The sequence below is a fragment of the Scandinavium tedordense genome (genome assembly GCF_024764965.1).
GTDB classification, from domain to species: Bacteria; Pseudomonadota; Gammaproteobacteria; order Enterobacterales; family Enterobacteriaceae; genus Scandinavium; species Scandinavium tedordense.
The window spans coordinates 1-230,686 of record NZ_JALIGG010000051.1 but is presented as its reverse complement, the minus strand read 5'-3'; the positions used below and the strand labels follow the sequence as shown (position 1 = coordinate 230,686).

At 53.5% G+C, this 230,686-nt stretch carries 214 protein-coding genes, 1 tRNA gene, 1 other RNA gene, 2 pseudogenes and 1 other annotated feature (1 of these 219 cut by a window edge); of the genes and pseudogenes, 125 read left to right on the top strand and 93 right to left on the bottom strand.

Annotated features, from left to right (window positions below):
* Positions 1 to 31, bottom strand: partial view of a helix-turn-helix domain-containing protein gene (locus MUU46_RS06280; RefSeq protein ID WP_159752167.1) — the start only. It extends 593 nt beyond the left edge of the window; only the first 31 of its 624 coding nucleotides appear in the window; its start codon is at positions 29 to 31; its stop codon lies beyond the left edge, outside the window.
* A 349-nt stretch (positions 32 to 380) separates the two neighbouring features.
* On the opposite strand from MUU46_RS06280, the gene MUU46_RS06275 reads away from it, so the two are divergent.
* Positions 381 to 899 (top strand): hypothetical protein, encoded by a 519-nt coding sequence (locus MUU46_RS06275; protein ID WP_258965102.1) that lies wholly within the window; start codon positions 381 to 383, stop codon positions 897 to 899.
* 48 nt (positions 900 to 947) lie between these two features.
* Here MUU46_RS06275 and MUU46_RS06270 read toward each other — a convergent pair whose 3' ends face one another.
* The 8 genes from MUU46_RS06270 to fadE all read right to left on the bottom strand — a co-directional run bounded on the left by MUU46_RS06270 (position 948) and on the right by fadE (position 12,236).
* Entirely contained in the window at positions 948 to 2,594 is a 1,647-nt protein-coding gene (locus MUU46_RS06270; RefSeq protein WP_258965101.1) for a glycoside hydrolase family 13 protein, read from the bottom strand.
* Between the two features lie 3 nt (positions 2,595 to 2,597).
* Entirely contained in the window at positions 2,598 to 4,238 is a 1,641-nt protein-coding gene (locus tag MUU46_RS06265; protein WP_258965100.1) for a glycoside hydrolase family 13 protein, read from the bottom strand.
* A 250-nt stretch (positions 4,239 to 4,488) separates the two neighbouring features.
* The gene (locus MUU46_RS06260) at positions 4,489 to 5,583 is read right to left on the bottom strand and encodes an ABC transporter ATP-binding protein (RefSeq protein ID WP_258965099.1); all 1,095 of its coding nucleotides are present in this window, start codon (positions 5,581 to 5,583) and stop codon (positions 4,489 to 4,491) included.
* 2 nt (positions 5,584 to 5,585) lie between these two features.
* A complete protein-coding gene (locus MUU46_RS06255; protein ID WP_159753459.1) occupies positions 5,586 to 6,431 on the bottom strand; it encodes a carbohydrate ABC transporter permease in 846 nt (281 codons plus the stop codon).
* A complete protein-coding gene (locus tag MUU46_RS06250) occupies positions 6,431 to 7,348 on the bottom strand; it encodes a carbohydrate ABC transporter permease (protein ID WP_258965098.1) in 918 nt (305 codons plus the stop codon). Before MUU46_RS06250 ends, MUU46_RS06255 begins: the two co-directional genes overlap by 1 nt.
* Entirely contained in the window at positions 7,349 to 8,614 is a 1,266-nt protein-coding gene (locus MUU46_RS06245) for an ABC transporter substrate-binding protein (RefSeq protein WP_258965097.1), read from the bottom strand. It lies immediately after the preceding gene.
* 198 nt (positions 8,615 to 8,812) lie between these two features.
* Positions 8,813 to 9,583, bottom strand: a complete 771-nt coding sequence (locus MUU46_RS06240) for an amidohydrolase (protein WP_258965096.1) — start codon at positions 9,581 to 9,583, stop codon at positions 8,813 to 8,815.
* 208 nt (positions 9,584 to 9,791) lie between these two features.
* Complete coding sequence (gene fadE / locus MUU46_RS06235; protein ID WP_258965095.1) at positions 9,792 to 12,236, bottom strand: acyl-CoA dehydrogenase FadE; 2,445 nt, start codon at positions 12,234 to 12,236, stop codon at positions 9,792 to 9,794.
* A 237-nt stretch (positions 12,237 to 12,473) separates the two neighbouring features.
* Here fadE and lpcA point away from each other — a divergent pair, with 237 nt between their 5' ends.
* Together lpcA and MUU46_RS06225 are read left to right on the top strand one after the other, a co-directional pair.
* The gene (lpcA, locus tag MUU46_RS06230; protein ID WP_159752183.1) at positions 12,474 to 13,055 is read left to right on the top strand and encodes a D-sedoheptulose 7-phosphate isomerase; all 582 of its coding nucleotides are present in this window, start codon (positions 12,474 to 12,476) and stop codon (positions 13,053 to 13,055) included.
* 51 nt (positions 13,056 to 13,106) lie between these two features.
* Positions 13,107 to 13,874: a class II glutamine amidotransferase gene (locus tag MUU46_RS06225; protein ID WP_258965094.1), complete on the top strand. Its 768-nt coding sequence runs from the start codon at positions 13,107 to 13,109 to the stop codon at positions 13,872 to 13,874.
* Here MUU46_RS06225 and dpaA read toward each other — a convergent pair.
* Complete coding sequence (gene dpaA, locus MUU46_RS06220; protein ID WP_159752187.1) at positions 13,845 to 14,582, bottom strand: peptidoglycan meso-diaminopimelic acid protein amidase; 738 nt, start codon at positions 14,580 to 14,582, stop codon at positions 13,845 to 13,847. The two genes, MUU46_RS06225 and dpaA, sit on opposite strands and share 30 nt — an antisense overlap.
* Before the next feature lie 411 nt (positions 14,583 to 14,993).
* On the opposite strand from dpaA, the gene MUU46_RS06215 reads away from it, so the two are divergent.
* The 8 genes from MUU46_RS06215 (at position 14,994) to dinB (ending at position 22,256) form a co-directional block, all read left to right on the top strand.
* On the top strand, positions 14,994 to 16,337 hold the full coding sequence (locus MUU46_RS06215; RefSeq protein ID WP_159752189.1) for a Na(+)-translocating NADH-quinone reductase subunit A: 1,344 nt from the start codon (positions 14,994 to 14,996) through the stop codon (positions 16,335 to 16,337).
* 3 nt (positions 16,338 to 16,340) lie between these two features.
* Positions 16,341 to 17,579, top strand: a complete 1,239-nt coding sequence (locus tag MUU46_RS06210; protein ID WP_258965113.1) for an NADH:ubiquinone reductase (Na(+)-transporting) subunit B — start codon at positions 16,341 to 16,343, stop codon at positions 17,577 to 17,579.
* Entirely contained in the window at positions 17,572 to 18,366 is a 795-nt protein-coding gene (locus MUU46_RS06205; RefSeq protein WP_159752191.1) for a Na(+)-translocating NADH-quinone reductase subunit C, read from the top strand. The genes MUU46_RS06210 and MUU46_RS06205 overlap by 8 nt, the downstream gene beginning before the upstream one ends.
* Positions 18,359 to 18,997: an NADH:ubiquinone reductase (Na(+)-transporting) subunit D gene (locus MUU46_RS06200; protein ID WP_159752193.1), complete on the top strand. Its 639-nt coding sequence runs from the start codon at positions 18,359 to 18,361 to the stop codon at positions 18,995 to 18,997. Before MUU46_RS06205 ends, MUU46_RS06200 begins: the two co-directional genes overlap by 8 nt.
* 6 nt (positions 18,998 to 19,003) lie before the next feature.
* The gene (nqrE, locus tag MUU46_RS06195) at positions 19,004 to 19,600 is read left to right on the top strand and encodes an NADH:ubiquinone reductase (Na(+)-transporting) subunit E (RefSeq protein WP_110511594.1); all 597 of its coding nucleotides are present in this window, start codon (positions 19,004 to 19,006) and stop codon (positions 19,598 to 19,600) included.
* 11 nt (positions 19,601 to 19,611) lie between these two features.
* Entirely contained in the window at positions 19,612 to 20,835 is a 1,224-nt protein-coding gene (gene nqrF / locus MUU46_RS06190) for an NADH:ubiquinone reductase (Na(+)-transporting) subunit F (RefSeq protein ID WP_159752195.1), read from the top strand.
* A 2-nt stretch (positions 20,836 to 20,837) separates the two neighbouring features.
* Complete coding sequence (nqrM, locus tag MUU46_RS06185; protein WP_185153721.1) at positions 20,838 to 21,053, top strand: (Na+)-NQR maturation NqrM; 216 nt, start codon at positions 20,838 to 20,840, stop codon at positions 21,051 to 21,053.
* A 144-nt stretch (positions 21,054 to 21,197) separates the two neighbouring features.
* The gene (gene dinB, locus MUU46_RS06180; RefSeq protein ID WP_258965093.1) at positions 21,198 to 22,256 is read left to right on the top strand and encodes a DNA polymerase IV; all 1,059 of its coding nucleotides are present in this window, start codon (positions 21,198 to 21,200) and stop codon (positions 22,254 to 22,256) included.
* A gap of 53 nt (positions 22,257 to 22,309) precedes the next feature.
* Here dinB and pepD read toward each other — a convergent pair whose 3' ends face one another.
* Positions 22,310 to 23,767 (bottom strand): cytosol nonspecific dipeptidase, encoded by a 1,458-nt coding sequence (pepD, locus tag MUU46_RS06175; protein ID WP_159752201.1) that lies wholly within the window; start codon positions 23,765 to 23,767, stop codon positions 22,310 to 22,312.
* 257 nt (positions 23,768 to 24,024) lie between these two features.
* Between pepD and gpt the strand changes: the two genes are divergently transcribed.
* The 3 genes from gpt to crl all read left to right on the top strand — a co-directional run bounded on the left by gpt (position 24,025) and on the right by crl (position 26,411).
* Positions 24,025 to 24,483 carry a xanthine phosphoribosyltransferase gene (gene gpt / locus MUU46_RS06170; RefSeq protein ID WP_159752203.1) on the top strand — a complete coding sequence of 153 codons (459 nt, stop codon included), beginning with the start codon at positions 24,025 to 24,027 and terminating at the stop codon, positions 24,481 to 24,483.
* Between the two features lie 227 nt (positions 24,484 to 24,710).
* A complete protein-coding gene (gene frsA / locus MUU46_RS06165) occupies positions 24,711 to 25,955 on the top strand; it encodes an esterase FrsA (RefSeq protein WP_159752205.1) in 1,245 nt (414 codons plus the stop codon).
* Positions 25,956 to 26,012: 57 nt separating this feature from the next.
* Positions 26,013 to 26,411 carry a sigma factor-binding protein Crl gene (gene crl, locus MUU46_RS06160; protein ID WP_110511587.1) on the top strand — a complete coding sequence of 133 codons (399 nt, stop codon included), beginning with the start codon at positions 26,013 to 26,015 and terminating at the stop codon, positions 26,409 to 26,411.
* A 64-nt stretch (positions 26,412 to 26,475) separates the two neighbouring features.
* Here crl and MUU46_RS06155 read toward each other — a convergent pair whose 3' ends face one another.
* Positions 26,476 to 27,573 (bottom strand): porin, encoded by a 1,098-nt coding sequence (locus tag MUU46_RS06155; protein ID WP_258965092.1) that lies wholly within the window; start codon positions 27,571 to 27,573, stop codon positions 26,476 to 26,478.
* A gap of 275 nt (positions 27,574 to 27,848) precedes the next feature.
* Here MUU46_RS06155 and proB point away from each other — a divergent pair, with 275 nt between their 5' ends.
* The 6 genes from proB (at position 27,849) to MUU46_RS06125 (ending at position 35,649) form a co-directional block, all read left to right on the top strand.
* Positions 27,849 to 28,952, top strand: a complete 1,104-nt coding sequence (proB, locus tag MUU46_RS06150; RefSeq protein WP_258965091.1) for a glutamate 5-kinase — start codon at positions 27,849 to 27,851, stop codon at positions 28,950 to 28,952.
* A gap of 10 nt (positions 28,953 to 28,962) precedes the next feature.
* Complete coding sequence (gene proA / locus MUU46_RS06145) at positions 28,963 to 30,216, top strand: glutamate-5-semialdehyde dehydrogenase (protein ID WP_159752211.1); 1,254 nt, start codon at positions 28,963 to 28,965, stop codon at positions 30,214 to 30,216.
* Between the two features lie 114 nt (positions 30,217 to 30,330).
* A tRNA-Thr gene (locus MUU46_RS06140) sits at positions 30,331 to 30,406 on the top strand.
* A gap of 163 nt (positions 30,407 to 30,569) precedes the next feature.
* The gene (locus MUU46_RS06135) at positions 30,570 to 31,742 is read left to right on the top strand and encodes a tyrosine-type recombinase/integrase (protein WP_258965090.1); all 1,173 of its coding nucleotides are present in this window, start codon (positions 30,570 to 30,572) and stop codon (positions 31,740 to 31,742) included.
* Between the two features lies 1 nt (position 31,743).
* Positions 31,744 to 33,885: an ATP-dependent nuclease gene (locus MUU46_RS06130; RefSeq protein WP_258965089.1), complete on the top strand. Its 2,142-nt coding sequence runs from the start codon at positions 31,744 to 31,746 to the stop codon at positions 33,883 to 33,885.
* On the top strand, positions 33,886 to 35,649 hold the full coding sequence (locus MUU46_RS06125; RefSeq protein WP_258965088.1) for a UvrD-helicase domain-containing protein: 1,764 nt from the start codon (positions 33,886 to 33,888) through the stop codon (positions 35,647 to 35,649).
* Between the two features lie 310 nt (positions 35,650 to 35,959).
* On the opposite strand, the gene MUU46_RS06120 is transcribed toward MUU46_RS06125, so the two are convergent.
* Genes MUU46_RS06120 through MUU46_RS06110 form a run of 3 tightly spaced genes read right to left on the bottom strand, consistent with a single transcriptional unit; the run spans position 35,960 to position 37,537 of the window.
* Positions 35,960 to 36,235 carry an Ogr/Delta-like zinc finger protein gene (locus MUU46_RS06120; protein ID WP_258965087.1) on the bottom strand — a complete coding sequence of 92 codons (276 nt, stop codon included), beginning with the start codon at positions 36,233 to 36,235 and terminating at the stop codon, positions 35,960 to 35,962.
* Positions 36,216 to 36,788: a phage polarity suppression protein gene (locus tag MUU46_RS06115; protein ID WP_258965086.1), complete on the bottom strand. Its 573-nt coding sequence runs from the start codon at positions 36,786 to 36,788 to the stop codon at positions 36,216 to 36,218. Before MUU46_RS06115 ends, MUU46_RS06120 begins: the two co-directional genes overlap by 20 nt.
* Complete coding sequence (locus tag MUU46_RS06110; RefSeq protein ID WP_258965085.1) at positions 36,788 to 37,537, bottom strand: phage polarity suppression protein; 750 nt, start codon at positions 37,535 to 37,537, stop codon at positions 36,788 to 36,790. Before MUU46_RS06110 ends, MUU46_RS06115 begins: the two co-directional genes overlap by 1 nt.
* Before the next feature lie 916 nt (positions 37,538 to 38,453).
* On the opposite strand from MUU46_RS06110, the gene MUU46_RS06105 reads away from it, so the two are divergent.
* Genes MUU46_RS06105 through MUU46_RS06085 form a run of 5 tightly spaced genes read left to right on the top strand, consistent with a single transcriptional unit; the run spans position 38,454 to position 42,156 of the window.
* Entirely contained in the window at positions 38,454 to 38,714 is a 261-nt protein-coding gene (locus tag MUU46_RS06105) for a helix-turn-helix transcriptional regulator (RefSeq protein WP_035595081.1), read from the top strand.
* Positions 38,711 to 39,268, top strand: a complete 558-nt coding sequence (locus MUU46_RS06100) for a host cell division inhibitor Icd-like protein (RefSeq protein WP_258965084.1) — start codon at positions 38,711 to 38,713, stop codon at positions 39,266 to 39,268. The genes MUU46_RS06105 and MUU46_RS06100 overlap by 4 nt, the downstream gene beginning before the upstream one ends.
* Entirely contained in the window at positions 39,265 to 39,486 is a 222-nt protein-coding gene (locus tag MUU46_RS06095; RefSeq protein WP_001071227.1) for a hypothetical protein, read from the top strand. Before MUU46_RS06100 ends, MUU46_RS06095 begins: the two co-directional genes overlap by 4 nt.
* Positions 39,486 to 39,809, top strand: a complete 324-nt coding sequence (locus MUU46_RS06090) for a DUF5375 family protein (protein ID WP_258965083.1) — start codon at positions 39,486 to 39,488, stop codon at positions 39,807 to 39,809. Before MUU46_RS06095 ends, MUU46_RS06090 begins: the two co-directional genes overlap by 1 nt.
* A 13-nt stretch (positions 39,810 to 39,822) precedes the next feature.
* Positions 39,823 to 42,156 carry a primase-helicase zinc-binding domain-containing protein gene (locus MUU46_RS06085; RefSeq protein ID WP_258965082.1) on the top strand — a complete coding sequence of 778 codons (2,334 nt, stop codon included), beginning with the start codon at positions 39,823 to 39,825 and terminating at the stop codon, positions 42,154 to 42,156.
* Between the two features lie 490 nt (positions 42,157 to 42,646).
* Here the strand turns inward: MUU46_RS06085 and MUU46_RS06080 are convergent, their stop codons facing one another.
* Positions 42,647 to 42,841 carry a YdfD/YebW family protein gene (locus MUU46_RS06080; RefSeq protein WP_159752225.1) on the bottom strand — a complete coding sequence of 65 codons (195 nt, stop codon included), beginning with the start codon at positions 42,839 to 42,841 and terminating at the stop codon, positions 42,647 to 42,649.
* 355 nt (positions 42,842 to 43,196) lie between these two features.
* On the opposite strand from MUU46_RS06080, the gene MUU46_RS06075 reads away from it, so the two are divergent.
* Positions 43,197 to 44,090: a LysR family transcriptional regulator gene (locus MUU46_RS06075; protein WP_159752227.1), complete on the top strand. Its 894-nt coding sequence runs from the start codon at positions 43,197 to 43,199 to the stop codon at positions 44,088 to 44,090.
* A gap of 34 nt (positions 44,091 to 44,124) precedes the next feature.
* On the opposite strand, the gene MUU46_RS06070 is transcribed toward MUU46_RS06075, so the two are convergent.
* The 9 genes from MUU46_RS06070 to MUU46_RS06030 form a co-directional block, all read right to left on the bottom strand.
* The gene (locus MUU46_RS06070) at positions 44,125 to 45,114 is read right to left on the bottom strand and encodes an aldo/keto reductase (protein ID WP_258965081.1); all 990 of its coding nucleotides are present in this window, start codon (positions 45,112 to 45,114) and stop codon (positions 44,125 to 44,127) included.
* A gap of 13 nt (positions 45,115 to 45,127) precedes the next feature.
* Positions 45,128 to 45,979 carry an aldo/keto reductase gene (locus MUU46_RS06065; RefSeq protein WP_258965080.1) on the bottom strand — a complete coding sequence of 284 codons (852 nt, stop codon included), beginning with the start codon at positions 45,977 to 45,979 and terminating at the stop codon, positions 45,128 to 45,130.
* A gap of 106 nt (positions 45,980 to 46,085) precedes the next feature.
* Positions 46,086 to 46,745: a DUF1345 domain-containing protein gene (locus MUU46_RS06060; protein ID WP_258965079.1), complete on the bottom strand. Its 660-nt coding sequence runs from the start codon at positions 46,743 to 46,745 to the stop codon at positions 46,086 to 46,088.
* Between the two features lie 142 nt (positions 46,746 to 46,887).
* Positions 46,888 to 47,952, bottom strand: a complete 1,065-nt coding sequence (locus tag MUU46_RS06055) for an alpha/beta hydrolase (protein WP_258965078.1) — start codon at positions 47,950 to 47,952, stop codon at positions 46,888 to 46,890.
* Between the two features lie 23 nt (positions 47,953 to 47,975).
* On the bottom strand, positions 47,976 to 48,560 hold the full coding sequence (locus MUU46_RS06050) for a flavodoxin (protein WP_159752237.1): 585 nt from the start codon (positions 48,558 to 48,560) through the stop codon (positions 47,976 to 47,978).
* Positions 48,561 to 48,571: 11 nt separating this feature from the next.
* Complete coding sequence (locus tag MUU46_RS06045) at positions 48,572 to 49,336, bottom strand: carboxymuconolactone decarboxylase family protein (protein WP_159752239.1); 765 nt, start codon at positions 49,334 to 49,336, stop codon at positions 48,572 to 48,574.
* Entirely contained in the window at positions 49,314 to 49,793 is a 480-nt protein-coding gene (locus MUU46_RS06040; RefSeq protein WP_258965077.1) for a (R)-mandelonitrile lyase, read from the bottom strand. The genes MUU46_RS06045 and MUU46_RS06040 overlap by 23 nt, the downstream gene beginning before the upstream one ends.
* Before the next feature lie 63 nt (positions 49,794 to 49,856).
* A complete protein-coding gene (locus tag MUU46_RS06035) occupies positions 49,857 to 51,326 on the bottom strand; it encodes a heavy metal sensor histidine kinase (RefSeq protein ID WP_258965076.1) in 1,470 nt (489 codons plus the stop codon).
* 15 nt (positions 51,327 to 51,341) lie between these two features.
* Entirely contained in the window at positions 51,342 to 52,022 is a 681-nt protein-coding gene (locus MUU46_RS06030) for a heavy metal response regulator transcription factor (protein WP_258965075.1), read from the bottom strand.
* Positions 52,023 to 52,254: 232 nt separating this feature from the next.
* Here MUU46_RS06030 and MUU46_RS06025 point away from each other — a divergent pair.
* Positions 52,255 to 53,304: pseudogene (locus tag MUU46_RS06025) on the top strand (alpha/beta hydrolase).
* A 94-nt stretch (positions 53,305 to 53,398) separates the two neighbouring features.
* On the opposite strand, the gene MUU46_RS06020 reads toward MUU46_RS06025, so the two are convergent.
* From MUU46_RS06020 to MUU46_RS05995, 6 genes are all read right to left on the bottom strand, one after another.
* Positions 53,399 to 53,956: a nucleotidyltransferase family protein gene (locus MUU46_RS06020; RefSeq protein WP_258965074.1), complete on the bottom strand. Its 558-nt coding sequence runs from the start codon at positions 53,954 to 53,956 to the stop codon at positions 53,399 to 53,401.
* Complete coding sequence (locus MUU46_RS06015) at positions 53,956 to 54,900, bottom strand: XdhC family protein (protein WP_258965073.1); 945 nt, start codon at positions 54,898 to 54,900, stop codon at positions 53,956 to 53,958. Before MUU46_RS06015 ends, MUU46_RS06020 begins: the two co-directional genes overlap by 1 nt.
* 9 nt (positions 54,901 to 54,909) lie before the next feature.
* The gene (paoC, locus tag MUU46_RS06010) at positions 54,910 to 57,105 is read right to left on the bottom strand and encodes an aldehyde oxidoreductase molybdenum-binding subunit PaoC (RefSeq protein WP_258965072.1); all 2,196 of its coding nucleotides are present in this window, start codon (positions 57,103 to 57,105) and stop codon (positions 54,910 to 54,912) included.
* Complete coding sequence (locus MUU46_RS06005; RefSeq protein ID WP_258965071.1) at positions 57,095 to 58,057, bottom strand: FAD binding domain-containing protein; 963 nt, start codon at positions 58,055 to 58,057, stop codon at positions 57,095 to 57,097. The genes paoC and MUU46_RS06005 overlap by 11 nt, the downstream gene beginning before the upstream one ends.
* Complete coding sequence (gene paoA / locus MUU46_RS06000) at positions 58,054 to 58,743, bottom strand: aldehyde dehydrogenase iron-sulfur subunit PaoA (RefSeq protein ID WP_258965070.1); 690 nt, start codon at positions 58,741 to 58,743, stop codon at positions 58,054 to 58,056. The genes MUU46_RS06005 and paoA overlap by 4 nt, the downstream gene beginning before the upstream one ends.
* A 179-nt stretch (positions 58,744 to 58,922) precedes the next feature.
* Positions 58,923 to 60,125, bottom strand: coding sequence for a multidrug effflux MFS transporter (locus MUU46_RS05995; protein ID WP_159752257.1), 1,203 nt, complete (start codon positions 60,123 to 60,125; stop codon positions 58,923 to 58,925).
* Positions 60,126 to 60,379: 254 nt separating this feature from the next.
* Here MUU46_RS05995 and MUU46_RS05990 point away from each other — a divergent pair, with 254 nt between their 5' ends.
* Complete coding sequence (locus tag MUU46_RS05990) at positions 60,380 to 62,086, top strand: GGDEF domain-containing protein (protein ID WP_258965069.1); 1,707 nt, start codon at positions 60,380 to 60,382, stop codon at positions 62,084 to 62,086.
* A gap of 31 nt (positions 62,087 to 62,117) precedes the next feature.
* On the opposite strand, the gene MUU46_RS05985 is transcribed toward MUU46_RS05990, so the two are convergent.
* Positions 62,118 to 63,260 (bottom strand): HlyD family secretion protein, encoded by a 1,143-nt coding sequence (locus MUU46_RS05985; RefSeq protein WP_159752261.1) that lies wholly within the window; start codon positions 63,258 to 63,260, stop codon positions 62,118 to 62,120.
* On the bottom strand, positions 63,260 to 63,628 hold the full coding sequence (locus MUU46_RS05980; protein WP_159752263.1) for a DUF3302 domain-containing protein: 369 nt from the start codon (positions 63,626 to 63,628) through the stop codon (positions 63,260 to 63,262). Before MUU46_RS05980 ends, MUU46_RS05985 begins: the two co-directional genes overlap by 1 nt.
* Before the next feature lie 624 nt (positions 63,629 to 64,252).
* Here MUU46_RS05980 and tauA point away from each other — a divergent pair.
* The 4 genes from tauA to tauD are packed head-to-tail and all read left to right on the top strand — an operon-like array spanning position 64,253 to position 67,666.
* Positions 64,253 to 65,215, top strand: a complete 963-nt coding sequence (gene tauA / locus MUU46_RS05975; RefSeq protein ID WP_258965068.1) for a taurine ABC transporter substrate-binding protein — start codon at positions 64,253 to 64,255, stop codon at positions 65,213 to 65,215.
* Positions 65,216 to 65,226: 11 nt separating this feature from the next.
* Positions 65,227 to 65,994, top strand: a complete 768-nt coding sequence (gene tauB / locus MUU46_RS05970; protein ID WP_159752269.1) for a taurine ABC transporter ATP-binding subunit — start codon at positions 65,227 to 65,229, stop codon at positions 65,992 to 65,994.
* Positions 65,991 to 66,818 carry a taurine ABC transporter permease TauC gene (tauC, locus tag MUU46_RS05965; protein ID WP_159752271.1) on the top strand — a complete coding sequence of 276 codons (828 nt, stop codon included), beginning with the start codon at positions 65,991 to 65,993 and terminating at the stop codon, positions 66,816 to 66,818. The genes tauB and tauC overlap by 4 nt, the downstream gene beginning before the upstream one ends.
* Positions 66,815 to 67,666 carry a taurine dioxygenase gene (gene tauD, locus MUU46_RS05960; protein WP_258965067.1) on the top strand — a complete coding sequence of 284 codons (852 nt, stop codon included), beginning with the start codon at positions 66,815 to 66,817 and terminating at the stop codon, positions 67,664 to 67,666. The genes tauC and tauD overlap by 4 nt, the downstream gene beginning before the upstream one ends.
* Before the next feature lie 110 nt (positions 67,667 to 67,776).
* Here tauD and hemB read toward each other — a convergent pair whose 3' ends face one another.
* Positions 67,777 to 68,751, bottom strand: coding sequence for a porphobilinogen synthase (gene hemB, locus MUU46_RS05955; protein ID WP_159752275.1), 975 nt, complete (start codon positions 68,749 to 68,751; stop codon positions 67,777 to 67,779).
* Between the two features lie 390 nt (positions 68,752 to 69,141).
* On the opposite strand from hemB, the gene MUU46_RS05950 reads away from it, so the two are divergent.
* Positions 69,142 to 71,952, top strand: a complete 2,811-nt coding sequence (locus MUU46_RS05950) for an autotransporter YaiT-related protein (protein WP_258965066.1) — start codon at positions 69,142 to 69,144, stop codon at positions 71,950 to 71,952.
* A 75-nt stretch (positions 71,953 to 72,027) separates the two neighbouring features.
* Positions 72,028 to 72,645, top strand: coding sequence for a helix-turn-helix domain-containing protein (locus MUU46_RS05945; protein WP_159752279.1), 618 nt, complete (start codon positions 72,028 to 72,030; stop codon positions 72,643 to 72,645).
* 3 nt (positions 72,646 to 72,648) lie between these two features.
* On the opposite strand, the gene ampH is transcribed toward MUU46_RS05945, so the two are convergent.
* Complete coding sequence (gene ampH, locus MUU46_RS05940) at positions 72,649 to 73,806, bottom strand: D-alanyl-D-alanine-carboxypeptidase/endopeptidase AmpH (protein WP_258965065.1); 1,158 nt, start codon at positions 73,804 to 73,806, stop codon at positions 72,649 to 72,651.
* 203 nt (positions 73,807 to 74,009) lie between these two features.
* Between ampH and MUU46_RS05935 the strand changes: the two genes are divergently transcribed.
* Positions 74,010 to 74,543: an isochorismatase family protein gene (locus MUU46_RS05935; protein ID WP_159753471.1), complete on the top strand. Its 534-nt coding sequence runs from the start codon at positions 74,010 to 74,012 to the stop codon at positions 74,541 to 74,543.
* Here MUU46_RS05935 and MUU46_RS05930 read toward each other — a convergent pair.
* Positions 74,521 to 74,733 carry a hypothetical protein gene (locus MUU46_RS05930; RefSeq protein ID WP_258965117.1) on the bottom strand — a complete coding sequence of 71 codons (213 nt, stop codon included), beginning with the start codon at positions 74,731 to 74,733 and terminating at the stop codon, positions 74,521 to 74,523. The two genes, MUU46_RS05935 and MUU46_RS05930, sit on opposite strands and share 23 nt — an antisense overlap.
* On the opposite strand from MUU46_RS05930, the gene sbmA reads away from it, so the two are divergent.
* Both sbmA and MUU46_RS05920 read left to right on the top strand, forming a co-directional pair.
* A complete protein-coding gene (sbmA, locus tag MUU46_RS05925; RefSeq protein ID WP_258965064.1) occupies positions 74,669 to 75,889 on the top strand; it encodes a peptide antibiotic transporter SbmA in 1,221 nt (406 codons plus the stop codon). The two genes, MUU46_RS05930 and sbmA, sit on opposite strands and share 65 nt — an antisense overlap.
* A gap of 14 nt (positions 75,890 to 75,903) precedes the next feature.
* A complete protein-coding gene (locus MUU46_RS05920) occupies positions 75,904 to 77,013 on the top strand; it encodes a DUF1615 domain-containing protein (protein ID WP_258965063.1) in 1,110 nt (369 codons plus the stop codon).
* Here the strand turns inward: MUU46_RS05920 and MUU46_RS05915 are convergent.
* The gene (locus MUU46_RS05915) at positions 77,004 to 77,306 is read right to left on the bottom strand and encodes a DUF2755 family protein (RefSeq protein ID WP_258965062.1); all 303 of its coding nucleotides are present in this window, start codon (positions 77,304 to 77,306) and stop codon (positions 77,004 to 77,006) included. The genes MUU46_RS05920 and MUU46_RS05915 overlap by 10 nt on opposite strands.
* Positions 77,307 to 77,584: 278 nt before the next feature.
* Between MUU46_RS05915 and MUU46_RS05910 the strand changes: the two genes are divergently transcribed.
* Entirely contained in the window at positions 77,585 to 77,803 is a 219-nt protein-coding gene (locus MUU46_RS05910; protein ID WP_159752289.1) for a DUF2754 domain-containing protein, read from the top strand.
* A gap of 36 nt (positions 77,804 to 77,839) precedes the next feature.
* Here MUU46_RS05910 and ddlA read toward each other — a convergent pair whose 3' ends face one another.
* Positions 77,840 to 78,940, bottom strand: a complete 1,101-nt coding sequence (gene ddlA, locus MUU46_RS05905; protein WP_258965061.1) for a D-alanine--D-alanine ligase — start codon at positions 78,938 to 78,940, stop codon at positions 77,840 to 77,842.
* Between the two features lie 96 nt (positions 78,941 to 79,036).
* Here ddlA and MUU46_RS05900 point away from each other — a divergent pair, with 96 nt between their 5' ends.
* The 4 genes from MUU46_RS05900 (at position 79,037) to psiF (ending at position 82,033) form a co-directional block, all read left to right on the top strand.
* Positions 79,037 to 79,720, top strand: a complete 684-nt coding sequence (locus MUU46_RS05900; protein ID WP_258965060.1) for an extensin-like domain-containing protein — start codon at positions 79,037 to 79,039, stop codon at positions 79,718 to 79,720.
* A gap of 168 nt (positions 79,721 to 79,888) precedes the next feature.
* On the top strand, positions 79,889 to 81,091 hold the full coding sequence (locus tag MUU46_RS05895) for a multidrug efflux MFS transporter (protein WP_159752295.1): 1,203 nt from the start codon (positions 79,889 to 79,891) through the stop codon (positions 81,089 to 81,091).
* A 194-nt stretch (positions 81,092 to 81,285) separates the two neighbouring features.
* Positions 81,286 to 81,546, top strand: coding sequence for an anti-adapter protein IraP (iraP, locus tag MUU46_RS05890; RefSeq protein WP_159752297.1), 261 nt, complete (start codon positions 81,286 to 81,288; stop codon positions 81,544 to 81,546).
* A 166-nt stretch (positions 81,547 to 81,712) separates the two neighbouring features.
* Entirely contained in the window at positions 81,713 to 82,033 is a 321-nt protein-coding gene (gene psiF, locus MUU46_RS05885) for a phosphate starvation-inducible protein PsiF (RefSeq protein ID WP_258965059.1), read from the top strand.
* Positions 82,034 to 82,082: 49 nt separating this feature from the next.
* Here psiF and proC read toward each other — a convergent pair whose 3' ends face one another.
* Complete coding sequence (gene proC / locus MUU46_RS05880; RefSeq protein ID WP_258965058.1) at positions 82,083 to 82,892, bottom strand: pyrroline-5-carboxylate reductase; 810 nt, start codon at positions 82,890 to 82,892, stop codon at positions 82,083 to 82,085.
* 113 nt (positions 82,893 to 83,005) lie between these two features.
* On the opposite strand from proC, the gene MUU46_RS05875 reads away from it, so the two are divergent.
* Complete coding sequence (locus MUU46_RS05875) at positions 83,006 to 83,464, top strand: YaiI/YqxD family protein (protein ID WP_159752303.1); 459 nt, start codon at positions 83,006 to 83,008, stop codon at positions 83,462 to 83,464.
* Here MUU46_RS05875 and MUU46_RS05870 read toward each other — a convergent pair.
* On the bottom strand, positions 83,461 to 84,153 hold the full coding sequence (locus MUU46_RS05870) for a DUF2076 domain-containing protein (protein WP_258965057.1): 693 nt from the start codon (positions 84,151 to 84,153) through the stop codon (positions 83,461 to 83,463). The two genes, MUU46_RS05875 and MUU46_RS05870, sit on opposite strands and share 4 nt — an antisense overlap.
* A 343-nt stretch (positions 84,154 to 84,496) precedes the next feature.
* Here MUU46_RS05870 and aroL point away from each other — a divergent pair, with 343 nt between their 5' ends.
* The 4 genes from aroL to ppnP all read left to right on the top strand — a co-directional run bounded on the left by aroL (position 84,497) and on the right by ppnP (position 86,576).
* On the top strand, positions 84,497 to 85,051 hold the full coding sequence (aroL, locus tag MUU46_RS05865; RefSeq protein ID WP_258965112.1) for a shikimate kinase AroL: 555 nt from the start codon (positions 84,497 to 84,499) through the stop codon (positions 85,049 to 85,051).
* A gap of 39 nt (positions 85,052 to 85,090) precedes the next feature.
* On the top strand, positions 85,091 to 85,282 hold the full coding sequence (locus tag MUU46_RS05860; protein ID WP_258965056.1) for a YaiA family protein: 192 nt from the start codon (positions 85,091 to 85,093) through the stop codon (positions 85,280 to 85,282).
* Between the two features lie 249 nt (positions 85,283 to 85,531).
* A complete protein-coding gene (locus tag MUU46_RS05855) occupies positions 85,532 to 86,209 on the top strand; it encodes an AroM family protein (RefSeq protein WP_258965055.1) in 678 nt (225 codons plus the stop codon).
* Positions 86,210 to 86,291: 82 nt separating this feature from the next.
* Positions 86,292 to 86,576 (top strand): pyrimidine/purine nucleoside phosphorylase, encoded by a 285-nt coding sequence (ppnP, locus tag MUU46_RS05850; RefSeq protein ID WP_110511635.1) that lies wholly within the window; start codon positions 86,292 to 86,294, stop codon positions 86,574 to 86,576.
* Positions 86,577 to 86,626: 50 nt separating this feature from the next.
* Here the strand turns inward: ppnP and rdgC are convergent, their stop codons facing one another.
* A complete protein-coding gene (rdgC, locus tag MUU46_RS05845; protein ID WP_258965054.1) occupies positions 86,627 to 87,538 on the bottom strand; it encodes a recombination-associated protein RdgC in 912 nt (303 codons plus the stop codon).
* Positions 87,539 to 87,631: 93 nt separating this feature from the next.
* On the opposite strand from rdgC, the gene mak reads away from it, so the two are divergent.
* The gene (gene mak / locus MUU46_RS05840; RefSeq protein WP_159752315.1) at positions 87,632 to 88,537 is read left to right on the top strand and encodes a fructokinase; all 906 of its coding nucleotides are present in this window, start codon (positions 87,632 to 87,634) and stop codon (positions 88,535 to 88,537) included.
* Positions 88,538 to 88,567: 30 nt separating this feature from the next.
* Here mak and araJ read toward each other — a convergent pair whose 3' ends face one another.
* The 3 genes from araJ to sbcD form a co-directional block, all read right to left on the bottom strand.
* Entirely contained in the window at positions 88,568 to 89,737 is a 1,170-nt protein-coding gene (araJ, locus tag MUU46_RS05835) for an MFS transporter AraJ (RefSeq protein ID WP_258965053.1), read from the bottom strand.
* Positions 89,738 to 89,860: 123 nt separating this feature from the next.
* Positions 89,861 to 93,001 carry an exonuclease subunit SbcC gene (gene sbcC / locus MUU46_RS05830; RefSeq protein ID WP_258965052.1) on the bottom strand — a complete coding sequence of 1,047 codons (3,141 nt, stop codon included), beginning with the start codon at positions 92,999 to 93,001 and terminating at the stop codon, positions 89,861 to 89,863.
* Positions 92,998 to 94,200 (bottom strand): exonuclease subunit SbcD, encoded by a 1,203-nt coding sequence (gene sbcD / locus MUU46_RS05825; RefSeq protein ID WP_258965051.1) that lies wholly within the window; start codon positions 94,198 to 94,200, stop codon positions 92,998 to 93,000. Before sbcD ends, sbcC begins: the two co-directional genes overlap by 4 nt.
* 194 nt (positions 94,201 to 94,394) lie before the next feature.
* Between sbcD and phoB the strand changes: the two genes are divergently transcribed.
* The 4 genes from phoB (at position 94,395) to proY (ending at position 99,574) form a co-directional block, all read left to right on the top strand.
* Positions 94,395 to 95,084, top strand: a complete 690-nt coding sequence (gene phoB / locus MUU46_RS05820) for a phosphate response regulator transcription factor PhoB (protein WP_159752323.1) — start codon at positions 94,395 to 94,397, stop codon at positions 95,082 to 95,084.
* 21 nt (positions 95,085 to 95,105) lie between these two features.
* A complete protein-coding gene (phoR, locus tag MUU46_RS05815; RefSeq protein ID WP_159752325.1) occupies positions 95,106 to 96,401 on the top strand; it encodes a phosphate regulon sensor histidine kinase PhoR in 1,296 nt (431 codons plus the stop codon).
* Between the two features lie 406 nt (positions 96,402 to 96,807).
* Positions 96,808 to 98,127 (top strand): branched-chain amino acid transporter carrier protein BrnQ, encoded by a 1,320-nt coding sequence (brnQ, locus tag MUU46_RS05810; protein WP_159752327.1) that lies wholly within the window; start codon positions 96,808 to 96,810, stop codon positions 98,125 to 98,127.
* Positions 98,128 to 98,203: 76 nt separating this feature from the next.
* Entirely contained in the window at positions 98,204 to 99,574 is a 1,371-nt protein-coding gene (gene proY / locus MUU46_RS05805) for a proline-specific permease ProY (protein ID WP_159752329.1), read from the top strand.
* A 45-nt stretch (positions 99,575 to 99,619) separates the two neighbouring features.
* Here proY and MUU46_RS05800 read toward each other — a convergent pair whose 3' ends face one another.
* Positions 99,620 to 100,420 carry a hypothetical protein gene (locus tag MUU46_RS05800; protein ID WP_258965050.1) on the bottom strand — a complete coding sequence of 267 codons (801 nt, stop codon included), beginning with the start codon at positions 100,418 to 100,420 and terminating at the stop codon, positions 99,620 to 99,622.
* A 371-nt stretch (positions 100,421 to 100,791) separates the two neighbouring features.
* Between MUU46_RS05800 and MUU46_RS05795 the strand changes: the two genes are divergently transcribed.
* Complete coding sequence (locus MUU46_RS05795) at positions 100,792 to 102,114, top strand: MFS transporter (protein ID WP_258965049.1); 1,323 nt, start codon at positions 100,792 to 100,794, stop codon at positions 102,112 to 102,114.
* Complete coding sequence (locus MUU46_RS05790; protein WP_159752333.1) at positions 102,111 to 102,899, top strand: substrate-binding domain-containing protein; 789 nt, start codon at positions 102,111 to 102,113, stop codon at positions 102,897 to 102,899. Before MUU46_RS05795 ends, MUU46_RS05790 begins: the two co-directional genes overlap by 4 nt.
* Here MUU46_RS05790 and MUU46_RS05785 read toward each other — a convergent pair.
* Entirely contained in the window at positions 102,877 to 103,770 is an 894-nt protein-coding gene (locus MUU46_RS05785; protein ID WP_159752335.1) for a LysR family transcriptional regulator, read from the bottom strand. The two genes, MUU46_RS05790 and MUU46_RS05785, sit on opposite strands and share 23 nt — an antisense overlap.
* Before the next feature lie 223 nt (positions 103,771 to 103,993).
* Here MUU46_RS05785 and malZ point away from each other — a divergent pair, with 223 nt between their 5' ends.
* A complete protein-coding gene (gene malZ, locus MUU46_RS05780) occupies positions 103,994 to 105,811 on the top strand; it encodes a maltodextrin glucosidase (RefSeq protein ID WP_258965048.1) in 1,818 nt (605 codons plus the stop codon).
* Between the two features lie 77 nt (positions 105,812 to 105,888).
* Here malZ and MUU46_RS05775 read toward each other — a convergent pair whose 3' ends face one another.
* Positions 105,889 to 106,491: a peroxiredoxin C gene (locus MUU46_RS05775; protein ID WP_159752339.1), complete on the bottom strand. Its 603-nt coding sequence runs from the start codon at positions 106,489 to 106,491 to the stop codon at positions 105,889 to 105,891.
* A gap of 169 nt (positions 106,492 to 106,660) precedes the next feature.
* Positions 106,661 to 107,242: an ACP phosphodiesterase gene (gene acpH, locus MUU46_RS05770; RefSeq protein WP_159752341.1), complete on the bottom strand. Its 582-nt coding sequence runs from the start codon at positions 107,240 to 107,242 to the stop codon at positions 106,661 to 106,663.
* 94 nt (positions 107,243 to 107,336) lie between these two features.
* Here acpH and queA point away from each other — a divergent pair, with 94 nt between their 5' ends.
* The 6 genes from queA to MUU46_RS05740 all read left to right on the top strand — a co-directional run bounded on the left by queA (position 107,337) and on the right by MUU46_RS05740 (position 114,308).
* Positions 107,337 to 108,407: a tRNA preQ1(34) S-adenosylmethionine ribosyltransferase-isomerase QueA gene (gene queA, locus MUU46_RS05765; protein WP_159753477.1), complete on the top strand. Its 1,071-nt coding sequence runs from the start codon at positions 107,337 to 107,339 to the stop codon at positions 108,405 to 108,407.
* A gap of 54 nt (positions 108,408 to 108,461) precedes the next feature.
* Positions 108,462 to 109,589 carry a tRNA guanosine(34) transglycosylase Tgt gene (gene tgt, locus MUU46_RS05760; protein ID WP_159752343.1) on the top strand — a complete coding sequence of 376 codons (1,128 nt, stop codon included), beginning with the start codon at positions 108,462 to 108,464 and terminating at the stop codon, positions 109,587 to 109,589.
* 22 nt (positions 109,590 to 109,611) lie between these two features.
* On the top strand, positions 109,612 to 109,944 hold the full coding sequence (gene yajC, locus MUU46_RS05755; protein ID WP_159752345.1) for a preprotein translocase subunit YajC: 333 nt from the start codon (positions 109,612 to 109,614) through the stop codon (positions 109,942 to 109,944).
* A gap of 27 nt (positions 109,945 to 109,971) precedes the next feature.
* Positions 109,972 to 111,819 (top strand): protein translocase subunit SecD, encoded by a 1,848-nt coding sequence (gene secD / locus MUU46_RS05750; protein ID WP_258965047.1) that lies wholly within the window; start codon positions 109,972 to 109,974, stop codon positions 111,817 to 111,819.
* A gap of 10 nt (positions 111,820 to 111,829) precedes the next feature.
* Positions 111,830 to 112,801: a protein translocase subunit SecF gene (secF, locus tag MUU46_RS05745; RefSeq protein ID WP_159752349.1), complete on the top strand. Its 972-nt coding sequence runs from the start codon at positions 111,830 to 111,832 to the stop codon at positions 112,799 to 112,801.
* Positions 112,802 to 112,913: 112 nt separating this feature from the next.
* Positions 112,914 to 114,308 carry a M24 family metallopeptidase gene (locus tag MUU46_RS05740; RefSeq protein ID WP_258965046.1) on the top strand — a complete coding sequence of 465 codons (1,395 nt, stop codon included), beginning with the start codon at positions 112,914 to 112,916 and terminating at the stop codon, positions 114,306 to 114,308.
* Between the two features lie 91 nt (positions 114,309 to 114,399).
* On the opposite strand, the gene MUU46_RS05735 is transcribed toward MUU46_RS05740, so the two are convergent.
* Both MUU46_RS05735 and MUU46_RS05730 read right to left on the bottom strand, forming a co-directional pair.
* A complete protein-coding gene (locus tag MUU46_RS05735; RefSeq protein WP_159753480.1) occupies positions 114,400 to 115,293 on the bottom strand; it encodes a nucleoside-specific channel-forming protein Tsx in 894 nt (297 codons plus the stop codon).
* Between the two features lie 308 nt (positions 115,294 to 115,601).
* Positions 115,602 to 116,144 (bottom strand): SadB/YajI family lipoprotein, encoded by a 543-nt coding sequence (locus tag MUU46_RS05730; RefSeq protein WP_159752353.1) that lies wholly within the window; start codon positions 116,142 to 116,144, stop codon positions 115,602 to 115,604.
* A 143-nt stretch (positions 116,145 to 116,287) separates the two neighbouring features.
* On the opposite strand from MUU46_RS05730, the gene nrdR reads away from it, so the two are divergent.
* The 6 genes from nrdR (at position 116,288) to pgpA (ending at position 120,379) form a co-directional block, all read left to right on the top strand.
* Entirely contained in the window at positions 116,288 to 116,737 is a 450-nt protein-coding gene (gene nrdR / locus MUU46_RS05725; protein WP_110511511.1) for a transcriptional regulator NrdR, read from the top strand.
* A gap of 3 nt (positions 116,738 to 116,740) precedes the next feature.
* Positions 116,741 to 117,844 (top strand): bifunctional diaminohydroxyphosphoribosylaminopyrimidine deaminase/5-amino-6-(5-phosphoribosylamino)uracil reductase RibD, encoded by a 1,104-nt coding sequence (ribD, locus tag MUU46_RS05720; RefSeq protein WP_258965045.1) that lies wholly within the window; start codon positions 116,741 to 116,743, stop codon positions 117,842 to 117,844.
* 86 nt (positions 117,845 to 117,930) lie between these two features.
* Entirely contained in the window at positions 117,931 to 118,401 is a 471-nt protein-coding gene (gene ribH, locus MUU46_RS05715) for a 6,7-dimethyl-8-ribityllumazine synthase (protein ID WP_159752357.1), read from the top strand.
* A 21-nt stretch (positions 118,402 to 118,422) separates the two neighbouring features.
* Positions 118,423 to 118,842 (top strand): transcription antitermination factor NusB, encoded by a 420-nt coding sequence (gene nusB / locus MUU46_RS05710; protein WP_110511508.1) that lies wholly within the window; start codon positions 118,423 to 118,425, stop codon positions 118,840 to 118,842.
* A 69-nt stretch (positions 118,843 to 118,911) separates the two neighbouring features.
* Positions 118,912 to 119,886, top strand: a complete 975-nt coding sequence (gene thiL / locus MUU46_RS05705) for a thiamine-phosphate kinase (RefSeq protein ID WP_258965044.1) — start codon at positions 118,912 to 118,914, stop codon at positions 119,884 to 119,886.
* Positions 119,867 to 120,379 carry a phosphatidylglycerophosphatase A gene (pgpA, locus tag MUU46_RS05700; RefSeq protein ID WP_159752361.1) on the top strand — a complete coding sequence of 171 codons (513 nt, stop codon included), beginning with the start codon at positions 119,867 to 119,869 and terminating at the stop codon, positions 120,377 to 120,379. The genes thiL and pgpA overlap by 20 nt, the downstream gene beginning before the upstream one ends.
* Before the next feature lie 106 nt (positions 120,380 to 120,485).
* Here the strand turns inward: pgpA and MUU46_RS05695 are convergent, their stop codons facing one another.
* From MUU46_RS05695 to xseB, 4 genes are all read right to left on the bottom strand, one after another.
* Positions 120,486 to 121,460 carry an aldo/keto reductase gene (locus MUU46_RS05695; protein ID WP_159752363.1) on the bottom strand — a complete coding sequence of 325 codons (975 nt, stop codon included), beginning with the start codon at positions 121,458 to 121,460 and terminating at the stop codon, positions 120,486 to 120,488.
* 60 nt (positions 121,461 to 121,520) lie between these two features.
* Positions 121,521 to 123,383: a 1-deoxy-D-xylulose-5-phosphate synthase gene (gene dxs / locus MUU46_RS05690; RefSeq protein WP_258965043.1), complete on the bottom strand. Its 1,863-nt coding sequence runs from the start codon at positions 123,381 to 123,383 to the stop codon at positions 121,521 to 121,523.
* Between the two features lie 144 nt (positions 123,384 to 123,527).
* Entirely contained in the window at positions 123,528 to 124,427 is a 900-nt protein-coding gene (ispA, locus tag MUU46_RS05685) for a (2E,6E)-farnesyl diphosphate synthase (protein WP_159752366.1), read from the bottom strand.
* 3 nt (positions 124,428 to 124,430) lie between these two features.
* Entirely contained in the window at positions 124,431 to 124,673 is a 243-nt protein-coding gene (gene xseB / locus MUU46_RS05680; RefSeq protein ID WP_258965042.1) for an exodeoxyribonuclease VII small subunit, read from the bottom strand.
* 199 nt (positions 124,674 to 124,872) lie between these two features.
* Here xseB and thiI point away from each other — a divergent pair, with 199 nt between their 5' ends.
* Positions 124,873 to 126,324, top strand: a complete 1,452-nt coding sequence (gene thiI / locus MUU46_RS05675) for a tRNA uracil 4-sulfurtransferase ThiI (RefSeq protein WP_258965041.1) — start codon at positions 124,873 to 124,875, stop codon at positions 126,322 to 126,324.
* 128 nt (positions 126,325 to 126,452) lie between these two features.
* Positions 126,453 to 127,187: a GntR family transcriptional regulator gene (locus MUU46_RS05670; RefSeq protein ID WP_159752370.1), complete on the top strand. Its 735-nt coding sequence runs from the start codon at positions 126,453 to 126,455 to the stop codon at positions 127,185 to 127,187.
* Between the two features lie 29 nt (positions 127,188 to 127,216).
* Here MUU46_RS05670 and MUU46_RS05665 read toward each other — a convergent pair whose 3' ends face one another.
* The 5 genes from MUU46_RS05665 to panE form a co-directional block, all read right to left on the bottom strand.
* Positions 127,217 to 127,939 carry a glucosamine-6-phosphate deaminase gene (locus tag MUU46_RS05665; RefSeq protein ID WP_258965040.1) on the bottom strand — a complete coding sequence of 241 codons (723 nt, stop codon included), beginning with the start codon at positions 127,937 to 127,939 and terminating at the stop codon, positions 127,217 to 127,219.
* A 9-nt stretch (positions 127,940 to 127,948) separates the two neighbouring features.
* Positions 127,949 to 129,265, bottom strand: a complete 1,317-nt coding sequence (locus tag MUU46_RS05660) for a 6-phospho-beta-glucosidase (RefSeq protein WP_258965039.1) — start codon at positions 129,263 to 129,265, stop codon at positions 127,949 to 127,951.
* A gap of 12 nt (positions 129,266 to 129,277) precedes the next feature.
* Complete coding sequence (locus tag MUU46_RS05655) at positions 129,278 to 130,546, bottom strand: PTS sugar transporter subunit IIC (protein WP_258965038.1); 1,269 nt, start codon at positions 130,544 to 130,546, stop codon at positions 129,278 to 129,280.
* Between the two features lie 258 nt (positions 130,547 to 130,804).
* Positions 130,805 to 131,395, bottom strand: coding sequence for a protein deglycase YajL (yajL, locus tag MUU46_RS05650; RefSeq protein WP_159752378.1), 591 nt, complete (start codon positions 131,393 to 131,395; stop codon positions 130,805 to 130,807).
* On the bottom strand, positions 131,355 to 132,269 hold the full coding sequence (panE, locus tag MUU46_RS05645) for a 2-dehydropantoate 2-reductase (RefSeq protein ID WP_258965037.1): 915 nt from the start codon (positions 132,267 to 132,269) through the stop codon (positions 131,355 to 131,357). The genes yajL and panE overlap by 41 nt, the downstream gene beginning before the upstream one ends.
* A 144-nt stretch (positions 132,270 to 132,413) precedes the next feature.
* Between panE and MUU46_RS05640 the strand changes: the two genes are divergently transcribed.
* Positions 132,414 to 132,905, top strand: coding sequence for a YajQ family cyclic di-GMP-binding protein (locus MUU46_RS05640; RefSeq protein WP_125355068.1), 492 nt, complete (start codon positions 132,414 to 132,416; stop codon positions 132,903 to 132,905).
* A gap of 63 nt (positions 132,906 to 132,968) precedes the next feature.
* On the opposite strand, the gene MUU46_RS05635 is transcribed toward MUU46_RS05640, so the two are convergent.
* From MUU46_RS05635 to MUU46_RS05600, 8 genes are all read right to left on the bottom strand, one after another.
* Positions 132,969 to 134,333, bottom strand: coding sequence for an MFS transporter (locus tag MUU46_RS05635; RefSeq protein ID WP_159752382.1), 1,365 nt, complete (start codon positions 134,331 to 134,333; stop codon positions 132,969 to 132,971).
* 147 nt (positions 134,334 to 134,480) lie between these two features.
* Positions 134,481 to 135,368, bottom strand: coding sequence for a heme o synthase (gene cyoE, locus MUU46_RS05630; RefSeq protein ID WP_258965036.1), 888 nt, complete (start codon positions 135,366 to 135,368; stop codon positions 134,481 to 134,483).
* Positions 135,369 to 135,379: 11 nt separating this feature from the next.
* Complete coding sequence (locus MUU46_RS05625) at positions 135,380 to 135,706, bottom strand: cytochrome o ubiquinol oxidase subunit IV (protein ID WP_110511655.1); 327 nt, start codon at positions 135,704 to 135,706, stop codon at positions 135,380 to 135,382.
* Positions 135,706 to 136,320, bottom strand: coding sequence for a cytochrome o ubiquinol oxidase subunit III (locus MUU46_RS05620; RefSeq protein ID WP_110511656.1), 615 nt, complete (start codon positions 136,318 to 136,320; stop codon positions 135,706 to 135,708). The genes MUU46_RS05625 and MUU46_RS05620 overlap by 1 nt, the downstream gene beginning before the upstream one ends.
* Positions 136,310 to 138,301, bottom strand: coding sequence for a cytochrome o ubiquinol oxidase subunit I (cyoB, locus tag MUU46_RS05615; RefSeq protein WP_159752386.1), 1,992 nt, complete (start codon positions 138,299 to 138,301; stop codon positions 136,310 to 136,312). The genes MUU46_RS05620 and cyoB overlap by 11 nt, the downstream gene beginning before the upstream one ends.
* 18 nt (positions 138,302 to 138,319) lie before the next feature.
* Complete coding sequence (gene cyoA, locus MUU46_RS05610) at positions 138,320 to 139,264, bottom strand: cytochrome o ubiquinol oxidase subunit II (protein ID WP_159752388.1); 945 nt, start codon at positions 139,262 to 139,264, stop codon at positions 138,320 to 138,322.
* 470 nt (positions 139,265 to 139,734) lie between these two features.
* Positions 139,735 to 141,210, bottom strand: a complete 1,476-nt coding sequence (gene ampG / locus MUU46_RS05605) for a muropeptide MFS transporter AmpG (protein WP_159752390.1) — start codon at positions 141,208 to 141,210, stop codon at positions 139,735 to 139,737.
* A gap of 43 nt (positions 141,211 to 141,253) precedes the next feature.
* Entirely contained in the window at positions 141,254 to 141,832 is a 579-nt protein-coding gene (locus tag MUU46_RS05600) for a lipoprotein (RefSeq protein WP_159752392.1), read from the bottom strand.
* A gap of 305 nt (positions 141,833 to 142,137) precedes the next feature.
* On the opposite strand from MUU46_RS05600, the gene bolA reads away from it, so the two are divergent.
* The 9 genes from bolA to MUU46_RS05555 all read left to right on the top strand — a co-directional run bounded on the left by bolA (position 142,138) and on the right by MUU46_RS05555 (position 152,485).
* On the top strand, positions 142,138 to 142,455 hold the full coding sequence (gene bolA / locus MUU46_RS05595) for a transcriptional regulator BolA (protein ID WP_159752394.1): 318 nt from the start codon (positions 142,138 to 142,140) through the stop codon (positions 142,453 to 142,455).
* A 346-nt stretch (positions 142,456 to 142,801) separates the two neighbouring features.
* Positions 142,802 to 144,100, top strand: a complete 1,299-nt coding sequence (gene tig / locus MUU46_RS05590) for a trigger factor (RefSeq protein WP_159752396.1) — start codon at positions 142,802 to 142,804, stop codon at positions 144,098 to 144,100.
* 257 nt (positions 144,101 to 144,357) lie between these two features.
* The gene (gene clpP, locus MUU46_RS05585) at positions 144,358 to 144,981 is read left to right on the top strand and encodes an ATP-dependent Clp endopeptidase proteolytic subunit ClpP (protein WP_110511663.1); all 624 of its coding nucleotides are present in this window, start codon (positions 144,358 to 144,360) and stop codon (positions 144,979 to 144,981) included.
* Between the two features lie 106 nt (positions 144,982 to 145,087).
* On the top strand, positions 145,088 to 146,362 hold the full coding sequence (clpX, locus tag MUU46_RS05580) for an ATP-dependent protease ATP-binding subunit ClpX (RefSeq protein ID WP_110511664.1): 1,275 nt from the start codon (positions 145,088 to 145,090) through the stop codon (positions 146,360 to 146,362).
* 184 nt (positions 146,363 to 146,546) lie between these two features.
* Complete coding sequence (lon, locus tag MUU46_RS05575; RefSeq protein ID WP_159752398.1) at positions 146,547 to 148,901, top strand: endopeptidase La; 2,355 nt, start codon at positions 146,547 to 146,549, stop codon at positions 148,899 to 148,901.
* Positions 148,902 to 149,111: 210 nt separating this feature from the next.
* Positions 149,112 to 149,384: a nucleoid-associated protein HU-beta gene (gene hupB, locus MUU46_RS05570; protein WP_010428111.1), complete on the top strand. Its 273-nt coding sequence runs from the start codon at positions 149,112 to 149,114 to the stop codon at positions 149,382 to 149,384.
* A gap of 210 nt (positions 149,385 to 149,594) precedes the next feature.
* The gene (gene ppiD, locus MUU46_RS05565; protein ID WP_258965035.1) at positions 149,595 to 151,469 is read left to right on the top strand and encodes a peptidylprolyl isomerase; all 1,875 of its coding nucleotides are present in this window, start codon (positions 149,595 to 149,597) and stop codon (positions 151,467 to 151,469) included.
* 147 nt (positions 151,470 to 151,616) lie between these two features.
* Positions 151,617 to 151,988: a helix-hairpin-helix domain-containing protein gene (locus MUU46_RS05560; RefSeq protein ID WP_258965034.1), complete on the top strand. Its 372-nt coding sequence runs from the start codon at positions 151,617 to 151,619 to the stop codon at positions 151,986 to 151,988.
* Positions 151,989 to 152,086: 98 nt separating this feature from the next.
* Entirely contained in the window at positions 152,087 to 152,485 is a 399-nt protein-coding gene (locus MUU46_RS05555; protein WP_159752404.1) for a YbgC/FadM family acyl-CoA thioesterase, read from the top strand.
* Positions 152,486 to 152,540: 55 nt separating this feature from the next.
* On the opposite strand, the gene queC is transcribed toward MUU46_RS05555, so the two are convergent.
* Both queC and MUU46_RS05545 read right to left on the bottom strand, forming a co-directional pair.
* Positions 152,541 to 153,236: a 7-cyano-7-deazaguanine synthase QueC gene (gene queC, locus MUU46_RS05550; RefSeq protein WP_258965033.1), complete on the bottom strand. Its 696-nt coding sequence runs from the start codon at positions 153,234 to 153,236 to the stop codon at positions 152,541 to 152,543.
* 75 nt (positions 153,237 to 153,311) lie between these two features.
* Complete coding sequence (locus MUU46_RS05545) at positions 153,312 to 155,015, bottom strand: SgrR family transcriptional regulator (protein WP_258965032.1); 1,704 nt, start codon at positions 155,013 to 155,015, stop codon at positions 153,312 to 153,314.
* 114 nt (positions 155,016 to 155,129) lie between these two features.
* Between MUU46_RS05545 and cof the strand changes: the two genes are divergently transcribed.
* The gene (cof, locus tag MUU46_RS05540) at positions 155,130 to 155,948 is read left to right on the top strand and encodes an HMP-PP phosphatase (protein ID WP_258965031.1); all 819 of its coding nucleotides are present in this window, start codon (positions 155,130 to 155,132) and stop codon (positions 155,946 to 155,948) included.
* A gap of 100 nt (positions 155,949 to 156,048) precedes the next feature.
* Here the strand turns inward: cof and MUU46_RS05535 are convergent, their stop codons facing one another.
* Positions 156,049 to 157,098, bottom strand: coding sequence for a PLP-dependent cysteine synthase family protein (locus tag MUU46_RS05535; RefSeq protein WP_309582937.1), 1,050 nt, complete (start codon positions 157,096 to 157,098; stop codon positions 156,049 to 156,051).
* A gap of 115 nt (positions 157,099 to 157,213) precedes the next feature.
* On the opposite strand from MUU46_RS05535, the gene MUU46_RS05530 reads away from it, so the two are divergent.
* From MUU46_RS05530 to amtB, 5 genes are all read left to right on the top strand, one after another.
* Positions 157,214 to 157,672: an Lrp/AsnC family transcriptional regulator gene (locus MUU46_RS05530; protein ID WP_168927202.1), complete on the top strand. Its 459-nt coding sequence runs from the start codon at positions 157,214 to 157,216 to the stop codon at positions 157,670 to 157,672.
* Positions 157,673 to 157,690: 18 nt separating this feature from the next.
* Positions 157,691 to 159,466 carry a SmdA family multidrug ABC transporter permease/ATP-binding protein gene (locus MUU46_RS05525; protein ID WP_258965029.1) on the top strand — a complete coding sequence of 592 codons (1,776 nt, stop codon included), beginning with the start codon at positions 157,691 to 157,693 and terminating at the stop codon, positions 159,464 to 159,466.
* Positions 159,459 to 161,237 (top strand): SmdB family multidrug efflux ABC transporter permease/ATP-binding protein, encoded by a 1,779-nt coding sequence (locus tag MUU46_RS05520; RefSeq protein ID WP_159752416.1) that lies wholly within the window; start codon positions 159,459 to 159,461, stop codon positions 161,235 to 161,237. Before MUU46_RS05525 ends, MUU46_RS05520 begins: the two co-directional genes overlap by 8 nt.
* A gap of 255 nt (positions 161,238 to 161,492) precedes the next feature.
* Entirely contained in the window at positions 161,493 to 161,831 is a 339-nt protein-coding gene (glnK, locus tag MUU46_RS05515; RefSeq protein WP_002891893.1) for a P-II family nitrogen regulator, read from the top strand.
* 31 nt (positions 161,832 to 161,862) lie between these two features.
* Positions 161,863 to 163,149, top strand: a complete 1,287-nt coding sequence (amtB, locus tag MUU46_RS05510) for an ammonium transporter AmtB (protein WP_159752418.1) — start codon at positions 161,863 to 161,865, stop codon at positions 163,147 to 163,149.
* 89 nt (positions 163,150 to 163,238) lie between these two features.
* Here the strand turns inward: amtB and tesB are convergent, their stop codons facing one another.
* Entirely contained in the window at positions 163,239 to 164,099 is an 861-nt protein-coding gene (gene tesB / locus MUU46_RS05505; RefSeq protein WP_159752420.1) for an acyl-CoA thioesterase II, read from the bottom strand.
* A gap of 217 nt (positions 164,100 to 164,316) precedes the next feature.
* Between tesB and MUU46_RS05500 the strand changes: the two genes are divergently transcribed.
* A complete protein-coding gene (locus MUU46_RS05500) occupies positions 164,317 to 164,886 on the top strand; it encodes a YbaY family lipoprotein (protein WP_159752422.1) in 570 nt (189 codons plus the stop codon).
* A gap of 32 nt (positions 164,887 to 164,918) precedes the next feature.
* Here the strand turns inward: MUU46_RS05500 and MUU46_RS05495 are convergent, their stop codons facing one another.
* Entirely contained in the window at positions 164,919 to 165,230 is a 312-nt protein-coding gene (locus tag MUU46_RS05495) for an MGMT family protein (protein WP_159752424.1), read from the bottom strand.
* A 62-nt stretch (positions 165,231 to 165,292) separates the two neighbouring features.
* Complete coding sequence (locus MUU46_RS05490; protein ID WP_159752426.1) at positions 165,293 to 165,700, bottom strand: dTDP-glucose pyrophosphorylase; 408 nt, start codon at positions 165,698 to 165,700, stop codon at positions 165,293 to 165,295.
* 234 nt (positions 165,701 to 165,934) lie between these two features.
* On the opposite strand from MUU46_RS05490, the gene ffs reads away from it, so the two are divergent.
* Positions 165,935 to 166,031, top strand: an RNA gene (ffs, locus tag MUU46_RS05485) — signal recognition particle sRNA small type.
* A 381-nt stretch (positions 166,032 to 166,412) separates the two neighbouring features.
* Positions 166,413 to 167,036, top strand: coding sequence for a helix-turn-helix domain-containing protein (locus MUU46_RS05480; protein ID WP_258965028.1), 624 nt, complete (start codon positions 166,413 to 166,415; stop codon positions 167,034 to 167,036).
* Between the two features lie 200 nt (positions 167,037 to 167,236).
* On the opposite strand, the gene MUU46_RS05475 is transcribed toward MUU46_RS05480, so the two are convergent.
* On the bottom strand, positions 167,237 to 167,506 hold the full coding sequence (locus MUU46_RS05475) for a DM13 domain-containing protein (RefSeq protein ID WP_159752430.1): 270 nt from the start codon (positions 167,504 to 167,506) through the stop codon (positions 167,237 to 167,239).
* A 282-nt stretch (positions 167,507 to 167,788) separates the two neighbouring features.
* Here MUU46_RS05475 and MUU46_RS05470 point away from each other — a divergent pair, with 282 nt between their 5' ends.
* Together MUU46_RS05470 and MUU46_RS05465 are read left to right on the top strand one after the other, a co-directional pair.
* Entirely contained in the window at positions 167,789 to 168,037 is a 249-nt protein-coding gene (locus tag MUU46_RS05470; protein WP_159752432.1) for a hypothetical protein, read from the top strand.
* Positions 168,034 to 168,249, top strand: coding sequence for a hypothetical protein (locus MUU46_RS05465; protein WP_159752434.1), 216 nt, complete (start codon positions 168,034 to 168,036; stop codon positions 168,247 to 168,249). Before MUU46_RS05470 ends, MUU46_RS05465 begins: the two co-directional genes overlap by 4 nt.
* Before the next feature lie 123 nt (positions 168,250 to 168,372).
* Here the strand turns inward: MUU46_RS05465 and yczR are convergent, their stop codons facing one another.
* Positions 168,373 to 169,803 carry a MocR-like transcription factor YczR gene (gene yczR, locus MUU46_RS05460; RefSeq protein WP_258965027.1) on the bottom strand — a complete coding sequence of 477 codons (1,431 nt, stop codon included), beginning with the start codon at positions 169,801 to 169,803 and terminating at the stop codon, positions 168,373 to 168,375.
* Positions 169,804 to 169,890: 87 nt separating this feature from the next.
* Between yczR and yczE the strand changes: the two genes are divergently transcribed.
* From yczE to MUU46_RS05440, 4 genes are all read left to right on the top strand, one after another.
* The gene (gene yczE, locus MUU46_RS05455; protein WP_159752438.1) at positions 169,891 to 170,505 is read left to right on the top strand and encodes a membrane protein YczE; all 615 of its coding nucleotides are present in this window, start codon (positions 169,891 to 169,893) and stop codon (positions 170,503 to 170,505) included.
* A 73-nt stretch (positions 170,506 to 170,578) separates the two neighbouring features.
* The gene (locus MUU46_RS05450) at positions 170,579 to 171,649 is read left to right on the top strand and encodes a LacI family DNA-binding transcriptional regulator (RefSeq protein ID WP_258965026.1); all 1,071 of its coding nucleotides are present in this window, start codon (positions 170,579 to 170,581) and stop codon (positions 171,647 to 171,649) included.
* Positions 171,650 to 171,755: 106 nt separating this feature from the next.
* Complete coding sequence (locus tag MUU46_RS05445; protein WP_258965025.1) at positions 171,756 to 174,839, top strand: beta-galactosidase; 3,084 nt, start codon at positions 171,756 to 171,758, stop codon at positions 174,837 to 174,839.
* 62 nt (positions 174,840 to 174,901) lie between these two features.
* Positions 174,902 to 175,255 carry a DUF1428 domain-containing protein gene (locus tag MUU46_RS05440; protein WP_258965024.1) on the top strand — a complete coding sequence of 118 codons (354 nt, stop codon included), beginning with the start codon at positions 174,902 to 174,904 and terminating at the stop codon, positions 175,253 to 175,255.
* A gap of 44 nt (positions 175,256 to 175,299) precedes the next feature.
* Here the strand turns inward: MUU46_RS05440 and MUU46_RS05435 are convergent, their stop codons facing one another.
* On the bottom strand, positions 175,300 to 175,845 hold the full coding sequence (locus MUU46_RS05435; RefSeq protein ID WP_159752444.1) for a flavin reductase family protein: 546 nt from the start codon (positions 175,843 to 175,845) through the stop codon (positions 175,300 to 175,302).
* Positions 175,846 to 175,884: 39 nt separating this feature from the next.
* Positions 175,885 to 177,444, bottom strand: a complete 1,560-nt coding sequence (pdeB, locus tag MUU46_RS05430) for a cyclic di-3',5'-guanosine monophosphate phosphodiesterase PdeB (protein ID WP_258965023.1) — start codon at positions 177,442 to 177,444, stop codon at positions 175,885 to 175,887.
* 102 nt (positions 177,445 to 177,546) lie between these two features.
* Here pdeB and MUU46_RS05425 point away from each other — a divergent pair, with 102 nt between their 5' ends.
* Positions 177,547 to 178,263, top strand: coding sequence for a GntR family transcriptional regulator (locus MUU46_RS05425; RefSeq protein ID WP_159752448.1), 717 nt, complete (start codon positions 177,547 to 177,549; stop codon positions 178,261 to 178,263).
* On the opposite strand, the gene MUU46_RS05420 is transcribed toward MUU46_RS05425, so the two are convergent.
* On the bottom strand, positions 178,264 to 179,463 hold the full coding sequence (locus tag MUU46_RS05420; RefSeq protein WP_258965022.1) for an enolase C-terminal domain-like protein: 1,200 nt from the start codon (positions 179,461 to 179,463) through the stop codon (positions 178,264 to 178,266).
* A gap of 278 nt (positions 179,464 to 179,741) precedes the next feature.
* Here MUU46_RS05420 and MUU46_RS05415 point away from each other — a divergent pair, with 278 nt between their 5' ends.
* The 3 genes from MUU46_RS05415 to ykgO all read left to right on the top strand — a co-directional run bounded on the left by MUU46_RS05415 (position 179,742) and on the right by ykgO (position 181,671).
* Positions 179,742 to 181,118 (top strand): PTS transporter subunit EIIC, encoded by a 1,377-nt coding sequence (locus MUU46_RS05415; RefSeq protein WP_258965021.1) that lies wholly within the window; start codon positions 179,742 to 179,744, stop codon positions 181,116 to 181,118.
* A 149-nt stretch (positions 181,119 to 181,267) separates the two neighbouring features.
* A complete protein-coding gene (locus tag MUU46_RS05410) occupies positions 181,268 to 181,528 on the top strand; it encodes a type B 50S ribosomal protein L31 (RefSeq protein ID WP_159752454.1) in 261 nt (86 codons plus the stop codon).
* A 2-nt stretch (positions 181,529 to 181,530) separates the two neighbouring features.
* The gene (gene ykgO, locus MUU46_RS05405; protein WP_159752456.1) at positions 181,531 to 181,671 is read left to right on the top strand and encodes a type B 50S ribosomal protein L36; all 141 of its coding nucleotides are present in this window, start codon (positions 181,531 to 181,533) and stop codon (positions 181,669 to 181,671) included.
* Here the strand turns inward: ykgO and MUU46_RS05400 are convergent.
* Positions 181,668 to 182,378, bottom strand: coding sequence for a GNAT family N-acetyltransferase (locus MUU46_RS05400; RefSeq protein WP_159752458.1), 711 nt, complete (start codon positions 182,376 to 182,378; stop codon positions 181,668 to 181,670). The two genes, ykgO and MUU46_RS05400, sit on opposite strands and share 4 nt — an antisense overlap.
* A 99-nt stretch (positions 182,379 to 182,477) precedes the next feature.
* Between MUU46_RS05400 and pdxR the strand changes: the two genes are divergently transcribed.
* Positions 182,478 to 183,938 carry a MocR-like pyridoxine biosynthesis transcription factor PdxR gene (gene pdxR / locus MUU46_RS05395; protein WP_258965020.1) on the top strand — a complete coding sequence of 487 codons (1,461 nt, stop codon included), beginning with the start codon at positions 182,478 to 182,480 and terminating at the stop codon, positions 183,936 to 183,938.
* On the opposite strand, the gene MUU46_RS05390 is transcribed toward pdxR, so the two are convergent.
* The 6 genes from MUU46_RS05390 to acrA all read right to left on the bottom strand — a co-directional run bounded on the left by MUU46_RS05390 (position 183,907) and on the right by acrA (position 190,670).
* Positions 183,907 to 184,377, bottom strand: a complete 471-nt coding sequence (locus tag MUU46_RS05390) for a YlaC family protein (protein WP_159752462.1) — start codon at positions 184,375 to 184,377, stop codon at positions 183,907 to 183,909. The two genes, pdxR and MUU46_RS05390, sit on opposite strands and share 32 nt — an antisense overlap.
* Before the next feature lie 96 nt (positions 184,378 to 184,473).
* Positions 184,474 to 185,028, bottom strand: coding sequence for a maltose O-acetyltransferase (gene maa / locus MUU46_RS05385; RefSeq protein ID WP_159752464.1), 555 nt, complete (start codon positions 185,026 to 185,028; stop codon positions 184,474 to 184,476).
* Positions 185,029 to 185,179: 151 nt separating this feature from the next.
* On the bottom strand, positions 185,180 to 185,398 hold the full coding sequence (hha, locus tag MUU46_RS05380; RefSeq protein ID WP_125355557.1) for a hemolysin expression-modulating protein Hha: 219 nt from the start codon (positions 185,396 to 185,398) through the stop codon (positions 185,180 to 185,182).
* Between the two features lie 27 nt (positions 185,399 to 185,425).
* Positions 185,426 to 185,800 (bottom strand): Hha toxicity modulator TomB, encoded by a 375-nt coding sequence (gene tomB / locus MUU46_RS05375; protein WP_110511699.1) that lies wholly within the window; start codon positions 185,798 to 185,800, stop codon positions 185,426 to 185,428.
* Between the two features lie 507 nt (positions 185,801 to 186,307).
* On the bottom strand, positions 186,308 to 189,454 hold the full coding sequence (gene acrB, locus MUU46_RS05370; RefSeq protein ID WP_159752466.1) for a multidrug efflux RND transporter permease subunit AcrB: 3,147 nt from the start codon (positions 189,452 to 189,454) through the stop codon (positions 186,308 to 186,310).
* 22 nt (positions 189,455 to 189,476) lie between these two features.
* Positions 189,477 to 190,670: a multidrug efflux RND transporter periplasmic adaptor subunit AcrA gene (gene acrA, locus MUU46_RS05365; protein ID WP_159752468.1), complete on the bottom strand. Its 1,194-nt coding sequence runs from the start codon at positions 190,668 to 190,670 to the stop codon at positions 189,477 to 189,479.
* A 141-nt stretch (positions 190,671 to 190,811) separates the two neighbouring features.
* Here acrA and acrR point away from each other — a divergent pair, with 141 nt between their 5' ends.
* Together acrR and mscK are read left to right on the top strand one after the other, a co-directional pair.
* Positions 190,812 to 191,456 (top strand): multidrug efflux transporter transcriptional repressor AcrR, encoded by a 645-nt coding sequence (gene acrR / locus MUU46_RS05360; protein ID WP_258965019.1) that lies wholly within the window; start codon positions 190,812 to 190,814, stop codon positions 191,454 to 191,456.
* A 128-nt stretch (positions 191,457 to 191,584) separates the two neighbouring features.
* On the top strand, positions 191,585 to 194,938 hold the full coding sequence (gene mscK / locus MUU46_RS05355; RefSeq protein WP_258965018.1) for a mechanosensitive channel MscK: 3,354 nt from the start codon (positions 191,585 to 191,587) through the stop codon (positions 194,936 to 194,938).
* Between the two features lie 91 nt (positions 194,939 to 195,029).
* Here mscK and rsmS read toward each other — a convergent pair whose 3' ends face one another.
* Both rsmS and priC read right to left on the bottom strand, forming a co-directional pair.
* On the bottom strand, positions 195,030 to 195,188 hold the full coding sequence (gene rsmS / locus MUU46_RS05350) for a pleiotropic regulatory protein RsmS (RefSeq protein WP_159752474.1): 159 nt from the start codon (positions 195,186 to 195,188) through the stop codon (positions 195,030 to 195,032).
* An 11-nt stretch (positions 195,189 to 195,199) separates the two neighbouring features.
* Entirely contained in the window at positions 195,200 to 195,727 is a 528-nt protein-coding gene (priC, locus tag MUU46_RS05345) for a primosomal replication protein N'' (protein WP_159752476.1), read from the bottom strand.
* Positions 195,728 to 195,773: 46 nt separating this feature from the next.
* On the opposite strand from priC, the gene MUU46_RS05340 reads away from it, so the two are divergent.
* The 4 genes from MUU46_RS05340 to MUU46_RS05325 all read left to right on the top strand — a co-directional run bounded on the left by MUU46_RS05340 (position 195,774) and on the right by MUU46_RS05325 (position 199,266).
* The gene (locus tag MUU46_RS05340; protein WP_159752478.1) at positions 195,774 to 196,148 is read left to right on the top strand and encodes a DUF454 family protein; all 375 of its coding nucleotides are present in this window, start codon (positions 195,774 to 195,776) and stop codon (positions 196,146 to 196,148) included.
* A 155-nt stretch (positions 196,149 to 196,303) separates the two neighbouring features.
* Positions 196,304 to 196,855 carry an adenine phosphoribosyltransferase gene (gene apt / locus MUU46_RS05335; RefSeq protein ID WP_258965017.1) on the top strand — a complete coding sequence of 184 codons (552 nt, stop codon included), beginning with the start codon at positions 196,304 to 196,306 and terminating at the stop codon, positions 196,853 to 196,855.
* Positions 196,856 to 196,943: 88 nt separating this feature from the next.
* Positions 196,944 to 198,878, top strand: a complete 1,935-nt coding sequence (dnaX, locus tag MUU46_RS05330) for a DNA polymerase III subunit gamma/tau (RefSeq protein ID WP_258965016.1) — start codon at positions 196,944 to 196,946, stop codon at positions 198,876 to 198,878.
* Positions 198,208 to 198,272: a sequence feature (DnaX frameshifting element), on the top strand. (Overlaps the previous gene by 65 nt.)
* Positions 198,879 to 198,933: 55 nt before the next feature.
* Positions 198,934 to 199,266 (top strand): YbaB/EbfC family nucleoid-associated protein, encoded by a 333-nt coding sequence (locus MUU46_RS05325; RefSeq protein WP_159752484.1) that lies wholly within the window; start codon positions 198,934 to 198,936, stop codon positions 199,264 to 199,266.
* Between the two features lie 42 nt (positions 199,267 to 199,308).
* Here MUU46_RS05325 and MUU46_RS05320 read toward each other — a convergent pair whose 3' ends face one another.
* On the bottom strand, positions 199,309 to 200,220 hold the full coding sequence (locus MUU46_RS05320; protein WP_258965015.1) for a LysR family transcriptional regulator: 912 nt from the start codon (positions 200,218 to 200,220) through the stop codon (positions 199,309 to 199,311).
* A gap of 101 nt (positions 200,221 to 200,321) precedes the next feature.
* Here MUU46_RS05320 and MUU46_RS05315 point away from each other — a divergent pair, with 101 nt between their 5' ends.
* The 8 genes from MUU46_RS05315 to MUU46_RS05280 all read left to right on the top strand — a co-directional run bounded on the left by MUU46_RS05315 (position 200,322) and on the right by MUU46_RS05280 (position 209,456).
* Positions 200,322 to 201,194 carry a pirin family protein gene (locus MUU46_RS05315; RefSeq protein ID WP_258965014.1) on the top strand — a complete coding sequence of 291 codons (873 nt, stop codon included), beginning with the start codon at positions 200,322 to 200,324 and terminating at the stop codon, positions 201,192 to 201,194.
* A 55-nt stretch (positions 201,195 to 201,249) separates the two neighbouring features.
* The gene (locus MUU46_RS05310; protein WP_258965111.1) at positions 201,250 to 201,930 is read left to right on the top strand and encodes an isochorismatase family protein; all 681 of its coding nucleotides are present in this window, start codon (positions 201,250 to 201,252) and stop codon (positions 201,928 to 201,930) included.
* Positions 201,931 to 202,036: 106 nt separating this feature from the next.
* On the top strand, positions 202,037 to 202,642 hold the full coding sequence (gene recR / locus MUU46_RS05305) for a recombination mediator RecR (RefSeq protein ID WP_159752490.1): 606 nt from the start codon (positions 202,037 to 202,039) through the stop codon (positions 202,640 to 202,642).
* A 108-nt stretch (positions 202,643 to 202,750) separates the two neighbouring features.
* The gene (htpG, locus tag MUU46_RS05300; protein WP_258965013.1) at positions 202,751 to 204,625 is read left to right on the top strand and encodes a molecular chaperone HtpG; all 1,875 of its coding nucleotides are present in this window, start codon (positions 202,751 to 202,753) and stop codon (positions 204,623 to 204,625) included.
* A gap of 172 nt (positions 204,626 to 204,797) precedes the next feature.
* The gene (locus MUU46_RS05295) at positions 204,798 to 206,117 is read left to right on the top strand and encodes a hypothetical protein (RefSeq protein WP_258965012.1); all 1,320 of its coding nucleotides are present in this window, start codon (positions 204,798 to 204,800) and stop codon (positions 206,115 to 206,117) included.
* A gap of 103 nt (positions 206,118 to 206,220) precedes the next feature.
* A complete protein-coding gene (gene adk, locus MUU46_RS05290) occupies positions 206,221 to 206,865 on the top strand; it encodes an adenylate kinase (RefSeq protein WP_159752496.1) in 645 nt (214 codons plus the stop codon).
* Positions 206,866 to 207,111: 246 nt separating this feature from the next.
* Positions 207,112 to 208,074, top strand: coding sequence for a ferrochelatase (hemH, locus tag MUU46_RS05285; RefSeq protein WP_159752498.1), 963 nt, complete (start codon positions 207,112 to 207,114; stop codon positions 208,072 to 208,074).
* A gap of 77 nt (positions 208,075 to 208,151) precedes the next feature.
* Positions 208,152 to 209,456, top strand: a complete 1,305-nt coding sequence (locus MUU46_RS05280) for an inosine/guanosine kinase (protein ID WP_258965011.1) — start codon at positions 208,152 to 208,154, stop codon at positions 209,454 to 209,456.
* Positions 209,457 to 209,549: 93 nt separating this feature from the next.
* Here MUU46_RS05280 and ybaL read toward each other — a convergent pair whose 3' ends face one another.
* Together ybaL and MUU46_RS05270 are read right to left on the bottom strand one after the other, a co-directional pair.
* Complete coding sequence (ybaL, locus tag MUU46_RS05275) at positions 209,550 to 211,226, bottom strand: YbaL family putative K(+) efflux transporter (protein ID WP_258965010.1); 1,677 nt, start codon at positions 211,224 to 211,226, stop codon at positions 209,550 to 209,552.
* Positions 211,227 to 211,460: 234 nt separating this feature from the next.
* Positions 211,461 to 212,681, bottom strand: coding sequence for an MFS transporter (locus MUU46_RS05270; RefSeq protein WP_258965009.1), 1,221 nt, complete (start codon positions 212,679 to 212,681; stop codon positions 211,461 to 211,463).
* 174 nt (positions 212,682 to 212,855) lie between these two features.
* Here MUU46_RS05270 and ushA point away from each other — a divergent pair, with 174 nt between their 5' ends.
* Entirely contained in the window at positions 212,856 to 214,508 is a 1,653-nt protein-coding gene (gene ushA / locus MUU46_RS05265; protein WP_258965008.1) for a bifunctional UDP-sugar hydrolase/5'-nucleotidase UshA, read from the top strand.
* Between the two features lie 71 nt (positions 214,509 to 214,579).
* On the opposite strand, the gene ybaK is transcribed toward ushA, so the two are convergent.
* The 3 genes from ybaK to copA form a co-directional block, all read right to left on the bottom strand.
* On the bottom strand, positions 214,580 to 215,059 hold the full coding sequence (gene ybaK / locus MUU46_RS05260) for a Cys-tRNA(Pro)/Cys-tRNA(Cys) deacylase YbaK (RefSeq protein ID WP_258965007.1): 480 nt from the start codon (positions 215,057 to 215,059) through the stop codon (positions 214,580 to 214,582).
* 200 nt (positions 215,060 to 215,259) lie between these two features.
* Positions 215,260 to 216,063, bottom strand: a complete 804-nt coding sequence (locus tag MUU46_RS05255) for a TraB/GumN family protein (protein WP_258965006.1) — start codon at positions 216,061 to 216,063, stop codon at positions 215,260 to 215,262.
* 100 nt (positions 216,064 to 216,163) lie between these two features.
* A complete protein-coding gene (copA, locus tag MUU46_RS05250) occupies positions 216,164 to 218,665 on the bottom strand; it encodes a copper-exporting P-type ATPase CopA (RefSeq protein WP_258965005.1) in 2,502 nt (833 codons plus the stop codon).
* Positions 218,666 to 219,177: 512 nt separating this feature from the next.
* On the opposite strand from copA, the gene tssB reads away from it, so the two are divergent.
* From tssB to MUU46_RS05195, 11 genes and pseudogenes are all read left to right on the top strand, one after another.
* Entirely contained in the window at positions 219,178 to 219,675 is a 498-nt protein-coding gene (gene tssB, locus MUU46_RS05245; RefSeq protein ID WP_258965004.1) for a type VI secretion system contractile sheath small subunit, read from the top strand.
* 35 nt (positions 219,676 to 219,710) lie between these two features.
* Positions 219,711 to 221,261 carry a type VI secretion system contractile sheath large subunit gene (gene tssC / locus MUU46_RS05240; RefSeq protein ID WP_258965003.1) on the top strand — a complete coding sequence of 517 codons (1,551 nt, stop codon included), beginning with the start codon at positions 219,711 to 219,713 and terminating at the stop codon, positions 221,259 to 221,261.
* A 15-nt stretch (positions 221,262 to 221,276) separates the two neighbouring features.
* Positions 221,277 to 222,614, top strand: a complete 1,338-nt coding sequence (gene tssK, locus MUU46_RS05235; protein ID WP_159752518.1) for a type VI secretion system baseplate subunit TssK — start codon at positions 221,277 to 221,279, stop codon at positions 222,612 to 222,614.
* On the top strand, positions 222,611 to 223,264 hold the full coding sequence (tssL, locus tag MUU46_RS05230) for a type VI secretion system protein TssL, short form (protein WP_258965002.1): 654 nt from the start codon (positions 222,611 to 222,613) through the stop codon (positions 223,262 to 223,264). Before tssK ends, tssL begins: the two co-directional genes overlap by 4 nt.
* A 3-nt stretch (positions 223,265 to 223,267) precedes the next feature.
* Positions 223,268 to 224,968, top strand: coding sequence for an OmpA family protein (locus MUU46_RS05225; protein WP_258965001.1), 1,701 nt, complete (start codon positions 223,268 to 223,270; stop codon positions 224,966 to 224,968).
* A 19-nt stretch (positions 224,969 to 224,987) separates the two neighbouring features.
* Complete coding sequence (locus tag MUU46_RS05220) at positions 224,988 to 225,479, top strand: Hcp family type VI secretion system effector (protein WP_110511729.1); 492 nt, start codon at positions 224,988 to 224,990, stop codon at positions 225,477 to 225,479.
* A 294-nt stretch (positions 225,480 to 225,773) separates the two neighbouring features.
* Complete coding sequence (gene tssH, locus MUU46_RS05215; protein WP_258965000.1) at positions 225,774 to 228,404, top strand: type VI secretion system ATPase TssH; 2,631 nt, start codon at positions 225,774 to 225,776, stop codon at positions 228,402 to 228,404.
* 100 nt (positions 228,405 to 228,504) lie between these two features.
* Positions 228,505 to 228,786, top strand: coding sequence for a hypothetical protein (locus MUU46_RS05210; RefSeq protein WP_258964999.1), 282 nt, complete (start codon positions 228,505 to 228,507; stop codon positions 228,784 to 228,786).
* 11 nt (positions 228,787 to 228,797) lie between these two features.
* Positions 228,798 to 229,505, top strand: a complete 708-nt coding sequence (locus tag MUU46_RS05205) for a hypothetical protein (protein WP_258964998.1) — start codon at positions 228,798 to 228,800, stop codon at positions 229,503 to 229,505.
* Positions 229,495 to 229,914 (top strand): hypothetical protein, encoded by a 420-nt coding sequence (locus tag MUU46_RS05200; RefSeq protein WP_258964997.1) that lies wholly within the window; start codon positions 229,495 to 229,497, stop codon positions 229,912 to 229,914. The genes MUU46_RS05205 and MUU46_RS05200 overlap by 11 nt, the downstream gene beginning before the upstream one ends.
* 72 nt (positions 229,915 to 229,986) lie before the next feature.
* Positions 229,987 to 230,559, top strand: a pseudogene (locus tag MUU46_RS05195) (contractile injection system protein, VgrG/Pvc8 family); the annotation flags it as partial.
* Positions 230,560 to 230,686: the final 127 nt, after the last annotated feature.

The window sequence follows — 230,686 nt, the reverse complement described above, 5'->3', positions numbered from 1 at the left end:
TATAGAGGTTAAAGTTATTTTCCTTTTTCATCCTCTCTCCCATAATTCTGACTGTTTAATTACACAGGTTGCGTGTTCCGTCGGACAGTATAACAGAGTACTTCTACCCGTCTAAGCTTACTGAAATTGAGCTAAAAGTAAAATTATAAAATGAAACCATATGTCATAGTAGATATTTCTTACACAAGTGCCCGCTATAGCACAGCGCAGCGCATTTCGCTGGCTGGTGATATTGCCTTGAGGGAGAAAGGTCTCATATGAGATATTATTTCAGAAATGAGTCGATGACGGCGTTGACATCGTTTTTCACAACGTCATACTGCGTAGCATATCAGGGGATATATCTCATGAGTCTGTAATATTTCGGGCAGCATAATACCATGACGAAAAAATTAACTTCCAAATCCGTGCTCATTATAGCTTTGGCATTTATTGCTGGTGGCATTGCCTGGTTTTCTGCACAGCATTATAAGGCTGAGAGCAAACACATTGCGCAGGAAAATAAACAGTATGCGGTCGCGCTGAATCATCTTCGCGAAGAGATAAAACAATTAAATCAAACATCGGTTAATCATCAAATTCATAAAAACACCCGACTGGACAGCGCCAGTATGAATGCGCGGGATAAGGTGGCGATTTATGAACTCACGTTGCTCGACGTTTCTCAGGCTGATGTTCGTCACATCAGCGACGGTCAAAAATCAAAAATTAAAGCCGTAGAGAAACAGAATCTCATTCAGAAACTGAAAGCCGATGTTCATACCGGTCCGCTGTTTGAACATGGCTGGTCAATGAAGTTTATCCAAAAGACCCGTGAAGGCGAACTGCTGAGTGCGATTACGATTACCCACGACGATATGCTGCAAGCACCCGCGGGCGACCGTCACAACGTTATCTGAATAAAGAAAGAGGGTGGCAAAGCCACCCTCAATAGTTTGCCTGCTCAACTACAGCTTATAAATGCGCGTCTCCCAACGATGAAGTCGGTAAGGCTCATCAATCTCTGCATAATTCCCCAGCACGCGCGTTGCGCCTTCAAGCTGTAATTCCGCTTCAGGCCAGCGGGCTGATTTCGACGACAGATTGCACAGTACCAGAAACGTTTCATCGCCCAGTTCGCGGCGATATGCGTAAATCTGTGGGTGATCCGCCAGCTCCAGTTGATAACGTCCATAGATAAACGAGCGCTCTTTCTTACGCAGGCTGATTAACGCACGATAAAAGTTGAGCACTGAATCCGGGTCCTGGCGCTGGCTGACGACGTTGATGATTTCGTAATTGGCATTAACGTGAAACCACGGCTTCGCCTCGCTGAAACCGGCGTTAGGGGAGTGGCTCCACTGCATCGGCGTGCGAGAATTATCGCGCCCGGTGTGGGTGAGGAACGCAATAATATCCTCCTCGCTTTTGCCGAGCGCCGCCATCTCGCGCCACATATTTTTCGCCGACACATCGTCAAAATCGGCCAGCCCGTTGAAACGGGTGTTGGTCATGCCGATTTCCTGGCCCTGATAGATAAATGGCGTGCCCTGCATCAGAAAGTAGAGCGCAGCGATGCAGGTGGCGCTTTCCCGCCAGTAATGTTGGGTGTCTCCCCAGCGTGAGGTGATGCGCGTTAAATCGTGGTTTTCGACGTACAGCGCGTTCCAGCCTTTGCCTTCCAGCGCAGCCTGCCAGGCGGTGAATATCGTCTTCAGTACCGAAGGCTCTGGGCGCAAACCGGCTTCCGATTCCCACAGACGAACGTGTTCGAACTGGAAAACCATATTCAGACGGTTGCGATGCTCGCCGACCCACTCCTCGGCGTGTTCAGAATCCAGGCCATTCACTTCACCGACGGTCACAATGTCGTAATGCTGAAACACCTTCTGGCTCATGTCGTCGACGTAGTCGAGCAGCCCGTCGTAGTTCAGATGGCTTTTCATCGACGGCACATAGCGCAATTTGTCCGGATTCGGCACATCGGCAAGCGTCGGTTCTTTTTTCATATGGCAAATCGCGTCGATACGAAAACCGTCAATCCCTTTTTCCAGCCACCAGTGCATCATGTCGTACACGGCCCGGCGCACGTCGCGATTTTCCCAATTTAAATCCGGCTGACGACGGGTAAACAGGTGCAGATAATACTGCTCCGTATTCGCGTCATATTCCCAGGCCGAACCTTTAAAAATCCCTTCCCAGTTATTGGGTTCAGCGCCGTTTTTGCCGTCGCGCCAGGTGTACCAGTCACGTTTGGGGTTATCGCGAGATGAGCGGGATTCAAGGAACCACGGATGTTCGTCGGAAGTGTGGTTGACCACGAGATCGATAATCAGGCGCATGCCGCGCAGGTGAACCTGTTCGAGCAGATGGTCGAAATCGGCCATCGTGCCAAATTCGGCCATGATCTCTTGATAATTGCTGATGTCATAGCCGTTATCATCATTCGGTGAAGTGTACATCGGGCAGATCCAGATCAGATCGATGCCGAGGTCTTTCAGGTAATCCAGTTTCTCGGTGATGCCATTCAGATCGCCGATGCCGTCCCCGTTGCTGTCCTTAAAACTACGTGGATAAATCTGGTAGGCCACCGCCTCTTTCCACCAGTTCGCCATCGTTTATCTCCCGATTAGTAACGCAAAAGATTCATAAGGTTGCAGCTCAAGACTCACCGCCAGCTGGTCACGCGGTGCGTAGTTGCTGGAAAGACACTCGCCATGCCAGGACTGCATCTCCTCGGGGATCTCCAGGGTGAGATGCTCGGCGGAGAAATTGTTGATAACCAGCAGCCGCTCGTCGTCGAGTGTACGCAGCCACGCAAATACCTGCGGGTGTTCAGCCATCACCGGCTGGTAATCACCGTAAACCAACACCGGATACTGTTTCCGCAGGGCAATCAGCTGCCGGTAATGCCAGAGGATCGAGTCTGGCTGTTCAAGCGCTGCCGCGACGTTGATTTCCCGGTAGTTTGGATGGACCTTAATCCACGGCGTGCCGCTGGTGAAACCAGCGTTGGGGCTGGCGTCCCACTGCATCGGCGTGCGGGCGTTGTCGCGCCCGTTGGCATGAATGCCCAGCATCATTTCTTCATGGCTGACGCCTTCCGCCAGCCGTTCGCGGTACAAATTCAGGCTTTCGATATCGCGGTAATCGTTGATGTCGTTGAACCGCACGTTGGTCATACCGATTTCTTCGCCCTGATAGATATACGGCGTGCCTTTCAGGCAGTGCAGGGCGGTGGCGAGCATTTTGGCAGAGGCTTCGCGGAACTCGCCTTCGTCGCCAAATTTCGATACCGCGCGGGGTAAATCGTGGTTGCTCCAGAACAGCGAGTTCCAGCCGTCATTGGCTAGCGCGGTTTGCCATTTGTCGATAACCGATTTGAAACTGGCCAGCACAAACGGCTTGCTGCGCCATTTCCCGGCGCGTTCATCCCAGAACTGTTTGATGTGGTCGAACTGGAAAACCATCGACAGTTCTTCACGTTCAGCACCGCTATACAGCAGGGCGTCTTCGGTGGAAGCGCTCCAGGCTTCGCCGACGGTGACGTAATCGCCATTGCCAAAGGTGGCGCGGTTCATCTGGCGGATCAGCGCATGCAGATTTTTGCCGTTGGCCATGATTTGTGCATCGACTTCTTTGCCAATGAGATCGATAACGTCCATGCGAAAACCGCCGATACCTTTCGCCAGCCAGCGATTCATCATGGCGTGGACCTCGTCGTGAACGCGCGGGTTTTCCCAGTTGAGGTCCGGTTGGCGTGTAGAAAATTGATGCAGGAAATATTCGCCGCTGGCTTCGTCAAAGGCCCAGCCGCTGCCGCCAAAATAGGAGCGGAAATTATTCGGTGGCCCGCCGTCTGCCGCGGGTTGGCGCCAGATATAGAAATCACGGTACGGGTTGTCCTTTGATTTTAACGCTTCAAGAAACCACGGATGTTCGTCGGAGGTGTGATTGACGACTAAATCCATCAGGATGTGAATGTCGCGCTGTTTGGCTTGTGCAATCAGGGTCTCCATTTGCGCCAGGGTGCCAAATTCGGCGGCAATATCTTCGTAGTCGGAGATGTCGTAGCCGTTGTCGTCCATCGGCGAGCGGTAGACCGGTGAGAGCCAAATCAGGTTGATGCCGAGCTGGTGGAGGTAATCGAGTTTGCTGATGATGCCGGGAATGTCGCCGATGCCGTCCCCATTGCTGTCCATAAAGCTGCGCGGGTAGATTTGGTAGACCACCGCGTTGTGCCATGCTTTTTTTTCCACTGGTATCTCCTTAGGTTTTCCCCTCACCCTAACCCTCTCCCCAAAGGGGCGAGGGGACCGATTGTGCTCGCTTTACCTTCTCCCTAATGCGAGGGGACCGATTGTGCTCGTTTCCCCTTCTCCCTAATGCGAGAGGACCGATTGTGCTCGTTTTACTCCCACTCCTCGAGAGCGCGAGCAGGGCTCGCTTTTCCCCCTCTCCCTGGGGGAGAGGGCTGGGGTGAGGGCGCAACGGACTCACAAACGAAAGCTACACCCGTAAAAACGCCCGCCCGTCCGCCTCAAACAAATAGCACTTCTCCGTCGGCAAACGCAGCCCAACTCGCTGATCGGGCGTGATCTCCAGCCGTGACGTCAGGCGGATAACCAACGGTTCACTGCCATAGCCGCTATTAACGTACAGCAACGTTTCGTTGCCCATCTGCTCGACAAACAGCACTTCGCCTTCCACGTCGGCCACGGCTAAATCAATAAGCTGGACGTGCTCCGGGCGGATCCCCAGCCATACGCTATTGCCGACTTTCCCATTAAGCGTATTCACCGGCAGCACAATGCGTTGTCGGTTTTCGAGGTCCACAACCGTCTCCTGCACGCCCGTTTCTGCGATCGTGCCCGCAATCAGATTCATTTTAGGCGACCCAATAAACTGCGCGACGAATAGGTTGGCGGGATGATCGTACAACTCCAGCGGGGATCCGACCTGCTCAATCTGCCCCTGATTAAGCACCACGATGCGGTCGGCCAGCGTCATCGCTTCCACCTGGTCATGGGTGACGTACAAAATCGTCGCGTTGATGCGTTTATGCAGCGCGGCAATTTCCATGCGCATCTGCACGCGCAGCGAGGCGTCGAGATTGGAGAGCGGTTCATCGAACAAAAACAGGCTAGGCTCACGCACAATCGCCCGGCCAATCGCCACGCGCTGGCGCTGCCCACCAGAGAGATCTTTCGGCCGTCGGTCGAGCAGATGCTCCAGCTGCAAAATGCGCGCACTGGCCTGCACCTTTTTGTCGATTTCCGTCGGCGGTAGCTTCGCCATTTCCAGCGCGAAGGCCATATTCTGGTACACCGTCATATGCGGATACAGCGCGTAGGACTGGAACACCATCCCGATGCCGCGCTCAGACGGCGAATCGTCGTTGACGCACGTGCCGTCGATGCGCATTTCGCCGTCGCTGATCTCCTCCAGCCCGGCGACCATCCTTAATAGCGTGGATTTTCCGCAGCCCGACGGCCCGACAACCACCACAAACTCGCCGTCGTTAACGGTCAAATCCAGGGGCTTAATCACCTCTGACGAGGTGCCATAGCGTTTAGATATTTTATCGAGTACCAGTTGCCCCATAGTTATCCCTTAATCGCTCCGCTGGTCAGCCCGCTGACAATGCGTTTCTGGAAGATGAGCACCAGCACAATAATCGGCAGCGTAACCACCACCGAGGCTGCCATAATGCTGCCCCAAGGGAGTTCAAAGGTCGACGCCCCGCTAAACATGCTGATAGCCACCGGGACGGTCCGCTTGTCGCCGGAAATAATGAACGTTAGTGCAAACATGAATTCGTTCCATGCGCCGATAAACGCCAGCAGCCCGGTAGTCACCAGCGCAGGCGCCAGAATTGGGGCAAACACCCGGCGAATGATGGTCCAGGTTTTCGCCCCGTCGACAATCGCCGCCTCTTCCAGCTCCACCGGGATCGACTTCATAAAAGTGGTCAGGACCCAGACGGTGAACGGAAGCGAAAAGGTGGTGTACGACAACACCAGCGCGCCGAGGGAATCGTACAGCCCCAGAAAACGCACCAGCTCGAACATCCCGGTCAGCACTGCCACTTGCGGGAACATCGACACACAGAGAATGGTAAATAGCAGGAATTTACGTCCGCGAAACGGCACCCGCGCAAGGGCGAATGACGCGGTAATCGACACCAGTAGACAAATGCCGACGGTAATCGTCGCCACCAGCACCGAGTTCAGCAGGCTACGGGCGATGCCGTTATCCACCAGCGCCACCACGTAGTTGTGCCAGTGATAGCCGTTCGGCAAATAGGCGGGCAGAAACAGTTCCTGCCCGGTGCGCAGCGAGGTCAGAATGGCGTAATAAAACGGGAACACGCAGAACAGTACGGCGACGGTCGCACCACAATAAATCACCAACTGGTGGCCGAATTTGCGCTGACGACGGGTGGTTTTCATCACCGCTTCTCCTTCTCGTTAAGCTTCGAGACGCGGATAAAGCAGGCTGCAATGCCCGCCACCATCATGAACACCAGCACCGACGCCGCAGAGCCGACACCCATATCCTGATACGAGATGATTTGCTCGCGGGCGTAACCAGAAATCGACATCGTCGCTTCGCTGTTGGACGTCAGCACGAAAATTAGGTCGAAAATGCGCATCGCGTCCATGACACGGAAGATCAGTGCCACGATCATCGCAGGCAGGATCAACGGCAGCGTGATGCGCTTAAAACGTTGCCAGGCGCTGGCCCCGTCAACGCGAGCAGCCTCATACAGATCGCCAGGGATCAGTTGTAGCGCCGCCAGCAGCATCAGCGCCATAAACGGCGTGGTTTTCCAGACATCGGCAATCACCACCGCCCACATCGACAGCGACGGCTCGGCGATCCACGCCAGATGCGCCTGATAACCAAAGATTTTCGCCAGCAGATCGTTCACTACGCCGTACTGATCGTGGAACATCCAGCCCCACATTTTGGCGCTGACGATAGTCGGGATCGCCCACGGCACCAGAATGGCGGTGCGCACCAAACCTTGGCCACGAAATTTCTCGTTCATCAGCAGCGCTAGCAGCATCCCGAGCAGCAGTTCGAGGCTGACGGAAACCAGTGTAAACCACAGCGTATTGCCGACCGCCTGCCACCACAGCGGGTCTACCAGCACGCCGCTGCTTTGACCGTCGTGATTGAGGTAATAGTTCGCCAGCCCAACCATCTGATAGTCGCTCGGGTTGTCGAGCATGGCGTTGGTAAAACTGAAAAAGAAGGTACGCGCCAGCGGCCAACCCGCTGCCAGTGCAAGGAGAATCAGCGCGGGCGCCACCAGTATCCACGCGATACGGCGGCGGCGCTCTTGATAGCCAAGACGTGCCAATTAATGCCAGTCCTTCCCTTTCACGCGCTCAAGGCGTTTTTGCAGGTCGGCCACGGCAGTTTTGCCGTCGCTGCCACCGTTGAGTACCTTGAAAGTCACGTTAAAGATGGCGTTAGAGACGCGTGGATACTGACTTTTGGTTGCCGTTGCCGGGCGCGGCACCGCATTGGCGAAGATCTCTTTGAACATCGTCAGATGCGGCGCGGTTTCCAGGACCGCTTTGTCTTCATACAGTGCCGAACGTGTCGGGGCGAAGCCGAGGTATTTCAGCTGCATTTTCTGCGAATCGGCATCGGTGAGGATTTTCAGCAACGCAATCGCCGCATCTTTGTTTCGGGTATTGCCGTTAATCGACCACTGCCAGCCGCCCAACGCGTTAGCCGATTTACCGTCCGGCCCGGCAGGCAGTGGCGCAACGCCAACTTTGCCTTTCAGCGGGCTGTCTGCGCCCTGCGAGAGCAAATACGCATAAGGCCAGTTGCGCATAAACAGCGCGTCTCCGTTCTGGAACACTGCGCGGGACTCTTCCTCTTTGTAGCCCAGGGCGCCTTTCGGCGTGATTTTGCCAATCCAGCCAGCGACCATATCCAGTGCGGCTGCCGCCTTCGGATTATTGATGGTCACGTTCCCTTTTTCGTCGATGAAAGTGCCGCCGCCGTAGGAATCAACCCACTCCAGCGCGTTACAGGTCAGGCCTTCATACGATTTCCCCTGGAAGATCATCCCCCAGAAGTTTTTATGTCCTGCCTTGCGTTCTTCCGCCTGAATTTTGGTGGCGATACGCGTTAAATCAGTCCAGGTTTTTGGCGGCTGTTCGTTGTATTTTTCGAGCAGATCTTTGCGGTAATAGAGCACGCCGGTATCGAGATAAGCCGGAATGGCTTTCACTTTGCCGTTAACGGTGTCGTTCGCCCACGGGCCAGGGAAGAAATCACCTTTCATATCGGCAACGGCATCGGTTAAATCGAGTGTTTGTTTATCCAGCAGGCCGACCCAAATGGTGTCGGACTGGAAGAGGTCCACCGCTTTTTCATCTTTCGCGGCAAAAAGCTGCTGGAGCAGGGCCAGCTTTTCATCCGATGCCGCCGGGAATTCGATAAATTCCAGCTTGTTGTTGGTTTGCTTTTCAAAACGGTCTTTGACGTAGTTGCAGTATTCCTTACCGCCGGGAGAAATCGGGCATTCCATACGCAGGGTATCGGCAAGCGCGGCGTTAGCAACGCCCGCCAGCGCTAAGGTAATAAGACTTAACGTCAGCTTTTTCATTCTGTCCTCATTATTAACTTGCTGTAGAGGTGGGTATAAAAAGTAAACACGCCATCTACAAAGCTAGTTAATAACGAGGCAGAGCAGCAAGTTAGCAGCCTAATCTTTGTGTCAAATCTGGAGCTACTGCACGGATATGGTTTTTTTTTAGCGCTTCGGTGAAAGAAGCGCTAAAGGAGGGGAGAGAAGAAGGGTTAATCAGCCAATCGTGAAACCGTCCGCATCTTGCCAGGCCGGGAATTTTTCGCGGTACTCCTGTAAGGCCGAGAGCGACAGTTCGGCATTAATCAGCGTTGCCTGATGCGGCTCGGCGCTGGCGATGATTTCGCCCTGCGGGTTAATAACCCGGCTGTCGCCACGATAGTGATGCCCGTTGCCATCGGTGCCGACGCGGTTACAGCCGATGACATAAGCCTGGTTCTCAATGGCGCGAGCGGTTAACAGCGCCTGCCAGTGCAGAGAACGTGGGGCAGGCCAGTTGGCGACGTACAGCGCCAGATCGTAATCGTTGCGGTTGCGTGACCACACCGGGAAACGCAGGTCGTAACATACCAACGGCAGAATGCGCCAGTCGCGCCATTCGAACACCACGCGCTCGTGGCCCGCTTCATAATGATGATGTTCATCTGCCATGCGGAACAGATGTCGCTTGTCATAGCGATGCACTTGCCCTTCAGGCTCAACCAGCAAAAAGCGGTTCACCGGGCCACGATCGGTTTGCAGCGCGGCGCTGCCAGCAATAAGGGCGTCAGTTTGCTGCGCTTTTTCATGCATCCACGCAACAACGTCTTCTTCCGGCAACGACTGAGTGGCCGCTTCCATCGCAAAGCCGGTGGTGAACATCTCTGGCAGTACAATCACATCACGCCCATGAATCGCTTCCAACTGACGATCGAAATGACGCAGGTTAGCGGGGCCGTCCATCCACACCAAAGGTTGTTGTAATACTGTTACTTTCAGATTGGGCACTGTCAGAAACTCCCGATTATAGGCTTACGAGTCACAGTTCTACCTTATCAGGGACAGGTGAGAGTGCGTAACATTTCAATGAAAAAAGCGGAGAAGAATCTCCGCTTTTAAGAGCAATACCTGGTCACTTTTTTGCCCGGAGGCGCGGCGCTGAGCGGGCCAACATTAAGGGGTCAGTCCATTGCGCCGCCGGGCAATGTGATGATGGCTATGCGGCCTCAACCTTGCGGACTTTCTCTGGCAGCTTTACCGGTTTGGTGGCCAGCGCGTCCGGTTCGAAATCGTCAACGTTAATGCTGCGCAGACGGCTTTCTTCGGCTTTGGTCAGAATATCCGCTTCCTCCTGGTCGATAAGCCCTTTAGCAAGTGCGTTGCGGGCCAGCTCATCGAGACGGGTGAACGGCAAGTTCTTGCCAATTTCTTTGCAAATACGCTGATGAATCGGATCGGCGGCCATTACGTCCAGCAGCGCTTGTTCCAGCAGACCGACCGGGTTGTGCTCGCTCGGCGTCAGGTACTGACCGCGGCCGATACGTGAACGGGTGGCGCTGGGCACTTGCAGGATTTTCGCCACGGCGTGATCCAACTTGTCTGACGGTGCCACGTAGTGACGACCGGTCGGGAAGATGACGAAGCGCATCACGCCTGCCACAAACCTGTTCGGGAAGTTACGCAGCAGGTCATCCATCGCCTGTTCAGCCTGATGCAGCGCGTCCTGAACGCCCCAATGAACCAGCGGCAGATCGGCTTCGTTACGGCCTTCGTCGTCATAGCGTTTCAGCACCGCAGAAGCCAGATACAGCTGGCTCAGCACATCTCCCAGACGGGCGGAGATACGCTCGCGACGCTTCAGGCTACCGCCGAGGACCGCCATCGATACGTCAGACAGTAGCGCCAGGTTGGCACTCAGGCGGTTCAGGTGTTGATAGTAGCGACGGGTCGCATCGTGTGTCGGCGTGCTGCTGGTCAGACCGCGAGTCAGACCCAGCCAGAAGCTGCGTACTTTGTTACTGCCCACGTGGCCGATGTGTTTAAACAGCAGCTGGTCGAAAGCGTTAAGATCTTTATTCTGCGCGGCGGCCATCTCTTCGAGCACGTACGGATGGCAGCGGATCGCGCCCTGGCCGAAGATCATCATGCTGCGGGTCAGGATGTTGGCACCTTCCACGGTGATCGCAATCGGTGCTCCCTGGTAAGCACGGGCGAGGAAGTTACCTTCGCCGAGCATAATGCCTTTCCCGCCGGTGATATCCATCGCATCAATAATTGACTGCTGACCACGGTGGGTACAGTGATACTTCACTATCGCCGACAGCACCGCCGGTTTTTCGCCGAGCATGATCCCGTAGGTGATGAGCGACGCCGCAGCGTCCATCACGTACGCGTTGCCTGCGATACGCGCCAGCGGCTCTTCAATCCCTTCCATCTTACCGATAGAGATTTTGAACTGACGGCGGATGTGCGCGTAAGCGCCGGTCGCCATCGCTACGGATTTCACGCCGCCCGTGGAGTTTGATGGCAGGGTGATGCCGCGACCCACAGACAGACATTCCACCAGCATACGCCAGCCCTGACCGGCCATTTTTGGCCCGCCGATGATGAAATCAATCGGTACGAAAATATCCTGCCCGCGGGTTGGGCCGTTCTGGAACGGCACGTTGAGTGGGAAGTGACGACGGCCAATTTCCACGCCCGGCGTACCGGTTGGGATCAGCGCACAGGTAATACCTAAATCTTCCTCACCGCCCAGCAGTTTGTCCGGATCAGAGAGCTTGAACGCCAGACCAAGCACGGTCGCAATCGGTGCGAGGGTGATATAGCGTTTGTTCCAGGTGAGGCGCATCCCGAGCACCTGCTCACCCTGCCATTCGCCCATGCACACCACGCCGGTATCCGGAATAGCACCCGCATCAGAACCGGCTTCCGGGCTGGTCAGTGCGAAACACGGGATTTCCTGACCACGCGCCAGACGCGGCAGATAATGATTTTTCTGCTCGTCGGTGCCGTAATGTTGCAGCAGTTCGCCCGGGCCGAGGGAGTTCGGTACGCCGACGGTGATCGCCAGGATCCCGGAGACGCCTGATAGCTTTTGCAGCACGCGAGACTGCGCATACGCAGAGAACTCGAGGCCGCCGTACTCTTTCTTAATGATCATCGCGAAGAAGCGGTGTTCTTTCAGATAGGCCCACAGTTCCGGCGGCAGATCCGCCAGTTCGTGGGTGATCTCGAAGTCGTTCGCCATGCGGCAGGCTTCTTCCACCGGGCCATCGATAAACGCCTGTTCTTCCGCGGTCATCTGCGGCTGTGGATAGTTGTGCAGTTTTTTCCAGTCCGGGTTGCCCTGGAACAGATCGCCTTCCCACCAGGTGGTGCCTGCGTCGATCGCTTCTTTCTCGGTGCGCGACATTGGCGGCATCACTTTGCTGAAGGTGCGGAATACCGGCGCGGAGATCATCGCTTTACGCATTGGACGCAGGTTAAACGGCACCAGAATAATTGCCAGAGGAACCAGCAGCCAGATATTCCACAGGCCCGCAGCGCCAAGTGCCCCGGTCCAGACCAGCAGAATAAGGCTGCTCAACAGCAGATTAACCCGGTGATAGAAGAGCACGCCGAGCAGGATAACGGTGGCAATAATACTCAAAATCATCATAAAGAAATGCTCCCTTGCTTGTAGGAGGTCTGACCACTTGTGATGTATTGGTTGTAGTGGATGTCATTTCTTTTATCAATGTGTTTACAAAATAATTACAACATAGCTCACACTGTTGCCGTTTTCAGTGGCACGGATTATCAAAAGCGGCGGGGATAACTGAGCTGAATGCTTCTCGCTGCATCCGCTATCCGTTACACTGCTGAGGTTAATCATTAAAGCGGAAGGACACTCCTCATGTACCAGGATCTTATTCGTAACGAACTGAATGAAGCAGCGGAAACTCTGGCCAATTTCCTGGCCGATGAAGCGAACATCCATGCAATTCAGCGCGCGGCAGTGCTGCTCGCAGACAGCTTCAAAGCGGGCGGGAAAGTACTCTCCTGTGGTAACGGTGGCTCCCATTGTGATGCGATGCACTTCGCGGAAGAGCTGACCGGTCGCTACCGTGAAAACCGTCCGGGTTACCCGGCGATTGCCATTTCAGACGTTAGCCATCTCTCCTGCGTTAGTAATGATTTCGGCTATGAATATGTGTTCTCCCGTTATGTTGAATCTGTTGGCCGCACTGGTGACGTACTGTTCGGGATTTCTACCTCCGGCAACTCCGGCAACGTGATTAAAGCGATTGAAGCTGCGCGCGCTCAGGGCATGAAAGTCATCACTCTGACCGGCAAAGACGGCGGCAAAATGGACGGTTCTGCTGACGTTGAAATTCGCGTGCCGCACTTTGGTTACGCCGACCGCATTCAGGAAATCCATATTAAGGTTATCCATATCCTGATTATGCTGATCGAAAAAGAGATGGTAAAAGCATAAGTGGTAGCGGGGACCAGTACGGGTTCCCGTTTTATGTTTGTGAGGTGAACTATGTGCGAATTGCTCGGGATGAGCGCCAATGTGCCAACCGATATCTGCTTTAGTTTTACCGGGCTGGTTCAGCGCGGGGGTGGCACCGGGCCGCATAAAGATGGCTGGGGAATTACCTTCTACGAAGGCAAAGGCTGTCGCACATTCAAAGATCCGCAACCGAGCTTTCAGTCGCCCATCGCCAAACTGGTGCAGGATTATCCGATCAAATCCTGTTCAGTGATTGCCCATATTCGCCAGGCTAACCGTGGTGAAGTGGCGCTCGAAAATACCCATCCGTTTACCCGCGAACTGTGGGGCCGCAACTGGACTTACGCCCATAATGGCCAGCTCACGGGCTACAAATCCCTTGAGACCGGACAGTTCCGCCCAGTAGGTGAAACTGACAGTGAAAAAGCCTTTTGCTGGCTGCTGCACAAATTGACCAGCCGCTATCCGCGCACGCCCGGCAATATGAACGGGGTGTTTAAATACATCGCGTCGTTGGCGTCTGAGCTGCGGGAGAAAGGGGTATTTAACATGTTGTTGTCGGACGGACGCTATGTGATGGCGTTCTGCTCGACCAATCTGTACTGGATAACACGCCGTGCGCCGTTTGGCGTGGCGACGTTACTGGATCAGGATGTGGAAATTGATTTTCAGCGAGAGACCACACCGAACGATGTGGTCACTGTGATTGCCACTCAGCCGCTGACAGGCAATGAAACCTGGCACAAGATTATGCCAGGTGAGTGGGCGTTATTTTGTCTCGGAAACCGTGTAGTTTGAAGCCAGCTGCGAGCGAATCTCGTGGCTCAACGGCTTGCTGACCACATAGCGGCCACTCTGTACCGTCACCATCGGCGGCTTGTGAGTCTGCTCGAAGTAGTCATAGCCCGGCTTCAGCTGCGACCAGAAGTCTTTGTAATAAGAGAATTTGTGGCGTTCCATGTTCGCGTCGGTCATGCGGAACGGATAGATGCTGACTTGCACGCTTGACTGACCAAACACCAGCGCACCGGTCACGAACTGGAAAATCTCATCAATGCCGGTATCGGTCATGGCGTAGCAGCCAATCGACACGCAGGCACCGTGGATCATCAGGTATTTCCCTTCATAACCATGTGAGCGATCGTAGTCGTTCGGGAAGCCAATATTAATGGCTTTATAGAAACGGCTATCTGGCTTGAGCTGGCTGCGGGAAACGTTATAGAAACCTTCCGGAGATTTAAAATCGCCCTGGCGCTGTTTCGGACCCAGGCCACCGGAATAGTTGCAGATTTTGTAGCTGTCGAGCAGCTGATACGCCTCACCCATCTTCACGTAAAGATCAAGAGTACGCTCTTCTTTGAAGATCTGGATATATACCGGCGATCCCATTAATTGCTGTTTATATTCTTTGCTGACCGGGGTGGTCGAGCTATTACTGCTAAGCAAACCGGCAAACGAAACGCACGGGATCAACAGCATCGCAAGTAACAATGCGATTTTGCGCATACTACATGTTCCTTGATAAAACGGTAGAGACAGGCCGGGAGGCCCGAAATAGAACCCGAAATCAGAATTGTCTCGAATTGGTGCGCTCACATTAGCATCACCAACGTTTTTCGCAAGTCCGGCGATTAGGGTTTACAAATTACTTTAGTGTTATACCTGCTTTTTGCTGCAATAGCAGTCAGAACTTTGCGCATTCGCTCGCAAATACCGACCTGTATACCCCGTAAATGCTGCGTTCTGGCCTCACATCCTGTAAACTTGCCGCGTTTCACGACCAGGTTAAGAAAGGATGCTTTACTCTCATCGTACTGCCGCCAGCAGCACTCTCTGGCATCGGTTTTTCCTTTCTTGTTTTGTTTTTCTCTACGCTGGGTTTAGTGACAGTAACGTTTACGGATACCTGCTAACGACATGATTAAAATCACAAAAGGGCTTGATTTGCCCATCGCTGGCGCACCGTCACAGCACATTGCCGAAAGCGCTGCCGTATCGCGTGTGGCCGTGCTGGGCGAAGAATATATTGGCATGCGCCCCTCGATGTCCGTCCAGGAAGGCTCCCGGGTTCTCAAAGGGCAAGTGCTGTTTGAAGATAAAAAGAACCCCGGTGTGCGCTTTACTGCCCCGGCCAGTGGCGTCATCAGCGCCATTCATCGCGGTGAACGTCGCGTGCTGCAATCGGTAGTTATCGATATTGACGGCGATGATGCCGTCAGTTTCCCGCAGTTTGAGGTGGCAGACCTTGCCACGCTTGATCGTGAAGACGTTCAACAGCAGCTACTGGAATCTGGGTTGTGGACCAGTCTGCGTACGCGCCCATTCAGTAAAATCCCGGTGCCGGGCAGCGTTCCGATGGCCATTTTCGTCACCGCCATCGACACCAATCCGCTGGCGGTCGATCCGCAGCCGGTCATCCTTGCGCACCGTGAAGCCTTTAACGCTGGGCTGACGGTGTTGTCGCGTCTTACCGACGGCAAACTTCACGTTTGTCAGGCGAGCGGCGGCAAGCTGGGCGGTCATCCCGTGGGCCAGGTGACGTTCAATGAATTTAGCGGCCCGCATCCGGCAGGTTTGCCGGGCACACATATCCATTTCCTTGAACCGGTGAGCCTCAATAAACTGGTCTGGCACCTGAGCTATCAGGACGTCATCGCCATCGGCAAATTGTTTATCGAAGGCGAACTGTGGAGCGAGCGGGTGATTTCCATCGCCGGGCCGCAGGTCAACACGCCGCGCCTGGTGAAAACGCTGCTCGGCGCAAGCCTCGACCAGCTGCTGGCTGGTGAACTGGCTGAGGGTGAAAACCGTGTGATTTCCGGTTCGGTACTCAGCGGCACCCACGCGCTGGGGCCATACGCATTCCTCGGTCGCTACCACTTGCAGGTCAGCGTGGTGAAAGAAGGACGCGAGAAAGAACTCTTTGGCTGGGTCATGCCGGGCAAAGATAAATTCTCGATAACCCGCACCACGCTCGGCCATTTCCTCAAGCGCAAACTGTTCGATTTCTCGACCGATACCAACGGCGGCGAGCGTGCGATGGTGCCCATTGGCAACTACGAGCGCGTCATGCCGCTGGATATTCTGCCGACGCACCTGCTGCGCGACCTGCTCGCCGGTGATACCGACAGCGCGCAGGCATTGGGTTGTTTGGAACTTGACGAAGAAGACCTGGCGCTTTGCACCTACGTTTGCCCGGCAAAATACGAATACGGCCCCGTGCTGCGTGACGTCTTAACCCGCATTGAGCAGGAAGGATAAGTGATGGGTTTGAAAAATCTGCTGGAAAAAATTGAGCCGCACTTTACCCACGGCGGCAAGCTGGAAAAGTACTACCCGCTGTATGAAGCCGCGGCCACCATTTTCTACACGCCGGGTCTGGTGACAAAAGGGGCGTCTCACGTCCGCGATGCCATCGACCTCAAGCGTATGATGATTCTGGTCTGGCTGGCGGTATTCCCGGCGATGTTCTGGGGCATGTACAACGTCGGCCTGCAAACCATTCCGGCGCTGCATAAAATGTATGGCCCGGAACAACTGCAACAGGTGATTGCCGGAAACTGGCATTACCATGTGGCGCAGTGGCTCGGCGTGAGTTTCACACCTGACGCAGGCTGGCTGAGCATGATGGGACTGGGCGCGGTGTTCTTCCTGCCGATTTACATGACGGTGTTTATCGTCGGCGGTTTCTGGGAAGTGCTGTTCTCCATTGTGCGTAAGCATGAAATCAACGAAGGCTTCTTTGTTACTTCCATTCTATTCGCGCTGATTGTCCCGCCGTCGCTGCCGCTGTGGCAGGCCGCGCTGGGCATCAGTTTTGGCGTGGTTATCGGGAAAGAAATCTTCGGGGGTACTGGGCGTAACTTCCTTAACCCGGCGCTGGCGGGGCGTGCTTTCTTGTTCTTCGCCTATCCGGCGCAAATCTCCGGCGACCTGGTATGGACCGCGGCTGACGGCTTCTCTGGCGCAACGCCACTGTCTCAGTGGGCGAGCCACGGCGGTGAAGCGCTGATCAACCTCACCAGCGGGCAGCCGGTGACCTGGATGGATGCGTTCCTCGGCAAATTGCCAGGCTCAATCGGAGAAGTTTCCACGCTGATGATTTTGATTGGCGGGGCCATCATTATCTTTGGTCGCGTTGCCTCCTGGCGCATCGTGGCGGGCGTGCTGCTCGGTATGATTGCCGTTTCCACGCTGTTCAATCTGATTGGCTCAGCCACTAACCCGATGTTCTCCATGCCGTGGTACTGGCATCTGGTGCTCGGCGGTTTTGCTTTCGGCATGATGTTCATGGCGACCGATCCCGTGTCGGCGTCGTTTACCGATAAAGGGAAGTGGTGCTACGGCGCACTGATCGGCGCGATGTGCGTACTGATCCGCGTTGTAAACCCGGCCTATCCGGAAGGGATGATGCTGGCAATTCTGTTTGCCAACCTCTTTGCGCCGCTGTTCGATTACCTGGTGGTGCAGGCCAATATCAAGCGGAGGAAGTCGCGTGGCTGAAGTGAAAAGTAACGATAGCATCGGCAAAACGCTGCTAGTGGTGCTGGTGCTTTGTCTGGTCTGCTCGATTATCGTAGCCGGCTCAGCGGTGGGGCTGAAGCCTCGCCAGCAAGAACAGCGCGCGCTGGATAAACAGCGCAACATTCTGGCGGTCGCCGGGCTGATGCAGCCGGAAATGAAGCAGGATGAAGTGGCCTCCATTTTTGCGGAACGTATTACCCCGCGTCTACTGGACTTGAAAAGCGGCACGCTGCTCGACAAAGATCCGGCCTCGTTTAACCAAGGGTTGGCATTGAAAGATCCGGCTCAGAGCACACAACTGGATTCCAGTGAAGATCCGGCGGGTATCAAACGCCGCAGCAACGTGGTCGAAATCTACCTGGTGAAAGACGAGCAGAAAAAAATTCAGGAAGTTGTGCTGCCAATTTACGGCAAAGGCCTGTGGTCGATGATGTACGCCTTTGTGGCGCTCGACACCGACGGACGCACCGTGAAAGGTATCACCTATTATGATCAAGGTGAAACCCCGGGCCTCGGCGGTGAAGTCGAAAACCCGAACTGGCGTCAGCAGTTCATCGGCAAAAAAGTGCTCAGTGATGACGGCATGCCAGCCCTGAAAGTAGTGAAGGGTGGCGCGCGTCAGGGTGACGAATATGCGGTGGATGGACTTTCCGGTGCTACGCTGACGTCAAACGGTGTTCAGCACAGTTTTGATTTCTGGATGGGCGAGCAGGGCTTTGGCCCGTTCCTGAAACAGATGCGTGAAGGAGGCCTGAATAATGGCTGAACTCGGTGATATGAAAGAAGTAAAACGGGTGCTGGTGGGGCCGGTTATCGCCAACAACCCGATTGCGTTGCAGGTCCTGGGCGTCTGCTCGGCGCTGGCGGTGACCACCAAACTGGAAACTGCATTCGTGATGACGCTCGCGGTGACGATGGTAACGGCGTTTTCCAGCATGTTTATCTCAATGATCCGCCACCACATTCCGAATAGCGTGCGCATCATTGTGCAAATGGCGATCATCGCCTCGCTGGTCATTGTGGTCGATCAGCTGCTGCGGGCTTATGCGTATGAAGTCTCCAAGCAGCTCTCGGTGTTCGTGGGCCTCATCATCACCAACTGTATCGTGATGGGCCGTGCCGAAGCGTACGCCATGAAATCGCCGCCGCTGGCGAGCTTTATGGACGGCATCGGTAACGGGCTTGGCTACGGCGCCATCCTGATAATCGTCGGTTTCCTGCGTGAGCTTATCGGCAGCGGCAAGCTGTTCGGTATCACCGTGCTGCAAACCGTGCAGAACGGCGGCTGGTATCAGCCAAACGGCCTGTTCCTGCTCGCACCAAGCGCATTTTTCATTATCGGTCTGCTTATCTGGGCGCTGCGCAGCTGGAAGCCGGAACAGCAGGAGAAGGAGTAACCGATTATGGCTCATTACATTAGTCTTTTTGTCCGCGCAGTGTTTGTTGAAAACATGGCGCTGGCCTTCTTCCTCGGCATGTGTACGTTCCTTGCGGTGTCGAAGAAAGTCTCTACGGCATTTGGCCTGGGCGTGGCGGTTACCGTCGTTCTCGGCATTTCGGTGCCGGTGAACAACCTTATCTACAACCTGGTTCTGCGCGACGGTGCGCTGGTGGAAGGCGTTGATCTTAGCTTCCTCAACTTCATCACCTTCATCGGGGTCATTGCAGCGTTGGTGCAGATCCTCGAGATGATCCTCGATAAGTATTTCCCGTCGCTGTACAACGCGCTGGGGATCTTCCTGCCGCTGATCGCCGTGAACTGTGCGATTTTCGGCGGCGTCTCGTTCATGGTGCAGCGCGACTATAACTTCCCTGAATCTATCGTCTACGGTTTCGGCTCCGGTATTGGCTGGATGCTGGCGATCGTCGCGATGGCCGGTATTCGCGAGAAGATGAAATATGCCAACGTGCCCGCAGGACTGCGCGGCTTAGGGATCACCTTTATCACCACCGGACTGATGGCACTGGGCTTTATGTCATTCTCCGGCGTGCAGCTATAAGGGCGTAAGTAATGGAAATTATTCTTGGCGTAGTGATGTTCACGCTGATTGTGCTGGTGCTGTCGCTGCTGATCCTGGCGGCGCGCGCGAAGCTGGTGAACTCCGGCGATGTGGTCATCGAGATCAACAACGAAGCCGACAAACAAATCCGCACGCCCGCTGGCGATAAACTGCTGAATACGCTGTCCAACAACGGCATATTCGTCTCTTCGGCCTGCGGCGGCGGTGGCTCCTGTGGCCAGTGTCGGGTGATGGTGAAAGAGGGCGGCGGCGATATCCTGCCGACCGAGCTTTCGCACATCAGCAAGCGTGAAGCGAAAGAGGGCTGCCGCCTGGCGTGCCAGGTTGCAGTTCGTCAGGACATGAAGATCGAGCTGCCGGAAGAAATCTTCGGGGTGAAAAAATGGGAGTGCGAGGTTATCTCCAACGATAACAAAGCGACTTTCATCAAAGAGCTGAAGCTGGCGATCCCTGAAGGCGAAAGCGTGCCGTTCCGCGCGGGCGGCTATATTCAGATTGAATGCCCGTCGCACAAAGTGGCGTATGCCGATTTTGACGTGCCGGATGAGTACCGCGGCGACTGGGACAAATTCAATCTGTTCCGCTACGTTTCCGAAGTGAATGAGCCGACGCTGCGCGCGTATTCCATGGCGAACTATCCGGACGAGAAGGGCATTATTATGCTCAACGTCCGTATCGCCACGCCGCCGCCTTCCGCGCCGGACGTGCCACCTGGCATCATGTCCTCTTACATTTGGTCGCTGAAAGCGGGCGATAAGGTGACGATTTCCGGGCCGTTTGGTGAGTTCTTCGCCAAAGACTCTGACGCGGAAATGGTATTTATTGGCGGTGGTGCGGGTATGGCGCCAATGCGTTCGCACATCTTCGATCAGCTCAAGCGGCTTAGCAGCAAGCGTAAAATCAGTTTCTGGTACGGGGCGCGTTCACTGCGTGAAATGTTCTACGACGATGAGTTTGAGCAGCTGGCGCGGGAAAATCCGAACTTTACCTTCCACGTGGCGCTTTCTGATCCGCAGCCGGAAGATAACTGGACGGGGCACACCGGATTCATCCACAACGTGCTGTATGAGAATTACCTGAAGCATCATGCAGCGCCGGAAGACTGTGAGTTCTACATGTGTGGGCCTCCGGTGATGAACGCGGCGGTTATCCGCATGCTGAAAGATCTGGGCGTGGAAGATGAAAACATCATGCTTGATGATTTTGGAGGCTAATGATGTTAACGGTATTTCTGGCAACGTTTGCCGTGTTCCTGCTGGTGGTCCTCGGCATGTCACTCGGTTATCTGGTGAAGCGCAAAAGCATTCAGGGCAGCTGTGGCGGTATCTCGTCACTGGGGCTAGAGAAAGTCTGCGATTGCCCTGAGCCGTGCGACGCGCGTAAAAAACGTCTCGCCCGCGAGGCCCAGCGCCAGCAAAACCGCATCCTTTAGTCCGTTAAGTAGGCCCAGCAAACGCATCGTTGCTGGACAAAAATAGGCCGGGTGGCGCTTTGCTTACCCGGCCTACAAAACCCCACGCTTCTCATTTCTGATAATTTCACTGTATACTTAACCAGTCATTAGTGAGGGCTGAGTATGCGCAAAATTATCCATGTTGATATGGACTGCTTTTTTGCCGCGGTAGAGATGCGGGATAATCCAGCCCTGCGCGATATTCCCATCGCCATTGGCGGCAGCCGTGAACGTCGCGGCGTGATAAGCACCGCTAACTATCCCGCGCGTACGTTTGGTGTACGCAGCGCAATGCCAACCGGAATGGCGCTCAAACTCTGCCCGCACCTGACGCTGTTGCCCGGTCGCTTTGATGCCTACAAAGAAGCCTCGGTGCATATTCGTGAGATTTTCTCGCGATACACTTCACTGATTGAACCTCTTTCCCTGGATGAAGCCTACCTCGACGTCACCGATAGCCTGCACTGCCAAGGGTCGGCCACGCTGATGGCGCAAGAAATCCGCCAGACCATTGATCGTGAACTGAATCTCACTGCCTCGGCGGGTGTCGCCCCGGTAAAGTTTCTCGCCAAAATCGCCTCGGATCTTAACAAGCCCAACGGCCAGTATGTGATTACGCCTGATGAAGTGCCTGCGTTTCTCAAAACGCTCTCTCTTGCCAAAATTCCCGGTGTTGGGAAAGTCTCAGCATCGAAACTCGAAGGCATGGGGCTGCGCACTTGTGAGGACGTCCAGCACGCTGACCTGGCGACGCTGCTGAAACGCTTTGGTAAATTTGGTCGGGTATTGTGGGAGCGCAGCAACGGTATTGATGAGCGCGACGTCAACAGTGAGCGTCTGCGCAAATCGATAGGCGTGGAGCGCACGCTGGCCGAGGACATTCATGAATGGGCCGACTGTGAGGCGATAATTACCGCTCAGCTTTATCCTGAACTGGAGCGTCGACTGGCGAAGGTGAAACCTGACCTGCTGATTGCGCGTCAGGGGGTAAAACTCAAGTTTAATGATTTCCAGCAGACGACGCAGGAGCACGTCTGGCCGAAGTTGAATCAGGATGATTTGATTGCCACGGCGTATAAAACCTGGCATGAGCGGCGCGGTGAAAGGGGCGTCCGGCTGGTGGGCTTGCACGTTACGCTGCTGGACCCGCAGCTTGAGCGGCAGTTGGTTCTGGGTTTGTAGTTTTCTGAACCTATAAAAAAGCTTCCCAAAGGAAGCTTCTTGTTTACCACGACTTACTTCGCTGGAATCGCTTTCAGTAGTTCAGTCAGCAGGGTCCAGTACTGGCCCACGCTTTCAATGTGAACCTGCTCATCCGGGGAGTGTGGCCCGGTGATCGTTGGCCCAATAGAAACCATGTCCATGGTCGGGTACGGTTTTTTGAACAGACCACATTCCAGACCCGCGTGGATAACCTGGATGTTCGGTGTTTTGTCGAACAGACGCTGATAGGTTTCACGCACCAGGTGCATAACCGGAGAGTTTGCATCCGGCTGCCAGCCAGGGTAGCCGCCTTTCGGTGCAGTCTGTGCGCCGGCCATTTTACCCAGAGACTCCAGCATGCTGACCACGTAGTCTTTGCCGCTGTCAATCAGGGAACGAATCAGGCAGATGATTTCCACATTGTCGTCGTGCATGGAGACGACGCCCACGTTCAAGGAAGTTTCAACCACGCCTTTCGCCACGTCGGAGTTACGGATAACGCCGTTCGGGGTCGCATTCAGCAACTGAATGAAGCTATCGCGGGATTTTTCGCTCAGGGCGTTTTTGTCTGCGGTGACCGCTTCCAGAACCACGGTCAGGTTCTTCTCTTTTGCAGCCAGTTCGTTTTTCAGAATCGCCATGAACTCATCGGCCAGCGCTTTCAGGGTCTGCGCTTTGTCAGCCGGAACGGCTACGGTTGCGAAGGCTTCACGCGGGATAGCATTACGCAGGGTGCCGCCGTTGAAATCAACCAGACGCAGATCCAGCTCAGCCGCATGGCCTGCCAGGAAGCGCGCCAGCAGTTTGTTGGCGTTGCCGAGACCCAGGTGGATATCGCCGCCGGAGTGGCCGCCTTTCAGGCCTTTCAGCGTCAGCTTGAAGCTCTGGAAGCCAGCAGGGATCGCTTCGCGAGTCAGCGGCAGGGTAGTAATAAAATCGATACCGCCCGCGCAACCCATGTAGATCTCACCTTCTTCTTCGGAGTCGGTGTTGATCAGGATATCCGCCTGCAGCCAGTTAGCTTGAAGGCCAAAGGCGCCATCCATGCCAGCTTCTTCAGTCATGGTCAGCAGCACTTCCAGCGGGCCATGTTCGACGCTGTCGTCAGCCAGAACGGCCAATGCAGACGCCATACCGATGCCGTTATCCGCACCCAGGGTGGTGCCGCGCGCTTTAATCCACTCACCGTCGATGTACGGCTGAATCGGATCTTTGGTGAAGTCATGCACGGTGTCGTTGTTTTTCTGCGGCACCATATCGAGGTGCGCCTGCATCACAACCGCTTTACGGTTTTCCATGCCCGCGGTGGCAGGTTTACGAATCAGGATATTACCTACCTGATCCCGTTCTGCGTGCAGACCTTTTTCCTTCGCCCAGCCCATGATGTGTTCAGCAAGCTGTTCTTCGTGATAAGAAGGGTGCGGAATGGAGCAGATTTTGGCAAAAATATCCCACAGTGGCTGCGGTGATAATTGAGACAGTTCAGACACGGTAAGTCTCCTTACGGCTTCCTGCAAAAGTGGCTTACAGGTAATGGGTTAGCAATGACAAACAGGCATGTGACCTGACTTGCGAGATGCCGTTGAGAATACCACTTTCTGCCTTCTCTGGTAGTACGTAGCGCGTAAAAACTCCCGGCGAGGCCGTTAAACACTGGTTTTTAGTGCGTCAGATCTCTATAATCTCGCGCAACCTGGAATCACCCCGAACATTTTTTAAGCCGCTTTATAGGCTGGGATACAATCACATGAGCGAAAAATACATCGTTACCTGGGACATGTTGCAGATCCATGCACGCAAATTGGCCGCGCGCCTGATGCCCTCCGAACAGTGGAAAGGCATTATTGCCGTTAGCCGTGGAGGCCTGGTACCAGGCGCTCTGCTGGCCCGTGAACTGGGTATTCGTCATGTGGACACCGTCTGCATTTCCAGCTACGACCACGACAACCAGCGCGAGCTGAAAGTCCTCAAACGTGCGGAAGGCGATGGCGAAGGCTTTATCGTGATTGACGATCTGGTCGACACCGGCGGCACTGCAGTGGCTATCCGTGAAATGTACCCGAAAGCGCATTTCGTCACTATCTTCGCCAAGCCGGCTGGTCAGCCGCTGGTTGATGATTACGTGATCGATATTCCGCAGGATACCTGGATTGAACAGCCTTGGGATATGGGTGTGGCGTTTATCCCACCTATTTCAAGCCGCTAAATATCCTTCGCCTTTCAGCCCACAGGGGCGTTGCCTGTGATTATTCACCCCAGGCACTTACTTGAGTAAGCTCTTGGGGGATTCATAATCTTGCTGCCTTCCTGTGAACTGAAATTCTCGGATATCTGATTTACTGTTCTTTTCAATGCCCGGTTTACCGGGCATTGTTCTTTTTAGCGCCCGGCGAGGTACAATAGACGTCATGTCGTATTCATGGAGTCTATGCGATGCCAGAAGCCAATCTCAGCGAAGTCCTCTTTAAACCGCGTTTCAAGCACCCTGAAACCTCGACGCTGGTGCGTCGCTTCCATCATGGCGCCGATTCTGCGGTGCAATCCGCGCTGGACGGAAAAAACGTTCCTCACTGGTACCGGATGGTGAACCGCCTGATGTGGATCTGGCGTGGCGTCTCGCCGCAGGAAATTCTCGACGTGCAGGCGCGCATCGTGATGAGTCCTTCAGAGCGTACCGATGACGACCTGTATGACACCGTGGTCGGCTATCGCGGAGGCAACTGGATTTACGAATGGTCGAAGCAAGCGATGCTCTGGCAGCAGAAAGCGTGTCAGGAGTCGGATGACGCGCTGAGCGGCCGCCATTGGCTGCACGCCTCTAATCTCTACAGCATCGCCGCTTATCCGCATCTGAAAGGCGATGACCTCGCTGAACAGGCGCAGGCGCTGGCGAATCGGGCCTATGAAGAAGCCGCTCAGCGTTTGCCGGGCTCTCTGCGTGAGCTGGAGTTTAAAATACCCGGCGGCTCCCCGGTAAAGGGCTTCCTGCACATGCCCCCTGGCGAAGGCCCGTTCCCGACGGTGCTGATGTGCGGCGGGCTGGATGCGCTACAAAGCGACAACTACAGCCTGTTTGAAAAATACTTAGCCCCGCTGGGGATTGCAATGCTGACGCTGGACATGCCGTCGATAGGCTTCTCGTCCAAATGGAAGCTGACCCAGGATTCCAGCTTCCTGCACCAGCAGGTTCTGAAATCGCTGCCGAATATTCCTTGGGTCGATCACACCCGCGTAGCGGCGTTTGGTTTCCGCTTCGGGGCTAACGTGGCGGTGCGCCTGGCGTATCTGGAATCACCGCGCCTGAAAGCGGTGGCCTGTCTTGGACCCGTGGTCCACCACCTGCTCAGTGACCCGCAGCGCCAGGAAAACGTTCCGGAAATGTATCTCGATGTCCTGGCCTCGCGGTTGGGTATGCACGATGCCTCCGACGATGCGCTGCGCGTAGAACTCAATCGTTACTCACTAAAAACGCAGGGGTTACTTGGCCGTCGATGCCCAACGCCGATGCTGTCGGGCTTCTGGCAAAACGACCCGTTCAGCCCGGAAGAAGAGTCGCGTTTAATCACCTCGTCATCTGCTGATGGCAAGTTGATGCAGATCCCGTTTAAACCGGTTTATCGCAATTTTGACAAAGCGTTGAAAGAAATTGCCACCTGGATCAATCATAGACTTGGTTAATAGTTTGCTAAATTCTATTGATTTGGTAAAACAGTTGCATCACTAAAGGAGACAGCAATGACGTTACCGAGTGGACACCCGAAGAGTAAACTGATCAAGAAATTCACCGCCCTTGGCCCGTACATTCGGGCAGAGCAGTGTGAGGATAATCGCTTCTTTTTCGATTGCCTGGCCGTATGCGTCAATGTCAAACCGGCGCCGGAAGTCCGTGAGTTTTGGGGCTGGTGGCTGGAAATGGAAGCGCAGGAAAAGCGTTTCACTTACAGCTATCAGTTTGGCCTGTTCGATAAACACGGCAACTGGCAGGCAACGGCCATCAAAGACACTGAAGTTACCGACAGGCTGGAGCAGACTCTGCGTGATTTCCACGCCCGAGCTCGCGACTTGCTAAAAACGTTCGACCTGGCGCTCGAGCCTGCGGAAGATGTCGAACAGCCGGTGAGATTATCGGCATAAGTCATTTCGCAGAAAAAATAAAAAAGGCCCCTCAACGTTGGAGGGGCCTTTTAATTTGGGGAGATTAGAACTGGTACACCAGACCCAGTGCAACCACATCGTCGTTATTCAGCGCGAGTTTATTATCATCGCTCAGCTGGTTGATTTTATAATCAACAAAAGCCGACATGTTTTTGTTGAAGTAATAGGTGGCTGCCACGTCGATATATTTCACCAGATCTGCATCGCCTACGCCTTCAATATCCTTACCTTTAGACTGGACATAACCAATGGATGGGCGCAGACCGAAATCGAACTGATATTGTGCGACGAGTTCTAATGCCTGGTTTTTATTCGCGAAGCCGCTGACTTTCGTATCCACGCCGCCAATGGAAGCGGTGCCGGAGATTGGGGTCATATTGCGGGTTTCGGCATAAATGGCCGCCAGGTACACACTGTTGGCATCGTATTTAAAGCCGGTGGTCCAGGCTTCAGCGTCGGTACCTTTACCGAAGGTGCTGTCCTGCTGAGTCAGCGTACGGTTGGAGTTAGAGTAGGCGGCACCGAGGGTGAAACCGGAATCACCGAAGTCATAGCTCAGGGACGTGCCGAAGCCGTCACCGTTGGCTTTGCTGGCAGCGCGGCCATCGTTCTCGTTCTTACCCTGGTACTGTAGTGCCAGTTTCAGGCCATCAACCAGACCGAAGAAGTTGTTGTTGCGGTAGGTCGCCAGGCCATTCGCACGGCCGGTCATGAAGTTATCAGTTTTGACGAAGGAGTCATCACCGAACTCTGGGATCATATCCGTATACGCCGCGACGTTGTACAGGACGCCGTAGTTACGACCGTAGTCGAAAGAACCGATATCACCGGCTTTCAGACCCGCAAAGGCCAGACGCGTTTTGGTGGTTGCCGGATCGCCTTCGACTTTGTTCGCCGCGACCTGATATTCCCACTGGCCAAAGCCAGTCAGTTGCTCGTTAATTTGAGTCTGACCTTTAAAACCCAAACGAATATAAGACTGGTCGCCGTCTACTGCGTCGTTGTCACTCATATAATGTTCAGCTTTAACTCGACCATAAAGATCAAGTTTATTACCGTCTTTATTATAAATTTCTGCGGCCTGTGCTGCTGTGGAAGACATTACGCTCAGTACCATCAATGCTAATGTGGTCTTTTTCATTTTTAACCCTGATAAATATACGCGCTTAAATTTGGGAAATTTCCCGATTTAAAAAACAGGAAGGGTTGTAACGCGGGGAAATGAAACTTTTATGACAAAGTAAGAATAGTTTTAAATAATTGTGTTTGGGTGTTTCTGTCATAAAAGTGCCATTATCTGCCGCTACGCTTGCTGATCCCGCACAACAAAGTGCCCCGCAAGCGGCTCAGGGAGTTGGCAAGCGGCCTGAGTCCTGTTACAACGTCCTTTTCGTACACATTGAATGGCAGAGAATCATGAGTGACAGTCAGACCCTGGTCATCAAACTGGGTACCAGTGTTTTAACCGGGGGATCGCGCCGCCTTAATCGCGGCCATATCGTGGAACTAGTGCGCCAGTGCGCGCAGCTACATGCCGCAGGACATCGGATTGTGATTGTAACGTCAGGGGCGATTGCCGCCGGGCGTGAACACCTCGGCTACCCGGAACTGCCTGCCACAATCGCCTCTAAACAGCTGCTGGCTGCGGTCGGCCAAAGCCGCCTGATTCAGCTCTGGGAGCAGCTTTTCTCGATTTACGGAATTCACGTCGGCCAAATGTTATTGACCCGTGCAGACATGGAAGACAGAGAGCGTTTCCTCAACGCCCGTGACACACTGCGTGCGCTGCTCGATAACCACATCGTGCCGGTAATCAACGAGAATGACGCCGTCGCTACCGCTGAAATTAAAGTGGGCGACAACGACAACCTGTCTGCGCTGGCGGCAATCCTTGCCGGAGCCGACAAACTGCTGCTGTTGACCGACCAGCAAGGGCTATTCACCGCCGATCCGCGCACCAATCCGCAGGCCGAACTGATTCAGGACGTTCACGGCATTGACGACGCGCTGCGCTCGATTGCCGGTGACAGCGTATCTGGCCTCGGCACTGGCGGAATGGGCACCAAATTGCAGGCGGCTGACGTCGCCTGCCGCGCCGGAATTGACACCATTATCGCCGCAGGCAGCCGCCCGGGCGTGATTGGCGATGTAATGGAAGGGGTCGCTGTCGGCACACGCTTCCACGCCCAGACCTCACCGCTCGAAACCCGCAAACGTTGGATCTTTGGTGCACCGCCAGCCGGGGAAATCACCGTGGATGAAGGCGCTGTTTGTGCAATTCTGGAAAGAGGAAGTTCATTGCTTCCAAAAGGAATTAAAAGCGTGACAGGTAACTTCTCCCGTGGTGAAGTGATCCGTATTCGTACTCTCGACGGTCGCGACATCGCTCACGGCGTTACCCGCTACAACAGCGACGCGCTGCGTCGGATTGCCGGACATCACTCGCAGCAAATCGATGCCATTCTTGGCTACGAGTACGGTCCGGTTGCCGTGCATCGCGACGACATGATTACCCGTTAAGGAGCTTTCAATGCTGGAACAAATGGGCATAGCGGCCAAAGCAGCCTCGTACAAACTGGCGCAGCTGTCCGGACGTGAGAAAAATCAGGTTCTGGAAAAGATTGCTGATTATCTGGAAGCGCAAACCGATAGCATCCTCAGCGCCAACGCGCAGGATCTTGAAGAAGCGCGCACCAATGGTCTGAGCGACGCGCTGCTTGACCGTCTGGCGCTGAATCCCGCTCGCCTGAAAAGCATTGCCGATGATGTGCGTCAGGTGTGCAAACTCGCCGACCCGGTCGGGCAGGTGATTGACGGCGGGCTGCTCGACAGCGGCCTGCGCATCGAACGTCGCCGCGTGCCGTTGGGCGTGGTGGGCGTGATTTATGAAGCCCGTCCGAACGTTACGGTCGATGTGGCCACGCTGTGCCTGAAAACCGGTAACGCCGCTATCCTGCGCGGCGGGAAAGAAACCTGGCGCACCAATGCCGCAACGGTGAAAGTTATCCAGCAGGCGCTGGAAGAGTGCGGAATACCTGCGGGTGCGGTGCAAGCGCTTGAAAGCCCGGATCGCGCGCTGGTCAATGAAATGCTGCGCATGGACAAATACATCGACATGCTTATTCCACGCGGCGGCGCGGGTCTGCACAAGCTGTGCCGCGAGCAGTCGACGATTCCGGTCATCACCGGAGGGATTGGCGTGTGCCATATCTACGTGGATGATTCTGCAGAATTTGACCCGGCACTGAGAATTATCGTCAACGCCAAAACCCAGCGCCCGAGCACCTGTAATACCGTGGAAACGCTGCTGGTGAATCGCACCATTGCCGACAGCTTCTTACCTGCTTTAAGCCAACAGATGGCGGAGAGCGGCGTGACGCTTCATGCAGATGCTGACGCGCTGACAACGTTGCAAAAAGGCCCGGCGAGCGTAGTTCCGGTGCAGGTTCAGCAGTATGACGATGAATATCTGTCGCTGGATTTGAACGTGAAACTGGTCGATGACCTGGACGATGCCATTGCACATATTCGGCTGCACGGAACGCAACACTCCGATGCGATTCTGACTCGTACTCTGCGCAACGCGGACCGCTTCATCAACGAAGTCGATTCCTCGGCGGTGTATGTGAACGCCTCAACGCGCTTCACCGACGGCGCTCAGTTTGGTCTCGGCGCAGAAGTGGCCGTCAGTACGCAGAAACTGCACGCGCGCGGCCCGATGGGCCTCGAGGCACTGACTACCTACAAGTGGATTGGCTTCGGCGACGACACTATCCGTGCATAATTGAACTCGGGTGATGCAAAAATAGGCATTTGATTCGCAAGGCCTTGACGCATCACCCGCAGAGTTTTAACCTTTTGCCCCGAAGCACATCCCCTGTGTTTTGCAGTACTCCGTGCCGATATAGCTCAGTTGGTAGAGCAGCGCATTCGTAATGCGAAGGTCGTAGGTTCGACTCCTATTATCGGCACCATCTCAACTTCCCCAAACGTCCGTATTCATCCATAAATACCATGATTTATAACGGTTTTATTTCTTTTTAGTCCGTCGCTGTCCGTAACCATCCAGTAGAATCCGATACGGAATGTGTATAGGATTGTGTATATGTTCCTGTTCGGTCTTGGATTCCTATACACATGCCTTTAAATGATATGCAGATTCGCCGCGCTAAGCCTGAAGATAAACCCTATACGCTTGGGGATGGGCAAGGCTTGTCATTGCTTATAGAACCTAATGGAAGCAAGAGCTGGCGGTTCCGCTATCGCTATGCCGGTAAACCCAAGATGATCTCGCTTGGCGTTTACCCAACGATCACCCTTGCCGATGCTCGTTCCCGTCGTGATGAAGCTCGAAAACTTGTGGCAGAAGGAAAGAACCCTAGTGAGGTTCGAAAAGAGCAAAAGCTGGCTCTACAAACCGAGTCTGAGAACGCTTTCGAAAAGATTGCCAGAGAGTGGCATCAGCTGAAGTCGACCAAATGGTCAGCAGGATATGCATCAGACATCATGGAGGCGTTTAAGAACGACATTTTTCCTTATGTGGGTGCAAGACCAGTAGGAGAGATTAAACCGTTAGAGCTGCTTAACGTGCTGCGTAAAATTGAGAAACGTGGTGCGTTAGAGAAAATGCGCAAAGTGCGGCAGCGTTGCTCCGAAGTATTCCGCTACGCAATAGCTACGGGTAGGGCAGAGTATAACCCTGCGGCAGATCTCTCCAGTGCCCTCGAGGTGCACCAATCCAATCATTTCCCGTTCCTCAAAGCTGATGAGATACCTGATTTTCTGCGTGCTCTAGACAGTTACACAGGGAGTCGGCTTGTCCAGATTGCTACGAAGTTACTGATGATCACTGGTGTTCGAACCATCGAACTACGTGCAGCATTATGGTCAGAATTTGATCTGGATAACGCTATTTGGGAAATTCCTGCTGAAAGGATGAAAATGCGTAGGCCACATCTTGTGCCCTTATCGACTCAAGCGGTAGATTTACTCATTGAACTCAAGATCATGACAGGGAACTATCGTTATGTTTTTCCTGGACGGAACGATCCGAACAAACCAATGAGCGAAGCTAGCATAAATCAGGTTATTAAACGTCTGGGCTACGGTGGCAGACTCACGGGGCATGGGTTTAGACATACATTTTCTACGATCTTGCATGAAAAAGGATACGTTTCGGCTTGGATTGAAATTCAACTGGCACATGTTGATAAAAATTCAATACGTGGAACTTACAATCATGCTCAGTACATCGATAAGCGACGGGAAATGCTAGAGTTTTATTCATCATATATTTCTAAAGGAATTTAGAATGCATATATCTGAACTTACATTAATAAATTATAGAAATTTCAAACGAAGCAAGTTCTTTTTTACAAAGGCAATTAATACAGTAATTGGGGAGAATGGTACAGGGAAAAGTAATCTTTTTAGAGCTATAAGATTAATGCTGGATGATGAAATGCTCTTTAGGGCATATAAATTAGATGAAAATGATTTTAGTCACGAGTTAGGCGATTGGAAAGGGCACTGGATAATTATAAGTTTGAAGTTCTCTGATATTTCACATGATGAGTCTGTACAATCACTTTTCATTCATGAAAGTGGTGACGTAATGAATGATGAAGGAGAGTATATTCAAAGTGCAACATATAATCTTATTTTTAGACCCAACATTTCTAAGCGTTCAGAGTTGGCTGAAATTCCTCATGGTGATTTTGTCGAATTGGAGAGAGTGAGGTCTGAAATTAAAGTTTCTGACTATGAAGTTATTTTTACAGGCCGTAGTTATGCTGATTTTTATGATAAGGAAATATATAAGAAGATTGTAGGTGATTTCGACAAGTGTATTTTTCCAAATAAGCTTGATGTGAAAGATGTAGGGTGGAATCTTGGAAGGCAGATTTCATTGTCCAAAGATGTCTCTTTCACATTCATTAAAGCGCTCAGAGATGTTGTTTCAGACTTTAGTGGCAGTAAACGTAATCCGTTGCTTGAGTTACTTGAATTAAAAAGCGAAAATTTAAATGACGAGGACTACGAGAAAATTATTGATGATGTGATCTCTCTAAACAGCGAAATAGAATTATTGCCCGATGTTATTCAGGTATCGGAAGGAATTCACTCAACTATTAAATCGACAGTTGGTGAAGCATTCTCACCAACAAAACTCATAATTAAATCTAAGCTACCGGAAGAGCCCAAAGAGCTTTTAAAATCACTAACCCTTAGTGTGAGTGAAGGTAGCGAGTATTTTGATGGTAGCATCAGTGACATGAGTTTGGGAGGGGCTAATCTATTATTTCTGACATTGAAAATATTAAAGTATAAATATCTCATCAATAAAGGTAAGGTGGCTAATTTCATATTAATTGAAGAGCCCGAAGCCCATTTACATACTCATATACAAAAGGCATTGTTCAAAAATTTAAACTTTGATAATACACAAATTATTTACTCAACACACTCCACCCAAATATCTGAGTCATCTAAAATCAGCAGGGTTAACATTATATCAAAAAAAGAAAAAGCAAATGATGTTGATGTATGCCAACCTAGCACGGGTCTTACTCCACAGGAGATTTCTAAATTAGAACGGTATCTAGATGCAAAGCGTGGGAATTTACTTTTTGCTAAAAAAGTTGTACTAGTCGAAGGTGATGCTGAAGAAATTATGATTCCAGCGATGTTTTTTAAGCATTTTGGAATCTCTCTTGATGAGTTAGGTGTAACGATTGTGAATGTTGGTAGCACTGGTTTTAAAAATATTGCTAGCATTTTTCATGAATCTAGGCTGAGAAAACGTTGTGCGATCATCACCGATTTAGATAAATCAATTTACAGTTCAATTAAAAAAACTGATGGGAAGATTTTACATGCTAAAAAACGAAAGGCAGAACGTTCTGAAAAGTTAGGGAAGGAAAGGAAAAAAATATTGGATGATTTTTGTAAAGGCAATGATTATGTGAAAGCATTCTTTGCTGAACAAACTTTCGAAGTCGAATTTATAAATTTTTTCCAGAACGAGAAGTATCTTAAATCAGTGGTGAGCGAAGTTTACTCTAATGAAAACAAAATATTGACAGTTAATAAAGATTTGAGTTCCCCTTCAATTGAAATTTGCGGCGATCGTGTTTTGTCTGTGGCAAAATATATGGGCAAAGGCTGGTTGGCATTGATGCTGGCTGATAAAATAGATCATAATGTCGTAATTCCTCCATACATTTTAGATGCACTTTCTTTCTCTATCGGTAAGTTCAATAGAGTAATCCTCATCTCGGTCTTGAAGTATAAAAGAAGTAAGCTTGGGGCGGATGAAGCTAAAGACATTGCTCCTGGGATAGACGAGATTTTAGATAAGTTAAATGGAACAGAACTTTTGCAGAGACAAGAGATTCGTGATCTTATTTCTAAGGTGTTTGGTGTTGATGATGCTTTAGTAAGGATGATATAGATGAACGAGCTAACTTTGAAAGGTTTTCTTAGTGATGAGCAGATAAAGTCTGTATTGCATGAGGGGAATGCAGTGGTAATGGCTTGTCCTGGAAGTGGGAAAACTCGGACTTTATCCTATAAAATTGCTTATGAATTATCTAAAAGCAAAGTGAACCGTTTTATAATTGCTTTAACATATACTAATAGCGCTGCTGATGAGATAAAAAAAAGAATAATGGAATTGGGTGTTTCTATTGATAATTTATGGATAGGAACATTGCATTCTTTTTGTCTTAAATGGATTATTAAACCTTACTCTGCTTTATGTGATGAAACCAGATATGGATTTAAAATAATTGATCCTCACGATTCGGAAGACCTTAAATTACAGTTATGTTCTAAATACAGTAGAGACTATTTCAAAACGGATTTTGGCTGGTGTGAATACGGATTGAGAGAAAAAGATAAGCATGGGAAAGAAGTTGTTGAAAAATATTATGAATGTTTAAAGGATAGTGGCTTTGTCGATTTTGAACAAATAGTATATCTTTCTTATAAAGTTGTCAGCAATAACCATTTCGTTGCAAAAAATCTTTCTAATATTTTCGAAGTTGTAATGGTAGATGAGTATCAGGATACCCAGGTATTGCAGTATGAATTATTGTTTTCTCTACTGAAGGTAAAAAAGAATAGCTGTAGGTTGTTTTTTGTAGGAGATCCTAATCAGGCGATATTTAATTCAATGGGAGGCGTTGCTTTAGATTTTGATTTGTTTTCTTCACGCACTGGAGTTAAATTTGATTTATTGCAGTTAAAAGATAATTATCGCTCTAGTCAGCAAATAGTGGACTATTTCACTAATTTTAGAACGGTGGCCGGAGAGGCGTTTGAAGCATGTGGAGAGTTCAGGAACTATAAGTCATCAATTACTTTCGATAATTCATGTCTGATGGAAGACCTAGATTCAAATATTTCTAAATTTATTGCTGGAGCTATTGAGGAAGGTATCTCAGTTAATGAGATTTGTGTAATTGCACCTTGGTGGTATCATCTTTCAGAAATTACCCGAAGATTGATGGCAATAATGCCAGATGTTGCATTTAACGGTCCTGGTATAACGCCAATATCTCATAATAGAGAAAGTTTATGGTATAAATTTGCAAAGATAGCTCTCATTAGCCCTTCTCCGTATAACTACAGACATCGAATTTCAACTGCCGGAGAAATATTTGAGCAATTGATTGATGCAGGTTTTTTCATTAATTTGAAATCATGCTCTCCAAAATTATTTTTAAAACATTGTAATGCTGTCAAAGTTAATGAGGTTGGTGGGGTGGAGTATTTGAGTGCTTTCTTTGAAAAGGCCTGTCTTTATTTTGACTTTGATGTGTTAAGTTCAAATGAATTTGCTAATTCTTATGATGCCTTTTTTTCTTCAGCTGAAAAAAGAAAGGAAAAATTAATATCTCTAAATCTTGCAGTGCTTACCTCAGTAGAACATTATAAAAGGATGTTTGAAAGGAAAAAAGGAGTCACCGTAACGACTATTCACTCTGCAAAAGGATTGGAGTTTGATTGTGTTATAGCATTTGGATTATTGGATGGCGTTATGAATAAATTTGGTGAGGGAAATGATCACTCAAAAAGATTACTTTATGTTTTGAGTTCAAGGGCTAGGAAGAAATTACATCTAATATCCGAGGGTGATAGGAGATATAGCAGGGGGTTTTATTCTGTTAACAAGGTTCTTGGTAGTGTTAATTATGACTACACAGCTTCATAATAAAGTATTTAGTTAATTGGTGGGGGCATTAATTGTTAGGCGCTGGAAAAGTAGATTTTCTGGCATTTGCAATTTTGGCTCTCTACGCGAGCACCCGCCCGCCTGCCCGCTCTTCACTTTTCATATCACTTTTCATGCACTATCTGAGAGGCTAGACGAGCCTGTTTGAGCGCCTTACGGAGCAAAAACAGCGCATTGATCTCATGCGTTTTCATGCAGCATAGACATGCACTCTCAACATCAATGGGAAAGTCAGAAAGTTGGTATAAAAAAACCGGCATACAAGCCGGTTCTCGGATAGCTTGGGTCGTCAGACAGGAATTTGTTGGCGGTTAGATAGCCTGGAGGCCGCGCCATATTTTCCGAGTGTGTGAGCTGACTTCTCTGATGGCTCGCTTGCGGTTTCATCCTTGGTCTCAACCTTATTAGGCCGGGCAATAATCGTGTCCACGCTCTCAAGAGCGGTGAATGTGCATGAGCACTCGAGGTTTTTGCACTGATAGTAGGTCCGCTTTATGGATGGGGCCTCATAAAAGCTGGAACGAGCATGTGAGATTGCGCCGCACTCAGGACACTGTAAAGCCATAGGCTTCCTCCATGAGTTTCAGGCGCTTGAGTCTGTCCTGAAAAGTTTTATGCTTCGCCGGAGTGAATCTCCTGGATGCATCCATGCGCATTGAGGTATCAGGCGACAAACCTGATTCATCCAGGATATCGCGGCAGGACTCAAGCAGTTCTGGAGCATTGAGTTCTGCATGGTGCGCCAGTGCAGAACGCAGCACACGGGCAGCAACATCAAGGCCAAAGGGGCCGTTCAGATAAGGTGCCAGTGCTGAGGTCAGCGCCTTGCCCGAATTTGCCATAAAGTCACTCAAGGCATTATCAACACAGGCATCCACAACACTTCTTTGCGCATAGAGGCTATCGCTTGCCGCACAACTGATCTGCCATTTAAGCACTTCGAGCTTTTCTCTGAGAGTTTCAACCTGCCAGGCGTAATTGAGGGGTTTATCTGCAGACAGCAACAATGCCTGCAGCCGTAGTTGGGCTGTGCTTTGTTCATTGCGAAGGGATAACCAATTCTGAGAAGCATCTCGATAGTGCTGCAGCGCTTCCTGAGGGGAAATAGCTGTATTCATCAGATTTGTTCCTTCTTCGCTTTTTCACGCTGTTTCTGAATACGAATTTGCGCTGCCGGGCTTGGGGCGTTCTTAATGTCCTGATAGGCAATATTGTTAGCACGTACACCAATCGTTTTGAGGAAAGGATCATTCTGGAATGATTCATCCTGTTTCAGCGCTGGGTCGGTAATTTTTGAGAAAACGAAATTCCGTAATAACGTTTCAGGGTCATTCACCTCATGGACAACGCCAACATAAGCGCTGGCGCTCCGTCCCATTGTTACTTTGAGTAGGCTCAGGAGTTGAATGAGATTCTTACCATGTTGTCTCATGAAATCATCCCATAACCGGTTAACATGGGTCTCGATAAGATCGTCATGCGCCTGAATGTAACCACGGGCCAATTCCGCCGTTTTCCAGGGCAGAAATTCATTATCTCCGGCATGGGCTGCAAGCAGATCATCAAACTCGTCGAGCGTTTCCCGGCCCAGAGCAATCTCTGCCCGAAGTTTTTTCATCTTCGGCGTTACCTGTCCCTGGTTTTCATGGAACATCTGCCGCCATTCCTCATTTTGTGCCTTTGTCTCCGATTCCGTTTCTACACGGCGTTTACGGATTGTTGTGAGCATCGCTGCAGCATCACCTTGCTTGCGACGGGCTTCCATCCAGGCTGATTTAGCGACATTCACTTTTTCAAGCGCCTGTTGCGTCGAAGCAGGGATAGAAATATCAGCGATCGGGTTATTGCTCTGTTCTGGGATAGTCATGTCAGCACCTGGTGGTTTGTCGTGGTGTCAATTGTGCTGTCATGCATACAAAGCTGCCATTGAATGCCATTGTGCGAGCGACAAGACAAAGACCTCTTTTGGCTAGCCAGGAAAGGCCTCATTTAACTGAGGCTGTTTCAGACTTACTTTAACTGTTCACTACTATTCACTTAGTTAAAAAAATAGATAATTCAGTAAGTTAAATGGTGAAGGGTTGGTGGGACAGTATTCATCGACTGTTCATAGCTGTTCACGTGGGAATAAAATTATTTATGGTATTTTTTCATAATGGATGGATATTTTATTCCTCTTGGGTATTTGATTTTTGCTCATCACCGCTATTCACCTTTATTCAGCAGTATTCGACAGGCGCTGGAATACACTGCATATTTTTGCCGGGAAACAACATTTTCGCCTCTGACCATGGTGTTGCATTTCACACTGATTTTTATAAAACTAGAGCTGCCCGGTTCTTTATGGATTCATTCGGATATATTTTAATATTTAAGGTGAGGTTATTTAATATCAAGGTTTTTATGCAGGCTCAATGTTTATACGTTGGGTGCGATTCATAAATATGTCCGGAAATTGGGGTTGCAATGCAAGGCCTCGTGTAGAAGTTGTACAGCCTTGCTGTATGGGCGATGGGGCCTGCACTATCAGGTGCAATGACCCACGGGGTAGTAAACCCGGGATGAATGGTAGTTCCTATTAATGCTCCTGTATTTATAGTTCGCAGGCATGATATTTATTATGCTGTTTTATATGGTTTGATAGGGTTTTCACTTCCATGAAATCAATATGTGACGCTAAATAAATAATGCGTGCGCAAACGAGTCATATACACATAATAAGGAACTACCTGAATCCGGATGAATTTATCCGGACTGCTTTGGAAATTAAAGAGGGTAGATAAATGCATAATATTTCTGTGTCTGCGCCAGCTCCTGCTGCGCCATTGTTTCCTGTATCGAACCAGCATGAGCGTTTTTTACGTCTGCCCGAGGTGATGCACTTGTGTGGGTTGTCTCGTTCGACCATTTACGACCTGATCAGCCGCGATGCGTTTCCGAAGCAGATCCCGCTTGGCGGTAAAAATGTCGCCTGGGCGCAGTCTGAGGTTAGCGCATGGATGGCGGACCGTATCAGCGCACGCGGGCGGGGATGTGATGCATGATGATACCTGAATACATTAAATACCTTTTTTCTGGCTTGCTTACTGCCGTCATTTCCAGGTATAGTTTTTCCGCTGTCGCAAAATCGGCAGCCGGAATTGGCGTTCCGCGAAACTCAATGGCGACACCAGACGCGCCAGGCGTCTTTTTTTTCGTCGTAGCTCAGGCACATCCATTTTCCGGACTGTGGTGTTTATACGTACACCGTGGTTCTATCGAGATAATGGCAGTCCGGGCGGGGCAGCCTTCGGGCTGGCCGGTATCCATTGAGGCCGGTTACGCCAACCCCGTTCGGGCTGCCACCAGTGAAATTGGCGTTTCCGGTGGTAGCAATAACCGCTACTCAATGGAGGCTGCCATCATGGCTACAATCCTCACCCCGTCATACCCGCAATATGTCTTTGTGTTTGCCGCAATCCGCCGGGCTGACACTCAACCCCGCATCTGTATGCTTCGCACTGTGGCCTGCGATGAGCGTTCCGCGCGCCTTTCGCTGGTCCGTGATTATGTGCTCTCCCTTTCTGCACGCCTGCCTGCCAGGGAGGTGACGCTATGAACCAGTTTGAGATCTCCTACGACGACGTTGTGAGGCTGAAACATTTACGCAATGTGGGTGAGTATGTCACTGGCATGGCAGCCCTGCAGGACTGTTATGAAAAGCCAGCAGGAGCGCAATGCGAACAACTGGTTTCCCTCATCTATCTGATGACAGAGCAACTGGATGGAGTGGTGCAACGCTGCCATGACGACCTGATGAATGCGGAGGTGGCCTGATGCAATCCTGTGAATCTCATCTGGCACTTCGTGCCGCTCTGTATCGCCGTGCCGTAGCATGTGCCTGGCTGACTATCAGCGGTCAGCAGGAACGTTATTCCGGCCTGACGCTCACTGAACTTGAAGATGCCATCGCCCGCGAGCTGGAAGGGTTCTATCTGCGCCAGCACGGGCAGCAAAGAGGACTGGAAATTGCCTGCGCGTTGCTTTCGGATCTGATGGAGTCGGGGCCGCTTAAAGCCTGTCCGGTTCTCTCACTGCTCGGAATGACGGTAATGGATGAACTTTGTTCCCGTCACCTCAATAAATCAGCGCTGCATTAAGGAGGGCCGCACAATGTCAGGAATGAAAGTTAGCCAGGCTGAGAAAGCAGCTCGCGGTCACTGGTCAAGAATTTTACCCGCACTGGGCGTAAACGTACTGAAAAATCGACACCAGCCCTGTCCGGTCTGTACCGGGAAAGACCGCTTTCGATTTGATGACCAGGAAGGGCGGGGAACGTGGTTCTGTAACCAGTGCGGGGCAGGTGATGGCCTGGCGCTTGTAAGTAAAGTACTGGATGTAGGCATTAGTGAAGCGGCAGACAGAATAAACGGCATTACCGGAAATCTGCCACCCGTATCTCAGGAAATGCTTGAATCTGATTCTCTTGAAAAAGAGGCCAGGAGACAAGCTGCTGCCGTGCTGGCAGCCCGTTTGTTTGAGAAAACCCGTCAGACCACTGGCAATACCTATCTGACGGGTAAAGGGCTTTCTGCACTGCCTTGCCGGGAATTAACCGCCGTGCATAAAGTCGGTGGTGTGACATTCCGTATGGGAGATCTTATCGTTCCACTGTATGCAGATGGGGAGCTGGTAAATCTGCAGTTAATCAACGCTGATGGGGGCAAATGCTTCCTTAAAGGCGGTCAGGTTAAGAATGCCTTTTACCTGGTTGAAGGTGCTGTCAAAACAGCCAAACGGCTCTGGATAGCGGAAGGATATGCCACCGCACTCACTATCAACCATCTGACTGGCGATGCTGTCATGGTGGCCTTTTCGTCCGTCAATTTCCTTTCCCTGGCGAGCATTGCCTGCAGTCAGTACCCAACGCACCAGATAATTATTGCTGCTGACCGCGATCTCAACGGTGCGGGGCAAACAAGGGGCGTAGCTGCTGCCAGGGCCTGCAATTGCACAATGGCGCTCCCGCCTGTGTTTGGAGACTGGAACGATGCATTCACGCAGAACGGCGAAGAAGCCACCCGGCAGGCAATTTATGAAGTAATAAAACCAGCTATTGCCAGCCCCTTCGACACAATGAGCGAAGCTGAATTTACCGCGCTGAGCGTCAGCGAAAAAGCGCAGAGGGTAGTGGACCACTATAAAAATGCACTGGCCGTAGACCCGAACGGGCAGCTCCTTTCACGCTATGAGGCGGGGGCCTGGAAAGTTATCTCTTACGCCGATTTTGCCCGTGATGTGGCTGCGCTGTTTCAGCGCCTCGGCGCACCTTTTTCATCCGGAAAAATTGCCTCTCTCGTGGAAACCCTCAAACTGATTGTTCCGCAACAACAGAATCCGGCGCGGCAGCTGATCGGGTTTCGCAACGGTGTGCTCGATACCCGTACAGGATTGTTTAGCCTGCACGATAAGAAGCACTGGTTACGTACGCTGTGCGAGGTGGATTACACGCAGCCCGTTGACGGGGAGGCACTGGAAACCCATGCCCCGGCGTTCTGGCGCTGGCTGGATCGTGCCGCAGGCTTCAAACCTGAAAAGCGGGACATCATCCTGGCGGCGTTGTTTATGGTGCTGGCTAACCGTTATGACTGGCAGCTGTTTCTGGAGGTCACTGGCCCTGGCGGAAGCGGAAAGAGTATTCTGGCTGAAATAGCAACGATGCTGGCTGGTGAGGATAACGCTACCTCGGCAACCATTGAAATGCTTGAATCACCACGAGAACGAGCCGCATTAATAGGTTTTTCACTCATTCGCCTTCCCGATCAGGAGAAGTGGAGCGGTGACGGGGCCGGACTAAAAGCCATCACTGGCGGCGATGCGGTATCAGTTGATCCCAAATATCAGAACGCCTATTCAACCCACATTCCGGCGGTCATCCTGGCTGTGAACAATAATCCGATGCGTTTCACTGATCGTAGTGGTGGAGTTTCACGCCGAAGAGTGATCCTGCATTTCCCCGACCAGATAGCCCCGGAGGAACGCGATACTCAGCTCAAAGAGAAAATTGCCAGCGAGCTGGCAGTGATTGTTCGCCAGCTTATGCAGCGTTTCAGCGACCCAATGAGCGCCAGGGCATTACTTCAGTCGCAGCAGAACTCCGATGAAGCGCTCACCATCAAACGTGATGCTGATTCAGCGTTTGATTTTTGCGGCTACCTTGAAGTCTTACCTGACACCACGGGAATGTTTATGGGGAACGCTAACATTGTCCCACGTCAGCCTCGTACATACCTTTATCATGCTTATCTGGTCTACATGGAGGCCAACGGTTATAAAAATACGCTCAGTCTGACCATGTTTGGCAAGGGGCTACCGTTAATGCTCAAGGAATATGGGCTGCAGTATGAGAAACGACGGACCAATCAAGGAATGCAGACTAACCTTGCCCTCAGGGAGGAAAGCAATTCTGACTGGCTACCTAAGTGCGATGGCCCTATAGCAACGTAACGAACCATCGACCCGGCTAATGCCGGGTTTTTTTATGCCCCACAGATAAATGTAGAGTTTGCTGTTCACTCTACACCATATTGTTAACTTCTATTTTATTGATATTAAACGTAATAATATGGTGGTGAACAGTGTGCATGGTTTTCCCAAGAAAAAGTATTTTGTTGGGTGTTGAGATGAGTGATTTTTGAACGCCTTCGCCAATGTGTATAGCCATGTGTATAGGATTGTTTGTCGATATGAATAAACTAATTAAAAACAATGAGTTGGTTGCTATTGTTTATTCCTATTATCGCACCATTTCATTTTGTCACTAACGCATACCTATTTATTCAGCAAAATTATCTTTCACCATTGATGAATAGCCGCCATGCATCTCTGAATAGCGTTATCGATATTTTGTCAGGAATCGGAAGGGGTATTTCTATTAGGCAGACAGCGCGTCAGGGGGCGTTATTACTTCGGACCGATCGGACGCGCGATATTGGCATCAGGACTGCGTGGCATCGTTGTTCTTTGGTTTGACTGCGAGCAGGCCCTTATCTGGATCGATGTAAGCACAATGGGTGTTAGAAGGATGGGATTGCGATGCCGCCTCACACTGCGCCAGGCTGCTGTAGGCCCCGATAACGTTGCTTTGAGTTGCACCAGTGGCAAATGAGATAATCAGAACTAGCCCGTACATGTCATTCCTTTATATGCTTTAACACGTCCTTCAGGCGCTGAGATTGATTCGGAATATCTCGTTGATCGGCCCGGAATTACGCAAAATTTCTCTGGGCAGTTAATATACATCAAAGTGAGCGGGTTGTGTTGATGTAAATGGGATCATTCTTAATGAGGTGGGTCCGGATCCAAATAGGGACAACAAATTTGTGGAATATACGTAATAATTACCTTCCGAAAATATCAGGCATGTATTTAGTCGCCGCGAGCTCTCAACAGGGGGCCGCACGGTTCCCTGGAAGCAATCGCAGTCGCTAGCTGTTACTCTCCCAGGTGAGTCCACACCCGTCGTCGCGTTCAAAAAGGAATGAGCCATGCTTAAAGAAAACTTCAATGAACTACAGATCTTTCTGGTGGTAGCCAGAGAGCGAAGTTTTACCAAAGCGGCCGGTAAGCTGGGTGTTTCACAATCGGCATTGAGCCATGCCATCAAGGCGCTGGAAGAGCGGCTGAATATTCGGCTTCTGACCCGAACCACCCGTAGCGTGGCGCCGACAGAAGCGGGTGAGCGGATTATCGCCTGCCTGGAACCGCGCATTGCTGACCTCGAGCAGGAGCTATCAACGCTCATTCAACTGAACGGGAGCGCCTCCGGCAATATCCGCATCTCTGCCGGAGAGCATTCGGCGCGCAGCGTGCTGTGGCCAAAGCTGAAACCATTTCTGCGTCAATACCCGGAGATTAACGTTGAGCTGGTGGTTGATAACGGCTTCGTCGATATCGTTGAAGGACGCTTTGATGCAGGCATTCGTCTGGGCGAAAGCGTAGATAAAGATATGGTCGCGGTGCGAATTGCCCCGGATATGCGGATGGCGGTAGTTGGCTCGCCGGCCTATTTCGCTGAAAATCCGGCCCCGAAAATGCCGCATGAGCTACAGCATCATCAGTGTATCAATATGCGTTTGCCGACGGCTGGGGGGCTTTATCACTGGGAGTTCGAACGGGAAGGGAAGCCGCTGCGTGTCAGAGTGGACGGGCAGCTGACGTTTAATTTGTTGCCGGAACGCATCGACGCAGTGCTGTCCGGGTTTGGTATCGCCTGCATTCCCGAAGATGCAATTCAGGCGCAGGTCGAATCCGGCGAGCTGGTTCAGGTGTTGCAGGAATGGTGCCCGTCATTCCCGGGATATTATTTGTATTACCCGAGTCGCAAACAGCATCCTCCGGCGTTTGCGCTGATGATCGACGCGCTGCGCTATTCGGAATAGCTGGCTTGCCAACAGAGACAAGCCAGCCAGAACCTTAACGGCCCACGCGAGCCTGAAGTGCGGCCGGATAACGGTCGCCGACGATTTTCACCGTTTCAAGTGCCTGACCAATCTTACGTAACTCATCCTGAGACAGGGTGATGTCCGCCGCGCCGAGGTTTTCTTCCAGTCGATGCAGTTTGGTCGTGCCCGGAATCGGCACAATCCACGGTTTCTGCGCCAACAGCCAGGCGAGCGCGATTTGCGCATTGGTCACGCCTTTTTCGCCAGCCAGTTCGCCGAGCACCGTGAGCAGATTTTCATTGGCATCAATGGCCTCGGCGGCAAAACGCGGCACTTTGCTGCGGAAATCATCCGCGCCAAAGGTGGTACCGGATTTGATGGCCCCGGTCAGGAAGCCTTTGCCCAACGGGCTGAAGGGCACAAACCCAATGCCTAACTCTTCCAGCACCGGCAGAATTTCCTGCTCAGGCTCACGCCACCACATTGAATATTCACTCTGCAATGCGGCGACGGGCTGCACGGCATGTGCCCGGCGAATGGTTTGCGCGCCCGCTTCGGACAGGCCGAAGTGCTTCACTTTCCCTTCCGCAATCAGTTCTTTCACCACGCCCGCGACGTCTTCAATCGGCACATCCGGGTCAACGCGATGCTGATACAGCAGATCAATCACATCGGTTTTGAGGCGGCGCAGCGAGCCTTCAACTGCCTGACGGATGTGCTCCGGGCGGCTGTTCAAAATCTGCTGCTTGTTATCATCCCCGAAAGTGAAACCAAATTTCGTGGCGATAACCACCTGGTCGCGGAACGGTTTTAACGCTTCGCCAACCACTTCTTCGTTCAGATACGGGCCGTACACTTCGGCGGTGTCGAAGAAGGTCACGCCGCGCTCGACGGCGTTGCGGATCAGCTCAATGGCCTGACGGGTGTCCGTTGCCGGACCATAGCCGTGGCTGAGGCCCATGCAGCCCAGACCCAGCGCCGAGACTTCCAGGCCAGATTTGCCGAGATAACGTTTTTGCATTAACAGTTCCTCATTATACGTCGAGTTTACGTCCAGCCAGCCACTGCACCATCGCCGGATCGCGATGTGAGAAGAACGCGCTGGTTGCGCTGTCCAGCGCGGTAATTTGCAGCATTTCTTCCTGGCTGAGTTCGAAGTCGAGGATATTGATGTTCTCTTGCATACGTTCTTTACGCACTGTTTTTGCCAGCGATACAATTCCGCGCTGGAAGATCCAACGCAGGACAACCTGGCCCACGCTTTTGCCGTATTTCTCGCCGATAGTGGTCAGCACTGGATGCTGGAACAGACCATTTTTGCCTTCGGCAAATGGCGCCCATGCTTCAGGCTGGATCCCGTGGGTTTGCATCCACGGCACCGCGTGCAGCTGCTGGTTGAACGGATTCACTTCAATCTGGTTAACTGCCGGAACAACTTTATTAAATGCGGTGAGGTCGGCGAGACGGTCTGGGTGGAAGTTACTCACGCCAATGGCGCGGATTTTCCCAGCCTGATGCAACTCTTCCATTGCACGCCATGCACCGTGCACATCGCCATAAGGCTGGTGAATCAGATAAAGGTCGACGTAATCCAGCTGCAGGCGATTCAGTGAACGTTCGAACTGCGCTTTAGCGCCTTCGTAATTTGTGTCCTGCAGCCACAGTTTGGTGGTGACAAACAGTTCATCGCGCGCGATATCGCTCTGTTTCAGCGCGTTGCCGACCTGACTTTCATTCTGATAAGAGGCGGCGGTATCAATCAGGCGGTAGCCGGTTTCGATGGCATCAATTACGGCGCGCTCGCATTCGGCGGCATCCGTCATCTGAAATACACCAAAGCCCTGCAGGGGCATTTCAATGCCGTTGTTCAGTTTTACAGTTTGCATGACGTTATCCTTCGCTGTTGTGTAGGCAAAGAATAGCGCAAGGTGATTTATTTGATTAGAGGGTGTAATCCACTAGGGTTAATTAGAACTGTTCATTAATACGGGTTCAGCTCAGTAATCCGGCGCCAACATTGACCGATAATCCTAAGATCGCCAGATTAAAGATAAATGAGATGACGGACTGCAAGAGCGCAATTTGGCGCATCTCGGTGGTGCCAGTGGCAACATCTGCCGTTTGCGACGCAACGGCAATCGTAAAAGAAAAATAGAGGAAATCCCAGTAATCGGGATCTTCGGGTTTTTCCGGGAAGAGCATTGGCGAAACCCCTTTGCCGCGATGCAGATAATGATGGTGTGCGTAATGCATTGCGAATGAGCTTGGCAGCAATGCCCAGGAAACAATCAGCGTCGTTGCCGTCAGGACAACATGAAGAATGCGCGGCGTGCCGGAAAGCGAGTGCAGAGATGAAAGTTCGCTCAGAATCGCCACGATACTGGCCATACACGCGACGATAACCATACCCAACACCAGCCCTGCGCTTTGATCCTGAATTTTGGCGATACGCGGAATATCTTCCACGTCGGTACGCAACATCCGAAACCAGATAAAAATCAGGTACAACCAGGCCAGAACGTTCCAGCCGATCAACATGCGTTGCAGCGTGCCTCCCGAAGCGGGAAGGGCGAAATAACAGATAACGCCTGCAGTCATTGAAATCAGCAGCCGCAGCCGCGTGAACAGGTGAGTCCTTAGCGAAAAACCCATAGGTAAATTGTTCTACAAATGATTGATAAGATTAACTGTAGACGACGGTGCGGGGGAGGGCCTCTGGTTCACCGGAATTAGACGACATCCGATGAGGAGACGTTGCAGGATTCATAAGTAAGCGATGAACCCTGCTTTAGCCTTACTGCAGATTTTTATCTTTCAGGAATTGGCTGACCAGATCGGCAATCTGAACGTTATTCAAATCTGAGAACGGGAAATGGGTATTGCCTTTGATCCCTATCTCCGGCAAATGGGTCACCGTCACATCGCCGCCGTGTTTGTTGACCACATCACGCCATTCGCGGGCCATCGCCAGGCGGACTCGCCAGCTGTCCTGGGCCGGCATCGCGACCGGTTTATCCGGGATGTTATCGCCATAAATAATCAGGATGGGGATTTTGGTCAGCGCCATAAACTGTTCCAGCGGAACAGGTTCGCCTTTCAGCGTATCGAACGCGCTCGGCATCGGGGCCGGTAGCTCTTTTTCCGGGAACACAAAGCTGCTGCCAGGCTCAAAGGCCACGATAGCTTTTACCTTGTTGTTTTTCATCGCGGTATACCAGCCAGGGCCGCCGCCCTGGGAGTGCGTGAACAGGATAGCCGGACCAGATTTATCCACCACCGCCGACATAGCATCGGAAATCACGCCGATATCAAATGGGCCTGTGTTCGGCGTCATCTGACGGAAATACTGATTCAGCGCTTCTTTATTATGCGAGAACTGCACGCCTTTAAAATAGTCAGGCCAGATACCGACGCGGAACTGATTAAACCACAACTGCTCGTCCGGCTTTGGCGTGACGGTCCCTTCAACGGTGCTACGGCCCGCTGAGCCACGGCGAGGCTGATCGACTAAATACGTCGAGAAACCGCGTCGCAAAAAGATGTTCTGAAACCCTTCTCTCCCATCCGGCGTGCTTTCCCAGGTACGGGAGAACTGCCCCGCACCGTGCAGCATCACGATCGGATATTTATGTGGGTTTTCGGGGATTTGGTAAAACACGGAAGCATGGTCGCCATGATACGTCTGACCAGCAGGTTCCATCGGCTTTTTCGCATCGAATTTACCCGGTGCGGTGATAACGGTGCCGCCAGTGGCAAAGCTACCCTGTGCCTGAATCACCAAGGGCTCCGCGTGTACGGACTGCGCCAAAAGGCCGCCTGCCATCATGCACAGCACCAACGTTTTAAATAGTGTCTTCAATGTAATGACCTCGAATTGATGAATTAGCTGCGAATGGCTTCTAACCACTCAGTTACCGTTTCGGTGGTTTTTCTTTCCTGATCGCATTCCATTATCAGTGGTTTTTCTCGACGCGCCGTTGGGGCCAGGCGGCTAAGAATGCCATCGCTGTCACCAGGGCCATAACCACCGTGAGTAATAAAGGGAATAAGCTGCTTCCCTGCGAGGTTATGGCTACTGAGAAAGGTTTGCACCACCGGCGGCACACTGGTCCCCCAGATGGGGAACCCTAAATAAATCGTCTGATAACGTTCGATATCAGCAACGTTATTTTTTAATGCAGGTCGGATTCCCGCCTCGCGTTCTTTTTTCGCTTTTTCCACGGTCTGGAAATATTCTACCGGGTACGGTGTGGCCGGTTCGATTTCAAACATATCGGTTTGCAGGCTGCGATGAATCACACCCGCAATGACGCGCGTATTGCCGCTTCGTGAAAAGTACGCAACCAGAATGCGGCTGTTGTTCTGTGTGTTCGCTGTTCCGGAGGCCGCTGAAGCCAGCGTGACATTCGCCAGCGTCAACCCTGCCAGAGCCGTTAACAGCAGCCGACGAGTGGGATCGTGGTCCATACAAGTCACCTCTATTTTGCGTCCGCCAGCGCTGTTTTCAGCGCCTGTTCCGCGCGTTCAGCAGACTTGGTCTCACCATGCTCACGCAGAATTTGGGCGAGCTGTCGCAGCTGTCCTGCGGTCAGACCGACGCGAAGGCTTGCGCGAGTATGCGACAACAGCTGGGCTTCAACGCCAGGCGTGGCGGCTAATGCGCCGACGGTCGCCAGCTCGCGGCTTTGCCAGTCGAGGTTATCGCGGGCAAAAATATCGCCGAAGAGATGGGTTTGCAGGAACTGATTAATGATCGGAGCAAAATCAAACAGTGGTCCCTGAACGGGGGCGCCTGAGATTTTTGTCTGGTTTGCGGTGCCCACACGGCGCAATTCATCCCCAATGGGAATGGGACTGGATGGCGCTTTGCCTTCAAGATCATGGATGCCGCGCTGCTTACGTGCTTCAACCACTTTCATTAGCTCGCTTAATGCATTGAGACTGCGAGGGAAACCGGTATAGGCATACAGCTGAACCAGAATTTCTTTGCTTTCATTGATGGTCATCCCGGCATCCAGCCCCAGGTTTAACGCTGCATTCAGCTTTTCCATCTGGCTGCTCGCCATGTAAGACGCTATCAACGGAATCGCCTGCTGGCGTGTCGATAACGTGTCGCTAGCGGTGTGAGATTGATTCATTTCTGTGGCTCCTTTTGCCGTGGGTGCAGCATTTGCCGTCAGGCTACCGCTCACCAGCAGCAACGTTGCCGCCATGAGCGCCTTAATGGGCATGATATTGTTCATCGGTTACCAACTCCTTCCAGTTAACGCTTTTCCCGTCCACTACTCCAGTGATGGCCAAATGCGTCATGGCACTGCCCGGGGCGGCACCATGCCAGTGTTTGACCCCCGGAGGGCAAGACACCACATCGCCTGGGCGAATGATCTGTACCGGCTGACCTTCCACCTGTGTGAGTCCTACACCGGAGGTGACAATCAGGCGCTGACCGGCCGGATGGGTGTGCCAGGCCGAGCGAGCACCAGGCTCAAAGGTGACATACGCGCCTGAAACAGAGATGTTGTCATCAGGTTTAAACAGCGGATCGACCCGAACGCGTCCGGTAAAATTCTCCGCAGATCCGTAAATGGCGTTTTGACTTCCAGCGGTCACTATCTGGGTGGCATCGTTTTGCACCGCCCCCCAGCAAGTAAACGTGAGCAGGGGGAGTAACAGTCCGAGATAACGTATTTTTCCAGTCATGCAATGCGTCCTTTTAGTCAACGAGGGATTGCCTGCCATGATTCTAGCGAGGGAGACATGTCATCAGCCTGACGTTCCCCTGACAATCCTGTCAGTTGGGCCGGATAACGCGACTCCCGTGTTTAACTCGGCTGTTGCCGCTGTGTTTTGCTCACTTTCAGGCGAGATGGCAAATGTCAGTCCAAAAGTGTTGATCCCGCCTTCGCTGCGCGCGAAAACGTCTCCGTGGTGCATAATTGCCACGGCGCGTACGATAGACAGCCCAAGTCCATGATGGGTATCACTCTTCGCACGTGAGGAATCGGCCCGATAAAAACGTTCAAAAAGGCGATGCAAATGGGTGAGGGGGATTGGCTCACCTGGGTTTGAAACTGCCACGCAGGCCTGACCGTTTTTTTCACTTAACCGAACGGTCACTGTGCTGCTCGGTGAAGAATGTCGTGCGCTGTTTTCCAGTAAATTGGCCAGCGAGCGGTGGAATAAACGCCGATCGATACGGGCTATCGCGTCGCCTTTAATGTCCAGGGTAAGCTTTTTTTCAGCAAATGAAGGCTCGACATACTCTGCCGTTTTCAGTGTTTCTTCTCGCAGCGAGACTGTTGTCAGCTGAGCGGCATGTTCTCCGGCGTGAGCGTGAGACAAGAACAGCATGTCGTTCACGATAGTGGTCATGCGCTCAAGCTCTTCGAGATTTGAACCCAGTAACTCTTCCAGTTCTTCATGTGAGCGGCGTCGTGAAAGCCCTAACTGCGTTTGACCAATCAGGTTGGTCAGTGGGGTGCGCAACTCATGCGCCACATCGGCGTTAAAGCTTTCGAGCTGTCGCCAGGCAACTTCCTGTCGCACCAGAACACCGTTAAAGGATGAGGCCAGCTCTTGTAATTCAATCGGCAATGCGGCGGTATCCAGGCGCTGGCCGTGGTCCCCCGGCGCTAAATGGCGGGCTTGTTTGCTCAGTGCACCGACGGGACGAAGGCCGATTCTTGAGACGCCGTATCCCAGCAGGGCGACGATAAACACCCCCAGCGCGGTAATGAGAAGCAGTGTACGGGTGAAGGCATCCAATGTGCCCATGTAAGGTGTCGAGTCGATGGCAACCACATAGCGTAACGCCGGTCTGTCACCGTTTGCCGGGATGGTTTTTACCAACAGGAAAAGTGAGCAGGCCCCGTCTGACGCACCGGGCATTTTGTTAAAACCCTCTTTCAGGGCAGACCACTGCACGCCGACTGGCGGCATTCCGCCCACGCTGAAACGCGGATCGTCACTGACTATCCAGTAGCGAACGCGCTCGCCCTCTGAGCTTGCCAGCACGTTGAATTTATTGGCTAATACTGACCAGCCTTCCGCCGAGGTGCGCGCGGTGATCCACGGGCTCATTAAGGATTCACGAAAAAGTAGCTCGTTATGCATCTGTTTTTGCAGGGAATCATGCAGAGAGCTTCTGAGCAAGATGCCGATTGTCGAGACAATCAGCAGGGCGGAAAGGGCAAACATCAGGGCCAGATGCACTGAGATGGCGCGCTTAAACATGTTTGTCTCCGTCACTTAATCGGGTCTGAGTTCGAGGACATAGCCCATCCCGCGCACGGTATGCAGCAGTTTGACGTCAAAGGGCAAGTCGATTTTGGCTCGCAGGCGTTTAATGGCCACTTCAACGACGTTGGCGTCGCTGTCGAAATCCATGTCCCACACCTGCTCGGCGATCATCATCTTGGAGAGGATTTCTCCCTGATGGCGGGCCAGCAGGCTCAGTAATGAAAACTCTTTGGCCGTCAGCTCCACGCGCGTTCCGGCACGAAACACCCGGCGCGCCAGCAGATCGAGTTGCAAATCGTGGATCTGTAGCTGCGTAATATCCGCTCCATCGGTCGAGCGACGACGGACCAGCGCCTGAATGCGCGCGACCAGTTCAATAAGAGAAAAAGGTTTGGGAAGATAATCATCGGCGCCGAGTCGAAGCCCTTTAACGCGTTCGTCGACAGAGCCTCGGGCAGACAGCATTAGCACCGGCGTCTGTTTGCTGGCACGCAGCCCCTCAAGCACACGATAACCGTCCATGCCTGGCAACATGATGTCCAAGATGATTGCGTCATAGTCGAACTCCAGCGCGTAGTGCAGGCCTTCAGCACCATCCGCCGAAATATCTACGGTAAAGCCGGATTCGCCCAGCGCGCGGCTAAGATAAGTGGATGTTTTTTCTTCGTCTTCAACTAATAGCAGTCTCATTCCATTTCCTCATCCGTTTCCCTTATCGTCAGCGATATGCTGTCGATGCTACTGAACCACTACCAACAGCAAGCTGACCGTTTCCTGACATTTTTGTCAGTTACGACGTCTCTTAACTGACAGCCTTGTTATCTTCCCGTCACGATGCTGTCAGGCACTGGCCTCTACTCTGAGTGTGCAAATTTAGTTTCACGAGCCTGCCTGGACAGGCCGTCACTCATCAGGAGAGACCATGAAATTCACACTCTTAACCGCCATGCTGATTACCGACATGGCTGGCGCGGCATCAGCGCATGCGGCTGATTACAAACAAAATCCGTTCACCCTCGTCTATGACGGCGCCATCACCGAGAACGTGGCAGGCAAGGTCAACATTCACCCCGTGAAATATGACCTTCACGGCATTCAGATTGCCGCGAATGTCTATACGCCAGCCAACTACGATCCTGCTAAAAAATACCCGGCGGTCGTGGTGGCGCATCCTAACGGCGGCGTTAAAGAGCAGGTCGCTGGGTTATATGCTCAACGTCTGGCTGAGCATGGTTACATTACAATTGCTGCCGATGCGGCTTATCAGGGTGCCAGCGGTGGTCTGCCTCGCAGCGTGGATAAACCGGCCAACCGCATTGAGGATATTCACGGCATGGCCGATTACATCGGCCAATATCCGGGCGTTGATACCGCACGTATCGGCCTGCTCGGTATCTGCGGCGGCGGTGGTTATTCATTGAAAACCGCCCAGACCGACAAACGTTTTAAAGCGCTGGCGACACTGAGCATGTTTGACTCAGGTCTGGTACGTCGAAACGGTTACCAGGACTCGCAAATTGCCACTATTCAGCAATGACTGAGTCAGGCAAGCGAGGCGCGCGCGAAAGAAGCCTCCACCGGTGAAATCAGCTATTCCGGCGACGCCAAACTGACGGATGAACAAATCGCCAAACTGCCGTTTGAGCTGTATCGCCAGGGCTTCGAGTACTACGGGAAAACCCACGCGCACCCAAATTCAACGTTCCGCTATACCACCAGTAGCCTGCTCGATTTGATGAGCTTTGACGCGCAAAGCAACATGGACTTGATTAACCAACCGCTGCTGATGATGGCCGGGAGTAAAGCAGACTCGCTTTACATGACCGAAAGCGCGTTCAAAAAGGCCACCGGTACGAAAGATAAAAAAATAGTTCTGATCGACGGTGCGACGCATATCGAAACGTACTGGGTACCGCGCTATGTCGACCAGGCCATGAGCCAGCTCGATACCTTCTTCGATAAAAATATCTGACCTGGCCGGAATCAGCCCGATAAGGGCTGATTCAGAGTACTCGAGGCAGGCGAAAAGATAATTACGCCAGAGGGATTGGCGTTATGAATAAAATTCATAAACTGCCGTTGCGATGGAGGTGACGCTCTGCCTGAGCCAAATCTGCCAGCGTATCGATGTCTTGCACAATTCCACCATCCTTTAAGGCCAGATCCAGAACCTGGTGCTGAAGTCGGGCGCTACGCACAATCTCTTTCGCGCCCATGCCCCCTGTCAGGGCCGTCAGCCTCGGCAGATAAGCATGGCTGAAGGCCACCGGATGCCCTTGTTGCTGGCGATAATGAGGTACCACCACTGGTTTTTCGCATAACCCTTCGGCGACACACCGTAGAGAATCGGGCTGAATCAGCGGTAAATCGCCGGGCAGAATCAACCAGCCTGCAGCGTGCACGGTGGCGCTGACGCCTAACGCAATGGATTCACCCATGCCGCGTGTGCCGCCTTTCGGCCTGACCAAATGCCATTCCAGCCCTGCGTCTTTTACCGCCTGAATCACATGCGTTAACACCGACTGGTCGTGCAGAATCGCATCGAGTTTATGTGTCGTGGCACCGCTCGCCCGGAACCGTTCGCCACGTCCAGCAGCCAGAATGATCACCACGGGGGAGGGCATTACGGCTCTCCGGTTTGCAGGCGTGCCGCCGCCACATCTGCCAGCACCGAAAGCGCCAACGATCGCGCATCGCGGGCTTTGGGAAAGATGCCGATCGGGGCTTTGATCCGTGCGATATCGCCTTCGCTCCAGCCACGTTCCCTCAGCGATTGGCAGCGCTGACAATGTGTCCGATGGCTCCCCAGTGCGCCGATATAAAACGGTTTTCCGCGAAGGGCGGCCTGTAAAACGGGTAGCTCGCGGTGCAGGTCGTGCCACAGCAGCAGCACTGCGGTGTCGGTATCGATAATTCTGTCGATATACGCGTCGAGGTCGGTCCCGGTGTGGACGTCGTAACCGGCGGTCTGCGCCAGCGCAGCGGTGGTCTGCGCTTCAATGGAGCGACCAAACACAATCACCCGCACGCCGGGGCGATATGCGGTATCGAAGCCGTCACCCTGCCAGCCTGTTTTGGGCGACGAGGCGATACTTTGTAGCGTTTGTGACTGCGGCAAATAGCGCAGCCCGGCGGGCTGACGTTGTTCCAGTTGGTTGAGTACCGCCAGCAGCGGTTGCGCAGAACGCAGCCGATGAATGCTGAGCGTGATACCGCCGCCGCAGGGCAGAACGATATCGAAATAAGGCGAGCCTTCGCCGTAGCGTACTTCGCGGTCCTGGCCCGAGGCAATGACCTCCATCGCCTCATAAGCCACGGCGGCCTCCACGCAACCACCGGAGACAAAGCCGCAATATAAGCCGTCTTCGCGCACCGCCATTTGTGCGCCAGGCGAGCGCGCCGCGCCGCCACGGATCGCCACCAGTGTCACCAGCGCCGCGCCCATTCCGGCCGTTAATGCCTCGAGCGCAAAGCGTAAAATCTCCCGGCTGTCATCGGTCAGAAATGCCTGTTCAGGCGTAACCCGCGGCGAATCAGCAGGGGAGATGCATATCGCGTTCTGTCCCATAGCGTCTCCTTACACCACGTCCGGCAGGGCGCTGAGATACTTATCCAGCGTGACGGGGTAATCGCGGACCCGCACGCCCGTGGCGTTATACACGGCGTTGGCAATCGCCGCGCTGACCCCGCACAGCCCGAGTTCACCGACCCCCTTGGCTTTCATCGGCGATGAAATCGGATCGGTGTCCTCAAGGAAAATCACTTCCTGCTCCGGCACGTCGGCATGAACCGGCACTTCATAGCCAGCCATATCGTGATTGACGAAATAGCCCAGCCGCGTATCGACCGCCAGCTCTTCCATCAACGCTCCGCCGAGGCCCATGGTCATCGCGCCAATCACCTGGCTGCGCGCGGTTTTCGGGTTAAGAATGCGTCCTGCCGCGCATACTGCCAGCATTCGTCGGACCCGGACTTCTCCGGTCGCGGCATCCACGCCCACTTCGACAAAATGCCCGGCAAACGTCGACTGCTGATACTGCTTGTCGAGGGATCCAAATTCGATGGTGTCTTCGGCGGTTAATGTCCCGTCTGACGCCGCCTCGTTGAGTTTTATATGTCTGTCACCCGCGATGATTTCTTCGTTGGCGAAATGCGCCTGGGTCGCATCAAAACCAAGCCTGTTGGCGATGGCCTCACGCAGCTTCACGCAGGCGGCATACACGCCTGCCGTCGAGGTGTTGGCCCCCCATTGGCCACCGGAACCCGCGGAGATCGGGAAGCGGGAATCGCCCAGCCGGACGTCAATTTTTGCCATCGGCACGCCGAGCATTTCCGCCGCCGTTTGGGCGATAATGGTGTAGCTGCCGGTGCCGATGTCGGTCATGTCCGTTTCAACCGTCACGTTGCCGTTGCCATCCAGATGCACGCGCGCGCCGGACTTGGTCAGCAGATTGTTTCGAAAACCTGCCGCCACGCCCATGCCGACCAGCCAGCGTCCGTCGCGAATCTGGGCGGGGGTCGCATTGCGCTGTTTCCAGCCGAAGTGTTCTGCACCGGTGCGCAGGCACTCAACCAGCTGGCGGCGCGAGAAACGCCGCTCAGGATTAGCAGGGTCGACCTGGGTGTCATTCAGAATGCGAAACTCCACCGGGTCGATGCCGGCTTTTTCGGCAAGTTCGTCCATCGCGATTTCCAACGCCATCAGTCCCGGCGCTTCTCCAGGTGCGCGCATGGCGTTGCCTTCCGGCAGATTAAGTTTCGCTAGTCGCAAAGCCGTATGGCGATTCGCTCCGGCGTAGAGCAGTTCGGTCTGCTGAACGGCCGTTTCGGGCGCGCCGCCGGAAAGATTGCCGGACCAGCTTTCATGGGCGATAGCGGTGATTTTGCCGTCACTGCCACAGCCAATCCGGATATGCTGAATAGTCGCCGGGCGGTGCGTCGTATTATTGGGAATGACGGGGCGGGGCAGCATGACTTTCACCGGCCGTTTTATGGCCCGAGCGCCGAGCGCCGCTAGCAGGGCATCGCTTCGCAGAAATAGCTTTCCGCCAAACCCTCCACCGATATAAGGGGATATTATCCGCACGTTTTCCATTGGCAGTTTTAGGGTTTGCGCCAGGTCGGTGTGGCACCAGTTGATCATCTGATTTGAGGTCCAGACGGTCAGCTTTTCGCCTTCCCAGACCGCCATCGAAGCGTGTGGCTCCATTGCCATATGGCTCTGATTGGGTGTGGTGTAAGTGGCTTCCAGTTTTACCGCCGCTGTTGACCAGGCGGCATCAAAATCGCCGACGTTTTTGTCCTCCTCGCCTTTCGGCGCAGTCGCGGAGGGCTTTTCGTCCGCCAAAGAATAGGCCCCGGTATCCCGGCGATATTCCACATTCACCAGCGCGGCCGCCGCGCGCGCTTGCTCAAACGTCTCAGCGACTACCAGCGCCACGGCCTGATGATAGTGCTCAATCACCGGGCCACCGAGTAGCATGGCGGTGTTTTTACTCCCTTTGCCGAGCGATCCGGCATTGCCCGCGGTCACCACGGTGAGTACGCCCGGGGCGGATTTTGCCGCCTCGATGTCCATGGAGGTGATTCGCCCTTTGGCAATCGCCGCGCCGACGATATAGCCATACGCCACGTTATCGGCCACATCATGCCATTCGTAGGCGTAGTGCGCGCTGCCGGTGGTTTTCAGTGGGCCATCAATTCGGTCGTGGGGCTGCCCGACAACGGTAAGATTATCAATCGGGTTTTGGCCTGCAGGTTGATCAAATTTCATGTCCGGCCCTCGCTTCGGTCAGCACGGAGGCGAGCGTGCGCTTCGCCAACGTTAGCTTAAATGTATTTTCAGGCGTGGGGTGTGCTCGGCTAAACAACTGGTCATATACCGCCTGCGCTCCGTGTGGGATTTGCGCATCCGCTTCAGCCTGTCTCCAGGGTTTATGCGCCACGCCACCGAATGCCACGCGCCCGCTACCATCGGGCAGCACCACGGCAGCCACCGACACCAGCGCAAACGCATAAGAGGCGCGGTCGCGCACTTTACGGTAGATATGCGTGCCACCAAGCGGTGCAGGCAGCGTCACCGCGACGATCAGTTCTCCCGGTGTCAGGACCGTTTCACGATGCGGTGTGTTGCCCGGCGCACGATAAAAATCAGCGATGGGGATTTTACGTTCGTGTCCATCCGGATCGACGGTTTCCACGACCGCGTCCAGCAAGCGCATCGCCACCGCCATATCGCTGGGGTGTGTGGCGATACAGGCTTCACTGGCGCCCACGACCGCGTGCTGACGGCTGAAGCCTTCAAGCGCCGCACAGCCGCTGCCGGGTAGGCGCTTGTTGCAGGGCTGGTTGGTATCGTAAAAATAAGGACAGCGGGTGCGTTGCAGCAGGTTGCCCGCCGTTGTGGCCTGATTACGCAATTGGCCGGATGCGCCTGCCAGCAGCGCTCTGGCCAGAACCGCGTAATCCCGACGGATCTGCAGGTCAGCGGCTAAATCGGTATTGCGTACCAGCGCGCCGATGCGCAATCCACCCTCCTCGGTGGCGTCGATGTGATTCAGAGCCAAGCCGTTGACGTCGATAAGATGCACCGGCGTTTCAATCTCCAGCTTCATCAAATCAAGCAGATTGGTTCCTCCGGCGATAAATTTCGATCCGCTCGAACGTCGGGCGCTGGCCGCCGCCTCGGCGGGTGTTTTCACGCGTTCATAGGTGAAAGCCTTCATGATTTCGGCTCCCCGGCGGCGTCTTTGATGGCGGCCAGAATGTTGGAGTACGCTCCACAGCGACAGATATTGCCGCTCATTCGTTCGCGAATTTCCTCATCCGTCATGTCAGGCGACGACACTAAATCCAGCGTGACGTGGCTCGGGACCCCGGCTTCTATCTCTTTCAGCACCGCCACCGACGAGCAGATTTGTCCCGGGGTGCAGTAGCCGCACTGGTAGCCGTCGTGTTTAATAAACGCTGCCTGCATCGGATGCAGGTTATCTGGCGCGCCGAGGCCTTCGATGGTGGTTATCTCTGCATCCTGATGCATTACCGCCAGCGTCAAGCAGGCATTGAGCCTGCGACCGTCGACCAACACTGTACACGCCCCGCATTGCCCGTGGTCGCAGCCTTTTTTGGTGCCGGTGAGGTGCAGGTTTTCGCGCAGCGCATCCAGCAGCGTCGTGCGCGTATCAACGTCAAGCGGGTGGCTTTTGCCGTTCACTTTCAGGGTGAGAGGCAGGATTTCAGGCGCAGGCGTCACTGCGCGCGTGGGCTGGGCCAGGGCCGTGCCGGGTGGAACCGCGGCCGTGGCCGCAGTGGCTGCACCGACCTTTAATAGCGTCCGGCGCGACAGGCTAAAATCAGGGGGTTGGGATTGACCAGGATGGTTATTTTCAGGGATCTCGCCTTGGTTGCTCATGCCAAGCCTCCGGTATTCACAATGCGTGGATTCAGAATCAGATACGAACGGCTTTGTTGGTTTTTTAAACATTAAGCATAGACGGCACTGGGCGCAGGATTATTCTTAAATCGCGAATGCCGTCATGAGGAAAATGCATCAATACCGGGGCGAGAAGGCGCGGTGAAGCGCCCGGTGGCTTATTTTTTTAGCGTGGTCGTCAGAGCCATGGCGGCGCTGGCGAGGGTGAAGGCGGCCATAATCCAGGCCATGGTCCAGGGCGTACCGTCGCGCATAAAAGCCAGCAGCAGTGAGGAAATAATGCCGCTGCCGTACTGTAATGAGCCCATTAATGCCGAGGCCGAGCCGGTAGCGCCGGGCACGGCATCCAGCGCGCAGGCGGTCGACGTCGCGGCGATGATGCCATTCATGGAAAAGAACACGAATATTGACCCGGCGATCAGGCTAATCCCGCCGATATTCAGCCCGGCGACGACCGCAAGCACGACGGCGGCAACGGCGGCGACCAGAACGGCGAACGTCAGCAGTTTCTCCAGCGGATAGCGATGCACCAGTTTTCGGTTGATCATGCTTACCGCCATCAGGCCAACGATATTCACCGCAAATAACCAGCCGTAATGCTGGGGCTCGACGCCAAAATAGGTGATGTACACAAACGGCGAGCCGGTAATAAACGCGTAGGCCGCCACATAATAGAACGTCAGGCTTAGCGTGAACCGCATATAGCGGGTGTTTTTCAGAAGGAGGAAATAGTTTCGAAACGCCCCGAGAAACGAGGTCTGCACGCGTTTCTCTTCTGGCAGGGTTTCAGGCAACCAAAATAAGCAGGCCAGCATCAACGCGCCAATGATCGCCAGCAGCCAAAAAATGGCGTGCCATGAGGTTATCTTGATCATTTGTCCGCCAATCAGCGGCCCGGCAATCGGCGCAATCGCCATGATCAGCATTAGCGTAGAAAGCATGTATGCCGCGCGGGTACGGCTAAAGATATCGCGGATCATCGCACGGGCCAGCATTGGACCGGTGCAGGCCCCTAACGCCTGAAACACCCGCCAGAAAACGATCTGCCCCATATCCGTGGCCAGGGCGCAGCCAATGGAGCCAATGACGAATAGTGCCATGCCAATGAACAACGGTAAGCGTCGACCGAACCGATCGCTGATCGGCCCCCAAATCAGCTGCGCAAGGCAGAAGCCGATTAGAAACCCGGTGATGGTTAGTTCTGCATCACCCTGTAAATCCTTTGCCATGAGTGGCATTGCGGGCAAGTAAATATCGGTGGATAACGATGTGACTGCCATCAGCGCGCTGAGAATTAAAACAAATAAAAGGCCGGTCGATGCGCTGGACGCTGAGAGCGATCGTGACTGGGAATCAATCATAATTATCCATCTGGATGAGGAAGGGGTCAGGACGTATGTTAACGGGTTTGGTCGATGAGATAACCGCAGGTAAAAGGATAGCCTTTATGAATCACATTCATCATTGCTGGCATTCAGTAAGCCGTGGCCGATAACCAAAGAATATTGAGGAAATCGCTGAAAAATTGCGCACGAAACTGTCCGGATCCCCTCTGGCTGCGATAGACTAAGCCTAACCCGCTGTCATTTACTGAATTTTATGGCCTGATTGCCCAATGAAAAGACTCAAAAAAGCATCATCGCCTTCCAACGTTTTGCGTTATCTCTGGGGCTCGGCCATCGCCAGCATTGTGCTGACGTCAATCTTGTCGTGGTGGTTGCTGTCCGTTTCCTGGAATGCATGGCACAGCGCCCATAATGATGTAATCCAGTTCGGTGATTTCTACCATGTATTGCAGGTGTCCAACGATCTGGCGAGCGAGCGTGCTTATGCCAATGAACTGGTCCTCAGCCCAATGGAGCGAAAAGCGCAGGCCTGGAAATCCCTTGATGATAGCCGCCGGATAACCGACCGCAATCTGGAGCGGATCCCACAAAACCTACTTTCCCCGGCGCTGCTGAGAGCGACCATCGAACAGCTCAATAATTCGCGTTTGAGCGTCGATACGTATCGAAATCAGGAGCTGAGCGACCCGCAGGACGCGCAGCGTTCGATCAGCGCCATGGTCGAAGCGACTGACTTTTATCACACCGCGTTGTTCCAGCATACTTCATCGTTTCTGTTGCTCGAGCCCAAGGCGCTGGGCCCGATTTTGCGCGCGCAGGCATTGGGGGAGTTGCGAGATGCGACCGGGCGATTAGGCTCGCAAGTGTTGATCCCGCTCTCTACCCATACGCCGATTCCGCTCAGCAATTTGGAAGCATTAAGCCGCGGCATGGAGCGTATCGACGTGCTGTGGTGGCTGTTGCGCACCCAAGGCGAAGAAGCAAACTATCTGCCTGGTTTTCCGCAGCGCCTGGATAATGTGCGTCAGAAATTTGAATCGCAGGGTGTGGCGATGCTGAATGAGATTAAGTCAGAAAGCGTGAAAAATCAGCCATATAGCGTGGGTGCGGAGGATTTTGCGGTGCGCTATCACGAAAGCCTGAATACGTTTGATGAACTGTTGAACACCTATCTGACCGGGGTGAAAAAGCACTACGTCCACGCTGAACACCGGGCACTGCTGCATCTGGTGCTGATTGTTATTATCCTGATCATGCTCTGCGCGCTGACGACAGGGCTGATTTTCTATATTCGCTCCCGCGTACTTCAGCCGATTCTACGACTCAACCAAATAGCGAACGGGATAATCGCCGGTAAGCATCAGGAAACACTGATGGACGAAAGCACCGCCGAAGAGGTACAGGAGCTATTTTCCTCCCTCGGCACGCTGGGCGCTAAACTGCGCGAACAGACCATCCTGAGTAAACGCTTGCAGCGCCAGTCGGAGGAAGACCCGCTGACCCACCTGTTTAACCGCCGGGCGTTCGACGAATTGGCGGGAAATCTGCTGGTGCAGGCCACGCATGAGCATCCGGTGTGGCTCATCATGATCGATGTCGATCACTTCAAATCGATCAACGACACTTGGGGACACCCAACCGGCGACAAAGTGCTGGTGGCGCTGGCGACCACGCTCAAGAAATTCAGCCGTCCGGGAGATGTTATTGGGCGTCTGGGCGGCGAGGAGTTTGCGGTGGTCTTCCGCACACCGGGCCACGAAGACGTGACCGGCTACACCACCCGTATTCAGAACGAAATTCGTCAGCTGCGCTTCGAAGGGCCGAAAAGGGAACCTTTCTCGATAACGGTGAGTTTTGGCGTGGCCTCAGGCTGGCAGCGTGAGTTAGGTGAGGTGTTAGCGGAAGCCGATGCGGCGCTGTACGAAGCGAAAAAAACCGGTCGTGACAAAATTTGCGGGCTGCCGGAACGCGGCTAGAATTCCCCTCCCGGATGGGAGGGGACAGTATTTAGTGATCGAGATAGACGAAACTTTCCCAGCTCGACATACGGATCAAAATCTTACGAATCAACGCGAAGTCTTTGAAATGGTCTGAGTAAACGGCAATTTCAACCTGCGTGCCCTGCGGCAGATGATAATCTTTCAGTCGTGGATCGGTGGCTTTCACTTTCACCAGCACGCGTCCCTGATTGGTAACATCCGCCGTCGTCAGTAACTTCCCCTGGCCCTGGAACTGGCTCTCACCAATGGCCGGCAGCACTTCGACTACTTCCCCACTGAACACGGTGCCCGGTATTGACGGGAACAGCAGCTCTGCTTTGTAGCCGGTCTGCAGTCGCTGAATTGCGTTCTGGCGGAAGGCGGCCACGTAGGTATCTTTAGAATCGGCTTCAAGTGGGATAAAGGTCATGACTGGTGCCAGGCCGAGGGCGGTAGACATCGTGCCGACACGCAAACCCACGGTACTGACGTAACCCGCAGACGGCGCACGTACCACGGTATTTTCCAGTTTGAACTCTGCTTTATTCAGCTGCGCTAATAGCGAGGCGACTTTGGTATTTTGCCCGTGAACCACTGAATTCAGATTGTTTTTAGCCTCTTCAACCTGCGCCCTGGCGGCCACTACGGCAGCATCGGTGGCTTTATAGGTCTGGCGACGGGTGTCGACCATCTGATCGGAAAACGCGCCTTTGGCATGGCCTTCGCTGTAGCGGGAATATTCACGCTGCGCTTTATCGCGGTCGGCGATGGCTTTATTGAGATCGGCCTGCGCCTGATCCAGCCCAGAATCCAGAGACAATGCGTTCTGACTGGCCTCTTTCACCTGCGCACGAAGGTCATCCACTTTCGCCTGAAAAATGGTTGGATCGATGCGGAACAGCACATCGCCTTCCTTCAAAAGTGTATTCGGTTTGACCGGTACATCAATCACTCTGCCGCGAACCTGAGAAACAATTGGCACCGTGCGGTACGCCTGTTTGCCCATATCGCTGAACGGGAAGTTATAGTTCATCAACAGAATAATGATGGTAATAAATATCACGCCACCAAGAACGGCTGTTGGCACCGTCCATTTATTTAATGGAATGCGAAAAACCTTAAATATAATAACGCACAGAGCTGCGTAGGTAAGCAGTAATAACGTTTCCATTATTGTTTTTCCTCCACAGTCTTAGCCGGTGCAGACGTTTGCTTTAATTCATTCACCTGGTCTTTAAGCTGATCTATTTGAATAAGCATATGATTCATCTGTACATGCATATTTTGCTGGTCTTCACTGACGCTATTCATGCCCCAGCCCCGGTCTTCACGCCAGAGCGCGGCCCAGATCCACAGGAATGGCCATAGCGCATGTAGCGTAAATAAACTCACCCAGCCCGCATAGTGGATGGCGTCCTGATGAGGGTGTTTACGTTCTTTTGCGATTTCATACGGAATGTCGTGAATAACAATTATTCCGTAAAATAATATTAAAATTACCGCAGTCAGTATTGCCAGTGCAACATAGTCCAGGATCATGATTAAAAACTCCAGGAAGAAAAACGAACGATACGAGATTTATTAAAGGTAATAATATCCTTCAGTGTACAGAAAACCATAAATCAATGGGTTGCACAAACTCACAGTTGTTTAAAAGTAAATTGCGGCGATTGCAAAAAGGTTTTTATCTAAATTTAAATAAGAGATGAGGAAATAAAAACGCCTTCGGTGGGAAGGCGTTGGGGAACGGGGTTTAGACGCGGTATTTCAGACCCACCATTGTTGGACACGGTTTCATTGTTCATCCGCCCGCCAATTCGCCCTGTTTAGCCAGGTTACCTGAGCTGAAAGGGTGATTTTGCGAAGGCGGATCAGGCTTTTTGCTGACGGTGATATGGGCCTACTGCGGGCATGATTTAAGAAAGCCCCGCAGGAGAACATCATGGCCTGGCGACCGTTTCTTTTTCTGATATCCACTCCGCATCCGCAGCTTTCACGCCGTCGTGGGAAACTGACGCTGGTGCGATGAACGTGACGTTTTGCGACTAAGCTTTGCTACTTTTTTTCTAAAAACAGATTGGCATTAGCCAGAATTTTTAATTCCTTTATCAAATCCCCGCTGCCGGAAATACTGCGCCCATGACAACAAGGGGAGCAGACACCATGGCACGCGCATCGCATCTTTCATTATTGGCCGCATTGACCTTCCTCACTTTCCAGGCGCAGGCGGTGAATGTCACCGTCGCGTATCAGACATCCGCTGAACCCGCCAAGGTTGCACAAGCGGACGACACCTTTGCAAAAGAGAGCGGGGCAACCGTCGACTGGCGGAAGTTCGACAGCGGAGCGAGCGTGGTTCGCGCCCTGGCCTCAGGCGATGTCCAGATTGGCAATATCGGTTCCAGCCCGCTGGCGGTTGCCGCCAGTCAACAGGTGCCGATTGAAGTGTTCCTTCTCGCCTCGCAGCTCGGAAATTCTGAAGCGCTGGTGGTGAAAAAAGACATCAGCAAACCGCAAGACTTGATCGGCAAACGTATCGCCGTGCCGTTTATCTCAACCACCCACTACAGTCTGCTGGCTGCGCTGAAACATTGGGGCATCAAACCGAATCAGGTGCAGATTGTGAACCTGCAGCCACCGGCCATCGCCGCCGCCTGGCAGCGCGGGGATATTGATGGGGCTTATGTTTGGGCGCCTGCGGTTAACGCGCTGGAAAAAGACGGCACGGTGCTGACGGATTCTTCCCAGGTAGGCCAATGGGGCTCTCCGACGCTGGATGTGTGGGTGGTGCGTAAAGATTTCGCCGAGCAGCATCCTGATGTAGTGAAAGCCTTTGCCCGCAGCGCTATTGCTGCCCAGAAGCACTATATCGATAACCCCGAAGGCTGGCTCAAACAACCAGATAATCTCAATAAGTTGGCGAAGCTGAGCGGCGTTCCGGAAGCGGATGTGCCGGGGCTGGTGAAAGGTAATACCTATCTGACGGCCCCCCAACAGGCGCAGCAGCTTAACGGCCCGGTAAATAAAGCGATTGTCGACACTGCCCAGTTCCTAAAAGCGCAGGGAAAAGTGCCTGCCGTTGCGGCGGATTACAGTCAGTACGTGACCGATAAATTTGTGAAATAACGGAGTTCACCATGCTGCAACTCTCCCATCTCAGTGCGAACTACGACGGAAAACCGGTTCTCGATGACATTTCACTGAGTGTCGATCGCGGTGAACTTCTGGTGGTGCTCGGCCCATCAGGCTGTGGCAAAACCACGCTGCTGAATCTGGTGGCCGGTTTCCTGCCATATCAGTCGGGCAGCATCACCCTGAACGGCGTGCCGATCAATGGACCGGGGGCCGAGCGCGGCGTGGTGTTCCAGAACGAAGGGTTGCTGCCGTGGCGAAACGTGAAGGATAACGTGGCGTTCGGCCTGCAACTGACAGGAATGAACAAACCGGCACGGCATGAAATTGCCCACCAGTTGCTGAAAAAAGTAGGGCTGGAAGGCGCAGAAAAACGGTTTATCTGGCAGCTTTCCGGCGGCCAGCGTCAGCGAGTGGGTATTGCCCGGGCGCTGGCGGCAGACCCGCAGTTGCTGCTGCTTGATGAGCCATTTGGGGCGCTGGATGCGTTTACCCGCGAGCAGATGCAGACCCTACTGCTGCGCTTATGGCATGAAACCGGCAAGCAGGTGCTGCTGATTACCCACGACATTGAAGAAGCGGTGTTTATGGCAACGGATTTAGTGTTGCTGTCGGCCGGGCCGGGCAGAGTGACGGAACGACTGTCGCTCGACTTCGCCCACCGGTTTGTCGCCGGGGAAACCTGCCGCAGCATTAAATCCAGTCCAGAGTTTATCGAACGGCGCGAATACGTGCTGGGCCGTGTGTTTGAACATCGGGAGGCTTTCTCATGAGCATTGTGGCGAACGATAAACCGCGCCGCCTGGCGCTGAACTGGCGTTGGCCGCTGTCGCGCCAGCTGATGTTGAGCCTGTCGACGCTGGCGATTTTACTGGCGCTGTGGTGGGCGGTGACGGAGTTACAGCTGATCGCTCCACTGTTTCTACCCCCGCCGGGGCAGGTGCTGCACAAACTGATTACTGTCGCCGGGCCGCAGGGCTTTATGGATGCCACATTGTGGCAGCATCTGTCGGCGAGCCTGACGCGCATTCTGATTGCACTGCTCGCCGCGGCGATTATCGGTATTCCGGTCGGCATTGCTATGGGCCTGAGTCCCACGGTACGCGGCATTCTCGACCCGCTGATTGAGCTGTATCGCCCGATCCCACCCCTGGCCTATTTGCCACTGATGGTTATCTGGTTTGGTATCGGCGAGACGTCGAAAATCCTGCTCATCTATCTGGCGATTTTCGCCCCGGTGGCGATGTCGGCGATGGCGGGTGTGAAAAGTGCTCAGCAGGTGCGGCTGAGAGCTGCGCAGTCGCTGGGTGCCAGCCGGGCGCAGATTTTGTGGTTTGTGATTTTACCCGGCGCGCTGCCTGAGATCCTGACTGGACTGCGCATTGGGCTTGGCGTGGGCTGGTCGACGCTGGTGGCGGCTGAACTCATCGCCGCCACGCGAGGGTTAGGGTTTATGGTGCAGTCCGCCGGGGAATTTCTGGCCACCGATGTGGTGCTGGCCGGGATCGCGGTGATTGCCGTTATCGCTTTCGTTTTAGAGCTGGGCCTACGGGCGCTACAACGCCGGCTGACGCCGTGGCATGGAGAAATTGCATGAGTGAACGTCTGAGCATTCGCCCGCTAGGGCCGTACATTGGCGCGCAGGTTTCCGGGTTGGATCTGACCCGTCCTCTGAGCGATAACCAGTTTGAACAGCTGTACCACGCGTTACTGCGTCATCAGGTTGTTTTTCTGCGTGAGCAGCCGGTCACACCGCAGCAGCAGCGCAACCTGGCGCACCGTTTTGGCGATCTGCACATCCACCCGGTTTATCCGCACGCCGAGGGTGTGGAGGAGATTATCGTCCTCGATACGCATAACGATAATCCGCCGGATAACGATAACTGGCACACCGATGTGACTTTCATTGAGACGCCGCCAGCCGGAGCGATTCTGGCGGCGAAACAGCTGCCCGAAAGCGGCGGTGATACTCTGTGGACCAGCGGAATTGCGGCTTATGAGGCGCTGTCTGCCCCACTTAAAACGCTGCTGAATGGCTTACAGGCGGAGCATGATTTTCGTAAATCGTTCCCGGAATGGAAGCATCTTAAAACGCAAGACGAGCATCAGCGCTGGCTGAGCGCGGTGGCAAAAAATCCGCCGCTGTTACACCCGGTAGTGCGCACGCATCCGGTAACCGGCAAGCAGGCACTGTTCGTGAATGAAGGTTTTACTACGCGTATTGTGGACGTCAGCGAGAAAGAGAGCGAAGTGCTGTTGGGATTCCTGTTTGCTCACATCACCAGGCCGGAATTTCAGGTGCGCTGGCGCTGGCAAGAAGGGGATGTAGCGATGTGGGACAATCGGGGGACGCAGCACTACGCCAATGCCGATTATCTGCCGCAGCGGCGTATCATGCATCGCGCGACCATTCTAGGGGATAAGCCGTTTTATCGGGCAGGTTGATGGGCTTGCTTTCTGAATATGCGTGAAATCGGGACTTCGCATCGCCGGCCTAAGGGCTGGCGACTTTGCTCTTTGCCCCCTCCCTGCGGGAGAGGGCATCCGTCGAAGCATTAACGCAGGATTTTTTTCTCGGCTAAATCGAGGGCGAAGTAGCTGAAAATCAGGTCTGCGCCTGCGCGTTTGATTGCGCCGAGGCTTTCGAGGACCACTTTCTCTTCATCAATTGCACCCGCCTGAGCGGCAAACTTGATCATCGCGTATTCGCCGCTGACCTGATAGGCGCCAATTGGCAGTTCTGTGCGCTCGCGGATATCACGGATTATATCCAGATAGGCACCGGCAGGTTTCACCATCAGGCAATCTGCGCCCTGGGCTTCGTCGAGCAGCGATTCGCGAATCGCTTCGCGGCGGTTCAGCGGATTCATCTGATAGGTCTTACGGTCGCCTTTCAGCGCGGTTCCGGCAGCTTCACGGAAGGGGCCGTAGAACGACGAGGCGAACTTGGTGGAATAAGACATGATCGCGGTATCAGTGAATCCGGCGGCGTCCAGCGCCTGGCGAATGGCCTGCACCTGACCGTCCATTGCCGCAGACGGGGCAATGAAATCAGCACCAGCGGCGGCGGCAACCACAGCCTGCTTACCGAGATTCAACAGCGTTTGGTCATTATCAACACCGTGATCGCATAGCACGCCACAGTGCCCATGTGAGGTGTATTCGCAGAAACAGGTGTCTGACATCACAATCATTTCAGGCACGGTCTGTTTGCAAATGCGCGACATGCGCGCCACCAGGCCCTCTTCTTTCCACGCATCGCTGCCGGTGGCATCGGTGTGGTGAGAGATCCCAAACGTCATCACGGAGCGGATACCGGCGTTGGCAATGCGTTCAATCTCACGGGCAAGGTGCTTTTCCGGGATACGCATGACGCCGGGCATCGCTTCGATGGCCTTATAATCGTCAATTTCTTCTTCAACAAATATAGGCAGCACCAGATCGTTAAGGGTCAGTGATGTCTCTTCAAACATGGCGCGCAGCGCAGCGGATTTGCGCAGGCGACGAGGGCGAGTGATCAAATCTGTCATGATAGGCCTGATGTTAATGGAACATTCAGAGAAGTTTACCTGATTTATGGATGATGTGTTTCACTAAAGTGGTGGTTATGTATTTATCGGGTTAGCGCATTTATAGGGCTAATTATATATATTTCGAATGAGTCACTGTTGTTTGATAAAGGAATTAATAAAATATTTTTATAGATCGGTTGCAGGTATTCACACGAGCGCTATCTCTATTTTTAATAACGTGACTGATGTCTCCTTCGATGTTTTTATATTTCACCGCTGCATGTTGTCCACTTTCAAACTTTTTGCAGAGATTAATTGAACTTTCCTTTTGGTGGAAAGCATAATTCCCTCGCAGAATTAATATGTCTTGATGGACCAACATTATTACGTCCCTGGGAGGGATGACGAATGCACTCGTGGAAAAATAAACTCGTCGTATCACAATTAGCCGTAGCCTGCGCACTAGCGATCGCATCTCAGGCAAATGCAGGCACCGATATCTCTAACACAACCTATGAAACTTTTGTTCACCACAACGACACAACCAGTGCCGATGGCGTCTACTACGACGGCTATGTGGGCTGGAATAATTACGAAACCACCAGCGTGTATGGCGGTGATATCTATCCGGTTATTAATAATGCTGTCGTTAACGGTGTGATTTCAACGTACTATCTGGATGATGGCCTCTCTGCAAACAGTAATCAAAATACACTGAATATTAATAACAGTACTATTCACGGTATGATTACATCCCAATGTATGACGACAGACTGTGATAATCGTACAGCGACTGGATATATCTATGATCGCCTGGCATTGACCGTTGATAACTCAACGATCGATGATAATTATGAGCACTACACTTATAATGGTACTCATACCGATGGCACTCCTGATTCCCACGTTGTTAACGTGTTCGATATGGGCACCGCAATTACCCTTGATCAGGAAGTTGATCTGACCATTCAGAATAACTCTCATGTGGCAGGTATTACTCTGTCACAAGGTTATGAGTGGGAAGATGTCGACAATAATACCGTCACTACCGGTGTGAACAGTGGTGAAGTATTTAACAACACTATCGTTGTTAAAGATTCCGTCGTGACGTCAGGCTCATTGAGCGATGAAGGAACTGAAGGCTGGTTTGGCCGTTCTGATAATGCCAGCGATTACGCTAATGAAATGACGGCGAATGACGTTGCGCTGGCAGTGATTGCCAATCCTTTGGCCGATAATGCCATGCAGACCACCGCCACATTCAGCAATTCGACCCTGACAGGCGATGTTGTGTTCTCCAGCAATTTTGATGAGAACTTCTTCCCAGGCGGCGCTGATTCTTATCGTGATACCGATTCCCAAAACGATACCAATGGCTGGGATGGTACCGATAGCCTGAATCTGACTCTGGATAACGGCAGCAAATGGGTCGGTGCGGCAATGTCTGTGCACCAGGTTGATACTGATGGTGACGGTGTTAATGATTCTATAGCGGCAGGCACTGATGCTACCGCAACGCTGTATGACATCAACAAGAATAGCCTGTGGCCATACTCTACCTATGGTTCTGAAAACAATGATTCTGCATTCAATGAAGCGGGCCATGTTGTTGGTAACCAGGTTTATCAAAGTGGTCTGTTCAACGTCACCCTGGATCACGGTTCAGAGTGGGATACCCGTAAATCGTCCCTGATCGATACCCTGACCGTAAATAACGGCTCGCAGGTCAACGTTGAAAGTTCTCAGTTAATTTCTGACAGCATCACGCTGAACAATGCTTCAGAAATGCAGATTGGCGACGGCGGTTATGTTGCTGCTGACAGCGTTAACCTGAACAGCTACAGCACCCTGACCCTGACGGAAGAAACTGCTGAACTGTACGCAAATACTGTCAATGTTGATGGCAATGCACAGTTCAATCTGGGCCTGGGCCAGCTGAATACTGCCGATCTGCAACTGACTAACGGCGGCACTTTCAATCTCGACAGCCGTGACTTCGTGCTGAACGGGGACATGATTAACGGTCACACTAACGATCATAATCAGGCCAATTACGGCTACGGCGTAGTCGCAATGAACTCCGATGGCCATCTGGCTGTGAACGGTGACGTTGCTGGTAACTACAAAGTCCGTATCGACAATGCTACCGGCGCGGGGTCTGAGAAAGACTATGAAGGTAATGAGCTGATTCGTGTTTATGACGACAACGAAGACACCTCAGCAACCTTCACCGCAGCAAACAAAGCAGATTTAGGTGCTTACACCTATGAAGCTAAACAGACTGGCGATACTGTTGTTCTCCGACAGGGTGAGTTGACTGACTACGCCAACATGGCGCTAAGCATTCCTTCTGCCAACACCAACATCTGGAATCTGCAACAGGATACCCTCGAAACTCGTCTGAGCAACGCGCGTCATGGCATGGTTGATGACGGCGGCGTTTGGGTGAGCTACTTCGGTGGTAACTTTGATGGTGATAACGGCGTGCTCAGTTACGATCAGGACGTTAATGGCATCATGGTAGGTCTGGATACTGAGATCAACGGTAACTATGCTAACTGGACCGTGGGTGCAGCAGCGAGTTTCGCTAAAGGCGATATGAGCGACAAATCTGGTCAGGTTGATCAGGATAGCCAGTCTGCCTACATCTACTCTTCTGCTCGCTGGTCAAATGACGTGTTCTTCGATGCGAACATGAGCTACAGCCGCTTCAGCAATGACCTCAGCGCGAACATGAGCGATGGTCAGTACGTTGATGGCGACTCCACCAATGATGCATGGGGCTTCGGTCTGAAACTGGGCTATGACTTTAAATATGACACCGCGGGTTATGTGACGCCTTATGGTGCGATTTCAGGTCTGTTCCAGTCGGGTGATGATTATCGCCTGAGCAATGATATGCGCATGGATGGTCAGTCTTATGACAGTATGCGTTACGAACTGGGTATCGATACTGGCTACACCTTCACTTATAGCGAAGATCAGGCCCTGACTCCGTACTTCAAACTGGCCTATGTCTATGACGATGCTGGCAATGATGCGAACGTTAACGGTGACAATATCGATAACGGCGTTAAAGGCTCAGCGGTACGTGTAGGTGCTGGTGCGCAGTTCAACTTTACCAAGAAGTTCAGCGCGTATACCGATGCTAACTATCTGGGCGGCGGTGACGTTGACCAGAATTGGGCAGCAAACGTTGGCGTGAAATACACCTGGTAATAAATCTAAGCAGGGAACTGTGTTCCCTGCTTTTTTTATCATTAACATGGCATTGACACAGGATGTGACACTCGCATGTTAGCTGTAAAACCGTTGTCCGCATTTAACGCACTTGATCAGCTCTTTTCCCCGAATGCTTCAACCTTCATCCTTTCTTCACAGGATACGTTGAGCCTGAATTGCAATGCCTCGGTCGTGACCGTCTTTCGTCAGGGAACGTGTAAAATCGCACGAACCAAGGAAGATATTTTGGTTGCTATCTGTCCTTCACCTATGATTCTTGGCCTGGCCGGGCTGTTAGATACCCGAAGAGAAAGTTATCAACTCACCGCGTTGACCCACTGTGAGGCTTATCAGCTGGAAGCTTCGCAATGCCGGCAATTATTGGATCAGCATCAACTTTGGCGTGAAGCGTTTCATTGGGTAAGCTGGATTGCGAGAGCGCAGGAAGCACGCGATGTGCAACTGATTGGCAAAAACTCCTACAGCCAGATCAGGGCAACCTTGCAGGTGATGTCAGGTTGGGATGATTCTTTGCGGACCAGGATCGGTGTGATGAACTATATCCAGCAACGGACACATATTTCCCGCTCGGTGATTGCAGAAGTCCTTGCCGCGCTACGCGCCGGAAACTATATCGAAATGAATAAGGGCAAGCTGGTTTCCATACACCGCTTGCCCCTTGAGTATTGACGATCAGGACGCGGGAACGACCAGCGGTTTATTGCCACTCAGCTCTGCGACCAGATTGTTAACGCCGTCACTCATATTCACAAAGCGAGTCAATGGGGAACGGGTTACGACCACGAAAGCCCCGACGTTATGCTGCGGGATCATTGCCATATAGGTAATGAATCCGCCGCCACCGCCTGTTTTCTGAATAATGCCCGGACGCCCATTTTTCGGCGCCATATAGACCCAGCCCATACCCAATGCCGTGGCTTTTCCCGGCACGTCCATACCGATAACTCGGGTTAACTGGGTACGCTGATAGATAAGCGTTTGCATCCGGTCAGCTTGTTGGTTACGGGTATAAAAATCAGAAGACAAGAATTGCTGCATCCAGCGCATCATATCCCCTGGTGTGGAATACACCCCACCGCTGCCAATGGCCGCCAGCGTGTTATTGCATGGGCTGGCTCCTTTTTCCGCTATCATCAAGCGCTGGCACTGATCCGGTGAGGGAGTAAACGTGGTGTCTTTCATCCCCAATGGGCGAGTGATTTGCTCTTCAAAAAGCTGCGGATACGGTTTACCTGCGGCGGTGCTCAATGCATCGGCCAGAAGATCAAATGCCAGATTTGAGTAAGCCGCCTGGGTTCCCGGCGCAGTTTTCAACGTCGCGGTGCTGAGCCAGTTCCAGCGCTGATTATGCGTTGGCCAGACAAAAACAGGACGATGCGCCGCACCGCCGGGCTGTTCACGCGGCAGGCTGCTGGTATGCGTCGCCAGATTCACCAGCGTAATCGGTTTCCCTTGATACTTAGGCACGCTTGCACCCGGCGGAGCATATTTACTCAGTGGGTCATTCAGCTTCACCACGCCCTGATCGAGCAGTTTCACCAGCATTTCACTGGTCATCAGTTTGCTCAATGAGGCAATGCGGATCACAGAATCCAGTTGCGGATGGAGGTTGCTTCCAGGTCGAGTTTCTCCGAAGCTGCGAAACACGCGCTGGTTACCGTCAATAACCACCAGTGCCATACCCGTCGCGCCGCTACCGAAGTAGATATGATTGGCGTATCGGTCGACAATATCTGAGGCAAAAACCGGGTCCGGAGAAGTTTGTGCGGCCTGAGCGACAGGCAACGAAGCAGCACACAGCGCCGCAAAAAATAGCAGACTACGTTTCAAGGAAAGCATCCATGAATTGAAATGGAAAGATAATGCGTATTTATACTATTAAACGCCCGCTTGCAAAGCGCCTTTACGCCGGAATTGCACAAGAAAAACGTAACGACGGGTAAATATGGCGGTTTTTGTGCCTGCCTCTACGCGCTTTTGTGAACTCACGCGTATGATAGCCTCAATGTTCACAACCTGTTACGGAGAAAATGATGTCGGATAAGCACGTTGTCATGGTAGTTGATATGCAAAACAGTGTTTTCGAAACGCCGCGTCGTGAGCAACAGGAATGCGTCTCGCAGGTGAACCGGCTGATTCGTGCCGCTGACCGTGTAATCTTTATTCAGCACATCGAAGAAGGTGGTCTGGAAGAGGGGAGTCACGGCTTTGCATTATTGCCAGATCTTGAGCAGCCGAGTGGCGCGCTCTACGTCACCAAAACTGCCTGTGATGCTTTTTATAAAACCGAGCTGGAACGTGTGCTGGCAGAAAACGACATTACCGCTTTTGTGATGTGCGGCTGCGCCACGGATTACTGTGTGGACACGACGCTGAAAGTTGGCGCCAGCAAAGGTTATCAAATCACCGTCGCCGAAGATGCACACACCACTGCCAACCGCCCGGCTGTTGAAGCCGCAACGCTCATCGCGCACTACAACGAAGTCTGGCGTACGCTCACGGTGCCCGGAAATCCGCTCAGCGTGAAACCCGTCGATACAATTGTTACGCAATGGCATACGAACTAAGCGTTTTCTCATCGGTCTCATTCACGGTCAACCCAGCTTCACCTTTTGTCGTGGTGATGGCGGCGGCGATTTTTTCGTAGAACACAGCAATCTTAAAACGATAAGAAGTTAGCAGGAGAGCATGTATGTTTAAGTCTTTTTTCCCTAAGCCGGGACCCTTTTTTCTCTCGGCAGCAATTTGGGCACTCATCGCCGTCATATTCTGGCAGGTAGGTGGGGGTAATTGGTTGCTTCATATTGTCGGCGCTTCCGGCGATATCCCGATCAGCGCGGCACGTTTTTGGTCTCTCGACTACCTCGTGTTCTATGCCTACTACCTGGTTTGTGTATTGGTCTTTGCGCTGTTCTGGTGTCTTTACAGCCCGCACCGCTGGCAGTACTGGTCGATTCTCGGCACCTCTCTGATAATCTTCGTGACCTGGTTCCTGGTCGAAGTGGGGGTGGCGGTTAATGCCTGGTATGCGCCATTCTACGATCTCATCCAGAGCGCGCTTTCTGCTCCGCATAAAGTGAGCATCGGTCAGTTTTACCATGAAGTCGGGGTGTTCCTCGGCATTGCGCTGATCGCCGTGGTGATTGGAGTGATGAATAACTTTTTCGTCAGCCACTACGTCTTCCGCTGGCGTTCCGCGATGAACGAATACTACATGGAGAATTGGCAGCGACTGCGTCACATCGAAGGTGCTGCACAGCGTGTGCAGGAAGACACCATGCGCTTTGCGTCGACCCTTGAAGATATGGGCGTCAGCTTTATCAACGCCATCATGACCCTGATTGCCTTTCTGCCGGTGCTGGTGACGCTATCGGCGCACGTGCCTGACCTGCCGATTGTCGGCCATCTGCCGTATGGCCTGGTAATCGCCGCTATTGTCTGGTCGTTGATGGGGACGGGCCTGTTAGCCGTGGTTGGTATCAAACTTCCGGGGCTGAATTTCAAAAACCAGCGCGTTGAAGCGGCCTACCGTAAAGAACTGGTTTATGGTGAAGATGATGCGTCTCGCGCCACGCCGCCGACGGTTCGCGAACTGTTCAGCGCTGTGCGTCACAACTATTTTCGTCTCTATTTTCACTACATGTACTTCAACATAGCGCGAATTCTTTACCTGCAGGTAGACAATGTTTTCGGACTGTTTTTACTGTTCCCGTCGATTGTTGCCGGTACGATTACGCTGGGGTTAATGACGCAGATAACCAACGTTTTCGGTCAGGTTCGCGGTTCGTTCCAGTACCTGATCAGTTCCTGGACGACGCTGGTGGAACTGATGTCTATCTACAAACGTCTGCGCAGCTTCGAGCGTGAGCTGGATAACATGCCAGAGCAGGAAATTACTCAATCATTTAGCTAACACAGGGATGCACGATGGCGGTTGCTGTAATACGCAAGATTTCCCCCTCACTGGGACTGCTCGCTGGCATTATTCTGGCGGGCTGTACCAGCCAGAAACCGGTGCTGAAAGAAGGTGAAAAACCGGTAGATGTTGCCGCTGTGGTTCGGCAGAAAATGCCAACCAGTGTGAAAGACCGGGAGGCCTGGGCACAAAGCATCGCCAAAGCCTTTGAAAGCCAAAATCTGGCGCCGACGGAGGAAAATGTCTGTTCGGTACTGGCGGTCGCACAGCAAGAGTCAAACTATCAGGCCGATCCCGCCGTGCCGGGTTTGAGAAAAATCGCCTGGCAGGAAATCGACCGTCGGGCGCAGAAGGTGCACGTGCCGCTTTTTTTAGTGCATACGGCGCTAAAAATCACTTCGCCGAACGGGAAAACCTACAGCGAGCGGCTTGATACAGTGAAAACCGAAAAGCAGCTTAGCGCCATATTTGATGACTTTATTGGCATGGTGCCGATGGGGCAAACGCTGTTCGGCTCACTGAATCCGGTACACACCGGCGGCCCGATGCAGGTGAGTATTGCCTTCGCCGAAGCCCACGACAGCGGATATCCATGGAAAATGGACGGCACCGTGCGTCAGGAAGTCTTCTCGCTGCGCGGTGGCCTGTGGTTTGGCAGCTATCATTTGCTGAATTACCCGGCCAACTATTCCGCGCCGCTCTACCGTTTTGCTGATTTCAATGCTGGCTGGTACGCGAGCCGCAACGCTGCGTTCCAAAATGCGGTCAGTAAAGCAAGTGGCGTGAAGCTGGCGCTGGACGGCGATTTGATTCGGTATGACAGCGATGACGCGGGGAAAACAGAACTTGCCGTGCAGAAGCTGGCATCGAAGCTGTCGATGAGCAACAGCGAAATCCATCAGCAATTGCAAAAAGGCGACAGCCAGGATTTCGAAGAAACAGCGTTGTACCGCGGCGTGTATAAGATCGCAGACGCAAAAGCCGGGAAGGCGTTAGTGCGAGAAATGCTACCGGGGATCCAACTTGAGAGCCCGAAAATCACCCGTAATCTTACAACTGCATGGTTTGCAAAACGCGTGGATGACCGCCGGGCCAGCTGCATGGCGTTGGGTCAGAAATAACGACGACAGCGCATGATGAGGGCGAGCAGGCCAAGGATGGCGCTGCCTGTCAGGAAGGGAACCAGTCCAAACAGAATCCCAACGGCAAACCCGATTTCGACATGAGGGCGACCGCTGTCCTGAATTTGCATAAGATGCTCGAACACGCTAGGCGCATGCACCAGCATGTTTAGCAGCTGCGCGCCCGCCCAGAAACAGAACAGGACGAATAGCGCGTACGCGATATTACCTGGTGTGGAGGATTCCTTTTTTTTCCCGGCAATGATTGCTCTGGGTAAAGTGAACTCAGCCATAATGACCTCCTGATACTTCTTTCGCACTGACGGAGTCAGGCGATTATTCTGCTGGCTGATGCCAGGTTGGTTCTGGTAATTCTGACAGTAGAAGATGATTGTCAATATCAGATTCGTGGTAATTTCAGCTCGGGAATGTTCTTATTTTTGGCTTTTTCAGGCTGAGTCACAAAGATGTGCCTTAAGTGAAACTGAAGGGATGTTAAATATTTGCTAAGTACCGCGCAGACGGCGGTCTGCGAATGTGCGAGTATGCTTTTTTCTTTTGCGGAGTCGTTATGAAACTGCCTGATAAAATCCGCCGTGACTGGCACTACTATGCGTTTGCCATTGGCCTGATTTTTATACTCAACGGTGTGGTCGGGCTGTTGGGCTTTGAAGCGAAGGGTTGGCAAACTTATGCCGTTGGAATGGTGACATGGGTTATCAGTTTCTGGCTGGCGGGGTTTATTATTCGCCGTCGTCCTCTGCAAGAAGAAGAGCAGTCCGAGGCATAAACCGGGCAGCGTAAATGCCGCCCGGCAGAATGAAAACTATCCGTTCATGGTGGTCTTCAGCGCCGCATTGGCCTGATGACGCTCCAGCGCCAGTTCAATCAGGCGAGTAATCAGGCTGGTGTAATCCAGGCCGCTCGCCTGCCAAAGCTTCGGATACATGCTGATGTTGGTAAAGCCAGGCAGCGTGTTGATTTCATTAATGACGACTTCATTTTCCGCCGTCAGGAACACATCCACGCGCGCCATGCCGCTGCAGCCCAGGGCCTGATACGCTTCAATCGCCGTCTGGCGGATCTTTTCGTTCACCGCCGGATCGATAGCCGCAGGTACGACGACTTTTGCACCGACGTCATCAATGTATTTGGTGTCGTAGGCATAGAATTCGCTGTTCAACACAATTTCACCGCAGGTGCTGGCCTGTGGTTCGTCATTACCGAGCACCGCACATTCAATTTCGCGCCCGTTAATGCCGGTTTCAACCACGACTTTGCTGTCGAATTCGAACGCCAGCGCGACGGCCTGATGATACTGCTCTTCGCTTTTCACTTTACTTACGCCAACGGAAGAACCCTGATTAGCCGGTTTCACAAACATCGGCAGACCTAGTTTTTCTGTCATATCGGCAAAACTGAATTTATTACGGTTGGAACGGGTCAGCGTCACGAATGGCGCAATCGCCAGCCCGGCATCGCGCAGCAGGCGCTTGGTGACGTCTTTATCCATACAGGCGGCGGAGCTCAACACATCGGAGCCGACAAACGGTAAGTTCGCCATACGCAGCATCCCTTGCAGGGAACCGTCTTCACCGAGCGTGCCGTGAACAATCGGGAAAATAACATCAATGGATGGCAGCGGCTGGCCAGTTCCAGCGTTGATCAGCTGCTCTGAGGCTTTACCGGGGATCTGGGCCAGCGTAATGTCGGAAGGGCGCAGGGCGATTCGGGCTGGATCCTGAGCATTCAGCAGATAGCGACTGGCGTCGTTGATATGCCATTCACCCTGCTTATCAATGCCCAGCAACACTACTTCAAAACGCGTATTATCCATCGCTTCGACAATGTTCTTTGCCGACTGCAAAGAGACTTCATGCTCCGCCGATTTACCGCCAAAGACGACTCCAACCCGCAACTTAGCCATTTCTACATCCATCCACAGAAAATACAAAGCCGATACCATAGCACGTGATTCTTGGGGCTTCTGCCATAATCTTAGTTTTCAGCGTCGGGAAAAATAATGAGAGGGAAGGGGATCCTTGGGCTTCTGATTATTGTGGCGGCAGGCTATTTGGGATACCGCTTTTTACCGTCACATTTCAACCCGTTTGCGCCGCTATCGCTTGACGATCCACCGGGGCGTATCACGCAGTTTAAGCTCAAACGCTTACCGGCAGAACAGTGCCCGGTGCTGTTGGCACAGGCCAGCCAGCGTGGCTGGATTAGCACGAAACCGGTGGGCGACAGCGCAGGACCATGCCCATTACACAATGCGGTCAGCGTGGCGAATTTTGGTGACATTCAGCTCAGTCAGCGTTTTGTGGCGAGCTGCCCGCTGGCGCTTAGCAGCGCACTGTTCGTTCAACAGCAGGTAAAACCGCTCACACAGCAGATGCTCGGCAGCGAACTGCGCCAGATTGACCATCTGGGCAGCTTTGCCTGCCGGAATATCTATCATCGTGAAAACGCCCGGTTGAGTGAACACGCCACCGCCGACGCGCTGGATATCAGCGGATTTCGACTGGCAGATGGTCGCCGGGTCACGGTCCTCAAAGGCTGGAAGACGCCAGCAACACAGCCTTACTTACGCGCGCAGCTGTCCGCCAGCTGTCAGTATTACGGTAATGGCCTTGGCCCGGATTATAACGCAGCCCACGCCAACCATTTTCATCTCGGGATGCGCGGTTATGGTCTCTGCCGATGAGTATAACGCACTGTGAATAGGGTTGTTTTTCGTGATATTTATCACGGAATTACGTATTGGGAAAATAAAGTACTAAACTCCTTTACAGCGCATCTCGCGCCATACAAGCAGACGACGCAATTGCTATGCTGGGCAATACCCCCCGAAAATGAATGAAAACGCGTAGTTATGGAATCCTGGAAGGTTAATCTTATTTCCGTCTGGTTTGGCTGCTTCTTCACCGGTCTCGCCATCAGTCAAATCCTGCCTTTTTTACCACTGTATGTCTCCCAGCTTGGGGTGACGTCGCACGAAGCCCTGTCGATGTGGTCCGGGCTGACCTTTAGCGTCACGTTTCTGGTGTCCGCTATTGTCTCGCCAATGTGGGGCAGTCTAGCGGACCGTAAAGGGCGCAAACTGATGCTGCTGCGCGCCTCCCTCGGAATGGCGATTGCGATTTTGCTGCAGGCCTTTGCCACCAACGTCTGGCAGCTGTTTATTCTGCGCGCGATCATGGGGTTGACGTCAGGTTACATACCGAATGCGATGGCGCTGGTGGCCTCCCAGGTGCCGCGTGAGCGCAGCGGTTGGGCGTTGAGCACGCTGTCGACCGCACAAATCAGTGGTGTGATTGGCGGGCCACTGCTCGGCGGTTTCCTGGCCGACCACGTTGGCCTGCGTGCAGTTTTTTTCATCACCGCCATTTTGTTGATGGTCAGTTTTTTGGTGACGCTGTTCTTGATTAAAGAAGGCGCACGCCCGGCAGTCAGCAAAGCGGATCGGCTTAGCGGCAAAGCGGTGTTTGCTTCACTCACCTATCCGGGGCTGGTTATCAGCCTGTTTTTCACCACTCTGGTTATCCAGCTCTGCAACGGCTCGATTGGCCCGATTCTGGCGCTGTTTATCAAATCGATGGAGCCGCAAAGTAATAACATCGCGTTTCTGGCTGGGATGATTGCCGCCGTGCCGGGAATTTCTGCGCTGATTTCTGCCCCCCGGCTGGGTAAACTCGGCGACCGTATCGGGGCGCATCGCATATTAGTGGCCACGCTATTCTGTGCGGTGGTGATGTTCTTCGCGATGTCATTTGTCACCACGCCATTCCAGCTCGGCGTACTACGTTTCCTGCTCGGCTTTGCCGACGGCGCGATGTTACCCGCCGTACAGACGCTGCTGCTTAAATATTCCAGCGATCAGGTCACTGGCCGCATTTTTGGATATAACCAGTCGTTTATGTATTTAGGCAACGTGGTCGGCCCGCTGATCGGTGCATCGGTGTCGGCAATGGCAGGTTTCCGTTGGGTGTTTGTCGCCACGGCGATAGTTGTGCTGATAAACCTGATACAACTCGCCATTATGTTGCGGCGGCGGCAGCGGATCGCGGTGAATTAGACGAGTAACTCTCTGGGGGTAGAATAATATATATTCTACCCCTCTTACTTTTGGTGGGATAAACCGATGAGAGAAACGTTTCGCTAATAATTCAATTTGCATAATTGGAGATTTATAAAATAATTCTTATACCGGCTATGCATTACGGATCATCGGTGCTACCGTCTCAGGCATTCTCATAAGGAAGTCTCGCCATGAAAAATCTGATTGCAGAATTGTTGGTAAAGCTTGCGGAAAAGGAAGAAGAATCAAAGGAGTTAGTGGTTCAGGTAGAAGCGCTAGAAATTGTAGTTACTGCACTATTACGCCATATGCGACAACCGGAACAACAGGCGTTAATCACCGACATTGAAGCTGCGCTGGATGAAGCAAAACCAGGGCTTGTGGTTCCCGCCCACGATGCCGAATTACTGCATCAATATATAAAAAAGCTATTACGGCATCCGCGTAATTAAGGCGCATGCCGTATTGTACAGCGACGATTCATCTGCAATCGTCGCTAATCCATTATTTACCCATCTGTAGTTCATTATACCACTCCGCTATTTTTCCGCCGTTAAGGTGATTTTTTCCGTGTCAGCGACCAGACTTACTAGGATCCCCTCATAGAAGGATGGTGCAATGAAAATAACATTACTGGTTACCCTACTGTTCGGCCTGGTGTTTCTCACAACGGTGGGAGCAGCAGAAAAAACGATGACGCCGCAACAACAGCGCATGACGTCCTGTAACCAGCAGGCGACATCTAAAACGCTGAAAGGCGATGCCCGAAAAACCTATATGAGCGACTGCCTGAAAAACAGCAGCTCAAAACCGGAAGAGAAAAGTGTGACGCCGCAGCAGCAGAAAATGCGGGAATGTAATTCCACGGCGACTCAGCAATCGCTGAAAGGCGACGATCGTAATAAATTTATGAGTGCGTGTCTGAAGAAAACCGGTTAATGCGGAAGTAAAAGACGGGTGAATCGCCAGCGCGGTTCACCCGTTATTGTCAGGACTTACTGAGCTTTTCTGATTTTGCCATGCAGCTCACCATCGCTTCGATAACGGCGGAGCGGAAACCTTTCTCCTCCAGCACGCGAACCGCTTCAATGGTGGTGCCGCCCGGCGAGCACACCATATCTTTCAGTGCGCCCGGATGCATACCGGTTTCCAGCACCATTTTGGCCGAGCCCATCACCGCCTGTGCGGCAAATTTATAGGCCTGCGCGCGCGGCATACCGCCCAGCACGGCGGCGTCAGCCATCGCTTCGATAAACATAAAGACATAGGCAGGCGCAGAACCACTGACGCCGACGACCGGGTGGATCATTGGCTCTGCAATGACTTCAGCCTCACCGAAGCAGCGGAAAATCGACACCACATCGGCGACATCTTCGCTGGTCACCAGCGCGTTTGGCGTAATGGATGTCATACCCGCATTCACCAGCGACGGGGTGTTTGGCATAGCGCGAACAATTTTGCGATCGTGGCCCAGGGCCTGCGCGAGCTGATCGAGAGTCACGCCCGCAGCGATAGAAACCACTACGGTTTCTTTGTTGAAGCTGGAGGTCACATCGCTCAGCACTTTGGTCATAATGCCCGGCTTCACGGCACCGAAGACGATGTCCGCCACGTGGGCGACTTCCTGGGCGCTTTCGGCAGCGTTAATGCCGTACTGATCGTGCAGGGCGGCGACTTTTTCTGGCGATGGTGTATAAACCCAAATCTGAGTGGGCTGTACCTGGCCGCTGGCGATCAGGCCACCAAGAATGGCCTTACCCATATTACCGCAGCCGATGAAACCGATTTTCTTGTCCATTCTGTCTCTCTCTCAGCGTTTTTCTGATAATGCGTATTAGCTTAACATCTTGTGACTATGCCCGAAGAAGAAAGCAGGCGACAATACCCCGGTTATTTTATTCAGGAGTAAGTATGGCGATTTGGGTGGATGCGGATGCGTGTCCGAATGTGATTAAAGAGATCCTGTTCCGCGCGGCGGACAGAACACAAACGCCGGTCACGCTGGTGGCTAACCAGAATCTGCGCGTACCGCCTTCACGGTTTATCCGTTCCATGCGTGTTCCTGCCGGTTTTGACGTGGCGGATAATGAAATTGTGCGTCAGTGCCAGCCGGGTGATTTGGTGATTACCGCCGACATTCCCCTGGCAGCCGAAGTGCTGGCGAAAGGCGGCGCGGCGCTGAATCCGCGCGGTGAGCGATACAGCGACGCCACCATCCGCGAGCGTCTGACGATGCGTGATTTTATGGATACGCTGCGCTCCAGCGGGATCCAGACCGGAGGCCCGGACACGTTGTCTCAGCGTGACCGCCAGCAGTTTGCCGCTGAACTCGACAAATGGCTACTGGCGGTTCAGCGCGGACAGAATTAAGTCCAGCTATCGTCATCGCCGCCAAAGTCGTCGTTACTGAAATCATCGTTATTGAAATCAGCATTGCTCCAGTCGTCGCTTCCGCTATTGGCGGCGTAGTCGGTGCCATCATCCGGCAGAAACTGTGCGTCGCTGGCCTGATTCAGGTCATCCGCCGCCGGGGCCTGTGGTTCCTCGATGATGTTCACAATCTCCTGCGGATGCGTGCCGGAGAACATGTTCATCAGCATATTGCCGAGGACGACGCCACCTGCAACGCCCGCGGCGGTTTGCAGGGCTCCGCCGATAAAGCCGCCACCCTGAGCATAATTCTGAGCCTGAGGGGGCGCGTAACCGGCCTGTGATGGCGCAGAACGAGCATAATTTTGCGCGCCGGGAATCGGGTCACTCACGTGTGGCTGTGACTGACCACCGCCAAACAGCCCTGCGAGGAACCCACCGCTGTTTTGTTTCGTTGACTGACGCTGAGCAACATTGCTCTCCAGCGCCTGAATACGTTCGTTCAGCTGCTTAATGGCGGCTTCCTGAATCAGGATAGTCTGTGCCATATAGTACGGAGCGGCAGGCTGAGCCTGAACATGTTGCGCAATAACGTTCTCGGCGGTAGCATCGCGCGGCGCGCTTTGCTCTTCGGCCTGTTGCAGACGCGAAAAGAGTCCGTCGATCAGCCGTTGTTCTTCAGATTGCATGGGTCACTCCTCGATAAGACGAACGGTACAGTGCTTAGTGTGTCTGAAACATTTGCACTGTAAATATACGGTACGTAAACCTATGCATAAATGTGTTACCTTTTGCAGCCGGACAGGGGTTGTCAAACTGACGCCCTTTCATGTAAGGTTGCCGCAACACTAAATGACACTATTTCTTTACACTTTCATCCTGCCCAATAGCCAATAATAATAGCCAAGACGTTGGGGTTTGGATTGAAGGTGTAATTATTATTTTACACTTACTTGCGTACTAGTTTGGTGATATTATCATCGGCTCACCAGTACGACTTGCCACACCGCAGTACCAGGGGGATTTTCAGTGATAACACAGCCTATTTTTCTTATTGGCGCCCGCGGCTGCGGTAAAACCACTGTCGGGCAGAAGCTCGCCGGGGCCTGTCATTTTGATTTCATCGATACCGATGTGATCCTTCAAGAGCGTGCGCAAAAAAGCATCGCCGATATTGTGGCGAAAGAGGGCTGGCCCGCGTTTCGCGCACTCGAGACCCAAACGCTGCAATCCGTCACCGCGGCGCAATCCGTCATTGCTACCGGCGGAGGTGTCATTCTGGCACAGGCTAATCGTGAATTCCTGCGCGAGAACGGGATCGTTATCTATCTGAAAGCGCCAGTCGCAGTACTCGCCGGGCGCCTGGAAGCTTTTCCGGAAGAATCCCAGCGACCAACATTGACCGGCAAACCTATCAGCGAAGAAGTGCGTGAAATTCTGGCCCAGCGTGATGCTTTGTACCGTGAAACGGCGCATTTCACGGTGGACGCGGCCTGTGAACCTGATGATGTCGTGGCACAAATTCTGGCGGCGATCGCCTCCGTTCATTCCGCCACCGTTGCGGTAAATTCGGCAACTGCTGGTTAACGCCTATACTTAACGCTCTGAACCGAAAGAGGAAGAGCTATGCCGTCAAATCCCCCATATCCACGTGAAGCTCGTGTAGTCGCCGTCGAGAAGGGCGATCCGGGCCAGTCGGTGACCTGGTATCAGCTGCGTGCTGACCACCCGAAACCCGATTCGCTGATCAGCGAACATCCTTCCGAGGCGGAAGCCGTCGACGCCAAACGGCGTTACGAAGATCCCGATAAGTCCTAATTCAGCCTAAGTTGCGCAACGCCTGCGATGAGCGGGCGTAAATCACACTTTTTAGCTAAAATTAATGTTAATAAAAAGTTAAGCTCAAGAAATTACTGGAGTGCAATGGCGCTATCTGGAATCTTTACAAACGGCCGCAGAAGGGAGCTGCTACGCTTCTGAACGGTTGTTTTTTAGCCATCCAGGGGGCTGTCAGTCAGCAGTAAGCCTGTGTCGAAGCTGTGATTGTCGTGATAAAAGGTAAATAACATGAGTGCGACTTTGGCAATCCTGACCATCGGTGTTGTTCCGATGCGTGAGGTGTTGCCGTTATTAACAGAGCACATCAGGGAAGACCAAATTACCCATGTGAGTTTGGTGGGAAAAATGACCCGAGAAGCGGTCATGGAAGAATACGCCGCAGAGCCAGGAGAAGAGGTTCTTATCACTCTCCTGAATGATAACCAGCTGGCGGAAGTCTCACGTAAGAAAGTCGAGCGTGATTTACAGTCGGTCGTTGAAGTGCTGGATAACCAAAACTACGATGTCATTTTGTTCATGAGCACTGCGCCAATCAGTGGACTGGTGGCCCGGAACGCTATTCTTATTGAACCAGAGCGCATTATTCCTCCGTTGGTGAGTTCTATCGTCGACGGTCATCAGGTGGGGGTCATCGTTCCTATCCCGGAGTTGATGAAAAACCAACGTATCAAATGGCAGACCTTACAGAATGAGCCGCGCTATGCGCTGGCAAACCCGATTCATGGTACCGAAGAAGAATTGGTAACCGCCGGGCAGAAGCTGATGGGTGAAGGCGCTGATGTGCTGATGCTAGACTGCCTGGGGTTTAATCAGCGGCATCGAGATTTGTTGCAGAAGGCGTTGGATGTCCCGGTTCTGCTGTCGAATGTACTGGTCGCGAGGCTGGTGGCAGAACTGCTTATTTAATCTCACTATTTGCGTGACAGTTCGCTGTCACGCCCCCTATATTGGTTTTGTACACAACGACGAAACTAATAAGGGTCTGTTTATGCTTCAAAGCAATGAGTACTTTTCCGGGAAAGTGAAGTCCATCGGTTTTACAAGCAGCAGCACTGGCCGCGCAAGCGTAGGCGTCATGGCTGAAGGGGAATATACCTTTGGGACGGCTGAGCCTGAAGAAATGACCGTCGTGAGCGGGGCGCTACACGTTCTGCTGCCGGGTGAGACGGAGTGGAAAACCTATACTGCCGGGCAAGTGTTTAACGTGCCGGGTCACAGCGAATTTCATCTGCAGGTTGCAGAACCTACATCCTATCTGTGCCGCTACCTTTAAACGTTACCTGTAAAAATTACGCCTTCCTGTATGCGCAGGAAGGCTCTTGCTTAACGCTGAGCTTCGCCGCCCAGACCTTCCACCAGATTCGCCACCAGCGCAACCAATTCTCCGGTCATCAGGATAAAGTCGGCATCGAAACGCTGATCGTAATTCTCACGCTCAATATCTTCGTTCTGATCGCGCAGTTCATCGCAGAACTTCAGGCGTTTGATCGACGCATCGTCGCAGATCATAAACTGAATGCGCTGCTGCCAGTCGAGAGCCAGTTTAGTCACCACTTTCCCGGCTTCAATGTGCACCGCGATTTCGTCGCTGACCAGATCCTGTTTTTTCGCGCGGATGACGCCACCGTCTTCGAGGATCGCTTTCAGTTCCGCTTCATCAAGCAGCTGGAAGCCCTGCGCCACGTTGCCGGAGCGAACCCACTCGGTCAGCGTTAGCTCAATTGGATTTTCCAGCGCCAGCGGAACGACCGGCAGCGAGCCGAGAGTTTTACGCAGCAGTGCGAGGGTATCTTCACCTTTTTTCGCACTGGCACAATCGACCATGATCAATCCGTTGACGGTATCGATCCACAGCATTGTCTGGCTGAAACGGCTGAAAGCGCGAGGCAGCAGCGAGTGCAGAACTTCATCTTTCAAGGAATCTTTTTCGGTTTTCTTGAGCTTACGGCCCTGATCGGCTTCCAGCTTGAGGATCTTGGCTTCCAGCGACTGTTTCACCACCGACGACGGAAGGATCTTTTCTTCCTTACGGGCGCAGACCAGGATCTGTCCGTTAGCCTCATGTGTGAAAGCATCACTGTGCGAACCCATCGGTGAAACCCAACCGGTTTTTGCCATATCCTGACTACCGCAAGGGGTAAATGCCAGCGAGGCTAACTGTTTTTCCATCTCATCGGCGCGCAACGTAATGTCGCGGCTAAGACGGTAAACCATTAAATTTTTGAACCACAGCATGATAATTTCCACGGCTTTGTCGTTAAATTCAGCGGGCATGATAGCGAATTGTCACTATGCTTGCATTGTTAATCAGGCACCGGGGAGGCTTCAGTGCGAATAGGAATAGACTTGGGTGGTACTAAAACAGAGGTCATTGCACTCAGTGACCAGGGCGAGCAATTGTATCGTTATCGTCTGCCGACGCCACGCGATGACTATCAGCAGACGATTGAAACCATCGCCACGCTGGTCGGGCTGGCAGAGAAGGAAACCGGGCAGACCGGCACCGTAGGCATGGGCATTCCTGGCTCTATTTCGCCGTATACCGGAGTGGTGAAAAACGCCAATTCAACGTGGCTCAACGGGCAGCCTTTTGATAAAGATCTGGGTAAGCGCCTCAATCGCGAAGTGCGACTGGCGAACGATGCCAACTGTCTGGCGGTGTCAGAAGCCATCGATGGTGCTGCAGTGGGTGCGCAAACCGTTTTTGCGGTGATTATTGGCACAGGCTGCGGCGCGGGCATCGCGCTCGGCGGCAGGGCGCATATAGGCGGGAACGGCACGGCGGGCGAGTGGGGCCATAATCCACTGCCGTGGATGGATGAAGACGAACTGCGCTATCGCGCGGAAGTGCCGTGCTACTGCGGCAAACAGGGGTGCATTGAAACCTTTATTTCCGGCACCGGTTTTGCGAAGGATTATCATCGTCTGAGCGGGCATCCGTTAAAAGGCAGTGAAATCATGCGCCTGGTTGAAGAACAGGATGCGGTAGCGGAACTGGCGCTAAGCCGCTATGAACTGCGGCTGGCGAAATCCCTGGCCCACGTGGTGAATATTCTGGATCCGGACGTAATTGTCCTGGGCGGTGGCATGAGCAATGTCGAGCGGCTGTATAAAACAGTTCCGGGACTGGTGAAGAATTTTGTCTTTGGCGGGGAGTGTGAAACGCCGATTCGTAAGGCGGTGCACGGCGATTCCAGTGGCGTGCGTGGTGCCGCATGGTTGTGGCCGCTTTAAATCAGACTGCCCTGGTCAACAGGGCAGAATTCAGATTGAGGAGAATGCAGGTTCTGGCTTGTGTTTCAGGTGCGCATACAGCAGCAGCGAAGACATCGCGAAAAATGACAGAAGGGCCGCGGGGAGCGCCACATAGTTGTAGGCAAAACCCGCCGTCAGCATCAACCCGCCACAGTAAGCGCCGACTGCGCTCCCAAGATTAAAGGCCATTTGTCCCCCGGCGGCACCCAGCATTTCGCCTCCTTTCGCATTTTGCAGCAATAAAATTTGCAACGGTGCGGAAAGCGCAAAAAGCCCCATACAGCAGATAAATGTCAGACTGAGCGACGCGAATTGACCATCGCCAAACAAAAACAGCAGGCCCAGCGAAAGCGCAATAATTAAATCCGTCACGATGGCGATACTGATCGGAGAGAATTTTCCGGATAAGCGACCGCTCAGAAGATTGCCCGACACCATTCCCAGCCCCGCGAGCATCATAATCACCGTCATTTTCCCTTCGGAAAAACCGGCTACCGTCATCATGAACGGCTTGATGTAGCTAAACCATGCGAAGACACCGGCATTGCCAAAGAGAGTCGCCGCGAAAATAAACCAGGGAGCGGGTGATTTCAGGAAGTGAAACTGATTACGCAATTTGGTTCTGGCGTTATCAGTAATATTGGGCACCCAACAGGCAACCGCGGCCATCACCGCGATATTAAATATGGCTATCAATAAAAAGGTGTAGCGCCAGCTAAATTCCTGGCTAAGCCAAGTGCCGAGCGGCATGCCGAGCAGATTTGCGACGGTCATCCCACTGATCATCCCCGCGACGGCTGACGTCACTTTTCCGGGGCTGGCGAGTTTTGACAATATAATAGCGCCGACGCCAAAGAAGGCACCGTGCGGAAAGCCGGAGACCAGTCGGCCTGCCGCGAGCATCCAGTAAGACGAGGACAGGGTGAACATCGCATTACCGACCAGGCAAAGGGCCAGCAGAAAAATCAGGATATGTTTAAGGGAAAAACGATTGGAAAACAGGGCGATGACCGGCGCCCCCAGCACCACGCCGAACGCATACCAGGAAATCATATGTCCGGCCATGGGGATAGAAATGCCTACGTTGCCGGCAAGCTCAGTCAGCACGCCCATAATACCAAATTCAGCCATGCCCAGACCGAACGTGCCTAACGCTAAAGATAAGATGACTTTTTTCATACTGACTCGTTGCGAGGGAAGGCGCGCGGAACATCAGCCGCGTAGTGAAGCCCAGCTTGAGGTAAAAGCGGGGCTAAACCAAGGGCTTATTCTTCTGTCTATATTGACGAAACTGCTACGTCATTACTCAACAGCAAAAATTTTATCCAGCCTGCTGTATCCCAGTCCATTAATTTTCTTCACTTTAATCTGCACCGGGATCCGCTCCTTCATCGCTTCCACATGGCTTATCACGCCAATAACCTTACCACTGGCGTTCAGTGTGTCGAGCGCGTCCAGCGCGGTATCCAGCGTTTCACTGTCGAGCGTGCCGAAACCTTCGTCGAGGAACAGCGAATCAATGCGCGTTTTATGGCTGACCAAATCGGACAGCGCCAGCGCCAACGCGAGGCTGACGAGGAAGCTCTCTCCGCCGGACAGCGTGCGGGTGTCGCGCACCGCGTCGGCCTGCCAGGTGTCCATTACTTCCAGTTCCAGCGCTTCGCTGGCTTTGCGTTTCAGCAGATAACGTCCATGCAGGCGGCTCAGCTGCTCGTTGGCTAGCCACACTAAATTGTCCAGCGTCAGTCCCTGCGCGAATTTACGGAATTTGTCGCCCTCTTTGGAGCCAATCAGCGTATTCAGCCAGCCCCAGTCTTCAAGGGTTTGCGCGGCGGCGTCAATCTGCGTCATTAGCGCCTGTTGTTGTTGCCGATTGTCCGTATCCTGTTTCAGCTGCTGGCGGATTTCTCCTTGTGCAGCGCTGTTCTCACGTAGCCGCTGCGCCAGTTGGGTCAGCAACGTTTGCACCTGTTCGCGGTCCTGCGTTTCCGGTAAATCATCCGGGCGCAGCTGCTGATGCTGAACTCGCTCATTCTGCGCCTGCGACGCCAGCGCCTGTTGTTGCTGAAGCTGATTTTCAAGCTGCTGCTTCAACTGCTCCAGTCTTTGGCGCGTATCGTCATCCAGCAGCGCGGCCAGGAAAGCGTCCTGGTTGGTAAACTGGCTGCTTTCCAGCGCGGCGCCAAACTCTGTTTGCGCCAGCGCCAGGCGTTCGCGTGCCTGACTTTCCTGTTGCTGCAGCGTTTGCCACTGGCTTTGCAGCGATACGCAGTCGTGATGCAGCTGCAGCCAGCCGTCCAGCGCCATCGGAGTGACATCTTCCTGTGGTGCAGCCGTGGGCAGGGTGTCGAGCAGCGGTTGAAGCTGTGCGAGTTTATGTTCAAGGGATTGCTGCTGTTCGCTCTGCGTCTGCCACTGCTGACTTTCGGCCTCGCGCGCCGCCAACCAGGCGTTTTCTTCACCCTGAGCGGGAAGCGTCAGGCTAAAGCCGTTCAGCATTTCACCCAGCGTCAGCTGGCGCTCGGCAATTTCCTGCTCCAGTGCGCTGCGCTGCGTTTTCAGGTCGCGCATCTGACGCTCTAAGCTCAAACGCTGGCTGTGCTGATAAAGCTGCCGTTCGTAGTTTTCCTGTTCGCTCAGCCAGCCGCCGATATCATCGTCAGGGGTGAGGGAGATCTGCAAACCAGCGATGGTCGATTGCCATTGAGAGGTGAGCGCTTGCTCCTGCTCGGCGATCGACTGTAGCTCGCTTTGCTCGGCTTGAATTTGTTTCACCAGCGCATCGAGTTCGCCTTTCAGGCTGGCCCCGGATTCGCCAATCTGTTTGACCTCTTTTTCAAGCGCATCGCGACGGGCTTCGTTGACACCCGGCTTTAATGCCTGATATTCCGCGACTGCCGGATGTTCCGCCGAACCGCAAAGAGGGCACGGCGCGCCAGGCTGCAAACGCGCACGTTCATCGGTGAGTTTGGCAATGATTTTTTCCTGCTCGCACAGGGTTCTGACGTCGTTAAACTGCTGCAACTTTTCTTTGTACTGCTGACGACGGCGGGCAAGTTCGGCTTCGCCTTTTTCCTGCTCTTGCTGGCGCTGAACCAGCACTGGTTGCAGCTGTTGGCGGCGCTTTTGCAGTGGCTGAAAACGGCTTTGCAGCGCGTTCAGTTGCTGGCGAAGCGGGCGCGCGGCAGCGTGTTGTTCCAGCGCCGTTGCCACCGCCGTTTCATTAAGGGTGAGCGAGGCGGGCGGCAGGGCATTGAGCTGGTGCGTGAATTCAGTTTCTCGCTGGGTCAGGGTCTGCAATTGAGCGGCTTCGCGCGTTTGCTGTGTAAACGCTGCGCGCCAGCCGGTCAGTTCGAGTTGCCAGTGGCGATAGCGTTCATTCGCCGCCAGCCATTCGTTCAGGGTTTTCTGGCTGACCAGCCATTGCTGTTGCTGGCGTTCGGCGCTAAGCCGTAAACGTCCGCGCAGTGCCAGCTGGCTCTGTAAGCGAGTATTCACTTCTTCGGTTTGCTGATGGGTTTGCGTCAGCGCAGTCTGGCTGTCCTGCAGACGAACCCACATTGGGCGAAGTCTGTCTGCGGGTAATGACTGGGCGAGTGCGGAAAGCTGCGGCTGAGCGGCAGTCAGCGCGTGCTGCGCGGCGCTTAGCGAGGCCTGCGTGCGTTGCTCTGCAGCGTGCAGTTCTGTTTCGCGCGTCAGCCATTGCTGCCAAAGCTGGACCCGAAGCTGTTCATTCTGCTGCTGCTGTTCGTCGTCAGTAAGTGCCTGCAAACGTTGCTGCAACGCCTGCTGCTGCTCATCATTCAGCAAAATCATACCCGAAGCCTGCGCCTGGAATTTTTCCAGTTCGGTTTTGGATTCTTTATGCTTCTCAAACACCATTGCAGATATTTGGCCGTAAATCTCGGTGCCGGTCAGCTCCTCGAGCAACTCGGCGCGCTCTTTCGGTTTGGCGTTGAGGAACGCGGCGAACTGGCCTTGAGAAAGCATCATTGAGCGCGTGAAGCGCCCATAGTCGAGGCCGGTCAGCGAGGCGGTTAAATCCAGCTTGTCTTTGACTTTTTCCGCCAAAATTTTACCGTCGTCGCAGCGGGCCAGCTCCACGCGCGGGGCTTGCAGGTTGCCGTCGGGCTGATTGCGCGCGCGGTTCTGGCTCCAGAAGGCGCGATAGGCCACGCCTTTCACTTCGAATTCCACTTCCGCCAGACACTCGGCGGTGTCGCGGGTCATCAGGTCATTTTGCGATTGCGACAGGGTGCTGAGGCGCGGCGTTTCGTGGTACAACGCCAGACAGATGGCGTCCAGCAGGGTGGTTTTGCCCGCGCCGGTCGGGCCGGTAATGGCAAACAGGCCGTTACTGGCGAAAGGCTCGGCGGTGAAATCAATTTTCCACTCGCCCTTAAGTGAGTTGAGGTTTTTCAGCCGCAGACTCAAAATTTTCATGGCTGTTCCTCCCCGGAAAGGGCGTGCAGCGTTTCGTTAAACAACTGATGCAGGCGCTGCTGCTGTGGCGCTTCGAGCTCTTCCAGCGCCAGGCGACGCGCAAAAACCTCTTCGACTTTCAGTTCGCTCAGCGTTTCGCGATGTTCGCTGGCCATAATGCGCTCGCGCTGTTCACGACTGCGGCGCACCAGCAGTACTTCAACCGGTAGTTCGTCGGTCAGGGCCTGAATTTTTCGCTGGATGTCGTGCAGATATTCGTCGCTGGTGATTTCGATATCGAGCCATACCGGCGAGGCGGCATTGCCATCTCGCCACTGTGTCAGTTGCTCGCTGATGCTGGCGAAATCGCCTTTCAGCACCGCCAATTGCTGCGTCACCGGCACCTCCAGCGGCGTTACTTTCGCCAGTTTTCCATTATCAAAACTCACCAGATTGACGGCTTTTGCTTTGCCGGTTTCATCGAAGCTCAGGGAAATCGGCGAGCCGCAGTAGCGAATGTGCTCGCTGCCGCCAATTTTTTGCGCCCGATGAATGTGGCCGAGGGCAATGTAGTCCACCGGCGGGAAGTTCTGCGCCGGGAAGGCATCGAGCGTGCCGATATAAATGTCACGTACCGCGTCACTTTTGCTGGCGCCGACGGTGGTCAGATGGCCACTGGCGATGATGGGCAGCGGGCGATCGCCACGTAGTTCGCAAGCCTGCTGATACTGCTGCTGATAGTAATCAGTGATGGCCTGTAATAAATGTTGCTGCTTTTCCCCGGCGGAGGAACCGGCCTGGCTGACGATGACATCGCGCGGACGTAGAAACGGCACCGGGCAGAAAATCGCCCCGGGGGTCCCATCGCGACGGTTGAGCACGCAAGGGGCCATCCCGCTTCCGGCGACCACGGTGGTGTTCAGAAACGCGAGAATATCGCGGGATTCGTTGAGCGTGGCGACGGAATCATGGTTCCCCGCCAGCACCACCAGATGACAGCCGGTTTGCTGCAATTTCACCACAAAGCGGTTGTAGAGTTCGCGCGCGTAGCTCGGCGGTGAACCGGTATCGAAAATATCACCGGCCACGATAATGGCATCCACCTCTTGCGCCTGCGCTGTTTCCAGCAGCCAGTCGAGAAAAGCGTCGTGCTCAGCGGCACGGCTTTTGCTGTAAAAATTCTGGCCGAGGTGCCAGTCGGAGGTGTGTATGATGCGCATAATAAACCCAGGGCGGAAAAGCGTGTGCGTCAGTATAAACGGTTAACGATATCAGGGCGATGGCTGTACTCTTTCAGTGTCATAATGGCGAAGAGCACTATCATAAAACGGTCATCTTATTCATAAATCTGTCATAAATCTGACGCATAATGACGCCGCAAACCAGGCACATAACTAATAACACAGGATTTATAATGGCGAGACGTATTCTGGTCGTTGAAGATGAAGCCCCAATTCGCGAAATGGTGTGCTTCGTCCTGGAGCAAAATGGCTTTCAGCCTGTAGAAGCAGACGATTATGACAGTGCCGTAAACCAACTGAACGAGCCGTGGCCTGATTTAGTCCTGCTCGACTGGATGCTACCAGGCGGCTCAGGCATTCAGTTTATCAAACACCTCAAGCGCGAAGCGTTAACGCGCGATATTCCGGTAGTGATGCTGACCGCGCGTGGCGAAGAAGAAGATCGCGTGCGCGGCCTGGAAACCGGCGCCGACGATTACATCACCAAACCTTTCTCCCCCAAGGAGCTGGTGGCCCGTATCAAAGCTGTCATGCGCCGTATCTCGCCGATGGCGGTAGAAGAAGTGATCGAAATGCAGGGCCTGAGCCTTGACCCGACTTCACACCGTGTCATGACCGGCGAAAACCCGCTGGACATGGGGCCTACTGAGTTTAAATTGCTGCACTTCTTCATGACTCACCCGGAACGCGTATACAGCCGCGAACAGCTGCTGAATAACGTCTGGGGAACCAATGTGTATGTAGAAGACCGGACGGTGGATGTTCATATTCGTCGTCTGCGTAAAGCGCTGGAACACAGTGGTCACGACAGAATGGTACAAACCGTTCGCGGCACGGGATATCGTTTCTCCGCCCGTTTCTGACAATTGACTGGAGTGTGACCCGTGCTTGAACGGCTGTCATGGAAAAGGCTGGTTTTTGAGCTGATCCTCTGTTGTATTCCGGCCCTCATTCTGGGGGCGCTATTCGGGTACTTGCCATGGTTTTTACTGGCGGCGGTGACCGGATTGCTGATCTGGCATTTCTGGAATTTACTGCAACTTTCATGGTGGCTGTGGGTTGACCGCAGTATGACGCCGCCACCGGGCAAAGGCAGCTGGGAGCCGCTGCTGTACGGGCTGCACCAGATGCAGATGCGTAATAAAAAGCGCCGTCGTGAGCTGGGGAGCCTGATCAAACGCTTTCGCAGTGGGGCTGAATCGTTGCCCGATGCGGTAGTGCTGACCACCGAAGAAGGGGCCATGTTCTGGTGTAACGGTCTGGCCCAGCAGATGCTGAATCTGCGCTGGCCGGACGATAACGGCCAAAACATCCTCAACCTGCTGCGCTACCCTGAATTTTCCCGCTATCTCAAATCTCGCGATTTCACCAGACCGCTCAACCTGGTGCTCAACACCGGGCGGCATCTGGAAATTCGCGTCATGCCTTACAGTGAACAACAGCTGCTGCTGGTGGCGCGTGACGTTACTCAGATGCACCAGCTGGAAGGCGCTCGCCGCAATTTCTTCGCCAATGTCAGCCATGAATTACGTACGCCTTTGACGGTGCTACAGGGCTATCTGGAGATGATGCAGGAGCAAACGCTGGAAGGCGCGCCGCGCGAAAAAGCGCTGCACACCATGCGTGAGCAAACCCAGCGTATGGAAGGCCTGGTGCGCCAGCTGTTGACGCTGTCACGCATCGAGGCGGCCCCGCTGGCGGCATTAAATGAAATCATCGACGTGCCGATGATGCTCAGGGTAATTGAACGCGAGGCGCAGACACTCAGCCATAAGAAGCACATCCTGCATTTCGACATTGAGGATTCACTGCAGGTGCTCGGCAGCGAAGAGCAGCTGCGTAGCGCGATGTCGAACCTGGTGTATAACGCGGTGAATCATACGCCGGAAGGCACTGAAATTACCGTACGCTGGCTGCGCGAGCCGCACGGCGCATTGTTCAGCGTGGAAGATAACGGCCCTGGCATCGCGCCGGAGCATATTCCGCGCCTGACGGAACGCTTCTACCGCGTCGATAAAGCCCGTTCGCGGCAAACCGGCGGCAGCGGCCTGGGGCTGGCAATCGTGAAACATGCGGTAAATCATCACGAAAGTCGCCTCGATATCGAAAGTACGCCGGGTAAAAACACCCGCTTCAGTTTCTTACTGCCGGAACGTTTGATTGCCAAAAAAAGCACCTGATGATTCGTGTGTCAGGAAAGATTGACAAAGACCGGCGAAAGCCGGTTTTTTTGCTTTCCAGTTAACCAAACGGTGGATAATTTTCAAACGCCTGTTGCTTTTTTGTTCGCATGATTAGCCAGAGGTTTTTCTGATATATGGTTAATCATGCTAACTGGTGATTCGATGTTGCTATAATCCTCTGGTTTTGCGATCCCTTATTGCTTTAAAACGTTATAAGCGTTTAAATTGCCCCAGTACAGTTGCAGTCTGACTGCTTTCGCGCGCTAAACCCAATAACAATTCTTCGTGCGTGATTATCGGGAGTATTTCCCACTGCTTTGCTCGCTCTTACCGTTGTTCTGTTCCACAGGAATAAAACGACGTTTTTACTTTCAACACCACATCCACAGGCAGTAAAGAGTTTATGACCCATCAGTTAAAATCTCGCGATATCATCGCCCTGGGCTTTATGACCTTTGCGTTGTTCGTCGGCGCAGGCAACATTATTTTCCCTCCTATGGTGGGTTTGCAGGCTGGCGAACACGTCTGGACTGCGGCCTTTGGTTTCCTGATAACGGGCGTTGGCCTGCCGGTTCTGACGATTGTCGCACTGGCGAAAGTCGGCGGTGGCGTTGATAGCCTCAGCACGCCAATCGGTAAAGTGGCCGGTATTCTGCTGGCGGTGGTGTGTTATCTCGCCGTCGGGCCACTGTTCGCCACACCGCGTACCGCAACAGTTTCTTTCGAAGTGGGTATCGCGCCGCTGACCGGTGACGGCCCACTGCCGCTGCTTATCTACAGCATTATCTATTTCGCACTGGTCATTCTGGTGTCGCTGTATCCGGGCAAACTGCTCGATACGGTAGGTAACTTCCTGGCACCGCTGAAAATTATCGCCCTGGTGGTGCTGTCAGTTGCTGCGCTGATGTGGCCTGCAGGCTCTATCAGCCATGCGCTGGATGCCTACCAGACCGCGCCGTTCTCCAACGGTTTCGTCAACGGCTACCTGACCATGGACACCCTTGGCGCAATGGTATTCGGCATTGTTATCGTTAACGCCGCACGCTCTCGCGGTGTGACCGAAGCGCGTCTGCTGACTCGTTACACCGTCTGGGCTGGCCTGATGGCGGGCGTCGGCCTGACGCTGCTGTACCTGGCGTTGTTCCGTCTGGGTTCAGACAGCGCGACGTTGGTCGATCAGAACGCAAACGGCGCCGCGATTCTGCACGCTTACGTTCAGCACACCTTTGGTGGTGCAGGTAGCCTCCTGCTGGCGGCGTTGATTTTCATCGCCTGCATGGTGACTGCGGTTGGCCTGACCACAGCGTGTGCCGAGTTCTTCTCTCAGTACCTGCCGCTGTCTTACCGTTCACTGGTATTTATCCTCGGTCTGTTCTCGATGGTGGTGTCCAATCTGGGCCTCAGCCACCTGATTCAGATTTCGATTCCGGTGCTGACAGCGATTTATCCGCCATGTATCGCACTGGTGGTATTAAGTTTTACCCGCAGTTGGTGGCATAATTCGTCCCGCGTGATTGCCCCGGCGATGTTTATCAGCCTGGTGTTCGGTCTGCTGGACGGTGTTAAAGCCTCTGCATTCGCCGATATTCTGCCAGCCTGGACCACGCATCTGCCGCTGGCTCAGCAAGGTCTGGCGTGGCTGATGCCGACTATCATTGCCGCTGTTCTGGCAATGGGATGGGATCGCGCAGCAGGCCGTCAGGTGACCTCCAGCGCGCATTAATTAGCGGGCGAGGATTGAAATTAACCACGGGGCCATTGGCTCCGTGGTTTTGTTTTTTGTACAGGCAGTGGAATTTATGGAAACCAACAACAAGCTAAAGCGTGGGCTAACCGCCCGTCACATCCGCTTTATGGCGCTCGGATCGGCAATTGGAACCGGTCTTTTTTATGGATCGGCAGATGCCATCAAAATGGCCGGTCCCAGCGTGCTGCTGGCGTATCTTATTGGCGGCGTTGCCGCTTACATCATCATGCGCGCACTTGGCGAAATGTCGGTGCACAACCCGTCTGCCAGCTCGTTTTCTCGCTATGCGCAGGACAACTTAGGCCCGCTCGCGGGTTACATCACCGGCTGGACCTACTGTTTTGAAATCCTGATCGTGGCCATTGCCGACGTCACCGCATTCGGCATTTACATGGGCGTCTGGTTCCCGGCGGTACCGCATTGGATTTGGGTGCTAAGCGTCGTCTTGCTGATTTGCTCCATCAACCTGATGAGCGTGAAGGTCTTCGGCGAGCTGGAATTCTGGTTCTCGTTCTTTAAAGTCGCCACTATTATCGTGATGATCATCGCCGGTTTCGGCATCATCATTTGGGGGATAGGCAACGGCGGACAGCCAACCGGCATCCACAACCTGTGGAGCAACGGCGGCTTCTTCAGTCACGGTTGGCTCGGTATGGTGATGTCGCTGCAAATGGTGATGTTCGCCTACGGCGGGATTGAAATTATCGGCATCACCGCCGGTGAAGCGAAAGATCCGCAGACCTCCATTCCGCGTGCGATTAACTCCGTGCCGATGCGTATCCTGGTGTTCTATGTGGGCACGCTGTTTGTGATCATGTCGATTTACCCATGGAACCAGGTCGGTACCAGCGGAAGCCCGTTCGTGATGACCTTCCAGCACATGGGGATTACGTTTGCCGCAGGTATCCTGAATTTCGTGGTGCTGACCGCGTCGCTGTCGGCGATTAACTCCGACGTCTTTGGCGTGGGCCGTATGCTGCACGGCATGGCGGAGCAGGGGAGTGCGCCGAAGGTGTTTGCTAAAACCTCTCGTAACGGCGTGCCGTGGGTGACGGTGGCGGTCATGACCGTCGCGCTGCTGCTGGCGGTGTACCTGAACTATATCATGCCGGAAAACGTGTTCCTGGTGATTGCCTCCCTGGCGACGTTCGCAACCGTGTGGGTGTGGATAATGATCCTGCTATCGCAGATTGCGTTCCGCCGTCGCCTGTCGCCGGAAGAGCGGAAGGACCTGAAGTTTAAAGTCCCTGGCGGCGTGTTCACGACGATCGTTGGCCTGCTGTTCCTGGTGTTTATCATCGTGCTGATTGGCTGGCACCCGGACACTCGTATTTCACTGTACGTTGGCTTAGCGTGGATTGTGCTGTTGTTGATTGGCTGGCAGTTTAAAACACGGCACGACCGCCTGCGGGCCTGCGCGTAATCATTGTTCAACCCGGCGCGTTCGCCGCCGGGTTCAGCCCGGGCTTTAGAACTGATATTTATACGCTAACAACAGGCGCTTATCCGGGCTAGAAATATAGGTATTGTTATCCTGGATATAGGTCATGGCTCTGAGCGAATGATGCGTGTTGATCGAATAGCCCGCGCCTATCCCGCCAAAATAACCAGAATAATTGTCTCCGGCATCGTTCTTCGAACCATAAGATCCCGCCATAAACGCCATCAGCCGCCACTGAGTGGACAACGGCTTAAGCACAAAAGCGCCCAGATAACCGCTGCTCCCGGAAATATCAGTAGGGGCAAAACCATTCTCAGGCGAAGGTGAGCCATTAAACCCCTCTTGTGAACAGGCATCCTGTGCCTGGCGACTGCACTCTACGGCATCACCCGTATTATAGGTATAACCTGCCATGGGGAAGATCTGGAAACCAGCAGGTTCAAAACCGAAATAACTCAGGGGCAGGAATGTGCCGATCGAGTAGTTGGTCTGTGACGCGCCGTTAGAGAAATCATTCTTGCCGATATTGAAATTAAAAATACCAATCGGAAATAGCCATGAACCCCCGACCCGCCACTCAGAGGCATCACTGTTGATCCTGGCGTTGATTTTACGGGCTTCATCCAGCGCAAGAGACCCAGAAAACGTGACGTCGCTGTCATCAAAGTCATAATCATCGGACCAGGACACCCCCACCTGTGTTGTCACACGGGTAGGATCATCATCGGATTTTTCGCTATTCGTTTTTACGGTGCCTGCTTTTCCAAACGTTGCACTGGAGAAACCCCCGAGAGCAATGATCAATACTGATAACAGCGTAGTACGCATACATTCACCCAGATTTGTTGTGTCAGATACGGATGTGATCAGCAATATTCCTTATCGCTCAGAACGTTAACTATATAGGCAGATTGCCTTTTCTGCCGGAACTGGGGGTAAACTTCGTCATTTCTGCATTCATTGAGATGACATGGCCGATAAATGTGGCAGTGTTCACGGAACAGACATCCTTGCTGAGCAATCCAGATCCTCCTGAATTGGCCCGCCACCGCCACCCGGCTGACTTGACGCTGGATTCATGCGTGAGGCGCATGAATCCATGCAGTAAATGCACTTATTCCGTCCTCTGAAATCACGCATTCTCATAGTTGATGAAAAGTTAAATATGTTAATGATCTGGTTGACTATCGGAGGGCGAGATGCCTTTTTTTGCAGATAATGCGTCGTTCCGCGCAAAGGCTATGGCGATTTTGCGCGTCACGTCGGGAAACTTTCTGGAACAGTTCGACTTTTTCCTGTTCGGCTTTTATGCCACCTACATCGCCCACACGTTTTTCCCTGCTGAAAGCGAATTTGCATCGTTAATGATGACCTTCGCGGTGTTCGGCGCCGGGTTCTTGATGCGCCCGATTGGCGCAGTGGTGCTCGGGGCCTGGATTGATAAAGTCGGTCGCCGCAAAGGGCTTATCGTCACGCTGTCTATCATGGCGGCAGGCACCTTTATGATTGTGCTGATCCCCGGTTATCAGACGATTGGCCTGTGGGCGCCGTTCCTGGTGCTGTGTGGCCGTCTGTTGCAGGGCTTTTCTGCGGGTGCAGAGCTTGGTGGGGTGTCAGTGTATCTGGCTGAAATCGCCACACCGGGCCGCAAAGGGTTCTACACCAGCTGGCAGTCAGGCAGTCAGCAGGTGTCGATCATGGTGGCAGCTTCGCTCGGGTTTATGCTCAACGAATTTATGGACGCCGGGGCGCTGCATGACTGGGGTTGGCGTATTCCGTTTGTCGTCGGCTGCTTGATTGTGCCCTTTATTTTTGTTCTCCGTCGTCAACTGGCGGAAACCGAAGCCTATGCCTCGCGCAAAGAGCATCTGCCACTGAACGAGGCGATGAAAACCCTGCTGGTGAACTGGCGCGTGGTGGTGGCGGGTATGCTGATGGTGGCGATGACCACCACCGCGTTCTACCTGATAACTGTCTATGCGCCAACGTTTGGTAAAAAAGTCCTGCTGCTGAGCTCCTCCGACAGCCTGCTGGTGACGCTATTGGTGGCGGTTTCCAACTTCATCTGGCTGCCGATTGGCGGGGCTATTTCTGATCGCTTTGGCCGTAAACCGGTGCTGGTTGCGATGACACTGCTGGCGATCTTCACCAGCTGGCCAGTACTCTCGATCCTCGCGCACGCCCCGAGTTTCGGCATGATGCTGGCGGTGCTGTTGTGGCTGTCATTTATTTATGGCCTCTACAACGGGGCGATGATCCCGGCGCTCACCGAAATCATGCCCGTTGAAGTCCGCGTGGCCGGATTCTCGCTGGCGTATAGCCTGGCGACCGCGATTTTTGGCGGTTTCACGCCTGCGGTATCGACTGCGCTAATTCACTTCACCGGCGATAAAGCCGCGCCCGGTTACTGGATGAGCTTCGCAGCCATCTGTGCACTGCTCGCCACGCTGTATCTCTACCATCGCGTGACGGAGCAGGTCACGCCTTCCCCTAAATCATTCAACCATGGAGCCGCGCGATGAAGCGTCAGACACTCTGTATAGCCATTGCCGTTGTCGGGAGTATTAGCCTCGGGGCGCAGGCCGACGAAGTCACGGTGATGATCTCTGGTGGATTTTCTGCGGCACTCGATAAATTGGCACCGCAATATGAGGCCAAAACCGGCGACACGATCCGCATCGTTCATGGTCCGTCGATGGGCAATTCAGCCGAGGCCATTCCACGCCGACTGGCAGCGGGGCAGCCTGCGGATGCGGTGATTATGGTCGGTTACGCGCTGGATAAACTGCAACAGGATGGAAAAATAGCCGCTGGCAGCCGGACAGAGCTGGCCGATTCACGCATTGGCCTGGTGGTGCCTGCGGGCGCGACGGCACCGGATATCAGCACCGTGGCGGCGCTAAAGGCCACGCTGTTGAACGCCAAATCTATCGCTTATTCCGACAGCGCCAGCGGGCGTTACGTACAGTCGAAATTATTCAGCCAGCTGGGCATTAGTGATGAAGTGAAGTCGAAGGCGAAAATGATTGAGAAAACGCCGGTCGCCTCGGTGGTGGCAAAAGGGGATTATGCCGTCGGATTGCAGCAGGTGAGCGAACTGCTGCCTGAAAAAGGCGCCGAGTTTGTCGGGCGCATTCCAGAGCCCGTCCAGTACGTGACGCGTTTTTCAGGTGCCGTGGTTGATGGCGCTCAACATCAGGATCACGCCCGTCAGCTTTTGCGCTATTTAGCCTCACCGAATGCGCAGGCAGTCGTTCGCGAAACCGGACTGGATCCGTTAACGGCTAAGGCTGAAACAAGCCAGTGATGAGCGTTTCCAGCTCGCTTGCCAGCGGTGAGAGCGTGGTGCCTGCCTTCTTGATTAATCCGACCTGGCGCTTGATAACCGGCGCAATCAGTGGTTTTTGCACCAGCAGCGGGTGACCACTTTCAGGAAAGGCCATGGATGGCACGGCGGCAACGCCAAGTCCGGCCTCGACCATGCCAATCATGGTGGTGACGTGGCGCGTTTCACACACCGCAGGGCGGCGAACGGCGATGTCGCCTAATGCCTGATCGAGTAAATGGCGGTTGCCAGATGATTTGCTCAGCCAGATGTAATCGGCGTTAAAAAAGTCCTGCCAGCTCAGAGAGGAAAGCTGCGCGAACGGGTGATCCTGGCGACACACAAGCCGATACGTTTCGTCCACCAACGGCATAAACGTCAGGTCTGATTCTTCGCTGGAGAGAAAGCTCAGGCCAAAATCGGCCTGTCGATTGTGGACGGCGGCATAAACATTTCCGGCGCTGGTATCCACCAGTTTGATTCGTGCTTTGGCAAAACGACTGCGAAAGTGAGCGATCACTTTTGGCATGAAATAGTAGGCGGCAGAAGGGATGCAGGCTACGGTGACTACACCGCTGCCGTAAAACATCGGGTCGCTGATGCCGCTTAACGCATCTTCAAAATCGCTCAGTAACTGCCGGGCGCGTGGCGCGAAAGTTCTGCCAACCTGTGTCAGCGTGACGCGTCGGGTGGTGCGGTCAAACAGGCGCACACCGAGTGCCGATTCGAGTTTTTCGATTCGGCGGCTGAGCGCTGATTGTGAGATGCAGATGGCTTCGGCAGCAAATCGAAAACTGCCGTGTTCGCATAATGCCGTGAAGGCATACAGGTCCTGTAAATCAAAATTGGGCACTGCGCGTCTCTTTGATAACAACTCAGTAACAAGCAGTGTATCGTAAATATCTGTAAGGAAGGAGCCTTCCTTCTGCTTCATTTTCCCGCCCGCGCTGCCGGAAAATTCCGCTATTCTTCGCCCTCATCCTCCGGCATCCTCCCCCCAATAGACGTCATAGTGATGAGTCGGACGCAGCTTGACTGTGGCAAGGTGAACGTATTTTGAACAAAGGGGAATGACGATGTTGAAGGCATGGCATCTTCCTGTTGCACCGTTCCTGAAACAGCAGCAGGACCGACTGGTAATTACGCTGTGGCTGAGCGGTGAAATGCCACCACTGCGGGTCACGCTTCGGGCAGAGGAAGACAATGAGGAAATTGCGCTGCCGATGCATCGTCTGCGCAGTGAACCGTATCCCGGCGTTACCGCCTGGCGTGCGGAAATCGATTTAAGCATTGGTCAGTCGCGCCGCCGCTACAGCTTTAAACTGCTGTGGGAAAACCGCCAGCGCTGGTTTACGCCGCAGGGTTTTAGTCATTTCCCTCCGGCGCGTCTGGAGCAATTTGCGGTCGATGTGCCGGATAATGGCCCACAGTGGGTTGCCGATCAGGTGTTCTATCAGATTTTCCCCGACCGCTTTGCCCGTACCGAACCGCGGAATGACGAACAGGATAACGTTTATTACCATCACGCGGCCGGGCACGAGATTGTCCTGCGCGACTGGGATGAACCGTTAACGGCGGAGGCGGGGGGATCGACGTTTTACGGCGGCGATCTGGATGGGATCAGCGAAAAGCTACCCTACCTGAAAAAGCTAGGTGTCACCGCGCTGTACCTTAATCCGGTATTTGTCGCACCCAGTGTGCATAAATATGACACCGAAGATTATCGTCATGTGGATCCGCAGTTTGGCGGCGATCAGGCATTGCTGCGCCTGCGGCACAATACGCGCCGGGAGGGGATGCGTCTGATCCTCGACGGCGTGTTTAACCACAGCGGCGATTCGCACGCCTGGTTCGATCGACACAATCGCGGCACCGACGGCGCGTGCCACAATCCATCCTCGCACTGGCGCGACTGGTACAGTTTTTCCGACGAAGGGCAGGCGCTGGATTGGCTCGGTTACGCCAGCCTGCCGAAGCTGGATTTCAGCTCTGAAACGTTGATTAATGAAGTGTATCGCGGCGAAGACAGTATCGTGCGCCACTGGCTGAAAGCGCCGTGGAGTATGGACGGTTGGCGGCTCGATGTGGTGCATATGCTTGGCGAAGCGGGCGGCGCGCGGAACAATTTGCAGCACATCGCGGGCATCACCAAAGCGGCAAAAGAGACCCACCCTGAAGCTTACGTGCTTGGCGAACATTTTGGCGATGCTCGCCAGTGGCTGCAGGCCGATGCGGAAGATGCGGCGATGAACTATCGCGGCTTCACTTTCCCGCTGTGGGGTTTCCTCGCCAACACCGATATTTCCTACGATCCGCAGATGATTGACGCCCAAACCTGCATGGCGTGGATGGATAACTACCGCGCCAGCCTGTCGCATCAGCAGCAGCTGCGGATGTTTAATCAGCTCGATAGCCACGATACCGCACGCTTTAAATCACTGCTCGGTAAGGATGTGGCACGCCTGCCGCTGGCGGTGGTGTGGCTGTTCACCTGGCCGGGTGTGCCGTGTATTTATTACGGCGACGAAGTGGGGCTGGATGGCAACAACGACCCGTTCTGTCGCAAGCCGTTCCCGTGGGACAAAGCGCAGCAGGACGGTGACTTGCTCGCGTTGTATCAGCGTATGACCAAACTGCGTCACCGGACGCAGGCCCTACGCCACGGCGGCTGTCAGGTGATTTACGCCGAAGATAACGTGGTGGTGTTTGTTCGGGTGCTGAAGCAGCAGCGGGTGCTGGTGGCGATTAATCGCGGCGAAGCGTGCGAAGTGGTGCTGGAAGCGACTCCGTTACTGGCGGTCAAAGAGTGGCTGCTGAAAGAGGGCAAAGGCACGCTGCATGATGATGTGCTTTCGCTACCGGCCATTTCTGCCAGTGTGTGGTTTGGTCATTAACAGGTCTCAGGACGGGTCACGAAAAACAAAAAAGCCTGCTAAATTAGCAGGCTTTTTGATTAACGAAACCAGGCCGATTACAGGCTGGTGACGTTTTCAGTCAGGTACTTAGCCACGCCTGCTGGAGACGCGTTCATGCCTTCTTTCCCTTTTTCCCACTGAGCCGGGCACACTTCGCCGTGCTCTTCGTGGAACTGCAGCGCGTCAACCATGCGCAGCATTTCGTCGATGTTACGACCCAGTGGCAGATCGTTCACAACCTGGTGACGTACAATGCCGTTAGCGTCGATCAGGAAAGAACCACGCAGAGCAACGCCAGCGTCCGGATGTTCGATACCGTAAGCCTGCTGGATTTCACGTTTGATGTCCGCAACCATTGCGTATTTCACTGCACCGATGCCGCCGTTGTCGACAGGGGTGTTACGCCATGCGTTATGGACAAACTCGGAATCAAAAGAAACGCCAACCACTTCTACACCGCGTTTCTGGAATTCTTCATAACGCTTGTCGAAAGCGATCAGTTCAGACGGGCATACGAAGGTGAAGTCCATCGGCCAGAAGAACAGAACGGTAGCTTTACCGTTGGTGTGCTGTTTGAAGTTGAAGTTATCAACGATTTCGCCGTTACCGAGTACAGCAGCGGCAGTAAAATCAGGAGCAGGACGAGTTACCAGAACCATGAGGTTCTCCTCTACATTTATAAGGTTAATGGAACGCAACGCGGGCCAGTATAGGGAGAGGAAGCAGGTGACTCAATGAGAAGCTGACAATCGTTGAGACAGGTTTTACCTATCAATTATAATATGAACAACTGCTTCAGCTTAGCGATTCTGTGATAAAGCGCAAGTTTTATAGTTCCCGCGCCTTGGCCTGCGCCATCATACGTGGATAAAACGACCAAAATGTGTCTTCTAACTGTGCGTAATGCGCGTCCAAATCCAGCCAGGAATCGCGCAAGGCATCGAGGCGCGGGCGGCGATTAGCCATCCCGTTCAGCACATTTTGTATAAAATTCATGTCGGCATAACGTTCCAGCCAACGCTCAGACCATAAATAATCATTCAGATTAACGAAACGCGGCGGTGAGTCCGGCAGGATTTGTGTGACCTGAGTTTGTGCGTAGCGCACGAAATCCGGCAGAGAGATTTCCGGCGACAGTTTTGCCCAGTCGCGGGAAAGGAAATGATCCCACATCACGTCGAGCGTAATCGGCGCCACGCGGCGAGTTTCGGGACGAAACCACGCTTTCGCGCTCTTCACTTCCGGCAGATTATCAGTCAGCACATCGACCCTGCGGTGCATATGAATACCCCTGACAACCGCCGATTCGTAGGCGTCATCCGGGTTGCCGCGCACAAAATCGGCCAGCAAATTGCCCGGCAGCGAGCTGTCGGCGAGGTGTGCGAGGTGCAGGTGGGCCAGAAAATTCATGGTATGCGTTATCCGTATTTAAGGCTTACAGGTTGCAGCCAAAGCAGCCTGCCACTAGACTACCCGCCTCTTTATTATGTCTCGAGTTACCGTCATGCGCGTCGCCGATTTTTCTTTTGAACTGCCCGAATCCCTGATTGCTCACTATCCACAGCCGGAGCGCAGTGGCTGCCGCTTACTGTCGCTGGATGGGCCAACGGGCGCGCTGACGCACGATACTTTCACCGATTTGCTTGCCAAGCTCAACCCTGGTGACCTGCTGGTCTTTAACAATACCCGCGTGATCCCGGCGCGCTTGTTTGGCCGTAAAGCCAGCGGCGGTAAGATTGAAGTACTGGTTGAGCGTATGCTCGATGATAAACGTATTCTGGCACATATTCGCGCCTCTAAAGCGCCGAAGCCGGGTGCTGAGCTGTTGCTCGGCGACGATGAAAGCATCAATGCCACTATGGTGGCGCGTCACGATGCGCTGTTCGAAGTGCAGTTTAACGACGAGCGTCCGGTGCTGGATATTCTCAACGCTATCGGCCACATGCCGCTACCGCCGTATATCGACCGTCCGGACGAAGACGCAGACCGCGAGCTGTATCAGACCGTCTACAGCCAGAAGCCAGGCGCTGTTGCGGCCCCGACGGCGGGCCTGCACTTTGACGAGCCGCTGTTGGCGAAGTTGCGTGAGAAAGGCATCGAGATGGCGTTTGTGACGCTGCACGTCGGGGCGGGAACCTTCCAGCCTGTGCGGGTCGATACCATTGAAGATCACATTATGCACTCTGAGTATGCGGAAGTGCCTCAGGATGTGGTCGATGCAGTGCTGGCGGCGAAAGCGCGCGGCAGCAAAGTGGTCGCGGTGGGTACGACTTCCGTGCGCTCCCTTGAAAGCGCAGCGCAGGCGGCGAAAACTGACCTGATTGAGCCGTTCTTCGGCGACACGCAAATCTTCATCTACCCAGGCTATCAGTACAAAGTGATTGATGCGCTGGTAACCAATTTCCACCTGCCGGAGTCAACGCTCATCATGCTGGTGTCCGCTTTTGCCGGCTATCAAAACACGATGAACGCCTACAAGTCTGCGGTAGAACAAAAATATCGCTTTTTTAGCTACGGGGATGCCATGTACATCACGTACAATCCGTCGGCTATTCAAGAACGTGTTGGGGAATAATTCCGCGGCACAGGGTCTTATACGTCAGACTGTCTTTCTGACGCAGGAGCAACAATGAAATTTGAACTGGATACTACCGACGGACGCGCACGCCGCGGCCGCCTGGTCTTCGAACGTGGCGTTGTTGAAACGCCTGCATTTATGCCCGTCGGCACTTACGGCACCGTAAAAGGGATGACGCCGGAAGAAGTTGAAGAAACCGGCGCGCAAATCATTCTCGGCAACACCTTCCACCTGTGGCTGCGTCCTGGTCAGGAGATCATGAAGCTGCACGGCGATCTGCACGATTTCATGCAATGGAAAGGGCCGATTCTCACCGATTCCGGCGGCTTCCAGGTCTTCAGCCTGGGCGATATCCGCAAAATTACCGAAGCGGGCGTTCACTTCCGTAACCCGATCAACGGCGATCCTATCTTCCTCGATCCGGAAAAATCCATGGAGATTCAGAACGATCTCGGTTCCGATATCGTGATGATCTTCGACGAATGTACGCCGTACCCGGCGGATTGGGATTATGCCAAGCGCTCGATGGAAATGTCCCTGCGCTGGGCAAAACGTAGTCGTGACCGCTTTGATTCTCTGAATAATAAGAACGCACTGTTTGGCATTATTCAGGGCAGCGTTTACGAAGATTTACGTGATATCTCGGTCAAAGGTCTGGTGGAGATTGGCTTTGATGGCTACGCTGTCGGCGGCCTGGCTGTCGGTGAGCCGAAGGAAGACATGCACCGCATTCTGGAACATGTGTGTCCGCAAATTCCGACAGACAAACCACGATACCTGATGGGTGTGGGCAAACCGGAAGACCTGGTTGAAGGCGTGCGTCGCGGCATCGATATGTTCGACTGCGTGATGCCAACGCGTAATGCCCGAAACGGACACCTGTTTGTGACCGATGGCGTGGTGAAAATTCGTAATGCGAAGCATAAAAGCGACACCAGCACGCTCGACGCTGAGTGTGATTGCTATACCTGTCGCCATTATTCACGCGCTTATTTGCATCATCTTGACCGTTGCAATGAGATTTTGGGCGCGCGTCTCAATACCATCCATAATCTTCGCTACTATCAGCGCTTAATGGCGGGTTTACGCAAGGCTATCGAAGAGGGTAAATTAGAGAGCTTTGTGACGGATTTTTACCAACGTCAGGGTCGAACTGTTCCACCGTTGAACGTTGATTAATTTTAATAATGAGGGAAATTCAATGAGCTTTTTTATTTCTGATGCGGTAGCCGCTTCTGGTGCAACGGGACAAAGCAGCCCAGTGTCTCTGATCCTGATGCTGGTTGTGTTTGGTCTGATTTTCTATTTCATGATCCTGCGCCCACAGCAGAAGCGCACCAAAGACCATAAAAAGCTGATGGACTCCATTGCCAAAGGCGATGAAGTGCTGACTAACGGTGGTCTGGTTGGTCGCGTAACCAAAGTAGCTGAAGCTGGCTACATTGCTATCGCGCTGAACGACACCACTGAAGTGGTTATCAAACGTGACTTCGTAGCTGCCGTTCTGCCGAAAGGCACCATGAAGGCGCTGTAATCTACTGTTTTCCCAAAGGGAACTGCCGTGTTAAACCGTTATCCTTTGTGGAAGTACATTATGCTGGTCGTCGTGTTTATCGTCGGCCTGCTTTACGCACTTCCCAACCTGTATGGTGAGGATCCGGCTGTTCAAATCACTGGCGCGCGCGGCGTCGCCGCCAGTGAGCAAACGCTGATCCAGGTCCAGAACACCTTAAAAGAAGAAAAAATTACCGCTAAGTCTGTGGCACTGGAAGAGGGCGCAATTCTTGCTCGCTTCGACTCCACTGACATCCAGCTGCGCGCGCGTGAAGCGCTGATGAGCGTGCTGGGTGACAAGTACGTCGTGGCGTTAAACCTTGCTCCGGCAACCCCGCGCTGGTTAGCGTCGATTTCCGCAGAGCCGATGAAACTCGGTCTTGATCTGCGTGGCGGCGTGCACTTCCTGATGGAAGTGGATATGGATACCGCGCTCGGTAAATTGCAGGAACAAAACATTGATGGCCTGCGCAGCGATCTGCGTGAAAAAGGCATCGCCTACACTACCGTTCGTAAAGACGATAACTATGGCCTGAGCATTACGTTCCGCGACGACGCGGCGCGTAATCAGGCGATTGATTATCTGGCTCCGCGTCATCGCGATCTGGTTATCTCTAAGCAAGGCAGCAACCAGCTGCGTGCGGTGATGACCGATGCGCGTCTGAATGAAGCGCGTGAGTATGCCGTTCAGCAGAACATCAACATCCTGCGTAACCGTGTGAACCAGCTTGGCGTTGCCGAACCTCTGGTTCAGCGTCAGGGTGCTGACCGTATCGTGGTTGAACTGCCAGGTATTCAGGACACGGCGCGCGCGAAAGAAATTCTTGGCGCAACCGCAACCCTGGAATTCCGTCTGGTGAATTCCTCCGTCGATCAGTCCGCTGCCACATCTGGCCGCGTACCGGGCGATTCCGAAGTGAAAAATACCCGTGAAGACCAGCCTGTTGTGCTGTACAAGCGCGTTATTCTGACCGGTGACCACATCACCGATTCCACTTCGAACCAGGATGAATACAATCAGCCGCAGGTTAACATCTCGCTCGATAGCGCAGGTGGCAACATCATGTCTAACTTCACCAAGGATAACATCGGTAAGCCGATGGCAACCCTGTTCGTGGAGTACAAAGACAGCGGCAAGAAGGACGCGAAAGGACGTGCCGTTCTGGTGAAAGAGGAAGAGGTGATTAACATCGCCAACATCCAGTCTCGCCTCGGTAACAGCTTCCGTATTACGGGTATCAGCAACCCTAACGAAGCGCGTCAGCTCTCCCTGCTGCTGCGTGCCGGTGCGTTGATTGCTCCGATTCAGATTGTTGAAGAACGTACCATCGGTCCAACCCTGGGTATGCAGAATATTCAGCAAGGTCTGGAAGCGTGTCTGGCGGGTCTGGCTATCTCCATCATCTTCATGATCTTCTTCTATAAGAAGTTTGGCCTGATCGCGACTTCAGCGCTGATTATGAACCTGGTAATGATTGTCGGTATCATGTCGCTGCTGCCTGGGGCCACGCTGACCATGCCGGGGATTGCGGGTATCGTATTAACCCTTGCGGTGGCGGTCGACGCTAACGTACTGATTAACGAGCGTATTAAGGAAGAAATCAGCAACGGACGTTCCATTCAGCAGGCGATTGACGAAGGTTATCGCGGCGCGTTTAGCTCGATTTTCGATGCGAACGTTACCACGCTGATCAAAGTTATCATCCTGTACGCGGTCGGTACTGGCGCTATTAAAGGCTTCGCTATTACTACCGGTATCGGTGTGGCGACTTCCATGTTTACCGCGATCGTCGGCACCCGTGCCATCGTAAACCTGTTGTACGGCGGCAAACGCATCAACAAGCTGTCTATCTGAGGAGTGCGTTGTGGCACAGGAATATACTGTTGAACAATTAAACTACGGCCGTAAAGTCCATGACTTTATGCGCTGGGACTACTGGGCCTTTGGCATCTCTGGCCTGCTGCTGGTGGCTTCCATCATCATTATCGGCGTCCGTGGTTTTAACTGGGGTCTGGATTTCACTGGCGGTACTGTCATTGAAATCAGCCTCGAACAACCGGCCGATATGGACCAGATGCGTGACGCGCTGGAAAAAGCAGGCTTTGCCGATCCACTGTTGCAGAACTTCGGCAGCAGCCGCGACATCATGGTGCGTATGCCACCGGCCAAAGGGGAAACCGGCGGCCAGGAGCTGGGCAGCAAGGTGTTGAGCGTGATTAACGAAACCACTAACCAACATGCTGCTGTAAAGCGCATCGAGTTTGTGGGGCCAAGCGTCGGGGCTGACCTGGCAACTAACGGCGCAATGGCGCTGCTGGTGGCGCTGATCTCTATCCTCGTGTATGTCGGATTCCGCTTTGAGTGGCGTCTGGCGGCGGGTGTCGTTATCTCGCTGGCGCACGACGTGGTGATCACCATGGGCATTCTGTCGCTGTGCCAGATTGAAGTTGATTTGACCATCGTCGCGTCGTTGATGTCGGTTATCGGCTACTCGCTGAACGACAGCATCGTGGTATCGGACCGTATTCGTGAAAACTTCCGCAAAATTCGTCGCGGTACGCCTTACGAAATCTTTAACGTGTCCCTGACCCAGACGCTGCACCGTACGTTGATCACATCCGGTACCACTTTGATGGTTATCCTGATGCTGTTCCTGTTCGGTGGTGCGATGCTGAAAGGCTTCTCACTGACCATGCTTATCGGTGTTACCATCGGTACGGCGTCGTCCATCTACGTAGCTTCCGCGCTGGCGCTGAAACTCGGGATGCGACGCGAGCACCTGCTGCAACAGAAAGTGGAAAAAGAAGGCGCCGATCAGCCTAATATTCTGCCGTAAGTTCTGCACTGCAAAATCGAATCCCGGTCATATGACCGGGATTTTTTTATGCCAAAAATCCGCGTTTCCGGTAGGGTGAACAGATAATCTCTGTTTAAAGGACACTACAGAAATGACCACTCCCACCCCCGTTTCACTTCAGCCGATACCTCAGCCACCGTGCTGGACGAATCTGCCTTCCGTTACCCTAAATGACGCCACACTTGCCGGGCGCAAAGCGCGCGTGCTGGACCGGATGCGCCAACAGGGGTTGGACACGCTGATTGTTTACGCCGACAAAGAGCACGGCGGAAACTTTGAATATCTCACCGGCTTTATCCCGCGCTTTGAAGAGGCGCTGCTGGTGTTGCATCTGGATGGTGAGGCGGGGCTGGTTCTCGGCAACGAAAACCTCAAACTGGCGGCGCATGCGCGGCTGAAAAAACGCGTGCTGCATGCGCCATGGTTCTCTCTGCCGAATCAGCCAATGGACACCGTTCAGCCCCTTCATGAGGTTCTGCAACGCGCCGGTATTACCGGGGATAAAACGCTGGGTCTGGCGGGCTGGAAGCTGTTCACTGGCATAAACGACAACACGCGGCAGATGTTCGATATCCCGTCGTTTATCGTTGATGCGGTCCGTGAGGCTGCGCCCAGGGCAGAACTGCGTAATGCCACCGGCGTGTTTATCTCCCCGGCGTATGGCGCGCGGGTTATCAATAATGCCAATGAGTTAGCGCATTATGAATACGGCGCCAACCTGGCTTCAACGGCGATACTTCGGGCGCTGAATGCGGTCGCACCGGGTAAAACGGAAAAGGAGATTGCCAGCCTGCTCGCCGCTGATGGCCAGCCGCACAACGTGGTGTCCATCGCTGCCACCGGCGATCGTTTCGCCCATGCGAATCTTTATCCGGGTGATAAAACGGTGCAGCTGGGGGATAAGTTTTCTCTGACGACTAGCTTCAAAGGTGGGCTCAGCAGCCGTGCGGCCTACGTGGTCGAAAATGCCGGACAGTTGCCGGATGCGGTCAGCGATTATCTGGATGTCGTCGCGATTCCGTATTTCCGCGCGGTGGTCGCGTGGCTGGAAAATATTCGTCCGGGCATGACCGGCGGTGAGCTGTACCAGCTGATTGAAGACGTGCTGCCGAAGGCTGAATATCACTGGCATCTCAATCCGGGGCATCTTGTGGCGGATGAAGAATGGCTGTGTTCACCGGTGTCTGCGGGCTCTGACATTCCGCTGGCCAGCGGCATGCTGCTGCAAATCGATATTATTCCTTCCCGGGCGGGATATGCAGGGGCGAGCATTGAAGACACGGTGGCGCTGGCAGATGAATCGTTACGTCAGCAATTGGCGGCGGACTATCCGCAGCTGTGGGCGAGGGTGCAGGCGAGACGGGCTTTTATTGAAAAAGAGGTCGGGATTCGTTTACCCGAGTGGGTGTTGCCGTTCTCAAATACCGTAGGATATTTGCGGCCGTGGTTACTGGACCCTGCGAGTGCGTTGTCGTGTAAGTCGTGAGTCTTAATATGTCCGGTGGCGCTAAGCTTACCGGGCTTCGCGTAGACCCGGCAAGCTTGCGCCGCCGGGCTTTTTCACTAACCGCGGATTATCAGAAGTTATAACCGACAACCAGGTAGCCACCCCAACCGGTAGAGCGGACGCTGAAGTCGCCGTCACCGAAGTTCAGGCTTGCATCGTCGTTCCACTGGCCACCGTTGTGCCAGTAACGTGCGACCACAGAGTAATGCCAGTGATCGTAGTTCAGTGCCAGAATGTGGCTGGACGCGATGGAGTTATTGGTTCGCGCTTTCTTACCGTTCAGGTCACGGAAGTCTTCGTTACCCAGGTCTGAACCCCAGTCAAAGTTGGTGAAGCCGATGTAGCTCAGTTGGCCGCCCCACAGTTGGGTGATTGGCACAAAGTATTTCACCTTGAAGCGGTAACCATCCCACTCGTTTTCGTTCGCGGCGCCGTAGTTCTGCCACTGGTATTTGGCATACACATTCAGGGACAGGCTCATTGGCAGGCCGGTATCAATATCGGTGCCCAGACCCATGTACCAGGTGCTTTGCTTACTGGCATCGTTGCCGTGAGCACCCATGTCATAGATGTAGTTGTTCGCGAAGTACCACTCTTTGAATGGGCCGAATGCCAGGCTGGTGCCGGTCAGCTTATCAATGGAGAAGCGCGGTTCAATTTCCATGAACATACGTGAACCGTCGTCCCAGATACCGGTGTCGTTACCGTTACCCGCACCGAAGGTTTTTGGGATATCGATATAGCCGTAGAAGTCGAACCAATCTTTCTTGGCGAACGCTTCGTATTCCAGGTAAACGTCATTATTGATTTTCGGTCCAAAGCGGGTGTGGTAGCTGCCTACCACGTTGACGCTCTGATGCCACCAGTCAGAGACATACTCTGGTTTGGTAGTTTCGGCTGCGTTTGCCGTGAAAGTCGAAGAAAGCGCGAGCACTGCACCGGCTGCAATTAATGTTTTTTTCATCATTATGCCACTTGTTGAAATCCCTTTCGGGGAGTGAAAAAGAACCGCTTGGGCGTTTCTAAATGTAACTGTTTTCTGCGAGGCCTATTATAAGAATCATTGCTCACAAAAATATGTGGTGTTTCACAGTTTTCTCAAGTACGTAATCGATTGCGTTCACGTTTGCGTGCATTATCGGCGGGGATTGTACGGATTCTCTCAAATGTTTCCAGGGATTTCTGAAAAACAGCAAAGATTGCAGTGCGTGTTGAAGGGTGATGAAAAAGGGGAGGGAAACCGGATAACCGTCGCTATCCGGTGATAAGAAATTACTGAACGCTGGCGGGCTGAATATCGTGAATACGCACGAAAACGGGCTGCTTTGGATCAGTGCCGCTGAGCTGAAGTGGAATATCCACATCGCTCGGCGCGAGGACGCTGGCCGGGGCGTTGATCAACTGGTTTTTGACGTTCACTTCCTGATAGTTGTCAGTGGTGCCCTGAATCAGGCCCCATTCGGCGGTGCCGCTAAACGCGGGAAGCGGATCATTGGATTCGCCCTGAATACGCAGCGTGGCGCGCATACCGTCGGCATTTTGCGCGATATTAATCAGCGACATTCTCAGCGTACCAATCTGGCTTTCCAGGCGGGCTGGAGTATTAGATCCCGGCAGCAGATACACACCGCTTGCAGATTTCGCATTCAGGGTGTTTTGCTGGGTTATCTTCACGGTTTCCTGATTCAGCGTGGTCATATCTTTATTGAGCGCGGTGACGCTCTGCTGCATCTGATGTACTTCGTGCTGCTGTGCACAGGCGCTAAGGGTAAACAGGCTGCCCAGCGCCAGAATTCGTACTAAACGTCGTGTCATCGTTAGGTGTCCTTTCAAGGTTCTGTCGACAGTAATGGTAGCAGTATCGTCCTGGATGCCATCGGGGGATTGTCTCAAAATGACGCCGTGGGGTGGGTCGTGGTAAAATAGGAATATGTTATTTTTCTTCGTCAGGACGCGCCATGCATTGCCCATTTTGTTTAGCCGTAGATACCAAAGTGATCGACTCCCGTCTGGTAGGAGAAGGTTCCTCAGTGCGCCGCCGCCGTCAGTGCCTCGTGTGTAATGAACGTTTTACAACCTTCGAAGTGGCCGAACTGGTGATGCCGCGGGTGGTGAAAAGTAACGACGTCCGCGAACCGTTTAACGAAGACAAACTGCGCAGCGGCTTACAAAAAGCGCTGGAAAAGCGCCCGGTCAGCTCTGATGATGTCGAAATGGCGGTTAACCACATTAAATCGCAGCTGCGTGCCACCGGCGAACGTGAAGTGCCAAGCAAGCAAATCGGTAATCTGGTCATGGAACAGCTGAAAAAGCTCGATAAAGTGGCTTATATCCGCTTTGCGTCAGTCTATCGCAGTTTCGAAGACATCAAAGAATTTGGCGAAGAGATCGCCCGTTTACAGGACTGATCGATGCTTGACGAAATGTATATGGCCTGTGCGCTGAAGCTGGCGAATCAGGGGCGCTTCACTACTCATCCGAATCCACGCGTTGGCTGCGTCATCGTGAAAGACGGGGAAATCGTCGGCGAAGGTGCGCATTACCGCGCGGGCGAACCGCACGCCGAAGTCCACGCCCTGCGCATGGCGGGCGAGAAAGCGAAAGGGGCAACGGCATACGTCACCCTCGAACCGTGCAGCCACCATGGCCGTACACCGCCGTGCTGCGAGGCGCTGATTACCGCAGGCGTCAGCCGCGTGGTTGCTGCGATGCAGGATCCTAATCCGCAGGTTGCGGGGCGCGGGCTATACCGTTTGCAGCAGGAAGGCATTGAGGTCAGCCACGGGCTGATGATGAGCGAAGCGGAAGCGCTGAATAAGGGCTTCCTGAAGCGGATGCGCACCGGTTTCCCGTACATTCAGCTGAAGCTTGGCGCGTCGCTGGATGGCCGCACGGCGATGGCCAGCGGTGAAAGTCAATGGATTACCTCGCCGCAGGCGCGCCGCGATGTGCAGCGTCTTCGCGCGGAAAGCCACGCCATTTTGACCACCGATGCCACGGTGCTGGCCGACGATCCGGCGTTAACCGTGCGTTGGGATGAATTGAATACCGATGTGCAGGCGCATTATCCGCAGGAAAATCTGCGTCAACCGCTGCGTATTGTTATCGACCGTCAGAACCGCGTGACGCCGGAACATCGCATCGTGCAGCAACCGGGCGACATTCTGTTTGCGCGCTGCAAAGACGATACCCGTGAATGGCCGGACAATGTGCGCAACCTGAACGTGCCGGAACATAATGGTCATCTCGATTTAGTCCTGCTGATGATGCAGTTGGGCAAACAGCAAATTAACAGTCTATGGGTGGAAGCGGGCCCAACGTTTGCCGGGGCATTGTTGCAGGCAGGTCTGGTTGATGAGCTGATTGTTTACGTTGCGCCTAAACTGTTAGGCAGCAATGCACGTGGTTTATGTGTGCTGCCAGGGCTTGAGAAACTGGCCGATGCACCCCAGTTTAGTTTCAGCGAGATCCGCCAGGTAGGCCCGGATCTGTGTCTGCATTTAATACCCGCGTGAAGCAGCCCTAAATAGGGAAGCCGTACGCGAATAATTATGATAAAATCCGCCCCCCTCGGGGTAAGTCGAATCCCAAAAGGAAAAGTATGAACATTATCGAAGCTAACGTTGCTGCCCCGGACGCTCGCGTTGCCATCACCATTGCGCGTTTCAATAACTTCATCAATGACAGCCTGCTGGAAGGTGCGATTGACGCCCTGAAGCGTATTGGTCAGATGAAAGACGAAAACATCACCGTCGTTTGGGTTCCTGGCGCATACGAACTGCCACTGGCAGCCGGTGCACTGGCGAAAACCGGTAAATACGATGCAGTGATCGCGCTTGGCACCGTTATCCGCGGCGGTACTGCTCACTTTGAATACGTGGCCGGTGGAGCAAGCAATGGTCTGGCGCAGGTTGCGCACGACAGCGAAATCCCGGTCGCTTTTGGGGTTCTGACCACCGAAAGCATCGAACAAGCCATCGAACGTGCTGGCACCAAGGCCGGTAACAAAGGTGCAGAAGCTGCACTGACCGCGCTTGAAATGATCAATGTATTGAAAGCCATCAAGGCCTGATTTTTTTGTAAGGGGAATTCCGTGAAACCTGCTGCTCGTCGCCGCGCCCGTGAGTGTGCTGTCCAGGCGCTTTACTCCTGGCAGTTGTCTAAAAACGACATCTCTGATGTTGAATACCAGTTCCTGGCGGAACAGGACGTGAAAGACGTCGACGTCGTGTACTTCCGTGAACTGCTGACCGGAGTGGCGACCAACAGCGCGTATCTCGACGGCCTGATGAAACCTTATCTGTCCCGTCTGCTGGAAGAACTGGGTCAGGTAGAAAAAGCTGTGCTGCGTATCGCGCTGTTTGAGCTGGCTAAACGTGATGATGTGCCGTACAAAGTGGCCATCAACGAAGCTATCGAACTGGCAAAAACCTTCGGTGCCGAAGACAGCCATAAGTTCGTTAACGGCGTGCTGGATAAAGCAGCTCCGGCAATCCGTCCCCGCAAAAAGTAATCTGCAGGCCGGAGAAAGCGGTTTCACCGTTCTCTCCGGCCTTCTCTTTTCTCTGCCGAGGCATAACGTATGGCATGTGGCGAATTCTCCCTGATTGCCCGTTATTTTGATCGTGTAAGAAGTTCCCGTCTTGATGTTGAAACCGGAATCGGTGACGACTGCGCACTGCTCAATATTCCTGAAAAACAAACTCTCGCGATCAGTACTGACACTTTGGTGTCGGGCATTCATTTCCTTCCTGATATCAATCCTGCCGATTTAGCCCGCAAAGCGCTGGCGGTGAATCTCAGCGATCTCGCTGCGATGGGCGCTGATCCTGCGTGGCTGACGCTGGCATTAACGCTGCCGTCGGTAGAAGAAGCCTGGCTTGAAGCATTCAGCGACAGCCTGTTTGAACAACTCAATTATTACGATATGCAGCTGATTGGCGGCGACACCACTAAAGGGCCGCTGTCGATGACACTGGGTATTCACGGCTTAGTGCCGGAAGGCCGGGCGTTGAAGCGTTCTGGCGCAAAACCAGGTGACTGGATTTACGTCACCGGTACGCCGGGCGACAGCGCTGCCGGGCTGGCGATTTTGCAGGACCGTCTGCAGGTGGATAACAAAGAAGACGCGGATTATCTGGTTAAGCGTCATCTTAATCCGACGCCGCGGATTCTGAGTGGTCAGGCGCTGCGTAATCTGGCGCATTCGGCCATCGATATTTCCGATGGGCTGATTTCCGATCTCGGGCATATTCTCAAAGCCAGCGGGTGCGGCGCGCGGGTAGATCTCGATCTGCTGCCGTATTCTGAAGTGATGAAGCGCCACGTCGAGCCCGAACAGGCGTTGCGTTGGGCGCTTTCTGGCGGTGAGGATTACGAACTGTGCTTCACCGTGCCGGAGCTTAATCGTGGTGTGCTGGATGTCGCTTTGGGCAATTTCGGCATGGGCTTCACCTGCATTGGCCAGGTCAGCGCCGACATCGAAGGGCTGCATTTTCAGCGTGACTGCAAACCGGTAACGCTCGACTGGAAGGGGTATGACCATTTTGCGCAGTAAAGACGTAGCAAAAAGCCGCCTGAGCATGCTTAACCCGTGGCATCTGCTGGCGACCGGTTTTGGCAGCGGTCTTAGCCCGATAATGCCAGGCACGGCGGGCTCGATTGCGGCCATTCCCTTCTGGTATCTGATGACCTTCCTGCCATGGCAGCTCTATTCGCTGACGGTGATGCTAAGTATCTGCATTGGCGTATACATCTGCCATCGCACGGCGAAAGACATGGGCGTGCATGACCATGGCAGCATCGTCTGGGACGAATTTGTCGGGATGTGGATTACGCTGATGGCCATTCCCACCAACGACTGGCAGTGGGTCGCTGCTGGATTTGTCATCTTCCGTATTTTCGATATCTGGAAACCGTGGCCGATCCGCTGGTTCGATCGCAACGTTCATGGCGGGATGGGAATTATGGTCGACGATATTGTCGCCGGAGTGATTTCCGCGGGACTGTTGTATGTGATTGGGCATCACTGGCCGATGGGAATTATTTGATAAAACCCTCACCCCGACCCTCTCCCTAAAAGGGAGAGGGAGGAAAGCGTTCGAGGATTATTCCCTCGCTCCTTAAGGGAAAGGGCTAGGGCGAGGGGAGACTCACTTATTTAAATCCTACCACCGGATGAGCCTGATACGGCGTTTCCAGTTCGGCAATCTGCTCCGGTTTCAGGGTGATATCCACCGCATTCAGTAATTCCTCGAGCTGTTCTTCCCGCGATGTACCGATAATGGGTGCTGCCACGCCGGGTTTGCTTAACAGCCACGCCAGCGCTACTTGTGCACGCGTCACATCCAGCTCATCCGCAATGTTCGCCAGCCGTTCCGCAATATGTGCGTCATTCTCTTCGGTGGTGCTGTAGAGTGTTTTACCAAATTCATCGGAGACCACGCGGGCAGTCGTTTCACCCCATGGACGCGTCAGACGACCACGCGCCAACGGGCTCCACGGGATAACCGCCACGCCCTCCTGATAGCACAGCGGCAGCATCTCGCGCTCTTCTTCGCGATAAATCAGATTGTAATGATCCTGCATGGTGACGAACCGCGCCCAGCCGTGCTGTTTTTGCAGTTCCAGCGCCTGTGCGAACTGTGACGCATGCATGGATGATGCACCGATGTAACGCGCTTTTCCGCTCTTAACTACGTCGTTCAGCGCTTCCAGCGTCTCTTCAATCGGGGTGTCGTAATCCCAACGGTGGATTTGTAGCAGGTCGACGTAATCCATCCCCAGACGCGTCAGGCTGTCGTCGATAGAGCGCAGGATTTGCGCCCGGGAAAGCCCTTGCGGTAAATCCCCTGTTTGATGGTAAACCTTGGTCGCCACGACCACCTCTTCACGACGCGCGAAATCACGCAGCGCACGGCCAACGATCTCTTCGCTGCTGCCGTCGGAGTAGCTGTTGGCAGTATCAAAGAAGTTAATCCCGCCTTCAAGGGCGTGTTTAATGATGGGGCGGCTACTTTCCTCCGGCAGCGTCCAGGCGTGATTCCCACGGTCAGGTTCGCCAAAAGTCATACAGCCAAGACACAGTCGGGAGACGTTGAGGTCGGTTGTTCCCAATTTATTGTATTGCATGCTTCCACTCCTGCGATGAACGTAATGTTAAGCATAGCAGGAGCGGAAAGGGGGAAAGGATCAGGCCAGCCAGGCCGTGATTTTTGCTTCGATTCCGGCGGCGTCGAGACCGATATCTATCCGCGCTTCTTCCTGCGTTCCCTGCGGGATAAAGACATCCGGCAGGCCAATATTCAGAACCGGCACCGGTTTGCGGTGTGCCATCAGTACTTCATTTACGCCGCTGCCTGCACCGCCCATGATGGCGTTTTCTTCCAGTGTGACCAGCACCTCATGTCGGGCGGCCATGTCCAGAATTAACGTTTCATCCAGCGGTTTCACAAAGCGCATATCGACCAGTGTGGCATTGAGATTTTCGGCCACCACGGCGGCATCCACCAGCAGCGTACCAAAGTTGAGAATCGCGATTTTCTCGCCCTGGCGTTTGACGACGCCTTTACCGAGCGGCAGTTTTTCCAGGGGGGCCAGTTCGACGCCGGTACCGCTGCCGCGTGGATAGCGAACGGCACTCGGGCCATCGTTGTAGTGATAGCCGGTAAACAGCATCTGGCGACATTCGTTTTCATCGCTCGGGGTCATGATGACCATTTCCGGAACGCAGCGCAGATAGGAGAGATCGAACGCACCCTGATGGGTTTGACCATCAGCGCCAACGATGCCCGCGCGGTCAATGGCGAACAGCACCGGCAATTTCTGGATTGCGACGTCGTGAATGACCTGGTCATAGGCGCGTTGCAGGAAGGTCGAGTAAATCGCTACCACCGGCTTATAACCGCCAATCGCCAGACCCGCAGCAAACGTCACCGCATGCTGCTCGGCAATCGCCACGTCAAAATACTGGTCAGGGTATTTTTTAGAGAACGCGACCATTCCGGAGCCTTCACGCATTGCCGGAGTGACCGCCATCAGTTTGTTGTCTTTCGCCGCTGTTTCGCACAGCCAGTCGCCGAAAATTTTCGAGTAACCCGGCAGGCCACCGCTGCTTTTCGGCAGCACGCCGCTGGTATGGTCGAATTTTGGCACCGCGTGGAAGGTGATGGGATCTTTTTCTGCTGGCTCATAACCACGACCTTTTTTGGTCATGATGTGCAGGAACTGCGGGCCTTTCAGGTCGCGCATGTTTTTCAGCGTACTGACCAGCCCTAACACGTCGTGTCCGTCGACCGGGCCGATATAGTTAAAACCAAGCTCTTCAAACAGTGTGCCCGGAACCACCATGCCTTTGATGTGCTCTTCGGTGCGTTTGAGGAGCTCTTTAATCGGCGGGACGCCTGAGAAGACTTTCTTGCCGCCTTCACGCAATGACGAATAGAGCTTACCGGACAGCAGCTGTGCCAGATGGTTATTCAGTGCGCCGACGTTCTCGGAAATCGACATTTCGTTGTCGTTGAGGACAACCAGCATATCCGGCTTGATATCGCCCGCATGGTTCATCGCTTCAAACGCCATCCCGGCGGTGATCGCGCCGTCGCCAATGACGCACACGGTGCGACGCTGTTTGGCTTCTTTTTCTGCGGCGACAGCGATGCCTATCCCGGCGGAAATAGAGGTAGACGAGTGCCCGACGCTCAGCACGTCGTACTCGCTTTCACCGCGCCATGGGAACGGATGCAGGCCACCTTTCTGGCGTATGGTGCCAATACGATCACGACGGCCGGTCAAAATTTTGTGTGGGTAAGCCTGATGACCTACGTCCCAGATCAGCTGATCGAACGGGGTATTATAGACGTAATGCAGCGCCACGGTGAGTTCCACCGTGCCAAGCCCGGAGGCAAAGTGTCCGCTGGAGCGGCTCACGCTGTCGAGCAGGTAGCGACGCAGTTCGTCGCAGAGCTTCGGCAGGCTCTCTTTTGGCAACAGACGCAACTCCTGAGTGGACTCCACCAGTGCCAGCGTCGGGTATTTGGCTATATCAAAACTCATCAGAGACTCATCATTTTCCTCGTCATACTTCAGGCTGCATAGGCGTTGGCTGCCTCGTTCACCTCAGTCACTTATTTATGTAAGCTTCTGAGGGTTCACAGTGTTGTCGCCTTTCTGCAACCTGAATTATTTCGAGGAGGTTGCTTATTTATCGCGCTGAATAATGTAATTCGCTAGCGCTTCCAGTGCCGTGGTGTCCAGAGACTGCGCGGCCAGTACAGTTAATGACTGGCGGGCCTCTTCAATGAGATCACGGGCTTTTCGTTGGGCTTGCTCAAGTCCCAACAGGGCAGGGTAGGTGCTTTTACCAAGCTGCTGGTCAGCGCCCTGGCGTTTGCCAAGGGTCGCAGTATCCCCTACCACATCCAGAATGTCATCTTGCACCTGGAATGCGAGGCCGATGCTTTCCGCGTATTTATCCAGCACCGGCAGGGCCGCTTTGCCCTGCTCACCAGCGCTCAGTGCACCCAGACGCACGGCAGAGCGGATAAGCGCCCCGGTTTTGTGGCGATGAATACGCTCAAGTGCGTCTAAATCAACCTGCTTACCTTCTGCTTCCAGATCAAGCGCCTGACCGCCGCACATCCCTGCCACGCCGCTGGCCTGAGCCAGTTCTGACACCATCGCCAGACGGAAACGGTCTGACACTGTCGGCATCGGTGCATCACTGAGTATAGAAAACGCCAGCGTCTGTAGGGCGTCGCCGGCCAGAATGGCATTGGCTTCACCGTATTTAATGTGGCAGGTCGGTTGGCCGCGACGCAGATCGTCATCGTCCATCGCCGGCAGATCGTCGTGGATCAACGAATAGGCATGAATGCATTCCACCGCCGCGGCAGGGGCGTCCAGCGTGGAAAGACTCACGTTGAACATGCCGCCGGTGGCATACACCAGGAATGGTCGCAGGCGTTTCCCCCCTAAGAGTGCACCATAATGCATGGCTTCAACCAGCGGAGTGTTCTGAAAGGGCTGCGGAGCAATAAACTGACGCAGCGCTTCATTGGCCCGGTCGACGCAGGCCTGTAACTGTTGCGAGAAATCCATTGGTTACTCAGCGTCCGGCGTGAAAGGGGTCAGCGGAGCGTCTTGGTTATCGGCGAGCAGGATTTGTACCCGCTGCTCCGCCTGTTGTAGCTTCACCTGACCCTGGCGCGCCAGCTGAACGCCGCGCTCGAACTCGTTCAGGGCGTCTTCCAGCGGTAAGTCACCGTTTTCGAGACGGGAAACAATCTGCTCAAGTTCAGTCAGTGCGCTTTCAAACGTGGCTGGCGCTTCATTTTTCTTTGGCATAGTGAATGTTTGACTCTTGTTGTGTCGCGACCCGCCTATGGTAGCGAAGTCCTCGGGCATATGAAATAACGCATAATGGTAATGCGCAGGTTGACCGCGATGGTGGTATACTTGCGCGCCTGGATGCAGCCGGGATGTCATGGCTGCTGTATTTTTTGTCCACAAGCCCAATCGGGTTTGCCAACGAACCATTGCCGCCATGAAGTTTATCATTAAATTGTTCCCGGAAATCACCATCAAAAGCCAATCTGTGCGGTTGCGCTTTATAAAAATTCTGACCGGGAATATCCGTAACGTACTCAAGCAGTACGACGAGACCCTTGCCGTTGTTCGTCATTGGGATCACATTGAAGTTCGCGCCAAAGACGAAGATCAGCGTCCGATTATTCGTGATGCGCTGACCCGTATTCCCGGCATCCACCATATTCTGGAAGTGGAAGATGTGCCTTTCACTTCGCTGCACGATATCTTCGAGCAGACGCTGCCGCTGTGGCGCGAAACGCTGGAAGGTAAAACTTTCTGCGTTCGTGCAAAGCGTCGTGGTAAGCATGACTTTACCTCTATTGAAGTAGAGCGTTACGTGGGCGGTGGGCTGAATCAGCACATCGAAACTGCGCGCGTGAAGCTGACCAAACCGGATATCACGGTCAACCTGGAAATTGATAACGACCGTCTGCTGCTGGTTAAAGGCCGCTACGAAGGTATCGGTGGTTTCCCGATTGGTACCCAAGAAGACGTGCTGTCGCTGATTTCCGGTGGCTTCGACTCCGGCGTGTCCAGCTACATGCTGATTCGTCGCGGTTGTCGGGTGCATTATTGCTTCTTCAACCTGGGCGGCGCTGCACATGAAATCGGTGTACGTCAGGTGGCGCATTATCTGTGGAACCGCTTCGGCAGTTCACATCGCGTACGCTTCGTGGCGATCAACTTCGAACCTGTGGTGGGTGAAATCCTCGAAAAAGTCGACGACGGCCAAATGGGCGTGGTGCTTAAACGCATGATGATGCGTGCTGCGTCTCAGGTTGCTGAGCGCTACGGCGTGCAGGCGCTGGTCACTGGCGAAGCGCTGGGCCAGGTGTCCAGCCAGACCCTGACCAACCTGCGTCTGATCGACAACGTGTCTGATACCTTGATTCTGCGTCCGCTGATTTCTCACGACAAAGAACACATCATCGATCTCGCGCGTGAAATCGGCACTGAAGATTTTGCCCGCACCATGCCGGAATACTGCGGCGTGATTTCGAAGAGCCCGACCGTGAAAGCGGTGAAGGCAAAAATCGAAGCGGAAGAGCAGAATTTCGATTTCGCTATTCTCGACAAAGTGGTGTCGGAAGCCAACAACGTCGATATTCGCGAGATTGCGCAGCAGACTCAGCAGGAAGTGGTTGAAGTCGAAACCGTGACTGCGTTTGACGCGACCGATGTGGTGCTCGATATTCGTTCTATTGACGAACAGGACGACAAACCGCTGAAGCTCGAAGGTGTGGAAGTGGCGTCCCTGCCATTCTATAAACTCAGCACCCAGTTTGGTGACTTTGACCAGAGCAGAACGTACTTGCTGTGGTGCGATCGCGGCGTGATGAGCCGTCTGCAGGCGCTGTATCTGCGCGAGCAGGGCTTTGCTAACGTGAAGGTTTACCGCCCGGAATAAACAGCAAGGCCTTCTCAGTGAGAAGGCCTTTAGTGTTTGCACCCTCTCCCTGTGGGAGAGGACCGGGGTGAGGGCATCAGCACGCACGGTTTGTGGCATTAAACCGCACTATTTCCAGCGAGATGACGATGCAAAAGGTGCACAAGTATATTGAGATTAAGGAACGCATTAAGAGCGACATCCTCAATCAACTCTATAAAAAAGGTGAAAGCATTCCCTCCGAGCGCGAACTGGCAGGCCTGTACGGCGTGACCCGCGTAACGGTGCAGAAAGCGATGGATAACCTGGTTCAGGAAGGGTTTATCGAGCGCATTCACGGCAAAGGGATGTTCGTGCTGAAAAACAGCGCCACCAACGTCTACCTTTTGAATAACGAAACCAGTGACAGCATCCTCGGCTTTTCCCGTGAATTTCAGGGGCGAGTAAAGGTCAGCAGCCAGTTGTTAGCGTTCAATGGCATTCAGGCTGATGCCACGCTGGCGCAGCATCTTGAAATCTCTCCTGGCGATAACGTCTGGTTTATCCGTCGTATCCGACTGCTCGACGGCAATCCGGTGCTGGTGGAAGACAGTAATATCCCGCAAAGCGTCATCGACACCATTCCTGAGGACATCCTCAGCGAAGGATCGCTGTATGGCTATATTGAAGAGTACACCGGGAAGACAATCAAAGACGCTGACTCCATAATTGAAGCCGCGCTGTTTGACGATGAACTGGCACCGCTGCTCAATATTGCCAGCGGCCAGCCGATGTTGAAAATTACTGAAGTGACGCGCCTTGCCGACAAAACGGCGTTTAACTACTCCATCAGCTATAACCGCGCCGATATCTTCCGGGTCAAAAACCTACGCATCGAACGCTAACAGGCGCCAAAGCGCCTGTTAGATTTGCACTACAGCGCGCTTGCCGCTGCGCTATCGATATACAAACTCGCCTGTGACACCGTTTTGACTAGCGTCGATGGAATATCGCGACTCGTCGGGTGGTTCACTGTCTGCGCCACAATGGCTGCTTTCTTCTCGCCGCTTGCCATCAGCACGATATTTTTCGCCGCCAGAATCGTTTTCAGACCAAGCGAAATTCCCTGTTTTACCTCGCGTGGCGTATCGAAATACTTCACCGAAACCGCCTGGGTGACGTCATCTAAATCAATCACGTGGCAGGTGTTATCCGGCGACGCACCTGGCTCGTTAAAGCCAATGTGACCATTCATGCCAATGCCAAGCACGATGCAGTCAATGGGCCCATGCTGCTCAATATAACCATCCACGCGCTGGCACTCTGTCTGCGGGTCGGCGGTGAGCCCATCGAAGAAGCAGATTTGCTCCTCACGCAGCGTCAGCTTGTCGAAGAAATGATGCCAGACCATTTCGCGGCAGCTGCCTTTGTCCGCCTTGCCAAGACCGAGCCATTCGTCCAGCCCGAGAAACTGCGTGCGGGAAAAGTCCACGCGGCCCTGCTTTTGCGCGTCGACCAGAGCGGCAAAGACGCCCAGCGGCGTGTCGCCGCCCGCAATGCAGATCAGCGCATTGGGTTTTTCGTTCACGCAGTGAATCACATTTTGCGCGACCGCCTGACACAGCTGCGGGTAGTCCGGGGAAATTAACGTTTTCATCGCTGCTCCTTAGCTTTTTGAATGATATTGCGGTAAATAGCGCTGATTCACTTCCAGATATTCATCGAGAATTTTCTCGGCAAGCGTCGCCGACGGTACCAGCGGGTTAATGGTCAGCGCCATAAGGGCGGTGCTGTAATCACCGGTGACTGCGGCTTCGACGGTCAGCTCTTCATAGGCTTTGACGCTTTGGATCAGACCGCGAATTTTGACAGGTATTCGTCCGTACGCCAACGGGTGCGCGCCGTTACGATCGATAACCGCATTGGTTTCTAGCGTCACGTGATCCGGCAGGTCCGGTGTCGCACCGTTGTTGACGGTGTTTACCACGTGGATCTCTTTTTTGTCGTTAAAAATCGAACTGATAATCGAGCAGGCGGTATCCGAATACCAGGCGCCGCCACGTTTTTCCAGCTCTTTCGGTTTATGGGAAAGGTGCTCATCCTGATAAAGCTCAAACAGGCGTTGTTCAATCTCGCGGGTTTGCTCACCGCGGGTGCCTTTGGTACTAGCATCTTTCTGCGCCGCCTCAACCATTTCACGGGTCAGGAAGAAGTACTTTAGATAGGAAATTGGATACATATGTAACGCTTTGGCAAAGCGGGAGGAGAAACCGATGTCCGGAATGTTTTTCAGCGAGTTACTGGCGCTGCCCTGCGCCAGTTTTGCCATGAAATCATCAGTATAATCTTCGCCTTTAATGAAAATCTGATCGGCGAAAATCAGATGGTTCAGGCCCATGATACGGGCATAAACGTCCTTCTTTTCTACCTCATAGGCCTTGGCGATATCCATCAGCATGCTGTTGGCGCCGCTGCAAATCCCGATGCTCTTGATGTTCGAATGGCGGGTGATAGCTTCGGTGACGATTCCAGCCGGGTTGGTGAAGTTAATCAGCCACGCGTCCGGACAATATTTTTCCATGTCCCGGCAGATATCCAGCAGCACCGGGATCGTACGCTGGGCTTTCATAAACCCGCCAGGGCCGGTGGTTTCCTGGCCCAATACGCCATATTTCAACGGGATTTTTTCATCGTTGATGCGCGCATCGAGAAAACCGACGCGCAGCTGGGTAGTCACGAAATCGGCGTCTTTCAGCGCTTCGGCGCGGTCGAGGGACAGATGAATGTTCATCGGGATCCCGGCCTCTTTCACCATACGCTGCGCCAGCTTGCCGACAATCTCCAGCTTCTCTTTGCCTTCTTCGATGTCCAGCAGATAGTAATCGGTAACGGGCAGTTCATCGTAACGTTTGATAAAGCCGTCAATCAGTTCCGGGGTATAGCTTGAGCCACCGCCGATGGTGACAATTTTGAGCTTTTTCATCAGATATCCTTTTTACAATGCGGAGTCAGTGTTCAGTACGGATTCGCTTGCGCGTTGTTCTTCATGACGCTCTTTTTCCAGTTGTTGGCGTTCGAGCAATTTGAAGAACGGGAAATAGATAGCGACGGAAATTACGATGGTACAGACAGACCAGATAACCGCCGGAATATTGCCGCCGGTGACGAACCATGCCGCAAAAATTGGCGGCATGGTCCAGGGGATTTGCAGTACCGGGCGACCGATGATGTCGAAATACATCAGGCTGTAGGTGGAGATACACAGCAGCATTGGGGTCAGAGTGAACGGGATCATCAGCAGCGGGTTGAAGACAATCGGGCAACCGAAAATTACCGGTTCGTTGATACAGAACACCGCCGAAGGTAGCGACAGTTTGCCCACAGATTTATACAGTTTGCTGCGGGAACGCAGCATCGCCAGCACCAGACCGAGCGTGGCGCCGGTGCCGCCGATACACATAAACACGATGTAAAAGCCATCGGCGGTGATGTGTGGAATGGGCTGGTGGTTTAAATACGCCTGGGTGTTTTCGGCGATATATTTCAGGAATATCGGGCTGGTGATGCCGGACAGTACGTTGTCACCGTGAATGCCGCAGCACCACAGCAGCGAAATCAGGAAAATCAACACCAGCATGCCCGGCAGCGAGCCGAGGCCGCTTACCAACGGGCTAAGGATCTGGGTGAAAAATTCATTGATGTCAAAGCCGAGCATTACCCGGACAAACCACACCAGCGTGATGGCAACCGCAGCTGGAATCAGGCTCGCAAAAGATTGGGCCACGGCGGGCGGAACGCCGTCCGGCAGCTTGATAACAATTTCTCGGCCAATAAACCAGCGAATGATATGCACCGTCAGCACCGCCAAAATAATGGCAGAGAACAGGCCCGCAGCGCCGAGGTTATCGACGTTCAACTGATATTTATCGTTGAGCTGTGCCAGCAGGAACACCACCATGGTGACCGCGCTGCAGGTAATCGCATTTAGCTTATATTCCTTCGCGAGGTTGTAGCTGATCCCCACGGCGGAAATAAGGCCGATTGCGCCGAAGGTAACGGCAACCGGCGCGCTGATTTTGTCAGCCCACGGGCCCAGCCATTCGCTCCAGCCGGGGATCGGTAAATTGGCGATGATTAAGAAAAGACTGCCGGTGATGGTGAACGGCAGCGTCAGGGCAATCCCGTTACGGACCGCCACCAGAATTTTGTTTTCACCAATCCGGATTAGGACGGGGATGACCTTGCTCTCAATAAACGTAATCACGGGCTACTCCTCTTTATGAGGTTTTTATGCCTCCTTCTGGCGCGTGTCAGGAGGTGTTTTTTAAACTGGTATAGTCCAGTTTAGATTGAGTTTTCCACGGAATATTTGGAGTGTCAAGGCAGGGGGAATAACGCGTTTTTGGTTTAATGAATTGAAAAATAAGCGCTAGTTGATGAAAGCGCTGAACAGAAAGGAGAAATTTAATGCCAGAAATGTGAGCGCCGCCACGGGCGTGGCGACGATTAATTCGTTGAGACGTTACTCGTAGAAGTTGTAAATCCCAGCCGGTAACACCAGCTGTGAAGCAACTTCCCAGGCTTTTTCGCGGCCAACCAGCAGGTCGATGATTTTCAGGCCGAAGTCGATGCTGGTGCCCGGGGCTTGGCTGGTGAGCAGATTCACTCGGGGATCCCAGACGACGCGTTTATCCTGCCATTGATCGGCAGGAATGGTGTCTTTCAGCCCCGGGAATCCGGCCATGTTGCCGACAGGGAAGATATTGTGCGGAACCAAAACCGTGCCCGCTGCGGCGCAAATGGCTGCCACGATCCGGCCTGAGCGGTGAAATTGTTTTACCGTTTCCACCAGAATGGTGCTGTCGCGGAAATATTCGGCACCTTTTAAGCCACCAGGCAGAATGATGATGTCAAAATCGCCGTCAGCCACCTGTGCCAATGGTGCATCGGCCAGCAGTTTTACACCGCGTGAGCAGGTGATAGCCAGCTCGCCATCACTGGCAACGCTTGCCATGGTGACCTTGATCCCGCCACGAACCAGCAGATCGATGGTGGTCACGGCTTCCATTTCTTCACTCCCAGGGGCGAGACAAACCAGCGCTGATACGCTCATACGTGTTCTCCTTACGTTTAATCTGTTCAAACAGGCGGGCGTTTTCCGGCACCGTAATACCGTGGGCACGCGCGCGCTTTAGCAGGTAGCCACTTATGTAGTCGATTTCAGTCTGGCGCTGGGCGCGAACGTCCTGCAGCATGGACGAAATATTGCTGGCAGTGCTGTCGATGATTTGCCAGGTGTAAGCCAGTAAATCTTCCGTACTGGAATGATGGCCTTCACGCTGCATCACCGCAGCCACTTCGTGACAGATGCGTTCAACTTCATCCGGGTAGTTGCGCAGTTCGCCGTTCGGGCAGTCGTAGAGGGTAGTGAGTGGGTTAATCACGCAGTTGACGGCCAGTTTCTTCCAGCTCGCGGCGCCCAAATCGTTATGCCAGGCCACATCCGGCAGCGCGGCGTGCAGTGTATCCGCGAGGGTACTGTGCGCTTGCGCGAGGAGATTGGCCGGACCAATGTGCGTGGTGCCATTGGCGACGTGAATAATCAGATTGCCATCACGGCGTGCCGCCTGGGTGGTCAAGCCCATCAGCAGCGGTTGCTTCACACTGCGCAGCTCTTCCAGGATGCCCATTCCGTTATGCACAAGCAGTATTGGGCAGCTGGCCGGGAGTTTACTCGCCAGATTTTTTACCGCTGTCGAGACCTGCCAGGCTTTCAGCGTAACTAACAGTAAGTCGCTGTTGGCGAGAAACTCAGGATCGTTGGCGGTCAGCAGTTCGTTGAAGACGCGCCCGTCAGTCTCCTGCAGATTCACACTGCACCAGGGGGCAGGGACGCGTAGCCAGCCCTGCACCTCATGGCCTTGCCGGTACAGCGCAGTCAGCCATAATTGTCCAAGGGCGCCGCATCCGAGCACGGTAATCTTCATCGTTCCTCCTCACCTGCTACGGGATCAGGCGTTATGTTACTATTATAGCGCCGACGATACCCCCTGACTCGCAGGGATAACAGGTTGTGTTCTCTGACTTTGCGGGTATTATGCATCGCAACAAAAAGAGAGGGAGAATAAAACATGCCATCTTTCGATATTGTCTCTGAAGTTGATCTTCAGGAAGCTAAGAACGCGGTCGATAATGCGGCCCGTGAAGTGGAGTCGCGCTTCGACTTCCGTGGTGTAGAAGCCAGCATTGAGCTGAACGAAAAGAACCAGACCATCAAGGTGCTGAGCGAATCTGATTTCCAGGTCAATCAGCTGCTGGATATCCTGCGTGCCAAGCTGCTCAAGCGCGGCATTGAAGGCAATTCCATTGATGTACCAGAAGAATATACCCACAGCGGTAAAACCTGGTTCGTTGAAGGGAAGCTGAAAACCGGCATTGAAAGCGCGGTGCAGAAGAAGCTCATTAAGCTGATTAAAGACAGCAAACTGAAAGTGCAGACGCAGATTCAGGGTGAAGAAATCCGCGTGACGGGCAAAGCCCGTGACGATCTGCAGGCGGTCATGGCGCTGGTGCGCGGCGGCAATCTCGGACAGCCTTTCCAGTTCAAGAATTTCCGCGACTAATAAAAAACCACCTTCGTGAAGGTGGTTTCATTGAACTCAAAAAGCGGGCGATGCCCGCTTTTTTTATGCCTCAACGATCGTCTGTTCAACCTCAAAGCGGTTGGTCACTTTGCTGTCGATCTTCACGTACGCTGAGCGTTCGGCGGCAATCACTAATACTTCTTTTACGCCGTCTTTTGCCAGCAGACGCGCTTTCAGTGCTTCATCCGCATCAACATCATCAGGCAGGGTGACGCGCAGGCTACTGACGTATGGCGGCTCCTGCATGGTCATGGCGACCAGTAGCCAGACGGTTGACAGCAAGGCGCCCATCAGGAACACCGTTTGCGAATCAAAGAAACCGTCGAGCCAACCCCCCAGTGAGCCACCAATCGCTACGCCCAGGAACTGGCTGGTCGAATAAATCCCCATCGCGGTACCTTTGTAACCCGCCGGAGATTCTTTGCTGATAAGAGACGGCAGCAAGGCCTCCATCAGGTTGAAGGCGAGGAAGAACAGCTGAACCCCGGCGACCAGTTCCCAGAAGTAGGCGCCCGAGCCCCACAGTACAATCTCAGCAATCAAAATGAGGGCGATGCAAATCAGGAACACGCGCTTCATGCGGCGTTTCACTTCGGCATAAATGATAAAGGGTATGACTGAAACGAATGAGACGAGCATGGTGACCAGGTAGATTTTCCAGTGCTCGGCTGCCGGGAAACCCGCAGCTTCAAGCTGCCCAGGCAGGGCAACAAACGTCGACATCAGCAGAATGTGCAGGCACATTATGCCGAAATTCAGCTTCAGCAGTTTTGGCTCCATCAGCACCTTGCTGAAGCAGCCCTTTACCATGCCCGATTCGCGGTTGAGGACGTGGTTGTCACTGTTGGGTACTACCCAAATTGTTAGCAGAATACCAAGCGTCGCCAGCCCGGAAATCATCCAGAACAGCGCATGCAGGCCGAGTTTGTGAGTAACGATCGGGCCCAGCACCATGGCAATGGCAAAAGTGACCCCGAAGCTGACGCCAATAAACGCCATCGCTTTGGTGCGGTTCTGTTCGCGGGTCAGGTCTGAGAGCAGTGCCATCACGGCGGCGGCAATGGCGCCAGAGCCTTGCAGCGCGCGGCCAAGAATGATCCCCCAGATAGAATCCGACATCGCAGCAATCATACTGCCGACGACGAAAATAAGGAGTCCGCCGACGATCAATGGCTTACGGCCAATACGGTCTGAAAGCAGGCCGAATGGGATTTGAAAGATTGCCTGTGCGAGCCCATAAATTCCGATAGCGATACCAATCAACGCTTCGCTGGCACCCTGTAATGCCATGCCGTACGTGGTCAGAACTGGCAGAACCATAAACATGCCGAGCATACGCAGTGAGAATACGGTCCCTAAACCCCAGGTCGCGCGCAATTCGCCTGGCGTCATCTTAAAATCGTTCATTTCCACCTCAGTATAAAAGCAGCGCTTAGTGTAAAGCCGGGGAAGGGTAGGGTAAACAAGCGGTTGTTTAGCAAATATTACATCGTGACGCATTGATCTAACGAATAAAAAAGGGTGCCGAAGCACCCTTTTAACGCGATGGTTGGCTTACCAGACGTAAGCCAGAACCGAATGCGAATCCGGAACCATAAAGTCGACTGACATCATTACCGACAGCGAGGTGATGGCGACGATAGAGAAGACGAACAACTTGCGCGCCCAGACTCTGTCATCCGCCACTTTATATCCACGCAGCGCCATTCCAAGCCACCAGACACTTACTGCCGCCGCTACAATCAGATATTTATATCCAGCGTAGCCACCGAGAGTCAGCATCAGCGTTGCAACAGCAAAGGCGATGATGTAGAGCGTGATGTGGTTTTTGGCAACGGAGATCCCCTTAACAACCGGCAGGACCGGAATGTTTGCCGCCTGATAATCCTTAAAGCGGAAAATCGCGATGGCGTAGGAGTGAGGCATCTGCCACAGGCTGAAAATCGCCAGTAGAATAGCCGCACCGCTGTCAAAGTTGCCGGTAACGGCACAGTAGCCAATCACCGGCGGCGCTGCGCCAGAGAGTGAGCCAATCAACGTGCCGTAGACGGAATGGCGCTTCATATACAGGCTGTAAACGCCCACATAAACCACGAAGCCCATCACGCCAAGCCAGCAAGCCAGCGGGTTAGCGCCGAACCACAGGAGCATAAAGCCAGCAACACCCAACAAGGTGGCATACACCAGCGAAACGTTCGGAGAAATCAGGCCTTTAACCAGCACCCGATTTTTGGTCCGTTCCATCTTCCTGTCGATATCCATGTCGATGTAGTTGTTAAACACACAACCGGACGCAACGACCAGCGACACACCAATCAAGGTATAGACAAACAGCGGGTAATCGATGCTGCCTTTAGAAGCCAGCAGGAAGCCGCCGATGACCGAGATCAGGTTACCGAAGATGATGCCTGGTTTTGTAACTTGCAGGTATTGCTTAAACATACTCGCCGCTCTTATCGAACCATCATGTTGTAGTTAAGGTTCCACATGATCCAGATTGAACCTATCACTACAATCGCAATGATTAGTACAGTAAAGATGAATGCCGTCAGATTCCAGCCCTCATCAGACTTGGAGTTCATGTGCAGGAAGCACACCAGATGCACCAGAATCTGTACTACCGCAGCTACCAGTACGCAGCCAATCAGGACTGCGTGAGATGCGGTGCCGTTCATCACCATCCAGAACGGGATTAGCGTCAGGATGATCGACAGGATAAATCCTGTCATGTAGGTTTTTACGCTACCGTGGGAAGCGCCGTGATCGGTTGAATGACTCATTACATCGCCCCCATCAGATAGACTACAGAGAACACGCAGATCCAGACTACGTCCAGGAAGTGCCAGAACAAGCTCAGGCACAGGATACGGGTGCGGTTGGTCGGGGTCAGACCGCGACGGTTAATCTGGAACATCAGAACTGCCATCCAGATAAGACCAGAGGTCACGTGCAGACCGTGGGTACCAACCAGCGCGAAGAACGCTGACAGGAAGCCACTACGATCCGGGCCCATACCTTCCATGATCAGGTGATGGAATTCATAGATTTCCATCGCGATGAACCCTGCACCGAACAGCCAAGTCAGCGCCAGCCAGGAAACAACCTGGCTTTTGTTGTTCTTATACATGGCGATCGCCGCCATGCCATAAGTAATGGAGCTGAACAACAGCAGGGCGGTTTCAACCAGTACGAACGGCAGCTCAAAAATGTCTTTACCTGCCGGGCCACCAGCGGTGTTGTTAACCAACACCGCATAGGTTGCGAACAGAATAGAGAACAGAACGCAGTCGCTCATCAGGTAGATCCAGAAACCGAAGACTTTCATCGGTCCTGCATCATGATGCCCATGTTCGTGCGCGTGGGCATGCGCGTTAGTCAGAGTATCAGTTGACATTTTTCAGCCCTGCCTTAGATATCTCATCGAAATGCTGGTTTTCCAGTGTTTCGATTTCTGCCACAGGCACGTAGTAATCCACGTCCTCGTCGAAGCTTTTTACAATCCAGGTGATGATGATGCCGAGGAAGCCAACGATCGCCATCCACCAGATATGCCAGATCATGGCAAAGCCAAACACCGTTGCGAAGGCAGCAATCACAATGCCTGCACCGCTGTTTTTCGGCATATGAATCTCTTCATAGCTCGCTGGTTTCTTGTACGCTTCGCCTTTCTCTTTCATTTCCCAGAACGCATCACGCTCATGAATGTGCGGGACGTGTGCAAAGTTATAGAAAGGTGCAGGAGAGGACGTTGACCACTCCAGCGTACGGCCGCCCCATGGGTCACCGGTCCAGTCACGGTTCTGCTCGCGGTCGCGAATAGACACGTAGTACTGAATCAGCTGGCATGCAATGCCGCAGGCAATCAGCGCCGCACCACATGCTGCAACAACCAGCATTGGGTGGAATTGTGGATCAATCTGTTGGCTCAGGCGACGGGTCATACCCATGAAGCCCAGCACATACAGCGGCATAAATGCCACGAAGAAGCCGATGATCCAGAACCAGAATGCGCGCTTGCCCCAGGTTTCATCCAGGGTGAAACCGAACGCTTTCGGCCACCAGTAGGTGATCCCTGCGAAGCAACCGAACACGACACCACCGATAATGACGTTATGGAAGTGAGCAATCAGGAACAGGCTGTTATGCAGAACGAAGTCCGCGCCCGGCACCGCCAGCAGAACACCGGTCATACCGCCGACCGAGAAGGTCACGATAAAGCCGATAGTCCACAGCATTGCGGAGTGGAACACGATACGACCCTGATACATGGTGAACAGCCAGTTGAAGATCTTAACCCCGGTAGGGATTGCGATAATCATGGTTGCAATACCGAAGAAGGCGTTTACGTTCGCGCCAGCACCCATGGTGAAGAAGTGGTGCAGCCAAACAATGAACGACAGAACGGTAATACACACGGTTGCCCACACCAGGGAGGTGTAACCAAACAGACGCTTACGCGAGAAGGTTGCCACCACTTCTGAGAACACACCGAAGACTGGCAGAACCAGAATGTACACTTCCGGATGGCCCCATGCCCAGATCAGGTTGATGTACATCATCATGTTGCCGCCCATTTCGTTAGTGAAGAAATGGGTACCCAGATAGCGGTCGAGGGTCAGCAAAGCGATGGTGACGGTCAGGATCGGGAATGATGCAATAATCAGGACGTTTGCGCACAGAGAGGCCCAGGTAAATACCGGCATCTTGAACATGGTCATGCCAGGCGCACGCATCTTGATAATGGTCACGAAGAAGTTGATACCGGTCAGGGTAGTACCAATACCGGAGAGCTGAAGCGCCCAAATCCAGTAATCGACCCCGACGCCGGGACTGTACTCAATACCTGACAGCGGCGGATAGGCCAACCAGCCGGTCTGTGCGAATTCACCCACACCGAGAGACAAGTTAACCAGAATCACACCGACAACCGTGAACCAGAAGCTGAGGTTGTTCAGGAACGGGAACGCAACGTCGCGTGCGCCGATCTGCAGAGGAACAACTACGTTCATCAGGCCGATAACCAGCGGCATTGCGACGAAGAAGATCATGATAACGCCGTGGGCGGTAAAGACCTGATCGTAGTGGTGAGGTGGCAAGAAGCCCGCTTCACCTGCCGAGGCCAGAACCTGCTGGCTACGCATCATGATGGCATCCGCGAAGCCACGAATCAGCATCACGATACCGACGACGCAGTACATCACGCCCAGTTTTTTGTGGTCGACCGAAGTCAGCCACTCTTTCCACAGGTAGGTCCACTTACCGAAGTAAGTGATCAGGCCCAGTAAGGCCGCACCACCGATGATAATTGCAGCCACCGTAACCACGATAATGGGTTCGTGGTAGGGCACTGCATCCAGTGTCAATTTTCCGAACATCGTTTCTTCCTCGGCCCCTTAATGAGCGGTTTCCGCGTGGCTCATGTCCATGCCTTCCATCCCTTCGTGTGAGGCGTGCTCACCGGCAGGTTGGCTCATGTCCATGTGACCGTGACCCATGTATTTGTTGATAACATCTTTGAACAAATCAGGTTTCACGCTGGAGAAGTATTCCACCTTGTTGTACTCGCTCGGTGCTGCCAGTTTTTCATAAGCATCCATATCGTTCATGGCGCTCTGAGACTGTTTCACCTTCGCGACCCACTGGTCGAACGTAGCGCGATCCGGTGTTGCAGTAGCTTTGAACTTCATACCAGAGAAGCCCTTGCCACTGTAGCTGGCGGAGATACCGTCGTAGGTGCCCGCTTCGTTGGCAATCAGATGCAGGTTAGTCTGCATACCGGCCATCGCATAAATCTGGCTGCCCAGACGCGGGATAAAGAACGAGTTCATCACGGAATTGGAGGTGACTTTGAACTGAACCGGAACGTTCGCCGGGAAAGCGATTTCGTTAACGGTCGCAATGCCCTGCTCCGGGTAAATGAAGAACCATTTCCAGTCCATGGAAATCACTTCGATAGTGATTGGCTTCTCGGCATGGGCCAGCGGTTTGCTAGGCTCAAGCGCATGAGTGGTTTTCCAGGTCAACACGGAAAGGAACAGGATGATAAGGATAGGCACCGTCCAGACCACAGCTTCCACTTTATTGGAGTGTGACCAGTTAGGGCTATACTTCGCATCTTTGTTGCTCGCACGGTATTTCCAGGCAAAACCAACGGCCATCAAGATGGCGGGAATGACGACGATTAACATCAGGCCAAATGCCGTCAGTATCAGCGAACGTTGCTCCAGTCCAATCTGTCCTTTGGGGTCAAGTAGCGCAGAATCACAACCACTGAGTAAAACAGTGCTGGCGATTAATGACAACCATCCCAAGCTTTTATTGTATTTCCTGAGTCTCATGTAACGACCTCAATTCCACGGGATTTGGTGGCGTTTAAAGTGTGGGGGCATTTTACGGGAAGGTTACATTACTGTAAACATGATTGGAGAAGTGTCTTTCGGGTGTTACTGGGTTCTGCCGCCCCTGTCACAGATGTTGCTGATTGTGTCTAAAATCCAGGCGGATAGCGCATTAGCAGAGTTTTATAACGAAACGAGGTGGATTGAATCTGTTTCTCTGGTAATAGGTATAAACAATGCGAAAAGAACACAAAAAGTTAACAATTAATTATCAAGTTAACGACATCATAAAAACAAAAAAATAATCGAACGAAAGCTGAATCGGTTAAGGAAATATGCCGAAACTTAAAAAGCGCCAGTAATTTCCGAAATTAAATAACGCACAAAATAACAATCGGGAAAAATGAATGGATTATTGCCGTTATAATTACTGAAAGTAACTACAACGACAAGTAACGTTTATTTAATGTTCATGCGAGGTGGGTTTTGCGTAATGCCATCGCGTCGAGAATGCCACCCAGCACAATGCCGCAAATGGCAATCAGCGCACCCACTTCCAGCAGGCCTGTCAGGAACGAGAAGGCCGTCAGGTCAAGCGCGTTCATGATCAGCAGCAGCAGCCAGACACCGATGACCAGACAACCCATGGCGAGGATCCGCAGGGCCACGGAATAGAGGTTTTTGAATTCTGTCCGCGCCATAAAGCTTTCGCTCCGCCAGGTGTATTCCAGCGTTTGTCGACACAACAGCAGCAGCAAAATACCTGGAATAGCAGCAAATACTGAGAACAGATAAAACGTCGGCCAGCCGTGCGCTTCGACGAACCAGCCCGCAATCGGGCCGACATACACGCGACCCACCGCAGAAAGGGCTGAGAGCAGCGCGAACTGTGTCGCCGAGAAGGATTTGTTGCACAGCGTCATTAACAATGCGACGAATGCCGCCGTTCCCATCCCGCCGCACAGGTTTTCAAAGAATACTGCCGTGCCCATGGTTAACATGCTTTTGTCCGTAATCGACAACAGCCAGTAACCGGCATTGGATGCGCCCTGCAAAATACCGAAAATCAGCAATGCGCGGAACAGGGATAAACGCTGCATCAGCACGCCGCCGTACAGTGCACCAAGGATAGTGGCAAACAGCCCGAGGGTTTTATTCACCACGCCGACTTCGCCTGCATCAAAACCGACACCTCTTATAAGGAAGGTGGTGGTCAGACTCATCGCGAATGCGTCGCCAAGCTTATAAAGGACAATCAGCAGCAGAATTAGCCAGGCATTATTACGGCCAAAGAAATCACGCAGCGGTTCAGCCACGGCCTGTTCCAGTGTTTTCGGGGGCGGAATGACGTCGCTCGGTTCGGGGGCAAAAAGTGTCGCGATAATGCACGGGATCATCAGCGCCGACATCAGCCAGTACATGGCCTGCCAGCCGAGCCACTGATCGGCCAGCCACAGTGCCAGTCCGCCGGATACCAGCATCGCCAGACGATAGCCCAGCACGCTGATTGCTGCCCCGGTGCCGCGTTCCTCCGGCGACAGAACGTCGGTTTTCCATGCATCGAAAACAATGTCCTGCGACGCCGAACAGAAGGCGATCACCACCGCAAGGGCCGCCATCCAGCGCAATTGCGAAGTCGGTTCAAGGAAGCCCATCGCCGCAATCGAGAACAATAACAGGATCTGCGTGGTCAGCAGCCAACCGCGGCGGCGCCCCAAAAATGGCGGTGTGTAGCGGTCCATCATCGGCGACCACAGGAATTTAAAGACGTAAGCCTGGCCGACGAGAGAGAAGAAACCGATGGTTTTGAGATCGATGTTCTCGACGGTCATCCATGCCTGAAGTGTGCCGGATGTGAGCGCCAGAGGTAAACCGGAGGCGAAGCCGAGTATCAGCAGGATCGCTGATTTGGGCTGCTGGAAAATACGTAAGTATTGGTTGGACATGGGCATAAATAACTGACCCGGCGCAGGGCCGGGTCAGAAAGACTTAACGGGCGTTCTGTTTGATGAAGTCGTGGACGCTGGTGTCCTGCGCCATATCGGAAATGGTATCCGTCAGCACGCTGTTAACCGCGTTAGCAATGTTTTGGTTGTTCGCTGTGAAGGCACCTTCAACCTGATAGCTTGCGCGATAGTTTTTGTTCATCTTATTGCCGTTCTTCGCGGTGGCGATGATGGCGATGTCAGCTTTGGTAGAGATGTTGTAGCGCACGTTGCCCTGAGACACGTCTGCATACAGGTTGTTGACGATGATCTGCAGATCGACGGCACCGCTCGGCCCAATCATATAACCGCGTGCGGTCATCTGCTTCTCAAGCACTTCCTGCAGCAGGAAACGCAGGTCGCGGGAAGCTGTCAGCGTCACAAGTTGGTTATCACGAGTCACTTTAGCCAGCGCCTGGTCCGTACGCTGATCAGCGCCGTTGATGCTGACAGTCACGCCCATCAGGCTTGGATCCTGTGAAGGTAGGGTGATTTTTGGTGCTACATCAATCGTCGTTTGCGGCTTGGCACAACCGGCCAGCATAAATATCGCAACCAACGGGAAGAGGATTTTTTTTAACATAATAAGACTCTCAGCGTCACAGTTGTTCAACGGGCGAAAAATTCCCGCCATCATAACATTGCCAACGGCAAGGGGAAGTGGGCAACGCATGTAAATTCATCGTGTTGAGCGTTTTCTGAGCGTAAGGCCGATTTCGCACTCTTTTTTGCGATTATTCGTATACGGGAGGGGACAACGCTCATCCGTTTGACTGAGAAATACAGACGAAAGCTAAATTTTTGTTGTCTTGATGTAATGGAAACGGTAAAAGCGGCTAACATTTAAAGGGAAGGGCGGCATCTCAGCGTTGTCGGAGGAGTAAATTCATGATGATACGTGAACAGATAGAAGAAAAATTAAGGGCAGCGTTTGAACCCTTATTCCTCGAAGTGGTGGACGAAAGTTATCGCCACAATGTCCCGGCCGGCTCCGAAAGTCACTTTAAAGTGGTGCTGGTCAGCGATCGCTTTGCCGGCGAACGTTTTCTTAACCGTCACCGCATGATTTATGGCACTTTAACCGCTGAATTGTCCACGACCGTGCATGCGCTGGCGTTGCATACCTACACCGTGAAAGAGTGGGAAGGGTTGCAAGATACCATCTTTGCATCCCCACCTTGTCGTGGCGCGGGCAGTATCGCGTAAAATTCGCATTTGCAACTGCCGGAACTTTTCCAGTATGTTGCGTACAGATTAAATGAGAAACGGCCTGCGGGCCGTTTTGTTTTGTTTGAATTTTGAGCGAGTAACGCATTTTTTGGGGCAAAATTACCTCAAAACTGTGAAAAATGGCGCATCCATGCGGCATTACCGTCCTCGACTCACTACAGTGATGCCGCTATAATGCTGCGTCTTATTTTCGGAATGTCTTCGGGATGATTCTGGCAACAGGGATTGTATTCTGCATTGAAGAGAACATCCCGGTTCTGCGAAGCCATCGATACGTGCTTCCAGAGTTGACCGAGCACTGTGATTTTTTTGAGGTAACAAGATGCAAGTTTCAGTTGAAACCACTCAGGGCCTTGGCCGCCGTGTAACGATTACTATCGCTGCTGACAGCATCGAAAAAGCTGTAAATAGCGAGCTGGTCAACGTAGCGAAAAAAGTTCGCATCGACGGTTTCCGTAAAGGGAAAGTACCGATGACTGTTGTTGCTCAGCGTCATGGCGCCTCTGTTCGCCAGGACGTGCTGGGTGACCTGATGAGCCGCAACTTCGTTGATGCGATCATCAAAGAGAAAATCAATCCAGCAGGCTCCCCGACTTACGTTCCGGGCGAGTACAAACTGGGTGAAGACTTCACTTACGCTGTTGAATTTGAAGTTTACCCAGAAGTTGAGCTGCAGGGTCTGGACGCAATCGAAGTCGAAAAACCGGTTGTTGAAGTGACTGATGCTGACGTTGACGGCATGCTGGACACTCTGCGTAAGCAGCAGGCGACCTGGAAAGATAAAGAAGGCGCTGTAGCCGATGAAGATCGCGTTACCGTAGACTTCTCCGGTTCTATTGACGGCGAAGAATTCGAAGGCGGCAAAGCCACTGATTTCGTGCTGGCAATGGGTCAGGGTCGTATGATTCCAGGCTTTGAAGACGGTATCAAAGGCCACAAAGCTGGCGAAGAATTCACTATCGACGTGAACTTCCCGGAAGATTACCACGCAGAAAACCTGAAAGGTAAAGCAGCGAAATTCGCTATCAACCTGAAGAAAGTTGAAGAGCGTGAGCTGCCAGAACTGACTGCAGAATTCATCAAACGTTTCGGCGTTGAAGATGGTTCTTTCGATGGTCTGCGTGCTGAAGTACGTAAAAACATGGAACGCGAACTGAAAGGCGCGGTTAAAAACCGCATCAAGTCTCAGGCAATCGACGGTCTGGTTACCGCCAATGACATCGACGTTCCTGTTGCCCTGATCGACAGCGAAATCGACGTACTGCGTCAGCAGGCTGCACAGCGCTTTGGTGGCAACGCCAAGCAAGCGATGGAACTGCCACGCGAGCTGTTCGAAGAGCAGGCTAAACGCCGCGTTGTTGTTGGCCTGCTGCTGGGCGAAGTGATTCGTACCCACGAGCTGAAAGCTGACGAAGACCGCGTTAAAGTCCTGATTGAAGAGATGGCTGCTGCGTACGAAGATCCTACAGAAGTCATCGAGTTCTACAGCAAAAACAAAGAGCTGATGGACAACATGCGCAACGTAGCTCTGGAAGAGCAGGCTGTTGAAGCCGTTCTGAACAAAGCGAAAGTGTCTGAAAAAGCGACTTCTTTCAACGAACTGATGAACCAGCAGGCGTAATTAACGTCCTCACGGTTTAAAGTTTGAGCGAAAAACCCGTTGCCTTTGGTAGCGGGTTTTTTTTATCAGTGTAATAGATGACGATACGTGCCAAAACGCTGTTTCGGTGTTAGCGTTACAGCAAAATATTGTTATGCTTGAAATAGGGCATTGTCACCCCCATAAAAGGGGAAGCAGTAGATTGACTGGCTGATGATCCGTCCGCAAGGTTACAATCAGTACAGCAGGTATTTTCACTTTTTATCCAGGAGACGGACATGTCATACAGTGGCGAACGAGATAACTTTGCACCCCATATGGCCCTGGTGCCAATGGTCATCGAACAGACCTCACGCGGTGAACGTTCTTTTGATATCTACTCCCGTCTGCTCAAGGAGCGCGTTATCTTTCTGACCGGCCAGGTGGAAGACCACATGGCGAACCTGATCGTAGCGCAGATGCTGTTTCTGGAAGCGGAAAACCCGGAAAAAGACATTTACCTGTACATCAACTCCCCAGGCGGCGTCATCACTGCAGGGATGTCCATCTACGACACCATGCAGTTCATTAAGCCAGACGTCAGCACCATTTGTATGGGGCAGGCGTGTTCAATGGGTGCATTCCTGTTGACCGCCGGAGCTAAAGGCAAGCGTTTCTGCCTGCCAAACTCCCGCGTGATGATTCACCAACCGCTGGGCGGCTATCAGGGCCAGGCAACGGATATTGAAATCCATGCCCGCGAAATCCTGAAAGTTAAAGCGCGCATGAATGAACTTATGGCGCAACACACGGGTCAATCTCTTGAGCAGATTGAACGCGACACCGAGCGCGACCGCTTCCTCGCTGCGTCTGAAGCAGTTGAGTATGGCCTGGTCGACTCCATTTTGACCCATCGTAAATAATGCCACTGCGTCGAGTGCCGCTATACTGTTTAGGGCGGCATTCCGTTAAGACTGGCATTTGCGTCGTCATGTGCGGCACAAAGAACTTAGAAAGAGGTTTGGACTCATGACAGATAAACGCAAAGATGGTTCAGGCAAACTGTTGTATTGCTCTTTTTGCGGCAAAAGCCAGCACGAAGTGCGTAAGCTGATCGCCGGGCCGTCCGTGTATATCTGCGACGAATGCGTTGACTTATGTAACGACATCATTCGCGAAGAAATCAAAGAAGTAGCCCCGCATCGTGAACGCAGTGCGCTGCCGACTCCGCATGAAATCCGCCACCACCTGGACGATTATGTTATCGGGCAGGAACGTGCGAAGAAAGTGCTGGCTGTGGCGGTATACAACCACTACAAGCGTCTGCGTAATGGCGATACCAGCAACGGCGTTGAGCTTGGCAAAAGTAACATTCTGCTGATTGGCCCAACCGGTTCCGGTAAGACGCTGCTCGCGGAAACGCTCGCACGCCTGCTGGACGTTCCATTTACTATGGCTGATGCAACCACCCTGACCGAAGCCGGTTACGTGGGTGAAGACGTTGAGAACATCATCCAGAAACTGTTGCAGAAATGCGATTACGACGTGCAGAAAGCACAGCGCGGCATCGTTTATATCGATGAAATCGACAAAATTTCCCGTAAATCGGATAACCCGTCGATCACCCGTGATGTGTCCGGTGAAGGCGTTCAGCAGGCTCTGCTGAAGCTTATCGAAGGCACCGTTGCTGCTGTTCCGCCGCAGGGTGGCCGTAAGCATCCGCAGCAGGAATTCCTGCAAGTTGATACGTCGAAGATCCTCTTTATCTGTGGCGGCGCATTCGCTGGTCTTGATAAAGTGATCGCTAACCGCGTTGAAACCGGTTCAGGTATTGGCTTTGGCGCGACCGTAAAAGCGAAATCTGAAAAAGCGAACGAAGGCGAACTGCTGGAGCAGGTAGAGCCGGGCGATCTGATCAAGTTTGGTCTTATCCCGGAATTCATCGGTCGTCTGCCGGTTGTCGCAACACTCAACGAGCTGAGTGAAGATGCGCTGATTCAGATCCTGAAAGAACCGAAAAACGCCCTGACGAAGCAATATCAGGCACTGTTCGGCCTTGAAGGTGTTGATCTGGAATTCCGTGACGAAGCGCTGGATGCGATTGCACGTAAAGCGATGGCCCGTAAAACCGGTGCCCGTGGTTTGCGTTCAATCGTCGAAGCGGCACTGCTCGATACCATGTACGACCTGCCTTCCATGGAAGACGTCGAAAAAGTGGTTATCGATGAGTCCGTCATCGAAGGTCAAACCAAGCCGTTGCTGATTTATAGCGCCGCTGAAACGCAGCAGGCTTCTGGCGAATAATTCACCAAATTACTCAGTCAGTTAACCAAAAGGGGGATATTTTATCCCCCTTTTACTTTTCCTGTATTCCTCCCGTTGAATGTATGGGAAACATCCCCATATACTGGATTACATGTTAACGGTGGCGTGAAGCACTGTGGCGCCATTGACTACCCTGGCGGACACTAAACTAAGAGAGAGCTCTATGAATCCTGAGCGTTCTGAACGCATTGAAATCCCCGTATTGCCGTTGCGCGATGTGGTGGTTTATCCGCACATGGTCATTCCCTTATTTGTAGGGCGGGAAAAATCTATCCGTTGTCTCGAAGCGGCCATGGACCATGATAAAAAAATCATGTTGGTGGCTCAGAAAGACGCGTCAACGGATGAGCCGGGTGTAAACGATCTTTTCACCGTCGGGACCGTGGCCTCTATTTTGCAGATGCTGAAGCTTCCTGACGGCACCGTCAAAGTGCTGGTTGAAGGCCTGCAGCGTGCGCGTATTTCCGCGCTGTCTGACGACGGCGAGCATTTCTCGGCGAAAGCGGAGTACCTCGAGTCTCCGGCCATCGACGAGCGCGAGCAGGAAGTTCTGGTCCGCACGGCTATTAGCCAGTTCGAAGGCTACATCAAGCTCAACAAGAAAATCCCACCAGAAGTGCTGACGTCGCTGAACAGCATCGATGATCCTGCACGTCTGGCGGACACCATCGCAGCGCACATGCCGCTGAAGCTGACGGATAAACAGTCCGTGCTGGAAATGTCCGACATCAACGAGCGTCTGGAATACCTGATGGCGATGATGGAATCGGAAATCGATCTGCTGCAGGTTGAGAAACGCATTCGCAACCGCGTCAAAAAGCAGATGGAAAAATCTCAGCGCGAGTACTATCTGAATGAGCAAATGAAAGCTATTCAGAAAGAACTCGGCGAGATGGACGATGCTCCGGACGAAAATGAAGCGCTGAAGCGTAAAATTGACGCCTCTAAAATGCCGAAAGAGGCAAAAGAGAAGACTGAAGCTGAGCTGCAGAAGCTGAAAATGATGTCGCCTATGTCTGCGGAAGCGACAGTCGTTCGTGGCTACATTGACTGGATGGTGCAGGTTCCCTGGACCGCACGCAGCAAAGTTAAAAAGGATCTGCGTCAGGCGCTGGAGGTACTCGATACCGACCATTACGGTCTGGAACGCGTGAAAGATCGCATTCTCGAGTATCTCGCAGTCCAGAGCCGCGTGAACAAACTCAAAGGCCCAATTCTGTGTCTGGTTGGACCGCCAGGGGTGGGTAAAACGTCTCTGGGTCAGTCCATCGCGAAAGCGACCGGACGTAAGTATATCCGTATGGCACTGGGCGGCGTGCGTGACGAAGCGGAAATTCGCGGTCACCGTCGGACTTACATCGGTTCCATGCCGGGTAAACTTATCCAGAAAATGGCGAAAGTGGGCGTTAAAAACCCGCTGTTCCTGCTGGATGAAATCGACAAAATGTCCTCCGACATGCGCGGAGATCCGGCGTCAGCTCTGCTGGAAGTCCTTGATCCAGAACAGAACGTGGCCTTTAACGATCATTATCTGGAAGTCGATTACGATCTCAGCGATGTGATGTTTGTGGCGACCTCTAACTCCATGAACATTCCGGCTCCACTGCTGGATCGTATGGAAGTGATTCGTCTGTCCGGTTACACCGAAGACGAGAAGCTGAATATCGCGAAACGTCATTTGCTGTCGAAGCAAATTGAGCGAAATGCGCTGAAGCCAAGCGAAATTACGGTCGATGACAGTGCGATTGTCAGCATCATTCGTTACTACACCCGCGAAGCGGGCGTGCGTAGCCTGGAGCGTGAAATCTCCAAACTGTGCCGTAAAGCGGTGAAACAGCTGCTGTTGGACAAAACGCTCAAGCACATTGATATCAATGGTGAAAACCTGCATGACTATCTCGGTGTGCAGCGCTTTGACTTTGGCCGTGCCGACAGCGAAAACCGTGTCGGCCAGGTGACTGGCCTGGCGTGGACCGAAGTGGGTGGCGACCTGTTGACCATCGAAACCGCGTGCGTTCCAGGTAAAGGCAAATTGACCTATACCGGCTCGCTGGGTGAAGTGATGCAGGAATCCATTCAGGCGGCGCTGACGGTGGTTCGTGCGCGTGCCGAGAAGCTGGGTATAAACGGCGACTTCTACGAAAAACGCGACATTCACGTTCACGTTCCGGAAGGGGCTACGCCGAAAGACGGTCCAAGTGCAGGTATCGCAATGTGTACTGCGCTGGTGTCGTGTCTGACTGGTAACCCGGTTCGTGCCGATGTGGCGATGACGGGAGAAATCACGCTGCGTGGGCAGGTTCTGCCTATCGGAGGTCTGAAGGAAAAACTGTTGGCAGCCCACCGTGGTGGTATCAAGACAGTTCTCATTCCTGATGAAAATAAACGCGATCTGGAAGAAATTCCTGATAACGTGATCGCCGATCTGGATATCCATCCTGTTAAGCGAATTGAAGAAGTTCTGGCCCTTGCACTGCAAAATGCACCGTATGGCATGCAGGTTGAGACCGTAAAATAGTGACATCGCGCAAATAGCGTTAATAAAAACGGGGCTGTCAGGTGATTTCGCACTTGCCAGCCTTTTTTTGTATAGCTAATTTAGATTGCTGGTTGGGTATGTCATATACAACGGGTGTTGTAAGGGCATGACACTCCTGATATAACTGCTGCGCCGTCGCATTGCGAAGGATTCCAGTGCGATATAAATTATAAAGAGAGGAAGAGAATAGTGAATAAATCTCAACTGATTGACAAAATTGCTGCAGGTGCGGATATCTCTAAAGCTGCTGCTGGACGTGCGTTAGACGCTTTAATCGCTTCCGTTACCGAGTCTCTGCAGTCTGGGGATGACGTTGCACTGGTTGGTTTTGGTACTTTTGCTGTTAAAGAGCGTGCTGCCCGTACTGGTCGCAACCCGCAAACAGGTAAAGAGATCACCATCGCTGCTGCCAAAGTGCCAGGTTTCCGTGCAGGTAAAGCACTGAAAGACGCGGTAAACTGATCGCTTTCCCGTTCAGGGAATGTGACAAAGTACAAGGGCGCATCATCAGATGTGCCTTTTTTGTTTCTCCAGCCTGACTTTATGCGACTTTAGGCGAGTTGTGGGCTGACAATAACCCTCGTTTCTTGTCAAAATACGCCCTCACGTACAGCCGCTCTCATGGTATGCTGTGCGAGGATACAGTCACCTACAGCGGAGCGTTGTTACACCATGATGGACTCCTTACGTACGGCAGCCAATAGTGTCGTGCTCAAGATTATTTTCGGTATCATTATCGTGTCGTTCATTTTGACCGGCGTGAGCAGCTACCTGATTGGCGGAAACAAAGATTACGCCGCGAAAGTGAATGGCCAGGAAATTGGCCGCGCACAGTATGAAAATGCCGTTTCCAGTGAGCGAAATCGCATGCAGCAGCAGTTGGGCGATCAGTTCTCTGAACTGGCTTCCAACGAAAACTACATGAAGACCATGCGTCAGCAGGTGCTCAACCGTCTTATTGACGAATCCCTTCTCGACCAGTATGCGAAACACCTGAACCTTGGTATCAGCGATGAGCAGGTGAAACAGGCGATTTTCCAGACTCAGGCGTTTCAGGCCAATGGCAAATTCGATAACCAGCGTTTCAGCGGTATCGTAGGCCAAATGGGCATGACGACCGATCAGTACGCGCAGGCGCTGCGTAACCAGCTGGTCACTCAACAGCTGATCAACGCCATCGTAGGTTCTGAGTTCATGCTTCCGGGTGAAACGGACGAACTGGCTTCCCTGGTTTCCCAGCAGCGCGTCGTGCGCGAAGCCACCCTTGATGTGAATGCCCTGGCGGCGAAGCAGCAGGTGAGCGATCAGGAAATCAACAGCTACTACGAGCAGCACAAGAATGAATTTGTTGCGCCGGAGCAGTTCCGCGTCAGCTACATCAAGCTGGACGCCGCGGCGATGCAGGAAACGGCATCTGACAACGACATCCAGTCTTACTACGATCAGCACCAGGATCAGTACACTCAGCCGCAGCGTGTACGCTACAGCGTGATTCAGACCAAAACCGAAGCAGATGCAAAAGCGGCGCTGGATGAAATCACCAAAGGCGCAAACTTTGCTGACGTGGCGAAAGCGAAATCCACCGACATTATCTCTGCCAAAAATGGCGGCGACATGGGCTGGCTGGAAGCGTCTACCACGCCGGACGAGCTGAAAAATGCGGGTCTGAAAGACAAAGGCCAGCTGTCCGGTGTTATCAAATCTTCCGTCGGTTTCCTGGTTGCGCGTCTTGATGACATTCAGGCTGCGACAATTAAACCGCTGGCCGATGTTCATGATGATATCGCGGCGAAAGTGAAGCAGGAAAAAGCGCTTGATGCATACTACGCTCTGCAGCAGAAAGTGAGCGATGCGGCGAGCAACGATAACGAATCTCTGGCGGGAGCAGAGCAGGTTTCCGGTGTTAAAGCTGTCGAAACTGGCTGGTTTGGCCACGATAACCTGCCAGCTGAGCTGAATTTCAAACCGGTATCTGACGCTATCTTTGAGGGCGGTCTGGTGGGTCAAAATGGCACGCCGGGTAGTAACTCTGACATCATCACCGTCGATGGTGACCGTGCGTTCGTGCTGCGCGTAAGCGAGCATAAAGCTGAATCGGTCAAACCACTGGCAGAGGTGAAAGCGCAGGTGACGGACATCGTCAAGCACACCAAAGCGGTGCAGCAGGCGAACATCAGCGCAGAGAAGCTGCTCACTGACCTGAAAGCAGGTAAAGGCGACGACGCGATGAAAGCCGCGAACCTGAGCTTTGGTGAAGCGAAGACCCTGAGCCGCACCGGTCAGGATCCTCTGAGCCAGACCGCGTTCACGCTGCCATTGCCGCAGAAAGGCAAAGCGAGCTACGGTGTCGGTTCTGATATGCAGGGTAACGTTGTTATTCTGTCGCTGGACGAAGTGAAAGATGGCACCATGCCGGAAGCACAGAAGAAAGCGATGGTTCAGGGGATCACCCAGAACAACGCCCAGGTGGCTTTCGAAGCACTGATGGCAAACTTGCGTAAAGAAGCGAAGATTAAGCTGGGCGACATCGCTGAACAACAGCAATAACGTCGAGCACGCTCGCAGAATATCGTAACGCACTGCAATATTTAAAGGCCGCTTTCGCGGCCTTTTCCAATTCTGAAATCTGCCCTTTGTACTGTTTTCTTCCTCTGGTTATCGTGGCGTCGCTGTCAACACACAAGGAGATACAGCATGAAATCAGGAATCAAAACCGTACTTCTCGTTCTTACTCTCGCCATTTCAGGTATCGGTTCCCACGCTCTGGCTGCCACAGCGTCAGGTAAACCCCCTGTGGACGCCAAATCCGCAGCAGCCCCTGCGAGCGCTGAAAAACTCAACGCGCCTGTCATTGCGAAACAAAGCGCTGGCGATAAGGTCAGTATTAACACGGCCAACGCCGATGAGCTGGCCCGGGTAATGAATGGCGTAGGGCTGAAGAAAGCCCAGGCTATCGTCAGCTATCGTGAAGAATACGGCCCCTTTAAAGCTATTGACGATCTGCGCCAGGTGCCGGGTATGGGAGGCGCACTTGTCGAAAGAAATCTTTCAAATCTGATGCTCTGACCACCCGGGAGTTTGCACAGTAGCAAAATAATGCCAGACTAAAGAGGTCGTACCAGTATGCGACCTCTGACTCTATAAATAACAAAGGCTATTGCGCTATGCAGACCCAAATTAAAGTTCGTGGATATCACCTGGATGTTTATCAACATGTTAATAACGCTCGCTACCTTGAGTTTCTCGAAGAGGCTCGCTGGGATGGGCTGGAAAGCAGCGCGGGCTTTCAATGGATGAGTCAGCACCACATCGCGTTTGTGGTGGTGAATATCAACATCAACTATCGTCGTCCCGCGGTACTGGGCGACCTGCTCACCGTCACCAGCAAGGTGCAGCAACTGAATGGTAAAAGCGGTGTGTTAAGCCAGATTGTGACGCTGGAGCCTGAAGGGGAAGTGGTGGCCGATGCGCAGATTACGTTTGTGTGTATCGATCTGAAAACACAAAAAGCGTTACCGCTGGACGGTGAACTTCGCACTCATCTGGAAGAAATGGTCGAATAAATTGAAACGGTAGGAAAGAACCCCGGCACGCAGAATGCCGCCGGGGAGAACGCGCTTACTTCAGGCCGGTTTTCGCTTTTAATGCCGCCAGTACGCCGGTTTTGTCGGCCAGATAATGATTCAGGCCATTGGCGCGAAGCGTGCAGGCAGCGCAGTGGCCACAGCCATCGCCTTTGATGCCGTTATAGCAGGTGAGGGTTTCGCTGCGAACCATATCGAGATGGCCCCAGTAATCTGCAAGCGCCCAGGTTTCTGCTTTATCTATCCACATCAGCGGCGTTTCGAAGCGGATCTCTTTCGCCATACCGAGGTTCACTGCGTGGTTGAGCGCTTTAACGAACTCATCACGGCAATCCGGATAGCCGGAGAAGTCGGTTTCGCACACCCCAGTGATCACCGCTTCAGCTTTGACCTGATAAGCATAAATCGCGGTCAGGGTCAGGAACAGAATATTGCGGCCCGGCACGAAGGTATTCGGAATGCCGTTGGCTTCCGGTTCGTAGTCCGGAACCGGAATACTGTCGCGGGTGAGGCTACTAACCGCAAGTTCATTCAGCAGGGTAACGTCCAGCACTTTGTGTGCACGAGCACCAAGCTTCAGTGCAAGTTCGCGTGCGACATCAATTTCCGCTCGATGGCGCTGTCCGTAATCAAACGTCACGCAGTGTACTTCATCATACTGCTGTAAAGCCTGGACCAGGCAAGTGGTGGAGTCCTGACCTCCGCTGAAAACCACGACGGCGCGTTTCATAGCAAATCCTGTCAATATTTAAGAAAACACTATGGTAGCGTTTGGCGACGATGTCGACCAGCTACAAGACGTGCTTTACGTTTCCGTAGAGGCGGGCAGCCAGGCCTCAGTGAAGTCGAACCAGCCTCTGGCGTTCAGGCGAATACCGTTCACACCCGGCGGTGCGCTGATTTTGTACTGATAGTTAAACAGCGGCGTCAGCACTGCCGCATCCATCAAATGATGGAAAACGTTTTGCAGGGCCGCATGGCGCGATTCAGATTTTTTCTGCGTCTGAACCGCGTCAAGTGTGGCCTGAAGATGGGAATACTGTGCCGGGCTGAGCGTATGTGGCCACAGAGGATCGCAGCGCAGCCATTGTTCGAGTGTGTATTCAGGTGTGTCGCCAATCAGCCTGTCGCCCATCACCAAATCCGCCTGCGATAAATTCGGGCAGCCGTCCCAGGTTTTGGCATCATGGAAAATAACCGTCAGCCTACAGCCCCGGATCTCCAACGCCTGACGAAGCTGTTCGGCCATAGTGTGAAGTTCAACAGGCAAATGGTAGATGAGCGTCAATGTCGCCGGGAAGGTGACAGACTCTGAGTCTTCTGCCAACGGAATTTCCCAACCGGGTAGCAGTTCATGGCTCGGCGTAATCAGATTTTCATCCAGTGGCAGCGTCTGCATCAGCGATGTTCGGTGAATGAGCGTAATCAGTTTTTGCGCCTGAGGCGTGGTCAGCGCCGCGCTCTTGCGCAGCGTCAGGTAGCAAAAACCGAGACTAATACTGTCGCTCACCAGCCGTAATTTTCGCAGGTCGTCCGCTTCACCAATCGCCAGCTGCACCGGGTGACGACAGCTGGTGCCCAAATCCTGCTCAAACAACTGCGGTGTAATCCAGTATTCAATGGTCTGCAAAAGCGGATGCGTCAGATGATAGCGGTTATGGCTTTCTAGTCTTACCAATTCAGGTTCGAAGATTTTCAGTCGGAATGGACCGGTGCCGATGGCTGGGTTATCCGGATGCGCCAGCACGCTGCAATAGCTGGCCAGACGATGCGCGAGCCAGAAGTCAGGCTTGACCAGCGTGAAAGTCAGGCACTGCGCGTGAGTGATTTCGATGCGCTGCACACTGGCGAACAGCGTCCGCAGAGCAGGCAGCGCGAGTAACATTTCCAGGCGCCGATGCAGCTGCGCGGTAGCAACCGCATCGCCATTGTGCCAGTGCAGCGTCGAACGGATGTAAAAGTGCCAGCGTAAACCGTCGGCCGACACGTCCCAGTGATGGGACAGGTCGCCGAGCGGTTCAGCGGTATTTTGATGAAAGCGAGTCAGGCCGGAAAAAATCTGTCCTGCCAGATGCTGTTCCGCACGACCAGGCAGAAAACCAGGGTGCAGCGGTTCGAGTGGGCGATAGTAGGGAATACGCAGCGTCGGGGTGTTGTTCTGCCACTGGCCGCCGAGAAACGGATGCAGCAGGGCGCGCAACTCCGGGGCTGCAAGCTGTGCCAGCTCCAGCGCATTCTGCTGTTGGCCGAGTGTTAGCGCTTGCTCCATCATCTCATTGCGCAGCGTCTCGGGCGTGACGTGAAAAGTCAGCGTGCCGCGCTTTCCACGGCCTGACTGGGCCTGCCAGCGAAGCCAGCCGGAGTCCTGCGCCTGACGCAACAGCGTACGCACATGTCGCTCGCTGCAAAAACAACGTTCCGCCAGTTCGGCGACGGTAATTTGTTGCGGTGCGCCGGAAGAAGGCTGCCACAGGCGTTGAAATTGATTAAGTCTGTTGAGTTGGCGCATCGTCGCTCACTTGATAAACCCGGAACAATAAAATTCATTCATTCACTATTCCTTCCGTATATCTCAGGTGATACTTTCGCACAAGAGACTCTCATCACATTTCCGGGGAACAACATGGCAAGACTGGCTGCATTTGATATGGACGGGACGTTGTTAATGCCCGACCATCGTCTGGGTGAACAAACGTTGAGTACGCTGAAACGCCTGCACGAGCGGGACATCACACTGACGTTTGCCACCGGCCGCCATGTCCTGGAAATGCGTCACCTGATTGGTAACTTCTCCCTCGACGCCTTCTTGATAACCGGAAATGGTACGCGCATTCATTCTCTGGAAGGGGAAGTGCTGCACCGTAGCGATCTTGATCCCGAAGTGGCAGACCTTGTTCTGCACAGCCACTGGGATACGCAGGCCAGCATGCATGTGTTTAACGACAGCGGTTGGCTGACGAACAGAGATATTCCGGACATGCTACAGGCGCACGTTTATAGCGGGTTCCGTTATCAGCTCTGCGATTTCAAACGCCTGCCAGCCCATGACGTTACCAAGATCTGTTTTTGCGGCGATCATGACGATCTCAGCCGCTTACGGATCCAGCTCAATGAGGCGTTGGGTTCCCGCGCCCATCTGACGTTTTCAGCTTTCGAGTGCCTGGAAGTGCTGCCCGTTGGCTGCAATAAAGGCGCTGCGCTATCGACTCTTAGTACTCATCTTGGCATGACGATGGAAGACTGCATGGCATTTGGCGATGCGATGAACGACAGCGAAATGCTGGGCCAAGTCGGAAGAGGTCTGATTATGGGCAACGCCATGCCGCAGCTGAAAGCGGCGTTACCGCACTTACCGGTTATCGGTCACTGCCAGAATCAGGCGGTGTCCCACTTTTTGACTCATTGGCTGGATACACCACATCTCCCTTATTCCCCCGAATGACGAGACCCTTCCGGCAAGCCAGGCTTCGTATGATGCCTGGCTTTTTTCTTTTATGCGTCCACTGACTGGCTGAATTGCTTTCTCAAACATCACGCTGGTGTTACTGCCCGATAAGCTCTGACAGCGCAGCCTGCGACGGGGCAAGATCGCCAATATTTGCGGCCACCCATTGCGGGTTGTAGTAGGTTTCGAGATAGCGTTCGCCGCTGTCACACAGCAGGGTCACAATCGAGCCGGTCTGACCCGTACTGCGCATCTGCGCGGCAAGCTGTAACGCGCCCCACATATTGGTTCCCGTTGAAGCCCCCACTTTGCGGCCCAGCTGCGTTTCCAGCCAATGCGCAGTGACGACGCTTGCCGCATCCTGCACGCGCAGCATGTTATCGACCACGTCAGGAATGAATGACGGCTCGACGCGCGGGCGACCAATCCCTTCAATTTTGCTGCCAACTGGGCTGCGCAATGTTGCATCGCACTGCTGCCAGTAGTCCATAAACACCGAGTTCTGCGGGTCAACCACTGTCAACTGCGTGTCGTATCCCTGGCAGCGAATATAGCGCCCGATGGTAGCCGACGTGCCGCCGGTGCCTGCACTCATCACGATATGCGCCGGAACCGGGTTCGGCTCGTGCTGCATCTGACGGAAAATGCTGTCGGCGATGTTATTATTGCCGCGCCAGTCGGTCGCGCGCTCGGCGTAGGTGAACTGATCCATATAATGACCGTTCAGCTCGCGGGCCAGCATTTCAGAGGCTTCGTAGATTTCGCAGGCGCTTTGCACAAAGTGACAGCGACCGCCGTAAAATTCGATTTGTTCAACTTTGCGTTTCGCAGTGCACGACGGCATCACGGCGATAAACGGCAGGCCGATCAGGCGCGCAAAATAGGCTTCGGAAACTGCCGTTGATCCTGACGACGCTTCGATGATCGTTGTGCCTTCTTTGATCCAGCCGTTGCACAAACCATATAAAAACAGTGAGCGCGCCAGGCGGTGCTTGAGACTGCCGGTTGGGTGCGTGCTTTCATCTTTCAGGTAGAGCTGAATGCCGGGGAAGGCGGTCAGTGTCAGGCGAATCAGGTGCGTGTCCGCAGAGCGCTGATAGTCGGCGTTAATTTCACTGATGGCGTGTTTTACCCAGGTGCTGTTCATCATTACGTCCTGTTTGTCATTTTGTGCCCAGCTTAACGGAAAGCACGGAAAAAATTGTTGCTATATAGCCTTTGAAATACAATTAAGAGAGAATATTTTTCTCCATGGGTCGCTAATGATAGATAAAATTGACCGTAAGCTACTGGCGCTGTTGCAGGAGGATTGTACCCTCTCTTTGCAGGCGCTCGCCGATGCCGTTAATCTGACCACCACGCCCTGCTGGAAACGCCTGAAACGCCTCGAAGACGAAGGTGTTTTGCGTGCACGAGTGGCACTGTTGGATGCAGAAAAATTAGGGCTCGGACTCACGGCATTCGTGCTGATAAAAACCCAGCATCACAGCAGTGAATGGTACAGCCGCTTTGTGTCACAGGTGACGCAAATGCCTGAAGTGCTTGGCTTCTGGCGCATGGCGGGTGAGTACGACTATCTCCTGCGGGTACAGGTAGCGGACATGAAACGCTACGACGACTTTTACAAACGACTGGTTAACAGCGTGCCGGGCTTATCTGACGTGACATCGAGTTTTGCGATGGAACAGATTAAGTACACTACCGCGCTGCCGGTTGAATAATTCTCTGGGTAATTCTGCGTGCGATTATTTGCTCAACTCAGCTGGTATTTCCGTCGGGAATGGCGCCGCTATCTCGGCGCGGTCCTGCTGCTTATCATTATTGCCATCCTGCAACTGATCCCGCCGAAGGTGATGGGTATCGTGGTGGATGGCGTGACGCAACAACACTACACCACTACGCGGATCATGATGTGGGTGGCAACGCTGGCGCTAATTGCGGTGGTAGTGTATCTGTTGCGCTATGTCTGGCGTGTGCTGCTGTTCGGCGCGTCTTATCAGCTCGCCGTTGAACTGCGTGAAGATTATTATCGTCAGCTCAGCCGCCAGCATCCTGAATTTTACCTGCGCCACCGCACCGGGGATTTGATTGCTCGCGCCACCAACGACGTTGACCGCGTGGTGTTTGCCGCCGGTGAAGGCGTTCTGACGCTGGTGGATTCGCTGGTGATGGGCTGTGCGGTGCTGATCGTCATGTCGACTCAAATAAGCTGGGAACTGACGTTGCTGGCGCTGGTGCCGATGCCGATTATGGCGTTGGTTATCAAGCGTAATGGCGACACGCTACATAACCGCTTTAAGCTGGCGCAGGCGGCATTCTCCGGCCTGAATGACCGTACGCAGGAAAGCCTGACCAGCATTCGCATGATCAAAGCTTTTGGCCTGGAAGACAGGCAGTCCGCGCAGTTTGCGGCCGATGCGGCAGATACCGGCGCGAAAAACATGCGCGTGGCCCGGGTGGATGCCCGTTTCGACCCTACGATTTACATCGCAATCGGTATGGCAAACTTACTGGCTATTTCCGGCGGAAGCTGGATGGTGGTGCACGGCAGCCTGACGCTCGGTCAGCTCACCAGCTTCATGATGTATCTTGGCCTGATGATATGGCCAATGCTGGCACTGGCGTGGATGTTTAATATCGTCGAGCGCGGCAGTGCCGCTTATACCCGAATCCGCGACATGCTCGCCGAAGCGCCGGTGGTGGACGACGGTACGCAAATACTGACGCCCGATCGCGGCACGCTGGCGGTGAATATACGCGAGTTCTGCTATCCGCAAACCGAAAAACCGACGCTGCATAATGTGCAATTCAGCCTGCAGTCAGGCCAGATGCTGGGGATCTGCGGCCCAACCGGCGCCGGGAAATCAACGGTGTTGTCGCTTATCCAGCGTCATTTTGACGTCACCGAAGGTGATATTCGCTTCCAGGATCTCCCTCTGACCGCGCTCCAGCTCGACAGTTGGCGTAGCCGCCTGGCAGTGGTCAATCAGACCCCGTTCCTGTTCTCCGATACCGTGGGCAGCAATATTGCGCTCGGCAAACCGGGTGCGACGCAGGAAGAGATTGAGCATGTGGCACGGCTTGCCAGCGTGCATGAAGATATTTTGCGTCTGCCGCAAGGTTATGACACAGAAGTGGGCGAGCGCGGCGTGATGCTGTCCGGTGGGCAGAAGCAGCGTATTTCTATCGCCCGCGCGCTATTACTGGATGCTGAAATTCTGATCCTCGACGATGCACTGTCCGCGGTCGACGGGCGCACAGAGCATCAAATCCTGCACAACCTGCGTCAGTGGGGCGAAGGGCGTACAGTGATTATCAGTGCGCATCGCCTGTCGGCCTTGACCGAAGCCAGTGAGATTATCGTCATGCAGCATGGACACATTGCCCAGCGCGGCGAACACGAGCAGTTGGCGATTCAGTCCGGCTGGTATCGCGATATGTATCGTTATCAGCAGCTGGAGGCGGCGCTCAACGACGTGCCGGAAGAGCGGCGTGAGGAGGAATCCGATGCGTAGTTTCGGACAACTTTGGCCAACGCTCAAACGCCTGCTGGCCTACGGATCGCCGTGGCGTAAACCGTTAGGCATCGGGATGGTGATGATGTGGATTGCCGCCATCGCGGAAGTCACAGGCCCGCTGCTGATAAGCTATTTCATCGATAATATGGTCGCGAAAAGCTATTTGCCGTGGGGCATTGTTATCGGTCTTGCCGCATCGTACGTTGGCCTGCAGCTGCTGGCGGCATCCTTGCACTATGCGCAATCGCTGCTGTTTAACCGTGCCGCGGTCGGCGTGGTGCAGCAATTACGGACCGACGTGATGGACGCCGCGCTGCGCCAGCCGCTTAGCGAGTTTGATGTGCAGCCGGTCGGGCAGCTGATTTCACGTGTGACCAATGACACCGAAGTGATCCGCGATCTGTACGTCACCGTGGTTTCTACGGTGCTCCGCAGTGCGGCGCTGATCAGCGCTATGCTGGTGGCAATGTTTAGCCTCGACTGGCGCATGGCACTGGTGGCGATCGCCATCTTCCCGGCGGTTATCGTGGTGATGCTGATTTACCAGCGCTACAGCACGCCGATTGTGCGTCGCGTCCGCGCCTATCTGGCGGATATCAACGATGGGTTCAACGAAGTTATCAACGGCATGAGCGTCATTCAGCAGTTCCGCCAGCAGGCGCGTTTTGGCGAACGGATGGGGGAAGCGAGCCGCTCGCACTACATGGCCCGCATGCAGACTCTGCGTCTGGATGGTTTCCTGCTGCGTCCTCTGTTGAGCCTGTTCTCCTCACTGATTCTCTGCGGCCTGCTGATGCTGTTTGGGATGAGCAGCACCGGCACGATTGAAGTCGGTGTGCTGTATGCGTTTATCAGCTACCTCGGGCGTTTAAATGAACCGTTAATCGAACTCACCACCCAGCAGTCGATGCTGCAGCAGGCGGTGGTGGCGGGCGAGCGGGTGTTTGAACTGATGGACAAACCGCGTCAGAACTACGGTGCAGACGAAGTGCCGTTGCAAAGCGGGTCTATCGATGTTGACGATGTCTCTTTCGCCTACCGTGGCGACCGTCTGGTACTACAGGACATTAACATTAGCGTGCCGACGCGCAGCTTCGTGGCGCTGGTTGGGCATACCGGCAGCGGTAAAAGTACGCTCGCCAGCCTACTGATGGGCTACTACCCGTTGAGCAAAGGGGAAATTCGCCTCGATGGACGCCCGCTGTCGTCACTCAGCCACAGCGTTATTCGTCAGGGCGTGGCGATGGTTCAGCAGGACCCGGTGGTGCTGGCCGAATCGTTCTTTGCCAACGTCACGCTGGGCCGTGATATCAGCGAAGAACAGGTCTGGCAGGCCCTTGAAACGGTGCAGCTCGCAGAACTGGCTCGCAGCATGATCGACGGGATTCACACCCGGCTCGGCGAGCAGGGCAACAATCTGTCGGTCGGACAGAAACAGTTGCTGGCGCTGGCCCGCGTGCTGGTGGATACCCCGCAAATTCTGATCCTTGATGAAGCTACCGCTAACATCGATTCCGGCACCGAGCAGGCGATTCAACAGGCACTGGCGCTGGTTCGACAGCGTACGACGCTGGTGGTGATTGCCCACCGTCTCTCGACCATCGTTGAGGCCGACACCATCATGGTGCTGCACCGTGGCCAGGCGGTAGAGCGGGGCACGCATCAGCAACTTCTTGAAGCCAAAGGGCGTTACTGGCAGATGTATCAACTGCAGCTTGCCGGTGAAGAACTGGCGGCCAGCATCGAAGAAGAAACGCTTATCGCCTGATGCACCACGATTAAGCAATTTACTCACACCAGCACGCGCTGGTGCAAAAACAAAACGCATCTTGCACCGCAATGGTGCGTTTTTATTTTCCTTCCTGCCTCTCATCTTCGTTAAGTCGAACAGTGCTGCTCGCCGCAGCCACAGAAAAGGCCAGAATCCTCTGAATGACCTCCGGTTTTAATTTCTGGCACGCTGATTGCTTTACCTCATATGTGTTAGCTGCCGCCATTACCGAATTCTGACTGGAGGGGATCTATGAAGCTGGTTACCGTGGTGATTAAACCATTCAAACTCGAAGACGTTCGCGAAGCGCTGTCTTCCATTGGTATTCAGGGGCTGACCGTTACCGAAGTGAAAGGCTTCGGGCGTCAGAAAGGCCATGCCGAGCTTTACCGCGGCGCTGAATATAGCGTCAACTTTCTGCCGAAGGTGAAAATCGATGTGGCGATCGCTGACGATCAACTCGATGAGGTGATCGACGTGATCAGTAAAGCGGCGTACACCGGCAAGATTGGCGACGGCAAGATCTTTGTCGCCGAGCTGCAACGCGTCATTCGCATTCGTACCGGCGAAGCCGACGAAGCGGCTCTGTAACTCCTGGCACACAGTGATAGGGATCGAGAAAATGAACAAAACTCTAGTGAAAATAGCCCCAGCTGTATTGGCACTGTTGCCGGGCCTGTCTCTGGCAGCGCCTGCGGTCGCCGATAAAGCTGACAACGCCTTTATGATGATCAGCACCGCGCTGGTGCTGTTTATGAGTATTCCCGGGATTGCGTTGTTTTACGGCGGCCTGATCCGTGGCAAAAACGTGCTTTCCATGCTGACGCAGGTCACCGTCACCTTCGCACTGGTTTGCGTGCTGTGGGTGGTTTACGGCTATACCCTGGCGTTCGGCACCGGCGGCAACTTCTTCGGCAGCTTTGATTGGGTTCTGCTGAAAGGCATCGAACTGAAAGCACTGATGGGCACTTTCTATCAGTACATCCACGTGGCCTTCCAGGGCTCGTTTGCTTGTATCACCGTCGGTCTGATTGTTGGCTCGTTGGCGGAGCGTATCCGCTTCTCCGCAGTGCTGATTTTCGTGGTGGTGTGGATGACCTTCTCCTACGTACCGATTGCGCACATGGTATGGGGCGGCGGTTTGCTGGCCACGCACGGCGCACTGGACTTTGCGGGCGGCACCGTTGTTCACATCAACGCCGCCGTTGCGGGCCTTGTGGGTGCATATCTGATTGGCAAACGCGTGGGCTTTGGCAAAGAAGCGTTCAAACCGCATAACTTGCCGATGGTTTTCACCGGGACCGCCATTCTGTACGTGGGCTGGTTCGGCTTTAACGCCGGTTCCGCAAGCTCCGCCAACGAAATTGCTGCACTCGCTTTCCTGAACACCGTAGTGGCGACTGCGGCTGCGATTCTGGCCTGGGTCTTCGGTGAGTGGGCGGTACGCGGTAAGCCTTCTCTGCTGGGGGCATGTTCCGGTGCTATCGCTGGTCTGGTGGCGGTCACGCCTGCCTGTGGTTACATCGGCGTGGGTGGTTCCCTGATTGTCGGCATCGCGGCGGGTCTGGCCGGTTTGTGGGGCGTCACGGCGCTGAAACGCTGGCTGCGTGTAGATGACCCATGCGATGTGTTCGGTGTGCACGGCGTATGCGGGATTGTGGGTTGTATCCTGACCGGTATCTTCGCATCGACATCACTGGGTGGCGTCGGCTATGCGGAAGGTGTGACCATGGGCCATCAGGTTCTGGTACAGCTGGAAAGTATCGGTCTGACGATTGTCTGGTCTGGCGTGGTGGCCTTCATCGGTTACAAACTGGCTGACCTGACAGTGGGGCTGCGAGTTCCGGAAGAACAGGAACGCGAAGGTCTGGATGTCAACAGCCATGGCGAGAATGCGTATAACGCCTAAGTAAAAGCAAAACGGCAATCTTGAGATTGCCGTTTTGAGTGTTTGCCCCTCTCCCACAGGGAGAGGGGACCGACTGAGACCGCAAAAGTCTAACCGCGATTACGCATCACGCCTTCTTGTACCGTCGATGCGACCAGCACACCATCCTGAGTATAAAACTCACCGCGTACAAAACCGCGCGCGCTAGAAGCTGACGTGCTCTCCACGCTGTACAGCAGCCATTCATTCATATTGAATGGGCGATGGAACCACATAGAATGGTCAATCGTCGCCACCTGCATCCCTTTTTCAAGGAAGCCCACGCCATGCGGCTGAAGGGCAACCGGCAGGAAGTTAAAGTCAGACGCATAGCCCAACAGATACTGATGCACGCGGAAATCATCGACGACTGTACCGTTGGCGCGGATCCATACCTGGCGTTTTGGCTCAGCCACGTGGCCCTTCATGGGGTTATGGAACTCGACCGGACGGATCTCCAGTGGTTTATCACACAGGAACTTCTCTTTCACCTGTGGGGGCAGTAGATGCGCCAGCTGACGGGCGATATCCGTTTCGGATGGCAGCGAATCAGGGGCTGGGGCCAGCGGCATCTGTTTTTGATGTTCGTAGCCCGATTCCGGCGCCTGGAAAGAAGCGGTCATATAGAAAATCGGTTTGCCGTTCTGGATAGCCGCCACGCGACGGGCGCTGAAACTATTACCATCGCGCAGAACTTCCACGTCATACACAATCGGCTTCTGGCTGTCGCCCGGGCGTAAAAAGTAGCTGTGGAACGAATGCACCAGACGGTCGACAGGCACGGTTTCTTTGGCGGCATACAACGCCTGACCGACGACCTGGCCGCCAAATACCTGGCGTAAGCCCAGATCCTCACTTTGACCGCGGAACAATCCCTCTTCAATTTTTTCCAGATTTAACAGGGTTAGCAGATTAGAGAGAGCCTGACTCATAAATGTCCTCAAAGGTAAAAAGACCGCATTCTGCGCGGGAATAGCCACAGTATAACGCAGTTTTCGAAGTGGTCCGATGGGTGCAATTATCTGAATAACGGCGCGATTACAGGCAAATATCTGAGATCTGTGCCACACTTACTGCGCCACAAATGTTTTGACCACTCACTCTTGCGGGATTTAATCCTGTGAGTGCATGGATGATAAGGAGAACATAATGAAAGTCGTGCACATGTTAAGTGGTTTAGCGGTTGCGGTTGCACTGTCTGCCTGTGCTCAAAAAAGTGCGGATATCAAGACACCTGCGCCAAGCCCGAACCCCTCTGAGGCTACACAACCTGTAATTCAGCAACCTAACGTTTCCGGTACCGCCTGGATCCGCCAGAAAGTGGCCTTGCCACCGGATGCGGTGCTGACGGTAACGCTGTCGGATGCTTCTCTGGCAGATGCGCCTTCTAAGGTCATTTCACAGAAAGTCACGCGTACGGAAGGTAAACAGGCGCCGTTTAGCTTTGTGCTGCCGTATAACCCGGCAGATATTCAGCCAAACGCGCGGATCTTGTTGAGTGCGGCAGTAACCATCAACGATAAACTGGTGTTCATTACCGATACGGTGCAGCCAGTTATCAATAACGGTGGTACCAAAGCTGACCTGACGCTGGTGCCTGTGCAGCAAACTCCAGTGCCGGTGGCGACTGATGGTGGTGCGGCTACAACCGTGCCATCGACTTCACCGACTCAGGTGAACCCTTCGTCTGCCGTACCTGCCCCGACGCAAATCCCATAATGTCGGTTTCCCTCCTCCTCGCGGGGGAGGGATCAGTAATTCCAGCGATACTTCTGCATATCAATTCTCCCGCTACCTGATACCTGTACACCTTCCGACAGCAGCGCCTGGCGCTGACGCTGAAGGTCTGGGCCGGTCAGGGAAATATTCCCATGACGATTCACTACCCGATGCCACGGCAGGGTTGATCCTTCCGGTAAACGGCGCAAAACGCCACCAACCTGACGCGCCGCACGAGGCGAACCCGCCAGTCGCGCGACGTCACCGTAGGTCGTGACTGCACCTTCCGGGATGGCTGCAACGATTTGCCACACCCGGTGCGGAAATGAATCAATGGGTTCCATAGCGCTTTCCAGTTGGGAAAAGCACAGGATAAGCGACGCACTTCAGCTTGTGAAGGCGGAGATCACTCGGGCTGTTGGAAGGTAAACTCCAGGGCCAGGCCAATAACCTGCGACGTACTAGGGGCAAACTCATCGCGTTTGACCACCTGATTTTCGAGGAATTTAAGCTTTCTGGAGGCGGTATTGATAATCAATTTACCGCGCAATTCCGGCAGCACTTGGGTACTGATGGGATAGGTTACGCGCCCGGAAACCGCCACGGGCAGCCTGCGCAGCGGCACGTGGCCCACCACACCAAGCGAGGCGAACAGCACCGCAACTGGCGTGACAAACAGCAATGCATTGGGACTAACGCTGATAAAATCCAGCACCACATTGGGGCGTAAATAGTTTAGCCCTTGATGGGCAAGAGTCACTTCGTCGATAGCGGGCATTGGCAGCGTGAGTGTCAAAGGCAGTGAATTGATCATTGTCGACCCCTAAAAGAAGAAAGACGGATGTCCGATGGCATTAAAACAGTCTGGACACTCTCCCAGGTTTTGCTGAGAGCAAGTTCGCAATATGGAAATCTTGTTCCTGCAGGACGGCCAGGAAAGGCACGGTCGAACAATAAACCATCATCCAGACCGCGGTGGGTTGCAATTGCCGGGCCGCACAGGGATAATGCGCCAGCGCGTTAGGAATAACGCTCTCAATGGGGGCTCTGTTGGTTCTCCCGCAACGCTACTCTGTTCACCAGGTCAGATCCGGAAGGAAGCAGCCAGGGCAGACGACGTGTGTGCCGGGATGTAGCTGGCAGGGCCCCCACCCAATTCTGGGTAACACGCTGATTCCCCCCCTTCTTTTTTATTTTTTTCACGCCTTTCAGACAATGCCATCGTTCGCCAGTGTTGGCTATGTACTCTATGCAATACCAAGATAAACAACAGCCCTGACGAGAGGACTAAATAAAGAATATTCTTGCTTATTGAGGGATGTTATTTATATGACTGGTCGCTTCATTTTTCGGATTTTTCTCGGGATTTGTGCAAAATGAAAGCGTTTTTGTTTAAATTTAAATTTAATGCTGTTTCTTTAGTTTAATTAATTTCATAGGGATGTAATACCATAGTCTTCGCTCTATAATTATTCTGTAATTTTTTATTTGGTAGTGCTAATTTTGATGTTAAAGAGGAATGGAATATGGTGATTTGCCCACCAAAACGTCCCTATGATGCAATTGACACTTTAATCAAAGCTCTGACGCCTTTAGGCGAAAAAATACATATTGTTGCACGAAAAAGAATTGCCTGGGGGACGCGTGAGAAATCTTATGTTTATTTGGTCATACAAGGGGAAGTCTCAGTATTAAGGATATCTGATGGTCTTCTTTTGGGGACAACAAGCGAGCCTCATGTCCTCGGTTTTACAGAAATGTTTTGCCCTATCCGCAGTAATCTTATCCGAGCAGAAACCAACAGTATTCTGATCCGTGTCGACGCAGCGTTGGTGGTTCCTGAGATTGAGCGATTACATCTGTGGCGGGCGGTTGCAGAGCTGGCAACGTACCACACTACGTACATGGTGTATCGCGATATGCAGCTCGTAAACCAACGTACTCCGCCCGTTATCTACCAGTATTTGCAAGAAATGGATCAGCTGCCAGAGGAGAGAAAATATCAAATCAATATTCTCAACTATATTCAAGAGCGTAGCGGCTTGTCGCGTAGCAGCATTCTGAATGTTGTCTCAACGTTAAAAAAACATAAATATATTGACTACGAGAGAGGGGGCTATCAGCTCAAAGTCAATAACTTGCCAGTCTGATGTTTTAACCACTGTCTAATTTCTCTTTCACGTGTGATAGTCAACAGCGATATTAGATTCAACCTTTTTCGTGTGAGTTATATTGCGCAACGATGAACCGTCGTTGCGCAATATAACTAACGGAAGTGTTTACCTGTTTAATTCTGCTCCAACACAAATAAAAATTTACCAATCGAATGTTATTAGCCTGCGTTTACAGTCTATTTCTGTTTCTTTGCCCGACCTGGCCATACGTCCACGCAGTTACCGGCAATCAGCGTCAGATTGAGCTGTTCTGACAAATGGCGGTCTTCTTCCGTCCAGGAGTCCAGCGGCTGCCTACCACCCCAGATTGTTATCGCGTGTGGCGCATCCGGCCGGTAGTTAAACTCACCCAGTTCCAGCGTCTTTCCGTTTTCGAGTTCCACCACCACCGTTTCACCTTCAACCTGATGCAACGCTCCGGTGCTATCGGTCACAAAAATCTTCATGTTTAACCTCATCTCAACTTTTTTTTCAGTGTATCGCATTCCGATGCATCCCGGATAAACGCGCTATCAACCTCTAAATTTTAGTGTTACTGCGTGGTATTTGAAGCAAGAATAAACAGCTTGTCACGTCATTGAAATAATACTGTCATCTGGCTGTCATATATTAGGCAGACAATTATTATGGGTAGTTGATTATTTCAAATATATGAAAAAAGTATTACTGGATTGCCTAAAGATGTTCGTGTATTAATTATGTTAATTTATTGCACGGTAAGTTTGACCATGACCACTGCGGTTTTGAATGTTAAAATTGAAAACGATTTAAAAGAGCAATTACGTCATTATGCGGAAGTCCATAACGAGACCCTAAGCGCAGCAACCCAACGTCTGCTGCAGCTGGCGCTGGAAACGGCATCAGAGGTGGGAGTATCCGAAGGCGAGGTAGACAGTCAGCATACCGAAGAAGAATCATCCCCTCTTACTCCTAAAGAAATCAAAGCGATACGCAAAATTCTGAGGAAGAGAAAATGAAACAACAACTTTCAACAGCCGCTAACTACGGCGAAGCCTGTGAAATGCTCCGCTCCGGGTATGCTAAGCATGTCCGCCTGAACTGGAATGTCGGCAGCGATGAGTTCTTTCGCATTGCATCCGACTGGTGCGACACCGGTGCAAAAATTAAAAAAGACGGTGACAGCTTTATTATCTCAGTCAAAGGCTTCCCGATCCCGCGCCAGCATTAATATACCCGTCATACTGAAACCTAAGAACAGGATAATTTTCGGCGATAATAAAGACATAATAATCTCATATCTCACGGATGATATATTGGACGAGCGAATAGTCGCTTTTAGCTCGTCACTATTTTAGTAGATTATTTTTCTTGTTCGTAAATTATTCTGCTGACCGTTCAGAGAATTCCAGACGGGTTGCAAGGTTTTGAAGGCGATTCTCAGCGTTTCATCGTTCAGCGTAAACGGCAACCGCAGCCAGCGGTCGAACGCCCCGGCCAGTCCAAATCGCGTTCCCGTTCCCAAATGAATCCCCACACTTTCGGCCCGGGCGGCGAACAGCGTCGAGAGCATATCCGGTAATTCCACCCAGAATGACAACCCACCTTCCGGCTGCGTATAGCGCCACTGAGGGAAATATTCCGCCATTAACGCGCTGCACATATCCCGACGGGCGGCGAGCATCTGTCGTCTTTGCGGCAGCAGGCGGTCGGCATTTTCCAGCAGCCAGCCGGTGGCAAGCTGTTCCAGCAACGGCGAGCCTAAATCCAGCGTATCCCGCGCCTGTACCAGCGAAGAAAGCGTGCGCGATGAGGCGCGGATCCACCCGAGTCGCAAACCGCCCCAAAAACTTTTGCCTGTAGAACCCAGCGTTATCACCGGCGCATCGGTGTTGAATGCAGCCAGAGGCGGTGGCGGTGGGGCGTTGTACCAGAGATCGACCATGGTTTCGTCAATCACCAGCGTGGTGCGGGTGCGCGCTGAAAGATCGGCGATGCGCTGGCGAGTCGGGCCGTCCATACAACGTCCGGTCGGGTTATGAAAGTCAGGCATCAGATACGCCAGACGCGGTGACGTTTGCGCGAATGTGGCGGTGAGACCGTCTACGTCCCAGCCTTCTGCGGGCAGTGACACACCAACCGGGCGGCAGGACGCACCCTGGATCGCTGCAATCGCCAGCGGATAAGTTGGGTTGTCGACCACCACCCGATCGCCAGGGCCAGTCAACAGCCGCAGAATCAAGGCCAGCCCGCTCACCGCCCCGTTCACAATCATAATTTCGTCAGCGCGCGTTGGCAAACCGCGGGCGCAATAGTGTTGCGCAATGGTTTCACGCAGCGCCGGTAAACCCTGCTGATCGTAACCGGTGCTGGCTAAATGCTGTGGTAAAAGAGACAGCGCGTGATGATAAGCCTGATGAATTTCTGGCCCGGCGTTGAGTGCGGCAATGGATAAGTCCAGTGCCTGCACGGTATTCATTCGGGTCGGAACCTGAGGCAGTTGCGCCGGCAGGATCACCCGGGAACCGCTTCCATGACGGCTGACTACGTAGCCTTCATCACGCAGTTGGGCCAGTGCGCTGGCTACCGTGGTGCGACTCACGCCGAGCGCGCTCGACAGCTCGCGCTCGCCCGGCAAACGGCTGTCGAGCGCCAGGCGACCGTCAAGAATTAACAGCCGCAGCGCCTCGGCCAGCTGACGCCAGAGTGGGGTGCGGGACGGGGTTTCCTGCCAGTGGCCCAGCAGGCTCACCAGCGACTGACTACCGGAACGACGAAGAGACATAGCAGTCCACTTTTACAAAACTGGTCATTAATAATAAGTCCATTTTTAACGATGATGCGTTTTTCAGCAACTCATATAGAGGTCGTTATGCTGCGTCGTTTGCTGCAACTGTACGTTGGGCTATGCCTGTATGGTGTTTCCACCGGGATGTTTGTGCAGGCCAATTTGGGCGCTGATCCCTGGGATGTGTTTCATCTTGGGGTAGGGAAAGTCTTCTCACTGGATATCGGCACGGTGATGATCCTCACCGGGGCGTTGGTATTGTTGCTGTGGATCCCCATCCGCCAGCGCCCGGGACTCGGAACTATCAGTAATGTGATTGTGCTCGGCCTGGCAGCGAATGCCACGATTGCTGTGATTCCCACGCCGGATGCACTGTGGCTACAAAGTGGGATGATGATCATCGCGGTGATATTGAACGCGCTGGCGACCGGGATGTACATCGGTGCCGGTTTTGGCCCCGGGCCGCGCGATGGCCTGATGACGGGGATCCACGCCCGCACCGGCTGGTCGATTCGAGGGATCCGCACCACGATTGAAGTCACGGTGCTGGTTATCGGTTATTTTCTGGGCGGCAGCGTTGGGATCGGCACGTTGGTTTATGCGCTGGCGATTGGCCCGTTAATCCAGCTCTGTTTACCGTGGTTCCGCACACAATCTGTGGCGCGGCCGGTGCTGAGAAAAGAGAAAATACTGAGCTAATTTACGAAGCGCTCACAGTCGGCGATAAAATTATCCGTTACACTGACAGCATTGCTTCCCGGATGTCGGATATATGAAAACCACCACTCTTTACGATGTTGCCCGTGTGGCGGGCGTCTCCTATCAGACCGTTTCCCGTGTGATAAATCAGGCGGCGCACGTCTCGGCGCGCACGCGTGAAAACGTCGAGTGCGCAATGGCGGAACTCAACTACGTTCCCAACCGTGGCGCGCAGCTTCTGGCGGGAAAACGCCAGCCGACGCTGGGGCTTATCAGCGCCGATCTGGCATTGCATGCGCCGTCGCAAATCGCATCAGCGGTGAAACAGCGAGCGGATGAGCAAGGCTACGCGGTGCTGATTTCGATGGTCACGGATAATGCGGAAATCTGCTGCCGGGAGGCGGTGCAAGAACTGCTGGCACAGCGCGTTGATGGCCTGATGATTAACGTCCCGCTGGAAGATGACGTTGCGCAGCGGCTACGGGAGCTGGCCGCACCGCTGCCGGTGCTATTTCTTGATGTCAGTGAACAGGCAGCGGTGAACAGCCTCGTGTTCAGTCCTTCGCAGGGGGCGCAGCTTGGTGTGGCACATCTGCTTGAACAGGGGCATTCACGTATTGCGCTGCTGGCAGGGCCTGCAACATCCGTCTCGGCACGGGCGCGCCTGGCGGGCTGGCAGCAGTCGCTTGCAGCGGCAGGGCTGACGCCATGCGCGGTAGCCAGCGGAGACTGGAGCGCGCAGTCGGGGTATGAAAAAGCTCACGGTTTATTGGCGAGCGTGACTAAACCTGACGCGGTACTGGTGGCGAACGATCAGATGGCGCTCGGGTTGATGCGGGCCTGTGCTGAAAAGGGCATTGCGGTGCCGGGGCAGCTGTCGGTCGTCGGCTATGATGACACCACTGACAGCGCTTGGTTTACGCCGCCGTTGACCACCATTCGTCAGGCGTTTCGCGAAGCGGGCGAGCAGGGAGTTGACTGGCTGACGGGCGAATGCGAGGCAGGCGTCATCAGCCAGACCCGGTTGCCGGTCACGCTGGTGGTGCGTGGATCAACCGCGCCGGCTCAGCAGGAACCGCAGGAGGATTTAGCCCATCGCTTACACCAACTGGCGGCGCTGGCGAACAAATTGGGCTTGCCATGATCGCTTTGTGATCGTGCTCGCTTCTTGTCGACAGGATCCTTTACCCTTCTTTCCGATCGGTGCATGCTGATTAAAATTGTGAGCGCTTCGCAAAGAGGTTTATCTGATGATATCTGCACCTACCACCCTGGCTCTGCAACTGGTTCGTCGTGACTGGGAAAACCCCGGCGTCACCCAATGGCATCGTTTAGCGGCCCACGCGCCGATGCATAGCTGGCGCGATCCCCTTGCGGCGCAGCAAGACGCGGCTTCAGCTTCGCTAAAATCCCTCAACGGCGAGTGGCGTTTTAGCTTCTTTAACGCTCCTGACGCGGTGCCGGATGTCTGGCTTGAAGGTGATTTGCCCGACGCTGTCGCCACGCCGGTGCCGTCGAACTGGCAGATGCAGGGTTTTGATACGCCGATTTATACCAATGTCACCTATCCCATTCCGGTCACACCGCCGCAGGTGCCTGCCGACAACCCGACCGGCTGCTATTCGCGCGACGTTGATGTCCCGGAAAGCTGGCTGCAAAAAGGGCAGACGCGAATTGTGTTCGACGGTGTGAACTCTGCGTTTCATTTGTGGTGCAACGGCGTGTGGGTCGGTTATTCCCAGGACAGTCGCCTGCCTGCGGAATTTGACCTTAGCGAGGTGCTGGTGGCCGGACATAATCGGCTGGCGGTGATGGTGCTGCGCTGGTGCGACGGCAGCTATCTGGAAGATCAGGATATGTGGCGGATGAGCGGCATTTTCCGCGACGTCTCGCTGCTGCATAAGCCCGCGACGCGCATTGCTGATTATTATCACGTCACAGATTTGAACGAGGATTTCAGCCGCGGCGTGCTCACGCTTAACGTGGCACTGGAAGGAGAGGCGTTTAACGAAACCGACGTGGAAGCGGTGCTTTGGCGTGATGGTAAGGAAATCGGCCGCCAACGGCAAAAGCCAGGTAGCGATATTATCGATGAGCGCGGCAACTGGGCCGAACGGCTGGCGCTGGCCATTCCGGTTAATGAACCGGAATTGTGGAGTGCCGAGATCCCGAATCTTTATCGACTGACCATCACCCTGTTTAACGCCGACGGCCAGGCGCTGGAAACCGAAGCCTGCGATGTTGGCTTTCGTCGGGTAGCCATCGTTGATGGCCTGCTGACCCTCAACGGCAAACCGCTGCTTATCCGCGGCGTGAACCGCCACGAGCACCACCCACAAACCGGGCAAGCCGTGGATGAAACCACGATGCGGCAGGATATTTTGCTGATGAAGCAGAATAACTTTAACGCCGTGCGCTGCTCGCATTATCCCAACCATCCGCTGTGGTATCGGCTGTGCGACCGTTATGGCCTGTACGTGGTGGATGAGGCAAATATTGAGACCCACGGCATGGTGCCGATGAGTCGTCTGGCGGACGATCCAGGTTGGTTACCGGCGATGAGTGAGCGTGTGACGCGCATGGTGAGCCGCGATCGCAATCATCCGTCGATCGTTATCTGGTCGCTCGGCAATGAATCAGGACACGGCGCGAACCACGATGCGCTGTATCGCTGGCTGAAAACCACCGATCCGACGCGTCCGGTGCAGTACGAAGGCGGCGGGGCGAATAGCGCCGCGACGGATATCGTCTGTCCGATGTATGCGCGTGTTGATCAGGATCAGCCGTTTCCGGCGGTGCCGAAATGGTCGCTGAAAAAATGGATTGGCCTGCCGGGTGAAACGCGGCCGCTGATCCTCTGTGAATACGCCCACGCGATGGGCAATAGCTTTGGCGGCTTCGCCAAATACTGGCAGGCGTTCCGCGAATTCCCACGTTTGCAGGGCGGTTTCGTCTGGGACTGGGTCGATCAGGCGTTGTGTAAAACCGATCCCGATGGGCAGACATTTTGGGCTTACGGTGGAGATTTTGGCGACACGCCCAATGATCGCCAGTTCTGCATGAATGGCCTGGTTTTCCCGGATCGCACGCCGCATCCGGCGCTGTTTGAAGCCAAACGGGCGCAGCAGTTTGTCCAGTTCCGTCTCCATTCGCTTGTGCCGCTGTGTGTGGAAATCAGCAGCGAATACCTGTTCCGTCATAGCGATAACGAGCGTCTGTGCTGGTGGATTTCGCGCGACGGCGAACGTCTGATGGAAGGAGAGTGCGAGCTTAATCTGGCGCCGCAGAGCAGCCAGTTGCTTGAATTGTCGGACCTTACGCTGCACGCGGGCGAGGGCGAAATCTGGCTGAACGTTGAGGTGTGGCAGACCGAGGCCACCGCCTGGTCTGAGGCAAATCATCTTTGCGCCTGGGATCAGTGGCCGCTGCCCGCGCCGCTCGCCGTGCCTGCCCCGTATGTTGCGGGCCATGCACCGGAACTGGTCGTGAGTGAAAAATCCTTCACCGTCACCCACGGTAGCCAGCGTTGGGATTTTTGCCGGGAAAGTGGGCATCTGAGCCAGTGGTGGCGAGACGAGCAGCCAGGATTATTGACACCAGTGATGGACAACTTCACCCGCGCGGCGCTGGATAACGATATTGGCATCAGCGAAGCCACGCGCATCGATCCGAACGCCTGGGTTGAGCGCTGGAAGGCTGCCGGACTGTACGCCATGAATGCGCGACTGCTGCATTGTGAAGCCCGCCAGCAGGGCGATGACGTGGCGATTCACACGCGTCACGTTTGGGAGCATCAACAGAAAGCGCTGTTTATCTCGGATAAGCGCTGGCGCATCGACGACAACGGCGTGCTTCATGCGGAGATTGACGTCGCCGTGGCGACCGATATCCCTGAGCCTGCGCGTATCGGCCTGTGTTGCCAGCTGGCAGACATTGCGCCAGAGGCATCGTGGTTGGGGCTTGGACCGCATGAAAACTACCCGGACAGAAAGATCGCCGCGCGTCAAGGGCGTTGGACGTTGCCGCTTGAAAAGCTGCATACGCCGTATATTTTTCCCACGGAAAATGGCCTGCGCTGCGACACCCGCGAACTGCACTATGGCGATAACCTCTGGCAGGGCGCGTTCCATTTTGGCCTGAGCCGCTATGGTCAACAGCAGCTGCATGAGGTGAGCCATCAGCATTTACTGCGCGAAGAAGCGGGCTGCTGGCTGAACCTGGACGCGTTCCACATGGGCGTCGGCGGTGACGATTCATGGAGCCCGAGCGTATCGCCAGAATTCCTGCTGTCCTCGCGCCGCCTGCGTTATGCGTTCAGCTGGCGTCGCGACTAAACTTATCAACGCCGGATGCGGTCAGAAACGCTGGCCGCACCGTTCACTTCGGAGGTTATCTCATGAAGTATGTTGATGGTTTTGTCGTTGCCGTACCTGCGGACAAAAAGGAGGCATATATCGCGCTGGCGGCAAAGGCGGCACCGCTGTTTAAAGAGTTTGGTGCAACCCGCGTGGTGGAATGTTGGGCAGACGATGTGCCGGACGGCAAGCTGACCGATTTTCGCATGGCGGTAAAAGCCGACGACAATGAAGAAGTGGTTTTCAGCTGGATTGAGTACCCCTCAAAAGAGGTTCGGGATGCGGCCAACGCGAAGATGATGACCGATCCGCGGATGAAAGAGATGGGCGACAGTATGCCGTTTGATGGTAAACGGATGATTTACGGCGGCTTCGCCCCGATCCTCGATGAGTAAATAATGAATAATACGGCTGTGCGGTGTGCCGCCAGCCGTTTTATTCAGGATACTTTGGTGAACAGCTGACGTTTGTCGATCCGTTCGCCGTCGGTACGAAATACGCCGTTTCCGGTGTAATGCAACGTCTTCGGCCATTCAGGCTGCGGCTTCACGCGTGCGGCGATAACCTCCATGACGAAGAAATTGTAGCGATCCACCACCGCATCGTCATATACGCGGCACTCAAAATTTGCGTGACATTCAGCAATCGCCGGGGCCGTTACGTGTTCGCTTTTTTCCGCAGTCAGACCAAATTCCGCGAACTTGTCATACTGATCGCCATCGCAGTTGCCGATCCTGGCCACCGTGTCGGCGAGAGAAACATCTGGCAGATTGATGACGCATTCGCCGCTCTGGCGAATCATGTCGAAGCTGATATTGCCGCTGGAAATCATCAGCCCTACCAGGGACGGTGAAAACTCAAGAATGGTGTACCAGCCGAGGGTCATGATGTTGCTTTTCCCCTGCCAGTGACTGCTGATGAGCACCACCGGTCCGGGTTCAAGCCAGTGCCGAACGTCGTGCAACGGCCAAGGTTTCTTTTGCATACGGGCGCTCCTGGGGTAGGTTCAGGCATTAAGGATAGTTTATGCCCGCGTGAGGTTTTCTTGCGCCCAGGTAATGAATTCCGCCTTTGGCAGCGCTTTGCAGAACAGCCAGCCCTGACCAAACTGCACGCCGTGTTCCGCCAGCCAGCAGCGCTGACACTCGGTTTCTACGCCTTCAGCCACCATCGCCAGCTGCAATGATTTGGCCATTTCAATAATGTGCGGAGTGACGTTTTTAAACTCCAGCGCATCGACAAACGACTTATCAATTTTGATGATGTCGACGTCAAGATTTTGTAGATAGCTGAGGCTGGAATAGCCGGTGCCGAAATCATCGATATACAGCGCATATCCCGCCTGACGCAGCTGGCTCAGAGTGCTGGCGCTATTTTTCAAATCGATAAAGCTGCGCTCGGTTAGCTCTAACGCCACTTGTGACGGCGTTAAATTCCATTTGTTCAACTGCTGCGCGAGCTGGGCAGGTAACCGCGTGGTGATCAAATCTTGCGGATCGAGATTGATCGAGACGTGCTGGGTCGGATGCTGCTTCAGCCACGGACCCAAATCCTCAAATACTTTCTCGACGATAAGGCCAGTCAGGCGGGTAATTAGCCCGGTTTGTCCAGCCAGCGGAACGAAAATCTCCGGTGACAAAAATGTGCCGTCCGGCTGGCGCCAGCGGGCCAGTGCTTCTGCGCCAACGATGCGGCCCGAGCGTAAAGAGACAATCGGCTGATAATACACGTCGAGGCTGCGGGAGTTGATGGCGTCGAGCATACGGTGATAGGGCGATTGCAGATTACGCACCATGCGCAGAATCAGCAGCGACGCGAGCACACTGATTAACACGCCGAGCGGCAGCCAGAGCAGCAGCTGCTGGTACCATTTGTCAGTCAGCGGCGCGACGGGTGCCCAGACCATCTGTGACAACCCAATATCCGGGTAATCACGCAGATTGTACAGCATGCCGTGATGTTCAAAAGTATGCTCGCCAGTGCGGCGAGCTTGTTCCCAGAGCCGTAGGTCGAAAGGGGCGGTTTGGGCGACGATGCTGTGGCTCTGGCTGCCAATCAGTACGGTGTTGATGGTCCAGGCCGCAAACGGTACCACGTCAACAAAAGACGCCGGGTCGATCATCACCATATGGCGTCGGCTTGCCAGCGCGACCATGTAATGAGGGATGCCTAAATCGTTGTTGTCGGTCAGCCATACGCGATAGCCGTCCGGCGTCTGGTAGTTCGTGGACGGAAACTGCATTTCGCTGCTGTGGCTTTCCAGCGATGAGCACTGAGGTTTCAGACCATTAAGCGCGATAATTTCCTGCACGTCGCGGTGGATGTAAGATGCGCGGCGTATGGCCTGCAGATGGGGTTCGCTACAGGTTTTGCCCTCAAATACGTCGACGTCTTTAAGGGCCGATTTGCTCTGTTCCACCACCCGATGGACGCGAAAAATGACGCGTTCGCCATAGTTATTCAGGTCACGAGTAAAGTCTTTTTCTGCCTGATAATGCGCGAACCACACGCTGAGCGTGACCGGCAACAGGACCGAGAGGATCAGCACACCCACGACCAGAGCGATCGTTCTTTTACTTGTCATGGGCCTGTTTCCCTTCCAGCGCTGAATTCGTCATGTTCTGCCAATTATATGCAATGATGGGATTAACTGTCTTTTTTCAAAGGACTGATTTGGGAAGTGCAGATGAAAAAAAATGAGTTCGTCACGCAGGATCTGCTCAGCAAAATTTATCAGCTGGGTGATGCTGCCCCGCGCAAACTGCCGCCTGAGCGACAGCTGGCGGAAGAATATGGCGTGTCGCGCTTTACGGTGCGTCAGGCACTGGAAAAGCTGGCGAGTATTGGCGTCGTCAGAATTGTGCAGGGATCGGGATGCTGGATTAACGAACAGGCGAGAAATAATCCGCTGGTGTACAACTCGATTACCGAAAAGCGTTTCGACCAGATGCGTTATCGGATGATAAGTCTGCATAAAAAACGCCCGAATCGCGAGGAGCAACAGATATTCGGGCTAACGGATGATGATTTTATCTGGCAGTTTTGTCGTCTGCGCTATGTGGACGACAGCCCAGTGCAAATCGAGGTGTCGCGCATGCCCTCGACGGCGTTCGCTGACCTCAATCAGCAGGTTATCGAACGATCGTTACAGCAATATGTTCTGGAAAAGGGCTATCAGATTTCGCACATGCTCACGACGTATCGGGCGGTAAACGTTAGTCGGGAACAGGCAGAATTATTGGGCTGCAAAAAGGGCAGCCCGGCGATGCTAATCAATAACCGTGGCATTCTGGCGGGTGGGCAGGTCTACGCCGTCAGCGACATTATCGACATCAACTATACCTGCACCTACGTAATCCCACATAACCGGGATAACCTCGCATTCCGCCAGCAACCAGGGTGATTACGGTGTGTGCAGCGAGCCGTCTGGCAGGCGGCTTTGGGTCCATTCATGCGGGCGGTAAACCACTGGATGCGCGAGAGCCAGCGCTTCGTTGAAATCGACGCCAATGCCGGTGGCCTGTGGCGGATAAATGTAGCCATCTTTGACTTCCGGTGCACCGGGGAATACCGCGTCGGTGGTGGCAGAACGCGGAATGTATTCCTGAATCGCGGCGTTGTGCAGATGAATATTCAGATGCGTGTTCACCGCCACGCCAATCGGCGTCATGTCGCCAGGGCCATGCCAGGCCAGACGCACGCCAAAGGCCTGACACAGCACCGCCAGCTTCAGCGCCGGGGTGATACCGCCAATCTGAGAGACGTGGCAGCGAATAAAGTCAATCTGCCGATTCACAATTATGTCGTGCCATTCCGCAGGGTTGTTGAACAGCTCGCCCAACGCCAGTGGAACGCTGCTCTGCTGGCGAATTTGGGCCAGCCACGGGGTTTGCTGCGGGGGCAAAATGTCTTCAATAAAGAACGGCTGGTAAGGTTCCAGCTGTTTGGCTAACTGCACCGCCTGCTGCGGGAACAAACGTTCGTGGACGTCATGCAGAATATGGAAACGGTGGCCGTAGCGTTCGCGCAGGGCGCGGAACATTTCCACCGTATTGCGCATGTACTGGTCCTGATCGAACCATGCGCCGGACGATGGGTTTTCCGGTGCATGCAATTCCGTCGGGGTGCCGCCATAAAAGCCGAGCTGGCAGCGGATATGGCGATAACCTTTTTCCAGTAGCCCGTCGACGGCGACGTACAGCTCTGCCAGCGTTTCACCGCTGGCGTGCGAATAGGCGGCGATCGCATCCCGAGATTTTCCGCCCAGTAGCTGATACAGCGGCATATTCGCCAGCCGCGCTTTGATATCCCACAGCGCCATATCGACCCCGGCCATGGCGTTGTTCATCGCCGGGCCGTTACGCCAGTAGGCGTTGACGTTCATCATCTGCCAGAGATCTTCGATATTATTGGCGTCGCGGCCAATCAGCAGCGGGCGCAGATATTCTTCGACCAGCGTTTTGACCGCCAGCGGGCGCTGCTGAAATGTGGCGCAGCCGAGGCCAATAACGCCTTTGTCAGTGGTAACACGCACCGTCACCAGATTATGGCGGTCGGGGCGGGTGATGAAGCAGTCGATAGCGGTAATAAGCGTCGGTTGCACGGAAAAAAGCTCCCTGTCTGAGACGAAAAAAGAACACGATTGATGATTTATCTTCGCCCTATTTTCAGGGGTAGGTAAACCTTTTTCTGGAATAAATATTTTGGTCTGGAATAGAGGGTTTATTGAATTAAAAACCAGACCAATTGCACTCGAAAACGACATTGATGGCTAATTAGATTGAGGAGTGTGAGGGCCTTCAAGTTTTATTGGTTTGTTTTACGCGGTGGGCTTGATTACCATCCGGATAACCAAAACACGTACACTTCGCAGGAGTCACTATGGGGACGCGAGACGCCATCACCCGGATTATTCAGCTGGTCGGTGGGCAAGATAATATCAATAAAGTCTGGCACTGCATGACCCGCTTACGCTTTGATTTAATTGATGATAGCAAAATCGAACAGAGCGAAATTCAGAAGTTGCCCGGCGTGCTGGGTGCGCAATTACAAAGCGATCAGTTCCAGATAATCATCGGCCCGAAAGTGAATGGCTGGTATGAGCAATTGCAGGAAACGCTGGGCCAGGGTGATGCGCCAGTCGCGTCGGATGCGAAAGGACGTAAAAGCCTGATATCGCTGTTTATGGATACCGTCTCCGGGGTGTTTGGTCCGATTGTACCGGCGATTGCCGGGGCCGGGATGATCAAAGGTTTGCTGGCTGGATTGATCGCACTGAAAGTGGTGTCGCCGAAAAGTGAAACGGTAATGGTCATCGACCTTATCGCCAGCGGCGTGTTCTATTTCCTGCCGTTTTTCCTGGCGGTTTCCGCAGCGAAAATATTTAAAACTAATGAATACCTCGCGGCTGCGGTGGCGGCCTGCCTGATGTATCCGACCTTAATCGACGCGGCGAAAGCGCTGGCGACGCACCAGCCGGATGCGGCTTCCGCGCTGTGGCTGATGAACGCGATCCCGGTGTCGGTGTTTAACTATTCCTCAAGCGTTATACCGGTGATTTTCTCGGTACTGGCGCTGAAATACATCCATAAATGGGTCGACAGCATCATGCCGGAGGTGCTGAAAACCGTGTTCACGCCAACGCTGACGCTGTTCATCGGCGCGCTGGCGGCACTGGTGGTGATCGGTCCGATTGGCATCTGGCTGGGTAAAGGGCTGGCGCTGTTTATTGAAGGCCTGTTCAGTGTATCGGCGAGCTTCGCCGGGCTGGTGGTGGGCGCAATCCGGCCGGTGGCAATCCTCACCGGGATGCATCACGCAATGACGCCGATTGCCCTGCAAAACTTCAGCGATCGCGGCTACGACATGCTGATGCCGATGATGTTTATGGCCAATATGGCGATTGCCGGCGCGACATTTGCTATCTGGCGTTTGAGTAAGGACCGTCAGGACCGTACGGTGACGCTGTCGGCGGCGGTTTCCGCGCTGCTCGGCATTACCGAACCGGCGCTGTTTGGCGTGCTGACGCGCTATAAAAAGGCTTTTATTGCCGCAACGATTGCCAGTTCAGTGGCCTCGGCGTTTATCGCGTTTTTCGGTGTGCGTCTGTACGGCTACATTTTGTCGAGCATTTTCAGTTTACCGGCCTATATCGGCCCGTATTTTGTCTTTGCGTTTTCGGGTGTGGTGATTGCGCTGGTGCTGTCGTTTACGCTGACCACGTTGCTGGTGGGCCAGGAACAAAAGAACGTCCGCTGACGCTACGAATGTAGGTCCGGTCAAAGGAAAGGGCGACATGTTCGACTTTTTTGTTGCCTACAGAAAAACCCTTCTCCTGGCATGGTTGATATTCATTCTCGGTCGGTGTAATTTATTGTTATGTTATACCATAACAATTGAGGTTAATTATGAGAGCCGATATCCATCCACACTACCGTACCGTGGTGTTCCACGACACCAGCGCCAACGAATACTTCAAAGTCGGGTCGACCATTAAAACCGACAGGGAAATCGAACTGGACGGGGAAACTTTCCCGTACATCAACCTTGAAGTGTCGTCTAAGTCGCATCCGTTCTATACCGGGAAGCAAAAAACCTTCTCGAATGAAGGCAGCATGGCGCGTTTCCGTCAGCGTTTTGGCGGCTTTCTTGATGCGAAAAGAGGCTAAAAATGCAGGTTCTGAATTCACTTAAAAGCGCGAAACAGCGCCACCCGAATTGTCAGATTGTAAGACGCAAAGGGCGGCTGTACGTCATTTGCAAAACAAACCCCCGCTTTAAAGCTGTGCAGGGGCGTAAGAAAAGACGTTAACCTTTTGGCTGTCGCCAACTTTCCAGGGAAGTCCTCTGTTTGCCGTCGGCAGTAAAATTGTCGGCGGCAAGCCATTTCCGCATTGCCCCATCTACCTCAGGCCATTCCTGGTCGATAATAGAAAACCAGTCGGTGTCACGATTGTGCCCTTTGATAACCAAAGCCTGACGGAAATGCCCTTCATACTGGAAGCCCATGCGTAGCGCGGCGCGGCGCGACGGTTCATTCAGACTGTTACATTTCCACTCGTAGCGGCGATAGCCGAGAGTGTCGAACGCGTAACGCATCAGCAGCCATTGCGCTTCGGTGGACATCGGCGTGCGGCTCAGAAGAGGTGAAAAATGCACATGGCCCACTTCAACGACGCCATTTTTACTGTCGATGCGCATCAGCGCCAGCGTGCCAACTGGCTGCCCGCTCTGCTTATCGATGACGGCGAAGTGAATCGGGTCCTGTAAGGTCACCACACTTTGCACCCACGCGCGGTAGCTTTCCACGTCGGTGTCCGGCTCGCGCAGCAGCCATGTCCAGGCGCGGGTATCTTCCGCCAGCTGATAGGCGGCAAACAGTGCCTCGGCATGTTCTGCCCGTAAAGGTTCGAGGCGGCACAGACGGCCTTCCAGCGTTTCACGACCCGGATGCGGGCGCGGCTGCCAGTCCGGAAGCGCTTCTCCAACCGGCTGACCAAACTCATTATTCTGACTCATACTGACTCCTTTTTGGACGCGTTTATGCAGAATAGGGCGCTGATGGTTCCCTGGAAAGAGCCACTGGCGTATCTTCTTGTGGTACCACGAGGAGAGCCGATGAATATTCCTGATGATGCATTTTATGGGCTGTTGGCGAAGGCCGTGCAGTTGCGCGACGGCGAAACGCTGCAGCGGACGATTTACCATGCGTTGCGCAATGCCATTCTGAACGGGCAACTGCAGCCACAGAGCCGTCTGCCCGGCTCGCGCGCCATTGCCCAGCAGCTGCAACTTTCGCGTAATACCATTAACGCCGCGCTGGATCAGCTGGCGACGGAAGGCTATTTGCTGCGTGATCGACAGGGCTCTCAGGTGGCGAGGCTGCCACATTCCCCGGCGAATGAAACGACCCCGTCCTCGGTAATTAGCCTGCCAACGCATCTGGCGCAGCTGCCCTTGGCTACGCGTCGGGATTCACCGGTGCTGGCGTTTACACCGGGCACACCTGCGGTGAACTATTTCCCGTTGCCACTTTGGCGTCGTCTGCTCGACCGCGTATGGCGTGATGAAGGCAGCACACTATTGGGCTACGGTGATTCCGCTGGCGAATGGTCGCTGCGGGTGGCGATTGCCCGGCATCTGGCGCTGTCACGCGGGATTGACTGTGATGCAAGCCAGGTGGTGATTACCGAAGGCGCACGTGAAGGGCTGAATTTGTGCACCCAGCTGCTGAGTGAAAGAGGCCAGCCGGTGTGGTTTGAGGACCCCGGTTACTTTGGCGCACGCAGCGCGTTTATTTCCGCCGGATTGCCGATTCATGGCCTGCCGGTGGATGAAGAAGGGATGTGCTTTACCTCGGCGGCATTGCCCACGCCGCGATTCATTTTCACCTCGCCTTCGCACCAGTATCCGCTCGGAAATCTGATGAGCGCCACGCGACGTCTGGCATGGCTGGAGTTCGCCCGGCAGCACGACGCGTGGATTATTGAAGATGATTACGACAGTGAGTTTCGCTACAGCGGCGAGCCGATTCCGGCGATGCTCGGGATGGTGCCGAATGCGCCAGTGGTGTATCTCGGGACTTTCAGCAAAACCCTGTTTCCGTCGCTGCGTATCGGATTTGTGGTGATGCCCAAAGCGCTGGCAAAATCGGTGCAGCCTGCGATTGATTCGTTGTTACGCGGTGGGCATCGCGCCGAGCAGCGAACGTTGGCCCATTTCATTGAGGAAGGGCACTACGCGCGCCACCTGGCGTCGATGCGTCGTTTATACCGTAAGCGTCAGGCGCAGCTACGGGCGTCCATTCAGCAGGAGCTGACGTTTCCACACCAGATTTCTGCCGGGGAAGGGGGAATGCACCTGACGGTGAAAATCGCCGGGATTGATGACGGAAAGGTGGTGGATTTAGCGCGCCAGTTCCAGCTGGCCCCGGCGGCGCTGAGTCGTTTTTATCTTGATCCGACTCAGGGTGAAACCGGGCTTGTGCTGGGGTACGGCAATACGTCGGCTTCACGATTTACGGCCGGTATCCGTACCCTGAATCAGCTTATCGCACAGACTCGGCGCGCGTCAGAGTGAAGATGTCGTAGAACGACAGTTCGCCTTTAGTGGCGATCATTTTCTTCAGCTGGCTTTTCTGCGGCTCTGCCACGCGCGGCGACTGCATGATGCTGTCGATTAGCGCTTCGGGTACGAAACGGGTGTTGTACCATTCGCCGTTGTAGCAGACGCGGAAATCGAGCACGTCGATATCTTCGTAACGGTAGCGCGGGGCCACGTCAAAAAAGAAAAATCCATTCATCACGATGAACAGCACCACCAAAAGCCATTGAGAATCCGCCAGCGTTTCCGAACGGTACATCACAATCCAGGTGGCGAGGAAACCGAGATACATGGCGATAAACAGCCCTGGGAAGCGGCGGATAAAGCTGGTGCTGAAGCGCGGACGGTTGTCACGCTTCTCGGTGCTGTTCAGCTCGTTGATGGTGCGGGTGAGCAGTTGTTGGATTTCGGACATCTGCGCCTTCTGTTATGCCTGAATCGGGGATGCCCTATTTTATGTTGCGTTAATTCAGGCGGAAAGTAACAGTTCAGTGACAGAAAAGCATAACAGTCAGGCGAGCATTTTAATTATCTTCGCCGGATTGCCACCCACTACCGCATTGGCCGGAACATCTTTTACCACCACGGCACCGGATGCAATCACCGCGTTATCACCGATAGTGACCCCAGGATTAATGATGGCCCTTCCGCCAATCCAGACGCTGTTGCCAATCGTTACCGGTTTTCCGTATTCCGCACCGCTATTACGCTCGTCGGCATCCAGCGGGTGGGTGGCGGTATAAATATGTACGCCGGGGGCAAGCATACAGTTATCGCCAATCTGAATCGGACAGACGTCCAGCATCACGCAGTCGAAATTAGCGTAAAAATTATGGCCGAGGAAAATGTTGTAACCGTAATCGCAGCGGAAGGTGGGCTCAATATACGCGTCTTCAGCCCGCCCGAGCAGTTCACCGAGTAAGCGGGAACGTAGCGCTTTCTCCTCAGGCGAGGAGTGGTTGTATTGATGTAGAGCGTTTCTGGCGCGTAAACGGTCGGCACGGAGGGTGGCATCACCCGGACGATACAGCTCTCCGGCGATCATTTTACGTTTTTCTTCACTCATGTGATTCTCCTTTTAATCAGAGAGTCACAGTATAGGCTGTCGCGCCAATGGGGAACGTTCCCTGGCTCGGCGTGTGACTTTTATCACATTGTAATCTGTACCGTTGTCAGTAAAGAAAGTAAGAGGAAGGGGGAAGCATAAGCTGTGTTAATTAACGTATAAATTTCCACACTGATGATGGGATTTTATCATAGAGCTTATTCATTGTGAGTTCTGCGAGACGATGATCTGCTGCTGAGTAAAAAACAGCCAATTCATTATCTGAGAGTTCATATTTATTCTTTTCAATAACGCGTTCTAATGTATCAAGCGTCTGACAACGTCGCAGTCGCATCAAATAATCAGTTTTTGTTAAAGGTTGATCTGACATAACTTCACCTTTTTGATTGTAATAATTTTAACAAGAAAGACTTACAGGGTTCGTCCGGCTAAGATTGACAAAGCAACGGAAGAGTCTGTTTCCAGACTTCCGCCATTTCTGCAGGTCATCTGCATTAATGCCGTAGTTACTGAACAACATAAAGGTATCGTCCAGATATTCATCAATTTGCGCGATCAATTTATTGTCTTCGTTATACTTAATTTTGTAATTAAGTGCGAAGGTTGCAATATGCTCGATCAGTTCATTGAGTTGAAGATTCAGCGCCGACGTAGGGTCATTAACCCAGCCAGCTCGGTTTTCTTCAAGGTTAGCGAGACAGTCATGATACAGCGTTTCACAGAGAAATTTAAGCTGTGCGAGATCATGTCTTTTTGGCGAGTACTCGTCCATAACGCATCCCCTTATGATTAATCAACAAACACCGTGTGGGATGGATACTACTGTCTGACCCGGAACATACGCTGTGAACCTGATAGTGTAACTATAATCTACTCTGAAAAAGATTTCACCGCGCTATTACGAAAAATTACAATTACCGTTATTTAGCGCGTCATCATCCACATTTCACGACATTTCTAATACCTATGACGTAAGGCTGTAATCGGAAGAGAGGCATGGACGCGCTTATTTTTCATTAGCTTATGCTTAATGAAAACCCGTTTTAGCAAATAGCCATTTAGTGCAAGGCAATCAAACTGAGAGTAATCTTAAGTGATCGTCTCAAGGCCAGGCGGAATTTACGCATATTGCCTGCGGAAAATATCCATATTATTAAGATTATATCCCTGATGATTGTTGTCGATAAATAAACTATTGCGCAATACGTGCGATTCATCTTATGAGACAAAAAAAAGAAGGGCCGCAGAAGCGGCCCTTTTTCATTACAGAAAACGGTAATTAATGACGTTCTACCGGATGACTATGTTCAACATCTTCGTTCTTTTTACTGAAACGGCGGCGAACCACCACGAAGAACACTGGAACAAAGAAGATAGCCAGAACAGTCGCGGTGACCATCCCACCCATTACGCCAGTACCTACGGCGTTCTGTGCACCGGAACCTGCACCAGTACTGATAACCAGCGGCATTACCCCGAGGATAAACGCCAGGGAGGTCATCAGAATCGGACGCAGACGCATACGGACCGCTTCGAGCGTCGATTCAATCAGGCCTTTACCTTCTTTCTCCATCAGGTCTTTGGCGAATTCCACGATAAGAATCGCGTTCTTCGCCGACAAGCCAATGGTTGTCAGCAGGCCTACCTGGAAGTACACGTCGTTGGTCAAGCCGCGGAAGGTGGCGGCTAACAGTGCGCCTATAACCCCGAGTGGTACCACCAGCATGACCGAGAACGGAATCGACCAACTCTCGTACAATGCTGCCAGACACAAGAACACGACAATCAGTGAGATTGCGTACAGGGCAGGAGCCTGGTTACCAGACAGACGTTCCTGATAAGACATCCCGGTCCAGTCGTAACCCACGCCGGTCGGTAATTTGCCCGCCAACTGTTCCATCAACAACATGGCTTCACCGGTACTTTTACCCGGTGCTGCCTGGCCGAGGATTTCCATAGACGGCAGACCGTTATAGCGTTCCAGACGCGGCGAACCGTATTCCCAACGCGAGGTAGAGAAGGCGGAGAACGGTACCATTTGTCCATTGCTTCCACGCACGTACCAGTTGCCAATATCGTTCGGCAGCATACGGTATGGCGCTTCTGACATCAGGTACACCTTCTTAACGCGGCCACGGTCAACGAAGTCGTTCACGTAGCTCCCGCCCCAGGCGGCTCCAAGCGTGGTGTTGATGTCGCTAATGGACACGCCCAACGCCTGTGCTTTTTCCTGATCGATATCGATTTTGAACTGCGGCGTATCTTCCAGTCCGTTCGGACGTACACCGACCAGAACATCAGGATGTTTGGCCACTTCACCGAACAGCTGATTACGTGCCTGAGTCAGTTTTTCGTGGCCCAAGCCGGCCTGGTCAATCAACTGGAAGTCAAAGCCGGTTGCCGTACCCAGTTCAACAATTGCAGGCAGGTTAAAGGCGAACACCATCGCATCTTTAATCTGCGAGAAACGACCCATTGCTCGTCCGGTAATCGCTTCAACTTTGTTTTCTGCGCCTGGACGTTCACTCCAGTCCTTCAGAGAAACGAACGCGATACCGGTATTCTGGCCACGACCGGCGAAGCCGAAGCCGTTAACCGCAAACACGGACTCAACGTTATCTTTCTCTTTGTTGAGGTAGTAATCCGTCACCTCATCAAGGACTTTCTGCGTACGTTCCTGTGTCGCACCTGCAGGCAGCTGCGCCATGGTCAGGAATACGCCCTGGTCTTCATCCGGTAAGAAGGAGCTTGGCAGACGAACGAACAGATAGGCCATGCCCACCACGATGATGATGTAGAGCAGCAAGTAACGACCAGTGCTGCGCAGAATGTTGCCTACGCTGTCGGTGTAATGATGCGTGCTCTTATCGAACATGCGGTTAAACCAGCCGAAGAATCCTTTATGCTCGCCGTGGCCACCTTTCTGAATTGGTTTCAGCATGGTGGCACACAGGGCAGGAGTCAGAATCAAGGCCACGAGAACCGACAGTGCCATCGCCGAGACGATGGTGATGGAGAACTGACGATAAATCGCACCGGTTGAACCACCGAAGAATGCCATTGGTATAAATACCGCGGACAGTACCATCGCGATACCCACCAACGCACCCTGGATTTGGCCCATGGATTTGCGGGTGGCTTCTTTTGGTGGTAGCCCTTCCTCGGCCATAACACGTTCGACGTTCTCAACCACCACGATGGCGTCATCCACCAACAAGCCAATGGCGAGTACCATCCCGAACATCGTCAGGGTATTTATCGAGTAACCGAAGATGGACAGTACCGCAAATGTCCCGAGCAATACGACCGGCACGGCGATGGTTGGAATCAGTGTTGCTCGGAAGTTCTGCAGGAACAGATACATCACGAGGAACACGAGAATGATCGCTTCAACCAGCGTTTTCACCACTTCATGAATGGAGATTTTCACGAATGGGGTGGTGTCGTACGGATAAACGATTTTCAGACCTGATGGGAAGAACGGTTCCATGCGTTTCAGTTCTGCACGGATAGCCTCGGCGGTGTTCAGCGCGTTAGCACCAGTCGCCAGCTTGATCCCCAGACCTGATGCAGGTTGTCCGTTAAACTTCGCGATAACGTCGTAGTTTTCGCCACCGAGTTCGATTTTCGCTACATCACGCAGACGAACCTGCGAACCATCCGAATTCACTTTCAGCAGAATTTTACCGAACTCATCCGTATTGGTCAGACGTGTCTGCGCAATGATTGACGCGTTCAGTTGCTGGCCTTTCACTGGCGGGGTACCGCCTAACTGACCGGCTGCAACCTGGGCGTTCTGGGCTTTCAGAGCCGCGATCACGTCAACCGGCGTCAACTGGAAGTTGTTCAGTTTGTTCGGGTCCATCCAGATACGCATTGCGTACTGGGAACCGAATAGCTGAACATCACCGACGCCGGAAGTACGGCTGATCGGATCCTTCATGTTGGCCGCAACGTAGTCGGAGATATCGTCCTGGGTCATGGTACCGTTGGTGTTGATAACACCGACAACCATCAGGAAGCTACTTGACGCTTTTTCAACGCTCACACCTTGCTGCTGAACTTCCTGCGGCAGAAGTGGCATCGCCAGCTGCAGTTTGTTCTGCACCTGAACCTGGGCGATATCCGGATCGGTACCGGATTCAAACGTCAGTGTAATGGTCGCTGTACCCGTGGAGTCACCGTTTGAAGACATATACATCAGGTGATCGATACCGTTCATGTTCTGTTCGATAACCTGGGTCACGGTGTTCTGCACGGTTTCAGCATCCGCTCCGGGATACATCGCCGTGATGGCAATTGCCGGTGGCGCAATCGTTGGATATTGCGCTATCGGCAATTTGAGGATCGCAAGTCCCCCAGCCAGCATGATAATAATGGCGATCACCCATGCGAAAATGGGGCGATCGATAAAGAAATTAGGCATGTCTTAACGTCTCCTGTTTAAGTTAAGACTTAGGCTGTTCTGACGCAGCATTACCTGCGGTTTGCTGCTGATTGTCAGAAGTGACTTCCTGCGCTTTTACCTGAGCGCCCGGTTTCACTTTTTGCAAACCGGTAATGATGACGCGATCCCCTGCTTTCAGACCATCGGTAACCAGCCATTTGTCGCCGATTGCCTGAGTTGCAGTCAGCTGACGGACTTCAACTTTATCGCCTTCACCAACAACCATTGCGCTGGCATCACCACGCGGAGTACGAGTAATACCCTGCTGTGGTACCAACAATGCAGTTGGGTTCACACCTTCTTCCAGCTTCGCCCGCACGAACATCCCTGGCAGCAGGGAGTGGTCTGGGTTAGGGAAGACAGCGCGAAGGGTGATAGAGCCAGTGGTCTGATCCACGGTCACATCAGAGAATTCCAGGGTACCGCTCTGCGAATATTTGATACCGTCCTGAGTAACGAGGTCAACTTTCGCTTTGCCGTCAACTTGCTTCAGCGCGCCACTCGCCAGTTCCTGCTTCAGACGCAGGAAATCGTTACTGGATTGCGTAACATCCACATAGATAGGATCAAGCTGCTGCACGGTTGCCAGTGCAGTAGTCTGACCATTCTGCACCAGCGCACCTTCGGTAACGGAAGATTTGCCAATACGGCCGCTGATTGGAGAAGTCACTTTGGTGTAAGCCAGATTGATACGCGCGCTTTCAACCGCAGCTTTCGCAGCGACAACGGAGGCGTTAGCCTGCTGTGCATCTGCCAGAGCTGTGTCGTAATCCTGCTTACTGATGTACTGCGTACCGACCAGTTTCTGATAACGGTTAACCGTCAGCTGAGCGATTTTAGCGGCAGCTTCTGCTTTAGCCAGATCGCCTTTTGCGCTGTCATACGCGGCCTGATACGTTGCTGGATCAATCTGATACAGAGACTCGCCAGCCTTGATTTCACCGCCTTCCGTAAAGTTGCGTTTCAGGATAATGCCACTCACCTGAGGACGAACTTCTGCGATACGGAAAGCACTGGTGCGGCCAGGTAATTCAGTCGTGATTTGGAGAGGTTCGGTTTTAAGCGTTACGACACCAACTTCTGGCGCATGCGCCGCTCCCTGTTGAGCCTGTTTATCGTCACATCCTGTAAGCGCTATGCTGCCTGAAAGCATCAGAACGACCGCCAGAGGCGTTAACCCTCTGTTTTTGTTCATATGTAAACCTCGAGTGTCCGATTTCAAATTGATCAATGGATCAAATGTCCACAAACCCATTGCTGCTTTATATTATGGTCGTGCTATGGTACATACATTCACAAATGTATGTAAATCTAACCTCTGTAAATTCACCAACCTATGGCACGAAAAACCAAACAACAGGCCCTGGAAACACGGCATCACATTCTCGATGTGGCCCTGCGGTTGTTTTCCCAACGAGGAGTATCATCCACCTCGTTGGCCGAGATTGCAAAAGCGGCTGGTGTAACCCGCGGAGCAATTTACTGGCATTTTAAGAACAAATCAGATTTATTTAGCGAAATCTGGCAGCTTTCTGAATTCAGTATCGGCAGTCTTGAGACTGAGTATCAGGCAAAATTCCCCGGCGATCCACTCTCAGTGCTCAGGGAAATACTAGTCTATATCCTGGAAGCGACGGTGGTCGTAGAGCGTCGGCGCTTATTGATGGAGATAATCTTCCATAAGTGTGAATTTGTTGGCGAAATGGCTGTTGTGCAGCAGGTTCAGCGCGACCTTTGCCTTGAAAGTTATGATCGGGTAGAACAGGCCTTGCGTGAATGTACTCTCTCCGGACAACTTCCGGCAGATTTACTCACCCGACGTGCCGCCATTTTGATGCGCAGCTATATTTCCGGGATTGTTGAAAATTGGTTATTTTCCCCCGACACGTTTGACCTGAAAAAAGAAGCCCGCGATTACATCGCTATTTTGCTGGAAATGTACCAGCTTTGTCCGACGCTGCGGGCCGCCCCGTCGCAATGAATGGGCAACAGGGAATATACCCGGAATTTTCCTGATACTGACTGCTATTCGGCGAACGGGGGAAATGCTATTCTTCGCTGGCAATTGCTCCCGGCGTCTCCGGCCCTGAACTCATTCATGCTGACACTATGCTGCACAACAATTTCTGGCAAAAATCATTTTTCGCGCTCATCATCGCTCTGACCTTTTTCTTCGGTGCCTTTGGCATTTCTCAGGCTCGCGCGCAAAGCAATAACGATCTGCCTGAACGGGGCGACGTGCAAAAGCAGCTCACCGCGCTGAGTAAGAAAAAAGAACTCACTCCGCAGGATAAGCTCGTTGAGCAGGACCTGTCGGACACCCTGCAATTGCTCGATAAAATCGACCGCGTCAAAGATGAAACCGCGCAGCTTAAACAGCAGATAGACCAGGCCCCGGCCAAAATGCGCCAGGCCACCGACAGCCTCAATGCGCTATCCGACGTCGACAACGACGACGAAACCCGCAAAAACCTGAATCAGCTTTCGATGCGTCAGCTGGAAGCGCGGGTCACTGAATTACTCGATCAACTGCAAAATGCCCAGAACGATCTCGCCACCTACAACAGCCAACTGGTGTCCCTGCAAACGCAGCCCGAACGCGTGCAGAACGCTATGTACAACGCGTCCCAGCAGCTGCAGCAAATTCGTAATCGCCTGAATGGCACCACCGTGGGTGAAGACGCGCTGCGTCCGACTCAACAAACCATGCTGGTAGTGCAGCAGGCGTTGCTCAATGCCGAACTCGATCAGCAGCGTAAAAGCCTCTCGGGCAACACCGTGTTGCAGGACACGTTGCAGAAACAGCGCGATTACGTGACTGCCAACAGCAACCGACTTCAGCATCAGCTCCTGCTATTACAGGAGGCGGTAAACAGCAAACGTCTGACCCTGACCGAGAAAACGGCGCAGGAAGCGGTCTCGCCTGACGATGCCGAACGCATTCAGGCAAATCCGTTGGTCAAACAGGAACTTGATATTAACCATCAGCTGAGCGAACGTTTGATTAAAGCGACAGAGACCGGCAACCAGCTGGTGCAGCAAAATATTCGGGTCAAAACCTGGCTCGACCGCGCGCTGCAGTCTGAACGCAACATCAAAGAACAGATTTCGATGCTCAAGGGCAGCCTGCTGCTGTCGCGGATTCTCTATCAAGAACAGCAGACGCTGCCATCGGCGGATGAACTGGAAGACATGACCAACCGCATTGCGGACCTGCGTCTTGAGCAGTTTGAAGTGAATCAGCAGCGCGATGCGTTGTTCCAGAGCGACGATTTCGTTGCAAAGCTGGAAGAGGGGCACAAAACCGACGTCACCGACGAAGTGACCGATGCGCTGACGCAGGTGGTCGACATGCGTCGTGAATTGCTCGACCAGATGAACAAGCAGCTCGGCAACCAGCTGATGATGGCTATCAACCTGCAGGTAAACCAGCAGCAGTTGATGAGCGTCTCGAAAAGCCTGCGCTCCATTCTTACCCAGCAAATTTTCTGGGTGAACAGCAACAAACCGATGGACTGGGATTGGATTAAATCCTTCCCATCGGCGCTGAAAGATCAGTTCAGCAAAATGGACGTCACCGTCAACTGGGAAAAGGCCTGGCCGTCGGTGTTCGTTGCCTTCCTCGCCGGATTGCCGCTGTTGCTGATCGCCGGGCTTATCCGCTGGCGTATGAAATGGCTGCGTAACTATCAACAAAAGCTGGCCTCGGAAGTAGGGCAGTTGCGGAACGACAGCCAGCTCAATACCCCGAAAGCACTGTTGATCGATCTTATTCGCACCCTGCCGGGGGTGATGTTAATCCTGGCGGTGGGCCTGATCCTGCTAACCATGCAGCTCAACATCAGCGACCTGCTGTGGGCATTCAGTAAAAAACTGGCGCTGTTCTGGCTGATTTTTGGCATGTGCTGGAAAGTGCTCGAAAAAAATGGCGTGGCGGTGATGCATTTCAACATGCAGCCGCAGATTACCAGCCACTGGCGTCGCCAGATTGTACGCATCAGCCTGGCGCTGCTTCCGCTGCACTTCTGGTCTGTTGAGGCGGAGCTCTCGCCGCTGCACCTGATGGATGACGTGCTTGGCCAGTTTGCGATTTTCCTCAACCTGATGCTGGTAACCGTGCTTGTCTGGCCGATGTGCCGCGACAGCTGGCGTGATAAAGAGTCCCATAGCCTGCGCCTGATAACCATTACCACGCTGGCGATTGTGCCAGTTGCGCTGATGGTGCTGACTGCCACTGGGTATTTCTACACCACGCTGCGCCTGGCCGGCCGTTGGATTGAAACCGTTTATCTGGTCATTCTGTGGAACCTGATTTACCAGACCGTTCTGCGTGGCCTGAGCGTTGCCGCTCGCCGAATTGCCTACCGTCGTGCGCTGGCGCGTCGTCAGCATATTGTGAAAGAGGGCGCAGAAGGGGCAGAGCCGCTGGAAGAACCGACCATCGCGCTGGCAGACGTTAACCAGCAGACGTTGCGAATTACCGTACTGGTGATGACGGCGCTGTTTGGCGTGATCTTCTGGGCCATTTGGTCAGACTTAATTACCGTATTCGCCTATCTCGACAGCATCACATTGTGGCATTACAACGTGACCGAAGCCGGGGCCGAAGTGCTACGTAATGTCACGCTCGGTAGCCTGCTGTTTGCGCTGATTTCCTTTGGCGTCGCCTGGGCGTTAATCCGTAACTTACCAGGCCTGCTGGAAGTGCTGGTGCTCTCGCGTCTGAACATGCGCCAGGGGGCCTCTTACGCCATCACGACGATTTTGAATTATGTGATTATCGGCGCGGGCGCAATGACAGTTTTCGGCTCGCTCGGCGTGTCGTGGGATAAACTGCAATGGCTCGCCGCCGCGCTGTCGGTCGGTCTTGGTTTCGGCTTACAGGAAATTTTCGGTAATTTTGTATCCGGTTTGATCATCCTGTTTGAACGTCCGGTACGCATCGGCGATACGGTGACCATCGGGACGTTCTCGGGCTCGGTCAGCAAGATTCGTATCCGCGCTACCACCATCACCGACTTCGACCGCAAAGAAGTGATCATCCCGAATAAAGCCTTCGTAACCGAGCGTCTCATTAACTGGTCGCTGAGCGATACCATCACTCGTGTGGTGATCCGCCTGGGTGTGGCCTACGGTTCTGATCTGGATAAGGTCAAAGAAGTGCTGCTGCAAGCGGCGATGGAACATCCGAAAGTTATGCACGATCCGGAGCCGTCGGTGTTCTTCACGAATTTCGGCCCGAGCACGCTGGATCACGAACTGCGTCTGTACGTGCGCGAATTACGCGATCGCAGCTACACAGTGGACGAGCTGAACCGCACCATCGACCGTCTGTGTCGTGAGAATGGAATTAACATCGCGTTTAACCAACTGGAAGTGCATCTGAGCAACAAAATGGGTGATCAAGTAACGGAAGTGAAGCGCGAAGTGAAAGGGGACGATCCGACACCTGAGGGTGCGTGATTGGGGTTGACCCTCACCCCAGCCCTCTCCCTAAAAGGGAGAGCGGGCCGACCGGCACGGTTTATATCCCTTTGCCCTTTTGCTCAGAGGGTTAGGGGGTACCGTTACCCTCCTCAACTTTCCGCTCAAAATCTTTCTTCACTATCTCCAGCGCGCGAAGCACAACCTCAGGTGCAATCGCGTGTTCCTCCAGCAGCATAATCAAATCTACCGCCAGTTTTACATCGTCCGGGGCATTCTCCAGCGACATACGTTCTCCTGTTAGCGCGTCATGCGCGCCAGTACGTTTTCAATATTCTCCAGCGCGCCGCGACAGCGTGCCAGCCGGGCGCTAAACGCCTCAACTTCCCTGGTAAGCCGTTGCTGATCCGCAAGCGTCGTGGCCTGCGCTAACTGCTGGCGTCGTTGCTGCGTCATCTCCAGCAGGCGGCGCTCAAATTCCTGATGCTGAAGCCGCTTACGTTGCCAGCGCGTCAACGCCGGGGAGCCATTGTCCCACCCGCGCAGCTGCCAGGCTGCACTTTCTCGGGCGATGGCCTCCAACTGGGAAACCAAATGTTCCGCCAGCCACTGCACCTGCTCAAACTGCTGCTTTTCAACAGCCAGGTGCAACGCTTTCAAATTGCCTCGCGCCTCTTCCACGCAGGCCTGTAAGAATGAACTGCGGGTGCGAAAAAGCTGGCGGTCGAAGCGGGCGCCAATGGTGGCATGAAACGCCATCGGGGCGACCTCGGTTTCGAGCCGCGATAGTTGCGCATCCAGCGATTGCAGTAACAGGTCAGTTTTCATGTTGTTCTCCCTCGTAAGGACGGTGGCCTGTGCTACATTTGCCGTTATGAAACGGACCATTCTAAACATCATTGGCTGGCTGGCGGTAGTACTAGGCACCCTGGGCGTGTTTTTACCGCTCCTGCCGACTACGCCTTTCATCCTGCTGGCGGCCTGGTGCTTTGCGCGTTCATCTCCGCGCTTTCACGACTGGCTGCTGTATCGCTCTTGGTTTGGCGGCTATCTGCGCCACTGGCAGCAATATAAAGCGATGCCGCCAGGGGCAAAATCGCGCGCCATTGTGTTCACGCTTGTGACCTTCGCATTTTCCCTGTGGCTGGTGAAAATTCTGTGGGTGCGATTTTTGCTGCTGGGGATCCTCGCCTGTCTGCTGATTTTCTTGTGGCGTATTCCAGTGGTTGATGCAAAACAACAAAAATAATAATGCTGGTAATGGTTATTGCATTTCTGTTTGACTGCCAGTACATTCTGGCGTTTTCGAGCACGGGCCCAGCGGGTTAAAAGTTAATCAAGTGTAACTTGATACCGCAGAAACGGCGCCTTGTGAGTAACACCGTTTTAATCAGGCATACACCTATGACCGCAACTGCACAGCAGCTTGAATTTCTGAAGAACAGCATCAAAAGCATCCAGGACTATCCGAAACCTGGCATTCTTTTCCGCGATGTCACCAGTTTGCTGGAAGACCCGAAAGCCTATGTGCTCAGCATTGAACTGCTGACCGAGCGTTTTAAAAACATGGGTATCACCAAAGTGGTGGGTACCGAGGCGCGCGGCTTCCTGTTTGGTGCTCCGGTCGCGCTGGCGTTGGGCGTAGGCTTTGTACCGGTACGTAAGCCGGGCAAACTGCCGCGTGAAACTATCGCTGAAAGCTACGAGCTGGAATACGGCACCGATCAGCTGGAAATCCACATCGATGCTATCCAGCCAGGCGACAAAGTGCTGGTGGTGGACGATCTGCTGGCAACCGGCGGTACCATCGAAGCGACCGTGAAGCTGATCCGCCGTCTGGGTGGTGAAGTGACCGACGCGGCGTTCATCATCAATCTGTTCGATCTGGGCGGCGAACAGCGTCTGGAAAAACAGGGTATCAACTGCTACAGCTTAGTTCCGTTCCCAGGGCATTGATCCCGTATGCCACAACCTCGCCCAAAGGGTGAGGTTGTGTTAGCATTACCCCCCAGTATTCCACCTTCCAGCGTTGCAGAGCCTGCCAATGAGTTATCAGGTCTTAGCCCGAAAATGGCGACCACAAACCTTCGCTGACGTTGTCGGCCAGGAACATGTGCTGACCGCACTGGCGAACGGCCTGGCGTCCGGTCGTATCCACCATGCGTATCTGTTTTCCGGAACCCGCGGCGTAGGGAAAACCTCTATTGCCCGCCTGCTGGCGAAAGGACTGAACTGCGAAAGCGGTATCACCGCCACGCCGTGTGGTGTCTGTGATAACTGCCGTGAAATCGAGCAGGGTCGTTTTGTCGATCTGATTGAGATCGATGCCGCCTCGCGCACCAAAGTCGAAGATACCCGTGACCTGCTGGACAACGTGCAGTACGCTCCGGCCCGCGGTCGCTTCAAGGTCTATCTGATCGATGAAGTGCACATGCTTTCGCGTCACAGCTTTAATGCGCTGTTAAAAACGCTGGAAGAGCCGCCATCGCACGTAAAATTCCTGCTGGCGACTACCGATCCGCAGAAGCTGCCGGTGACGATCCTTTCCCGCTGCCTGCAATTCCATCTGAAGGCGCTCGACGTCGATCAAATTCGTCATCAGTTGGAACATATTCTCGGCGAAGAGAAAATTGTTTCCGAAACGCGCGCTTTGCAGCTGTTGGCCCGTGCGGCCGATGGCAGCCTGCGTGACGCGCTGAGCCTCACCGATCAGGCAATTGCCAGCGGTGACGGACAGCTGACCGCTGCCAGCGTAAGCACCATGCTCGGCACGCTCGACGACGATCAGGCGCTGTCACTGATTGAAGCGCTGGTCGGTGCCAACGGCGAGCAGGTAATGGCACTTATCCACGAGGCCGCGTCTCGTGGTATCGAATGGGAAGCGCTGCTGGTCGAAATGCAAAGCCTGCTGCACCGCATTGCGATGGTACAGCTTTCGCCGTCGGCCCTCGGCAGCGACATGGCTTCAGTAGAGCACCGGATGCGCGAGCTGGCGCGAACCGTGCCGCCCGCAGATATTCAACTGTATTACCAGACGCTGCTGATCGGCCGCAAAGAGCTGCCGTATGCGCCGGACCGCCGGATGGGTGTCGAAATGACCCTGCTGCGTGCGCTGGCGTTCCATCCGTGCAAGCCGTTGCCGGAGCCGGAAGTTCAGCCGCAGTCTTTTGCCCCCGTCGCGCCAACAGCGGTGATGCACCCGACGCAAGTCGCGCCCCAGCAAGCGCCAGCCGCGCCTGCGTATCAAAGCGAAACGCTACCGGATTCTACCAGCCAGGTGCTGGCGGCCCGCAGCCAATTGCAACGCGCTCAGGGAGCACCCAAAGCAAAAAAGAGTGAACCGGCAGCCGCATTACGCGCGCGGCCGGTGAACAATGCTGCGCTGGAGAGACTGGCCTCGGTCACGGAACGCGTGCAGGCGCGCCCATCTTCGACGGCGTTGGAAGAACAGCGTCCGCAGAAAAAAGAAGCATACCGCTGGAAAGCGACCACTATCACCGAAGTGGTGAAGGAAGAGGTCGCCACGCCGAAGGCGCTGAAGAAAGCGCTGGAGCATGAGAAAACGCCAGAGCTCGCCGCGAAACTTGCGGTCGAAGCCGTGGAGCGCGACGGCTGGGCGGCAGAAGTAAGCCACCTTAAATTGCCTAAACTGGTAGAACAAGTTGCGCTTAATGCATGGAAAGAGCAGAGCGGGAACAGCGTCTGCCTGCACCTGCGTCCGTCCCAGCGTCATCTGAATAACGGCGGGGCGCTCAAAGTTCTGACTGAAGCGATGAGCGAATTAACCGGCGCACCGGTTGAACTGACCATCGTTGAAGATGATAATCCCGCGGTGCGTACGCCGCTGGAGTGGCGTCAGGCCATTTACGAAGAAAAGCTCGCGCAGGCACGTGAGGCAATTGTTGCCGATAACAACATTCAGACCCTGCGTCGTTTCTTCGATGCGGATCTGGATGAAGACAGTATTCGACCCATTTGACTGTAAGCCCGGCTTACGGTTTTACCTTTAACATGACTGACTGAGAGATAAGCCTATGTTTGGTGGAAAAGGCGGTCTGGGTAACCTGATGAAACAGGCCCAGCAGATGCAAGAAAAAATGCAGAAAGCGCAGGAAGAAATCGCTCAACTGGAAGTGACCGGTGAGTCTGGTGCGGGCCTGGTAAAGGTCACCATCAACGGTGCGCATAACTGCCGTCGCGTTGAGATCGACCCAAGTCTGTTCGAAGATGACAAAGACATGCTGGAAGATTTGGTGGCTGCCGCGTTCAATGACGCAGCACGCCGCATCGAAGAAACCCAGAAAGAGAAAATGGCCGGTGTTTCCTCAGGAATGCAGCTGCCACCAGGCTTTAAAATGCCGTTCTAATGTCATCCACACCCTCTCCCCGGAGAGGGTGTTCTTTTTTAGCTACTCCTCGTTAAACCCCGCGTAACACTCAGCCAGAAAATCAATTAACGCCCGCACTGCCGGAAGCTGCCCTCGTCGCGAAGGAAAGACCGCGTGAATAATTTCACGTCGGGTTCGCCACTCTGGCAACAGAAGCACCAGCGTTCCTGCCGCAATCTGCTCTTTTAGCATCAACCGTGGCAGCTGCACAATGCCGACTCCGGCCAGCGCCGCACTGCGTAGCGCAATCATATCGGTAGTGATAAACCGTGGTGTGTGGTGCAGGGTGACGTCCTGGTTATCCGGCCCGTACAAACACCAGCGATAAACCTGCTGCGGCTTGCTTAAGGCGAGGCTCGGCCAGGGCTGGAGATCGGCGGGCGATGCCGGTGCACCAAACTGAGTAACCAGCGCCGGGCTTGCCACCAGACACATACTTCTGTCGGCCAGCTTACGCATCACCAGATCGCTGTCTTCCAGCGGAAGCGGACGCACGCGAATGGCAATATCGACGTTTTCGTTCAGCACATCTACTTGACGGTTGGTCTCTTCCAGCTGCACCGTGACGTGGGGGTAACGCGCCATAAACTGCGCTAGCATTTCACCGATATGCACGTGCAATAACGTAATCGGGCAGGCCAGACGAATAACGCCGCGAGGTTCGGTGCGCAGCGAATCAATCGCCTCCTGCGCCGCTTCGGCCTCAATCATCATCGCTTTGCAATGGCGATAGAAAATCTGCCCGGCTTCGGTCACCGTAAAACTGCGCGTTGAGCGCTGGATAAGCCGTGTTTCCAGCCGCTCTTCCAGCAGCGCAATCCGGCGGCTCAGGCGTGATTTTGGAATGCCAATCACTCGACTGGCCGGGGAAAACCCACCGTTATCCACTACCTGCACGAAATACCACAGATCGTTGAGGTCCTGCATTTTCATTGTCCTGTATATGGAACGCTGAGTTCATTTTTTCAGTCTACCGCAGTCACTGTCTTGTGAGTAAGCTTTATCACATCGCAACAAACGCAATGGAGCTAACGATGAAATCAATTTTAGGTGTGTACTCAGCCCCGCAGTCCCACTGGGTGGGCGATGGGTTCCCGGTGCGTTCCCTGTTCTCCTACGCAAAATTTGCCAAACAGCTTAGCCCGTTCCTGCTGCTGGATTACGCGGGCCCGGCAGATTTTAAACCGAGTAACAAAGGCCAGCGTGGCGTAGATGTGCATCCGCACCGCGGTTTTGAAACAGTCACTATTGTCTACAAAGGCGAAGTGGCGCACCGCGATTCCACCGGCAGCGGTGGGGTGATTGGCCCTGGCGACGTGCAATGGATGACCGCCGGGAGCGGCATTTTGCATGAAGAGTTTCACTCTCCGGCCTTCAGTGAGAAGGGCGGTGCACTGGAAATGGTCCAGCTGTGGGTGAACCTGCCTGCGAAGGATAAATCCACGCCTGCGGCGTATCAGTCGATAACTGACGGCGATATCCCGCAGGTGGCGTTGCCGGATAATACCGGTCTGGCGCGAGTGATTGCCGGTGAACTGGACGGCCATAAAGGCCCGGCGAAAACGTTCTCGCCGATGCGCATTCTTGATTTGCGCCTCAACGCCCACAGCACGACTACGCTGACTCTGCCAGATGGCTGGAACACCGCATTGGTAGTGCTGAAAGGCACGGTACAGGTCAATGGACAGGAAATTGCGAGGGAAGCGCAGTTGGTCGTACTGGATGCGAAAGGCGAAAGCGTAACGCTTGAAGCCAACAACGAGGCTACGGTGCTGCTGCTTAGCGGCGAACCGCTGAATGAGCCAGTGGTTGGCTATGGGCCGTTTGTGATGAACACCCGTGAAGAAATCAACCAGGCTATCGACGACTTCAACCAAGGACGATTCGGCCAGCAGGCCGAGCAGTAAACGATAACGGCTACCGGCCCGGTAGCCGTTCATTTTAAATCAGCTGGAGAACACAATCATGACCCCTGCAAATTTTAACGGCCAAAAGCCAATGATCGACCCGAACGACGCGGTGCTGCTGTTGATCGACCACCAGAGTGGCCTGTTCCAGTTGGTCCACGACATGCCGATGACCACGCTGCGCACCCATGCCACGGTGCTCGCCAAAATGGCGACCCTGGCGAACATTCCGGTCATCACCACCGCATCCGTGCCGCAAGGACCGAACGGGCCACTGATCCCAGAGATCCACAAGTATGCGCCGCATGCGCAGTACGTGCCGCGTAAAGGTGAAATCAACGCCTGGGATAATCCAGAGTTTGTGGCGGCGGTGAAAGCGACCGGGCGTAGCACCCTGATTATCGCCGGGACCGTCACCAGCGTATGCATGGCTTTCCCGGCTATCAGCGCGGTGGCAGATGGCTTTAAAGTCTTCGCGGTAATTGATGCGTCCGGGACGTATTCCAAAATGGCCCAGGAAATCAGCCTCGCACGTGTGGTGCAGGCAGGCGTGGTTCCGCTGGATATGGCAGCGGTGACGGCGGAAATTCAGCACACCTGGAACCGTGATGATGCGATGGAATGGGCCAACCTGTGGTCGGGCGTATTCACGGAATATCCACTGCTGATGGAAAGCTATCAGAAGGCACAGGACGTGGTAACGAATCAGGAAACACTGGATTCGCAGCGCGCCTGAGTCATCGTCTCTGCGCGATCGCTCGCGCAGAGACGTATCTTTTTCTATACCCGTCGCTGGGGCTAATGTTAGGCTATGGCCCACTCTTTTTTTAGAAGTCTGAGCGATGCAAACCAGTCCTTTACTTACCGCCCTTATGGAATCCCTCCGCTGCCTGCCTGGCGTGGGTCCGAAGTCTGCCCAACGCATGGCGTTTACCTTGTTGCAACGCGATCGTAGCGGTGGAATGCGCCTGGCGCAGGCGCTGACTCGGGCAATGTCTGAAATTGGCCACTGTGCTGATTGCCGGACCTTCACCGAGCAGGACGTGTGTAACATTTGCTCGAACCCGCGTCGTCAGGAAAACGGTCAGCTTTGCGTGGTCGAGAGTCCAGCAGACATCTACGCCATCGAACAAACCGGGCAGTTTTCCGGGCGTTACTTCGTGCTGATGGGCCATTTGTCACCGCTCGACGGCATCGGACCGGACGACATCGGCCTCGACAGGCTCGAAGCGCGTTTGAGCAGCGAACAGATGAAAGAAGTGATCCTCGCCACGAACCCCACGGTGGAAGGGGAGGCGACCGCCAACTACATCGCTGAACTCTGCGGGCAATATGGCGTAGAAGCCAGTCGCATTGCGCACGGCGTACCGGTCGGCGGTGAACTGGAAATGGTTGATGGCACCACGCTGTCGCACTCCCTTGCAGGTCGCCACAAGATTCGTTTTTAACCAATCGGGAGGACAATCGCGTTCTCCCGCTTGAAAAGTTCCTCTCTGAGCCCCATCTCCCACTCAACGCTTTTTTATTCTATTTAATTGGCATTGAGGAATTTTCCGATGAAAGGACAAGAAACTCGCGGTTTCCAGTCAGAAGTAAAACAGCTTCTGCACCTGATGATCCACTCGCTCTACTCCAATAAAGAAATTTTCCTGCGCGAGCTGATTTCCAACGCCTCCGATGCGGCGGATAAGCTGCGTTTCCGCGCGCTGTCTGACGCCTCTCTGTATGAAGGTGACGGCGAACTGCGCGTGCGCGTTTCGTTTGATCAGGAAAAACGCACCTTGACCATCGCCGATAACGGTATTGGCATGAACCGCGACGACGTGGTCGATCATCTCGGTACTATCGCGAAATCCGGCACCAAAGCCTTCCTACAATCCATGGGCTCCGACCAGGCGAAAGACAGCCAGCTGATCGGTCAGTTCGGTGTCGGCTTCTACTCGGCATTCATCGTGGCGGATAAAGTCACAGTGCGCACCCGTGCGGCAGGCGACAGCGCCGAGAACGGCGTGTTCTGGGAGTCCGAAGGCGAAGGTGAATACACCGTTGCCGACATCACCAAAGCCGATCGCGGCACCGAAATCACGCTGCATCTGCGCGAAGGCGAAGACGATTTCCTCAACGACTGGCGCGTACGTTCGATAATCAGCAAATACTCCGATCACATCGCACTGCCGGTTGAGATTGAGAAAACGGAAGACGTTGACGGCGAAACTGTCGTGTCATGGGAAAAAATCAACAAAGCCCAGGCGCTGTGGACTCGCAACAAGTCTGAGATTAAAGACGACGAGTACAATGAATTCTACAAGCACATCGCCCATGACTTTACCGACCCGCTGGCCTGGAGCCACAACCGCGTGGAAGGTAAACAGGAATACACCAGCCTGCTGTACATTCCGGCTCAGGCACCGTGGGATATGTGGAACCGTGACCACAAGCACGGTCTGAAACTGTACGTGCAGCGCGTGTTCATCATGGACGAAGCCGAGCAGTTCATGCCGAACTACCTGCGCTTTATCCGTGGCCTGATTGATTCTAACGATCTGCCGCTGAACGTTTCCCGTGAAATTCTGCAAGACAGCACCGTTACCCGTAATCTGCGTGCTGCCCTGAGCAAACGCGCGCTGCAGATGCTTGAAAAACTGGCGAAACACGACGCGGAAAAATACCAGACCTTCTGGAAACAGTTCGGCTTAGTGCTGAAAGAAGGTCCGGCGGAAGATAACGCCAACCAGCAGACCATCGCAAAACTGCTGCGCTTTGCGTCCACCCATACCGATTCTTCCGAGCAGACCGTGTCGCTGGAAGATTACGTCTCCCGCATGAAAGAAGGGCAGGAGAAGATTTATTACATCACCGCTGACAGCTACGCCGCGGCGAAGAGTAGCCCGCATCTGGAACTGCTGCGTAAGAAAGGCATCGAAGTGCTGCTGTTGTCCGATCGTATCGATGAATGGATGATGAGCTACCTGACTGAGTTTGACGGCAAAGCGTTCCAGTCGGTGGCAAAAGCCGATGAGTCGCTGGATAAGCTGACAGATGACGTGGATGACAGCACCAAAGAAGCCGAAAAAGCGCTGGAGCCGTTTGTTGATCGCGTGAAAACCCTGCTGGGCGAGCGCGTGAAAGAAGTGCGTTTGACTCATCGCCTGACCGATACTCCGGCGATTGTCACCACCGAAGCCGATGAAATGAGCACCCAGATGGCGAAATTGTTCGCGGCGGCGGGGCAGAGCGTACCGGAAGTGAAGTACATTTTTGAACTGAACCCGGATCATGCGCTGGTGAAACGTGCGGCTGATACGCAGAATGATGGCAAGTTTGGCGAATGGGTTGAACTGTTGCTGGATCAGGCGCTGTTTGCCGAACGTGGCACCCTGGAAGATCCTAACCTGTTCATCAAACGAATGAATACCTTGCTGACTAATTAATTATAAGAATAATGAAAAGCCCCGGAAAATTATTTCGGGGCTTTTTTATTTCTCGCGATTATTCCCTTGTCTATATGTTGTGAACCTGAATATAGTTTTTAATTTCCTCTTGCGGTATTTTCTTGCGGTATTTTCATTTTCCCATTGATGCAATTATTCATAAGGATTTTGTATGCCCGCAACCAATCAATTACCGTCACCTATCGTCAGGTGTAATGGATATTTTAATAATGTTTACTCCGGCCTGTCTTCGATTCAGGGGGGGAAGCGAGGGTTTCAGCCGGAAAATACGCTGATTGTACCCGGAGGTCTGCGAGGTACATTTGATCGCTCATCAGAAGAGGCCCTGTATTGCATTAGCGATGGTACGGAAGAGGATGTTATTATTAGTGTTTATGACCAAATATCAAAGCGAGGGGGTATTTTTTATATAAAAGAGTCCATTCAGGGTAAGGGTGATCAATGCTCTGAGTTAGAGAGTTTTATCTCACTATTACAGAACATCGACATAAAGCGTATCTTTGTGACCATTACCGGAGGCGCGACGTTGTCCAGGAATAGCCTGGTGAAATCGGCTCAGACACAACTAAAAAAACTTAAGATTATAAAAACAACCTGGAATAATTATCTGTGGATCCCCAATAAGTGGCGCTATTGCTGCCATCACTGCTGGATAGTTAAGCTGGATCTGAGTAATGGTGCCGTCAAATCATTTCGGACATCGTACGTTGCGGTGAATAGTTTTATGAATAATGATGATTTTCTCCGGATCTCACGAACGTTAAGAGACAGAGTCCGTGACGACTTCATTGCTAAATTTTTTAGAAATCATCCTGAGTTTAGAGAAATGCGGGGACGCATTGAGGCAATAGCACAGAAAAAACCCTTTGGTAATATAACGCAATTCATTCAACCTATTGGAAATAATAATGTATTTGTCTTTGTTTCATGCCCTATACCCACGAATGGGGTAGTGGATATGCAGACGCTGAAGAATGCATTGCGAAGTGGTTGTGGAGAATATGTCATTCTGTACCCTTCAAATCCTCACCCTCTTCCGGTCGTCCCTGATACTCAGCCTGTTTCTTTTCCCACTGAGGTGTCTTCCCGTTCGATCATGACTCAACGTCGGAAAAAAGGGCAAGCCACCAGCGCCGACCATCCCCCTGCGGTTGCTCGCGAAGGTAAATCGGCCACCCGCTATACGGTGATTGACGATCCCTATTTTAGAGGGCAGCTGGCATTACTTCGGACGTTTGGGAACGATGGCGTCTATAAATCCACACTGAATAAAATTAGTGAAATACGTCAGGATGCGGAAAATGGACGAATACCGGGAAAAATAATAGAGGGTTATCGCATTTGTGATCTTCCAGGATTGGGTGCTAACGGACGGGGTAACTGGCGTTTATTAATGACGCAGTCGGGGGGAACCGTAACCTTTAAGTCGATTGCCGATTATCATGGCAATCGCTGGCGGACCTGGAGTTAACTGAGGGATCTCGGCTGGCTTTCTTGAGATGAAGACAGCTTTAATGGTAAGGTCACCCCTCAGAAATCTATCCACAAAATCGAAACGAATGGGGAATTACGCAATGCGTATTATTCTGCTTGGCGCTCCGGGCGCGGGTAAAGGAACTCAAGCGCAGTTCATCATGGAGAAGTACGGTATTCCGCAAATCTCCACTGGAGACATGTTGCGTGCCGCAGTGAAATCAGGCTCTGAGCTTGGCAAACAAGCAAAAGACATCATGGATGCTGGCAAGCTGGTGACTGATGAACTGGTTATCGCCCTGGTGAAAGAGCGCATTGCGCAAGAAGACTGCCGTAACGGTTTCCTGCTCGACGGCTTCCCACGCACCATTCCACAAGCTGATGCGATGAAAGACGCGGGCATCAACGTGGATTACGTGCTCGAGTTTGCGGTACCAGACGAACTGATCGTTGACCGCATCATCGGTCGTCGCGTACACGCTGCTTCCGGCCGTGTGTACCACATCAAATTCAATCCACCGAAGGTGGAAGGGAAAGACGACGTGACCGGCGAAGAGCTGACCACCCGCAAAGACGATCAGGAAGAAACCGTGCGTAAGCGCCTGGTGGAATACCATCAGATGACTGCGCCGCTGATCGGCTACTACTCCAAAGAAGCGCAGGCTGGCAACACCAAGTATGCCAAAGTTGACGGCACCCAAGCCGTGGCTGACGTTCGCGCTGAACTGGCTAAAATCCTCGGCTAATCTCGTTTAAAACACGAGATCCTTCTGGCTGCACCGAGGCGGCAAGCACGTGAATCCCCAGGAGCATCGATAACGATTTGACTGGGGTGAGCGAGCGTAGCCCACCAGGATGCAGCCTGAATGGCGGCATGTTTCTCACCTGGCTCCCGGGTGAGAAAATTTCTCATCTCACCTTTCACACCAATAGATACTTCTCTGTGCCGTTTCGGCTACAATTATCAGCCATTTAACGACTAAGAGGCGGCAATGCGTCAGACGAAAACCGGCATTCTGTTAGCTAACCTCGGCACGCCCGATGCACCCACCCCGCAAGCGGTTAAACGCTATCTGCGCCAGTTCCTCAGCGACTCACGCGTCGTCGATACTCCGCGTGCCCTGTGGTGGCCGATTCTGCGTGGCGTGATTTTGCCGCTGCGCTCACCGCGTGTAGCGAAACTCTATCAGTCCGTGTGGATGGACGAAGGCTCGCCGTTGATGGTGTACAGCCGTCAGCAGCAGCAGGCGCTGGCTAAGCGTTTACCGGACACGCCAGTCGTGCTTGGCATGAGCTACGGCTCGCCATCGCTGGCAAGCGCGGTGGAAGAGCTGTTGACCCATAACGTCGATCACATAGTCGTCCTGCCGCTGTATCCACAGTATTCCTGTTCGACCGCCGCGGCGGTGTGGGATGAACTGGCCCGAATTTTAGCCACCAAACGTCATATTCCCGGCGTCTCGTTTATTCGTGATTACGCCGACGATGATGACTACATCCAGGCGCTGGTCAGCAGTGCAAAAGCCTCGTTTGCCGAACACGGCGAGCCCGACGTACTGCTGCTGTCCTATCACGGTATTCCACAGCGCTACGCTGACGAAGGCGATGACTATCCGCAGCGCTGTCGTGATACCACCCGCGAGCTGGCTTCCGCCCTCGACATTTCACCTGACAAAGTGATGATGACCTATCAGTCGCGTTTTGGCCGCGAACAATGGCTAACGCCATACACTGACGCAACGCTGAAAATGCTCGGCGAGAAAGGCGTGCAGCATGTGCAGGTGATGTGCCCGGGCTTTTCGGCAGATTGTCTGGAAACGCTGGAGGAAATCGCAGTGCAGAACAAAGAGTTCTTCCTGGAAGCCGGTGGCAAAAAGTATGAATACATTCCTGCGCTAAATGCTTCGGCTGAACACATTGAGATGATGGTCAATCTGACCGCGCCATACCGCTAGACCCGCAGTCAGGACAGCGAACGGGTGGAGAATATGCTACTATTCTCCGCTTATTCATAGCCACCTGACCACATCTCATGAAATTTCCCGGTAAACGCAAATCCAAACATTACTTCCCCGTAAACGCCCGCGATCCGCTGTTGCAGCAGATCCAGCCTGAAACTGAAAACAGTGCCTCATGGGTGGTCGGTATCGATCAGACGCTGGTAGATATTGAAGCCAAAGTGGATGACGGGTTTGTCGCCCGTTACGGCCTGAGTAGCGGACATTCGCTGGTGATTGAAGACGATGTGGCGGAAGCGCTTTATCAGGAACTGGTGAGTAAGGGTTTGATTACCCATCAGTTTGCCGGTGGCACCATTGGCAATACCATGCACAACTACTCGGTGCTGGCGGACGACCGCTCGGTCCTGCTCGGCGTGATGTGCAGCAACATCGAAATCGGCGGCTACGCCTATCGCTATCTCTGCAACACCTCCAGCCGCACCGACCTCAACTACTTGCAGGGCGTAGAAGGCCCAATCGGTCGCTGCTTCACGCTTATCAGCGACAGCGGCGAGCGCACCTTTGCGATTAGCCCTGGCCACATGAACCAACTGCATGCAGAGAGCATTCCTGAAGATGTGATTGCGGGCGCGTCGGCGCTGGTGCTGACGTCATATCTGGTACGCTGCAAGCCCGGCGAGCCGATGCGTGACGCGACCATGAAGGCGGTCGAATACGCCAAAAAGCATGACGTGCCGGTGGTACTGACGCTGGGAACCAAATACGTCATTGCGGACGATCCGGCCTGGTGGCAGTCGTTCCTCAAAGAAAACGTCTCTATTCTGGCGATGAACGAAGAAGAGGCCGAAGCGTTGACTGGCATTGCTGACCCGCTGCTGGCGTCTGACAAAGCGCTGGATTGGGTCGATTTAGTGCTCTGCACCGCAGGCCCGGTTGGGCTGTATATGGCGGGCTTCACCGAAGAAGAGAAAAAGCGTCTGACGCAGCATCCGCTGCTGCCGGGGGCGATTGCCGAATTTAACCAGTATGAATTCAGCCGGCCGATGCGTCACAAAGATTGTCAGCAGCCGCTGCGTATTTACTCCCACATCGCCCCGTACATGGGCGGCCCGGAGAAAATCATGAACACCAACGGCGCAGGCGATGGTGCGCTGGCGGCGCTGCTGCATGACATCACTGCGAATAATTTCCACCGCAGCAACGTACCGAACTCCAGTAAGCACGCGTTCACGTGGCTGACCTATTCCTCGCTGGCACAGGTGTGTAAATACGCTAACCGCGTGAGTTATCAGGTGCTTAATCAGCATTCTCCACGCCTGACGCGCGGTTTGCCGGAGCGGGAAGACAGCCTGGAAGAGTCTTACTGGGATCGGTAAGCGATGTTGGTTGTGCAGGCCCGACAGGCAACGCGCCGTCGGGCATTTACGTTAGACAGCCGGTGGCGCTGTGCTGACCGTGTCTATAGAGCCTTATTCTGTTACGACTTCACCCACCGCCGGTTTCTCCAGCAGCCTCAACATCGTATTGGCAATCTCACGTTCGCCCATCACGACCTTATTCGCGCCACGCTCAGTGATGTAATCCACCTCATCGTCGTAATGCGCGCGGGCAATAATCTCCACGGTCGGGCATTTCTCTCTGGCCGACGCGACAATCTCGCCCGCCTCGTAGCCATTTGGAATCGTCAGCAATAGCCAACGTGCACAATCAAGATGCGCCAGATTCATAATCTCTTCACTCGCCGCATTGCCGAGCACCGCCCGAATGCCGCGCTCGCGCAGCTCATCGACACGAGTGCGTGATGTTTCAATCACCACCAGTGGAATGCCCTGGGCCATCAGCTTCTCGCCCAGCAGGCTGCCGACGCGGCCAAAGCCAACCAGCAGCGCATGATTACAGATATCCACCGGGATCTGTTTTTCATCCTCAATCGCTTCTTCGAGGGTCTGCTCGTCGAGGGTTTCGGTTTTATCGAGGTATTTTTCCAGCACCGCAAACAGCACAGGGTTGAGCATAATCGACAGGATCGCACCCGCCAGCACCAGATTCTGTCCGGCCTGTGGCAGCAGCCCCAGCGCCATTCCGAGGCCGGCAAGAATGAATGCGAATTCACCAATCTGTGCCAGGCTTGCGGCGATGGTCAACGCGGTGCGCTGCGAATGCCCGAACAGGCGAACCAGCGCAAACGCGGCGACCGACTTACCAAAGATGATAATCGCCAGCGTGCCAAGCACCGCCAGCGGCTGCTCGATAAGTACCATCGGGTCGAACAACATCCCGACGGACACAAAGAACAGCACCGCGAATGCATCGCGCAGCGGTAGCGTATCGTGTGCGGCGCGATGGCTGAGTTCAGATTCGTTGAGCACCATACCGGCGAAGAAGGCGCCGAGGGCGAAGGAGACGTCGAACAGCTCGACCGCGCCAAAGGCAATGCCCAGCGCCAGCGCCAACACCGACAGGGTAAACAGTTCGCGAGAGCCGGTGGCAGCGCTGCGGGCTAAAATCCACGGCACCAGACGACGCCCTACCAGCAGCATCACGGCGATAAAGGCGATAACTTTGCCGATGGTCAAACTTAAATCGAGCGCCAGCGTGGCGAAGCCCACGTCGCCTTGCTCGGTCATGCTGGCAATCGCAGGCAGCATGACCAGCGTCAGCACCATCACCAGATCTTCGACAATCAGCCAGCCAATGGCAATTTGCCCACGCTGGCTGTCGACCAGCTGCCTCTCCTCAAGCGCGCGCAGCAGCACCACGGTACTGGCGGTAGAGAGACACAGACCAAACACGATGCCGGTCATTAGCGGCCAGCCTAAGCCTGCTGAAAGCGCCATACCCAGCAGCGTGGCGACCGCAATTTGTGCGATGGCGCCGGGAATGGCGATGGCCTTTACCGCCATCAAATCCTTCAGCGAGAAATGCAGTCCCACGCCGAACATCAGCAAAATTACGCCGAGTTCCGCCAGTTCAGGGGCAAGTTTGGTATCGGCCACGAAGCCGGGTGTAAAGGGGCCTGACAACACACCTGCTAATAAATAACCCACCAGAGGAGAAATACGTAGCTTGTTGGCGATCATACCGAAGATAAAGGCGAGGACGAGCCCCCCTACAATGGTGGTGATTAGCGGTGTCGCGTGATGCATTCCGTCTCCTTTCGTGGCTGCAAGGTTCCATTTCTGGCCTAAAAAGCCAAAAAGCTGAGTAATAGTTTATGACAATTTTGAGTATTCTGTTTATGAATTATTGTTGAATTAATAATAAAAAAGGAATTGGATGAAAAAATAGCCCAGATGGGGAAAGAAAGGAATTCATGAAGAGAGAGGACTGATAAACCTTAGGGAAATGGCCGCCAGATTTTTAATCTGACGGCCAAAAAATCAGTCTTTATGTCGATTGTCAGGCAGGAATATAGTCAGCATCCCGAGTAAAGGCAGGAAAGCACAGATTTTATAGACCTCTTCTATGCTGGTATGGTCGGCAACCACCCCCAGAACTGCGGCCCCAAGGCCACCCATCCCGAATGCAAAACCAAAGAACAGACCGGAAACCATGCCGATTCGGCCCGGTAACAGCTCTTGGGCGTACACCAGAATGGCAGAAAATGCCGAGGCGAGGATAAATCCAATAATCACCGTTAAAATCCCGGTCCATTCCAGTGTTGCGTAGGGTAAAATAAGCGTAAACGGCGCAACACCGAGGATAGAGCCCCAAATTACGTATTTACGACCGATTTTATCGCCGACAGGCCCGCCAATCACCGTTCCTGCCGCCACCGCGAACAGGAAGGCAAATAGGTGGAACTGTGCATTCTGGACCGATAATCCGAATTTATGCATCAGATAAAAGGTGTAATAGCTGCTAATGCTCGCCATATAGAAGTATTTCGAGAATATCAGCAGCAATAGGACGCTCACGGCCAGTATTACTTTGTTACGCGGCAGCGGATTAACAATCTTCGCGACCGGTTTACCCTTGTTTATCCGGTGCTGAGCGGCGTACCAGCGACTGATTTGCGCCAGAACCACAATCGCCAGCAGCGCGGCGAGCACGAACCACGCCACGTTCCCTTTTCCGTAGGGCGCGATGACCAGCGCCGCCAGCAAGGGGCCCAGCGAGCTGCCGAAATTGCCACCGACCTGGAATAGCGACTGCGCCAGGCCGTGACGCCCACCGGAGGCCATACGCGCCACGCGGGAAGACTCCGGATGGAACACCGATGAACCGGTCCCGACCAATGCCGCCGCAAGTACCACGCCTTCAAAGCTGCCTGCCATTGCCAGTAGAACCAGCCCACTCAGGGTAAAGCACATGCCAATAGGCAACGACCACGGCATCGGGTATTTATCGGTCCAGTAGCCGACCACTGGCTGCAATAGCGAAGAGGTCAGCTGGAAGGTCAGGGTTATCATCCCAATCTGCACGAAGGTCAGGGAGAACTCCGATTGCAGCAGAGGGTAAATCGCCAGGATCAGCGACTGGATCATATCGTTTAACAGGTGAGAAAGGCTGATTGCGCCCAGAATGCCAAAGGAGGTTCTGGCCTTTTGCGGCGGCGCAGACGGGCCTGACAGCGTCGGACTGGTTTCACTGATTGCCATAGATTTCACTTAAGTAGTTGATTGCGACGTTGGGGAAAATCGACTCTGTAATAATTATCAGACTAAGATAACGGTGTCGGACGTTTGAAGAAAGTCTCAATTCTGAAAACATATTTGTCTATGCTTGTTACTCATTGTAATTTCTGCACTTGTCATTCAGTCAGGGAGAGAGTCATGAAATGTTTGAAACGCGGTGTGGCACTGGCAATTCTGGCAGCATGGTCGCTGACCAGCCTGCAAGTGCAAGCGTATGAGCAGGATAAAACCTACAAAATTACCATCCTGCATACCAACGATCACCACGGCCATTTCTGGCGCAGCGAATACGGTGAATACGGTCTGGCGGCGCAAAAGACGCTGGTGGACGGTATTCGTAGAGAAGTGGCGGCGGAAGGTGGCAGCGTGTTGTTGTTGTCGGGTGGTGATATCAACACCGGCGTGCCGGAATCTGATTTACAGGATGCGGAGCCCGATTTCCGCGGTATGAATCTGGTCGGCTACGACGCGATGGCGGTCGGTAACCATGAGTTCGATAACCCGCTGTCGGTTCTGCGTCAGCAGGAAAAATGGTCTAAATTCCCGTTTCTGTCCGCCAATATTTACCAGAAAAGTACCGGTGAACGCCTGTTTAAACCGTGGGCGCTGTTTAACCGTCAGGGACTGAAAATTGCGGTGATTGGTTTAACCACCGACGACACCGCCAAAATTGGTAACCCGGAAAACTTCACCGATATCGAATTCCGTAATCCGGCCGCAGAAGCGACGCTGGTAATCCAGGAGTTGCAGCAAACGCAGAAGCCGGACGTTATCCTCGCTGCCACGCACATGGGGCATTATGACAACGGCAATCATGGCTCGAACGCGGCAGGCGATGTGGAAATGGCGCGCAGCCTGCCCGCCGGTTCACTGGCGATGATTGTGGGGGGACACTCACAGGACCCGGTCTGCATGGCGTCGGAGAATAAAAAGCAGGTCGATTACGTGCCGGGCACACCGTGCGCGCCGGATAAACAAAACGGCATCTGGATTGTGCAGGCTCATGAATGGGGCAAATACGTGGGCCGGGCTGATTTCGAGTTCCGCAACGGCGAAATGAAGCTGGTGCATTACCAGCTGATCCCGGTCAATCTGAAGAAAAAGGTGACCTACGATAACGGGCAAAGTGAGCGCGTACTTTACACCCCGCAGATCCCGGAAAACCCGCAGATGCTCTCGCTGCTGACCCCGTTCCAGAACAAAGGCAAAGCGCAGCTGGAAGTGAAAGTGGGTGATGTGAACGGCCATCTTGAAGGCGATCGCAGCAAAGTGCGTTTCGTGCAAACCAACATGGGTCATCTGATTCTGTCGGCGCAAATGGCACGCACCAATGCGGATTTCGCCGTAATGAGTGGCGGCGGTATCCGCGATTCCATCGAAGCAGGGAAAATCACTTACAAAGACGTGCTGAAAGTGCAGCCGTTCGGCAATGTGGTGGTGTATGTCGACATGACCGGCAAAGAAGTGACGGATTATCTGACGGCAGTAGCACAGATGAAACCGGATTCAGGGGCGTATCCGCAGTTTGCGAACGTCAGTTTTGTGGCGAAAGACGGTCAGCTGAACGACTTGAAAATCAAAGATGAGCCGATTGACCCGAACAAAACATACCGCATGGCGACGCTGAATTTTAACGCCACTGGCGGTGATGGTTATCCGCATATTGATACCAAACCGGGTTATGTGAATACCGGGTTTATCGACGCGGAAGTGTTGAAACAGTATATCGAGCAAAACTCACCGCTGGATGTGAATGCTTACGAACCGAAAGGGGAAGTGAGCTGGCAGTAAGTTGTCTTTGAAGAGAACCGTTTTGTCGGTCCGGCGGCGCAAGCTGACCGGGCCGACGCCTTCTTGGGGCATTAATCCTGTCGCGCAATATCCGCAAATTTCGCATCCAGCATCTTTGCCAAATCGCTCGCCGCTAATTCAATATCCAGCCCGCGTCTTCCACCTGACACATAAATCGTCTCGAAAGTCTGAGCTGGAGTGTCAATCAGCGTCGGCAGGCGTTTCTTCTGCCCCAGCGGGCTAATGCCACCCACCAGATACCCGGTGATGCGCTGGGCGACCATCGGATCTGCCATATCGACTTTCTTCGCGCCCAATGCTTTGGCGACTTTTTTCAAATCCAGCTGCGTCGCGACGGGGGTCACGGCTACAGCCAAATGCTTCATATCGCCATTCATCGCCACCAGCAGCGTTTTGTAAACCTGATCCGCATTCAGACCGAGTTTACGCACCACTTCATCGCCAAAGTTGGTTTCATTCGGATCGTGATCGTAGCTGTGGAGCTGGAAAGAGATCTTGTTTTTTTCGAGTAACTTAACGGCGGGAGTCATAACGATCCTTCTTACAACCAAGGTGAACTGGGGCCAGCATACGCCTGAAGATTGTCGAAAAAATAGTACTATCTTGCGCAATAGTGTTGGCAGTGATGGTGACTTTGAGCGACAATCTGAGGATCCGAAGTGCGAACTTCGGGATAATAATAACGATGAAATTCCTCTTTGACGGGCCAATAGAAATATTGGCCACTTTTTTATGTAAGCGTCGATCGCAGCATCGACGGCAAATTACCTTCCCCGTATAGATGCAATGCCCCGACGGCAACCACATAGCGCCCCGGCGGCAATGCGTGCAATTTTTCCCGCCAGGCCAGGTTTCGCTGATGCATCAACACGTCGTACAGCGAGTGACTGAAAGTATTCGGCAGCGACGGTGTTTCGCCCGGCGGCTGCTCCATCCACCAGCCAATCATCACCTGCAGCAAACGCGCATTGGTGTGCCAGTGGGTCAGGGTATCTTCCAGCAGCGCCAATCCGTTGTCAGGCATATAACGCAGCAGCGCTATCTGGCTCTCGGCCCCTTCAAGTTCGATGACCTTACGGTTCGCTTCCCGCGCGGCATTTAGCAGCTGATAATCAATCCCGTAATCAGGACGTAAACCCAGCTTTTGCGCCTGCGTGGCTTGCAACACCATGGCCACCTGCCACAGCGGCTGGCTGTCGAAAAGCGCTACGGAAAGCCCAAGCTCGTCGGTCAGCTTTTCCAACTGCTGGAAACAGGCTTCACTCAGACGCTCACGCAACGGTGAATACGTCGGGAGATCACGAAACGGCGTCTCGCTGCCGGTGATATCGGCTTCGACGATCAGCGCATCGGCCTGCTGAATCAGTTTGATCAACCGTGTGGGCAGCGGCGACATATCGCGAGTGCCCATATGAATGCTGCCGACCAGATGCAGTTGTTGCCCACCTGCGAGCGTGATGTCTATGCCGGGCCACGGATAACGGCCACGGAACAGGGCGCATAGCGAAGATTTTACGCGTTGAAACAGTCCCATATGCGCTCCATGAAGGTAAAAGATCATGCTAACGCGTCAGGGTTGGGTGCTCAATGCCTAAATCACCGCCGGCCCCTGTTTCTGGCAGGCGCGTGGCAGTTTAGCGTTTAGGTTTAAACCGCAACAGGCGGTTGGCATTACTGACTACGGTGATGGACGACAGTGCCATTGCCGCACCTGCGACCACCGGGTTGAGCAGCGTTCCGGTCAGTGGCCAGAGGATCCCGGCGGCAATTGGAATGCCGAGCGAGTTGTAAATAAATGCCCCCAGCAGGTTCTGCTTCATGTTACGCAGCGTCGCTTTTGAAATAGCCAGCGCGTCAGCGACACCGACCAGGCTGTGGCGCATCAGGGTGATGGCCGCCGTTTCGATGGCAACGTCGCTGCCGCCGCCCATCGCGATACCCACTTCCGCTTGCGCCAACGCCGGGGCGTCGTTGATACCGTCGCCGACCATCGCTATTTTCCGGCCCTCAGCCTGCAATTTTTTAATCGCTTCGGCTTTGCCATCCGGTAATACGCCAGCAATTACCTCATCGATACCCGCTTCTTTGGCAATCGCCCGGGCGGTAATCGGGTTATCGCCGGTCAGCATCACCAGGCGATAGCCTTCGCGGTGCAGTCTTTCCAGGGCGGCTACGCTGTCAGCCCGCAGCGGGTCACGAATGGCAAACAGCGCCGCGACTTTACCGTCGACCGCCAGAAGTACCGGCGTCGCGCCTTTGGCTGCTTGCGCTTCAAGCTCTGCATCAATATCTGATGTAGCAATCTGCTGCTCATTTAACAGCGCCTGATTCCCCAGCAGTAATGCGTGGCCTTCGGCTTCGCCACTCACGCCCAGACCCCGCAGGGTGCGGAATGCAGAAATCTGAGGCAGCTGCGTTTCACCGGCTTTTTCAATGATGGCGTGAGCCAGAGGGTGGCTCGATCCTTGCTCGAGCGCAGCCGCCAGGCGCAGGGCCTGCGCTTCATCGATATCACCGTAAGTTTTCACCGCCACAACCTGCGGTTTGCCTTCGGTCAGGGTGCCGGTTTTATCGAACACCAGCGTATCAAGTTCGCTGGCGCGCTGTAGCGCATCGGCGTCGCGCACCAGTACACCATATTCAGCCGCGCGACCGACTCCGGCGATAATCGACATCGGCGTTGCCAGTCCCAATGCACACGGACAGGCGATGATCAGCACCGTGGTGGCAATCACCAGGGTGTAGACAATTTGCGGTGCCGGGCCGAAGAAATACCAGATCGCAGCGCTCAGTAACGCGATGGCGACCACAGTCGGAACAAACACCGCAGAGATGCGGTCAGCCAGTTGGCCGATTTCCGGTTTGCTGCTTTGCGCCTGGCGTACCATGCGAATAATGCGCGACAGCGTGGTATGGCTGCCGACCGCACTGGCGCGGAACAGTACGCTCCCGTCCTGCACGACCGTCCCGGCGTGAATGTTGTCGCCGTCACTTTTTTGCTGCGGAACCGGTTCGCCGGTCAGCATTGCTTCGTCAAACCACGCCTCACCCTGAGTGATTTCTCCATCAACCGGAACGCGATCGCCGGTGGCGAGGCGCAACGTCATCCCCGGCTGTACATCTGCCAGCGGCACCGACTTTTCACCGTCTTCCATCACTACGCGGGCAGTCGGCGGGGTCAGGTCGAGCAGTTTTTCCAGCGCTTTAGAGGAACGCTGACGTGCACGGGCTTCGAGCATATGACCGAGGTTAATCAGACCGATGATCATCGCGCTGGCTTCATAATAGAGATGCCGGGCTTCCATCGGGAACCACTGCGGCCACAGGTTGACGCTCATCGAATAGAGCCAGGCCACACCGGTACCGAGGGCGACCAGCGTATCCATGGTCGCGGTGCGATTCTTAAGACTTTTCCACGCGCTGGAATAGAAGTGGCCCCCGGCGAAAACCATCACGCCGAGCGTCACCAGGCCAATCGCCAGCCACAGGGAACGGTTGGCGTCAGTGACCATCATGTTGTCGCCGATCATTCCCCAGACCATGACCGGTACACCGACCAGCAGCGCGACAATCGCCTGCCAACGGAAGCGTTTCATGGTGGCGACGGCGGTTTCCTGCTGACGCTCGCGACGCTTCAGATCATCTTCAATCGCTTCTGCGCCGTAGCCCGCTTTTTCCACCGCCTGCACTAAATCGGTGGCGGCCGCACTGCCCATGACCAGCGCCGTGCGTTCCGCAAGATTGACCCGTGCCTGGGTGACGCCCGGAACGGCAGCAAGCGCGTTCTGAACCCGGGAGACACAGCTGGCGCAGCTCATACCGTTGATCAGCAGCTGTTGGCTGTCATCAAGGTCATCGGCTGCCGGAAGCGCTGAAGGGACCGCTGTCAGTGCTTCCGACGGGAGTGATGACTCTGTCAGCGGCTTAGCCTTTGGGTGGCTAAGCTCCGCCCCGTATCCGGCCTGTTTGATGGTGTCAATCAGCTGCTCCGCACTGGCGCTGCCGATGACACGTGCTTCAGTGGTCGTCACGTCGGCTTGATCAACGTCCGGACGCTGCTCCAGACTTTCTTTAACACGCTTAACGCAGTGACCGCAGGTGAGGCCGTCCAGCGTAAGGTCAATAACTTGAGACATATTCATTCTCCTGATGGATGAGTCGACAAACCGCGTCGACGCTGTTTCTTTCTAGCACTGTGCTAAAGCTTAAACCTTCCATCAAGGGGAAGGTCAAGCGTGTTTTACAGCTGCTAACGGGATATTTTTTCTTCTAAGGGAGTATTTAAGATAGATAAATGGAATGTTTTTCACAGATTGTATTTATGATATTTCTTCATGTATTCCGCATGGTTATTAATAAGGTGCAATTAATTGTGCGTGAAAAGTTCTTAAAAACACTTAATTCACATGTGTAAAGTCCATAAATAGACTCTGTAAAATACTTATTCATGTATTAAATCGACCTGAAAGCCAGTAGTGATGGGGTTGTTAAAGGGAGAGGGCTAGTGTTTAATTTATTCTTGAAGGTCGTCTTAATGAAATTGCAATCGCTTTACGTTTATTGATAATACTGGTAAAAGTACAACGCCCACTTATATGTGAGCATCTTACCCACTACAGGGAATGAAATATTCAGAAGATGAATTAAAATGGCAGACTCATTCCAGGCTGAAATACCAAAAGCCCGCGTTAATATTCAACTTTCGCTACATACCGGTGGCGCGCAGAAGAAAGTTGAGCTTCCGCTTAAGTTACTTGCCGTGGGTGACTTCAGCAACGGTAAGTCAGAGGGGGCGCTGTCTGAGCGCGAAAAAATTAACGTTGATAAAAACAATTTTAATAGCGTCCTCGCGGATATTAATCCCGAAGTCAGTCTCACTGTGAAAAATATCCTCGCCGGAGATAATTCAGAAGAAAATGTGAAGCTGGCATTTAAAGACATGAAAGACTTTGAGCCGGAGCAGATTGCCCGACAAATTCCACAGCTGAAAGCGATGCTGGCCATGCGTAACCTGTTACGCGATTTGAAATCCAACCTTCTGGATAATGTTACTTTCCGGAAAGAACTGCAAGTCATCCTGAAAGACCCCGCATTAAGCGATGAACTGCGTAACGAGTTGAATGCGCTCGCTCCGGGCCAGAAATAATTACTGGAACTGTTAACGGACTAATTTCGAGAAAAATGCTTATGTCAGTCAATAATGAATCTCAGGTATCTGCGGGTGGAGCGACGATAGAAAAGACGCTGCCGAATGACGGTGTTTACGCCTCTCTTTTTTCCAAAATTAATTTAAAACCCGTTTCGTCCATCGACGATCTGAACGGCTTCGATGATAACGCGGTCATGGCGGAAACTTCTGCCGACGCGCGTGTTACCGCAGCGGTTAAAGTGTTCATGCAGTGTCTGCAAAAATCCGGCCAACAGGTTGAGAAGCTGGACAAAACCCTGCTGGACCATCACATCGCGGAACTGGATTTCCAGATCAGCCGCCAGCTCGATGAGGTAATGCACCACGACGAGTTCCAGAAAGTGGAGTCCATCTGGCGTGGCCTGAAATCGCTGGTGGATAAAACCGACTTCCGCCAGAACGTGAAGCTGGAAATCCTCGACCTTTCCAAAGAAGAGCTTCGCCAGGACTTTGAAGACGCCCCAGAAATCATCCAGAGCGGCCTTTACAAGCAGACCTACATTGCGGAATACGACACCCCAGGCGGGGAGCCTATTGCTGCAGTGATTTCAGCCTACGAATTCGACGCCTCGGCGCAGGACGTGGCGCTGATGCGTAACATCTCCAAAGTGTCTGCCGCGGCGCACATGCCATTTATCGGTTCGGCTGGCCCGACATTCTTCCTGAAAGAGAAAATGGAAGAGGTGGCCGCTATCAAGGATATAGGTAATTACTTCGACCGCGCTGAATACATTAAGTGGAAATCCTTCCGAGACACCGATGATTCCCGCTATCTCGGCCTTGTCATGCCGCGCGTTCTGGGCCGTCTGCCGTATGGGCCTGACACCGTGCCGGTGCGCAGCTTCAACTATGTCGAGGAAGTGAAAGGCCCGGATCACGATAAATATCTGTGGACCAATGCCTCGTTCTCATTTGCCGCCAACATGGTGAAAAGTTTCATCAATAACGGATGGTGTGTACAGATCCGTGGCCCGCAAGCCGGTGGCGCAGTGAAAGACCTGCCGATCCATCTGTATGATCTCGGTACCGGTAATCAGGTAAAAATACCGTCAGAGGTGATGATCCCTGAAACCCGCGAGTTTGAATTCGCCAACCTCGGTTTCATCCCGCTGTCGTACTACAAAAACCGCGATTACGCCTGCTTCTTCTCGGCGAACTCGACGCAGAAACCCGCGCTGTACGACACCGCAGATGCCACGGCCAATAGCCGTATCAACTCCCGTCTGCCGTACATCTTCCTGCTGTCGCGCATCGCGCATTATCTAAAGCTGATTCAGCGTGAAAACATCGGTACCACTAAAGACCGCCGTCTGCTGGAGCTGGAACTCAACACTTGGGTTCGCGGTCTGGTCACCGAAATGACCGATCCGGGCGACGAGTTGCAGGCTTCCCACCCTCTGCGCGACGCAAAGGTGTTGGTCGAAGATATCGAAGACAACCCAGGCTTCTTCCGCGTGAAGCTGTTTGCCGTGCCGCATTTCCAGGTGGAAGGCATGGATGTGAATTTGTCGCTGGTTTCCCAGATGCCGAAAGCGAAAGCGTAAGGTGGGATTCCAGGGATGAAAATCTATCGTCCATTATGGACTGACGGGGCCACGCTGGCCCCGCAGCAGTTCCAGCAGCAGTCTCGTTGGGATGCTTATTACACAGAGAATGTGGCTGCCATGTCGCTGGCACATACCTGGGGCGTGTTGCATGCCGAATTTGATAATTCTGCACTGGCGCTTTCTCGACTCAATGCCACGCGTCTGGTAGTCCGTTTCCCGGATGGTACGCTGGTGGATACGAGCGTCGCCGATACCCTGCCTGCGGTCTGCGACTTGACCGACGCTCAGGGGCGAGAAAGTGTTGAGGTGGTGCTGGCACTGCCACTGCTTTCCGCTAACGGCGGGAATCTGGATGTAGGCAAAAACAGCGAGCGGCCGCAGCGCTGGCGTCAGGAATGGGTGACCGTCCAGGAGCTGTCCGGGCTTGAGCAAACGGAACTGGCGATTTTACGTCACGCCATTTCACTGCGTTTTGCCCATCAGGAAAATGCTGCCTGGCTGACCTGTCCGGTGGCGCGTCTGGTACGTAATGTGCAGGGCCAATGGGCAATGGACGAGAGCTTTATCCCTCCCGCACTGTCGTTTTCTGCCAGCCCGCGTTTGTCGCAGGATCTCAGCGATTTGCTGCACCGTTTGCAGGCGCGTCGGCGTCGTTTGATGCAAATGCGCCGGGAGAGCAACGAACGTCTGGCTGACTTTGCGGTGGCTGACGTTTCGCTGTTCTGGCTACTGAATGCCCTGAACAGTGCCGAACCGGTGCTGGCAGAACTGTTCCAGACCCCCTCTCGTCATCCGGAATTGTACTATCGCGAGCTATCTCGTCTGGCGGGAAGTTTGCTGACTTTTTCACTGACCCACAGTCCCGATGACATTCCTCCGTATCAGCATGATGCACCAGAGCAGGTATTTCCGCCGCTATTTACGCTTCTGGATACTCTGCTGGAAGCCAGTCTACCGTCGCGAGTGATCAGCATCGATCTGGTCCATACCGGACAATTCTGGAAAGGTGCAATGCATGATGCTCGCCTACGTGAAGGGGCAGACCTTTACCTTTCCGTCCGTTCATCGCTCCCCAATCATCTGCTACAAACTCAGTTCCCACTGTTGTGTAAAGCCGGGAGCGCTGAGGATGTGGCCGATGTGGTGAATGTCGCGCTGAACGGCGTCGTACTGAAACCCCTGTCGCACGTACCTGCGGCGATTCCGCTGCGCCTTGAGAATCAGTATTTCGCCCTCGATCTTAGCGGCCCGGCCGCTGAGGCAATGCTCGACGCCGGAAACTGTGCGTTCTATATCCCGGAAGCGTTGGGTGACGTCAAACTCGAACTCTACGCGGTGCTTCGCTCATGAAAAACAATCCAACTTCCTTCATCGATCAGATGTTCTATCCCGGCTGGCTAATGGTCAGTCAGCTGCGAAATGGACAGGAGATCACTGACGGAAAAGCGCTTTATCGTCGCACCTGCGAATGGATCGATCGCTGGCGGGCGGAGCTTGAAGAACAGGGCATGCCGCAGAGCAGCATCGATCATCTGATCTATACGCTGTGCGCGTTGTTTGATGAAAGCGTACTGAATCGCGACAAGCAGGATGATGGTTACAGCACCTGGCTTACAAACCCGCTGCAGGCGAAGTACTTCAACACCCTGAATGCCGGTGAAGAGCTGTGGGAACGGATCCGTACTGTACTTCAGGAGCCTTCACCTGATATTGCGGTGGTTACCTGTTTTTCACGTGCATTGACCCTGGGATTTGTCGGTCGCTATCGGCAACAGGCGGATGAGCGCCGCGAAGACGTGGTGCGTAATCTCAGCCAGCGCGTGCCGCCCTTCACACTGACAGAAGAAGCTCCGATCGTGGCCCGGGCTGGCAGATTACGCAGCGGTCGCCGGTTTTATTGGCTGTCGTGGGTCGCCGGCATCGTGCTGCTTGGCGCGGTATGGTTTCTGCTTTCAGCTTCTTTGCAGCAGATGGTTTCTGCCATTGCGGGCGCGGAGTAATCCATGCGCAATCTGAGTAAGCCCTTACTTGTTTTACTGGCTTTGACGCTGGTGCTGTGGCTCGTCTGGGGATTCTGGCCGCTGGGCCTTGGTAGTCGCTTGTTTCTGAGCATGGTTGCCCTCGCGATGTCGGGATGCGTTGGCTGGCGTTACTGGTGTCAGATGCAAAATACGGCAGAAAGCGTGGTGGACATCGCGTTGCCTCCGGAAGATTTTGAGGGAGCGCTGGTGCTGGTCTGCGGTGATAGCGACATGCTGTTCTCTGCCAATGAAACTTTCCGTGAAACGCGTCAGGGCTGGTATCTGCCAGTGCGTCAGCCGGAACAACTGGCGCAGATTGCAGAGTCTGTCGCGTCCGGGCGCCCGGCGCTGGTGGCCCAGATTTCGGTTTTGCTGGCGGTTGCTCCGGAGCGCAGGCAGGAAGAGGTCGCATTCAGTAGCGAGCTTCATCAGTGGCAGCGGGCCATCGCGCACTCACGCCGGGCATTTGCTGGACTCCCGCCCGTATGGACTTGCCTGTGGGTGAATGCGCCTGCGAAAAGTGATGAAAACCGATATCGCTGGTATTTCCTCACCAACAATCGTGAAGGTATTCAGGTTCAGGAAAACAACGGGGTCGCACAATCTTATCTGCCGTGGTGTACCTATGCGCCAGACGCTTTGTACCCGCATCGACTGGATAACTCGCTGTGGTTGGAGTCATTGTTTCGCTGGCTTAAACCTCATGTGGCTGACGTCATGCAGACACGTCACCACGATACACCAGCGCTGCCATCTTCCATGTTGGCGGTATGCAGCGGACCCCTTGAGACATTACCCGACAATCTCTGGCAACAGCATACCGCTCTGGTGACAACGTTGCAGAGCCGTTCGGCCACTACAGCGGAAATGCCGCCGCTACCGGATATGCTGCTGCCGCATTTGGCTCGTCGCCATGGAATCAGTCGCCTGATGCTTTCCTGGCGCGTTGCAGGGGGCACTGTGGGGATCTTCTTACTGTTGGCGATGCTTGCCTCATGGATCAACAACCAGCGTTTGATCCAGAACGTCAGCGATCATCTCGCGCTCTACCAGCGTTTGAGCGGCAACCCTCCAGCCCCGAAAGTTCAGGCTCAGGAACAACTGCGCAGTGATAACGGGTTGCTGGATAACTGGCAACGCCAGGGGGCTCCGATGCGTTACACCCTTGGGTTGTATCAAGGTATGCGGCTGATTGCTCCCGTGCGAGCGGCTATCAATAACTGGGCACCACCACCGCCGCCGCCGCCGGTTATCAAAAAAATTGTTCAGGGTCCGAAAACGGTCCGCCTCGACAGCATGTCGCTGTTCGATTCCGGCAAATCTGACCTCAAATCCGGTTCGACCAAAATACTGGTGAATTCGCTGGTCGGCATCAAGGCCAGGCCAGGCTGGCTGATTGTAGTCAGCGGGCACACCGACAATACCGGCACGCCGCAACTGAACCAAACGCTGTCCCTGCAACGTGCTGAAGCGGTGCGCAACTGGATGCGTGATACCGGCGATGTACCGGAAAGCTGTTTTGCGGTGCAGGGTTATGGTGAAAGCCGCCCTGTCGCCACCAATGATACGCCGGAAGGCCGTGCGGCTAACCGTCGTGTCGAAATCAGTCTGGTACCACAGGCGAATGCCTGTCAGGTATTGGGCAAATCCCCAGCGTCATCGCAGGATGATGACGCTTCATAACACAATGGAGAGTAATTTCATGGCTATTCCTGTTTATCTGTGGCTGAAAGACGACGGTGGTGCGGACATTAAAGGCTCTGTAGACGTATATGAGCGTGAAGGCAGCATCGAAGTGGTTGCGCAGGATCACAACCTGTACATCCCGACCGACAACAACACTGGCAAACTGACCGGAACCCGCGTTCACACCCCGTTCAAGTTCACCAAAGAAATCGATTCCTCCAGCCCGTATCTGTACAAGGCTGTGACTACGGGTCAAACCCTAAAGACAGCTGAGTTCAAGTGGTATCGCATCAATGACGCAGGCCAGGAAGTGGAATATTTCAACACCAAACTGGAAAACGTCAAGCTGGTGAAAGTCGCGCCGAAAATGCACGACATCAAAGATCCTGCCAAAGAGAAACACAACCATCTCGAAGAGATCGAGCTGCGTTACGAAAAAATCACCTGGACCTACAAAGACGGCAACATCATTCATTCCGATTCATGGAACGAACGCGCTACTGCCTAAGTTACTCGTCATATTTCGTGCTGTCGCGGCGTTGGCTACGTTCGCTTACCCCGGTTACAGAGTTATCTCTGCTCCCGAGGATGCACGAACGTGCCGCCTTCCCACAGCACGAACTATTTAGAGTAACCACTCGGACGGGCAGCGAGTTTGCCCGTTTTTTTGCTGAGCGTCTGCGAGCCGGGCGCTCAGCAAAATCACAATCTGCCTGCCTGACCTGATGCGCTTTAGGATCCTGACCGACAGGAAACAGCGAAGGGCGGTAGCGTGTCCGGGAACTTATAAAGAGAAAATTTCATGGAAAATCCAGCCATCCTGTTACGCCGACTGAACCCTTACTGTGCTCGTGCCATGGAAGGCGCAGCGAGCTTATGCCAGACCCGCGCCCACGCATCCATCTTGCCAGAGCACTGGTTGCTGAAACAGCTGGAGCAGGGCGAAGGTGACCTGACGGTGTTGGCGCGCCGCTACGAATGGGATATGGACGGCCTGTGGCAGGATTTACTCGGCTGGCTGGATACGCTGCCGCGTTCGGTACGTGGGCGACCGGAGCTGTCCGACAGCATTCAGACCCTGATGCAGGAAGCGTGGATGTTAGCGTCGCTTTCCGGCGAAGAACAGATCCGAAGCCACCATCTGCTGATGGCGCTGGTCGGTAAACCCAAACTGATATGCTGTAATGGCCTGTGGCCGCTGCTGACCCTGGGCCAGAGTCAACTTGAACGTCTGCGTCCGTTGCTGGATGCGCAGTCCGACGAGCGTCCGGAAATGCAGCAGGCAGCGGAACTCTCCCAGCAGGGCGGCGATGTCGAAATGGTCGGTCGTCCAGTGGGGGTTGAAATTCGCGAAGGTGAGCTCAACCCGGCGCTGCAAAACGCGCTGGATAAATTCACTCTCGACGTCACCGCCAAAGCGAAAGAAGGCCAAATCGACCCGGTGTTTGGCCGTGACACCGAAATTCGCCAGATGGTCGATATCCTTTCCCGCCGTCGTAAAAACAATCCCATTCTGGTCGGCGAACCTGGCGTCGGGAAAACAGCTCTCGTGGAAGGCCTGGCGCTACGCATTGCCGAAGGCAACGTGCCTGAATCGCTGAAAACCGTCAGCCTGCGCACCCTCGACCTCGGTCTTTTGCAGGCTGGCGCAGGCGTAAAAGGCGAATTCGAACAGCGCCTGAAAAACGTGATAGACGCGGTGCAGCAGTCGCCGAATCCGGTGCTGCTGTTTATCGACGAAGCGCATACCATTATAGGCGCGGGCAACCAGGCGGGCGGCGCAGATGCGGCCAACCTGTTAAAACCCGCATTGGCGCGCGGCGAACTGCGCACCATCGCCGCCACAACCTGGAGCGAGTACAAACAGTATTTTGAACGCGATGCTGCATTAGAGCGCCGTTTCCAGATGGTGAAAGTCGACGAGCCGGATGACGAGACCGCCTGTCTGATGATGCGCGGCCTTAAATCTCGCTATGCCGAACACCACAACGTGCACATTACCGACGACGCGGTACGCGCGGCGGTGACGCTCTCCCGCCGTTACCTCACCGGGCGTCAATTGCCGGATAAAGCCGTCGACCTGCTCGATACTGCCGCGGCCCGTGTGCGCATGAGCCTTGATACCGTGCCGGAGCCGTTAACGCGTATGCGCGCGCAAATTACCGCCCTGGAAATCGAGAAGCAGGCGCTACTGGAAGATATCGCCGTCGGGGGCAGCAGTCAGGGCGAACGTCTGGCGGGGATTGAACAGGAAGAAATCCGTCTGTTCGTCGAACTGGACGAGCGCGAGACGCAGTACGGCCAGGAGTTGTCGTTAACGGAACAGTTGCTGGAAACCCGCAAGGATATCTCTCGTCATCATGAGACCCGCGAACTGCAACAGCAACTGACCGGCATGCAGCAAAACACGCCTTTGCTGTCTGTCGATGTCGACACCCGCACCGTCGCCAACGTGATTGCCGACTGGACCGGTGTGCCGCTCTCTAGCCTGATGAAGGACGAACAGACTGAACTGCTGAACCTGGAAGGGGAAATCGGCAAACGCGTGGTCGGGCAGGACGTGGCGCTTAACGCCATTGCCCAGCGTCTGCGCGCGGCCAAAACAGGACTCACTTCTGAAAACGGTCCCCAGGGCGTATTCCTGCTGGTCGGCCCGAGCGGCACCGGAAAAACCGAAACTGCACTGACCCTCGCGGACGTGCTGTACGGCGGTGAGAAATCCCTCATTACCATCAACCTGTCGGAATACCAGGAACCGCATACCGTATCTCAGTTGAAGGGCTCACCTCCGGGCTACGTCGGTTACGGCCAGGGCGGCATTCTGACCGAAGCGGTACGCAAACGCCCGTACAGCGTGGTGCTGTTGGATGAGGTCGAAAAAGCCCACCGCGACGTGATGAACCTGTTCTATCAGGTGTTCGACCGCGGCTTCATGCGCGACGGTGAGGGGCGCGAAATTGACTTCCGCAACACCGTGATTTTGATGACCGCGAACCTCGGCAGCGACCACATTATGCAGCTACTGGATGAACAGCCGGACGCCAGCGAAGGCGACCTGCACGAACTGCTGCGCCCCATTCTGCGCGACCACTTCCAGCCGGCACTGCTGGCCCGTTTCCAGACCGTGATTTACCGTCCGCTGAATGAGCCCGCGATGCGTACCATCGTGCAGATGAAACTGGACCAGGTCAGCAAGCGCCTGCATCGCCATTACGGTCTGACCACCGATATCGATGAAAGCCTATTTGATGCGCTGACCTCTGCCTGCCTGCTGCCGGATACCGGGGCGCGTAACGTCGACAGCCTGCTCAATCAGCAAATTCTGCCGGTGCTGAGTCAGCAGTTGCTGACTCACATGGCTGCGAAACAGAAACCGAAGTCGCTGACATTAGGGTGGAGCGAAGAGGCGGGGATTGTGCTGGAGTTTGAATAACCGGTGTAAGTAAGTGATGATAAAATAGCGTTTATTTTCTTTTACATCACATTTTTTATCGCCGCCAACTTCTTATCAAATTGTCATTTCAGGGATTTATATGAATAAAATCACATGCCTTATGTTTTTTTTAATCGGTACAGCATGTGTGTTAATGATACTTTTCCTTGTTGGCGGAAAATACGACTGGGTGTCAGAGGTACAACCTGGGATATCATCGGAACTGATTGAGGATCATGCCGATAATCGGCAGCTTACTAAGCTGTTTTTGTTATTTATCCTGATGACAGCACAGATTCCGTGTTTATTATCAAAGAATGTAAAAATGATGTTTTTATCATTTGCATTGATCTCACTCGGATTAATTTTATCTTGTATATAAATGGGGTGTGAATGGGCAAGCGCAGCGATATACTTGAACCAAGTGAGTGGACGAGTTCCAAGAATCATGGTCTTGTTTATAGTGAAATCTTAGGGTGGATAGATCTGGGACATGCTCAAGGCGATGACATAAGGAAATTGCGCGAAGATATTATACAAGGGGAAAATAGTTCCGGAGCATATTATATTATTGAATATGGCCAAAAGATGTATGCTCTAGGAAAGAAAATTGGCACGGGAAAATTTATCCGCTGGCAAATAAAAAAAGGTCTCTCAATAGATGAGATTCATAGTATTGCGCTCTCAATGATGTTTGCCTGTGCGGCGAAATTCGAAAACTACCAATCTCAATGGTTTTTTAGTTGGCATACTGATAGTGGGTTTAGTGGCGAGGACCTTACCTCAGATCTTTTAGGGTATTATAGAGTGTTATACCCAGGGAAATATCAGGAACGTCTAAAACTGGTCAGTAAGAAAGATGCATTAAAACGATGGGACCATTATGGCCCAATAGGAAACTATAAGAATAAAGGTTTTTTACCGTTATTGTTTCCAGAACCTGATGAAAAATCAGACATAAAAAAGCCTGTAAATGGTGAGTTACCAAGTTTTATGAAAGTGGTTCAACCCTTCAAAGATTTTGATTCAGGTAAAGTCAGCGTTATTTCTGATGATGGGACTTACTTTTCCTTTTTCAGTGGGGGGAAATATGAGCCTTAGGAAGATCGTTTTCATTCTCTTCGGAGTTATTGTTATTCAATGCATTATATTAGCTCTCATTCCATGGGCTGATCATGCTGATTACCACGAGAATGATACATATAGTTATTATACTTACACTGATGTAAGTATAAAAAAGGCCCCTAGAATTTCCAGTTCTTATTATTTTACCTATGATGCGCCTCAAGATGGGCTAATGGAAAGGAGTTCAATAGTATACTTAGATGGTGATGTTGAAATTATAAAGGTCTATCTCGAAAAGTTAGGTTATTACTTGTCTGAACTTGGCTCTGTTGAGGATGGTGAACGTGAAGAGTATTGGTTTCGCACCGACGGAGGCGGAGACATGTTTACTATTTCGTACGGCAGTGAAAATGACACAATAATATTGACGAAGGTTTCATCCTGAACTGGATATCAAATCCTGAACTTCATGCCACTTGACGAATGCTACTGAATTAAAGTCAAAAAGGGAAAAGCGATGAGCTTAACAAATAATTTTGGAACGGCAATTGGCGACATGTTAGAGAAGACTCTTAATCGTTACCGGTTAAGTATTCCAACGTGTGATTCAACTCTGGATGTCGAAGACTTTAGTGGCAATGAATGTATGAGTTCATTGTATCGGTATGTCGTACACTTCACGAGTTTAGATCAAGGTCTTAGTTCTACTCAGATACTCAGTAAGCCCGCAACGTTAACAATGGGAACGGGTGTGCTGGCTGAGTTGATTGATCAAAAAGTGGTGCATGGTGTAATTACAAAATTTCAACGTATTCGTGGCTCGAATGATCAGGCTTTGTACCAGATTACTATTGAGCCTTTTTTGTCATTACTGGGTAAACAGTTCCGCACCCACCGCTTCTTTATCAACAAAACTGTGACCGAAGTGGTACAGGAGGTGCTGCAGGAGCACGGCCTGAAGGACTGGGAATATGAATTTGTTCTAAAGAATGATTATCCAAAACGGGAACAGATTAACCAGTACCAGGAAAGTGATCTGACATTTATTCAACGCCTGTTGTCAGAAGTGGGGATTTTTTACTTCTTCACTCGGCTTTGTTGAATAAATCAGATTTGAGGCGAGTTTCCCCTGTAACAGCTCCGGCTCTCAGCCGATACGTACACTTTCTGGCATACCTGCCTTCGTCATTTTGTTCAGCGCACGCACCATGGCCAAA

Coding starts and splice junctions, on each gene's coding strand:
- MUU46_RS06125 (WP_258965088.1), top strand. CDS start 33,886: ATGAACGAGCTAACTTTGAAAGGTTTTCTTAGTGATGAGCAGATAAAG.
- paoC (WP_258965072.1), bottom strand. CDS start 57,105: ATGAAATTTGATCAACCTGCAGGCCAAAACCCGATTGATAATCTTACC.
- sbcD (WP_258965051.1), bottom strand. CDS start 94,200: ATGCGCATCATACACACCTCCGACTGGCACCTCGGCCAGAATTTTTAC.
- brnQ (WP_159752327.1), top strand. CDS start 96,808: ATGACCCATCAGTTAAAATCTCGCGATATCATCGCCCTGGGCTTTATG.
- MUU46_RS05400 (WP_159752458.1), bottom strand. CDS start 182,378: ATGAGTCAGAATAATGAGTTTGGTCAGCCGGTTGGAGAAGCGCTTCCG.
- tauD (WP_258965067.1), top strand. CDS start 66,815: ATGAGTGAACGTCTGAGCATTCGCCCGCTAGGGCCGTACATTGGCGCG.
- lon (WP_159752398.1), top strand. CDS start 146,547: ATGAATCCTGAGCGTTCTGAACGCATTGAAATCCCCGTATTGCCGTTG.
- MUU46_RS05740 (WP_258965046.1), top strand. CDS start 112,914: ATGACCACTCCCACCCCCGTTTCACTTCAGCCGATACCTCAGCCACCG.
- MUU46_RS06100 (WP_258965084.1), top strand. CDS start 38,711: ATGATGATACCTGAATACATTAAATACCTTTTTTCTGGCTTGCTTACT.
- MUU46_RS06040 (WP_258965077.1), bottom strand. CDS start 49,793: ATGACTGGAAAAATACGTTATCTCGGACTGTTACTCCCCCTGCTCACG.
- MUU46_RS06060 (WP_258965079.1), bottom strand. CDS start 46,745: ATGGGTTTTTCGCTAAGGACTCACCTGTTCACGCGGCTGCGGCTGCTG.
- dpaA (WP_159752187.1), bottom strand. CDS start 14,582: ATGCGCAAAATCGCATTGTTACTTGCGATGCTGTTGATCCCGTGCGTT.
- ampG (WP_159752390.1), bottom strand. CDS start 141,210: ATGTCCAACCAATACTTACGTATTTTCCAGCAGCCCAAATCAGCGATC.
- MUU46_RS06090 (WP_258965083.1), top strand. CDS start 39,486: ATGCAATCCTGTGAATCTCATCTGGCACTTCGTGCCGCTCTGTATCGC.
- MUU46_RS05255 (WP_258965006.1), bottom strand. CDS start 216,063: ATGGGACTGTTTCAACGCGTAAAATCTTCGCTATGCGCCCTGTTCCGT.
- MUU46_RS05425 (WP_159752448.1), top strand. CDS start 177,547: ATGAAAAAAAATGAGTTCGTCACGCAGGATCTGCTCAGCAAAATTTAT.
- tssL (WP_258965002.1), top strand. CDS start 222,611: ATGAAAAACAATCCAACTTCCTTCATCGATCAGATGTTCTATCCCGGC.
- MUU46_RS05775 (WP_159752339.1), bottom strand. CDS start 106,491: ATGGTTCTGGTAACTCGTCCTGCTCCTGATTTTACTGCCGCTGCTGTA.
- frsA (WP_159752205.1), top strand. CDS start 24,711: ATGCCAGAAGCCAATCTCAGCGAAGTCCTCTTTAAACCGCGTTTCAAG.
- MUU46_RS05535 (WP_309582937.1), bottom strand. CDS start 157,098: ATGAACAGCACCTGGGTAAAACACGCCATCAGTGAAATTAACGCCGAC.
- MUU46_RS06050 (WP_159752237.1), bottom strand. CDS start 48,560: ATGGACCACGATCCCACTCGTCGGCTGCTGTTAACGGCTCTGGCAGGG.
- MUU46_RS05945 (WP_159752279.1), top strand. CDS start 72,028: ATGTTAGCTGTAAAACCGTTGTCCGCATTTAACGCACTTGATCAGCTC.
- mscK (WP_258965018.1), top strand. CDS start 191,585: ATGCTGCACAACAATTTCTGGCAAAAATCATTTTTCGCGCTCATCATC.
- thiI (WP_258965041.1), top strand. CDS start 124,873: ATGAAGTTTATCATTAAATTGTTCCCGGAAATCACCATCAAAAGCCAA.
- MUU46_RS06115 (WP_258965086.1), bottom strand. CDS start 36,788: ATGAATACAGCTATTTCCCCTCAGGAAGCGCTGCAGCACTATCGAGAT.
- dnaX (WP_258965016.1), top strand. CDS start 196,944: ATGAGTTATCAGGTCTTAGCCCGAAAATGGCGACCACAAACCTTCGCT.
- tauA (WP_258965068.1), top strand. CDS start 64,253: ATGGCACGCGCATCGCATCTTTCATTATTGGCCGCATTGACCTTCCTC.
- MUU46_RS06015 (WP_258965073.1), bottom strand. CDS start 54,900: ATGGGACAGAACGCGATATGCATCTCCCCTGCTGATTCGCCGCGGGTT.
- tauC (WP_159752271.1), top strand. CDS start 65,991: ATGAGCATTGTGGCGAACGATAAACCGCGCCGCCTGGCGCTGAACTGG.
- MUU46_RS06245 (WP_258965097.1), bottom strand. CDS start 8,614: ATGAAAAAGCTGACGTTAAGTCTTATTACCTTAGCGCTGGCGGGCGTT.
- tssK (WP_159752518.1), top strand. CDS start 221,277: ATGAAAATCTATCGTCCATTATGGACTGACGGGGCCACGCTGGCCCCG.
- MUU46_RS06215 (WP_159752189.1), top strand. CDS start 14,994: ATGATTAAAATCACAAAAGGGCTTGATTTGCCCATCGCTGGCGCACCG.
- priC (WP_159752476.1), bottom strand. CDS start 195,727: ATGAAAACTGACCTGTTACTGCAATCGCTGGATGCGCAACTATCGCGG.
- MUU46_RS05790 (WP_159752333.1), top strand. CDS start 102,111: ATGAAGCGTCAGACACTCTGTATAGCCATTGCCGTTGTCGGGAGTATT.
- MUU46_RS05415 (WP_258965021.1), top strand. CDS start 179,742: ATGGGGACGCGAGACGCCATCACCCGGATTATTCAGCTGGTCGGTGGG.
- MUU46_RS05200 (WP_258964997.1), top strand. CDS start 229,495: ATGAGCCTTAGGAAGATCGTTTTCATTCTCTTCGGAGTTATTGTTATT.
- amtB (WP_159752418.1), top strand. CDS start 161,863: ATGAACAAAACTCTAGTGAAAATAGCCCCAGCTGTATTGGCACTGTTG.
- proA (WP_159752211.1), top strand. CDS start 28,963: ATGCTGGAACAAATGGGCATAGCGGCCAAAGCAGCCTCGTACAAACTG.
- acrR (WP_258965019.1), top strand. CDS start 190,812: ATGGCACGAAAAACCAAACAACAGGCCCTGGAAACACGGCATCACATT.
- MUU46_RS06030 (WP_258965075.1), bottom strand. CDS start 52,022: ATGAGACTGCTATTAGTTGAAGACGAAGAAAAAACATCCACTTATCTT.
- nqrE (WP_110511594.1), top strand. CDS start 19,004: ATGGCTCATTACATTAGTCTTTTTGTCCGCGCAGTGTTTGTTGAAAAC.
- MUU46_RS06095 (WP_001071227.1), top strand. CDS start 39,265: ATGAACCAGTTTGAGATCTCCTACGACGACGTTGTGAGGCTGAAACAT.
- MUU46_RS05475 (WP_159752430.1), bottom strand. CDS start 167,506: ATGAAGATTTTTGTGACCGATAGCACCGGAGCGTTGCATCAGGTTGAA.
- MUU46_RS06270 (WP_258965101.1), bottom strand. CDS start 2,594: ATGGCGAACTGGTGGAAAGAGGCGGTGGCCTACCAGATTTATCCACGT.
- tig (WP_159752396.1), top strand. CDS start 142,802: ATGCAAGTTTCAGTTGAAACCACTCAGGGCCTTGGCCGCCGTGTAACG.
- MUU46_RS05320 (WP_258965015.1), bottom strand. CDS start 200,220: ATGAAAATGCAGGACCTCAACGATCTGTGGTATTTCGTGCAGGTAGTG.
- MUU46_RS05270 (WP_258965009.1), bottom strand. CDS start 212,681: ATGGCAATCAGTGAAACCAGTCCGACGCTGTCAGGCCCGTCTGCGCCG.
- MUU46_RS05695 (WP_159752363.1), bottom strand. CDS start 121,460: ATGCAATACAATAAATTGGGAACAACCGACCTCAACGTCTCCCGACTG.
- MUU46_RS05635 (WP_159752382.1), bottom strand. CDS start 134,333: ATGAACGATTTTAAGATGACGCCAGGCGAATTGCGCGCGACCTGGGGT.
- dxs (WP_258965043.1), bottom strand. CDS start 123,383: ATGAGTTTTGATATAGCCAAATACCCGACGCTGGCACTGGTGGAGTCC.
- pgpA (WP_159752361.1), top strand. CDS start 119,867: ATGACCATTTTGCGCAGTAAAGACGTAGCAAAAAGCCGCCTGAGCATG.
- MUU46_RS05445 (WP_258965025.1), top strand. CDS start 171,756: ATGATATCTGCACCTACCACCCTGGCTCTGCAACTGGTTCGTCGTGAC.
- ribH (WP_159752357.1), top strand. CDS start 117,931: ATGAACATTATCGAAGCTAACGTTGCTGCCCCGGACGCTCGCGTTGCC.
- MUU46_RS05900 (WP_258965060.1), top strand. CDS start 79,037: ATGAGAGGGAAGGGGATCCTTGGGCTTCTGATTATTGTGGCGGCAGGC.
- xseB (WP_258965042.1), bottom strand. CDS start 124,673: ATGCCAAAGAAAAATGAAGCGCCAGCCACGTTTGAAAGCGCACTGACT.
- yajC (WP_159752345.1), top strand. CDS start 109,612: ATGAGCTTTTTTATTTCTGATGCGGTAGCCGCTTCTGGTGCAACGGGA.
- MUU46_RS06200 (WP_159752193.1), top strand. CDS start 18,359: ATGGCTGAACTCGGTGATATGAAAGAAGTAAAACGGGTGCTGGTGGGG.
- MUU46_RS06035 (WP_258965076.1), bottom strand. CDS start 51,326: ATGTTTAAGCGCGCCATCTCAGTGCATCTGGCCCTGATGTTTGCCCTT.
- lpcA (WP_159752183.1), top strand. CDS start 12,474: ATGTACCAGGATCTTATTCGTAACGAACTGAATGAAGCAGCGGAAACT.
- yczE (WP_159752438.1), top strand. CDS start 169,891: ATGCTGCGTCGTTTGCTGCAACTGTACGTTGGGCTATGCCTGTATGGT.
- MUU46_RS05480 (WP_258965028.1), top strand. CDS start 166,413: ATGGTGATTTGCCCACCAAAACGTCCCTATGATGCAATTGACACTTTA.
- ybaL (WP_258965010.1), bottom strand. CDS start 211,226: ATGCATCACGCGACACCGCTAATCACCACCATTGTAGGGGGGCTCGTC.
- MUU46_RS05665 (WP_258965040.1), bottom strand. CDS start 127,939: ATGAAAACGTTAATTTCCCCGGACTACCCGCAGCTGTGTCAGGCGGTC.
- MUU46_RS05855 (WP_258965055.1), top strand. CDS start 85,532: ATGAGTGCGACTTTGGCAATCCTGACCATCGGTGTTGTTCCGATGCGT.
- MUU46_RS05205 (WP_258964998.1), top strand. CDS start 228,798: ATGGGCAAGCGCAGCGATATACTTGAACCAAGTGAGTGGACGAGTTCC.
- adk (WP_159752496.1), top strand. CDS start 206,221: ATGCGTATTATTCTGCTTGGCGCTCCGGGCGCGGGTAAAGGAACTCAA.
- MUU46_RS05280 (WP_258965011.1), top strand. CDS start 208,152: ATGAAATTTCCCGGTAAACGCAAATCCAAACATTACTTCCCCGTAAAC.
- MUU46_RS05915 (WP_258965062.1), bottom strand. CDS start 77,306: ATGGCTGAGTTCACTTTACCCAGAGCAATCATTGCCGGGAAAAAAAAG.
- cyoB (WP_159752386.1), bottom strand. CDS start 138,301: ATGTTCGGAAAATTGACACTGGATGCAGTGCCCTACCACGAACCCATT.
- MUU46_RS05620 (WP_110511656.1), bottom strand. CDS start 136,320: ATGTCAACTGATACTCTGACTAACGCGCATGCCCACGCGCACGAACAT.
- queA (WP_159753477.1), top strand. CDS start 107,337: ATGCGCGTCGCCGATTTTTCTTTTGAACTGCCCGAATCCCTGATTGCT.
- MUU46_RS06005 (WP_258965071.1), bottom strand. CDS start 58,057: ATGAAGGCTTTCACCTATGAACGCGTGAAAACACCCGCCGAGGCGGCG.
- MUU46_RS05985 (WP_159752261.1), bottom strand. CDS start 63,260: ATGGAAACGTTATTACTGCTTACCTACGCAGCTCTGTGCGTTATTATA.
- MUU46_RS05735 (WP_159753480.1), bottom strand. CDS start 115,293: ATGAAAAAAACATTAATTGCAGCCGGTGCAGTGCTCGCGCTTTCTTCG.
- MUU46_RS06275 (WP_258965102.1), top strand. CDS start 381: ATGACGAAAAAATTAACTTCCAAATCCGTGCTCATTATAGCTTTGGCA.
- MUU46_RS06260 (WP_258965099.1), bottom strand. CDS start 5,583: ATGGGGCAACTGGTACTCGATAAAATATCTAAACGCTATGGCACCTCG.
- MUU46_RS06120 (WP_258965087.1), bottom strand. CDS start 36,235: ATGGCTTTACAGTGTCCTGAGTGCGGCGCAATCTCACATGCTCGTTCC.
- MUU46_RS05295 (WP_258965012.1), top strand. CDS start 204,798: ATGCCCGCAACCAATCAATTACCGTCACCTATCGTCAGGTGTAATGGA.
- MUU46_RS05435 (WP_159752444.1), bottom strand. CDS start 175,845: ATGCAAAAGAAACCTTGGCCGTTGCACGACGTTCGGCACTGGCTTGAA.
- ppiD (WP_258965035.1), top strand. CDS start 149,595: ATGATGGACTCCTTACGTACGGCAGCCAATAGTGTCGTGCTCAAGATT.
- MUU46_RS05730 (WP_159752353.1), bottom strand. CDS start 116,144: ATGACACGACGTTTAGTACGAATTCTGGCGCTGGGCAGCCTGTTTACC.
- sbmA (WP_258965064.1), top strand. CDS start 74,669: ATGTTTAAGTCTTTTTTCCCTAAGCCGGGACCCTTTTTTCTCTCGGCA.
- nqrM (WP_185153721.1), top strand. CDS start 20,838: ATGTTAACGGTATTTCTGGCAACGTTTGCCGTGTTCCTGCTGGTGGTC.
- MUU46_RS06020 (WP_258965074.1), bottom strand. CDS start 53,956: ATGCCCTCCCCCGTGGTGATCATTCTGGCTGCTGGACGTGGCGAACGG.
- MUU46_RS06135 (WP_258965090.1), top strand. CDS start 30,570: ATGCCTTTAAATGATATGCAGATTCGCCGCGCTAAGCCTGAAGATAAA.
- hemH (WP_159752498.1), top strand. CDS start 207,112: ATGCGTCAGACGAAAACCGGCATTCTGTTAGCTAACCTCGGCACGCCC.
- tomB (WP_110511699.1), bottom strand. CDS start 185,800: ATGGACGAGTACTCGCCAAAAAGACATGATCTCGCACAGCTTAAATTT.
- MUU46_RS06110 (WP_258965085.1), bottom strand. CDS start 37,537: ATGACTATCCCAGAACAGAGCAATAACCCGATCGCTGATATTTCTATC.
- nrdR (WP_110511511.1), top strand. CDS start 116,288: ATGCATTGCCCATTTTGTTTAGCCGTAGATACCAAAGTGATCGACTCC.
- bolA (WP_159752394.1), top strand. CDS start 142,138: ATGATGATACGTGAACAGATAGAAGAAAAATTAAGGGCAGCGTTTGAA.
- MUU46_RS06065 (WP_258965080.1), bottom strand. CDS start 45,979: ATGCAAACTGTAAAACTGAACAACGGCATTGAAATGCCCCTGCAGGGC.
- MUU46_RS05490 (WP_159752426.1), bottom strand. CDS start 165,700: ATGATCAATTCACTGCCTTTGACACTCACGCTGCCAATGCCCGCTATC.
- malZ (WP_258965048.1), top strand. CDS start 103,994: ATGTTGAAGGCATGGCATCTTCCTGTTGCACCGTTCCTGAAACAGCAG.
- MUU46_RS05800 (WP_258965050.1), bottom strand. CDS start 100,420: ATGCGTACTACGCTGTTATCAGTATTGATCATTGCTCTCGGGGGTTTC.
- ykgO (WP_159752456.1), top strand. CDS start 181,531: ATGCAGGTTCTGAATTCACTTAAAAGCGCGAAACAGCGCCACCCGAAT.
- pdxR (WP_258965020.1), top strand. CDS start 182,478: ATGAATATTCCTGATGATGCATTTTATGGGCTGTTGGCGAAGGCCGTG.
- MUU46_RS05440 (WP_258965024.1), top strand. CDS start 174,902: ATGAAGTATGTTGATGGTTTTGTCGTTGCCGTACCTGCGGACAAAAAG.
- proY (WP_159752329.1), top strand. CDS start 98,204: ATGGAAACCAACAACAAGCTAAAGCGTGGGCTAACCGCCCGTCACATC.
- MUU46_RS05950 (WP_258965066.1), top strand. CDS start 69,142: ATGCACTCGTGGAAAAATAAACTCGTCGTATCACAATTAGCCGTAGCC.
- MUU46_RS05670 (WP_159752370.1), top strand. CDS start 126,453: ATGCAAAAGGTGCACAAGTATATTGAGATTAAGGAACGCATTAAGAGC.
- MUU46_RS05895 (WP_159752295.1), top strand. CDS start 79,889: ATGGAATCCTGGAAGGTTAATCTTATTTCCGTCTGGTTTGGCTGCTTC.
- MUU46_RS05625 (WP_110511655.1), bottom strand. CDS start 135,706: ATGAGTCATTCAACCGATCACGGCGCTTCCCACGGTAGCGTAAAAACC.
- MUU46_RS05325 (WP_159752484.1), top strand. CDS start 198,934: ATGTTTGGTGGAAAAGGCGGTCTGGGTAACCTGATGAAACAGGCCCAG.
- paoA (WP_258965070.1), bottom strand. CDS start 58,743: ATGAGCAACCAAGGCGAGATCCCTGAAAATAACCATCCTGGTCAATCC.
- MUU46_RS06045 (WP_159752239.1), bottom strand. CDS start 49,336: ATGAACAATATCATGCCCATTAAGGCGCTCATGGCGGCAACGTTGCTG.
- ddlA (WP_258965061.1), bottom strand. CDS start 78,940: ATGGCTAAGTTGCGGGTTGGAGTCGTCTTTGGCGGTAAATCGGCGGAG.
- clpP (WP_110511663.1), top strand. CDS start 144,358: ATGTCATACAGTGGCGAACGAGATAACTTTGCACCCCATATGGCCCTG.
- cof (WP_258965031.1), top strand. CDS start 155,130: ATGGCAAGACTGGCTGCATTTGATATGGACGGGACGTTGTTAATGCCC.
- MUU46_RS05545 (WP_258965032.1), bottom strand. CDS start 155,015: ATGCGCCAACTCAACAGACTTAATCAATTTCAACGCCTGTGGCAGCCT.
- tesB (WP_159752420.1), bottom strand. CDS start 164,099: ATGAGTCAGGCTCTCTCTAATCTGCTAACCCTGTTAAATCTGGAAAAA.
- acrB (WP_159752466.1), bottom strand. CDS start 189,454: ATGCCTAATTTCTTTATCGATCGCCCCATTTTCGCATGGGTGATCGCC.
- MUU46_RS05500 (WP_159752422.1), top strand. CDS start 164,317: ATGAAAGTCGTGCACATGTTAAGTGGTTTAGCGGTTGCGGTTGCACTG.
- MUU46_RS05920 (WP_258965063.1), top strand. CDS start 75,904: ATGGCGGTTGCTGTAATACGCAAGATTTCCCCCTCACTGGGACTGCTC.
- MUU46_RS06225 (WP_258965094.1), top strand. CDS start 13,107: ATGTGCGAATTGCTCGGGATGAGCGCCAATGTGCCAACCGATATCTGC.
- glnK (WP_002891893.1), top strand. CDS start 161,493: ATGAAGCTGGTTACCGTGGTGATTAAACCATTCAAACTCGAAGACGTT.
- ybaK (WP_258965007.1), bottom strand. CDS start 215,059: ATGACTCCCGCCGTTAAGTTACTCGAAAAAAACAAGATCTCTTTCCAG.
- MUU46_RS05910 (WP_159752289.1), top strand. CDS start 77,585: ATGAAACTGCCTGATAAAATCCGCCGTGACTGGCACTACTATGCGTTT.
- nqrF (WP_159752195.1), top strand. CDS start 19,612: ATGGAAATTATTCTTGGCGTAGTGATGTTCACGCTGATTGTGCTGGTG.
- MUU46_RS05410 (WP_159752454.1), top strand. CDS start 181,268: ATGAGAGCCGATATCCATCCACACTACCGTACCGTGGTGTTCCACGAC.
- MUU46_RS05225 (WP_258965001.1), top strand. CDS start 223,268: ATGCGCAATCTGAGTAAGCCCTTACTTGTTTTACTGGCTTTGACGCTG.
- thiL (WP_258965044.1), top strand. CDS start 118,912: ATGGCATGTGGCGAATTCTCCCTGATTGCCCGTTATTTTGATCGTGTA.
- MUU46_RS05995 (WP_159752257.1), bottom strand. CDS start 60,125: ATGATTGATTCCCAGTCACGATCGCTCTCAGCGTCCAGCGCATCGACC.
- fadE (WP_258965095.1), bottom strand. CDS start 12,236: ATGATGATTTTGAGTATTATTGCCACCGTTATCCTGCTCGGCGTGCTC.
- proB (WP_258965091.1), top strand. CDS start 27,849: ATGAGTGACAGTCAGACCCTGGTCATCAAACTGGGTACCAGTGTTTTA.
- MUU46_RS05600 (WP_159752392.1), bottom strand. CDS start 141,832: ATGTTAAAAAAAATCCTCTTCCCGTTGGTTGCGATATTTATGCTGGCC.
- MUU46_RS05530 (WP_168927202.1), top strand. CDS start 157,214: ATGATAGATAAAATTGACCGTAAGCTACTGGCGCTGTTGCAGGAGGAT.
- MUU46_RS05795 (WP_258965049.1), top strand. CDS start 100,792: ATGCCTTTTTTTGCAGATAATGCGTCGTTCCGCGCAAAGGCTATGGCG.
- htpG (WP_258965013.1), top strand. CDS start 202,751: ATGAAAGGACAAGAAACTCGCGGTTTCCAGTCAGAAGTAAAACAGCTT.
- MUU46_RS06255 (WP_159753459.1), bottom strand. CDS start 6,431: ATGAAAACCACCCGTCGTCAGCGCAAATTCGGCCACCAGTTGGTGATT.
- sbcC (WP_258965052.1), bottom strand. CDS start 93,001: ATGAAAATTTTGAGTCTGCGGCTGAAAAACCTCAACTCACTTAAGGGC.
- MUU46_RS05980 (WP_159752263.1), bottom strand. CDS start 63,628: ATGATCCTGGACTATGTTGCACTGGCAATACTGACTGCGGTAATTTTA.
- MUU46_RS06155 (WP_258965092.1), bottom strand. CDS start 27,573: ATGAAAAAGACCACATTAGCATTGATGGTACTGAGCGTAATGTCTTCC.
- copA (WP_258965005.1), bottom strand. CDS start 218,665: ATGTCTCAAGTTATTGACCTTACGCTGGACGGCCTCACCTGCGGTCAC.
- hemB (WP_159752275.1), bottom strand. CDS start 68,751: ATGACAGATTTGATCACTCGCCCTCGTCGCCTGCGCAAATCCGCTGCG.
- MUU46_RS05315 (WP_258965014.1), top strand. CDS start 200,322: ATGAAATCAATTTTAGGTGTGTACTCAGCCCCGCAGTCCCACTGGGTG.
- proC (WP_258965058.1), bottom strand. CDS start 82,892: ATGGACAAGAAAATCGGTTTCATCGGCTGCGGTAATATGGGTAAGGCC.
- MUU46_RS05520 (WP_159752416.1), top strand. CDS start 159,459: ATGCGTAGTTTCGGACAACTTTGGCCAACGCTCAAACGCCTGCTGGCC.
- yczR (WP_258965027.1), bottom strand. CDS start 169,803: ATGTCTCTTCGTCGTTCCGGTAGTCAGTCGCTGGTGAGCCTGCTGGGC.
- MUU46_RS05390 (WP_159752462.1), bottom strand. CDS start 184,377: ATGTCCGAAATCCAACAACTGCTCACCCGCACCATCAACGAGCTGAAC.
- MUU46_RS06075 (WP_159752227.1), top strand. CDS start 43,197: ATGCTTAAAGAAAACTTCAATGAACTACAGATCTTTCTGGTGGTAGCC.
- maa (WP_159752464.1), bottom strand. CDS start 185,028: ATGAGTGAAGAAAAACGTAAAATGATCGCCGGAGAGCTGTATCGTCCG.
- MUU46_RS05990 (WP_258965069.1), top strand. CDS start 60,380: ATGAAAAGACTCAAAAAAGCATCATCGCCTTCCAACGTTTTGCGTTAT.
- panE (WP_258965037.1), bottom strand. CDS start 132,269: ATGAAGATTACCGTGCTCGGATGCGGCGCCCTTGGACAATTATGGCTG.
- MUU46_RS05340 (WP_159752478.1), top strand. CDS start 195,774: ATGAAACGGACCATTCTAAACATCATTGGCTGGCTGGCGGTAGTACTA.
- dinB (WP_258965093.1), top strand. CDS start 21,198: ATGCGCAAAATTATCCATGTTGATATGGACTGCTTTTTTGCCGCGGTA.
- yajL (WP_159752378.1), bottom strand. CDS start 131,395: ATGAGCGTATCAGCGCTGGTTTGTCTCGCCCCTGGGAGTGAAGAAATG.
- rdgC (WP_258965054.1), bottom strand. CDS start 87,538: ATGCTGTGGTTCAAAAATTTAATGGTTTACCGTCTTAGCCGCGACATT.
- iraP (WP_159752297.1), top strand. CDS start 81,286: ATGAAAAATCTGATTGCAGAATTGTTGGTAAAGCTTGCGGAAAAGGAA.
- MUU46_RS06085 (WP_258965082.1), top strand. CDS start 39,823: ATGTCAGGAATGAAAGTTAGCCAGGCTGAGAAAGCAGCTCGCGGTCAC.
- cyoA (WP_159752388.1), bottom strand. CDS start 139,264: ATGAGACTCAGGAAATACAATAAAAGCTTGGGATGGTTGTCATTAATC.
- rsmS (WP_159752474.1), bottom strand. CDS start 195,188: ATGTCGCTGGAGAATGCCCCGGACGATGTAAAACTGGCGGTAGATTTG.
- queC (WP_258965033.1), bottom strand. CDS start 153,236: ATGAAACGCGCCGTCGTGGTTTTCAGCGGAGGTCAGGACTCCACCACT.
- MUU46_RS05220 (WP_110511729.1), top strand. CDS start 224,988: ATGGCTATTCCTGTTTATCTGTGGCTGAAAGACGACGGTGGTGCGGAC.
- MUU46_RS05210 (WP_258964999.1), top strand. CDS start 228,505: ATGAATAAAATCACATGCCTTATGTTTTTTTTAATCGGTACAGCATGT.
- psiF (WP_258965059.1), top strand. CDS start 81,713: ATGAAAATAACATTACTGGTTACCCTACTGTTCGGCCTGGTGTTTCTC.
- ispA (WP_159752366.1), bottom strand. CDS start 124,427: ATGGATTTCTCGCAACAGTTACAGGCCTGCGTCGACCGGGCCAATGAA.
- cyoE (WP_258965036.1), bottom strand. CDS start 135,368: ATGTTTAAGCAATACCTGCAAGTTACAAAACCAGGCATCATCTTCGGT.
- araJ (WP_258965053.1), bottom strand. CDS start 89,737: ATGAAAAAAGTCATCTTATCTTTAGCGTTAGGCACGTTCGGTCTGGGC.
- MUU46_RS05495 (WP_159752424.1), bottom strand. CDS start 165,230: ATGGAACCCATTGATTCATTTCCGCACCGGGTGTGGCAAATCGTTGCA.
- MUU46_RS06080 (WP_159752225.1), bottom strand. CDS start 42,841: ATGTACGGGCTAGTTCTGATTATCTCATTTGCCACTGGTGCAACTCAA.
- acrA (WP_159752468.1), bottom strand. CDS start 190,670: ATGAACAAAAACAGAGGGTTAACGCCTCTGGCGGTCGTTCTGATGCTT.
- MUU46_RS05450 (WP_258965026.1), top strand. CDS start 170,579: ATGAAAACCACCACTCTTTACGATGTTGCCCGTGTGGCGGGCGTCTCC.
- apt (WP_258965017.1), top strand. CDS start 196,304: ATGACCGCAACTGCACAGCAGCTTGAATTTCTGAAGAACAGCATCAAA.
- MUU46_RS06070 (WP_258965081.1), bottom strand. CDS start 45,114: ATGCAAAAACGTTATCTCGGCAAATCTGGCCTGGAAGTCTCGGCGCTG.
- MUU46_RS06210 (WP_258965113.1), top strand. CDS start 16,341: ATGGGTTTGAAAAATCTGCTGGAAAAAATTGAGCCGCACTTTACCCAC.
- MUU46_RS05930 (WP_258965117.1), bottom strand. CDS start 74,733: ATGAGTGCCCAAATTGCTGCCGAGAGAAAAAAGGGTCCCGGCTTAGGG.
- MUU46_RS05870 (WP_258965057.1), bottom strand. CDS start 84,153: ATGCAATCTGAAGAACAACGGCTGATCGACGGACTCTTTTCGCGTCTG.
- MUU46_RS05560 (WP_258965034.1), top strand. CDS start 151,617: ATGAAATCAGGAATCAAAACCGTACTTCTCGTTCTTACTCTCGCCATT.
- MUU46_RS05465 (WP_159752434.1), top strand. CDS start 168,034: ATGAAACAACAACTTTCAACAGCCGCTAACTACGGCGAAGCCTGTGAA.
- MUU46_RS05860 (WP_258965056.1), top strand. CDS start 85,091: ATGCCGTCAAATCCCCCATATCCACGTGAAGCTCGTGTAGTCGCCGTC.
- hha (WP_125355557.1), bottom strand. CDS start 185,398: ATGTCAGATCAACCTTTAACAAAAACTGATTATTTGATGCGACTGCGA.
- crl (WP_110511587.1), top strand. CDS start 26,013: ATGACGTTACCGAGTGGACACCCGAAGAGTAAACTGATCAAGAAATTC.
- tssH (WP_258965000.1), top strand. CDS start 225,774: ATGGAAAATCCAGCCATCCTGTTACGCCGACTGAACCCTTACTGTGCT.
- MUU46_RS06130 (WP_258965089.1), top strand. CDS start 31,744: ATGCATATATCTGAACTTACATTAATAAATTATAGAAATTTCAAACGA.
- MUU46_RS06105 (WP_035595081.1), top strand. CDS start 38,454: ATGCATAATATTTCTGTGTCTGCGCCAGCTCCTGCTGCGCCATTGTTT.
- MUU46_RS05935 (WP_159753471.1), top strand. CDS start 74,010: ATGTCGGATAAGCACGTTGTCATGGTAGTTGATATGCAAAACAGTGTT.
- phoB (WP_159752323.1), top strand. CDS start 94,395: ATGGCGAGACGTATTCTGGTCGTTGAAGATGAAGCCCCAATTCGCGAA.
- ribD (WP_258965045.1), top strand. CDS start 116,741: ATGCTTGACGAAATGTATATGGCCTGTGCGCTGAAGCTGGCGAATCAG.
- ushA (WP_258965008.1), top strand. CDS start 212,856: ATGAAATGTTTGAAACGCGGTGTGGCACTGGCAATTCTGGCAGCATGG.
- MUU46_RS05875 (WP_159752303.1), top strand. CDS start 83,006: ATGGCGATTTGGGTGGATGCGGATGCGTGTCCGAATGTGATTAAAGAG.
- MUU46_RS05555 (WP_159752404.1), top strand. CDS start 152,087: ATGCAGACCCAAATTAAAGTTCGTGGATATCACCTGGATGTTTATCAA.
- clpX (WP_110511664.1), top strand. CDS start 145,088: ATGACAGATAAACGCAAAGATGGTTCAGGCAAACTGTTGTATTGCTCT.
- tssC (WP_258965003.1), top strand. CDS start 219,711: ATGCTTATGTCAGTCAATAATGAATCTCAGGTATCTGCGGGTGGAGCG.
- ppnP (WP_110511635.1), top strand. CDS start 86,292: ATGCTTCAAAGCAATGAGTACTTTTCCGGGAAAGTGAAGTCCATCGGT.
- tauB (WP_159752269.1), top strand. CDS start 65,227: ATGCTGCAACTCTCCCATCTCAGTGCGAACTACGACGGAAAACCGGTT.
- tssB (WP_258965004.1), top strand. CDS start 219,178: ATGGCAGACTCATTCCAGGCTGAAATACCAAAAGCCCGCGTTAATATT.
- MUU46_RS05470 (WP_159752432.1), top strand. CDS start 167,789: ATGACCACTGCGGTTTTGAATGTTAAAATTGAAAACGATTTAAAAGAG.
- MUU46_RS05640 (WP_125355068.1), top strand. CDS start 132,414: ATGCCATCTTTCGATATTGTCTCTGAAGTTGATCTTCAGGAAGCTAAG.
- pdeB (WP_258965023.1), bottom strand. CDS start 177,444: ATGACAAGTAAAAGAACGATCGCTCTGGTCGTGGGTGTGCTGATCCTC.
- tgt (WP_159752343.1), top strand. CDS start 108,462: ATGAAATTTGAACTGGATACTACCGACGGACGCGCACGCCGCGGCCGC.
- acpH (WP_159752341.1), bottom strand. CDS start 107,242: ATGAATTTTCTGGCCCACCTGCACCTCGCACACCTCGCCGACAGCTCG.
- MUU46_RS05660 (WP_258965039.1), bottom strand. CDS start 129,265: ATGAAAAAGCTCAAAATTGTCACCATCGGCGGTGGCTCAAGCTATACC.
- recR (WP_159752490.1), top strand. CDS start 202,037: ATGCAAACCAGTCCTTTACTTACCGCCCTTATGGAATCCCTCCGCTGC.
- gpt (WP_159752203.1), top strand. CDS start 24,025: ATGAGCGAAAAATACATCGTTACCTGGGACATGTTGCAGATCCATGCA.